Source organism: Paraburkholderia sp. 35.1 (assembly GCF_050436525.1).
GTDB lineage: Bacteria > Pseudomonadota > Gammaproteobacteria > Burkholderiales > Burkholderiaceae > Paraburkholderia > Paraburkholderia tuberum.
On the sequence record NZ_JBNDMJ010000003.1, the window covers coordinates 2,405,050 to 2,634,645 of the forward strand.

Below are 229,596 nucleotides of genomic sequence, written 5' to 3' on the forward strand. Positions count from 1 at the left end.
CCCAGCCGAAGAACGGCACATACAAGAGCTCGCGCTTGAACACGTAGCACAGCGGGCGCGGCATGATCGCCGGAAACGCGAGCGTTTCCCACGCCGACTGGTGCTTCGACAGCAGCACGGCCGGGCCGTTGGGCAGATTCTCGAAACCTTCGATGCGGTAGCGGATGCCGTTCAGGTAGCGCACCGTCCACAGCGTCAGACGACACCAGCCGGCCGCCATCCAGTAGCGGTTTTCCGCGCGCAGGAACGGAAACGCGATGAAGCACGCGGTCGCGTACGGCACCGTGAACACAACGAAATAAATCAGCAGCAGCAGGGAACGGATAAAGCGCATCGGCGTGGTCGGTGGGGGGTGGGAGCGCGGTGCGCGCGTTTATTCCTGAGCGTCGGCGAGAAAGTCGAGCGCGAACGCGCGCAGGTCGTCGTGCACGATCGTGCCTTCGGGCAAGCCGCCCGCGGCGAGGGTCTTGCGGCCCTTGCCGGTCAGCACCAGATGCACCGGGTGACCGAGCGCAGCGCCCGCCTGCAGATCGCGCAGAGAATCGCCGACCGTCGGCGTATGCGCCGGATCGACCTCGAAACGCTCGGTGATCATCTTCAGCATGCCGGGCTTCGGCTTGCGGCATTCGCAGTGATCTTCCGCCGTGTGCGGGCAGAAGAACACCGCTTCGATGCGCGCGCCGACCGCTGCCGCCATCCGGTGCATCTTCAGATGCATCGCGTTCAACGCATCCATGTCGAACAGACCGCGGCCGATGCCCGACTGGTTCGTCGCGACTGCGACGCGATAGCCGGCGTGGTTCAGGCGTGCGATCGCTTCCAGCGAGCCGGGCAGCGCGACCCATTCGTCCGGCGACTTGATGAACGCGTCGGAGTCGACGTTGATCACACCGTCGCGGTCGAGGATCACCACTTTCTTGATCGGCATGGCGCGGTGCTCAGGCGGCGAGTCGGGAAATATCGGCGACGCAGTTCATCTGCTGATGCAGCGCGCCGAGCAGAGCCAGACGGTTCGCGCGCAACGCGGGGTCTTCGGCGTTGACCATCACGTCGTTGAAGAACGTGTCCACCGGTTCGCGCAGCGCGGCCAGCGCCGTCAGCGCGCCGGTGTAGTCGCGCACGGCCAGTTGCGATTGCACGCGCGGCGTGACCTGTTCGAGCTGCGCGTTGAGCGCCTTCTCCGCTGCCTCGGTGAGCAAGCTGGGCTGCACGCTGCCGTTCGTCACGCCTGCCGACTTCTTCAGGATGTTCGAGATACGCTTGTTGGCCGCCGCGAGCGACGCCGCTTCGGCGAGTGACGCGAACTCGCGCACCGCGTCGAGGCGCGCGACGAGGTCGTCGAGCCGCGTCGGGTTCAGCGCGAGCACCGCGTCGATTTCGCCGGCCGCGTAGCCGCGTTCGCGCAGCAGGCCGCGCAGGCGGTCCATGCTGAATTCGTAGATCGCGTCGGTCGAATCGGCGACGTTCGGAACGCCGGCGAATTGCGCATAAGCGATGCGCAGCAGCTCGACGAAGTCGACGTTCAACTGTTTCTCGATCAGAATGCGCAGCACGCCGAGCGCATGGCGGCGCAGCGCGAACGGGTCTTTCTCGCCGGTGGGCTGCAGGCCGATGCCCCAGATGCCGACCAGCGTTTCGAGCTTGTCGGCGAGCGCGACGACGGTGCCGGTCGCGGTGGTGGGCAAGGCGTCGCCCGAGAAGCGCGGCTGGTAGTGTTCCGAGCATGCGAGCGCGACTTCTTCCGGCTCGCCGTCGTGGCGCGCGTAGTACGTGCCCATCGTGCCTTGCAGCTCGGGGAATTCGCCGACCATGTCGGTGATCAGGTCGGCTTTCGCGAGGCGCGCGGCGCGCGTCGCGAGCGCGACGTTGGCGCCGGTCAGTGCGGCGATCGCGCCGGCCAGCCCTTCGAGCCGCTCCACGCGTTGCAGCGCCGAGCCGAGCTTGTTGTGATAAACGACGTTCGCGAGCAGTGGCACGCGATCCGCGAGCGGCTTCTTCTTGTCTTGCGTGAAGAAGAACTTCGCATCGGCGAGACGCGGACGCACCACGCGCTCATTGCCTTCGACGATCTCGACCGGCGTCGCCGTCTCGATGTTCGACACGATCAGGAAGCGCGAGCGCAGCTTGCCGTTCGCATCGGTCAGCGCGAAGTACTTCTGGTTCGTCTGCATCGTCAGGATCAGGCATTCCTGCGGCACTTGCAGGAATTCGTCCTCGAAGCGGCACTCATAGACGACCGGCCATTCGACCAGCGACGTCACTTCGTCGAGCAGCGCTTCGGGCATCACGACCTTGTCGTCACCGGCTTGCGCGAGCAGTTGCGAGCGGATCGCTTCCTTGCGCTTCGCGAAGCTCGCGATCACGCGGCCTCTGTGTTCGAGCGTTTCGGCATACGACTGCGCGTGCTGGATCTGCACGAAGCCTTCGGACAGGAAGCGGTGGCCGAGCGTGGTGTCGTCGGCGTCGATGCCGAGCACGCTGACCGGCACGACCTCTTCGCCGTGCAGCGTGGTCAGTCGATGCACCGGGCGCACGAACTGCACGCTCGAACCGTCCGGGCGCTGATACGTCATCGGCTTTGCGATCGGCAGCTTCGCGAGCGTTTCGTCGAGCGCGCCTTGCAGGCCGTCGGCGAGCGTCGCGCCCGGCGCCGCGTAGCGCAGGAAGAACGCTTCGGCTTTACCGTCCTGGGCGCGTTCGAGATCGTTCACCGTGAAGTCGGGGAAGCCGAGCGCGGCGAGTTTCTTCGCGAGCGGCGCGGTGGGCTGGCCGTCTTTATCGAGCGCGACGGAAACCGGCAGCACTTTTTCGCGCACGTGTTTTTCCGGCGCGAGCGCGCGCACGTTGTGAATCGTCACCGCGAGACGACGCGGCGTGGCAAAGCGTTCGAACGACGGCTCGCCGTCGATCAGGTCGCGCGCCGCGAGGCGCTGCGCAATACCTTCGGCGAAGGCGTCGCCGAGACGGGCGAGCGCCTTCGGCGGCAGTTCTTCGGTCAGCAGCTCGACGAGCAGGGTAGCGTGTTGAGATTGAGTCATTGGTTGAAGTTCTCGTCAGTCCTGGTCGATCTTGCGTTCGACTTTCAGCGGCGGCGCCCACGCGGGCATCGCGGCTTCCTGCTCGTCGGTGGTGAGGCCGGGCACGCCGTGCACCGGATTGCCGAGCATCGGGAAGCCGAGCTTTTCGCGCGAGTCGTAGTAGGCCTGCGCGACCAGACGCGACAGCGCGCGAATCCGGCCGATGTACGCCGCGCGTTCCGTGACCGAAATCGCGCCGCGCGCGTCGAGCAGGTTGAACGTGTGGCCGGCCTTCAGCACGAGCTCATAGGCGGGCAGCGCGATCTGCGCATCGATCATGCGCTTCGCTTCCGCTTCGTAGCTGTTGAAGAAAGTGAACAGCAGATCGACGTTCGCGTGCTCGAAGTTGTAGGTGGACTGCTCGACCTCGTTCTGGTGATACACGTCGCCGTAGGTCAGGCGGCGCAGTTCGGGGCCGTTCGGGCCTTGTTCTTCCCACTCGGTCCAGACGAGGTCGTAGACGTTCTCGACCTTCTGCAGATACATCGCGAGGCGCTCGAGACCGTAGGTGATTTCGCCGAGCACCGGCTTGCAGTCTAGACCGCCGACCTGCTGGAAGTACGTGAACTGCGTCACTTCCATGCCGTTCAGCCACACTTCCCAGCCCAGCCCCCATGCGCCGAGCGTCGGGTTTTCCCAGTCGTCCTCGACGAAACGCACGTCGTTCTGCTTCAGGTCGAAGCCGAGCGCTTCGAGCGAGCCGAGGTACAGGTCGAGAATGTTTTCCGGCGCGGGCTTGAGCACCACCTGATACTGGTAGTAGTGCTGCAGACGGTTCGGGTTCTCGCCGTAGCGGCCATCTTTCGGGCGGCGCGACGGCTGCACGTAGGCGGCGCGCCACGGCTCGGGGCCGATCGCGCGCAGGAACGTATGGACGTGGGACGTGCCCGCGCCGACTTCCATGTCGATCGGCTGGAGCAACGCGCAGCCCTGCTTGTCCCAGTAGGACTGCAAGGTCAGGATGATTTGCTGAAACGTGAGCATGAAGTGCCTTTCGGGCATGGGGCCATGCCGCGCGCGCCTAAGCGCGCGAGGGGGTCGTGGAGCGAAGTGCTAAACCGGAGATTTTAACGGAAAGGAAGGGGGGCGGCCCGTTTTGCGGGGTCGGACGGGCCGCGATGCGGTTTTTGGGCGACAGGCGACGCGGCAAGGGCCGCGCGCACGTTCAGCTCGCCGCCAGCTCCGCCTTCGGCGAGAACGAATCGCTTTGCGCGATCGGCCAGTACGTCTCGAACAGGGTATAGCGATAGTTGCCGTTGAGCAGGTCGTTCGGTTCGAGATATTTGAGCAGATCCGACATCAGCCGCACCTCATGCGAGGACACGCGCCGCACGATGTGATGCGCGCGCAACTCAGCCGGATGCCGGAGCCCGGCGGCCTGGATGATTTCCTGCAACGCGTGCAGCGTGTTGTGGTGGAAGTTGAACACGCGATCGGCCTTGTCCGGCACCACCAGCGCACGCTGGCGCACCGGGTCCTGGGTCGCGACGCCGGTCGGGCAGCGGCCGGTATGGCAGGTCTGCGCCTGGATGCAGCCGACCGCGAACATGAAGCCGCGCGCCGCGTTGACCCAGTCCGCGCCGATCGCGAGCGTCTTCGCGATATCGAACGCGGTGATCATCTTGCCGCTCGCGCCGATGCGGATGCGTTGCCGCAGACCGATGCCGACCAGCGTGTTGTGCACGAGCAGCAGCCCCTCCTGCAACGGCACGCCGACGTGATCGGTGAATTCGAGCGGTGCCGCGCCGGTGCCGCCTTCCGCGCCGTCCACGACGATGAAGTCCGGCAGAATCCCCGTTTCCAGCATCGCCTTCGCGATACCGAAGAATTCCCACGGATGCCCGATGCACAGCTTGAAGCCGGTCGGCTTGCCGCCCGACAGCGTGCGCAGCCGCTCGACGAATTCGAGCAGCTCGCGCGGCGTCGAGAACTCAGAGTGCGTCGCCGGCGAGATGCAGTCGCGGCCCATCGGCACGCCGCGCGTCTCGGCGATTTCGGGCGTGATCTTCGCGCCCGGCAGCACGCCGCCGTGACCGGGCTTCGCGCCTTGCGACAGCTTCACCTCGATCATCTTCACCTGCGGTTCGGCGGCCTGCTTCGCGAACTTCTCCGCGTTGAAGGTGCCGTCGTCGTTACGGCATCCAAAATAGCCGGACGCGATTTCCCAGATGATGTCGCCGCCATGTTCGCGATGATATTTCGACATCGAACCTTCGCCGGTGTCGTGCGCGAAGTTGCCTTTCTTCGCGCCGAGGTTCAGCGCCATGATCGCATTGGCCGATAGCGAGCCGAAGCTCATCGCCGACACGTTGAAGATCGACATCGAATACGGCTGCCCGCGATCGGGGCCGACGACGATGCGAAAGTCGTGACCGTCGAGCGTGGTCGGCGCGAGCGAGTGGCTGATCCATTCGTGCGCGACCGCCTTCACGTCGATCCGCGTGCCGTATGGGCGGCTGTCGACATCGTTCTTCGAGCGCTGATAGACGATGCTGCGTTGCGCGCGCGAGAACGGCTTCTCGTCGGTATCGTCTTCGACGAAATACTGACGGATTTCCGGGCGGATGGATTCGAAAATGAAACGCAGGTGGCCCCACAGCGGGTAATTGCGCAGGATTGCATGGCGCTGTTGGCTCAGGTCGAACACGCCGAGCGCGACGAGCGCGGCCGGCACGAGGATCCAGAACCATGACAGGTGATGCGTCGCGGCGAGCGCGGCACATACCGCGGTGAGGGCGATTGCGCACCACATGGCCAGATAGCGTTGAGAAAACATGGGGACTCCAGTGCAGTGAAGATCATTGCGGCGGCATCGTCCGCACGGGAGCGCGGGCGGTATCGGTCGCGAAGGAAAGCTGGCGGTTGCGGGTCACGGTGCGACGCGGACCGGCGAAGCCCGAAGATAAGGCCTGCGAATGGAAGCCAAGCGTCGCACGCGAAGGTGAAGTGTGTGTGAATGCGCGCCAGGCGGGGCAAACATGGTGAACGGCGCGAACCTGCCGGGATGGTACGACCCACCGCGCCCGCCGTTATGCATCGCTCAACGCGCGCCGAGCAGAGCCGCTTTTTGCCGCGGGGTTTGCGGCTCGTCCTGCGCCTGGCCTTGCGGCTGCTTTGGCTTGTGCGCCTGCTTGCGACGCTGCGCGCGGGTTTGCTTCGGCGCCTGATCCTGCGGCAGCTCGGCCGGTTGCCCGGTCATCGCGCGTTCGATGATGCCGCCGCCGAGGCACACGTCGCCGTCATACAGCACCGCCGATTGGCCCGGCGTGACGGCCCATTGCGCGGCGTCGAAGGTCAGTTCGAAGAGGCCTTCGCCCGAACCGCCTCCCGCCGAGGCGTTGAACGTGCACGCCGCGTCGGCCTGCCGGTAGCGCGTCTTCGCGCCGCACGCGAAGCCGTCGGCCGGCGGCTCGCCCGCGACCCAGCTCGTGTTGCCCGCCGACAGCGTATGGCACAGCAGCCACGGATGGTCGTGTCCCTGCGCGACGTACAGCGTATTCGTCGGAATCTCCTTGCCGGCGGCGAACCAGGGCTCGCCGCTGCCGTCCTTGCTGCCGCCGAGACCGATGCCCTTGCGCTGGCCGAACGTGTAGAACGCGAGGCCGATGTGCTCGCCGACGATCTTGCCGTCGGTGGTCTTCATCGGGCCCGGCCTGGTCGGCAGATAGCGGTTCAGGAAGTCGCGGAAAGGCCGCTCGCCGATGAAGCAGATGCCGGTCGAATCCTTCTTCTTCGCGTTCGGCAGGCCGATCTGCGCGGCGATCTCGCGGACCTTCGTCTTGGGAATTTCGCCGAGCGGGAACAGTGTTTTCGACAGCTGCGCCTGGTTGAGCCGATGCAGGAAGTACGACTGGTCCTTCGTTTGGTCGAGCGCCTTCAGCAACTCGAAGCGGCCATCGTTCTCGCGCACGCGCGCGTAGTGGCCGGTCGCGATCGTTTCCGCGCCGAGCGACATCGCGTGATCGAGGAAGGCCTTGAACTTGATCTCGGCGTTGCACAGCACGTCCGGGTTCGGCGTGCGGCCGGCCGAATACTCGCGCAGGAATTCGGCGAACACGCGGTCCTTGTACTCGGCCGCGAAGTTGACCGCCTCGACGTCGATGCCGATCAGGTCCGCCACCGACACCACGTCGATCCAGTCCTGGCGCGTCGAGCAGTATTCGCTGTCGTCGTCGTCTTCCCAGTTCTTCATGAACAGGCCGACCACGTCGTAGCCCTGTTCCTTTAGCAGCCACGCGGTGACCGACGAATCGACGCCGCCCGACATGCCTACTACGACTTTACGCTTGCTCATAAGGTACTCACTGGGTGCTGCATGACTGCATGGATCTATGGGGCCGCTCGTGACGGCCCTATTGCTTCGGCCCAACCGAATGCGTATGGACGAAGTCGAGCGGGAAACGCCGGCCGGCCAGGTAATCGTCGATGCACCGCATCACGAGCGGCGTGCGATGCCGCTCGGGGCACGCGCGCAACTCATCGGCGCTCATCCACAGCGTGCGGACGATGTCGGGATCGAGCGAACTCGCCGGGTCCGGTTCGCCGCCCGCGCCGCAATAGGTGAAGCGCAGGTACGTGGTGCCCGCGCGGTCCGGCCGCTCGAAGTGGGTCATGTACATGCCGACGAGCGCCTCGGGCGCGAACGGATGCGCGGTTTCCTCGAACGTTTCGCGGATCACCGCTTCCAGCAGCGTTTCGCCCGCCTCGAGGTGGCCGGCGGGCTGGTTCAGGCGCAGGCCGGCGGCAGTGTGTTCCTCGACAAGCAGGAAGCGCCCGTCACGCTCGACGATCGCCGCGACGGTCACGTGCGGCCGCCAGGTTTCCGGTTTCATGGGTGCGCATTTTACCGGTTATGCGCGCCGGCTGCCTGGTGACCGCTGGCAGCCGGTTCGCAGCGTGTTCGAGGTGGCATCGCGACCGATTCGTAACAGTTTGGCGGTCTGTCGCGCATTCGCATCGACCCCGATATTTGTGATGTGGCGGTTTCCGGTTAAAGTGGGGCCTGCGTTAGCCGTTGCATGTGCAAGCCGGCGAGCCTCGTCGGCAGGTCTGTCGTCAAACAGGAAGTCGAGGAGGAACAACGATGCACATCGGAGTGCCAGCCGAGACGCGCGCGCATGAAACCCGCGTTGCCGCGACGCCCGAGACGGTCAAGAAGTACGTGGCGCAAGGCCACCGGGTCACGCTCCAGAGCGGCGCCGGCGCCGGCGCGAGCTTTCCCGATGACGCCTATACGGCCGTGGGCGCGGAAATCGTCGATGCCGCCACTGCATTCGGCGCAGATCTCGTCCTCAAAGTCCAATCCCCCACCGATGCCGAACTGCCGCTGCTCAAGCGCGGCGCGACGCTGGTCGGCATGCTCGATCCGTTCAACGCCGACAACGCGGGCAAGCTCGCCGCGGCCGGCGTCACCGCGTTCGCGCTCGAAGCCGCGCCTCGCACCACGCGCGCGCAAAGCCTCGACGTGCTGTCGTCGCAGGCGAACATCGCCGGCTACAAGGCGGTGCTGCTCGCGGCGACGCTCTATCCGCGCTTCATGCCGATGCTGATGACCGCGGCCGGCACCGTGAAGGCCGCGCGCGTGCTGATTCTCGGCGCGGGCGTGGCTGGCCTGCAGGCGATCGCCACCGCGAAGCGCCTCGGCGCCGTGCTGGAAGCGTCCGACGTGCGCCCGGCCGTCAAGGAGCAGATCGAGTCGCTCGGCGCGAAGTTTCTCGACGTGCCCTACGAGACCGACGAGGAGCGCGAGGCCGCGCAAGGTGTGGGCGGCTATGCACGGCCGATGCCGCCGTCGTGGCTCGCGCGCCAGTCGGCGCTGGTGCACGAGCGCGCAAAGCAGGCCGACATCGTCATTTCGACCGCGCTGATTCCAGGCCGCCCCGCGCCGACGCTGCTGTCGGTCGAAACCGTGCAGGCGATGAAACCGGGCTCGGTGCTCGTCGACCTGGCGGCCGGCCGCGGCCCCGAAGTCGACGGCCGGCGCGGCGGCAATTGTCCGCTGACCGAGGCGGACCAGGTGGTGGTGCGCTATGGCGTGCAGATCGTCGGCTACACGAATCTCGCCGCGATGGTGCCCGCCGACGCGTCGTCGCTGTACGCGCGCAACGTGCTCGACTTCCTGAAGCTGATTATCGCCAAGGAAGGCACGCTGAACATCGATCTCGCGGACGACATCGTCGCGGCCACGCTGCTGGCTCGCGACGGCCAGGTCACGCGCAACGCATAGGGGGAAGCCGAAGATGGAAGTCATCAATCACACGGTGATCAACCTGATCATCTTCGTGCTGGCGATCTACGTCGGCTATCACGTGGTCTGGAACGTCACGCCCGCGCTGCATACGCCGCTGATGGCGGTGACCAATGCGATCTCGGCGATCGTGATCGTCGGCGCGATGCTCGCGGCGGGTCTCACCGTCGGCAGCGCCGGGAAGTTCTTCGGCACGATCGCGGTGGCGCTCGCGGCCGTCAACGTGTTCGGCGGATTCCTCGTCACACGGCGAATGCTCGAGATGTTCAAGAAGAAAGAACCCAGAAAACTACCGGCTGGCGGCAAGGAGGGTACGTAAATGAGCCTGAACGTCGTCACGCTGCTGTATCTGGTCGCGTCGGTCTGCTTCATCCAGGCGCTCAAGGGGCTGTCCAATCCGAAGACCGCGCGCGTCGGCAATACCTTCGGCATGGTCGGCATGGCGATCGCGATTCTGACGACCATCGCGCTGATCTCGCGGCAGGCCGAAGTACTTGGCTCCAATCTCGGTCTCGGGCTCGGCCTGCTGCTGTTCGGGCTCGTGATCGGCGGCGCGATCGGCGCGTTCGTCGCCGCGCGCGTCGAGATGACCAAGATGCCTGAACTGGTCGCGGCGATGCACTCGCTGATCGGTCTCGCGGCCGTGTGCATCGCGTATGGGGTGGTGTCGGAGCCCGCCGCGTTCGGCCTCGTCGATCCCGACGTGCCGATCGAGGGCTTCCTGCCTTACGGCAACCGCATCGAACTGTTCATCGGCACGTTCGTCGGCGCGATTACTTTTAGCGGCTCGGTGATCGCGTTCGGCAAGCTGTCGGGCAAGTACAAGTTCCGGTTGTTTCAGGGGGCGCCGGTCGTCTACGGCGGCCAGCATCTGATCAACCTGATGCTCGCGCTCGCGATGCTCGGCTTCGGCGTCCTCTTCTTCCTCACGCAGTCGTGGCTGCCGTTCATCATCATGACGATCATCGCGTTCGTGCTCGGCGTGCTGATCATCATTCCGATCGGCGGCGCGGACATGCCGGTCGTCGTGTCGATGCTGAACTCGTACTCGGGCTGGGCGGCGGCGGGCATCGGCTTTTCGCTGAACAATCCGATGCTGATCATCGCCGGGTCGCTGGTGGGGTCGTCGGGTGCGATCCTGTCGTACATCATGTGCCGCGCGATGAACCGCTCGTTCTTCAACGTGATCCTCGGTGGCTTCGGCAACGAGCCGGGCGCGGCCGCGGGCGGCGCGGCGGAGCAGCGTCCGGTGAAATCGGGTTCGGCCGATGACGCGTCGTTCATGATGGGCAACGCGGAAACGGTCGTGATCGTGCCGGGCTACGGGCTGGCCGTCGCGCGCGCGCAGCATGCGTTGAAGGAGCTGACCGACAAGCTGGTCGAGAAGGGCATCGAGGTGAAGTACGCCATTCACCCGGTGGCCGGCCGCATGCCGGGTCACATGAACGTGCTGCTCGCCGAGGCCGAAGTGCCGTACGACATGGTGTACGAGATGGAGGACATCAACGGCGAGTTCGGCCAGGTCGACGTGGTGCTCGTGCTCGGCGCGAACGACGTGGTGAATCCGGCCGCGAAGAACGATCCGAAGTCGCCGATCGCGGGCATGCCGATCATCGAGGCGTACAAGGCGCGCACCGTGATCGTCAACAAGCGCTCGATGGCCGCGGGCTACGCCGGGCTCGACAACGACCTGTTCTACATGGACAAGACGATGATGGTGTTCGGCGACGCGAAGAAGGTGATCGAGGATATGGTGAAGTCGGTCGAGTAGCTCGTTAGCGGTAAACAGACCCTGAGATCGCGGTGCGTCGCGCCGCGATCCTTTTCATATTTTCGGCCTCGCGTTTACGTGCCGCAGCAGATCCGCGAGCCGCCTGCCTTCCTGATCCGGATACGTCTCGAGCACTTCGAGATCGCGAATTTTCTCCAGTCCGAAATTGCGGAAATCAGCACGCAGCTCGCACCATGCGCCGAGCGTCCAGCGCGCGCCCCAGTACGCGAGCGCGAGTGGCCAGACGCGGCGCTCGGTGTCGGCGCCGTTGGCGTCGGTGTACGCGAAGCGCACCACCTGGCGCGCATCGATCGCGCGATGCAGCGAGTCGAGCTGCGTCGAAAAATCCCCCTTGATGTGAAACGACGGCGCGAAGATCGCGAGCCGTTCGAGCGTCGCGCGCTTGTCGGCGGGCATCGCCGATGCGATTTTGGCCAGCGCGCCCCGCGCGCCGCTCGCGAAGCCCGCGCCACCCCATGATTCGAGCATGCGCGCGCCGGCGGCGAGCGCGGCGAGTTCGTCGGCGGTGAAGGTCAGCGGCGGCAGACTTGCCGAGCGCGACAGTCGATAACCGATGCCCGCTTCGCCTTCGATCGGCAGCCCTGACAATTGCAGATCGCGCACGTCGCGATAGACCGTGCGCGGCGAGATGTTCAGCCAGTCGGCTAGTTGCTGCGCGGTGGTCAGGCGCCGGCCGCGCAGCAGCTCGGCGATCTGGAACAGGCGGTCGGCGCGGCGCGTCATCGTGGGCGTCGGGTAGAGGAGGAAGGGGACGGTCCCGCGATGATAGCGCCGCATGGCGGCCTTCGGTCGGGGCGCGGCGACTTCAGGTGCGCGCTTAGCCGTTGGTGCGCGAATGCAGGCCGAGGCGGTTGCCTTCGGTATCGGTGAAGAACGCGATATAGCCGATGTCCTGCGGCAGCTTGATCACCGGGCCGTCGGTCTTGCCGCCCGCCCGTTCGATGCGCGCAAGCGCCGCGTCGACGGTGGGCAGCGCGTTCAGGTAGACGATGACGCCGTCGACGCGGGGTGTCATCGACGGATTGTGGACGATCGCGCCGCCAGTCGCGGGCTCCTCGTAGCTGAACACGGCGATCGGCTGGCCGCCGATCTCCTGTCGATTCAACGGGGCGTCGAGCGCGGCTTCGTAAAAGCGCACCGCGCGATCGAAATCGACGGACGGGATTTCGAACCAGGCAACGAGTTTGGGCAATGCGGACATGACACTCTCCTTCGGTTGGCAGTAGGCCGTTCAAGCGCCGGATGGCGTGAGAAGGAGTGTGCGGGGGTGCTGCTGACAGCGTGGTGGCAGTAGGGTGGGGAAAGGCGGCAGCCTCACTCCACCGGCAACTGAAACATCCCCCCCACATCGCTCATGCGCGTGGCCTGCTTTTCGAGCGACGCGATGACGACAGGGCGACGACAGCGCGCCGCCCGACCGACGCAGCCTCAGCCCGCCTGCGTATCGCCCTGCGGACGCTGCCGCACGCTGCCCGCGATCAGATCGAAGCGGAACAGCCGGCATTCGAGCGCACCGTTGAACAGCGGCGTCTTCGTCGATTCGCGCAGCCGCAGTTGCCCCGGAAGCTTGCGATCCGACGTCAGGATGAACGCATGCCATCCGGCAAAGCGCTGCTTCAGCGCATTGCCGAGCAACTGGAAAAACTCGCTGTCCGGCGCTTCTTCCTGAATGCGGCGGAAGCCGTCGTCGTCGCGATTGCCGCGGCCTTCGCGAAGCTCGCCGCGCGCATTGCGGCCGCGCACTTCGATCCGCTCGCCATACGGCGGATTCGCGACGAGGATGCCCGGCGCCGAGCCAGGCGGCGTCATGTCGCGCGCATCGAGCTGCTTGAGCGAAATGGGCGGCAAGCCGGCGCGCTCGAAGTTCGCGCGCGCTTTTTCGAGCATGTCGCCGGAGATGTCGCTGCCGAAAATCTCCAGATCCGCGCCGCGCGAGCCGCGCGCCGCATTTTTTGCCTCGAGCGCGGCGCCCTTCAGCGCTTGCCAGCTCCGCGCGTCGAACTGTTTGAGCTTCTCGAAGCCGAAGCGCCGCTCGACGCCCGGCGCGATGTTCAACGCGACCTGCGCCGCTTCCGCGAGGAACGTGCCGCTGCCGCACATCGGATCGTAGAGCGGCGTGCCGGCCTGCCAGCCAGTCAGACGCAAAATGCCAGCCGCGAGGTTTTCGCGCAGCGGCGCCGCGCCCTTGTCGAGACGCCAGCCGCGCTTGAATAGCGGATCGCCGGAAGTGTCGAGGTACAGCGTGCAGTCGGTCGCGCTCAGGAACGCGAACACGCGCACGTCGGGCATCGCGGTGTCGACGCTCGGCCGCGCGCCGCTTTTTTCGCGCAGACGATCGCAGATCGCGTCCTTCACGCGCAGCGTCGTGAACTCGAGACTGCGCAGCGGCGACTTGATCGCGGTGACGTCGACGCGCAGCGTCTCGTGCGCGGAGAACCACTGCTCCCAGCGCTGCTCGAGCGCGAGCGCGTAGATGTCCTGCTCGCCGCGGTAGGGCCGCTCCGCGATTTTCAGCAGCACGCGGCTCGCGAGACGCGAGTGCAGATTGGCGGCCATGCCGGCGGCCCAGCCGCCGCGAAAATGCACGCCGCCCGGTACCTGGGCGCCGGCCGTGAAGGCGGCGCCGTTCAGATGTTTGGCGGCAATTTCGGCGAGTTCGGCCGCGAGCGGAGCTTCGAGCCCGCGCGGGCAAGGAAGGAAGAAATCGAAGGACATTGAGGTTGCCGCAAGGCGTTGGATAAGGCGCTATTGTACGCGGTCGAGATCGGCGGGCCGGCGCGATTGGCGCGCCGGCCCGTCGTCTGTCGTCGCGTCATCTCGCCTCGCGTCCCGCTTTGGCCGGCGACGCCCGCCGGCATGCGGACACCGTTGAGCTCGCCGCGCCAGCCGGGCCTGTCAGGCGCCGGCTCCCGCGGCCGTTCCCGCCGAAGGACAGGGCGGCACGGCCGGCGCCGCGGCGGGTCTGGCCGAAGACGAAGGCCGGCCCGTCGTGTTCGTGGAAGCGACGGCAGTTGCCGCCATCGCGCGCACGCCCATCGCGATCTGTGTCGACACTTCCGCGAGCGCGCGCCGATGTCCATCGACGAGCGCGTCGTACCCGCCGCCAACCGTCTCGCGGACCACGCTGCGACACGTCATCACCGCATTGCTGCGCACGGCCCGCACGCTCCACACCGCATCGATCAACACATGCGAGCCGGGCCACGACTCGAAGCGCTGCACGTTCATGGCGATCCGGTACACGGCCGCGTCGTCGGGGTGCGCGGTGCCGAACGTATCGATGGTGCCGAGCTGCTGCGTCAGATTCGTCGACAGCGCGCGGCGGATTTCATCGCCGGGCAGCGACGCCCAACGCTCCTGTTCGAGCAACTGCACCTGAGTCGGCCCGGTCTGCACGACCAGCTGATTTCTCGCCACCTGCGGCGGCACGTTGACCGGCGCGACTTCGATCAGCCAGGCAGGCGCGGCGCTCGTGCGCGCGACGGCCGGCGCGGCGCCGTTCGCGGCGGTGCTTGCGCTATCCGCGCCACCCAGCGTATAGAAACGGCTCGACGGCGACGAGCACGCCGCGATGGCGAGAGCCGCGGCCAGTGCGGTGCCGTACGCGACGCCGCGTACGGCACCGCGCACGAGCGCGCGCGGCGGACGGGGGAGCCGGGCAAACATCATGGTTTATCTCCTGATTTACCGCGCAACAGTGATTCGGGATGACGCTCGAGGTAGTCCGACAGCGCGTTCAGCGACTGCAACGTGCGCGTCAGTTCCTGCAACGCCTGATGAACATCGGACTGCATCGGCGAATCCTGCTGCAAGGTTGCCTGGGCCGAACTGAAGGTCTGCTTCGCGGCCGTCAGCGTGTCGCGCGCCTGCGGCACGACTTCCTTGTCGAGACGCGAGAACAGCTGGTCGGCGTTCTTCAGCGCGGTGTTCAGATTCGCGCCGATCTGGTCGAACGGCACCTTGTCGAGCTTCTTCGCGATGTCGGCGACCTGCAGCTGCAATTCGTCGAGCGTGTTCGGAATGGTCGGCAGCTCGAGCGGATCGGTCGTCACGTCGACCTTGGCCGGCGGCGCTTTCGGGAAGATATCGAGCGCCACGTACAGCTGGCTCGTGATCAGGTTGCCGGTGCGCAACTGGCCGCGCAGGCCGTGCCTGACGAGTTCCTGCATCAGGTTCTCGCCGGCGAGCGTGCCCGGCTGCGGCGAGCTCTCGCGGAAGCGCTTGCCGAGGCGGTCCGGGTACACGTTCATCGTGACCGGCATCGTGAAGCTCTGCGTCTTCGGATCGTAGTCGATGCCGATATTGGTCACCTGGCCGAGCACGATGCCGCGGAAATCGACCGGTGCGCCGATCGACAGCCCGCGCAGCGACTGGTTGAAGTTCATCACGACGCGCAAGGGCACGCCGTCTGGTTCGCGCATCGCGTCCGCTTCGTCCGAGCCGAGGCGGAAGGTCTGATTGTTCGGCGCCTGCGGGCCCATGTTCTGGCCGGGCGGCGACTGGAACGACAGACCGCCGACGATCACCGTCGCGAGCGACTGCGTGTTCAGCTTGAAGCCGCTCGAATCGAGCCGCAGATCGACGCCGCTCGCATGCCACCAGCGCGTGTTGGTGCCGACGTACTGGTCGAACGGCGCCGACACGAACACCCGCATCGTCACGCCGGTGCCGTCCCTGTCGAGCGAGAAGCCGACCACCTGACCCACCTGCACGCGCCGGTAGAAGATCGGCGAGCCGATGTCGATCGAGCCGAGCGAATCGCCGTGCAGCGTGTACTGGTGACCTTTCTGGTCGCCGGTGATGGGCGGCGGCGTTTCGAGGCCGACGAAGTTGCTCTCGCTTTCGGTCGAGCGGCCCGCGTCGGCGCCGATGTACGAGCCCGACAGCAGCGTGGTCAGACCCGACACGCCGCTCGCGCCGATGCGCGGACGCACCACCCAGAAGCGCGAGTCCTTGACCGCGAACTTTCCGCCTTCCTTGGTGAGCTGCACCTGCACGAGCACGTGCGACAGATCCGGCGACAGCGTGATCGTCTTCACCGCGCCCACGTCGACGTCCTTGTACTTGACCTTGGTCTTGCCCGGCTCGAGGCCTTCCGCGCTGATGAAGCTGATCGTGATCACGGGTCCGCGCTCGGTCACCGACCTGATCACGAGCGCGATGCCGATCAGCGCGGCGATCAGCGGAATCACCCAGACGAGCGACGGCAGCCAGCGGCTGCGTGGCTCGATCTCGGGGTCGGGCAGTTGGGGCGGCAGTCTGGGTCCGTTCGAATCGTTGCGCGGCGCGTCATCGGAAGCGGGCGTCGGTCCTTGCGGGCTAGTCATGGTCGAGATCCTGAGGTGTTGGGGTACGGCTTTCCACGGGGTCCCAGATGAGGCGTGGATCGAATTGCATGGAGGCCAGCATCGTCAGGATCACGACCGAGCCGAACGCGATCGCGCCCGGCCCGGCCGTGATCTCGGCCAACGATTTGAAACGCACGAGCGCCACGGTGAGCGTGACGACGAACACGTCGAGCATCGACCAGCGGCCGATCCGCTCGACCATCCGGTACAGCGTCGTGCGCTGTTGCGGACGCCAGCGCGAGCGGCGCTGCGCGGTAGCGGTGAGCAGCACGAGCACCGAGAGCTTCAGCATCGGCACCAGGATGCTGGCGATGAATACGATCATCGCGAGCGGCCAGTCGCCGGAAGTCCAGAAATAGACGACGCCGCTCATGATGGTGTCGTCCTCGGAGCCGAGCAGCGACGACGTGTGCATCACCGGCAGCAGGTTCGCCGGGATATACAGCAGCGCCGCGGCAATCAGCAGTGCCCATGTGCGCATCAGGCTGTCGGGGTTGCGCGAGTGCAGATGCGCGCCGCAGCGGCCGCAGTGCTGCGGCGTGACCGAGCGGATGCGCGGTTCGACGCGCCCGCACGAATGGCAGGACAGCAGGCCCGCGCGTTTCGCGGTGACGTATTTCATCGCGGGCTCATCCTTCGCGCGGCGTGGGCGGCAAGCCGGGCGGGGTGCCGTCCGCCGTGCTGTTGGTTGTGCCACCAGCGCTGCCGCTGGTCGAGCCCGCGACGCGCGCGGACGGCGCCGGCGGACCGGCGAGCGAGCCGACCGCGACCGCCGCGCTGTCGGCCGACGTGCGCGGCAACGGCCGATCGCCGCTCGCGTCGATCTCGTCGGCGACATCCCACAGCACGCGCGGATCGAATGTGACGACGACCGCGAACATCAGCGTCAGCGCGCCGAACGCGAACAGCGCCGCCTCGGGAATCACGCGCGCGAGGCTCACCATCTTCACGATCGTGATCAGCACGCCGAGCATGAACACTTCGATCATGCCCCACGGCCGCACGAACTGGATCGCGCGCAGCACGCGATTGAAGTGCGCGGGCACGTAGCCGGCGCGTAGCGGCACCAGCACGTACAGCAGCGCGACGAGTTCGGTGAACGGAAAGAGGATCGTCGAGCAGAACACCATCACGGCGACGATCTGCATGTTCTCGCCCCACAGCGCGACGAGCGCGCCGAACAGCGTAGTCTGTGATGTGATGCCGTTGGTTTCGAGTTCGACGATCGGAAAGCCCTGCGCGATCACGAACGTGATCAGCGCAGCGAGCGTCAGTGCGCAGATCGCGTCGAGCTTGCGCGAGACGCCGCGATAGAGCGTCGCGCCGCAGCGCGGACAACGCGCGGCGACGCGCCCGACAAGCCGTGGCTTGCGGAACAGCGTATCGCATTCATGGCACGCGATCAGGTTGTCATGTTCCATGCGGCAGATGGGCTAACGACGTAGTAGCGGCGTGCAAGGCCTGCTCGTTACGAGGGGTCGGGCGGCGGTGAGCAGCAATAGTACCAAACGCGGCCTCGCGACCGACGCGAGCCGCGCGCGGCGCGGGGCGTGGCGCCGTCCCCGACGCGCGCTGGTCCGGGCCTGAGATGGCGTCGCTTCGGGGCTTTCGGTCCCCGAATCGTTCAACGCAAGGGCGGTGACGCGGCGCCCTGGGGCCATTGCAGCGCAAAATTCGGGCCCGTTCCGCCGATGCGCTCCAGCCAGCTTTTCGCGCTTGGGGTAGCATGGCGCCCGTGGCATGCCCGGCCGCCTTTTGTGGCGATGATGTCCGCCGCATCGGCCGCGCACGCCGCGCCGATGCGCGGCGGCGATCGCGGAATAGCTGGCCGCGGCGCGCCGTTAACTTCCATTAGCCTGCGTTGATCTGTCATGACACTCAATCCATCGTTCGGTACCCGGGAGTCGTACACGCGGACCGCCATCGCGTTTCACTGGCTGATCGCACTGCTGATCATCTGCGGCTTTGCGCTCGGCTGGGTGATGACCGACATCCCGGGCTTCACGCCCACCAAGCTGCGCTATTTCTCGTGGCACAAATGGATCGGCGTGACCGTGTTCGCGCTCGCGATCGTGCGCATCCTGTGGCGCGCGACCCACGCCTCGCCGCCGATGCCGCGCCGCATGCCCACCTGGCAGCGTGGCGCCGCGCATCTCACACATCTGTTGCTGTACGTGCTGATGATCGTGATTCCCGTGTCCGGCTATCTGTATAGCTCGGCGGCGAACGTGCCGGTCGTCTACCTCGGGCTGATTCCGCTGCCGCGAATCATCGCGCCCGATCCGCACCTGAAGGAAGTGCTGAAGAACCTGCACATCGCGTTGAATTACACGTTGCTCGTGCTGGTCGCGCTACACACCGCGGCGGCGCTCAAGCATCAATGGCTCGATCGCGACGGCCTGCTGTCGCGCATGCTCCCTTTCCTCAAATAAGGACAACCATGAAGGGTTCGTTTTATCGCTACATGCTGGCCGCGTTCGCAGCGGCGTCGCTGAGCGCCGCAGGCGCGGCGCTCGCGCAGGTCGACGTCGCGAAGAGTTCGGTGACGGCTACCTCGAAGCAGATGAACGTGCCGGTCGAAGGCAAGTTCAACAAGTTCACCGCGCAGGTCAGCTTCGATCCGGCCAAACCGACGGCCGGCAGCGCGCAGCTCAACATCGACGTCGCCAGCTACGATCTCGGCGACGAGAGCTACAACGAGCAGGTGCGCGGCAAGGAATGGTTCGACGCGAAGACCTTTCCGAGCGCGACGTTCGTGTCGAGCGCGATCGCGCCGGACGGCGGCAACCAGTTCAAGGTGACCGGTAAGCTGACCATCAAGGGCAAGTCGGAGACGGTCGTGGTGCCGGTCACGGTCGGCCAGCAGGGCGCGATGCAGACCTTCGACGGCGCGCTGCCGATCAAGCGCTCGCAGTTCGACATCGGCACCGGCGAATGGAAGGACACATCGGTCGTCGCCGACGAGGTCGTGATCAAGTTTCATATCGTCGCCGCGCGCAAGTAACGCGCACGGCGCTCGCGAGGTCCGCCGCGCCACGTGGGGCGCGGCCGCTTTCCCACCGCAGGTTGCACCGCGATTTTCAACGCAAAACAGGAGCACGAATTGAAAACGTCCATATTGATCGCTATTGGCGCGCTGGCTTCGTCGCTGTCGCTCGGCGCCTTCGCCGCCGATACCTATCTGCTTGATCCGATGCATACGTTTCCGAGCTTCGAGGCCGACCACTTTGGCGGTCTGTCGATCTGGCGCGGCAAATTCACGAAGACCACGGGAACGGTGACGCTCGATCGCGCGGCCAAAACCGGCACCGTCGACGTCACCGTCGATCCCGCTTCGGTGCAGACCGGCAACCCGAAGCTCGACGATCACCTGAGGGCCGCCGAGTTCTTCGACGTCGAGAAGTATCCGACCGTGACCTACAAGGGCACCGAGATCAAGTTCGACGGCGACAAGCCCGTCGAGGTGATCGGCACGCTGACGATTCGCGGCATCACGAAGCCGGTGAATCTGAAGATCGATTCGTTCAAGTGCATGCAGCACCCGGTCCTCAAGCGCGAAGTCTGCGGCGTCGAGGCGAGCACCGAATTCAATCGCGCCGATTACGGCATGGACTTCGGCGCGAAGTACGGCTTCAGCATGCAGACGCGCCTGCATATCCAGTCGGAAGGTATTAAGCAGCAGTAGCCGCGCCGCTGTTGCGATTCGATCCGCGCTGCGCCGCAATACGAAAACCGCTTTGGTCGTTCACCGACGAAGCGGTTTTTTGTCGCCCGTTGCGAACGCCTCGGCCATGGTGGCGCGCCTCGGCCATTTGTCGCTCGCATCGCCTTTATTTTTTCAGTTAAATAGAGCGCAAGCAGTCATGCCGGTGCTGCGCGTTGCCGGGATGGCCTGGGCGGACGTTATGCGTTCGTGTCGATAAATATTTCGCGTACAGGAGATCTGGATGAATGCAACGACAGCAGCAAGCGTCGCGGGAGGCCGGCAGAATTCGTGGCGCGCGGTGGTGGCCGCCTCGATCGGCAACGCGCTCGAATGGTTCGACCTCGTGGTGTACGGCTTTTTCGCCGTGACCATCTCCAAGCTGTTTTTTCCGGCCGGCAACGAGACCGTATCGCTGCTGCTCACGCTCGGCACGTTCGGCGTGTCATTCTTCATGCGGCCGCTCGGCGCGATCGTGATCGGCGCGTACTCGGACCGCGCCGGGCGCAAGGGGGCGCTCACGCTTTCCATCCTGCTGATGATGAGCGGCACGCTGATCATCGCGATTTTGCCGACCTACCAGAGCATCGGTCTCGCCGCGCCGCTGATCCTCGTGCTCGCGCGGCTGATGCAAGGCTTCTCGGCCGGCGGCGAATTCGGCAGCGCGACTGCGTTTCTCGCCGAGCACGTGCCGGGCCGGCGCGGCTTCTACGCGAGCTGGCAGATGGCGAGCCAGGGTCTGACGACGCTGCTCGCGGCCGGTTTCGGCGCGTTGCTGACCGGCCAGCTGTCGCCGGAACAGATGGCATCGTGGGGCTGGCGCGTGCCGTTCTTCTTCGGTCTGCTGATCGGGCCCGTCGCGTTCTACATCCGCACCAGGCTCGACGAGACGCCCGAATTCCTCGCCGCCGAAACGACGCAGACGCCGCTGCGCGATACGTTCGCGACGCAGAAGTTGCGGCTCGTGATCGCGATGGGCGTGGTGATCCTCGGGACCGTGTCCGCGTATCTGATGCTGTTCATGCCGACCTATGGCGTGCGGCAACTGGGGCTCGCGCCGTCGGTCGCGTTCTCGGCGATCGCGGTGACGGGTCTGATCCAGATGGTGTTCTCGCCGGTGGCCGGGCATTGGTCGGACCTGCATGGACGCACACGCATCATGCTGGGCGCGGCCGTGCTGCTGTTCGTGCTCGTCTATCCGGCGTTCGCGTTCCTGATCGCGCATCCGAGCTTCGGCACGCTGATCGTGTGGCAGATCGTGTTCGGTTTTCTCGTCAGCGGCTACTTCGGCGCGACGCCGGGACTGCTGTCGGAGATATTCCCGGTGCAGACGCGCACGACCGGCATGTCGCTCGCGTATAACATCGCGGTGACGATCTTCGGCGGCTTCGGGCCGTTCATCATCGCGTGGCTGATCAGCGCGACCGGTTCGAAGGCAGCGCCGAGCTACTACGTGATGTTTGCCGCGCTGCTGAGCATCGCGGCGCTGATCGGCGCACGGCGCAAGCTGGGGTTCCGCTAGGAACGAGGCGGTAACGACTGCGTACGCAAACGCAAAAGGCCGGTTCGACAGAACCGGCCTTTTTTATTGGTGCGCCAGGCATGGCGCGTAGCGCCGTGACTGGCGCTGTCCGACCCGCTGTGGTGGCGAGCCGGATGACTTGGGGGTGAAAGTCCTCTGCACACCCGGCAAGGGGAAGTGCTAGCTGAACGGCAAGGGTGTCCGTCGTAAGGCGGAATCTGAAGGAAGCCGCAGGCAAAATGCTGGCCTGACGAACAGGAAGCGGATATCAGGCGGTGTGGCGGGGTGAGCAGTCCAAGATCTGTAAAGCCCAATACTTGCACGGAACGCCACGACGTAGATCCGACAGGCATAAGCAGGAAGGTCGCGCGCATTACCCTGGGAGCCCCGTCAGTCTGCCTTGTGCTACTGGCATCGCAAGGTGCCGGGATGGGCTGGCGGGAGTCAGCAGAGGCCATAGTAGCGGCTCGGAACCGGAGCAGTGAAGGGCCGAACCTGACGAGAGTGGATAGTCACGCGTGCTCTCTGAGCGTTTGGGCACAAGTCTCGGCACAGCCGGGAGCCTGCGATCAAACTTGACGGCCGGAAGCCTGAGAGAGGTTGGGGTGTCCATTGAACGACAGGCGACACGACGAACGAAACGAAGCTCGCTGGAGCAATCCAGTCGTCAGGAAACGCCGGATACGTGATCCGTACGTCCGGTGTTGTGGGAGGACGGCGGGGGCAACCCCGCCTCCTACCCGATTGCGCATCCTCAGCGGTTACGCGCGCATCAAACCTGGGCGCCCGCGTTCGGATCGTCCGGATCGACGCGTTCCTTCTTGTCCTTGATCAGGTCTTCGCGCTTGACGCCGAACCACATGGCAAGAGCCGCGGCGACGAACACCGACGAGTAGATACCGAACAGAATACCGACCGTCAGCGCGAGCGCGAAGTAGTGCAGCGTCGGGCCGCCGAACAGGAACATCGACAGCACCATCATCTGCGTACAGCCGTGCGTGATGACGGTTCGCGACATCGTGCTGGTGATTGCGTGGTTGATCACTTCGATCACGGTCATCTTGCGTTCGCGGCGGAAGGTTTCGCGAATCCGGTCGAAGATAACGACCGACTCGTTGACCGAATAGCCGAGCACCGCGAGCACCGCGGCCAGCACCGACAGCGAGAACTCCCACTGGAAGAACGCGAAGAAGCCGAGAATGATGACGACGTCGTGCAGGTTGGCGATCACGCCGGCGATCGCGTACTTCCATTCGAAGCGGAACGACAGGTAGATCACGATGCCGGCCACCACGCAGGCGAGTGCGAGCAGACCGTCGGTGGCGAGCTCCTTGCCGACCTGCGGACCGACGAACTCGACGCGCTGCAACTGCACTTCCGGCGTGTCGGCCTTCAGCGCGCCCATCACCTGGTCGCTCTGCTGCGCGGACGTGTAGCCCGTCTTCAGCGGCAGACGGATCAGTACGTCGCGCGAGGTGCCGAAGTTCTGCACCTGCGCGTCGGCATAGCCGAGCTTGCCGAGCGTGTTACGCACCGGGTCGAGCGGCACCGCGCCCGGATACTGCACCTCGATCACGGTACCGCCGGTGAATTCCACCGACAGATGCAGCCCGCGATGCACGAGGAAGAACACGGCGGCGAGGAAGGTGATCAGCGAGATCGCGTTGAAGATCAACGCGCGCTGCATGAACGGAATGTCTTTACGGAAACGGAAAAATTCCATGGTCTTGTTCTCCGGGACTCAGCGGGATGAACCCGGTTTTTGCCGCGTCGAGTCATTCGACGTCGGCGTGCCCGGCGCATTGCGGCGACGCACGGTCGGTTTCGAGCGACCCTGCGCGCCGGCCGCGGCCGGTGCCTTCGAGCTTGCTTTCGCCTTCGCCTTCGCCGTGGCGATGGCCTGCGCGGTGTCGGTCGCGGCGTCGCTGCCGCCGAGGGTGTTGCCGGCATACGCGGCCGAGCCTGCCGCCGCCGTTTGCGGACGCCACACCTGGCCGATCGACAGCGACTTCAGCTTCTTCTTGCCGCCGTACCAGAAGTTGACCAGGCCGCGCGAGAAGAACACCGCCGAGAACATCGACGTCAGAATGCCGATACAGTGGACGATCGCGAAGCCGCGCACCGGACCGGAGCCGAACGCGAGCAGCGCGAGGCCGGCGATCAGCGTGGTCACGTTCGAGTCGAGAATCGTCGCCCATGCATGCGCGTAGCCGTTCTGGATGGCCAGTTGCGGCGGCGCGCCGTGGCGCAGTTCCTCGCGCACGCGCTCGTTGATCAGCACGTTCGCGTCGATCGCCATACCGAGCGCGAGCGCGATAGCGGCGATACCCGGCAGCGTGAGCGTGGCCTGCAGCATCGACAGCACCGCGACCAGCAGCAGCAGGTTCACGGACAGGCCGATCATCGAGATCACGCCGAACAGCATGTAGTACGCGCTCATGAATACGGCGATGGCCGCGAAGCCCCACACGACCGAGTGGAAGCCCTTCTTGATGTTGTCGGCGCCGAGGCTCGGGCCGATCGTGCGTTCCTCGATGATTTCCATCGGCGCGGCGAGCGAACCGGCGCGCAGCAGCAGCGCGAGGTCGGCGGCCGCTTGGGGGGTCGGCTGGCCGGTGATCTGGAAGCGGTCGCCCAGTTCCGACTGAATCGTCGCGACGGTCAGCACTTCGCCCTTGCCGTGCTCGAACAGCACCATCGCCATTGGCTTGCCGATGTTGTCACGCGATACCGCGCGCACCGCGCGGCCGCCGGCCGAGTCGAGACGGATATTGACCGTCGGACGCTGATGCTCGTCGAAGCCCGCCGACGCGTCGATGATGCGGTCGCCGGTGAAGATCACCTGCTTGCGCAGCAGCACCGGCGTCTGGTTGCCTTGCGTGAAGAGTTCATCGCCCGGCGGCACCGGCTCGTTCGGGTTCGGATGCGTGTTGACCGGATCGGCGAGGCGCGCTTCGAGCGTCGCCGTACGGCCGATGATGTCCTTCGCCTTCGCGGTGTCCTGCACGCCCGGCAGCTCGACGACGATGCGGTCCGTGCCCTGTTGCTGGATCACCGGCTCGGCCACGCCGAGTTCGTTCACGCGGTTATGCAGCGTCGTGATGTTCTGCTTGAGCGCGGCCTCCTGCACCTCGCGCTGCACGGCCGGCGTAAAGGTGCCGACGAGCTGCACGCCGCCGTCCGCCCCGGTGTTCGGCTGCGACGCCCACTGAAGTTCGCTGACGCTGCGGCTGAGCAGCTTGAGTGCCGCGTCCGCCGTGGCCTGGTCGGCCAGATTCACCACCACCGACTGGTTCACGCGATTCACGCCGCCGTCGCGCACGTTGTTGTCGCGCAGGAGCGTGCGCACGTCCGAGGCGTCCGAGTCGAGCTTCTTGTTCAGCGCGCCGGCCATGTCGACCTGCAGCAGGAAGTGCACACCGCCGCGCAGGTCGAGACCGAGGTACATCGGCAGCGCGCGCAGCGCGGTCATCCAGGTCGGCGACGCGCTTTGCAGGTTCAGTGCGACGACGTACTGCGGATCGTTCGGGTCGCTATTGAGCGACTTCTGCAGCAGGTCTTTCACGCGCAACTGCGTGTCCGTGTTCGTCAGGCGCACGCGGATGTTCGCGTTGTTCTGCGAGTTGTCGAACGTGATTGCGGTCGGCTTGATGTGATTGGCCGCGAGCGCGGCTTCGATCGACGCTAGCGTGGCGGCGTCGAGTCTGACCGTGGCCTTGCCGCTCGACACCTGCACCGCCGGCGCTTCGCCGTACAGATTGGGCAGCGTGTACACGAGGCCGATGACCAGAGCCACCAGCATCACGGCGTATTTCCAGAGGGGGTAGCGATTCATGAGTGGTCCAACGGGAAGGTTGGCTTGGATGCGATGCGTCCGGCGATGAGCGCGGGCCGTTCAGCGAACTGCCTGAACCGCCGGCGAGGCCGCACCGGACGCGGGGAGTGCAGGCCTTACAGCGACTTGATCGTGCCCTTCGGGAGAATTGTCGTGACCGACGCCTTTTGCACGGTGACTTCCGTGCCTTCCGAGATTTCGATGCCGACGTAGGCTTCGCCCACCTTCGTCACCTTGCCGACGATACCGCCGTTCGTCACGACTTCATCGCCCCTGGCCATCGCTGCGAGCATGTTGCGATGTTCCTTCTGACGCTTCATTTGCGGGCGAATCATGATGAAGTACAGTACGCCGAACATCAGGATCAGCGGCAGGAAGCTCATCAGGTTCGATTCGATACCACCTGCTGCTGCGCCTTGCGCGAAGGCATTGGAAATGAACGACACGTTGGTCTCTCCGTTATCAGTCAAACGATCAAAAAAATCAGCCGATTATTCTACCACCGGCCACACGCGCGCCGGCGCGGCGAATTGGCTTTGCGATCAACCGTTTAAAGGTCCGATTCGGGGCAAATTCAGCGGCCGGCGAAAGTAAATTGTAAGTTGTCCGCGTGCGGCATGCGCAATCCATGTGGCGGGCCGTCAGGACGACGGTTCGACGCCGCGCGCGCGGTCTTCGTGGAAACGCTTGCGGAATGTCTCGAACAGTTTCGCCTCGATCGCATCGCGCATTTCCTGCATCAGTTCCAGGTAGTAATGCAGGTTGTGGATCGTGTTCAGCTGCGCGCCGAGAATTTCGCCGACGCGATGCAGGTGGTGCAGATAGCCGCGCGTGAAGTTGCGGCAGGTGTAGCAGCCGCATTGCTCGTCGAGCGGGCGCAGCGAGTTCCTGTGCGTCGCGTTGCGGATCTTGATGTCGCCGAAACGCGTGAAGAGCCAGCCGTTGCGCGCGTTGCGCGTGGGCATCACGCAGTCGAACATGTCGACGCCGGCCGCGACGCCGGCCACCAGGTCTTCCGGCGTGCCGACGCCCATCAGGTAGTGCGGCTTGTCGGCCGGCAGCTTGGGGCCGATGTGGTTCAGGATCCGCATCATGTCTTCCTTCGGCTCGCCAACCGACAGACCGCCGATCGCGAGGCCGTGGAAGTTCTTCTGCGCGAGGCCGGCGAGCGACTCGTCGCGCAGATCCTCGAACATGCCGCCCTGCACGATGCCGAACAGCGCATTCGGATTGCCGAGGCGCTTGAATTCGTCGATCGAGCGTTGCGCCCAGCGCATCGACATGCGCATCGATTCGGCGGCTTCCTTGTGCGAGGTCGGGATGTTGTTGGTCGCGTACGGCGTGCATTCGTCGAACTGCATCACGATGTCCGAGTTCAGCACCTTCTGGATCTGCATCGACACTTCCGGCGACAGGAACAGCCGGTCGCCGTTGATCGGCGACGCGAACGTGACGCCGTCCTCGGTGATCTTGCGCAGATCGCCGAGCGAGAACACCTGGAAGCCGCCCGAGTCGGTCAGGATCGGCTTCTTCCAGCCCATGAAGCGGTGCAGGCCGCCGTGCGCCTCGATGGTTTCGAGGCCGGGTCGCAGCCACAGGTGAAACGTATTGCCGAGGATGATCTGCGCGTGCATTTCGTCGAGCTCGCGCGGCTGGACCGCCTTCACGGTGCCGTAGGTGCCGACCGGCATGAAGATCGGTGTCTCCACCACGCCGTGATTGAGCGTGACGCGGCCGCGGCGCGCAAGGCCGTCGGTGCCGAGCAGTTCGAATTTGAGGCCATTCTCCGGGCGCTCGTGGGCAGGATGTTGCGAGAGATGACCAAGGGTCATGGGGATCACTCCTGGGCTACCGGAAAACAGTCCGGCGCAATCAATGAAAACCGCCACGAGGGATCGCGGCGGCTAGGAAGACTGCCAATACGCTGAAGCAGTGCTCGAACCGGCTCATGCATCGCGCCGCGTGAGCAGCATCGCGTCACCGTAGCTGAAAAAACGATAGCGCTCGTCGATCGCATGACGGTACGCGGCGCGAATCGTCTCGACGCCCGCGAACGCCGACACCAGCATCAGCAGCGTAGATTTCGGCAAATGGAAGTTCGTGACCAGCCGGTCGACCACGCGGAACCGGTAGCCCGGCGTGATGAAGATGTCGGTTTCCGCGCTCGCCGCGCCGAGCGGATGGCCGGCGGCTTCGGCGTCGCGCGCGGCGGCTTCGAGCGCGCGCAGCGAGGTCGTGCCGACCGCGATCACGCGGTTGCCGCGCGCTTTGGTCGCGGCGATCTTGTCCGCGAGCGCTTGCGGCAGGTGATACCACTCGCTGTGCATCTTGTGCTCGGCGATGTTTTCGACGCGCACCGGCTGAAACGTGCCCGCGCCGACGTGCAGCGTCAGCGTCGCGCGGTCGATGCCGAGGGCGTCGAGGCGGCCGAGCAGCGTGTCGTCGAAGTGCAGGCCGGCGGTCGGCGCGGCGACCGCGCCCGGGTTCTGCGCGAATACGGTCTGATAGCGGGTTTCGTCGGTCGCGTCGGGGTCGTGCTCGATGTACGGCGGCAGCGGCAGACGGCCGTACTGCTCGATCAGCGTCAGGCAGTCGTCGGGGAAATGCAGCGTGTAGAACTGATCGACGCGCTCGCCGACGGTGACGTCGAACGCATCCGCGAGACGGATCGTCGTGCCCGCCTGCGGGCTCTTGCTCGCCCGGATCTGCGCGAGCGCGCTGCGCTCGCCAGTCAGGCGCTCGACCAGCACTTCGATCTTGCCGCCGCTCGACTTCTGGCCGAAGAAGCGCGCCTTCAGCACTTTGGTATCGTTGAAGACGAGCAGATCGCCCGGCGCGAGGCACTCGGGCAGTTCGGTGAAGCGGCGGTCGATCAGGCGCGCGGCGCCGTCGGCGGCGCCTGCGGCGTCCACGTCGAGCAGACGGCTTGCGCTGCGCTCGGGCAGCGCGACTTGCGCGATCAGCTCGGGCGGCAGATCGAAATCGAAATCGGAAAGCGTAAACATGCGAACGACTGGAAGCGGGTTGGGACTGATTTGGGACTGAATTGAGCCGAAGCCGGAGCCGGGCGGCTATGATGGCGGGACGCCGAAGCGGCCCGCGCGCTTTGTGCCGCATCCTGCCTACGCTGGACGCGCGAAGGGCGGCACGACTTCTTTTCGACAGCACCCGATATTGTACTTGCGAAGCAGCCTATGCCTTTGTCCGACCGCCGATCGTCCGTTGCCACCCTCGAAGCGGGCGCTGAACCGCGGCGCCGCGGTGCGCGGGCGGAGGCGGGGGAGCGAGATGCGGCGCAAGCGGGCGCACAAGGCGGCATGATGGCCGCTGGCCACGATCTCGGGCGCGACGGCGACAAGCCCGGCGGCCACGCGGGCGACCCGCCGGATCAATTCGCCGCCGACCACGCGAGCGACGACAAACCCGCCGCCAAAACCAAAGGCGCGGCAAAAGCCGCCGCCAAAGCCCCGGTCAAAACCGCCGACAAGCTCGCCAAACTCGGCCTCACACGCGACATCGACCTCGTGCTGCATCTGCCGATGCGCTACGAAGACGAAACCTCGCTGACGCCGATCGGTCACTTGCTGCCCGGCGGCATCGCGCAAACCGAAGGCGTGGTGTTCGACAATGAGATCGCCTATCGCCCGCGCCGGCAGCTGCTCGTGAAGCTGCGCGACGCCGACGGCGACGAACTCGTGCTGCGCTTTCTGAATTTCTACGGCTCGCAGGTCAAGCAGATGGCGCCCGGCGCGCGCCTGCGCGTGCGCGGCGACGTGCGGGGCGGCTTCTTCGGCATGGAGATGGTGCATCCGACCGTGCGCGTCGTCGATGAAGACACGCCGCTGCCGCAGGCGCTGACACCGGTCTATCCGAGCACCGCGGGCGTGTCGCAGGTGTATCTGCGCAAGGCAATCGACAACGCGCTCGCGCGCACGTCGCTGCCGGAGTTGCTGCCCGCGCCGGTCGCGCGCGCGTTTCTCGAACCGCTCGGCGTGCCGGCGCTGATGGACGCGGTGCGCACGCTGCATCATCCGGGCCCGCAGTCGGACGAAACGGCGCTGATCGACGGCACGCATCCGGCCTGGGTGCGCATCAAGTTCGAGGAGCTGCTCGCGCAGCAGATGTCGCTGAAGCGCGCGCACGACGAGCGGGCGCACGCGCGCCGCGCCGGCCATGCCGCGCCGCAAGCTCGGCGACGAATCGGCGCTGGTCGCGCGGCTGCTGAAGGCGCTGCCATTTTCGCTGACGGCCGCGCAGCAGCGCGTCGGCGGCGAGATCGCGCTCGACCTGACGCAGCCGCATCCGATGCAGCGGCTGTTGCAGGGCGACGTCGGCAGCGGCAAGACGATCGTTGCGGCGCTCGCCGCCGCGCAGGCGATCGACGCCGGCTACCAGGCCGCGCTGATGGCGCCGACCGAAATTCTCGCCGAGCAGCACGCGCGCAAATTGCGCGGCTGGCTCGAGCCGCTCGGCGTGAGTGTCGCGTGGCTCGCGGGCAGTCTGAAGACGAAGGAGAAGCGCGCCGCGATCGAAGCGGCCGCGCTCGGCACCGCGCAGCTCGTGATCGGCACGCACGCGATCATTCAGGACGCGGTCGAGTTCGCGCGCCTCGGACTCGTGATCGTCGACGAGCAGCATCGCTTCGGCGTCGCGCAACGGCTCGCGTTGCGCGCGAAGGCGCAGGGCGCCGCCGACGGCGCGGCCGACTTCCAGCCGCATCAACTCATGATGTCCGCGACGCCGATTCCGCGCACGCTCGCCATGACCTACTACGCGGACCTCGACGTCTCCACGATCGACGAACTGCCGCCCGGCCGCACCCCGATCCTCACGAAGCTCGTGTCCGACGCGCGCCGCGAAGAGGTGATCGGCCGCGTGCGCGAGGCGGCGTTGACGGGGCGCCAGGTGTACTGGGTGTGTCCGCTGATCGAGGAAAGCGAGACCCTGCAGTTGCAAACCGCGGTCGAGACCTACGAGACGCTGGTGGCCGCGCTGCCCGAGCTGAAGGTCGGGCTGGTGCACGGGCGCCTCGCGCCCGCCGAAAAGGCCACGGTGATGGACGCGTTCTCGCGCAACGAGATCCAGCTGCTGGTCGCGACCACGGTGATCGAAGTCGGCGTCGACGTGCCGAACGCATCGTTGATGGTGATCGAGCATGCGGAGCGCTTCGGTCTCGCGCAGCTGCATCAGTTGCGCGGACGCGTGGGGCGCGGCAGCGCCGCGTCGGTCTGCGTGCTGCTCTACACCGGACCGCTGTCGATGACCGCCCGCGCGCGCCTGCAAACGATGCGCGAAACCACCGACGGCTTCGAGATTGCCCGCCGCGACCTCGAAATTCGCGGGCCTGGCGAGTTCCTCGGCGCGCGGCAGTCAGGCGCCGCGATGCTGCGTTTCGCCGACCTGCAGAACGATCAGCACCTCATCGAGCCGGCGCGCGAAGCCGCCGCGACGCTGCTCGACCAATATCCGGACGTGGTCATTCAGCATCTGGCGCGCTGGCTCGGCGCGCGCGAGCAGTATCTGAAGGCCTGAGCGCCGTCCCCGCCGCAAGCACAACGGCTAAAAAGTTGGCGAACCGACCCTATAGGTGTATAACTAGAACCTATCGAATCCATCGGACTGATTGATCCCCGAATGACGCTCACCGAATTGAAATACATCGTGGCGGTGGCCCGCGAGCGGCACTTCGGCCGTGCCGCCGAAGCGTGTTTCGTCAGCCAGCCCACGCTGTCCGTCGCCATCAAGAAGCTCGAAGACGAGCTGAACGTGCAGATTTTCGAGCGCGGAACCAGCGAGGTCAGCGTGACGCCGATCGGCGAACAGATCGTTACGCAGGCGCAACGCGTGCTCGAGCAGACGCTCGCGATCAAGGAAATCGCCAAGCAGGGCAAGGACCCGCTGCTCGGTCCGCTGCGCCTCGGCGTGATCTACACCATCGGACCGTACCTGCTGCCGACGCTCGTCAAGCAGATGATCCGGCGCGTGCCGCAAATGCCGCTGATGCTGCAGGAAAACTACACGCTGAAGCTGATCGAGCTGCTCAAGCAGGGCGAAATCGACGTGGCGATCATGGCGCTGCCGTTTCCCGAAACCGGGCTGATGCTGCGTCCGCTGTACGACGAGCCGTTCGTCGTCGCGCTGCCGTCCGGCCACGCATGGGAAAGCCGCCCGAAGATCGACCCCGACGACCTGAAGCAGGAAACCATGCTGCTGCTCGGCAGCGGGCACTGCTTCCGCGATCACGTGCTCGGCGTGTGTCCCGAGCTGATGCGCTTTTCGCAGAACGCCGACGGCATCCAGAAGACCTTCGAGGGCTCGTCGCTCGAAACGATTCGTCATATGGTCGCCAGCGGCGTCGGCATTACCGTGCTGCCGCGCATGTCGGTGTACGAGGTCAAGCCACATGCGGGCGGTATCGACGCGGGCCTGCTCAGCTATGTCGCGTTCGACGAGCCGGTGCCCGATCGCCGCGTCGTGCTGGCATGGCGCAAGAGCTTCACGCGCATGCCCGCGATCGACGCGATCTGTGACGCAATCGCCGCGTGCGACCTGCCGGGCGTCAAAAAGCTCGATCTGCCCGCCGCCGTCAACTGACTCGCCAGCATCCGCAGCCGCGCCGGACACCGGTGCGGCCTGCCGCAAAAAGGGCCCAAGCCCTATCGAATAGATTAAATTAATCAAATACGAATATTCGATAGGTGTTGCTATAGTTTCCTCCACGGATCGCCCGATCCCTTTATTCGATAAGGCTCAGCGCCCGGACTCCGAGTCGGGGCGCGAGACAAGCCAGGAGGAAAACACCATGCACGCGCTTTCACAGCCCATCCACGCTTTTCCCGCGCAACCGGCCACGACGGCCGTCGCGCCGAGTATCCGTACGGTCGCCGGGTCGTTGCTGGCCGACCGGGTGCTGGCCGCCTGACGTGCCTACCCGTGACGGCGTCCGTCGCGCACGGATGCCGCATGCTTTGCCCCCGATTCGATAGAAACCACGCAGGAGTGTCCATGTCCGAACGTAAGCTCACCAATGCCGCCGGCGCGCCCGTCGCCGATAACCAGAACTCGATGACCGCCGGCCTGCGTGGCCCCGTGGTGCTGCAGGACGTCTGGCTGCTCGAAAAGCTCGCGCACTTCGATCGCGAAGTGATTCCCGAGCGGCGCGTTCACGCGAAGGGTTCGGGCGCGTTCGGCACGCTGACGGTGACGCACGACATTTCGCGCTACACGAAGGCGAAGGTATTCGCGCAGGTCGGCCAGGAAACGCCGCTGTTCATGCGCTTTTCGACGGTGGCCGGCGAGCGTGGCGCGGCCGACGCCGAGCGCGACGTGCGCGGCTTCTCGATCAAGTTCTACACCGAAGAAGGCAACTGGGACGTGGTCGGCAACAACACGCCGGTGTTCTTCATTCGCGATCCGCTCAAGTTTCCGGACTTCATTCATACGCAGAAGCGTGATCCGTACACGAATCTGCGCAGCAACGTCGCCGCGTGGGACTTCTGGTCGAGTCATCCGGAGTCGCTGCATCAGGTGACGATTCTGATGAGCGATCGCGGCATTCCGAAGAACTACCGGCAGATGCACGGCTTCGGCTCGCACACGTACTCGTTCATCAACGCGAGCGACGAGCGTTTCTGGGTCAAGTTCCACTTCAAGTCGCTGCAAGGCATCGACAACTTCACCGACGCCGATGCCGCGCAGGTAGTCGCCAATGACCGCGAAAGCGCGCAGCGCGATCTGGTGAACAGCATCGACGCGGGCAACTTTCCGAAGTGGCGCTTCGCAATTCAGGTGATGCCGGAAGCGGATGCGGCGAACTACCGCTTCAATCCGTTCGACATCACGAAGGTGTGGTCGCAGAAGGACTATCCGTTGATCGACGTCGGCACGCTCGAACTGAATCGCAACGCGGCGAACTATTTCGCGGACGTCGAGCAGGCGGCGTTCACGCCGGCGAACGTGGTGCCGGGCATAGGATTTTCGCCGGACCGTCTGTTGCAGGGGCGGCTGTTCTCGTACGGCGATACGCAGCGTTACCGGCTCGGCATCAATCATCACCAGATCCCGGTGAATGCGCCGCGCGTGCCGAACCCGCATTCGTTTCATCGCGATGGCGCGCTGCGCACCGACGGCAATCGCGGCGGCAACGTGAATTACGAGCCGAATCGCTTCGGCGACTTCGTGCAGGACGCGAACGCGTCCGAGCCGCCGCTCGCGGCGGGCGCGGTCGCGCGTTACGAGCATCGCGAGGACGACGACTACTACACGCAGCCGCGCATGTTGTTCGCGCTGTTCGACGACGCGCAACGTGAGCGTCTGTTCGGCAATATCGCGCGACATATCGACGGCGTGCCGCAGGAGATCGTCGCGCGTCAGATCGAGCATTTCCGCCGCGCCGATCCGGCTTACGCGGAGGGTGTGATCGCGGCGCTCGCCGCGTTGCGGGAAGGCAGGAACCGCTAGGCGTCATAGACGCGGCGGATGGTAAAGCAGTCGCAAAGCAATCGACGGCGCGGCGCATTGCTGCGGTCCGTCACGAGACGAACCCGGAGTACGATCATGATTCGGATGATGATGGCGAGCATTGGCGGTCGGGCCGCCGCGCCGAGCATGCAGGCGCAATGGCAGGCGTTGATGTTTCGCAAGGCGCTGGGCTTTGCGATCGTCGCGAGCGGCTTTGCGGTAATCGCCGCGCAGGCGTTGCAACACGCGCTGGGCGGCTGAGCGCCGTACCGCCAGAATGGCTGCGCAGCAAGGCTCTCGGGCACGCGTTGCGCAAACCTTGCGGCATTCACGCTACACTGTCGAACGTTTTATTCGTGTTTCGCTGACCGTCATCTGCCGACCGGTTCGTATCACTCTTCAAAGGAGTCATCATGGCCAAGAAAGAAGCCGCCGCAGCAGTACAGCACGTCAACATCGGGATCAGCGACAAGGATCGCAAGAAGATCGCCGAAGGGCTGTCGCGTCTGCTCGCCGACACCTACACGCTGTACCTGAAGACCCACAACTTCCACTGGAACGTCACGGGTCCGATGTTCAATACGCTGCACCTGATGTTCGAAACGCAGTACAACGAACTCGCGCTCGCGGTCGACTCGATCGCCGAACGCATCCGTGCATTGGGCGTGCATGCGCCGGGCAGCTACAAGGATTTCGCGAAGCTGTCGTCGATCCCCGAAGCGGACGGCGTGCCGGCCGCGGAAGACATGATCCGTCAGCTGGTCGAAGGTCAGGAAGCCGTGGTGCGCACCGCGCGCGCGATTTTCCCGTCGACGGAAGCCGCCAACGACGAGCCGACCGCCGACCTGCTCACGCAACGCATGCAGACACACGAAAAGACCGCATGGATGCTGCGCTCGCTGCTCGCCTGATTTGGCGCAGCTGAGCCAGTCGAGTCCGATGCCGGCGCCGGCATCGCGCGCGCCGTGCTAAAAACGCACAAGCCTCCCTGCACGGGAGGCTTTGTTTTTTGCGCCGCTGCCGCACGACGCACAGATTCGAGCGCGTGGCACTTCGATACGCGGCCGCGCGAATCCTGGGCCGCCGTGCGCTTCCCGTAAAATAGGCGCACCGTGTTCGCACTTCACCGAATTCGTCCCATGTTCGCCCGACTTCCCCTGTATCTGCGCCTCGTGCGCATGGACAAGCCGATCGGCAGCCTGCTGCTGCTGTGGCCGACGCTCAACGCACTGTGGATCGCGTCCGGCGGTCATCCGTCGTGGCAATTGCTGGTGATCTTCACGCTCGGCACGGTGCTGATGCGCTCGGCCGGCTGCGCGATCAACGACTATGCGGACCGCGATTTCGACCGTCACGTGAAGCGCACCGAGAACCGGCCGATCACGTCCGGCAAGATCAATGCGTGGGAAGCGGTCGTGTTGGCAACCGTGCTGTCGCTGGTCGCGTTTCTACTGATTCAGCCGCTCAATGCATTGACCAAGGAGTTGTCGGTGGTCGCGCTGTTCGTCGCGGGCACATATCCGTTCGTGAAGCGCTTCTTCGCGATTCCGCAGGCGTATCTGGGCATCGCGTTCGGCTTCGGTATTCCGATGGCGTTCGCCGCTGTGCAGGATCACGTGCCGCTGCTCGCGTGGGCGATGCTGGTCGCGAATATCTTCTGGGCCGTTGCGTACGACACCGAATACGCGATGGTCGATCGCGACGACGACATCAAGATCGGCATCCGGACGTCGGCGCTGACGTTCGGCCGTTTCGACGTGGCCGCGGTCATGCTGTGCTATGCGGTGACGCTCGGGATTTACATCGGCATCGGCGTGACGCTCGGGTTTGGTCCGCTGTACTGGCTCGGCTGGGCGGTCGCGGTGGGTTGCGCGATCTATCACTACACGCTGATCCGCCATCGCGAGCGCATGCCGTGCTTTGCCGCGTTCCGTCACAACAACTGGCTCGGCGGCGCGTTGTTCGCGGGGATCGCCGCGCATTACGTGGTGGCTTCGTTTTAATTCGCGTCAGCGCTTTTCTGGCTTCAGACCGCTGCGTTTCTACACGCCGTAGGCGCCTGCCCTGATGAGAAGAGGGACAGTCGCGCTACGGCGTGTCTGTTTCCGCTGTTTCTTTTCGACGCCGGTTCGCGTTACTGCTTGCCGAACTCGTCGCCCATCTCGCGCGCCCGCGCGTCAGCGGCCAGTGCGCCGCGCACGATCGCGTCCTTGATGCCGCTCGCTTCGAACGAGGCGAGCGCTGCCGCGGTCGTGCCGCCTTTGGATGTCACGCGCTCGCGCAGCACGCTCGGCGGCTCGTCGGAATTGGCCGCGAGTTGCGCGGCGCCCGTGAAGGTCGCGACCGCCAGCGCGCGGCCCTGCGCTTCGTCCATACCGAGCTGGCGCGCGGCTTCCTGCAGCGCTTCGATGAAATAGAACACGTAGGCCGGCCCGCTGCCCGAGATCGCGGTGACCGCGTCGATCTTCGCTTCGTCGTCGAACCAGACGGTTTCGCCGACCGCGCCGAGCACCTGCGACGCGAGCGCGCGGCCCGCTTCGTCGACGCTGCCGCTGGCGACGAGACCCGTGACGCCCCTGCCGATCAGCGCCGGCGTATTCGGCATCACGCGCACGATGCGGTTGTGGCCAGCGAGCCAGCGCGACATGTCGCCGATCCGAATGCCCGCGACGATGCTGACGACGAGTTGCGACGCGCGCAGATGCGGCGCCAGCGTCCCGGCGACGCTCTTCAGGATCTGCGGCTTCACCGCGAGCACGACCGCGTCGTAGTCGGCGAGCGTGACGTCGGCGGCCGCGCCGGTGCGGATGCTGAATTGCTGCTCGTTGCGCTGGCGCGCGTCTTCGTTCGGATCGACCGCGTACAGGTCCGCGGGCGCGACGCCCCGCTTGATGAGGCCGCCGATCAACGCCGCGGCCATGTTGCCGCCGCCGATAAACGCAATTTTCATGATGGTCCGGGTAGGTTCAGATGAGATGCGGTGAGGGCTTCGCGCAGCCAGGTTCGCGCAAGGCCCGTGGAAATGCTCAGCGCGAATAATTGCGTGCGCCGAAGATCGCGGTGCCGACGCGCACGATCGTCGCGCCTTCGAGCACGGCTGCTTCGAGATCGGCCGACATGCCCATCGACAGCGTATCGAGCGCGAGCCCGTCGTTACGCAAGCGCTCGAACAACTCGCGCAATTGGCGATGCGGCGCGCGTTGTTCTGCGAGATCGCCGCCCGGTTCGGGAATCGACATCAGTCCGCGCAGCTTCAGCTTCGGCAGCGCGGCGATCTGCTGCGCGATAGCGGCCGCCTCGGCGATGGCGACGCCACTCTTCGACGCTTCACCGCTGACGTTGACCTGCAGGCACACGTTGAGCGGCGGCAGGTGGTCCGGGCGCTGCTCCGACAGCCGTTGCGCGATCTTCAGCCGATCGACCGAATGTACCCAGTCGAAATGCTCGGCGACGGGCCGCGTCTTGTTCGATTGCAGCGGCCCGATGAAATGCCATTCGAGCGACGCGCGCAGATCGGCAAGTGCCTGGATCTTGTCGAGCGCTTCCTGCACGTAGTTCTCGCCGAATGCGCGCTGACCGGCCGCATGAGCGGCGCGCACGGCATCGGCGGGAAACGTTTTGGAGACCGCGAGCAGCGTCACGGACTGCGCGACGCGGTGGGCCGCTTGCGCGGCCCTGGCGATGCGCTCGTGCACGTCGGCGAGATTGTGAGGCAGATCGGACATGGAACGAACCGGTGTTCAGCGAAGACGATGCCCCGATTATACGGACAGCATGTGCTCGACCAATTCGATCCAGTGCGCGACCGGCGTCGACGTACCGCTTTGCAGATGCGCGATGCAACCGACGTTCGCCGACACGATCACCTGCGGCTCCTGCGCCTGCAAACGCTCGAGCTTCTGGTCGCGCAGCGCGTACGACATGCGCGGCTGCAGCAGCGAGTAGGTGCCGGCCGAGCCGCAGCACAGATGGCTGTCGGCGGGCAGGCGCACTTCGACGCCGAGCGCGCCGAGCAGTTGCTCGACCTTGCCGCGGATCTGCTGGCCATGCTGCAGCGTGCAGGGTGGATGAAACGCGACCGTGTGTACCGAGCGGCGGCGCGTGATGGCGACGAGCTGTTCTTCGAACTCGGGCAGGATCTCGGAGACGTCGCGCGTCAATTCGACGATGCGGCGCGCCTTCTCGGCATAGTTCGGATCGAGGCGCAGCAGGTGCGCGTATTCCTTGACCGTCGCGCCGCAGCCCGACGCGTTCATCACGATCGCTTCAATGCCCTGTTCGACGTAGGGCCACCATGCGTCGATGTTCGCGCGCAGGTCGTCGAGCGCTTCGTCGTGGTAGCCGAGGTGCAGGCGGATCGCGCCGCAGCAGCCGGCGTCGGGCGCGATCAGCGTTTCGATGCCGAGCGCGTCGAACACGCGCGCGGTCGCGATGTTGACGTTCGGCATCATTGACGGTTGCACGCAGCCCGCCAGCATCAGCACCTTGCGTTCGTGTTTTGCGCTCGGCCATTCGAGCGGGTGCTGGCGCGCGGGCACCTTGTCGCGCAGCTTCTTCGGCAGCAGGCCGCGCACGTGCTGACCCAGCCGCATCGCCGGCGTGAAGATCGCGCTGTTCGGCAGCACGCTCGCGAGCAGGCGCCGCATCAGCCGCTGATTGAGCGGACGCGTGACTTTCTCTTCGGTGAGCTTGCGGCCGATTTCGACGAGCCGCCCATATTGCACGCCCGACGGGCAGGTCGATTCGCAATTGCGGCAGGTCAGGCAGCGGTCGAGGTGAACCTGCGTGCTGCGCGTGACCGGCGCGCCTTCGACCATCTGCTTGATCAGATAGATGCGCCCGCGCGGGCCGTCGAGCTCGTCGCCAAGCAGTTGGTAGGTTGGGCAGGTGGCGGTGCAAAAACCGCAATGCACGCATTTGCGCAGGATGGCGTCCGCTTCGTTGCCATCGGGCGTATTACGAATGAAGTCCGCGAGGTTGGTTTGCATCGCGTCGCTCAGAAGTCGGAGTAGAGACGGCCGCGGTTGAAGATGCGGGCCGGGTCGAATGCATGTTTGAGGCCGCGATGGATTTTCATCAGCGGCGCGGGCAGCGGTGTGAATACGCCGGCGCCGCGGTCGTAGCCGTGGCCGCTGCGGAAGATGGTCGCATGGCCGCCGGCCTGTTTCGCGCTGATGCGCACGGTTTGCGCGTCGGTGTCGGTGATCCACCAGCGCTGGCCGCCGCCCCATTCCATCAGTTGCGCGCCGGGCAGCTGCAGCGGCTCGGTGATCGACGGTAGCGCGAGACGCCACAGCGCGGCCTTCGGTGGAATGCCCGCGAAAAACGAATCGGTCTGTTCGCGCAGACCGGCCCAGAAGCGTTCAGCTTCGACCGCATCGACGACTTCGCCGCCGAGCCCGGTGCGCGCTGCCTTGACCGCGGCTTCCGCGCCGCCCAGGCGCACCGCGAGCGTGCCGTTGCGCCATGCGCTCGCGGTGATCGGCAGGGGCCGGCCGCCCCATTCGTTGAGCTTGCGTACCGCGTCGGTGCCGTTCATGTCGAACTTCAGCGTGGCTTCGACCTGCGGCCGCGGCAGCACTTTGACCGACAGCTCGAGGATCAGCCCGAGCGTGCCGAGCGAGCCCGCGAGCAGCCGCGACACGTCGTAACCCGCGACGTTCTTGACGACCTGGCCGCCGAAGTGCAGCACCTGCCCCTGGCCGTTCATCACGACGGCGCCGAGCACGAAGTCGCGCGCGGCGCCGACGGCCGGCCTGCGCGGCCCCGAAATGCCAGCGGCGATGCAGCCGCCAAAGGTGGCCTGCGGCCCGAAGTGCGGCGGCTCGAACGGCAGCATCTGGTTGTGCTCGGCGAGCGCGGCTTCGATTTCCAGCAGCGGTGTTCCCGCGCGCGCGGTGATCACGAGCTCGGCCGGATCGTACGCGATGATGCCGCGATAAGCGCGCGTGTCGAGGATCTCACCTTCCAGCGTCTGGCCATACCAGTCTTTGGTGCCGCCGCCGCGGATGCGCAGCGCGCGTCCCTCGGCGCTGGCCGAACGCACGCGTTCGGACCATACGGCGACGATGTCGTCCTCTTCCATGGTGTCCTGCTCGTTGTGTTTCGTTTGATTGTACCGGGCGGCGGCTCGCTGGCAAGCCGGAGCGCACCCGCATGACGGGGCGCGGCATCGGTCTGGAGGAGAGGGCGCAAAGCGCCGCGCAGGCCGCGCCAGCATCAGCGCGGGCGCGGCCAACGGTGGATGCGCGCTGCAAACGCCAGCCGCTAGAAGCGCGGCAGCTCGGGATGAGGCAGCAGGCCGCCGCGCACGTGCATCTTGCCGTATTCGGCACAGCGCGCCCGCGTCGGGATGCCCTTGTCGGGGTTCAACAGGCCGGGCGCGTCGAATGCTCGCTTGACCGCGTGGAACGTATCGCGCTCTTCGGGCGAGAACTGCACGCACATCGAATTGATCTTCTCGATGCCGACGCCATGCTCGCCCGTCACCGTGCCGCCCAGCTCGACGCAAGCTTCGAGGATATCGCAACCGAACAACTCGGCGCGATGCCACTCGTCCTGGTCGTTGCCGTTGAACAGGATCAGCGGGTGCATGTTGCCGTCGCCGGCATGGAATACGTTGATGCAGCGCAACTGGTAGGTCTTCTCCATCTCCTCGATGCGCGCGAGCAGCGGCCCGATACTGCGGCGCGGCACGGTACCGTCCATGCAGTAGTAGTCCGGCGAAATGCGGCCGGCGGCCGGAAACGCGTTCTTGCGCCCGGACCAGAAGCGCAGGCGCTCGGCTTCCGTGCGTGAAATCTGGATACGGGTCGCGCCGTGCTCGCGCAGCACCGCGGTCATGCGCACGATCTCGGCCGCGACCTCCTCGGGCGTGCCGTCCGATTCGCACAGCAGGATCGCCGCCGCGTCGAGGTCGTAGCCGGCGTTGACGAACTCCTCGACCGCGCGCGTGGCGGGCTTGTCCATCATCTCGAGGCCGGCCGGAATGATGCCCGCCGCGATGATGCCCGCAACGGCGTCGCCGCCTTTGACGACGTCGTCGAAGCTGGCCATGATGACCTGCGCGGTTTGCGGCTTCGGGATCAGCTTGACGGTGACCTCGGTGACGATCGCGAACATGCCCTCGCTGCCAATCAGCACCGCGAGCAGATCGAGCCCCGGCGCGTCGGGCGCGAGCGAGCCGAATTCGACGATCTCGCCTTCCATCGTGACCGCGCGCACGCGCAGCACGTTGTGCACGGTGAGGCCGTACTTCAGGCAATGCACGCCGCCCGAATTCTCCGACACGTTGCCGCCGATCGTGCAGGCAATCTGCGACGACGGATCCGGCGCATAGTAAAGACCATACGGCGCCGCGGCTTCGGAGATCGCCAGATTGCGCACGCCCGGCTGCACGGTCGCGATGCGCGCGTACGAGTCGACTTCGACGATCTTGCGAAAGCGCGCGAGCGATACCACCACGCCGTGCCGAATCGGCATCGCGCCGCCGGACAGCCCGGTGCCCGCGCCGCGCGGCACGATGGGCACCTCGAGGCGATGGCAGATCTGCACGATGCGCTGCACCTGCGATTCGGTTTCCGGCAACACGACCGCGAGCGGCAAACGCCGGTACGCGGCGAGCCCGTCGCATTCGTACGCGACGGTGTCTTCTTCGCGATACAGCAGACAGTGGGTCGGCAACACGGCCATCAGCGCCTGCACGACTTCGCGCTGACGCTGCGCGAGGACTTCGGCCGACAGTTCAGCGGGTGCGTTCATGTGAGTTGTCTCCTCGTGGCTTGCGCCGGTCCGGCTTGCTGGTTCGAGCCGGCTGTTTCGTGCTGCCTGCTTCGAATCACTTGCGTGTTCAGCTTGGCGCGGTTGCCGCCGGGCGCGTCAGCGGTTTGTCGCGGCCGGCATGCGCAATGTCGATCAGGCCGCCGCCCAGGCGAAAATCTTGCCCGGGTTCATCAGATTGCGAGGGTCTAGCGCGTGCTTGATGGAGCGCATCGTGTCGACCGCGACGTCGCCGTGCTCCTCGAGCAGAAAGCCCATCTTGTGCAGGCCGATGCCATGCTCGCCGGTGCAGGTGCCGTCCATCCGCAGCGCGCGCTGCACGATGCGGTGGTTCAGGCGCTCGGCTTCCTCGAGCTCTTCGGGCTTGTCGGGATCGATCAGGATCGCGACGTGGAAGTTTCCGTCGCCGACATGGCCGACGATCGGGCAGGGCAGCGGCGAGGCCAATAGGTCCTGCTCCGTTTCGACCACACACTCCGCGAGACGCGAGATCGGCACGCAGACGTCGGTGGTGACCGCGCGCGAGCCGGGCTTCAGTTGCAGCATCGCGAAATAGGCGTTGTGACGCGCGTTCCACAGACGGCTGCGGTCTTCGGGGCGCGTCGCCCATTCGAAGCCTTCACCGGCATTCTGTGCGGCGATTTCCTGCACGAGTTCGGCCTGTTCCTTGACGCCGGCCTCGGTGCCGTGAAATTCGAAGAACAATGTGGGCGCTTCGCGCAGTGTCAGATTCGAATGGCGATTGATCGAGCGGATCGCAAGTGCATCGACGAACTCGACACGCGCGATCGGCACGCCGATCTGAATCGTCTCGATGACCGCGCGCACCGCATCGCCCATCGACGGGAACGTGCATACCGCGGCCGACACCGCCTCCGGCTGCGGATAGAGGCGCAGCGTGATTTCCGTTATCACGCCGAGCGTGCCTTCCGAGCCGACGAACAGGCGCGTGAGGTCGTACCCCGCCGACGATTTGCGCGCGCGCGAGCCGGTCTTGATCACGCGGCCATCGGCGAGCACGACCGTCAGGCCGAGCACGTTCTCGCGCATCGTGCCGTAGCGCACGGCGTTAGTACCCGACGCGCGGGTTGCCGACATGCCGCCGATGCTCGCGTCCGCGCCGGGGTCGATCGGGAAGAACAGGCCGGTGTCGCGCAGCGCTTCGCTCAGTTGCTTGCGCGAGATGCCGGGCTCGACGGTGACGGTCAGGTCTTCGGCGTTGATCGACAACACCCGGTTCATTTCCGACAGATCGATCGACACGCCGCCTTGCACGGCAAGCAGATGTCCTTCGAGCGACGAGCCATTGCCGTACGGAATGATCGGCACGTCGTACTGGCCGCACAGCTTGACGGCGGTTTGCACGTCTTCGCTTGTACGCGCGAACACGACGGCGTCAGGCAGTTGCGGATCGAACGGTGATTCGTCGCGGCCGTGGTGCGCACGCACGGCTTCGGCAACGGAAACGCGATCGCCGAAAGCGGCTTTTAGCTGGTTCAGCAATTCGGCGGGAAACGGCCGGCGTAGCGGCGCCGGCGGCACGGGATGGTTCACGCATGTCTCCTGTGTCGACCGGAGTTAGCGCTACAGCGCTTACTCCGGTCCCATGCTTTAGCTCGATCGGAGTTGGCGCTTCAACGCTTGCTCCGGTCCCATGAAAGTTTCTTTAAATAACGGTCTGTTTGCAGCAAGTGTTTCATTTTACGCCGTTCGCCCGCCAGGCAGCGCTGGGTCGGCTTGCGCTCATATAATGGCGGCGATTTCGCGATGCGTGCAATATGGACAAACCAGCTGGCAGCATCGTCACTAATACATGGGAGACGTCATGGGCAATCGCCTCAGCAAGATCGCCACTCGCACCGGCGACGACGGCACCACCGGTCTCGGCGACGGTCGCCGCGTGCGCAAGGACAGCGCGCGTATCGCCGCGATTGGCGACGTCGACGAACTCAATTCGAATCTCGGCGTGCTGTTGTGCGAGAACCTGCCCGAGAACGTACGCGCGGCGCTGGTCGCAATCCAGCACGACCTGTTCGATCTGGGCGGCGAGCTGTGCATTCCCGGTCACACGATGATTACCGAACAGCATCTCGCGCAGCTCGACGGCTGGCTCGCCGACTACAACGCCACGCTGCCGCCGCTGAAGGAATTCATTCTGCCGGGCGGTTCGCGCGCGGCCGCGCTCGCGCATGTGTGCCGTACCGTTTGCCGCCGCGCGGAGCGGGCGATCGTCGCGCTTGGCGAACACGAGGCGCTGAACGCGGCGCCACGTCAGTACGTGAACCGGCTGTCGGATTTGCTGTTCGTGCTGGCGCGCGTGCTCAATCGCGCGGACGGCGGCACCGACGTGCTGTGGCAGCACGATCGCGGCGCGCCTTGAATGGCGACGCACATGTGCGCATAGACACGCACGGTGCTTCGCACGAACCGAGGCTCAACCGACGGCGAGCGTGACCGGCTTGCCGATGCGGCTCAGCATTTCCACGAGCGTGTCGATCGTGAACTTGGTGGTTTTCTTGTTGACGACGTCGGACACGCGCGGGCGCGACACCATCAGGATTTCGGCCGCCTCGGCCTGCTTCAGATGATGCTGTTCGATCCACGTGGACAGCTCGGTCATCAGCTGTTCCTTGAGCAGCCGCGTGTCGTTGATCTGCTTTTGCGACGCCGCGTGAAGGCGCTTCGCTTCATCGGCGGAAAAACCGAGTTCGAGGAACACGTTCGCGCCGGCTCGCGTTACGTGACGAATGTTGGTGTCGATCGTCATGGCTGGGTGGTCCTGTAATGGGTGATGGCGCGGTAGCGCGTTTCGGCAATTCTTCTGTCGTGCGGTCCGAGCCTCTGCGTTTTCTTCTGAAAGCAATGCAGCACGTACAGCGCTTCGGCGTATTTGGTGACGTACATCACGCGAAAAATGCCGTCCTCGTCTCTGATGCGAATTTCGCGCGTTCGCGCGCCGATAGACTCGAACGGTTTCCAGTCGTCAGGGTCGAGTCCTGACTGAATCTTGTGAAGCTGAAACCCTGCGAGACGACGCGCTTCGTTGGGAAAAGCGAGCAAATCACGGTAGCTGGAGCCTAACCAGCGAATTTCTTTTTCCTGCTCCATCGCCACCTCATGTATAAAATATTATACGCATTCTCCGGCCTGGTCAAGCGTGTAAGCGACCAGGCAACGAGCTATGACGATATCGAGGCAGCAGGCTGAGTACCATTCGTCCGAATGGCCAATAAAAAAACCCGGTTCGATATTGAACCGGGTTTCTTCTACGGACTGCCGACAAGCCCCCGCAGTGGCGGCGGGGCAGGTGTTCAGTTGCCGCTGCCGCGCGCGACGCGGCGCTGCCTGACCGCTTCGGCAAGGCCTTCGAGCACCGCGACGCTTTCGTCCCAGCCGATACACGCATCGGTAATGCTCTGGCCGTACGTGAGCTCGCAGCCTTCCTGCAGATCCTGGCGACCCGCGACGAGGTGCGACTCCACCATCACGCCGACGATCCGCTCGTCACCCGCGGCGATCTGACGGCCGATGTCCGCGCACACCGGAATCTGGTTCTCGTGCTTCTTCGAACTGTTCGCGTGGCTCGCATCGATCATCAGACGCGCGGCGAGACCCGCCTTGCCGATGTCCGCGCAGGCCGCGTTGACGTTGTCGGCGTCGTAGTTCGGCGTTTTGCCGCCGCGCAGAATCACGTGGCAGTCCTCGTTGCCCGCGGTCGATACGATCGCCGAGTGGCCGCCCTTCGTGACCGACAGGAAATGGTGCGGCTGCGAGGCGGCCTTGATCGCGTCGACGGCGATCTTCACGTTGCCGTCCGTGCCGTTCTTGAAGCCGACCGGGCACGACAGTCCCGAAGCCAGCTCCCGGTGCACCTGCGATTCGGTCGTGCGCGCGCCGATGGCACCCCAGGAGATCAGATCCGCGATGTACTGCGGGCTGATCATGTCGAGGTACTCGGTGCCGGCCGGCAGGCCGAGTTCGTTGATGCGCAGAAGCAGTTCGCGCGCGGTGCGCAGACCTTCGTTGATCTTGAAGCTGTTGTCCATATGCGGGTCGTTGATGAGACCCTTCCAGCCCACCGTCGTACGCGGCTTTTCGAAGTACACGCGCATCACGACTTCGAGTTCGCCGGCAAAGCGCTTGCGCTGCTCGATCAGACGCCCCGCGTATTCGATCGCGGCCTTCGGATCGTGAATCGAGCACGGGCCGATCACGACGATCAGACGATCGTCCATGCCGTGCAGAATGCGATGCATCGCGGTGCGCGAGTCGTAGATCACGTTGGAAACCGTCTCGTCGCAGGCAAATTCGCGGATCAGGTGAGCGGGCGGCGTGAGTTCCTTCAATTCGCGAATGCGGACATCATCGGTATTGTGCGGGGGCATGTTGTTCTCCTGAATCGGTTCGTAGCGTGTTCGCGCGGGCAACGGGGGCGATCAGTCAGTGATCAAACAGCGAGGCCAGAGCGGACGACGATCAAAAAATGGTCAACGACAAAATGTCAGTCAGGTATCGAAAAGCGTGAGACGAAAAAAAACCGCCAGGCTAGCTGGCGGTTTTTCGGGAATTCTCGGTGTCCTGCGTGCACTAACACCCCTCTCGATCCGCCAGCGGTCTGAGATACCAAAAAAAGTAAAAATAAAACTTGGCGGACATGGCGAAGTGAATGCGTCGCTGGTCAAAAAGGGTGAGTGACTTTATAACCCGGTACAGGCTCGGCTGACAAGCTGGGGCGTCGAAAAATGCGGAAAACCCGCACGCTTCGCGCCTTGCGTGCGCGAAGCGTGCATCCGTGACGAAATCAGGCCGTGCCGCCGACCGTCATCCGCTCGATGCGCAGCGTCGGTTGACCGACGCCCACCGGCACGCTCTGGCCTTCCTTACCGCACACGCCCACGCCCGAATCGAGCTTCATGTCGTTGCCGATCATCGTGACGTACTTCAGCGATTCCGGTCCGCTGCCGATCAGCGTCGCGCCCTTGACCGGATACGTGATCTTGCCGTTCTCGATCATGTACGCCTCGGAGGCCGAGAACACGAATTTGCCGTTCGTGATGTCGACCTGACCGCCGCCGAAGTTCACCGCATACAGGCCGTTCTTCACGGACGCGAGGATTTCTTGCGGGTCCTTGTCGCCGTTCAGCATGTACGTGTTGGTCATGCGCGGCATCGGCAGCGCCGCGTACGATTCGCGCCGTGCGTTGCCGGTGACCGGCATCTTCATCAGACGCGCGTTCAGGGTGTCCTGGATGTAGCCCTTCAGGATGCCGTCCTCGATCAGCGTCGTGCACTGGGTCGGATTACCTTCGTCGTCGATATTGAGCGAGCCGCGACGATTCGGCAGCGTGCCGTCGTCGACCACGGTGACGCCCTTCGCGGCGACCTGCTCGCCGATGCGTCCCGCGAATGCCGACGACCCTTTGCGGTTGAAGTCGCCCTCGAGCCCGTGGCCGATCGCCTCGTGCAGCAGCACGCCGGGCCAGCCGGGCCCGAGCACGACGGTCATCGCGCCGGCCGGCGCCGGACGCGCGTCGAGATTGACGAGAGCGGCGTGCACCGCATCGTCGACATAGCGCGACAGCACTTCATCGGTGAAATAGCCGTAGTCGAAACGCCCGCCGCCGCCGCCGCTGCCGATTTCGCGGCGGCCGTTCTGCTCGGCGATCACCGTCACCGAGACACGCACGAGCGGCCGGATGTCGGCCGCGAAGCCGCCGTCGCTGCGCGCGACCAGCACCACGTCGTATTCGCCGGCGAGGCCCGCCATCACCTGCTGGATGCGCGGGTCGCGGCCGCGCGCCATCTGCTCGATGCGCTCGAGCAGTTTGACCTTGGCGGTGGCGTCGAGCGAATGCAGCGGGTCGGACGGCAGGTACAGATCGCGCCCGGCGATGCCGGTCAGCGACGACGCCACCTGGATCTTCTGCTTGCCGCCGCCTGCCTTGGCGATCGCGCGCGTGGCGATGGCCGCCTGGCGGATCGCTTCGGGCGACAGATCGTCCGAGTAGGCGAATGCGGTGCGCTCGCCCGACACGGCGCGCACGCCGACACCCTGATCGATGCTGAAGCTGCCCGACTTCACGATGCCTTCCTCGAGACTCCACGCTTCGCTGCGGGTGGTCTGGAAGTACAGGTCCGCGTAGTCGACGCGGTGCGTGAAGATTTCGGCGAGCGTGCGCGTGAGCAGCGATTCGTCGAGACCATAGGGCGTGAGGAGGATGTCCTTGGCGGCGGCGAGATTACGGATACCGGGTTCGATGATGTTCATGCGAAGTATGTTCTGCTCGATACGAAGGGGTCGGGGAGCGCCTGCGTCGCTATATGCGTGGCAGGCGCCGCAGTTTCAATGTCGGTTTCAGGTCAGCACGCGATGACGCCATGCCGGCAGGCTCTGCCGCACTTCGTCGATGCGCGCGCGTTCGAGGTTGCCCGCGACCACGCCGGCGCCCTCGTCGCGCACCGCGACGATCTCGCCCCACGGGTCGATCAGCATGCTGTGGCCCCAGGTGCGGCGGCCGTTTTCATGTTTGCCGCCTTGCGCCGCGGCGAGCACATAGCACTGGTTTTCGATCGCGCGAGTGCGCAGCAGCAGCTCCCAATGCGCGCGGCCGGTCGTGTAGGTAAACGCCGACGGCACCACGATCAGCGCGCAGTCGCCCATGCGCCGGTACAGCTCGGGAAAGCGCAGATCGTAGCAGACCGACAGGCCGACCCGGCCGAATGGCGCCTCGAAGCTTTGCACCGAGGTGCCGGGTCGAATCGTGCGCGCTTCGTCGAACGATTCTTCGCCCTTTTCGAAGTTGAACAGGTGGATCTTGTCGTAGCGCGCGGCCTCGTTGCCGTTCGGGTCGAACACCAGCGTCGTGTTCAGTACGCGCGACGGCTCCGGTGCGTTCAGCGGCAGGGTGCCGCCGATCACCCAGATCTGGTGGCGGCGCGCGGCGTCGGCGAGAAAGCGTTGGATCGGGCCGTCCTGATGTGGCTCGCGCACGGCGAGCTTGTCGGTGTCCTTGAAGCCCATGAAACAGAAATACTCGGGGAGCAGCACGAGTTGCGCGCCGTCGGCGGCGGCTTCGGCGATCAGGCGCTCTGCGTCGGCGAGATTGCGATCGCGATCCGGCGAACTGACCATCTGCAGCGCGGCGACCCGGAAGGGGCTGGCTACAAGGCCGCTGGAGGTTGCGGCGGATGCGGATGAAGTGACGTGTGTTTCGCTCATGAGCGTGTCGAAAGACTCCCGGCGGGCGGCGGTGTGAAGCGCGGGCGCCGCATGCATGGTTCTGGGCTGGCTCGGCCCCGTTGGCGCATTGAGTCGATAGAGCGGCACGAGCGGCCGCGTGGTTCGAGACGGCGGCGCCAGGGAAACCGGAGCTCAGTGCGCTTGCACGGTCGAAGCCGGAGCGTCAATCTTACCCCGTTCGCCCGTCACCCGCTCGACGTGCGGTTTCGACCACGAGCCGGTGATCGCGTAGTCGCGCGCGAATACGTGCGACACCCCATGCGTGAACGCGATATCGGCGATCAGTGCGCCGAGGCCGATCAGCGGATTGATGACCGTCGCGGCGATCACCGCGGAGCCGGCGCTGACGGTCGGCACTACGTGCAGGTGCAGGTCCTGGCTCTTCTGCGCGATGTCGACCGAGCCCACCATCTCGGCGCGGGCCGGCGCGGTCACCATCCTGAAGTTGTCGGTGCGGGCGATGCCGTCATGAATCTGCGCGGTACCCGTCACGCTCGAGAACGGCAGGCCCTCGCCGATCACATCGTGGAAATTGAGTGTGGCGATGCGCGCGAGGCTTTGCAGGCTCAGCACGCCGAGCAGCGTCGCGACGCCCGGATCGACCTTCAGGATCTGACCGTGGCGTAGATCCAGCGCGAGGTTGCCGTTCAGCGTCGAATAGTCGATCGTGGTCGGGCCGCCCTGCCACACGGCCTTGCCCTGAATCGAGCCGGTGCCGCCCCTGAGCGTCCTCGGCAGACCGAAGCGCTCGAGCATCGCGCCGGCGTCCTTGATGTCGAGCTTGAAATCGAACACGGTGCGGCGCGGCATGGCTTCGTCGGCCGAGATGGGCAGTTCGGTCGAGGTGCGCCAGTTCGCGGTCGCGCTCAGCGTCGCGGTGGGGTTCGTCACGTCGAGCTTGTCGAGCTGCCAGACCGGCACGCCGTTTTCTTCGAAGTTGTGCGCGTCGACCTCGAGCCGGCCGACGTTGCGATCGTGCACGATCAGTTCGTCGACGACCAGATCGATCGACGGCATGTTCAGCGCGGGCGCCGACATCGCCGGACCGAGCAGGTCCTTGTCCGCGACCGACGGAATCACGACGCGCGCGAAGCGCGCCTGCAGTTCGCCAGGCGATTCGCGGGTCGCTCCCGGCAGCCACGACACGTGGCCTGACACCTGATTCGACGCGATGTTCGCCTGCCACGTACGGTCCGCGTGCGACGCGCCGACGATCACGTTGTCCCAGTGACGCTTGAGCAGCGTAAGCATGTCGATGTGCAGCGCGAAGCGGTTCGGCAGGAACTGCGTGAGCATGGGATTCGGCACGGCCGCGGGTGTGGCCGCGCTGCTGGCGGTATTGCCGCCGTTCGCAGCGCCGTTCACGCCATTCGCCCCGCCCGCGCGCAGCTGCGCGGCGAGCGCGCGCCAGGCGTCGGCATCGATCTCCTTGATGTCCGCCGCGGCGACCACGCCCTCGGACGGCAGGTCGACCGGCCGGTTCACGCCGATCGCGCCGCGCACGACGGTCGGTGACGTACGCGGCTGCGCGTTCGGCCGATAGCGCAGCAGATACGCGGCGGCGACCGGCCCCAACGTCAGGTCGGCGCGTTCGAGGCCGGCTTCGCCCGGCAGCGTCGACGGATTGACCGAGAAGTGCAGCGGCATCGGCGTGCCGGCAGTCTTTTTGAACGGCGCTGGAAAATCGAGCCCGAGGCCGCTCAGATCAGAGTTGGCGCTGACCTCCGGCAGGCGGCCCTTCGCGCCGGTGACGCGCAATGCATAAGGCGCGCTGCCGCTCATATGCGTGAGCACCTGTGCGGCCGGGCCATGCAGATGCAGTTCGCGCGCGGCATCGACGGCGATGTGGCCGTTGAGCGCGAGCGCGTACGTGCCATCTTGCCGCAAGCCGCCGTTCGCATGCACGTCACCGCCGAGGAACTCGCCGGAGAGCCGCTCGACCTCGGCCGTGCGTTCGGTGAAGCGCACCCGGCCGTTCAGCTGCGACAGCGACGGCGCATTGCTCACGCTCAGGCGATTGTTCTGGAAGCCGAGCGCACCTTCCACGCCGATATGCGGCTTCGGCGTACGCGGGATCGTCAGCTTCAGCGCGAGCGACGCGGGCCCTTCCGCGCGAATCTTTTCGGTCTGGTGCCGCGCCATGATGCCGAGCGAGCTGCCGTTCACGTAGTCGAGCATATCGGCGAGCGGGCCGCGGCCGTTGCCCTCTATGGTGAGGTTCGAGCCTTTGGTGCCGAGGTCGTCGATGCGGCCGTTCACGCCGGTCAGCGCGACGCGCTTGTAACGGCCGCGGTCGATGTCGAAGCGCAGCACGTTCTGCTTGAGCTCGAACACGCCGTCGATGCCGTCGAGCGGCGGCCAAACGTTTGGCGTGCCGTTGCGCATGTTGCGCGGCGGGAACGGTGTCGGATCGAACTTGCCGCCGGTGAACGGCGCGACGATGTGGAAGATGCCGGCGTCGGGGTCGCGCGCGTAGGGGAACTTGGTCAGGTCGCCGTGCACTTCGATCGTGCCGCCACGCGACACGCCAGCCTGCAAGCCGTGGCCGAGGTAAATGCGCAGCTTTTCGCTGACCGCGGTCGGCAGATAGCGGGCGATGTGCGTCACCTGCGCGCGCTGGAAGTCGGCTTTCAGGTCGAGCGAGCCGCGGCCGTGGCCGGGATTGCTGTAGCTCGCAGTCGCGCTCGCCTCGACGTCAGGGTTCGATACGCTGAAATCGTTGAGCTTGACCGCGAACGCGGGACGCGTGTCGCCCGGTGCCTTCGTGCCCATCGTCCAGTCGGCGCGGCCGTGCAGACGCGCAAGCGTGAGACGCGGATCGTCGAACACGCCCGGCAGCGTGATCGCCACGTTGGTCGTATCGAAGTTCGCGTGGCCGCCTTTTTCGTCGGCGTCGACGTTGCCCCACAGGTTTTCGATGCCGGGAACGCCGGCGCGCGGGTGGCCGCGCGGCGTCAGGCCCGGCCCCGGCTCCTGGGCGGCAAAGCTGATGCCCTGCAAATCGCCCTTGAAGCGATAACGCTCGATCGGTTCAACACCCGTCGGCCGACGGTCGCTGCCCACTTCTCCGGATTCCGGCTTGCCGCGCTCGAGGTCGATCACGTAGTTCGCGACGAGCCCGCGCGGATTGATGCGCACGAGTTCATTGAGAAAGTGCCGCGGCAGCGGCAGCGCGCGGCTGAATTCGGCGAGGATGCCGAGATCGACGCGATCGCCGCTGACGCTCAAAAGCTGCCCATGCTGCTGCGACGCCATCCGGTAGCGGCTGTCGAGGGTCCGGAAGCGCAGGATGCGCGTGAGCGGCGTGCCGTCTTCGAGCGGCGGCTGGCCGAGCTCGGCACGCAGGTCCGACAGCTGCAGCCGGTACTCGCCTTCGTTTGCCTCGACGCGCCACAGAAAGTGGGTGATCGGCACGAGCAGCCTTGGCTGGGTCGGGCGCACGCGCATCGCGACGTCGTAACCGCTCAACTGGCCGGTCGCCTGGGTCACGCGGCCTTCGCTGAAGTCGATCCAGATTGCATTGTCGATGCGGCCGGCGAACGTCTCGATCGGGAACTGGATGTAGCGCGCGAGCGTCGGCAGATCGACCGGGCCCGTCGACATGTACACCTGCCCGCTCCAGTTGATCGGCTTGCCGAGCGCCGAGAGCGGCGCGTGGCGGAAGTGCGTGCGGAAGTCGAGCGGGCCTTTCAGCACCTGGCCGTCGGGTGGCGCCTGCAGCGCCATGCGGTGGTCGCGGCCGTCATTGAGGATCGCGATGCGGATGTCGCGCAGCGCCAGTTCGGATTCGTTGCGCGTCGCGTCGCGCCAGCGCAGCACGCCGCCGCGCACGACGATCGCCTGCTGACGCAACAACCAGGTGGACAGCGTGTCGTTGCCGCTGTGGCGCGTCGGCACCGGCACGCCCGCGACCGACAGCACGCCGTCCTCGCTGCGCGACACCAGCACGTCCGGCTGATCGACGATCAGGCTCGACAGCGCCAGATGAAACTCCCACAGCGAGCGCCAGGACACCGACGCGGTGGCGTGCGGAATCGTCAGCGCGGGTTGGCCGTCGTGATCGCGGATGACGAGATTCGTGACATCGAGCCCTGGCTGGAAGCCGCTCCAGTGCGGCGCGAGCCGGCCGATCGTGAATTGGGTGCGCAGCTTGTCGGAGACCGCGGCTTCGATGCGCGGCCGGAACATGTCGGCGCGCGGCAGCACCACGTAGCGCAAACCCAGAAACAGTCCGCCCGCGATGAAATAGAGGACGAGCGCGAGCGCGGCGAGCACGCGCAACGTCCGACGCAGCACGATGTGGTCGCTTCCGCTCACATGCCGGACCTGCGGTGGGGTTTGCGGGTCGGCGGATTCGTTTCGCTCGGACATGCTGCGGCGGCTGGGCGTATGGTAGTTTTGCGTGTTAACGACGAAATGTATCACACGGGAAAGCGTCGGCGGACCTCCTGCAAACCCTGTCCGACGGCCCGTGACGGCGATTGGCGAGGCCGTCCGGCACGGGGGCCGGCACGCTTGTCGCCGCATGCCGATGGCACGACGGAACGACACGACAACGACCCCGGAACGACACCCGGACACCGTCAGAATACCGCCGGACAAATCCGATCAAGCAACGAGCGAGCCAGATTTTTGATGACTGACGCCACCCTCCTGAGTTCCAGCTATTCGCACTATGCCGCGCGCGCCGCCGCGGCCCGCCCGCAACTGGTCGCGCATGTCGGCGCGCTGGCCGACGAACCGCTGACGCGCGAGCGCATCGACGCGCGTCTCGACGAACTGTGCGCCGAGGCGGCGGGCCCAGCCGGTGCGCCGGTCGACGAAGATGCGCTGAAGCGCGCGCTGCGCCAGCTGCGCACCGAAGTATTCTGCGCGGTGATGGAGCGCGACCTGGCCGGCGAGGCCGATATCGCCGAAGTCACCGGCGCGATGACCGATCTCGCGGAAACGACGATCCAGCGCGCGCTGACGGTGCTGAGCGCCGAGCTCGAAGCGCTGTATGGCGAGCCGCGCGACCAGCAGGGCGAACGGCTCACGCTCGGCGTGGTCGGTATGGGCAAGCTCGGCGGGCGCGAGCTGAACGTGTCGTCGGATATCGACCTGATCTTCGTCTATGAGGACGACGGCGAGACCGCCGGCGGCCAGCGCTCGCCGCTCGCGACCCAGGAGTTCTTCACGCGGCTCGGCAAGCGGCTGATCGGCGCGCTCGCCGAAGTCACCGCCGACGGCTACGTGTTTCGCGTCGATATGCGTCTGCGGCCGAACGGCGATTCGGGGCCGCTCGTATGCAGCCTCGGCATGCTCGAAGAGTATTTCTATGTGCAGGGCCGCGAGTGGGAGCGCTACGCGTGGATCAAGGGCCGGCTCGTGTCCGAGGGCGCGAGCGCCTCGGCGCAGCGGCTGCAGAAGCAGCTCGGGGCGATCGTCACGCCGTTCGTCTATCGACGCTATCTGGATTTCGGCGTGATCAGCGCGATTCGCGCGCTGCATCTGCAGATCCGCCAGGAGGCGCAGCGCCGCGCGTCGATGCGCCCCGACAAGGCCGACGACATCAAGCTAGGCCGTGGCGGCATCCGTGAAATCGAATTCAGCGCGCAGGTGTTCCAGCTGATCCGCGGCGGCCAGGACGCCGGCTTTCGCGTGCGGCCGACGCTCGCCGTGCTGCGCCACGCGGCCACGAATGGGTTGATGGATCCGTCGGTGTGCGTGAAGCTGTCGCAGGCGTATCGCTTTCTGCGGGAGCTCGAGCATCGTTTGCAATATCGCAACGACGCGCAGACCCACGCGATGCCCGTCGATGCCGAAGACCGCATGGCGCTCGCGCGCGTGATGGGCTGCGACGACTACCCGCAATTGATGACGAAGCTCGACGCGCATCGCGAGTTCGTCGAACAGCAGTTCGACCAGATTTTCGCCGACAAGGTGGGCGGCCGCGACGGTTGCGGCGCGCCCGAGGACGGCGCGGCCGCGTGGGTGTGGAGCAGCGCGCTCGCCGACGATAGCGCCGACGACGCACTGCGCGCGCGCCTCGTCGAACTGGGGGTGGCCGAGCCCGGGGAGCTGCTCGCCCGCCTGCAGGCGGTGTGGCGCTCGTCGCGCTACACGGGCCTGAACGAGCGCAGCCGGCAGCGTTTCGACATCGTCGCGCAGCGCGCGCTCGAAGCCGCGCGCACGCTGGAGCCGGCCGGGCGGCGCGGCGATACGGTCGCGCGCCTGTTCGATCTGCTCGAAGCGGTGAGCCGGCGCGGCGCGTATCTGGCGCTTCTGACCGAGTATCCGCAGGCGCTGCACCAGGTGCTGTCGGTGCTGGGCGGCTCGCGCTGGGCGGCCGGCTATCTGATCCGCCATCCGCAGCTGCTCGACGAGCTGCTCGACGTCGAGGCGATCAACAGTCCGTTCGACTGGGCTGAATTCAAGCGTACGTTGCGTTTGCGGCTCGCCGCCGCCGATGGCGTCGAGCAGCAGATGGATCTGCTGCGTCACGCGCATCAGGCCGAGGTGTTCCGCATTCTGCTGATCGATCTTGCCGGCAAGCTGTCCGTCGAGCACGTCAGCGACCGGCTGTCCGAGCTCGCCGACGCAGTGCTCGACGTGGCGATCGAAGCCGTGTGGAAGCAGTTGGCCAAACGTCATCGCGACGTGCCGCGCTTCGCGGTGATCGCCTACGGCAAGCTCGGCGGCAAGGAGCTCGGCTACGCGTCGGACCTCGACGTGATCTTCCTGTACGACGATCCCGGCGATGCCGCCGCCGACGTCTACGCAACCTACACACGGCGTCTGATCACATGGCTGACCACCGCGACCGGCGCCGGCACATTGTTCGACATCGACCTGCGGCTGCGGCCCAACGGCGAGTCGGGCCTGCTCGTCACCGACCTCGATGCGTTCCGCCGCTACCAGCTGCGCGAGGGCGACGCGGCGAATACCGCGTGGGTGTGGGAGCATCAGGCGCTGACGCGTGCGCGCTACTGCGCGGGCGATCCGGAGATCGGCGCGAAGTTCGAGGCGATCCGCGAACAGGTGCTGACGACGCCGCGCGAAGCGGCGCCGCTCGCGAAAGAGATCGTCGAGATGCGCGCGCGTGTCGAGGCGGGACACCCGAACCATACGCCGGCGCTGTTCGACCTGAAGCACGACCGCGGCGGCATGGTCGATATCGAGTTCACCGTGCAGTACTGGGTGCTGCTGCATGCGGCGCGCGATCCCGAGCTGATCCGCAATACCGGCAATATCGCGCTGCTGCGTGAGGTGTCGCGTTTCGGGCTGATGAGCGAAGCGGAAGCGGAGACGGTCGGCGCCGCCTATCGGCGCTATCGCAAGCTGCAGCACACGCTGCGGCTCGATGGGATGGAGAAGGCGCGGGTCGATCCGGCGCTGGTCGCGGCCGAGCGCGAGGCGGTGCTGGCGTTGTGGAAGAGGGTGTTTGGGTAAGGGCGCTCACGCACTTCGCGTCGCGCATCATGCGCGGCCGGGATCGGTGTGACGTCCCGGCCAGGCCGACTCAGCCGTGTGCGGCCGCCTATGCGCGGCGCAATTTCAGGCGGCCAGCATTTCCTTCGCGTGCTTGCGCGTGGTCGCCGTGATTTCGAGGCCACCGAGCATGCGCGCGACTTCCTCGATGCGGCTCGCCTTGTCGAGCGAGCTCACGCTGCTGAGCGTGCCGCCGGTGCCGTTGCTCATCTTTGCGACCTGGAAATGATGATCGCCGCGCGCGGCGACCTGCGGCAGATGGGTCACGCACAGCACCTGGCGCGCCTCGCCGAGCTGATGCAATAGCCGTCCGACCACTTCGGCCACGCCGCCGCCGATGCCCGTATCCACTTCGTCGAAGATCAGGGTCGGTGTCGGGCTGGCCGCGCTCGCGATCACTGCGAGCGCGAGACTGATACGCGCGAGTTCGCCGCCTGACGCAACCTTCGCGAGCGGCCGCAGCGGCACGCCGGCATGACCGGCGACGCGGAACTCGATCTGCTCGAGCCCGTGCGCGCCGCCTTCGGGCAGCGGCACCAGCGCGACCTCGAAGCTGCCGCCTTTCATCGACAGTTCCTGCATGCCGGTCGTGACCGCCTCGCCGAGTGCCTTGCCTGCTTTCGCGCGTGCCTTCGACAGCTTTTTCGCCTCGGCGACGAACACTTCCTTCGCTTGCGCCTCGGCGGCGCGCAGGCCGTCGAGGTCGGCGGCGGCGTCGAGCGCGGCCAGTTGCTTGCGCCGCTCTGCGTGTTCTTCCGGCAGCGTCTCGGGCCGCAGGCGGAATTTGCGCGCGGCCGAGTGCAGCGCGTCGAGGCGCTTTTCGACCTGCGCGAGCCGCTCCGGATCGAGCTCGAGCTTCTGCGCGTAGTGGCTCAGCGAATACGCGGCTTCCTGCAACTGGATTTCGGCCGGTTCGAGCGCGGCGAGCACGTCGTTCAGCGCGGGGTCGATCTCCGCGAGGTCGCGCACCTTCGACACGATCGAGCCGAGATGCGTGATCATCGCGTCGTCCGATTCGGACAGCGCGCCGAGCGCTCCCTGCACGCCGTCGATCAGATTCGCGGAATGCGACAGCCGCCGATGCTCGGTGTTGACTTCTTCCCATTCGCCCGGCTGTGGCGCGAGCTTGTCGAGTTCGGTGAGTTGCCACGCGAGTCGCTCGCGTTCGAGTTGCAACTCGCGATCGCGCGTTTGCGCTTGCTCGACGGCCTGCGCCTTGTCGCGCCACGTGCGCCACGCGCGGGTGACGGCGGCGGCCAGGTCGGACAGGCCCGCGTGCGTGTCGAACAGCTCGCGCTGCGCGTCCGGGCGCATCAGCAACTGGTGCGCGTGCTGGCCGTGAATATCGACGAGCATCTCGCCGACCTCGCGCAGCTGCGCGAGCGTGGCCGCCGTACCGTTGATGAACGCGCGCGAGCGGCCGTTCGCGTCGACCACCCGCCGCAGCATCACGGTGCCGCCGTGCTGGCCGTCGTCGGCCGCGCCGAGCGCCTGCGTGTCGAGCCATTGATCGACCTGTGCGTGCGTCTCGAACTCCGCGGTGATGTCGGCGCGGCTCTCGCCGGTGCGCACGACGCTCGCCTCGGCGCGCGCGCCTAGTGCCAGCGCGAGCGCGTCGATCAGGATCGATTTGCCGGCGCCGGTTTCGCCCGAGAAAACGGTAAAGCCGCTGTCGAATTCGAGGTCGAGCGCGGCGACGATGACGAAGTCGCGTATCGAGAGGTGGCGAAGCATGGAGGTGGTCGGGTGAGCTTGGGATTCGGGTGGCGGCCGCGGCGGCGTGCGAAATCAAAGTGCCGCTTACGGCCTCGGGTCTTCTTCGTGCGACGGGTACTCGTGCCAGTGCAGCTTCTGGCGTAACGTCGCATAGTAGCTGTAGCCGACCGGATGCAGCATCGGCACCGTGTGGCGCGAACGGCGCACCTCGATCGTGTCGCCGAGCTCCAGCGACGTGAACGACTGCATGTCGAAATTGACGTTCACCTCGCGCCCGGAAACGATCTGGATGCTGACCTTCGATTCGTCCGGCAGCACGATCGGCCGGTTCGACAGCGCGTGCGGCGCGATCGGCACGAGCACGATGCCCTGTAGTTGCGGATGCAGGATCGGCCCCTGCGAGGACAGCGAATACGCGGTCGAGCCGGTCGGCGTCGCGACGATCAGGCCGTCCGAGCGCTGGTTGTACATGAAGCGGCCGTCGACCGACACGCGCAACTCCGCCATGCCCGAGAAGCCGCTGCGGTTGACCACCACGTCGTTGAACGCGAGCGCGTGGTAGATCGGCGTGCCGTCGCGCACGATGCGCGCTTCGAGCAGCACGCGCTCCTCGCGCTCGAAATTGCCGGACAGCATCTGCGGCACGATCTCGCGCATGTCGGAGATCGGAATGTCCGTGATGAAGCCGAGCCGCCCGTGGTTGATGCCGATCAAGGGCGTGCGATACGGCGCGAGCTGGCGGCCGATGCCGAGCATCGTGCCGTCGCCGCCGAGCACCACGGCGACGTCGGCGCGCGCGCCGATCTCGGCGAGACGCAGCGCCGGATAGTCGGTCACGCCGATTTCGGCGGCGGTGTCTGCTTCGAACACGACTTCGAGGCCGAGCTTCGCGATGCAGGCGGCGAGCGCGGTCAGCGGCTCGCCGATGCCTGGCGTATTGCTGCGCCCGACGAGCGCGACGGTCTTGAACTGGCTGGTCACTTGCATGCCGGCATTACACCATAGGTAGGGCCTGAAAAGAACCGCAGACCGACCCGGTTGTGGGGCGGCGCACGCAGGGCGTCTGCGTATGTCGCGATTATCGTTAGAATGGTGAAGACCCGATGACATGCGAGCCCGCCGACGGCGGTGCATTCGCCGGGAGCGGGCGCCGCGGGCGCTCACGGCTGCGATGCCATTGAGCTAAAATTTTTCGTCATGCTAGATCCTCGCGCACAAACCCTCCTCAAAACGCTGATTGAGCGCTACATCGCCGAAGGTCAGCCGGTCGGCTCGCGCACGCTGTCACGTTATTCGGGCCTCGAACTGAGTCCGGCCACGATCCGCAACGTGATGTCGGACCTCGAGGATCTGGGGCTCGTGATCAGTCCGCATACGTCGGCAGGGCGCATTCCGACGCCACGCGGCTACCGCCTGTTCGTCGACACGATGCTGACCGTCGAATCCGCCGCCGACGAGGAGGCGGTGACGCGCACCGTCAAGACCACGCTGCAGGTGGGCGAGCCGCAGAAGATCGTCGCCGCGGCGGCGAGCGTGCTCTCAAATCTGTCGCAGTTCGCCGGCGTCGTGCTCACGCCGCGTCGCAGCCACGTGTTCAAGCAGATCGAATTCATGCGCCTGTCCGACCAGCGCATTCTGCTGATCATCGTGACGCCCGAAGGCGACGTGCAAAACCGCATCCTCGCCACCCAGCGCGACTTTTCGCCTTCGCAGCTGGTGGAAGCCTCCAATTACATCAACGCGCACTTCGCTGGCCTCTCGTTCGACGAGGTGCGCCGCCGCCTGCGCGAGGAAATCGACGAGCTGCGTGGCGACATGACCTCGCTGATGCACGCGGCCGTCACCGCCAGCACCGACGAATCCGACACCGGCGAGACCGTGTTGATCTCGGGCGAGCGCAATCTGCTCGAAGTCGCCGATCTTTCGTCGGACATGGCGCGCCTGCGCAAGCTGTTCGATGTGTTCGACCAGAAGACCAGCCTCCTTCAGTTGCTCGACGTGTCGAGTCACGCGGCGGGCGTGCAAATATTCATTGGCGGCGAATCGAATCTGGTACCGATCGAGGAAATGAGCGTCGTCACCGCGCCGTACGAGGTGAACGGCAAGATCGTCGGCACGCTCGGTGTGATCGGACCGACCCGCATGGCCTACAACCGCGTGATTCCGATCGTGGACATAACCGCGCGGCTGTTGTCCATGACGCTCAGCCAGCAGTAGTCCTCGGGCTCCGCGGAACTGTCGTCATCGCAGTCCGTGGCGATCATGATGCGCGAACGCGCGGTGTCTGCCAATCGTCCGAATGGCCAGGGGTCTCTGGCGGCGCCGGGCAGAACCTGCGCCGCTATAATGAATCTCCATTGAATCGACTCGCCGCAAAATGCGGTGATTTCTGCTACCTATGCGCTTCGACCTCGAGCGGCCTTCACAGAACGCCACGTCGCATCGCGTCGCCGTGTTGCTGATCAATCTCGGCACGCCCGACGCGCCGACGCCGCGCGCGGTGCGCCGCTACCTCGCGCAGTTCCTGTCCGATCCTCGCGTGGTCGAAATTCCGGCGCTGCTGTGGCAGCTCATTCTGCGTCTGCTGATTCTGCCGTTGCGCGGCCGCAGCTCTGCGAAGAAGTATGCGGCGGTGTGGATGCCCGAGGGCTCACCGCTGCGCGTCCACACCGAAAAGCAGGTCGAGGGCCTGCGCCATCTGCTGCAACTGAACGACTACACGGTGCTGGTCGACTACGCGATGCGCTACGGCACGCCCGGCATTCCGGCAATGCTGAACCAACTGAAGCTCGCGGGCGCCGAGCGCGTGTTGCTGATGCCGATGTATCCGCAGTATTCGGCGTCGACCACCGCGACCGCGTTCGACGAAGCCTTTTCCGCGCTCAAGCGCATGCGCAACCAGCCGGAAGTCCGCACCGTGCGCCAGTACGCCGATCACCCGGCGTACATCGCGGCGCTCGCCGCACAGGTGCACCACTACTGGCATCTGCACGGCCGCCCCGATTTCGCGGCGGGCGACAAGCTCGTGCTCAGTTTCCACGGCGTGCCCAAGCGCACGCTCGACCTCGGCGACCCGTACCACGAGCAATGCCAGCAGACCGGCGCGCTGCTGATGCAGGCGCTCGATTTGACGTCGGTCGAATGCCGCATCACGTTCCAGTCGCGCTTCGGCAAGGCCGAATGGCTGCAGCCCTACACGGCGCCGACGTTGAAGGAACTCGGCGCGGCAGGCGTGCGGCGTGCTGACGTGTTTTGCCCGGGTTTCACCGCCGACTGCCTCGAAACGATCGAGGAAATCGGCATGGAAGTGCGCGGCGAATTTCTGCAGGCGGGTGGCAAGGAGTTTCACCGGATCGCCTGTCTGAACGCGTCGCAGCCGTGGGTTGCCGCGCTTGGCGAAATCGTTGCGCAGCATCTGCAGGGCTGGCCCGTGCAGGCGGTGCCGGTGCCGCACACGACAGGAGCTTGAATACGCAGATGAACTACCGCATTTCAACCGAACCGGGCGCGAAACTGCGCATCGACAAATGGCTGTGGGCCGCGCGCTTCTTCAAGACGCGTTCGCTGGCCGCGGAGGCGGTCGACAAGGGGCGGGTGCGTATCGGCGGCGTCGCCGTGAAGCCGGCGAAGGACGTGCGTGTCGGCGATCTGGTCGAAATCGAGATCGAGCGCTACGTGTGGCAGGTGGAGGTGCTGGGCGTATGCGACGTACGCGGTCCGGCGAGCGTCGCGCAGACGCTTTATGTGGAAACCGCGCAGAGCAAGGCGAAGCGGCAGGTCGAGCAGGAACGGCGCAAGGTCTACCACGAGCCGGCCGCCGCGCTGCACGGCCGACCGACCAAACGCGACCGGCGCACTATCGACAGATTTTCAGGTGGGGATTGAGAAACTGCTCCACGGTGGCGTGTGCGCCGCCGTACTCGGTGGTGTGGTCGTTGACCGCACCGGACATGCAGATGGTCGTGGTGCCCGCGATCAGTACCAGTGCGACCACCCCGATTGCAAAGGTCAGTTTCACGGTACTCCCTTGATGGGCTGAAACAGGCTATCGGAACGACTGTCAGGTGTCGGTAACGCTTACGTCAGATTAGGGTTAACGTGGCGTTGCCGCTCCATGACTGGAGAATAGGTCAGTTGCGGGCTGCACTCAATCTCTATCTGATTGCGCCACGTTGAGGCTTGTTACGGCGCATTTCGCCTGCACGTCGGTGGTGCGAAAAAACCCTCGACCCGCTTGAAACGGCTTTTTCAGGCCCCATCTGGGGTCCGGTCTGGCGGATCGGCGCGAAGACGCGTGTCGCGATTTTGCAAAGCATGAATCGTACTGTGTCGGAACGGCTTGCACCGCCTTTGGCTTTTACTTTTTAACGACTTTCAGCGACATGGAAAACACGCAAGAGAACCCGACGAGCCAGAATCCCACGCCCGCCGACGAAGCCGCGCGCCAGGCCGCCGAGGCGGCTGGGGCCGCTGCTCAACAGCCGGACACCGGCGCCCCCGCGGAACCGGCCCAGGGTGCCGCCGAGCAGGCGCTGGCCGACGCTCAGGCGAAGATCGCCGAGTTGCAGGAAAGCTTCCTGCGCGCGAAGGCCGAAACCGAAAATGTACGCCGGCGCGCTCAGGAAGACGTCGCCAAGGCGCACAAGTTTGCGATCGAGAGCTTCGCCGAGCATCTGCTGCCGGTGGTCGACAGTCTCGAGGCGGCCGTCGCCCATTCGTCCGACGACTTGCAGAAGGTCCGCGAAGGCGTCGAGCTCACGCTGCGGCAGTTGAACGGCGCGCTCGAGAAGGGGCGCGTCGTGGCGATCAATCCGGTCGGCGAAAAGTTCGATCCGCATCGCCATCAGGCCATTTCGATGGTGCCGGCCGACCAGGAGCCGAACACCGTCGTCGCGGTGCTGCAAAAGGGCTTTGTGATCGCGGATCGCGTACTGCGTCCCGCGCTCGTGACCGTCGCGGCGCCGAAGTAATCACGTCGACACTCGCTCCGGGCGTTTGCGCCGGTGGCGTCTGCTGCGTCGCTTCGCATCGCTATGTGCCGCAAAGATCCATCGATTCAGGCACTTCCGGCGAACCACGCCGGGGGCGCCGCGCAGACTGACGGAGCGGGCTCGCAGCGAAGATTCAGGCGCCTCGCCCCGTGATTGAAAAAAATTAAAGACCGCATCGCAAAAGAGGTCTTGAAAACGATGTGGCCGCACTTATTTTGAGTGCAGGTATGAATTGAGAGCGGATCGTCCCGCCGCCAGATGGGTCAACCGGGCGCTTTCCGCAGCGATCAAAGTCAGGAGATTTGTAAAAATGGGCAAAATCATCGGTATCGACCTCGGCACGACCAACTCGTGCGTGGCGATCATGGAAGGCAACTCGGTCAAGGTCATCGAGAACTCGGAAGGCGCGCGCACCACGCCGTCGATCATCGCTTACATGGATGACAGCGAGATCCTGGTCGGCGCGCCGGCCAAGCGTCAGTCGGTCACGAACCCGAAGAACACGCTGTTCGCGGTCAAGCGCCTGATCGGCCGACGCTTCGAAGAGAAGGAAGTGCAGAAGGACATCGGCCTGATGCCCTACAAGATCATCAAGGCCGACAACGGTGACGCGTGGGTCGAAGTGCGCGACCAGAAGCTCGCGCCGCCGCAAATCTCCGCCGAAGTCCTGCGCAAGATGAAGAAGACCGCTGAGGACTACCTTGGCGAGACCGTCACGGAAGCCGTGATCACGGTGCCGGCGTACTTCAACGACAGCCAGCGTCAGGCAACCAAGGACGCCGGCCGCATCGCCGGTCTGGAAGTCAAGCGGATCATCAACGAACCGACCGCCGCGGCTCTCGCGTTCGGTCTGGACAAAGCTGAAAAGGGCGATCGCAAGATCGCGGTGTACGACCTGGGCGGCGGTACGTTCGACGTGTCGATCATCGAAATCGCGGACGTCGACGGTGAAATGCAGTTCGAAGTGCTGTCCACGAACGGCGATACGTTCCTCGGCGGCGAAGACTTCGACCAGCGCATCATCGACTACATCATCGGCGAGTTCAAGAAGGAGCAGGGCGTCGATCTGTCGAAAGACGTGCTCGCGCTGCAGCGCCTGAAGGAATCGGCTGAAAAGGCCAAGATCGAGCTGTCGTCGAGCCAGCAGACCGAAATCAACCTGCCGTACATCACGGCGGACGCATCGGGTCCGAAGCACCTGAACCTGAAGATCACGCGCGCCAAGCTGGAAGCGCTGGTCGAAGACCTGATCGAACGCACCATCGAGCCGTGCCGCGTCGCGATCAAGGACGCGGGCGTGAAGGTCGGCGAAGTCGACGACGTGATCCTGGTCGGCGGTATGACCCGTATGCCGAAGGTGCAGGAAAAGGTGAAGGAGTTCTTCGGCAAGGATCCGCGCCGTGACGTGAACCCGGACGAAGCCGTGGCCGTTGGTGCCGCGATCCAGGGCCAGGTTCTGTCGGGCGACCGCAAGGACGTGCTGCTGCTCGACGTGACCCCGTTGTCGCTCGGCATCGAAACGCTCGGCGGCGTGATGACGAAGATGATCAACAAGAACACGACGATCCCGACCAAGCACGCGCAGGTCTACTCGACGGCTGATGATAATCAAGGCGCCGTGACGATCAAGGTGTTCCAGGGCGAACGCGAAATGGCAGCGGGCAACAAGTTGCTCGGCGAGTTCAACCTCGAAGGCATTCCGCCGGCACCGCGCGGCGTGCCGCAGATCGAAGTGAGCTTCGACATCGACGCGAACGGCATTCTGCACGTCGGCGCGAAGGACAAGGCGACCGGCAAGGAGAACCGCATCACGATCAAGGCGAACTCGGGTCTGTCCGAAGCCGAAATCGAGAAGATGGTGAAGGACGCCGAAGCGAACGCGGAAGAAGATCACAAGCTGCGTGAGCTGGCCGACGCCCGCAACCAGGGTGACGCGCTCGTCCACAGCACGAAGAAGGCGCTGACCGAGTACGGCGACAAGCTCGAAGCTGGCGAGAAGGACAAGATCGAAGCCGCGTTGAAGGACCTCGAAGACACGCTGAAGAGCAACTCGAGCGACAAAGCCGCGATCGAAGCGAAGATCGAAGCGGTGGCCACGGCCTCGCAGAAGATGGGCGAGAAGATGTACGCCGACATGCAGGCTGCGCAAGGTGCCGAAGCGGCGGCGGGCGCGGCGGGCGGCGGTGCCGGTGCATCGGCGGGTGCGAGCCAGCAGGCCGACGATGTGGTCGACGCTGAGTTCAAGGAAGTGAAGAAAGACTAAAGCCAGGTCGGCATCCGACCGTAAAGCCGTGCACAGCGATGTGCACGGCCCGGCTGCACGAGAACGGCGCCCCCGGGGCGCCCAAAGTGCAAGAGCGGTTTTCGCGCCTGGCGAGCCTTTTTGGGGCTCTCCGGGCACGTTCGTTTTATGGAGGGCGTTGTTTTGAACCGTGCCCTGGCGCGGCGCAGACAGCGGCCGGACGAGTCGTGAGACTCCACAGCATTCACAAGGAGCTACCGCGTCGCTTTGCGCGGCGGCGTTGAACCGATATGGCGAAACGGGATTACTACGAGGTTCTGGGCGTCGCAAAGAACGCGAGCGACGACGAAATCAAGAAGGCTTATCGCAAGCTCGCGATGAAGCACCACCCCGACCGCAATCCGGGTCACAAGGATGCGGAAGAGCATTTCAAGGAAGTGAAGGAAGCCTATGAAATGCTGTCGGATTCGCAAAAGCGCGCCGCGTACGATCAGTACGGTCACGCGGGCGTCGATCCGAACATGGGTGGGGCCGGCGCGCAAGGTTTCGGCGGCTTTGCCGATGCATTCGGCGACATCTTCGGCGACATCTTCGGCCAGGCGGCCGGCGGCGGCGCACGCGGAGGCGGCCGCGCGGGCCCGCAGGTGTATCGCGGCGCCGATCTGCGCTACAGCATGGAAATCACGCTCGAGCAGGCCGCGCACGGCTACGACACGCAGATTCGCGTGCCGAGCTGGGTTTCGTGCGAAGTCTGCCATGGCTCGGGCGCGAAACCGGGCACCAAGCCGGAAACCTGCCCGACCTGTAGCGGCTCGGGTTCGGTGCGCATGTCGCAGGGCTTCTTCAGCATCCAGCAGACTTGCCCGAAGTGCCACGGCACCGGCACCTACATCCCCGAGCCGTGCAATCACTGCCACGGCGCGGGTAAGGTGAAGGAAACCAAGACGCTCGAAGTGAAGATCCCGGCCGGTATCGACGACGGCATGCGCATCCGCTCGGCCGGCAACGGCGAGCCGGGCATCAACGGCGGTCCGTCGGGCGATCTGTACGTCGAGATTCATATCAAGCAGCACTCGGTGTTCGAGCGTGACGGCGACGATCTGCATTGCCAGATGCCGATCCCGTTCACTACCGCGGCGCTCGGCGGCGATATCGAGGTGCCGACGCTCGCCGGTCGCGCCAGCTTCACGGTGCCGGAAGGCACGCAGTCCGGCAAGACGTTCCGTTTGCGCGGCAAGGGCATCAAGGGGCTGCGTTCGAGCATCGCCGGCGATCTGTACGTACACGTGCAGGTTGAAACGCCGGTCAAGCTCACCGAAGCGCAGCGCGATCTGCTCAAGCAGTTCGAAAAGGCGCTCGTGGAAGGCGGTTCGCGGCATAGTCCGCAAAGCAAGAGCTGGTTCGATCGCGTAAAGAGCTTTTTCGATTGATTTGATTCGGCGGTCAGTATGACGGTGGTCAGTCGCGGCGCGGCGTTCGCGCTGCTCGACGATTGCGGTGCAACGGCGGCGCTTCCGTCGAGCCGCTTGTACACGGGTTTCGTGCGCGAGCGGGTCTGCACGGAGGCGGCGCGGCTCGAAGCCGTGTGCGACAGCGTCGCGGCGGATACCCGGAGCGGTTTGCACGCCGTCGTGCTCGCCGATTATGAATTTGGCCGCGCGCTGATGGGTTTCGATGCGCGCCGGTCTTCTGAAACGCAGCGTGGCAATGCCACGCTGCGTTTTTTATTGTTCGAACGTTGTGCGAAGCTTTCGCGCGACGAGGTCGACGCGTGGCTGACGGCGCGGGACAACGGCGCTTTCGAGCCGTCGGTCGCGGGCACCGCGAACGTGCGCGAGAGCGTCGATCGCGCCGAGTTCCACGCGGCGATCGACGCGATTCACGCCGCCCTGCGCGCGGGCGATTCCTATCAGGTCAACTACACGTACCGCCTCGGCTTCGACGTGTTCGGCTCGCCGCTCGCGTTCTATCGGCGGTTGCGCGCGCGCCAGCCCGTGTCGTTCGGCGCGCTGATCGCGTTGCCGGACGATGCGTGGGTGCTGTCGTGTTCGCCCGAACTATTCGTCGAAAAGCACGGCCCGACGTTGCGCGCGCGGCCGATGAAGGGCACGGCGCCGCGCTCGCAAGATCCTGCCGTCGACCGGGGTAACGCCGAGTTCCTCGCGACCGATCCGAAGAACCGCGCCGAGAACGTCATGATCGTCGATCTGTTGCGCAACGATCTGTCGCGAGTCGCGCGGATCGGCTCGGTCAGCGTGCCGGCGTTGTTTTCGGTCGAGCCATATGCGTCGGTGTGGCAGATGACGTCGACTGTCGAGGCGACGTTGCTCGACGGCACCTCGTTCGCGACGATCCTGCGCGCGCTGTTTCCCTGCGGCTCGATTACCGGTGCGCCGAAGCATCGCACGATGCAGTTGATCGACGAACTGGAAAGCACGCCGCGCGGGCTCTATACCGGCGCGATCGGCTGGCTCGATGCGCCGGGCGATGATCACGATTGCGGCGACTTTTGCATGTCGGTCGCGATTCGCACGTTGACGTTGACTGCGTCATCGGCATCAGACGGTGGCACGAACGGTGTGCGCGGCAGCATGGGCATCGGCGCGGGCATCGTGCTCGACAGCGTGGCCGCCGACGAGCACGAGGAGTGTAGATTGAAAGCGCGTTTTCTGATCGGCGCCGAGCCGGGTTTCGAACTGTTCGAAACGATGTACGCGACGCGGGAAGACGGCGTGCGGCACGTCGAGCGGCATCTGCGGCGCTTGTCGTCGAGCGCCGCGACGCTTGGCTTCGGGTTCGACGAAGCGCGCATTCGTGGGGAGATTTCAGCGCGGTGCGCCACGCTCCCGGCGCAGATGCCGCATCGAATGCGGCTTGCTTTGAGCAAGAGCGGGGTGACCCAGATCTCGGCCGCGATACTTGCGCCGTTGCCGGATGCGATCGTTGGTGTTCTGCTCGGCCCCGAAGCGCAGTTCGCGCCGACCCACGCCGCCGATCCGCTGCTGCGCCACAAGACCACGCGCCGGGCAGACTACGACCGCGGCTGGCGCGAAGCCGAAGCGAAGGGCGCCTTCGATACGCTGTTTTTCAACGAATGGGGCGAACTGACCGAAGGCGGCAGGTCGAACGTGTTCGTGAAGCTCGCGGGACAATGGTGGACGCCGCCGCTCGCGTCAGGCGTGCTGCCGGGTGTAATGCGAAGCGTGTTGCTCGACGACGCGTCGGGCTTGCGGGCAGGTGAAAAAGTGCTGACGCGGTCGGATGTGCTGAACGCCGAAGCGCTGCTCGTGTGCAACGCGTTGCGCGGCGCGGTGCCGGCACGGCTTGTTGGTTAGAGCACTGAAAAATACGGGAATGCCGCGCGCTCGCGCGGCAATGAAGCATCAGAACGTGTGCTCGGCGCCGGGAAACGTGCCGTCCTTTACCGCCCGCACATACGCCTCGACGGCCGCCTGAATATTCGGCTGTCCCTGCATGAAATCCTTCACGAAGCGCGGTCGCTTGCCAGGAAAAATCCCGAGCATGTCGTGCAGCACCAGCACCTGACCCGAGCAGCCGAGGCCCGCGCCGATACCAATCGTCGGAATGCGCAGCTGCTGCGTGACCTCGCCCGCGAGTTGCGACGGGATCGCTTCCATCACGATCAATTGCGCGCCGGCTTCCTGCACGGCGAGCGAATCGCGCAGCAGCTGGCTCGCGCCCGCTTCGGTCTTGGCCTGCACCTTGAAGCCGCCGAACGCATGCACCGACTGCGGCGTGAGACCCACATGCGCGCACACCGGAATCGAGCGCTCGACCAGAAACCGCACCGTGTCGGCGAGCCATTCGCCGCCTTCGAGCTTGACCATCTGCGCGCCCGCGCGCATCAGTTCGACCGAGCTCCTGAATGCGTCTTCGCGCGTGCCGTAGGTGCCGAACGGCAGGTCCGCGACGATCAGCGCCGACGGCCGCGCCCGCGCGACGCTCGCCGTGTGATACGCGATGTCGGCAAGCGACACCGGCAGTGTGGTCGCCTGGCCTTGCAGGACGTTGCCGAGCGAGTCGCCGATCAGCAGCACGTCGACGCCCGCGCGATCGAGCAGCGCGGCGAAGCTCGCGTCGTAACAGGTGAGCATGGCGATCTTTTCGCCAGCGTCGCGCATTGCCTGCAGTTTCGGCACGGTGATCGCGCTCCGGCTCGCTTCCTGCAAATAAGTCATGGTCAATCCAGTGAAGAAAATGAACTAGCCGCGCCGCTTACAGCGATGTGGCTTTGACAAAGAATTCCTTGCGGCCGCGCATCGTCTCGATGCGTTCGGCGAGCAGCGCAAGGTCCGCGTCGGAGTCGAGCGGATTCAGGTGTTCGGCGTTGACCGTCAGCACGGGCGTGCGGTCGTAGTGGTAGAAGAATTCGTTGTACGCGTCGCACAGCGCGCGCAGATAGGCATCGGAAATCTGCAGCTCCATCGGCACCGCGCGCTTCTGGATGCGCGCGAACAGCACCTCTGGGCTCGCCTGCAGATAAACGACGAAGTCCGGCTCCGGCGCGCTGACGTCGAGCCGCACGGCAAGCGCGCGGTACAACTGCCACTCGTCTTCCTGCAAGATCAGACGCGCGAAGATGTCGTTTCGCTGCGTGATGAAGTCGGCGATCAGCGGCGTGCCGCTCGCCTGCGCGGCGCTGACTTCCTGCGCCTGCTGCGCGCGTTGCAGCGCGAAGTGCAACTGCACCGGTAGCGCATAGCGCGTGGTGTCGCGATAGAAGCGTTCAAGAAACGGATTGTCTTGCGAACGTTCGAACAGTTCGTGCATCGACCAGCGTTGCGCGAGGCGCCGCGCGAGTGAGGTTTTGCCGACGCCGATCGGCCCTTCGATCGCGATATAGCCGAACGGCGGGCGCAGCTGCGGCGCGGTGACCGTGAGCGGCGGCGAACTCATTCGCAACGGCCTTTTTCGGCGGAATTGCCGGTCAGCGCGTTGAGCATCGGGCACTGGCAGGGCGACTTTACTTTCTCGATGCGCTGGTCGCTCACGCTGTCGAGCAGCGCGGCGGCCCGGCCATGCAGCGGAATGACGATCGCCGCGTCGATCTCGACGAGCGGCACCAGCGCAAACGCGCGCTCGACGAGGCGTGGGTGCGGCACGACCAGATCGGCTTCGTCGATCGATTGATCGCCATACAGCAGGATGTCGAGATCGAGCGTGCGCGGCGCATTGCGGAACGGCCGCTCACGGCCGAACTGATGCTCGATCTTGTGGCACAGCGCGAGCAGATGCCGCACGGGGAGCGTCGTTTCCAGCTTCACGACGCAGTTGAAATAGTCGTCGCCGCCCGCGTCGATCGGGGCAGTACGATACAGGCTCGATTTGGCGAGCACGGTGATGGTGTGCTGTTGTGCGAGGCACACCACCGCGTCTTTCAGGGTCTGGCGCGCGTCCCCGAGATTCGCGCCGAGGCCGAGATAAGCAACCGTCATGGCATAACTTCCTGCAGCTATCGTTGTGACGGCTTTTCCGCGAACGCCGCGTCAGTCTTCGTGCGAGCCTTCGAGGCCCGCGTCGTTGTCCGTGCGTTCGGCGGACGAGCCGCCCTCCACTCCGTCACCTGATTTGCGGCTTCTGGCGCCACCGCGCCGCCGTCGTTTTCTTGGGCTCCGGTCCTTCCCGCCTTGCGTGAGCAATGTCTCGCGCGCGGCGACGTCTCCTTCGATGAACTCCGTCCACCATGCACCGACCGACTCGTCGAGTTCGCCCGATGCGCAGCGCAACAGGAGGAAATCATACCCCGCTCTAAATCTTTGGTGTTCGAGCAGCTTCAGCGCGCTGCGCCCCGAGCGTTTTTCGAGGCGCAGCTGCAGGCCCCAGATCTCGCGCATGTCGGCCGAGAAGCGCTTGTGGATCGCGAGCTTTTCGGTCTGCATGTCGAGCACTTCGTCCATCGCGCGATGCAGCGCGGGCACCGGATACTCGCCTTCGGCCTCGAACTTCTGCCAGCGCTGCTGCACGTCGTGCCACAACAGCGTCGCGAACAGGAAGCCCGGCGACACCGGCTTGCCGGCGAGCACGCGTGCATCTGTGTTAGAGAGTGCCAGAGAAATGAATTTTTCGCCGGTCGGCTGCTCGAGCACGACGTCGAGCAGCGGCAACAGCCCGTGATGCAGGCCTTCCTGGCGCAGCCACTTCAGGCACGCGAGCGCGTGACCCGACAGCATCAGCTTCAGCATTTCGTCGAACAGACGCGCGGCGGGCACGTTGTTGATCAGATCGGCCATCTTCTCGATCGGCGCGCGCGTGGCGTCGTCGATGTCGAAGTCGAGCTTGGCGGCGAAGCGCACGACGCGCAGCATGCGCACCGGATCCTCGCGATAGCGCGTGGCCGGGTCGCCGATCATGCGCAACAGGCGCGCGCGCATGTCGGCCATGCCGTTGTGGTAGTCCAGCACGGTTTGCGTGGCCGGATCGTAGTACATCGCGTTGATCGTGAAGTCGCGGCGCGTGGCGTCCTCGTGCTGTTCGCCCCACACGTTGTCGCGCAGCACGCGGCCGCTCGCATCGACCGCGTGGGTGCGGCGGTCGAGCTCGTCGCGCTTCAGACGCTTCGGCGGCGGCGCGTCGGCCGCGGGCGGATCGACCAGCGCGCGGAACGTCGAGGTCTCGATGATTTCCTGGCCGAACTGCACGTGCACGATCTGGAAGCGCCGGCCGATGATGCGCGCGCGGCGGAACAGCTTCTGCACCTGTTCGGGGGTCGCGTCGGTCGCGACGTCGAAGTCTTTCGGCTTGACGCCGAGCAGCAGGTCGCGCACCGCGCCGCCGACGATGAACGCACGGAAGCCCGCCTGTTGCAGGCCCTCGGTCACGCGGATCGCATTGCGCGAGATCAGCGTGGGGTCGATGCCGTGCACGTCGTGCGGAATGATGACGGGTACGTCCGGCTCGCGCGGCGCTTGCGCGGCAGCAGCGGCACCTGCGGACTTGCGGCGCGGCCGCGCGGCCGTGCCGGAAGCGGTCGTGCCGGATACGGTCGTGCCGGATACGGACTTGCCGCGCGCCGGCGGCTTGCCATTGGCATTGCCGTCGACGCTGGCGGCGGCGGAGAGCGTGTCGTCAGCGGTCGCCGTGTCCTGGCCGAATAGCTTGCGGATGAGTTTCTTGATCACGAGGGTTGGAAGAGTTCGAGGATGCGCCAGCCTTTGGCCTGCGCATGGGCGCGCAACGTGTCGTCCGGATTGGTCGCGATGGGATCGGTGACTTTTTCGAGCAGCGGGATGTCGTTGTGCGAATCGCTATAGAAATAGCTGTGCTCGAAGTCGCTCCAGCTCTTGCCGAGCGACGCGAGCCACGTTTCGGTGCGCACGATCTTGCCTTCCTTGTAGCTCGGCGTGCCGGTGGGGCGACCGGTGTAGGCGCCGTGCGGCTCCCCGCCGACGGTCTCCGCCTCGCACGCGATCAGCGTGTCGACGCCGAACGCCTGCGCGATCGGCCGCGTGATGAACTCGTTGGTCGCGGTGACGACGCAGCACAGGTCGCCCGCTTCACGATGCTGTTTCACGAGTTCGAGCGCCACCGGCTGGATGGCCGGCGAGATGACCTCGTGCATGTACTGCGCGTGAAAGTCAGCGAGCTGCGCGCGTGTGTACTTCGCGAGCGGCGTCAGCATGGCGATCAGATAAGCGTGAATGTCGAGCTTGCCGGCCTTGTAGTCGGCGTAAAAGCGATCGTTTTCACGGGCGAAATTTTCGGCGTCGACCATGCCTTTTTTCACCATGAAGCGGCCCCATTCGTGGTCGCTGTCGGTGGGAATGAGCGTGTGGTCGAGATCGAAGAGTGCAAGGTTAGCCATGGGCGCCTATTTTACTTGAAGCGGGAAGAGCGGCGTGTGAACCCGGCGCGGCGGCGGGGTCGGGCGACGCGAGCATCGTGCGCAACAGCGGCAGCGTGACCGCGCGTTTCTGTTCGAGCGAGAAGCGGTCGAGCGCGTCGAGCAGCGCCATCAGGCTCGGCATGTCGCGGCGAAAGTGCGTGAGCAGGTAGGCGGGCACGTCGTCGGCGAGCATGATGCCGCGCTCGCGCGCCGCGCGTTTCAACACCGCGGCCTTCGCGTCGTCGGGCAACGGCGCAAGGTGAAACACCAGTCCCCAGCCGAGGCGCGTGCGCAAATCTTCGCGCACCGTCATGCCGATCGGCGCCGCGTTGCCCGCGGCGACGAGCGCGCTGGTCGGATGCGCGCGCACTTCGTTGAACAGGTTGAACACGGCGATCTGCTGCGCGGCCGACAGCGCGTCGCAGTCGTCGATCGCATAGAGCGCGACGCGCGGATCGAAGCCGAAGGCGGCGAGGCTGCTTTGCGGCCCGGCGAAGCGCGCATGCCCCGGCGGCGCTTCGTGCACGAGCGCCTGCAGCAGGTGCGTGCGGCCGCTGCCGGCTTCGCCCCAGATGTAGAAGGTGCGATCGGCGACCGGTCCGGAGGCGAGCGCGTCGTCGAGCTCACGCAGGCGCGTGACCAGCTCGGCGTTCGCGCCGGCGAAGAAATTGTCGAATGTCGATGGCGGCGGGGTGCCGAGATCGAGCGTCAGTTGACGAAGCACAGTAGGTTAATGCCGAAAATGAGGCTCAGGCCGCGAGTGGCCCGGACCTCGGGGCCTGGAAGATTGCCAGGCGCTCAGTTGTCGTGAAGCGTGCTCGCCGGGTCGTGAGGCCGCGCGTCGCGAAGCACGGCTGGCGCAATTGCGCGGGTCGGCGGCGCCGGAATCGGGGTGTCGTGTTGCAATGTCGTTTCCAGGATATCGTCGGAACGCGTGAATTCCAGTCAGGCGACCAGCATCGGGTAAAATCGCATTTTACCGACCTTCGAGCTTTTCCCCATGAATCAACCGAAATCCGCCGAGCATTCAACCGATTCGGCCCAAGGTTTGTCGTACCGCGACGCCGGCGTGGACATCGATGCGGGTGACGCCCTCGTCGACGCCATCAAGCCCTTTGCCAAGAAGACCCTGCGCGACGGCGTGCTGGGCGGCATCGGTGGATTCGGCGCGTTGTTCGAAGTGCCGAAGAAGTACAAGGAACCGGTGCTCGTGTCCGGCACCGACGGCGTCGGCACCAAGCTGCGTCTGGCGTTCCAGCTGAACAAGCACGACACGGTCGGCCAGGATCTGGTCGCGATGAGCGTCAACGACATCCTCGTGCAGGGCGCCGAGCCGCTGTTCTTCCTCGACTATTTCGCCTGCGGCAAGCTCGACGTCGGCACGGCGGCGACCGTCGTGAAGGGCATTGCGCACGGCTGCGAGCTGTCGGGCTGCGCGTTGATCGGCGGCGAAACCGCGGAAATGCCGGGCATGTACCCGGACGGCGAATACGACCTGGCTGGTTTCGCGGTCGGCGCGGTGGAAAAGAGCAAGATCATCGACGGCAGCAAGATCGCGTCGGGCGACGTGGTGCTCGGGCTCGCGTCGAGCGGCATCCATTCGAACGGTTTTTCGCTGGTGCGCAAGATCATCGAGCGTGCCAATCCCGATCTGAACGCGGACTTCGACGGCCGCACGCTCGCCGACGCGCTGATGGCGCCGACGCGCATCTACGTGAAGCCGCTGCTCGCGCTGATGCAGCAGATCGAGGTCAAGGGTATGGCGCACATTACGGGCGGCGGCCTCGTCGAGAACATTCCGCGCGTGCTGCGCGAAGGCCTGACGGCCGAGCTCGACCATCGCGCGTGGCCGCTGCCGCCGCTGTTCTCGTGGCTGCAGAAGCACGGCGGCGTCGCCGATGCGGAAATGCACCGCGTGTTCAACTGCGGTATCGGTATGGCGGTGATCGTGTCGGCCGCGGATGCCGAAGCGGCGATCGGTCTGCTGTCCGCGGCGGGCGAGCAGGTCTGGAAGATCGGCACGGTCCGTGAAAGCGCAGCGGGTGAAGCGCAGACGGTCGTGGTCTAAAGATTGACGAGGGCTCGCGTGGCGTGCCGCAATGGTGCGCCACGCGGGCTTCGAATCCTTTGCTTCACATTTCCCGCTTCAAATTCCCGCTTAACGTCCCTCCGATTCCACCACGCTGATCGGCGCCTCAAACCAGCGTTTCGATCAACTCCACCACCCGCGCCGTCGCGTGCGGATCGCAGCAATCCACCACCTGTCTTTCCGGCATGCTGCGCAGCCACGTGAGTTGCCGCTTGCAGAGTTGCCGCGTCGCGAAGACGCTCTTGTCGCGCATGGTCCGATAGTCGACCGCGCCATCGAGGTATTCCCACACCTGCCGATACCCGACGCAGCGCATCGACGGCATCTCGGGCAGCAGGTCGCCGCGCGCGCGCAGCTTCACCACTTCATCGACGAAACCGTGCGCGAGCATCGAATCGAAGCGCTGCTCGATGCGCGCGTGCAGCTCGCCACGCTCGGACGGCTCCAGCGCGACCGGCACGAAGCGTGCCGATGCGGCGTCGTCGGTGCGCGCGGGCGCGGCGAGCAGCGTCGACATCGGCTGGCCGGTCAGCATGAACACTTCCAGCGCGCGCTGGATGCGCTGCGAATCGTTCGGCGCGAGACGCGCGGCCGTGACCGGATCGAGCGCGGCGAGCCGCGCGTGAAGCGCTGGCCAGCCGTCGCGGGCGGCGTCGGCGTCGAGTCTCGCGCGTACTTCGGCATCGGCGGCGGGCAGGTCGTTGAGCCCCTGCGTGAGCGCCTTGTAGTAAAGCATCGTGCCGCCGACCAGCAGCGGCAGCCGCCCGCGCGCATGAATTTCTCCGACGAGCCGCAGCGTATCGGCGCGAAACTGCGCGGCCGAGTACGAGTCGGCCGGATCGACGATATCGATCAGATGATGCGGCGCGACCGCGCGTTCTTCCGCGGTCGGCTTCGCGGTGCCGATGTCCATCTCGCGATAGACGAGCGCCGAGTCGACGCTGATGATTTCGACCGGCCGCCGCGCGGCGAGCGCGAGCGCGGCGGCGGTCTTGCCGGACGCGGTCGGGCCGAGCAGGCACGGGATGGGGGTAGGGTGTGACGTCATGGGCAAGCGGGCGCGCGGCGCAACGGTGTGATCGAAACGCAGCGCCGTTACTGCCCGCGCATGAACAGCCGATCGAGATCGGCCAGCGTCAGCTGATACCAGGTTGGACGCCCGTGGTTGCACTGATCGGCGCGCTCGGTCGCTTCCATCTGGCGCAACAGCGCGTTCATTTCGTCGAGCGTCAGACGCCGGTTCGCGCGCACCGCGTGATGGCACGCGAGCGTGCCGAGCAGTTCGTGCTGACGCTCGGTCAGCACGCGCGAGCCGCCGAATGCATGCAGGTCGGACAGCACCGCGCGCGCCAGCGCTTGCAGGTCGGCGTCTTTCAGAAGCGCGGGGACCGCGCGGATCGCGAGCGTGGTCGGCGACAGCACCGCGAGGTCGAAGCCGAGCGCATCGAGCGTATCGCGCTCTTCCTCGACCGTGCCGATTTCGACCGGATCGGCCTGCATCGTCTGCGGGATCAGTAGCGGCTGCACGGCGATCGCGCGGTCGGCGAGCGCGCTCTTGAACTGCTCGTACAGGATGCGCTCGTGTGCCGCATGCATGTCGACGATTACGAGCCCTTGGCGGTTCTGCGCGAGCACGTAGATGCCGTGGATCTGGCCGAGCGCGAAGCCGAGCGGCTGGTCGTCGGTGGCGTCGAATGCGGGGGAAGCCCGGCGCGGCGCGAACGGCGCTGCGTCGTATGGCGACGTCGCGTCGGTTGCGGAGTCGCGCGCTTCGAACAGCGACGCGCCTTCGACCCGGCCGGCAAGCGGATCCTTGCGGCCGAACAGCGCGTCGTAACCGGCGAGCGGTTGCGCGACCGGCAGCGTGCCTTGCGTCATGCGTGCCTGGCGCATCCACGTGTTGCCAGGCTGCGAGGCGCCCGGGGCGCCGAAGCTGCTGAAGCCGCTGCCGCCGCCAAGGACGCCGCGGTTTCCCGCGCCGAAGCCCGCGCCGCTCGAAAGACCGGCGCCCGCGCCAATGCCGTCGCCTACGCCGCTTGTGACACCCGGCGGCGTCGAACCAGATGAAGCCGGTCCACCGGCCGACGGTTCCAGGTGCGCCGCATGCCCGCCCGCCGTCGTTTCAGGCGACGCGCCCGCGTGCCGCGCGAGCGCGCGCTGCACCGCATGGAACACGAACTGGTGGATCGAGCGCGAATCGCGGAAACGCACCTCGATTTTCGACGGATGTACGTTCACGTCGACGCCTTCGGGCGGCAAATCGAGGAACAGCACGTACGACGGATAACGCTCACCGTGCAGCACGTCTTCATACGCGGCGCGCACCGCGTGCGTGAGCAGCTTGTCACGCACGAAGCGGCCGTTGACGAAGAAATACTGTTGATCGGCGCGACCGCGGCTCGCGGTCGGCAGACCGGCGCAGCCGTAGATCGCAAGCGGACCGGCGGATTCGCCGAGCGGCAGATGCGCGGTCGCGAACGTCTCGCCGAGAATCTTCGCAACCCGCGCGGGCGGCTCGCTCGCGTTCCAGTGCTCGACGGCCTTGCCGTTGTGCAGCACCGAGATCGCGACGTCCGGCCGCGCGAGCGCGGCGCGGCGGATCTGTTCAAGACAGTGGCCGAGTTCGGTCTGTTCGCTTTTCAGGAATTTGCGGCGTGCCGGGGTGTTGAAGTACAGCTCGCGGACTTCGATCGTCGTGCCTTGGGTGCCGGCGGCGGGACTCAGCACGCCGGTTTCCGCGTCGATGCGCACCGCGTGCGGCACATCTGCGGTGCGGCTCGTGATGCTCATCTGCGCGACCGACGCGATCGACGCCAGCGCTTCGCCGCGGAACCCGAGCGTCGCGACCGCTTCGAGCTCGGCAAGCGAGCGGATCTTGCTGGTCGCATGGCGCGTCAAGGCGAGCACGAGTTCGTTCTCGGGGATGCCGCAGCCGTCGTCGGTGATCGAGATGCGTTTGACGCCGCCTTCGTCGAGCAGGATGCGCAGCGTCTGCGCGCCCGCGTCGAGCGCATTCTCGAGCAGCTCCTTGACTACCGACGCCGGCCGCTCGACCACTTCGCCTGCGGCGATCTGGCTGATCAATTGATCGGGGAGCGGCTGGATGGCGCGCAACGGACGCGGCACGGGCGCCGCGCGGGAGGCGTCGGAAGGTGCGGCCGTGGCCGCGGTGCCCGCAGGCGTTTCGGAGAATTCGGACATGGCGAAATTATAGCGACTCGGCGCACGCCGCCCGAGCAGACGCCCAACCGGCAGATTTTCATTCGACCCGAGGCACTTTCGGTATCATGTCGCGGTCAATTCGCAGCGGTCGGCCCGCCGCTCGCTGCGCCTGTTGCAGGGTCGCGCGGCGGCCGTTTTCCCTCTACGCATACACTGGTTTAAAAGGACGTTCCTTGGATACGCTGCTACATTTCGCCAATCTTGTCCTGCACATCGACAAGTTTCTCGGAGACTTCATTCAGGTGTACGGTGCCTGGGTCTACGCGGTGCTGTTCGCGATCGTGTTCGCTGAAACGGGGCTCGTGGTGCTGCCGTTTCTGCCGGGCGATTCGCTGCTGTTCATCGGCGGCGCGTTCTGCGCGACCGGGCAGATGCATCTCGGACTGCTGATCCTGTTGCTGCTGGTGGCGGCGGTCTCGGGCAATACGACCAACTATCTGATCGGCCGCGCGATCGGACCGCGCGTGTTCAATACGCACATTCCGGTGCTCGAGCGCTTTCTCGATCGCGCCGCGCTGCAGAAGACTCACAACTTCTATGAGAAACACGGCGGCAAGACGATCGTGCTCGCGCGTTTCATCCCTGTCGTGCGGACGTTTGCGCCATTCGTCGCGGGCGCGTCGTCGATGACGTGGAGCCGCTTCCAGATGTTCAACGTGGTCGGCGCGCTGTTGTGGGTGCTGCTGCTGACACTGCTCGGCTATTTCTTCGGCAACATCCCGTTCATCCGTCAGTATCTGAACGTGATCGTGCTGGTCGGTATCGGCGCGGCGATCGTACCGATCGTGCTCGGCGCGCTGTGGAAGATGCTGCGCAAGAATGGCGCGAACGCGAGTACGCGTTGATGACGAGTTGTTTGCTGTATTTCGGGCCTTGAAAAAACACGAAAGGCGTCGCGAATCTCGCGACGCCTTTTTTCATGCCGCCATGCCGACGCCCCGTGTCGGGTGCGCGCGGAGGTTCGATCAGATCAAATCGCGCGTGATCGCGCGCGGTGCGAGTGGCGTTTCCGGCGTCGGATAGCCAGCTTCCTTGAAGGTCTGAACGATCGCGCGATTGGTGTCGAAGTAGACCTGCCAGTAGTTCTGGTTGGACGAGTAAGGGCGCACGCACAGCAGCGGTCCTTCTGGCGTGAAGCTCAAGACCTCGATATCCGGCGCGGGGTTTTCGGCCACGTTCGGAATCTTCGCGACGGCGGCTTTCAAACGCGCGATCGCATCGGTCGGATCGACGCCGTTGGCGATCTTCGCGGTCAGCTCGACGCGCCGGAACGGCAGCACGCTGTAGTTCGAGATCGTGTCGGAGAAGATCTTGTTGTTGCCGATGATGGTCGTCACGTTGTCCGGCGTCACGATCGTGGTGCCGAACAGGCCCAACTCCGTGACGGTGCCGGTGACGCCCGCGGCCATGACGAAATCGCCGACCTTGAACGGCCGCAGCACCTGCATGAACACGCCGGCCGCGAAATGCGCGAGCAGGCCGCCCCACGCAGTACCGATCGCGAGGCCGAGGCCGGCGAGCAACGCGGCGAACGACGTCGTCTGCACACCGAAGATTTCCAGGATCGCGAGGACGAGCAGCAGGTTCAGCAACCCGGCGAGAATCGACGCGAGGTAGTGGGCGAGTGTCGGGTCGACCCGCCCGTTGCGTGCGAGCAGCTTGCGCGACAGGTTGGAGATCAGCCCGATGATCCAGCGGCCGACGAGCCACAGCACGATTGCGCCGATGACCTTGGTGCCGATGTCGATGCCACGGGTCATGACGAATGCACGTACGGTTTCGATATCCAAGATGTTTCCTCGTTATAGGTTGCCATCAACGGATTGAACGACGGTGGTGCCATGACCCGCAACGCGCGGTCTTCGGGAGTTATAGCCGACGGCGCCCGCATGCGCAAGGACCGTTCCTGCCCTGCTCGCGGCGGCAATACAGAGATGAAACATGGCGGGGCGTCCGTGAAAAGCCGGTCGGGGCGTGCCGGGCTCACATGCGCAGCCGCGATTCGGAGTACGGTGACGTCTGGATGACAACCGCGTTGTCCGGGTCGCTTTTCACGGCGCGCCGGCGCCTCGACATCCGATGCCACGAGAACGCGATCACGATCGCGAGCGCATACGCGCCAGCACGTTGAAGAAACGACGTCGGCAGGGCGAATTGTCCATAGCGGTTCTGCGCGTCGGCGAACACGACAAACGTCAACAAGCCGTCGAGCACGCATGCGGCCAGCGCGAGCACGATGAAAATCGCAGGGCCGCTCAGCGCGGCACCCGACCCGAACCGGTTATACAGTCGACAGGCCATCGATACGATGGCGAACAAGGCGAGGTTCGACAGCAGATCGAACAGAAAGGTGGTCATTATCGGTTCAATGAAAAAGCAATGCGCCGTGGCGTTGCCGGAACGTATGCTATCGCAAGGTTCAGACATGCTCCGTTGATTCTGCGGCGATCATTGCATATCTTTTCATCTCGATAAATAACCAGAAAAAGCGAAAGTCGTATCGCTCTCTCTTTCGTTTGTTTTTTTATGCAATCGGAATGTGAAAAGTCCTTCGCAAATTTATAGTACTGCGACGGTTTCCGTGCGCTGCGCCTCAGAAGCGATAAGAAATGCCGACCTGCAACGTCGGATACCATCGATAAGGCGAGACCTTATCGCGCAGTTGCTGCAATCCGGTGTTGATGATCTGCTGACTCATCTCCGGTCCCGCGGCCTGCGACAGCGCCGGCGACAGTGTGTACGAGGTCTTCGGAATGCCGTAGGCGACACCGAGATCCACCACGAGCCCCCAGCCTTTGGCTCCCGGGTGCAAGCCATAGCCGATGCCAAGGTAGGGCATCGCGGTCGGGTATCGGGCGGTCGCCGTCGCGTATTCGCCAGGAAAGGCCGGCGAGGCTTTGCCCTCGAATACGTACATGCCGTTGGTCGGAACCGAGTTGCCGCTGACTTCGTTGTCGGTCAGACGCAGGCCCGCTGTCGCGCGAAAGCCGGTGCCGGCCCACGGAAAGAAATCGCCGTAGAGACCGCCCTGACGCAGCCGTATGCCGTCTTCGTAGCGATTGCCGCCAACCTCGAAGTTGTGCGACAAATTGATCGCGTTGAAGTCCGCGTGCACGCCGAACCACGACGTGACGCTCCACGCCGCGCCAACCCCGATGCCCAGTGTGCCGCCTTGCAGATAGACCTCCTGCGCATGCGACGTTTCGATCAGACATGGCAAAGCCACTACCCAGATTACCTTTCCAGCTTTCATGGGTACCCCTGAGCGGCGGGCAGCCCGATCGTTGCGGGACGCGCTCGCCGTTTTGTCGTCTCTTCTTTGTTGCTCTGTTTGTCGCGAACGCTCGAAGGCGTCGTGAAGCGATCATGCGAGCAGAGGGCGTAGACGGTCTGTGAGGTGGCGAACCATACGGTCAATGAATGGGGTTGGAGTGCGCGACGATGTCGCCGCGTCGCCATTCAGTTCGAGCGACGGCAGATGTCAATCGCGGGGCCTTGGCGAGGAGCGCCGCCTCGCTTTGGGTGGGGCCGGTCGGTAAGGAAGCTTAGGGAACTGCGCATCGCCGATGACGCTTGCCCACGCCTTCATCCAGCAGGTGGCGAGTGTCTTTTCAGCTTCTGACTCAGCGCGCATAAGGCGGCTCGTGGCAAGACGCAAACGAGCCAACGCATATTCCTTGCGTGTGGATTCCCGACGCAAAAGCGAATGATTCTTCTGCATGGCCGGCCACCGAAAAATCAGCGAGAAGCGTGGCAAATTAAATCGGGCCGCATTGCATCGTACCCGACGAACGACCGCGCGGCGCAAGCGACGGACTGCTGTCGAGTAAGGATTCGCTGGGGCGTCGCGTCGCAACACCTGCCACTGTGGTGAAAACGTCAAATCAACCTTGTTTAATTTTGACAAGTCGCGCCGTGCGTTTATCCGTGCGACGATGAAATCGTCAATGGTCCTGACATGAAGATCCAGTTACGGGGGCTCCATGAGTAGCATTCCGCTTATCTGGGCAGCGGTGCCGCATAACAGCGACGGTGTTGTCTTTCAGATCCGGCTTGGCCGCGGACTTCAGCGTTTTCATGTGTCGCGGCGCGTGCTCGAGGATGTGTTCGAGCTCCAACGAAAAGCGTCCGACGCGCGCCAACTCGAATTCTTCTATGTGCACGAGCAGCGCATCCTCGCGCGCGCCAGCGCAAAGCGTGCGACGGCCTGCTCGGCCACCGTTTCACTACGGGCCGCCGATTTCGGCGTGTCGAACGACAGCGAGCGCTGGGCGATGCCGAGCGGCGTCGCGCACGGCCTCATCTAGGCGAACCGATGTTTGACGCGCCGCCGCGATCAACGGGCGGCCGTGCGTCGATGCCGCGCGTCAGCGTGCCTTGAGCTGCGCCTCGAGCACTTCGAACGTACCGGGGATGACCGTCGCGCGCGGATGAGAATTGGCAGCCGTGGCCGGGTCGGCCGCGCCGAACTTCGACGATACCAGATAGATCCGGTGCTGCTGTTCATCGAGCGCCATCGTTTTCGCGCCTTCCAGCGTTGGCATGTTCTGCGCGACCGTGTAATGGTCCGCATCGTCTTCATGCACGATCGTCAGCGTGCCGTCCGCGCCGTTCGAACTGAACGCGAGCTTCAAGGCCGGATCGAAAGCCGCCGCGTCGGGGTGACCCCCTATCAGCACCTCGGCCACGCGACGGCCCGACGTCGCATCGACGATCATCATGCGGTGATTGGCGCAAACCGAAAACAGGCGCTCGCTCGCCGGATCGATCGCGAGTCCGGTCGGCGACTCGCACCGTGCGAGTGGCCAATGCGCCAGCACCGTCGCGGACCGACCGTCCATCTCGACGATCCCGGCGCGATCTTCCACATTGACGAACACGTGCCCGTGGCTGTCCGCCGCGAGCGCCTCCGGCTTGCCGCCCACGCTCATCGTGGCGACCACCTTGCGCGTCGCGACGTCGATTGCGCTGACGCTGCCGTCGTGGCCATTGCTCACGAAGATGCGCCGCAAGGCCGGCACGTAGAGGATGCCGTCCGGGTCGGGGCCCGCGGCCTTGATGCTGTCGACGACCTTGAGTGTGTCGAGATCGACGACGCTCACCGTATTGGCGCGGCCGTTGGTGACGAAGCCGAGCTTGAGGTCCTCCACGAACGCGAAGCCGTGCACGCCGTCGGTGTTGGCGATCTCGCCGACCGGTTTGCCGGTGCGCGTATCGATCACCTGCACGTGCGTGTCGCGGCTGATGAAGAGGTGCTGGCGAACAGCGTCGTACGCCACGTAATCCCAACGCTCTCCGCCTTCGAGGCCATAGCGTTTCGCGATTTCGAATTGATCGGCGTTGGGGCCCGTCGCCGCATGGACGTTCGACGGCGCGAGCAGGGAAGCGACGCCGCCGGCGATCAAGGCGGACAGGATATTTTTCAGTTTCACGTTGAGTAGATTCTTACTGGTACTGCGGATGGATTGGGAAGAGGGACGCCATTCCGGTGGGCGGATGACGTCCCTCGTGCGGTTGGGCGTTAGCGGATCATCATTCGTGGTCGTCGAGTTTGAAGTCGACCCACAATTGCTCCGAGAGCGTTTTGCCCACGAATGCGGACTCGGGTTTCGGATAAGCGGCGTCGCGCACGGCTGCGAGCGCTGCGCGGTCCAGCAGTCCGATACCGCTCGACACCACGACGCTGAGGTCGGACACGACGCCGTCGCGATACCGGAACGCGACGCGTGTGCGGCCCGTCATGCCAGCCATGCGGGCCGACTCGGGATAGCGCAGCGCGGCCTGAATCGCCGCGCGCAGCGCACCCTCGAAGCTTGGCGTAGGCGCGGCTGCAACCGGCGCCGCAGCGGGTGCGGGCGGTTGCCGCGCGGGCTCGGCTGGCGGTTGCGGCGCGGGCGCGGATGGCGGCTCGGTCGGTGTCGCCGCGGGCTGCACCGGCACCGGAGTCGGCACGCGCTTCGGCACCGCGGCCGTCACGGGCTTCGCGGACGTGTGCGCAGCATGGCGCGCGGGTACGACCGGCCGCGCGGGAGGCGGCACGGGCTTCGCAGGCGGTTGCGGCGCGGGAGCCGGTGCCGCCAGCGTCAGCAGTGTTGGGGGCGCTTCATGCGACACGGAAGCCACCCGGGTCGTATGCGTGAGCAGCGCAATCGTCGCGCCGAGCACCAGCGCTTCCGCGACGAGCGCGATGGCGGCGGCCGGCAATAGGCGCGTTCGTTCCTGCACGATCCCGCAGGCGGGTACGGTTGCCATATCAGTTCGCCACGGGCTGCGCGGCGAGCGCGATTTGCGATACACCCGCGGCGCGGCACGCGTCCATCACCGAGACGAGGTGCTGGATCTGCGCCTGCTTCGAGCCGGCAATCGTCACGACCGTATGCGCGACGTCCGTGCGGGCGGCGAGCAGGGTGGTCAATTGCGCAAGGCTCAGCGTGCGGCCGTCGACCGACAGACTGCCGTCGGTCGCGAGCGTTACCGTGACCTGCGGCGGCGGCAGCGCTTGCGCCGTGGCGCTCGACGGCAGCTGCGAGCGCAGCCCCGCGTTCGGGATCATGTGCAGCGTGATCATGATGAAGAACACCAGTAGAAAGAACATGATGTCGATCATCGGGATGATCTCGATGCGCGCCTTTCGCGCCTCGAAATACTTCATCGTCAGACTCCCTGCGAGGCGAATTTGCCGACCACCGGGCGCGGCACTTCATGCACCGGCTTGACCGACTCATGCGCTCTGGCCGCAAGCCGGTTCACGAGCACCGCCTTCACGGTTTCGAGCTGATGGACGACGCCTCTTACGCGGTTGTGCAGGCCGTTGAAGAACACGAGGCCGATCATCGCGACGAACAGACCCGACGCCGTCGCGATGAGTGCCTCGGCCACGCCGCCCGTAACCTGGGTCGGTGCGTTGCCCGGATTCGACAGCACCTGGAACGCGTTGAACATACCGACGATCGTGCCGAACAGACCGAGCAACGGCGCGAGCGTGACGATCGTGTCGAGCACCCACAGGAAGCGGTCGATGTTCGGTGCTTCGCGCATGATCGCTTCGTCGAGACACGCATCGAGCTCATCGCGCGACGTCTGACCGGCAAGCCGGCCGGCGACCTTCAGCAGGCTCGCCATCGGCAGCGCCTGAAACTGTTCGGCGCATGCCGTCAGCGAGGCGGCGTTCAGTTGTTCGAGGCGGTCGACCTGGTCGAGCACCGCGCGGCTGCCGCTCGATGCGCGCTGCAGGAACCACGAGCGCTCGATGATGATCGTCAGGGCAACGAACAGCATGGCGGCAATCACATACAACACGCCACCGGAATTGTTCGCGAGGTGCAGCAGGTTATCGACAGTCATGAAAGAAGCTCCGTTCAGAAATCGGTGGACAGCGTCGCGACGAACGCGCGGCCCGGGATGGTCCAGTAAAGCGGTGTGTTGTCCGCGGCGGTGTAGCCGGCCAGCGCATTGATGCTGGTGCGGTTGAAAAGGTTGTCGATCTGGAAGCCGAGGCGCGTGTCATGCGTCCACGGTGCGAGTCGGGCAAACGTGTACGAACTGGCGAAGTTGGTGATTGCATAGCCGCCGATCGGCTGGGTGTTGCCGGTATCGCCATACTGATGGCCGACGAACTTCATCAGCAACGAACCGTTGAGCGGCCCGCGTTCGTAGAGCACGCCGGCGGCGGCCGTCGATTGCGGCGCGTTGGGCATCCACGTATTGGTGCTCTTCTGTTTTGCCGAATTGAAGGTCAGATTGCCGTACAGGCTGAAGCCGTCGCCGACCGACAAGGTCGCTTCGGTTTCGACGCCCTTGTAGGTCGCACCACCCGCATTCGAGAAGATCACGTTGTTGCCGACCGTGCGGCTCGTCACCGCGTTGCGGAAGTTGATGTAGTACAGATCGGCGGCGACGGTCAGACGCCCCGTTTTGTACGTCGTGCCGATCTGGTAGTTGTCGGTCTGTTCCGGATCGGGTTGTCCCGAAACGGTCGGATCGTTGACATAGAACACATTCAGGTTCGGTGCGAGAAAGCCCTGCGCGTACTGCGCATACGCGCTCCATTGCGGGGTGATCTGCTGGTGCAGCGTCAACGACGGCAGTACCTTGTCCCACGTGTGGCTGAAATCGAGCGGCTCACCGGTCTTCTGGTTCATCGGCGTATCGATGCTGCGGTTGAACGACACGTACTTGAGTCCCGGCGTAATCGTCAAACCGTTCTGCAGTTGCCAGGCGTATTGCAGATACGGCTGAAACGTCAGAATCGTGTCGTTCATCGTGAAGTTCTGCGAGATGAACGCGAAGTTCAGCGACGAATCGACATTGAAGTTGTCGCGGAAGTTGGACTGGTGCGCGATCCACATGCCGGTCTGCAGCTTGCCGGGACCGAGCTGCCGCTCGAGCGCGAGGACGTCGCCAAACGCGCGGTAGTTGTTGTTCATTTCCTGGCCCGGCACGTTGTTCGGGCCGAAGATCGTGCCGTTTGGCGTTTCACCGTTCGGGTCGAGTCCGTTGAAGCCGTTGTGGTAGTAACCGTACGTATAGAGCTTGTTGTCGATCACCCACTCGGCGACCTTCGTTTTCACGCCGATGTATTCGAAGTCCGTGTTGATCTTGTCGAAGTTGTAGCCGGCATAGGCCTGACTCGTCGGGTCGGCGCCAAGACCGAAGTTGGGACCGAACTGCTGGATCTGCGCGGCCGTCGCGCCGAGCGGCACGTTCTGGTGGATGTTGTTGTAAGTCACGAACAGCGTGAGCAGCGTGTTGTCGCCGATCGGCTTGTCGAGCTTGAAGTAGACGTTCTGACGGCGCTGGTCCGCGTTGGTCAGATAACCGTCGCTGCTGCTCTGCGCATAGCCGACCATTGCGCGCGCATCGCCCCATTGCTGCAGATAGCCGGTATTGAACTCGGCGCCGGCCTGCCATGTGTCGAAGCTGCCGTACGAGCCGAGCACCGAGAATGCCGGCGATGCCGACGGAACCCTCGACTGCAGGCTGATCGTTCCGCCGAAGGTGGCGAAGCCGATCTGCGAAGCGTCGCCGGGACCGCGGTCGACGACGATATTGCCGAGCACCCGGTTCGAGAAAAACGACGTCGAATGATGGGTGAAGTCGTTGGTATCGCCAAACGGGATGCCGTCGAATGTCACGTTGTACTGACCGTCCTGAAAGCCGCGAATGGACAGGCTCTGCGATTCCATCAGGCCGGAGCCGTTCGGAGCAACATTCGACACGCTCGGCGCGATCTGCACGATCTCGCTGTAGTTCGCGGTCGGAGCGGTACTGTTTTCGATGTAGTGCCGGCTGATCACCGACTGCGGTTGGGTTGCGGTGAGCGAGCCTTGCGAAGGCGCCTGTGCCGGTGCCGACTGCACGTTGGTGCTGGTGGCCGTGCCGCTGTTCGATGATGAGACGGCCGTGCTTTGCACGGAGCCGAGATCGCCCGAGGTCTGGGCATGCGAGATCTGCGCGCCGGCCGCGCACAGTGTGGCAAGAACGAATTGCGTCAGCGGCTTCTTTCTAAGGGGAAAACTAACCCGTTGCATGGTGCAGCATCCTTTCGCGAGTGGGGCGATGAACTGGGAGTCGAACGAGGCGGGATGCTATCAACCGTCCGTTAATGCGAAGTGATCGGTATCTTACGAATCTAAAGTTGCTATTACGGATGCCCCACAACAGCGCGATCCGCACTGACGCTACGCGACGCGCTCGGGTTTGTAAGTTTGTGGACACCGCGCATTCATACGGCGAGTTACGCCGCACCGTCCGCGGAGGCGAGCTATCTCGACGCCCGTCAAATTCCGCTTGGCGTGCTGCTCGCGCCACCAAGTCCGTGTTCCGTTTCGCGGATGTGCTCGGACCGGACTTCAACGAAGCTGGTCTGCCGAAAACCGCTGCGCTGTTCGAAGCCGTCGATCACGATGCCGAGCGGGTCGCAAAAGGCGGCAAGCATTTCTTTAGCCGCGCGCGGCCCTTCATCGCGAGCCGCGACGTGCAACCGATCGTGCCGAAGCGGCCCGGCGACGACTACCACTCGTACCCGAGCGGTCATGCGACCGTCGGCTATCTGTGCGCGATCCTGCTCGCGCAGATGGTCCCCGAGAAGCGCGATGCGCTATTCGCGCGTGGGCGCGAATTCGGCATGAACCGCGTCGTCGACGGCGTCCACTATCCGAGCGATGTCGAAGCGGGTCGCATCGACGGAACGCTCGTCGCGGCGGCGCTGATGGCCAATCCGGATTTTCAGCGCGACTTTGCCGATGCGAAGGCGCAAGTGCGCGCGGCACTGAAGCTCGACTAGTTGCACGTGTGAACGGTTTTCGGCTCCGCGCGGGACGCGTCATGAAGCAGCAACATGGCCATGTCATACTCCGCGCCCGCATAGGCGGCCCCCGCTATTGACGTCGCCGTTCATGCGGCGACGCACGACCACAGGAAACGACGTCCTCTTGGAAAGCAGAGCAGCGATCAACTACCCCGCGGGGCGCCGACCCCGCATTCTCGTCGTCGAAGATGACGAGCGCGTGAGGCTCGAAGTCTCCACCGCGCTCGAGGACTACGACTTCGCGGTGGAAAGCGTGCCGAGCGGCCATGCCGGCCTGCTGCGCGCGCTCAACGGCGATTTCGACGCCGTCGTGCTCGACCGGATGCTGCCCGACGTGGATGGCTTGTCGATTCTGTCCACGTTGCGCAACGTCGGCAAAGAGACGCCGGTGCTGATATTGAGCGCGCTGTCAGCGGTCGACGAACGCGTGCGCGGCCTGCGCACCGGCGGCGACGATTACCTGACCAAACCGTTCGACAGTCTGGAATTGACCGCGCGCCTCAATGCGCTGCTGCGCCGCCGCTCTTCCTCGGAGCAGCCGCTCATGCTGAGCGTCGGCGATCTCGTGCTCGATATTGGCACGCGCCAGGTCAGCCGGGCGGGCGAGTCGATCGAGTTGAAGCCCCGCGAGTACCAGTTGCTCAGATACCTGATGCTGCATACGGAGCAGCCTGTGACGCGCGCGATGCTGTTCGAGTCGGTCTGGAATTACCGCTTCAATGCGCAGACCAACGTGATCGACATGCATATCGGTCACCTGCGCCGCAAGATCAGTCTGAACGGACGGTTTTCGCTGATGATCCACACGGTTCGAAATGTCGGCTATGTCCTCCGTGCCGGCGAATAGGCGCTGGCTGCGCCTGCCGGCGAACAACGTCACATCGCTGCTGATGGTGTTCATCAGTTGCGCGGTCGTGCTGTTCGCGATGCTCTACTGGATGATGCACACGTATCTGCTGCACGAGGTCGATGAACGGCTGCGCGGAGAAGTGGCCGAGTTCAGCTCGATCGGCCGCGCCGAGGCGATCGCCAATATCGCGGCGCTGAGCCGGCGCGACATCGCGAGCAGCCGGCCCTATGGCGTGTTCGACGAAGAAGGCCGCTGGCTCGCCGGCAATATCCACGCGTTGCCGGCCGAGCGCGAGCGCCGGCCGTTCTACTACACGCAAGCAATGGACGACGGGCCGCCGTCGCTGGCCAGTCATTTTCGCGGCATCATCGTGCCGACGCGTAGCGGTCTGCGGGTGGTCGTCGGTCACTCGATCGACGAGATCATTCATTTCGACCATACGCTCGTGAAGATCCTGTGCCTCGGGCTCATGCTGACGATTCTGCTTGCCGTCGGCTGCGGCGCCGCGCTTCACGCGATGTCGAACCGGCGTATCCGCTCGATGAGTCTGACGGCGCGCGAGATCATGGCGGGCCAGTTGAGTCGGCGTCTGTCGAATCGCGGCACGCATCACGATCTCGACCGTCTGGCGGAAATCGTCAACCTGATGCTCGATGAAATCGAGCGGCTGGTGGCCGAAGTGCGCGGCGTGTGCGCGGGCATCGCGCACGATCTGCGCACGCCGATGACGCATCTGCGCGCGGGCCTCGAACGCGCGCGGCGCCGCTCGCATACCGTCGACGACTACACGAGCGCCGTCGACACCGCGATCGCGCAATCGGACGTCGTGCTGCACCGTTTCACCGCGCTATTGAGGATCGCGGAGGTCGAAGCGGATGTCAGACGCGCGAGCTTCTGCGACGTGTCGCTGGACACCATCCTGCGCGACGTCGCGGAGTTGTACGAGCCGGTCGCGGAGAACCGTCGTTTGTCGGTCGCGGTGCTGGCGTCCGAACCAGTTTTCGCGCGCGGCGACGTGGATCTGCTGTTCGGCGCTATCGAGAATCTGCTCGATAACGCGCTGAAGTTCACGCCCGGTGGCGGCGCGGTGACGCTGCAAGCAACGCTTGAAGCGGGAAGGCCCGTCGTGCAGGTTGCGGATACTGGACCCGGTATCGAGGCAGGTGAGCGCGATGCTGTCCTGCGTCCGTTCTATCGCAGCAGAAACGGGCAGGAGGCGGCGACTTCGGGGCATGGCGTCGGCTTGAGTCTCGTGGCCGCGATCGCGCGGGTGCACGAGGCCGTCGTGGAGATTCACGACAACACGCCAGGCTGCAGGATCGTGTTGCGGTTCAATGCGGGACTGCCGGCGCGTTGAGGCGAGACGGCGATTGCTCGCGACGGATTTTACGTTGGAGCGTGCAAGAAAAAACGACCTGCCGGATGGCAGGTCGTTTCTTTTGAATCCACTAACCCGCTCAGGACTTCGGCACGAGTGCGACGCCGCGCAGCGCCTGGCCATACGGCGCGGTCTGCATCACGGTGAAGCCCTGCGCCGAGCTCACCGTCGAACCGTTGATGCCCACGGTGATCTTGACGAGCTGGTTCGAGTCGGCGCCCGCATCGAACGCGGTGCCGAGGCTGTTGCCGATCGTCGAGGTCACGGCGTAGATCGTGAACGAACCGTCGCTGTTGACCTGGCCCGTGATGTTGCGCAAGCCGTCAGGCGTCGTCGTATAGCTCGCGCCCTTCGTACCGTACGCGCCGGTCGTGTCCGTCACCGTGTAGGCCGTGCCGAGGTTCAGGCCGGTCGTCAGGTTGGCGAGCGGCTTCCACGTGCCGTTCTGGTTCTGATAGACCCACAGGCCGCCGCTGCCGCTCACCTGGTCGCCCGGCGTGCCGTCGCCTTCGTCGGCGACGAACATGATCGACGGATTCGACGCGGGGATCCACATGCCGAACGGATAGACCGTGCCGGTCACCTGGCTAGGCGACGTGAGCGCCGTCAGGTTGGTCGCGAGGGTCGTCGGGAAACCAGGCACGATCGTCACCGCGGCGTTTTGCGGCAACTTGCCGCCATTGGCGAGCGCGCCGGTCGCGCCGACCTGGTACACCGTGTTCACGCCGTTGCCGCCGCTGCCCTTCGAGACGTACATCGTGCCGTCCGGGCCGACGAACAGGCCGCGGTAGTTGGCGTCCTTGCCGGTTTTGTCGGCGGCCGTTGCGGGCGTGGTCGGCAGGCTCGCGATCGAGAATCCGAACTGGTCGCCCGTCGAGCTACCGCCCGTGATCGAACCCATCGACGCCAGCGAGCACGCCGTTCCAGCCGGTGCAACCGCGTACGTGCCGGTGCCCGTGCCGGACTGGAATGCGCCGATTACTTGCGTGAACGCGCATTGGCTGCCCGGAGCGATGCTTTGCACGCCGGTGTTCATCGTCAGCATGTCGAGCTGGGCCGTCGTCGGCTTCGGATTCTTGCCCGAATTGCCGGCATTGCCGACGATGTAGTACATGCCGTTGGCGAGCACGGCCGCGCGGCTGTTGTTGCCGGCGTACGCGTTGGTGTTCGTAAACGACAGGCTGTTATCGGCGAAATTCAGCTGCGCGACGGTACGGTAGGTAGGCGTTGCGACGTCGGTATTCGTCGTGTCGACCACGCCTGGCGTATTCGTGTTTGAGATATCGAGCTGGTCGATCGACGCGTTGTAGCCGGTGAAGGTCAGCGATTTCTGATCCAGCGACACGTTCAGCGCGAGCTCCGACTTCGAGGCGAAGCTGGTGGCGAAATTCACGTTGCTTTTCGCGGCCTGCGCGGTGATGTCCAACGTTTGCGACGGGCTCGTCGCGTTCGGTGCCCACTGATCCAGATACGCTTCCGACGTCACGCCGAAGTTGGCGTCGTTCGAATCGTTGGTGAACACGTTCGGAAAGCCGCCGGGCGTGACGGCCGTCACGGGCGATGCATTGGTGGTCGTGGGCGTCGCGTTATAAGGCAGCGTGCCGCTCACGACGTACGCCGGATCATAGGCCGTGCGCGAGATCAGCAGGTTGCCAGCCGTGTAGTTGCTGGCGGAAGTCGAGGGCGTCGTCGTCGTGGCCGGGGTGCTGCTCGTGGTGCCTTGCGGCGCGCTCGTGCTCGACGGGTTTTGGGTGCTGCCGCCGCAGCCGTAGATGGCGGAGATCAGAACCGCGATCGGAAGCGCCTTCAGGGTGGTTTGCATTCTGTGTGTTTGAGTAGGGTGGGTGAAATTTTTGAAAGTTGCAGCCGGTATTGCAAGTCGCGAGGCTACAAACCACCCGTGGCACAAACATGAATCGAAAATTACTAAAAAGATAAGAATGCGCTGGCGCGTTGGCGCGATGTCGTTGCGGGATGCCTGGTGTTCTTTGGCGGCGTTGGAGGGCGGAGGGCAGTGCCTGAACGGAAGGCTACGTTGAGGCGGGCGGGAAGAAGCGGCTCGTTTGCCGCGCGCGTACCTGTTTGCACACGCGGGCAAAGGAAAAAGAAAAGGGCCGACATGCTTTCGCATGTCAGCCCTCGAATCTTTTGGTAGGCCGTACGGGATTCGAACCTGTGACCAACGGATTAAAAGTCCGCTGCTCTACCAGCTGAGCTAACGACCCAAAAGAGAAGCGAAATTATATCGGCGCACCAATGCCCTGTCAACTCAGCAAGACCGTCGTGTTAGGAGCAAATCAATTGTCCGGTTCTGTAGCACGTAATGTGTCCGGTTTTTGGGTGCGGTATGGAACCACCCGTAAGCCGGGCACGCTGGTTACAGGAAACCCGGAAGATGAGATTCGAAGAGGTGTACACGGACTGGCAGGATCGGCGACTTACGCAGGCGGAAGCGGCGCGCCTGCTGGGGGTTTGCGAGCGCACGCTGCGGCGACAGATTGATCGCTACGAGGCGGACGGACTGCAGGGGCTGATCGACAAACGGCTTGACCAGATATCGCATCGTCGGGCGCCCGTCGATGAGGTAGTCAAGCTCGTGGAGCTCTACCGGCGCGACTACCCCGGCTGGAACGTTCGACATTTCCATGGCTGGTACCGGCGTGAGCATGGCGGCCAGCGCAGCTACACGTGGGTCAAGAACCAGTTGCAGCAGGCCGGTGAAGTCAAGCGGGCCAAGGCGCGTGGCAAGCACCGCAAGAAGCGCGAGCGAGCGCCGCTGGCGGGCATGCTGATACATCAGGATGCGAGCCGTCACGAGTGGGTTAGCGGGCACGACTGGGATCTGGTGGTGACAATGGACGATGCGACGGGCGAACACCTGTCGATGTTCTTCTGCGACGAGGAAGGCACGGCGTCGAGTTTCCACGGCGTGGGCCAGACAATCGCGCAGCACGGCCTGTTCTGTGCGCTGTACACCGATCGCGGCAGCCACTATTTCCATACGCCTGAAGCTGGCGGCAAGGTCGACCGAAACAACCCGACGCAGTTCGGCCGGGCGCTGGCGCAGCTGGGCATCGAGCACATCGCGGCGTACTCACCCGAGGCGCGCGGGCGTTCGGAGCGGGCCTTCGGCACGCACCAGGAGCGGCTGCCACGCGAGCTCGCCAAAGCCGGCATCACCAGCATGCAGCAGGCCAATGTGTATCTGGAACAGGTCTATCTTCCCCGCCACAACGCCGAGTTCGCGGTATCTGCAGCCGAGTCAGGCAGCGCCTTCGTGCCGTACATCGGCAATGGCCTGGCCGACATCCTGTGCGAGCACCACGAGCGCACCGTGAACAACGACAACTGTGTGAGCTTCGAGGGGCTGCCACTGCAGATCCCGGCCGGTGGTTCGAGGCCCCATTACGTCAAGCGGCGGGTGCGTGTGCATCGCTACGTGGACGGCTCGCTTGCCGTGTTTTACGGTCCGCGCTGTCTGGGACGTTATGATGCCGCGGGCACACTGCAGGTTGACCCGGTTCAGCAGGCCGCCTGAGGGTTCGCCAGACGGCCGCGTGGGCGGCAAACCGGCTTCGGGCTATGCCCTGCGCCGCTTTGCCGCCCACGCAGGAAAGCGGACAAATCATTTGCTATAAAACCGGACAGTTCTATTTGCTCCCAACACTCAGCAAGACCGTCGCCCAAAATGAAAAGCCCGGGCATTACTACCCGGGCTTTCCAGCGAGAGGCGCGCGTGGCTATCACTTCGGACACTGCGCGTTACTGCCAATTACATCAAAACGTGATCAATCCGACATCACGATCTACTTGATCTGCGACAGCTTGTTCTGGGCCGACTGCGCGACGTCCGAGCCGGCGTATTGCGCGACGATCTGCTCGAGCGTCTTTTTCGCCGCGGCCTTCTGGCCTTGTTCAAGCTGATTGTTCGCGATCGCGAGCAGCGCTTCCGGTGCACGCGGATGCTGCGGATAGTTCTTCACGACACCTTGCCAGACCGCCGTCGAACCCTTGTAGTCGCGCAGTGCATACAGCGCGTTGCCGAGCCAGTATTGCGCGGTCGGCTGATAGGGGCTGTTCGGATATTTGGAGATGAAGCTGCGGAACGATGCCGCCGCGTTCTTGAAGTCGCCGCTGCGGAATTGCTGTGAAGCCGCGTTGAACGCATCGGTTTCACCCGGCTGCACCTCGCCCTGGACGCCGTCCACCGTCTGTTGCTGCGGCTCGAATTTCTTCAGGCGCGTGTCGAGATCGGTGTAGTAGTCCTTCTGCTGCTTTTGCAGCGTCGTGAGCTGGTTCGCCATGTCCTCGTTCTGTCCGCGCAGCGTCGCGACCTGCTGGTTGAGCTGGTCGAGACGGTTGGACTGATCGAGGATCGTGCGTTGCGCCGCCGATAGCTGGCTCGACAGACTATCGGTCTTCGAGCGCAGATCGAGAATGGCCTGGCGGGCCTGATCGTCGTCGAAAATGCCCGCATGGGCGGGCACGGCCGTGAGGGCCGTGCCTGCGACGCAGGCCGCTGCGGCAAACCGCAGCCAGGAGAAACGATGCGTCATTCGGCTCATCACCCGTTGACTTACTGTTGATACGCGAGGTCGGCGCGGCGGTTCTGTGCCCACGACGCTTCGTCATGACCCGTTGCCAGCGGCTTTTCCTTGCCGAGGCTCACGGCCTCCATTTGCGAATCCGACACGCCCATCAGCGACAGCGAACGACGCACGGCTTCAGCACGCTTCTGGCCGAGTGCGAGGTTGTATTCGCTGGTGCCGCGCTCGTCGGTGTTGCCCTGGATCAGCACGTGACGCTGCGGGTGGCTCTTCAGATATTGCGCGTGTTGTTGCAGCAGCGGTTGATAGTCATCCTTCACCGAGTAGCTGTCGAAGTCGAAGTAGATGCTGCGCTTCGCGAGCGGGCTGTTCGGATCGTTCAGCGGGTCGACGTTGACCGTCGCGACGTCGTTCGGGTTCGGTTGGGCCGAGCCTGCGCCCTTGTTGGCGTTTTCGTCGAGCTTGACGCCCGAGTGACATGCGGCCAGTGCACCGACCATCACGACGGCGAATGCGAAACGAAGTTTGGACATCATTTGATTACTCTCCTTGTGTTATTGCATCAACGTTATTGCATAAACGGGCCCCAGGACGGCTCGCGTACGCTGCCCCCCTGAACGGACAGGACCTGCCGAGTGCGACCGTCGGTCGATACTGCGGCCAACACGCCACGGCCGTTCACCTGAGTGGCGTAAAGAATGTACTGACCGTTCGCCGCGAAGCTCGGCGATTCGTCATGTGTCGTGTCCGTCAGGCCCGTGGCGGATCCGCTTTGCAGGTCCTGGATGTACAGCTTGAATGCACCGCCGACGCGCGAGATGTAGGCAAGCTCCTTGCCGTCAGGACTCACACGCGGACTGGTGTTGTAGCTGCCCGTAAACGTGACGCGTTGCGCGCCGCCCGCGCTTTCACCTTGCGCCGGCATCTTGTAGATCTGCGGTGAGCCGCCGCGGTCGCTCGTGAAATAGATCCACTGACCGTCAGGAGAGTAGGTCGGCTCGGTGTCGATCGAGCTGCCTTGCGTCAGACGACGCAGACCGCTGCCGTCCGCGTTGACCGCGAAAATCTGCGTATTGCCGGTACGCGACAGCGCGACGGCGAGCGTGCGGCCATCCGGCGACCACGCCGGCGCACTGTTGTTGCCCTTCTGGTCCGATACGACGATGCGCCGGCCCGTGGGCAGGTCGTGGATATAGACGATCGGCTTCTTCTTCTCGAACGACACGTAAGCGACCTTGGTGCCGTCGGGCGACCAGGCCGGCGAGATGATCGGCTCGGGGCTCGACAGCGCGATGTGCGCGTCCTGACCGTCCGAATCCGAGATCTGCAGCTGGTAGCGGTTGCCCGACTTGACCACATACGACAGGCGCGTGGCGAACACGCCGCGATTGCCCATCAGCTTGGCGTAAATGTAGTCCGCGACCTTGTGCGCGCTCATGCGCAGACCGCTTTCCGGGCTCACCAGCACGAGGCCGCCGAGGCTTTCGCCCTTGACCGTGTCGTACAGCTTGAAGCGCACTTCGTACTGGCCGTTCGGCAGGCGGTTCACGCTGCCCGCGACGAACGCGTTGGCGCCCTTCGCCTTCCATGCGCCGAGGTCGACGGAATCGGTCTCGGACACCGGCGTCGAGCCTGCGTCGATATTCGTGAATTTGCCGCTGCGTTGCAGATCCTGACGCACGATCGTGCTGACCTGCTGCGGGGAGTTCGCTTCATTGGCGAAATTCGCCGTTGCGATCGGAAACTGAGTGGATCCGACGCCCGTCACGAGGACGTTGAGTTGTGCGTTGGCGGCGCCGCCGACGGCGATCAGGCACGTTGCCACGAGTGTTCGCAGGCCTAGCTTGGTCATCAAACTCATGCTGTATGGGTTCCTCAAAACGGTTTTACTTAATACTCGAAGACAGCAGACAGACCGGAAAACGGCTATTTCGTTCCCGCGCAACGCCGCGCCGGGTGGGGCGCGGCATTGGCCGCCGGTCGGCTGTCAGCCTGCACATCAAGCCGCCGGACGCAGCGTGATAGTGAAGTAGTCCGGCGTCTTGCCATTGACGTCCCGAGGCATCGGATCGGAGGCTTTCACCGCCCGCAACGCGGCGGCGTCCCACGCGGCGTTGCCGCTGCTGTGGGTAATGTTTGCGCTCAGCTGATTGCCGTCCGGCGAACAACGCACGGCGACCACGGTCTCGAGACCTTCCGTTTCGCCGCCCCAGTTCACATGCTGAAGCACCAGCCGTCGTACCTTGTCCGCGTAACCCGGCGATGCCGCCGTGCCGCCCGAGCCGCTACCCGTTCCGCTCTTGCCCAGTCCGTTGCTGCTCGAACTGCTGCCGCCCACGCCGCCGGCCAGACCCTGCATCTGCGCAAGCCGCGCGCGACGTTCGTTGTCGAGCTGCTTTTTCGCCTGCGCGGCCGCATCGGCTTGCGCCTTGGCCTTCGCCGCTTTCTCCGCCTCAGCCTTCTTCTGCGCTTCTGCCTGAGCCTGCTTTTGCTGCTGCTCCTGCTGTTCTTTCAGTTGCTGTTGCTTCTGCTGCTCGGCGAGCTGCTGTTGCTTGAGCTTCTCGGCCTGCTGCTGCTGTTGCTGTTGTTGCTGCTGTTGCGCCTGCTGCTGCTTGAGCTTCGCGGCCTTCTGCGCCGCGAGCTGTGCCGCCTGTTCGGCCGCCAGCTGTTGCTGACGCTTCGCTTCCGCTTCCTGCTGCTCTTTCAGCTTCAGCTGGCGCTGCTGTTCGGCCAGTTGGGCCGCGCGAGCCGCTTCCTGCTGCTGACGCTTCTTTTCCTGCAGCGCGATGTCGGCTTGTTCGTCGCGCACGGGCGGAGCAGGGGCGACCGGCGTGGGCGGCGGCGTGACGACCGGACGCGGAATCGCCGAATCCGGCACCTCTGTCCACAGTTCCGCCTGCTCGCCCTCGGGCGTGCTGTTCTGCCATTGGATGCCGCGATACAGGAAGAATCCGAGCAGCGCATGCATCATCAGCGCGAACAGAAAAGCTCGCCCGGTGCCGCGTTCACGCGGCGGCTGAAGCGGGTATTCGGAGTTCTTGCGGATCATTGCGATTTGACGAGCAATCCGACGCGCTTGACGCCCCGAGCCTTCAGCTCGGACATCACGTTCATCACGACTTCGTATTTCACGGTTTTGTCGGCGGCGATCACGACGGGCTGATCGGGGTGCGATTGTGCCCGATCGGCGATGAAACCGTTGAGGCCAGCCTTCGTCATGTCTTCCTGCTGCTGCGCGCCGGAGTCGTCCTTGTACTTGACGCTCATATTGCCGTCCGCGCGGATGTTGACGATGACGGGCGGCGTCTGCTGTTGGGGCGCCGCGCCGCCGACGGTCGGCAGATTGACGATCGACGGCGCGACGAGCGGCGCCGTGACCATGAAGATCACTAGCAGCACGAGCATCACGTCGATGTACGGCACGACGTTGATGTCGGCCATTGCGCGACGCGAGCGCGAGCCGCGCATGCTGGAGGAACGGGAGCCTGCCATCATGGCCTCCTCAGTGTGCCTGGCGCTGCAGGATGTTCGAGAACTCTTCGATGAAGGTTTCGAAACGGATCGCCAGACGGTCGATGTCGTGCGCGTAGCGGTTGTAGGCGACCACGGCCGGAATTGCGGCGAACAGGCCGATCGCGGTGGCGGTCAGGGCCTCGGCGATGCCCGGCGCGACGTTCGCGAGCGTGGCCTGCTGCACGTTGGCGAGGCCGCGGAACGCATTCATGATCCCCCACACCGTGCCGAACAGACCGATATACGGGCTGACCGAACCGACCGACGCGAGGAACGCCAGATTCGCTTCGAGCACGTCCATTTCGCGTTGGAACGCCGCGCGCATCGCGCGCCGGGCGCCGTCGAGAATCGCGCCCGAATCGTTCAGGCGCTTCTCTTTGCCCTTCAGAAATTCCCGCATGCCGGACTCGAAAATCCGCTCGAGCGCGCCGATCCTGTGACGGTTGTTCGCGGCGCTCTGATACAGCGCCTGCAGGTCGCCGCCCGACCAGAAATCACGCTCGAAGCGTTCAGTTTGCGCGCGCGCCCGGCGAATCGCAAACCACTTGCGGAAGATGAAAGTCCAGGAGAGTAGCGACAGCAACAGCAGCAGAGCCATGACGGCCTGGGCCAGCAGGCTCGCGTTGAGTACGAGTGAAACGATCGACAGATCTTGTGTAGTGTTCATAAAGGTTCGTTTTAACGTCCCGGGAAGGGGGCGTCCGGCTGCAAGGCCGCTTCAAGCTTGCCGTGGGCAAAACGGAAGCTTCGGCGGTATCGAAGCCGAACCATGCTTTGTGTTACCTGACCGGTATGAGTTCACTGGCCCCGTAACAACGAGGCTCAGGGATCGTCCGTTGACATGCCGCCGTCGTTCAGTCAGCGCTTTCGCTAGTGCCCGGCCCGTGCCGCAGCGCGGCGAGAACCGACGGCGGGATCGCGGCTGGCCGCAGCGTCGCGCGGTCCACACAGCCAATCCGGACCGAACCGGTAGCAAGCAGCGTGCCTTCGCGCCATGCTTCCTGCACGAAGTCTACCGAAGCTCGGCCAAGACGCTCGATCCGGCTGATAATTTTCACGATGTCGTCGAGTCGGGCCGGAGCCCGGTAATCGACCGCGGTACTGCGCACGATGAAAATCGTGTCGTTTTCGTCCGCAAGCCGGTGCTGGTCGACGCCGCACGCGCGCAGCCATTCGGTGCGAGCGCGTTCGAAAAACTTCAGGTAATTGGCGTAAAACACGATGCCGCCGGCGTCGGTATCTTCGTAGTACACGCGGATGGGCCACGTATAGCCGATTTCCGTGCCTGGCCGGCTGGTCGACATATTCATGCGGCGCATTCTACCGGAACGCACAACCCGGGGTCTGTTTCGAAGTGTGAGTTGCTTGTGGCGGGCGTCGGCGGCGATGGGAGCCGGCTTTGCCGGCCGCCCGCCTTCAAACTCAGCCGCGATGCACGGACAGACCGGCGAACGACTGCGCGACCGGCATCAGCTCGATCGTGTTGATGTTGACGTGGGCAGGGCGCGTGGCGATCCAGTAGATGGAATCGGCGATGTCTTCGGCCGTCAGCGGCTGCACATTTTCGTAGACCTTGGCGGCCTTGTCGTCGTCGCCGCGATAACGCACGTTCGAGAATTCGGTGCCGCCGCACAGACCCGGCTCGATGTCGGTCACGCGCAGCGCGGTGCCGGCGAGGTCGGCGCGCAGGTTCAGGCTGAACTGGCGCACGAACGCCTTGGTCGCGCCGTACACGTTGCCGCCCGCGTACGGCCAGCGGCCCGCCACCGAACCCAGATTGAAGATATGCCCGCGGTTGCGCTCGACCATGCCGGGCAACAGCGCATGCGTGACCTGCGCGAGGCCCGTGCAATTGGTCTCGATCATGGTGTTCCATTCATCGAGACTTGCCTTGTGAGCCGGCTCGGTGCCGAGCGCGAGGCCGGCGTTGTTGACGAGCACGTCGATCGCGGCGAAGTCCGCCGGCAGCGAGGCGGGCACGGCTTCGACGGCGGCGCGATCGCGCACGTCGAGCTCGTACGGCAGCAGCGCGTCGCCGAGCTCGTCGGCGAGTGCTTGCAGACGGTCCTTGCGGCGTGCAGTGGCGACGACACGATGGCCGCCCTTGACGAACGAGCGGGCGATGGCGGCGCCGAATCCGGCCGACGCTCCTGTGACAAACACGATCATTGCAGTTCCCTGGTCGGTAAGAGACAAAGGCCCAAAGCCTACTTCCAATGGCACGCTGCGGCAAGGATGCACGAGCCGGATCGGCGGCTGCCGCGGCGGCGCGCAACGGGTGCGCGGCGCGACCGGCGCGCTTTCCTCAGATGGTTGCGCAGCGGGGCCGCCAAACCGTCCGGAGGCCCCGCCAGCGGCCGCCGGAGCACCCGCAAGTCGGTTGCCTATTCGGGCCTCTTCCAATACACTAACGCGCTCGACCCTGCGTGACTGGCGATAGAACCGAGTCGTCCGACTCAGCCGATTCAACCAATCGGGTTCAAGGTGGAACAACCCACCGTGAAGCGCAGGGTGCCGTTTTGCCGTTCGCCTGGGCAGCCGTGAACCGCGCGCATTAATCTGCGCTGACGGTGGCTGGCTCGCCTCGCGTGTGCGGCGACTCTCCACTCGCCACGTCAGGGCAAGCCTCGCCGCCCAAAGCGCTGCGTACCCCGCTGTGTACTCTCTACGCAGGATTCGGCGCACGATCCGGTCAACCTGAAAACACTCAACGGAACCCGTATGTTTGACAGAGCCCAAAGCACCATCGCCAACGTCGATCCTGAACTCTGGAAGGTCATCGAGCAGGAAAACCGCCGTCAGGAAGAGCACATCGAACTGATCGCGTCGGAAAACTACACGAGCCCGGCCGTGATGGCCGCGCAAGGCTCGCAACTCACGAACAAGTACGCCGAAGGGTATCCGGGCAAGCGCTATTACGGCGGCTGTGAATACGTCGACGTTGCCGAGCAGCTGGCGATCGACCGCGTGAAGCAGCTGTTCGGCGCCGAAGCCGCGAACGTGCAGCCGAACTCGGGCTCGCAGGCGAACCAGGGCGTGTTCTTCGCGATGCTCAAGCCGGGCGACACGATCATGGGCATGAGCCTCGCGCACGGCGGCCACCTCACGCACGGCTCGCCGGTCAACATGTCGGGCAAGTGGTTCAACGTGGTCAGCTACGGCTTGAACGAAGCCGAAGACATCGACTACGACGCCGCCGAGAAGCTCGCGCAAGAACACAAGCCGAAGCTGATCGTAGCGGGCGCGTCCGCGTTCGCGCTGCGCATCGATTTCGAACGCATGTCGAAGATCGCGAAGTCGGTCGGCGCGTACTTCATGGTCGACATGGCGCACTACGCCGGTCTCGTCGCCGCGGGCGTTTATCCGAACCCGGTGCCGCACGCCGATTTCGTCACCACCACCACGCACAAGAGCCTGCGCGGCCCGCGCGGCGGCGTGATCCTGATGAAGGCCGAGTTCGAGAAGCCGATCAACTCGGCGATTTTCCCGGGCATCCAGGGCGGTCCGTTGATGCACGTGATCGCCGCGAAGGCCGTCGCGTTCAAGGAAGCGCTTTCGCCGGAATTCAAGGGGTATCAGCAGCAGGTCGTCGAGAACGCGCGTGTGCTTGCTGAAACGCTGGTCAAGCGCGGTCTGCGCATCGTGTCGGGTCGCACCGAAAGCCACGTGATGCTGGTCGACCTGCGCGCGAAGAAGATCACCGGCAAGGCTGCGGAAGCGGCACTCGGCGCGGCACACATCACGGTCAACAAGAACGCGATCCCGAACGATCCGGAAAAGCCGTTCGTGACCTCGGGTATCCGCCTCGGTTCTCCGGCCATGACCACGCGCGGCTTCGGCGTGAAGGAAGCCGAGCAGGTCGGCAACCTGATCGCCGACGTGCTGGACAACCCGGAAGATGCCGCGACGATCGAGCGCGTGAAGGTTCAGGTCGCCGATCTGACCAAGCGCTTTCCGGTTTACGGCTAAACCATGCATTGCCCCTTCTGCCGCCATGCCGATACGCAAGTCGTCGACTCGCGCGTATCCGAAGACGGCGCGACGATCCGCCGGCGCCGCCGCTGCCCGGCCTGCGACAAGCGTTTCACGACGTATGAGCGGGTCGAGCTGGCGTTGCCGTCGGTCGTCAAGAAGGACGGCACGCGCACGGAATTCGATCGCCGCAAGATCGTCGCGAGCATGCAACTGGCGCTGCGCAAGCGCCCGGTTGCGGTGGACGCGATCGAAGCGGCTGTCGCCCGTATCGAGTATCAGCTGCTCGGCAGCGGCGAGCGCGAGGTGCGTAGCGAGCGCCTCGGCGAACTCGTGATGAACGAGTTGCGCGCGCTCGACACGATCGCTTACGTCCGTTTCGCTTCCGTGTACCGGCGCTTCGAAGACGTCTCCGAATTCGAGGACGTGATCGAGGAATTCCGCCGCGCCTCTTCCCCGCCCAAGCCTTCCCGCAAGCGCTGAGCGCACGCATGTCGCAGCTGAACTGCGGTCATTCGCGTCCATCGCCTCGCGCATTTCGCGCTTTTTTTCACGCATCGCTTCTCCCGCCTCCGTGATCGATCGTCACGTGCATTGTTGCGCGCGCTAACGTCTGAATGCCACCTGGCCATTCGGACGATGGTCGGCGCGCTCGCAAATCGCTAGATTGGCTGCATCCGTTCGTAACGCTCAGGGATGCAGATGAAATTCAAGGGGATTTACCGGCCATCGCGCGGCGGTTTCACACTCGTCGAAACGCTGGCGGTGATAGCGCTCGTGATGCTGATGGCCGTGATGGCGGTGCCGTCGTTCGCCGCATGGCATATGCGCGATCAGGTCGACGCGCGCTCGAAGGCGCTGCTGTCCACGTTCGCCTACGCGCGCAGCGAGGCGCTGCGGCGCGGTGCGCGCATCACGGTGTGCCGCATCGATGCAGCGCGCGTCTGTCTCGCGTCGGGCCAAGCCTGCGCCGGCGGCATCGCCGACTGGGCCTGCGGCTGGGCCGTATTCGCCGAACGTGGCGGCAAGCCGTCGTTGTTGCGCGCGCAGCCGGCGCTCGCGGCGGTGAGCATCGCCGGCGTGCAGACGGATATGACGTTCACGCCGCCGGCTGGGCAACTGATCGGCGCGTTTCGAAGTTTTGATGTTGCGCCGCGAAGCCCATCGAAATCGATGCAGGGGAACCCGTGGCGGCGCTGCATCAGCGTCGCGGCAGGAGGTCGCGCGCGGATCTCGGAGGGCGCGTGCGGAGCGACGTCATGAGACAGCACGCATTCAAGACCGGTTTGCGTGTGCACGCATCGACATGTAATGGCAGCTCGTTGATCGAGGTGATGCTGGCGGTCGCGTTGGTCGCGGTGAGCGCGCTGGGTTTGATCGCGGTTCAGGTGTGGATCGCACGCGAAGCGCGCGCGATGACGCTGCGCGAGAGCGCCGCGTGGATAGCCGACTCGATTGCCGAAGCGACGCGCACGCCTTCCACGGGCGATGTCGCGCTCAATCAATGGCGCACCTGGGCGAGCGTTCTGCTGCCGCACGGCGACGCATCGATTGGCGAGAGCGGCGCGGTCGCGGCGGCGCGCGTGACGTGGGCGTCCGTGCGGGACCGGCCCGCTTTGGGCGATGCGAGCGCCCAGCCGGCGGAGCCTTGCGGCGACGTCGATGCACCGGCTGGATCGTCGTGTGTCGCGTTGGCGTTCGCGAAATGAAGCGGCCGCATTGCCCACTCGGTCATACGCTAATCGAATTCCTGATCGCGATGGCGCTCGGGTTGCTCGTGATCGCGGGCGCCGTGTCCCTTTACACGGCGCAGCGCAACGCGTTTGTGCAGGCGAGCAACGCGACCCGGATTCGCGAAGCGGGCTTGACCGCGCTGATGCTGATCGGCCAGCAATTGCAGATGGCCGGCTTCGTCCCTGCCGATGTCATTGGCTACAACGCGGCGCCTGCGCTATTCGGCTGCTCGGGCGGTCGTCCGACCGGCGCCGACGACAGCCTCGCTTGCACCGCCTTGAGCACCGGCTCGGATGGCGTCGCGATCCGTTACGTCGCAGACGTCGTATCGACATGGCCATCGTCGAGCGGCCAGGTCACCGACTGTGTCGGACAGGCCGTCAAAAGCAGCGACGCGGTCCTTGGCGATGAGGGCGCGCCGGTGGTCAATCGCTACTTCGCCAACGTCAGCGGCTCGACCGGCGAGCCGGAGCTTTACTGCGTGGGCAGCGGCAACGCGGGGTCCGCGCAGCCGCTGATCGAAGGCGTCGAGCGCGTGCGGTTGCGCTACTGGCTGGACGGCGCGGCGGATGCGGTGAATGCGTCGGCCGTAGCGGCGGATCAATGGGCGAACGTCGTTGCGGTCGATGTCTGCGTGCTGGTGCGCGGCGCGCCGCAAGGACAGCGTTCGAAGTACATCGACTGCGATGGCGTGAGTACACTCGGTACCGACCTGCGGCCTCGACAGGTGTTTTCCCGCCGCGTTGCGCTGCGGAATCGCGCGGAGGCGTCGTCGTGATGGATCGCGGCACAGCAGCGCAACGCGGCCGCGCGTACGACATATGCGGCGGGCCAGGCGGAACAGCGAAACACTTAGGTAAGCGAAATTGTCAGGGCGGTGCCCGACGGGCACATCAACGCGGCGTCGTGCTAGCCATCGTGCTGTTGATCTCGGCCATGATGCTCGCCACGTCCGCGATATGGTTCGAAACATCGCTCGCGGCCGCTCGCGCGGCGACCAATGTGCGCGACTATCTGCAGGCTTTCCACGCGGCGGATTCGGCGCTGAGCTGGTGCGAGCGCAACGTGCTATCGGCAAGTGGCGACGCGCGCGATGCACCGCTCACATCCGGCGAGCCGACTCAATGGAGGCTTGAAACCGCGTTCGACGCAGGCGCCATCACGCCCGTGGCGCAATGGCCGGGATCATCGCGCGCGCCGCAATGCCTGATCGAGCCTTGGCGTCTCGCGAGTCGACCCAACGCCAGCGCTTATCTGCTGACCGCGCGCGGCTTCGGGTGGAGCAGCGAGTCGCAGGTCTGGTTGCAGATGGAGGTCGTGACCGAAGATGGCGCGATCGAACGTCATTGGCGGCGCGTTGCAGCAAGACCATTCTGAGGAACGCACCGACTGGACACGTATGAAAAGGCCGAACACATCCGCATTCACGCTGCTCGAACTCGTGATCGCGCTCGCGATTGCCGCCACGCTCGCCGCGTTTGCGATCCCTTCGTATCGCAGCCACATTGCGCGCACGCATCGCATCGATGCGGCGTCGGCGTTATATCGGGCTGCGCAATTCGTCGAGGCCGCGGCGAGCGATGGCGTGCCGGCCTTGCCACCGGGTATCGATCAGGCGCCGCAGTTCGGCGCTCCGGTGTATCGAGTGCGCGTGCTACCCGCGGACGACACGAACGGCGGCTATTCGATCGAAGCGGCGCCCGCGGAAGCGGGCCCGATGCGCGACGACTCGTGCGGCACGTTCACGCTAGATGCGACGGGTCAGCGAGGCAATAGAAACGATGCGAGCGGCGCGACGCCCACGAGCAGCGAATGCTGGAATACCAGTTAGCGGTGGTTGAAGTCCGACACACGCAACCTTGCGAGCGGGAGGTCCGATAGATCGCTGCCACTCGCAGCGGCCACGACCTCAATAGCCGCTTCGCAACGAATCGTCCTGCGCCGCCGGCGACTGCGCCGTAGCGGAAGCCGCCGCGGCCGCCCGCGCCGCCGCCGACTCGTTCTTCATCTGTTGCCAGATCCGGAACGCTTCCCACGCGCCGAGCGCAAGGCTGCCCCACTTCAGCGCGGGCTTCGCGCTCGCGACGACCCTCGCGCGCAGCGGTTTGGCGAGCAACAGCGAAGCGATCGAGCTGATGAACGGGTACTGCTTGAGCAACGCGCCGATCGTGCCCGCGTTGAGCACGCTCGCCTTTGGCCCTTTACCGACGCGCACGCCGCCAAAGCCGGGGATCACGAACCTGAGCCAGCTGAAATGCGTGACGGCCTGGCGCAGTTCGAAGCTGGCCCGTGCAAGCTCGACGCGCTCGACGTCCGCGCGCACGAGCAGCAATTCCTTGCGCAGCGCCCGCAGATGCGGCGCGCTCAGATCCTTCGACGGATGGCGCTTGTTACGAAAGGCGGTATCAGGACGGGAGGGGCTCATGGCGTGTCGGCGGCAGTGAGGGTGAGGCGATGGATCGGATGCAGACGAACTTTCCCATCAGTCGCGGCTGCGAAACGCTTCGCGATCCTTTTCGAACTCCGCGATGGTCGTTTCGAATACCATCGGCGCGTTGCGCAAACCGCTGCGCGCCTTCAGCGCACAGGCGAGCCCGGCAATCGCGTAGACCGCGGTGATGCCGGCAAGCGCCTGCCATCGGTAGGTGTCCCAGAAGGCAATGGCGACGAGTGCGGTCAACGCGATCAAGGCCATCGTGGCGAGCATCGTCGCGGCAAGACCGAGAAACAGCACGCCGAGCAGGCGGTCTTTTTCCTCGGCGAGTTCGATGCCCACCAGTTCGAGCCGCGTCTGCAGGATCGCAAACACGGAACTGAGAATACGGCGCAACGGGCTGCGTTCTGCGCGCTGCGAGTGTGTTTCGGTCGTCATGGCTGTGGGCGTTGCGCGTGAGGGCCTGGCCGGCGCGTGCGCGCCAGCAGAAGGGGACCGGCGAGGCTCGCGCCGGTCCGCCCGTGTCGCCGGTGCGCCGGACATGCCTGCTCCGGCGGCCTCACCGGCCTTTACTTGCGATTGATCAGCAGACCGACCACCACGCCGATGCCCGCGGCGATGCCGATCGACGCCCACGGATGCTCGTGCACGTAGTCGTCGGTGGCGCGGGCGGCCTTCTTGCCTTTTTCGACGACCACGACCTGAACGTCGGCTGCCTTTTCTTTCGCCTGCTTCAGGCGCGTCAGCGCGGTTTCGCGCAGTTCCGACGCGCGTTCGCCGGTAGCGCTCGCGGCCTGTTTCAGCAGGTCTTCAGCGTCCGCGAGGACGGTTTTGATATCCGACATCAATCTCTCCTTGTTGACTTCCGACATTGACAGCTCCCTTTGTCTCACGCTACGCGTAAATCGTAACCAAAGAAACGGTCGCTGGCGAGCATAGTGCGGTTGCATGCCGCCGCTGCACGATTCGTTCCCGCCAGCGCGTGGCGTCAAGACACCCGTTTGAGGGCACTCTGCTCCAAGGCGGTATCTGGATTGAGTTGATCTGTCCCGCAAAGTTTCCGTCAAACGGGAGAAAATTACAAAAACACATAAAGTACTGACGCGATGTTGGTTCGCCATGTACCACCGCGGCCTTATGCTTTATCGTGACTGGCCGCGGCGGGCACACGCCCGCGACCTTATCCGGATACCTTCCGAATACCTACAGGAGATGCACTATGAGTCTACGTCTTGGCGACATTGCGCCGGATTTCGAACAGGAGTCGAGCATTGGCCGCATCAGGTTTCACGAGTGGCTCGGCAATAGCTGGGGCGTGCTGTTCTCGCATCCGGCCGACTTCACGCCGGTCTGCACGACCGAGCTGGGCCTGACCGCGAAGCTCGCGGGCGAGTTCGAAAAGCGCAACGTGAAGACGATCGCGTTGTCGGTCGACAGCGCGGAGTCGCACAAGGAGTGGATCAAGGACATCAACGAGACGCAGGCCGCCAACGTCGGTTTTCCGATTCTCGCGGACGGCGATCGCAAGGTCTCCGGGCTGTACGACATGATTCACCCGAACGCGAACGAAACGTTCACGGTGCGCTCGCTGTTCGTCATCGATCCGAACCGGAAGGTGCGTCTGATCATCACGTACCCGGCGAGCACCGGCCGCAACTTCGACGAAGTGCTGCGCGTGATCGATTCGCTGCAACTGACCGACAGTCACTCGGTCGCGACGCCGGGCAACTGGAAGCAGGGCGATGACGTCGTGATCGTGCCGTCGCTGAAGGACGAGGAAGTCATCAAGCAGAAATTCCCGAAGGGCTACAAGGCGTTGCGTCCGTACCTGCGCCTGACGCCGCAGCCGAACCGGTAAGCGGCGCGGCATGAACCAAAAAGCCGGTTCGAAGGAACCGGCTTTTTTGCATTATCGATACACCAGCATCGGAATCAGAAGAACGCCTGAATACCGGTCTGCGCACGGCCGAGGATCAGTGCGTGAACGTCGTGGGTGCCTTCGTAGGTGTTGACGACCTCGAGGTTCACCAGATGACGCGCGACGCCGAACTCGTCCGAAATGCCGTTGCCGCCGAGCATGTCGCGCGCGAGGCGGGCGATGTCGAGCGCTTTGCCGCACGAATTGCGCTTCATGATCGAGGTGATTTCGACCGCGGCCGTGCCTTCGTCCTTCATGCGGCCGAGGCGCAGTACGCCTTGCAGCCCGAGCGTGATCTCGGTCTGCATGTCGGCGAGCTTCTTCTGGATCAGCTGGTTCGCGGCGAGCGGCCGGCCAAATTGCTTGCGATCGAGCACGTACTGACGCGCGATGTGCCAGCACGCTTCAGCCGCGCCGAGCGCGCCCCAGGCGATGCCGTAGCGCGCCGAGTTCAGACACGTGAACGGACCGCGCAGGCCGCTGACACCCGGCATGATGTTCTCTTCCGGCACGAACGCTTCGTCGAGCACGATTTCGCCGGTGATCGACGCGCGCAGACCCACCTTGCCGTGGATCGCCGGTGCCGACAGACCCTTCCAGCCCTTCTCGAGAATGAAGCCGCGGATGTTGTCCTGGCCGTCTTCCTCGAGCTTCGCCCATACGACGAAGACGTCGGCGATCGGCGAATTGGTGATCCACATCTTTGAGCCCGACAACGAGTAGCCGCCATCGACCTTCTTCGCGCGCGTGACCATGCCGCCCGGATCGGAGCCGTGGTTCGGCTCGGTCAGGCCGAAGCAGCCGATCCACTCGCCGCGCGCGAGCTTCGGCAGATATTTTTCCTTCTGCGCGTCCGAGCCGAATTCGTAGATCGGCACCATCACCAGTGACGACTGCACCGACATCATCGAGCGATAGCCGGAGTCGACGCGTTCCACTTCACGCGCGATCAGCCCGTACGCGACATAGTTCAGACCGGGGCCGCCGTACTGTTCGGGAATCGTCGGACCGAGCAGGCCAAGCTCGCCCATTTCGCGAAAGATCCCGATATCGGTCTTTTCGTGGCGGAACGCCTCCAGCACGCGCGGCAGCAGCTTGTCCTGCGAGTAAGCCGCAGCGGCATCGCGCACCATACGTTCGTCTTCGGTGAGCTGCTGATCCAGCAGCAACGGGTCTTCCCAGTGAAACTGCGCGGCTACGGCCATGACGTATCTCCTGATTTCTCGCTCAGAACCCGCTTGACTAGAGTTCCGCTTTGCGAAACAATGTTTTGCAAATGACGCCCGAGTGTATCACCCTATGACGCCGCCATCCACTTTCTCCGCTTCGCTCGACGAACGCAAATTCGTCGTCGCCCTTGCTCGCGGGCTGGACCTGTTGCGCGCGTTCCGGCCAGGCGAGACGATGCTCGGCAATCGAGATTTCGTCGAACGCACGGGTCTGCCGAAGGCAACCGTGAACCGGCTCGCCTACACGCTGACCGTGCTTGGCTATCTGCGGCTGGACGAAAGACACGGCAAATATGCGCTCGACGCGGGCGTGCTGTCGCTCGGTTTCGCGCTGCTGTCGGGCACCGACATGCTCGAACTGGCACGCCCGCACCTGCGCAGCCTGGCGCGCGAGGTCGGCGCGGCGGTCTCGCTCGGGTGCCGGGACGGGCTCGACATGGTGTATCTGGAGACGATTCGCAGCGAAACCGCATTGACGCTCGGCCTGGCATCCGGCTCGAAACTGTCGATGCTGACGAGCTCGATGGGTCGCGCCTATCTCGCGGTGCAGCCGCCCGACGCGCGTACCGCGTTACTCGCGGAACTGAAAAAAGCGGCTGGCAGAATGGGGGCGATGCTCGTCGCCGAAGCCGAACAGGAGATCGCCGCGTTCGCGACCGAGCGATGCTGCTACTCGTTTCGTGCGTGGCATGACGACGTGAACGCAGTCGCGGTGCCGTTTCGCGAGCCGCGCGAAAACCGCTGGCTCGTGCTCAGCTGCAGCGGGCCGGCGTCGTCGATGGGGGAGGAAGTGTTTCGCGAGAATGTCGCGCCGCGCCTGAAGGCGCTCGCGGCGCGGCTGGGGGAGCCGGGCTGAGGTAATGCCGGGGCGCCCCGGCTAACCGGGCCCACACCGTGTCACGCCGCCCGGTCGTGATAATGCGCGTTGAATAATGGCCCTTGCACGAACCGCACGTCGTACTGCTGTAGCGCGGAGAATTGCGCCTCATCCATCACGCGATTGAAAATCAGCGGCACCCGCAGCCGGCCCGCGTAGCCGACGAGCGGCTTCACGGTCGCGTCGCGCAATGCGGCCGCCGCATCCATCTTGATGAAGTCGAGCCGCGCGGTTTCGGATACCGACAGGATCTGCCCCGCGTTCGACAGATTGCCCGCCACCTTGAACCCGTAGTGCTGATAGCTGCGCGTCAGATAGCCCAGGAACGTCTTGTGTGCGACCGCCGCCGCCGGCAACTCGATCACGATGCGCGTCGGACTCAAATTGAACGAGGTCAGCACGCTCGAAAAATGCCGGCCGTGGTCGTACTTCACGCTCTTCAACAGCCTCTCGTGCACCCGCAGAAACAGCAACCCATGCCGCTGCGGGCCGAAGAAGTTGATTGCGTGCAGCGCGCGCGACATGCGGTCTAGCGCGACCAGTTGCTGATCGTCGGCGATGTTGTCGAACGGATCGAACACCTCGAATGGCGGCGCGTCGAGCCGGTGCGTGACCGCCTGAAAGCCGAGCTCATCACCGAAGCGGTCGACCCCTTCCGCGCCGCATGACAGCGACTGCGCAAGCCCGTGCACGCTGATGTCGAAGATCGGCTCGTAGGCACTCGTGAGCTCGATGCCATCGAAATGTGCGAGCGCGATGCCGGCGTGCCCGCCTTGTCCCATTGCCAGATGCTCGCCGAGAAACGGGTGATGAGCGGCGCGGGCGATCAGATCGGGGATGGTCGGCGAAATCATGAAGGCAAATGAAAGGCGACGATGAACGCGCACCGGGCGCGTGGCAGCGCGACGCGATGGCCGCATTCATTGATGGTAGCAGTACGCGCCCTGCGCAGATTAACAAAATGCTCATATCGTTATTGGCCTCACGCTTATCGGCCGGGGCTGAGCGCGGAATGACGAGGTTCGCGGGCGTATTTCCAAGGGTATACGTTAGTTTCACTATTCGTAATTCGTTTTACTATTCGTAAAATACAATTTTAGCCAGCCAGAGGGGACGACCCAATGCTGATCGCGTTGAACCGGTCGAATGCCGCGCTGTTTCATGCGGCGGCGCTGCCGGTGCTGTGCTCGGCGCTGCTGGTGGTCGTGCTCGCCGGTGCGACGCGGCAACCCAGCCGCGCGTCCGAAGCGGAGCCGGCCTGAGCCCGACTGCAAAGATCACGTATCAACCGGGAAAGAATCGAGCAACTCGCGGAGAACCTTGTATGGATACCTCAACACGTACGCCGGCCGACGAACGCCTGCGGCCTGAAATCGAGCCCGGCTATCAGTCGGGTTTCGCGAATGAATTCGCGACCGAGGCATTGCCGGGCGCGCTGCCGACCGGCCGCAATTCGCCGCAACGCGCGGCCTATGGTTTGTATGCCGAACAGATTTCGGGCACGGCGTTTACGGCGCCACGCGGTCACAACCGTCGCTCGTGGCTGTACCGGATTCGTCCGGCGGCCATGCACAAGCCGTTCACGTCGATGCCGCCGGAGCGGCTCGTCGCGAACTTCGCCGAGGTGCCGCCGACGCCGCCGAACCAGCTGCGCTGGGACCCCCTGCCGAGGCCCAGCGAACCGACCGATTTCATCGACGGCTGGGTCACGATGGCGGGCAACGGCTCGGCCGAAGCGATGAGCGGTTGCGCGATCCATCTGTACGCGGCGAACCGCTCGATGCACGATCGCTTCTTCTACAGCGCCGACGGCGAACTGCTGATCGTGCCGCAACAGGGGCGCCTGCATATCGCGACCGAAATGGGCCGAGTCGATGTCGAGCCGTTCGAGATCGCGGTGATTCCGCGCGGCGTGCGCTTCGCGGTCAGCCTGCCGGACGGCAGCGCGCGCGGCTACATCTGCGAGAACTTCGGTGCGCTGCTGCGTCTGCCGGAACTGGGGCCGATCGGCTCCAACGGTCTCGCGAATCCGCGCGATTTCCTGACGCCGCACGCCGCGTACGAAGACCGCGAAGGCGCGTTCGAACTCGTCGCGAAGATGAACGGCAATCTGTGGCGCGCGGACATCGGCCATTCGCCGCTCGACGTGGTCGCATGGCACGGCAACTATGCGCCGTACAAATACGACCTGCGCCGCTTCAACACGATCGGCTCGATCAGCTTCGACCATCCGGATCCGTCGATCTTCCTCGTGCTGCAATCGCAAAGCGACACGCCGGGCGTCGATACGATCGACTTCGTGATCTTCCCGCCGCGCTGGCTCGCCGCCGAAGATACGTTCCGGCCGCCCTGGTTCCATCGCAACGTCGCGAGCGAGTTTATGGGCCTCGTGCATGGCGTCTACGACGCGAAGGCCGAGGGCTTCGTGCCCGGCGGCGCGAGCCTGCACAACTGCATGACGGGCCACGGCCCGGACGCGGACACGTTCGAGAAGGCGTCGCATCTCGATACCTCGGTGCCGAAGAAGGTCGACGACACGATGGCCTTCATGTTCGAGACCCGCACGCTGATCAAGCCGACGCGCTTCGCGCTCGAAACCGCGCAACTGCAGGCGCATTACTACGAGTGCTGGCAAGGCCTCAAGAAACACTTCAATCCGGAGCAACGATGAACGCGGTGAACGATCTCCAGGCGACGCTCGATGCGTCGCGCAAGAGCTGGATCGAGTCGGCCAACGACCCGGTTGGCGACTTCCCGATCCAGAACCTGCCGTTCGGCATTTTCAGCGACCGTGGCAACGACGCGCGTCGCGTGGGCGTCGCGATCGGCGATCAGATAGTCGATCTCGCCGCGTTGCAGGCCGCGGGTCTGCTGAACGTGCCGGCGCACAACGTGTTCGCGCGCGATGCGCTGAACGATTTCATCGCGCTTGGCCGCGACGTGTGGCGCAGCGTGCGTATCCAGCTAAGCCAACTGCTCGCGCGCGACACCGCGACGCTGCGCGACGATGCCGCGTTGCGCGCGAAGGTGCTCGTGCGCGCGGCCGATGCGCGTCTGCATCTGCCGGTGCAGATTCCGGGCTACACGGATTTCTATTCATCGAAGGAACACGCGACCAATGTCGGCGCGATGTTCCGCGATCCGAAGAATGCGCTGCTGCCGAACTGGTCGGAGATGCCGATCGGCTACAACGGACGGGCGTCGTCGGTGGTCGCGAGCGGGACGCCGGTGCGTCGTCCGAATGGTCAGCTGAAGTTGCCCGACCAGGAGCGTCCGGTGTTCGGCGCGAGCCGCAAGCTCGATATCGAACTGGAGACGGGTTTCATCATCGGCGGCGGCAATGCGCTGGGCGAGCCGATCGCGTGCGAGGACGCGGAGGCGCACATTTTCGGCATGGTGCTGCTGAACGACTGGAGCGCGCGCGACATCCAGCAATGGGAATACGTGCCGCTCGGCCCATTCAATGCGAAGACCTTCGCGACGACGATCTCACCGTGGGTCGTCACGCTCGATGCGCTCGAACCCTTCCGCGTCGCGCAGCCGGTGCAGGAGCCGGAGCCGCTCGCCTATCTGAGGCATCGAGGAAAGCATGCGTTCGACATTCACCTCGAAGTGACATTGCGTGCGCAACCCGCGCGGCAAGCGAGCACGATCGCGCGGACCAACTTCAAATACATGTACTGGACGATGGCGCAGCAGCTCGCGCATCACACGGTGGCGGGCTGCAATACGCGGGTGGGCGACCTGATGGGCTCGGGGACGATCAGCGGGCCGACCGAGGATTCGTACGGCAGCCTGCTGGAGCTGACGTGGAACGGCAAGAAGCCGCTGGCGTTGAAGGAGGGCGGCACGCGCACGTTCATCGAGGACGGCGATGAGTTGACGCTCGTCGGCTGGTGCCAGGGCGACGGGTATCGCGTGGGCTTCGGCGCGTGTGCCGGACAGATTCTGCCGGCGCGAGGGTGAGCGCGCGGCAGTCACGATGAGCGAGGGCCGGCGCGCAATGCCGGCCCTCGTCGTTTGTGCGGGACCTTGGGCGCACCGTGTCGAAATGAATCGGCGCGTCGTCCGCTTCACCCACCCAGCAACCCGAATACGGCCACCCCATTCGTCGTGCCGACATACACCTTGCCGTTTGCGATCAATGGTGTGATGAACTTGTTGCCCGTGCCGAACTGATCGCGCGTGCCCATCTGGTTGCTGTTGTACAGCTCGTTGAGCGTGATCGGGTCGAACGCATGCAAGGCCGCGACGGTGCCGTTTTCGGCGGCCCACACGATGCCGTTCGTGGTGCCGTTCGCCGAGATGCTCGGCGTCGTCCCGGGATAGGCGAACGTCATCGCGCTTTGCGCGGTCGGTGTGATCGACAGCTTCGCGTTGGTCACGGTGAACGCCTTCAGATGATCGCCGACCGAGCCGAAATACACGCGCCCGTTGAAATAGGCGGGCATGCCGAACTCGCCGCCGGCCAGCTGCGCGGGAATCTCCTGATAGATGTTGTCGGCCGCCGGGTTGAACTTGCCCATCGAGTCGCGATTCAGCACGTAGATGGTGCTGTCCTTGCCCGCGCCGAGCGTCAGATGCTGTACGGTGCCGTTCGCGTCGGTCAGGTCCGGCAGCACCAGTGCGCCGCCGGAGCCGAGGTCGATGTCGTCGTGGGCCTCCTGCACGACGTTCGTCATCGCGAAGTAGTCGGCCACCGACAGGCCTCCCGCCGTGCCGAGCTTCAGGAACGTATTGCCGAAATCCTTGCTGGCGGGGAAGCCGCTCGACGTCATCGTCGTGTCGAACGTGCCGTTGGCATCGAGCAGATAGATCGACGAGCCGTCCGACGCCGGTCCCGCGCCGCTCATCCAGATCGCGCCGCCGATGCCGTTAGGCGTCAGGTTGAGCACGGTGGTCTGCTGCAAGGTGTCGGCGCCGTAGCCCATGATCCAGCCCGTATAGCCGCCGTCGTCGCAGTGCGAGGTCCACGTCGTGTAGACCGTGTTGCCGAGCAATAGCAGCCCCGCGCGCTCCGCGTACAACGACGCGGTGAACGGCACGACGCCGTTCGTATTACCCGCGCCGCTGCCCGGGTAAGAGGCGGCGACTTCGGTGGGACCGTTCAGCAGCTCGGCGCCGGTCGCGAGGTCGAGCGCGTGAATGCGATGATGGTAGCCGCCGGCCGCGTCCTTCGACATCGCGACGACGTAGATCGTGCCGTGCGTGCCGCGCGAACGGTCGATCACCGGTGTCGAGGTGATGCCGATGGTGTTCACGATCTGGCTGCAGCCGAGGTCGTCGCTCGGGGTTTCGCCGGTGCCGAGTGTGCGCACCTGCCACAGGGTCGCGCCGGTGTCGGCATCGAATGCGTACACACTGTCGTTCTCGGTCGCGACGTACAGCACGTTGTGCGTGCCGCCCCCGATCGCCAGCGCAGCGACGAATAGCGGCTGCGCGTCGACCTTGCCGTCGACGCTAAAGAAGCCGACCTTGCCGAACGTCGAAGCCGCCACGTTGGCGGGCGTCAGCGTGGTTTCGCCGAGGTTCTGGCCGGTGCGCGCGATGTCGTCATGATAGGTGAGCACTTCGCGCACGGCTGCCGCCGATGTGCCGCCCATCGAGGTGCCCGAGCCGCCGGTGCTACCGGTGGTGGTGCCGCCGCTCGTGGTGCCACCGCTGGTGGTGCTGCCGCCGCTCGCTGCGGCCGGGGCCGATGCGCCGGATGCGCCGGACGCGCCGCTACCGCCGACGCTCGCGCCCGTCGGGCCACTGCTGTTTCCGCCTCCGCCGCCTCCACAGTTCGCCGCGACGATCGCGGCTACCGCGATCGCCGTGCCCAACAGGCTGGCACGGAGCAACAGGCGCATCGAGACCATGGCGGACTCCCCGTTGCTTGCGGCGGCGCCACGAAATATGGGCCGTTCGTCGAGTGTCCGCGCAACGTGGATTGAGATTAGCACCCTGCGTATAGATCGTAAAAGCCAGCAATTAGCGTCTATTCGTCAACTCGGCGCCCGCAGCGCAATCCGCCGACGCTCCCACCACGCCGCCGCCAGAAACGCGAGCGCCGCGCACAACAGCACGCCGACCACCGCTTCGTGGCCGACCGTTTTCATCAACGCGCCGGCGACGAGCGGACCGCCGAAGCTCGCCGCGCTCCACGACGCGCCGACCAGCGAACTCGCCGACACCAGCGCGACACCGCGAAAGCGCTCGCAGCAGGCCACCAGCGACAGCGTGTAGATCGCGCCCGCGGCCGCGCCGAGCACATACAGCAGCGGCCAGCGCAGCCACGGCGAGCCGACTGCCCACGGCAGCAGCGGCAACAACGCGACGACCACGATGCCGCAGCCGATATGCATGCGTTCGCGGCCGAGCCGGTCGGCGAGCCAGCCGATCGGAAACTGCATCGTCGTATCGCCGAGCAGCAGCGCCGACGCGAACAGCACGGCCACTTCGCTCGACATGCCATGCGACATCGCGAACAGCGGCAGCAGCGATAGCGCGATCGGGTCGAACAGCGCGAAGAAGCCGGTGCCGATCACGAGCGCGGGCATGCGCGGCAGTACGCGGCGCCAGTCGCCGTGCCCGGCGTGTTCGTCGCTCGATGCGTGCGGTGTGGCACGGATCGTCGCGAGCAGCGGCGACGCAAGCAGGAATATCGCGCCCCACAGCACGAACCGTCCCTGCGTGAAGCCCGCGATTTGGCTCACCAGCACCGGGCCCGACATCTGGAACAGCGTGAAGTTGGTCGCGTAGATCGCGATCACGCGGCCGCGCGACGCATCGTCGGCGAGCTGGTTGACCCACGCTTCGCCGATCGTGAACAGCAGCATCAGCGCCGCGCCGCACAGCACGCGCAGCAGCGCCCATAGCCGCAGGTTCGCGGTGAGCTGCATCAATGCGGTCGCGCAAGCAACCACCAGCACCGCGCCGACGATCACCTGGCGGCCACCGAAGCGCGCCGCGATCCGGCCGGCGAGCGGCACCACGGCGAGACCGCCGCCCGCCTGCGCGGCGGTTCAACAGACCGACCGCGTCGGTGCCGTAACCGGCTTGAGCGAGCGCCAGAGCGGTGAGGGGAAGGGCGGCGCCGCTGCCGAGTCCGACGACAGCGACGCTCAGGATCAGCGCGAGGAAATCGCAGGTGAAGATGACTTTCATCGGCGGGGATGCTACTACGCGTGTGGGTCGCGCGTATCTTTGCCGCGAGATTTGCTCGATCTCGTGTGCGATCCTTACTCGATAGGCGCGGATTTGCTGCTCCGCGGCGGTATCGTCAGACCGTGCAGACGAATCTGCGTGAGGCGCTTGTCGTCAGCGACGCCGATCGCGAGCGCTGGCGCGATACCGTACCAGTGAGACACGGGGCCCCACGACAGGTAAAGGGTGCCGTCACGAGGCTCGTAAACGATCACCGGTGGTTCCATGTCGTCCGCATGTCCGTGCTCGTCGAATTCTGTCTCGATGTGCGGAGTTCTGTCGGTCGGGTCTGTGAGTGGTTCAGACATGCGCACCGTCCACCGCTCGGGATTCGTGTAAAAGTCCAACCGGGTCAACCGGCGATGCTGATCGAGAAGCATCGACAACGTGCCCGCCGTCAGGACATAGGAAGGCGTGCCGATGCCGAAGCGCACGTCCAGCAAGTCGCTGAGACTGCTTTGCGGTTCCCGCGGCGAAGGCAAAGGTGAATAGTTGACCTCGCAGAACAGCGTGGAGCTTTCTTCATCCCACCGCACCGTGGCGGAAACGCCGGTGGCAGGGGCAGTCGTGTAGACGGTGGGATGCTTCATGGAAGAGGTTTATAGGCAAAGTGCAGAACGGTGTAGTCGCTCTCCCGCACGACGACTTCGAGCATATATGCTGTGCCATTGCGCGTGATTGGATAGGTGTATTGAAACACGCCAGTGTGCCCTGCGGGGTCGGCGGCACGTTTGCCATATTTCAGGGTAAGGCGAAGGATGTGAACGGGTACATAGCGTCCGGGATTTCCCATATGCGCGAGCGGTGCGGCGGCAAAACGCAAAGGCCGCTGCATCAGCGCATGGTATCGCGTACGTAAACGAAACAGCGTGGTCCGGTCGATCGCGGAGCCTACTCCTCTCATCCCTGCTCGCGTGATGCCTCGAGTGCCAGCCGTCCAGATGCCTCCGACGAGAAACAGCACATCGAGCGGATCGATCAGCGGGGCTTCCAGCGGCTTTTCGCTCAAGGATTCCCCGCCGTCCAATGTATAGATACGGAATACGCCGGCTACTTCCTTCTTGTATCCAATGATGCAGCCGAGATCTTCGTCGAAAATGGCCTTTGCATCACGTGGAACGGTGGGTGGGCGGGCGTCGAAGAGAGCCCTGACTGTCGGTCTTTTACCATTCCAGGCAAACGACGATTCGGAGACTGTGTAAGGAAACGGCGTGGACATGTGTGGATAAACTGCCTGGCTCGAAATCGATGACAGCGGTCACGATTTGCTGTCACCGTCGGACGCGTTTGTGCGTCGCCGTCGAACTCGCGTGCGTTGAGAATTGGTGAGCCGACAACCTAGCACGATGGTCCGCACGCCGCGCCCGTCACTGCACGTCGCGAAAGCTGTGTTCGCGGAAAAGCGTGAGTGGAAGCGGGTATTGGCCTCGGCGCCCGGCTCAAGATCTGTTGCAGATCGTTTCCACTCGCTGGCTGAAATGCTGTCGAACGAGGCCTTACCCTCAGGGCCGCTCGTCGTTGCTGGCGGACATCGAACACTGGTGCATCGGCACGGAACAGCGGCTGTCGCGCGCCGGAATGGAATACCCCATTTCGCGCATCGTCAAAGTGCCCGGCAAGCTCACCCCGCCACGGCCACCCGCCGCTCGATCGACACCGACCACAACGTCAACAACAGCGCGCCGAGCGCGGTCGCGACGCCGACCCACGGCAGCGTCGTCAGCGGCGCGCCGGCGCCGATCGCCATGCCGCCGAGCCATGCGCCGGTCGCGTTGCCGAGGTTGAACGCCCCCTGATTCAGCGTCGACGCCAGATTCGGCGCGTGGCTCGCCCGATCGACGATCAGCATCTGCAGCGGCGGCACGATCGCGAATGCGAGCACCCCCCACACGAACACGGTCAGCATCGCCGGAGTGCGCGCGTGCATCGTGCCCGCGAACACGCACAGGATCACGACGATCGCCATCAGGAACGCGACCAGCGAGGGCATCAGCCGCCAGTCCGCGAGCTTGCCGCCGAGCGTGCTGCCGACCGTCAGGCCGAGGCCGAACAAGAGCAGCACCAGGGTGACCGCGTGCGGCGTGAAGCCGGTCACGTCTTCGAGAATCGGCGTGATGTAGGTGAAGGTCGAAAACAGGCTCGCCGACGCGAACACGCTGATACCGAGCACCATCAGCACCTGCGGGTTCTTCAGCACGCTGAATTCGCGCACGAGGCTCGCCTTGTGCATCTCGATCTTCGCGGGCAGGCACACCGCGAGCGCGGCCGCCGCCAGCACGCCGATGCCGGTCACGGCCCAGAAAGTAGCGCGCCAGCCGACCGCCTGGCCGAGCGCGGTGCCGAGCGGCACGCCGAGCACGTTGGCGAGCGTGAGGCCGGTGAACATCAGCGCGATTGCCTGCGCGCGGCGATTCGGCGCGACGAGCCCGGCCGCGACCACCGAGCCGATGCCGAAAAACGCGCCGTGGCAGAACGCGGTGACGATGCGCGCGGCCATCAGCACCGCGTAGCCCGGCGCGATCGCGCACAGCAGATTGCCGACGATGAACACGCCGATCAGGCTCATCAGGGCCTTTTTGCGCGGCATGTTGGCGACCGCGATCGCGACAATCGGCGCGCCGATCGTGACGCCGAGCGCATACGCGGACACCAGCATGCCAGCCGCCGGAATCGACACGGACAGATCGCGCGCGACATCGGGCAACAGACCCATGATGACGAACTCGGTGGTACCGATTCCAAACGCGGCAACGGCAAGGGCAAGCAGAGGCAATGGCATGGCGATGATGGGGTGTGACGCGTGAAGCGGCGCGAACAACGGGCGCCGGGCGGGCAATTCCGAAGGCGGAAACGCTGTCGCCGGCTAGGGAAAAACAGTAGGGGATTCTACCTAAGTCAAATCTGGCTTGCCGGCTGTCCGGAAAGCTGTTGTTTTTTGTGGAACGCGGCGGCGGGAGCCCGAGCCGCCAGGGGCGTTCAGCGCCGCGCGAGGTTGCGCCCGAGTGCCGCGCAGCCCGCATCCGTCAGCGCTTCGACCACGTTGCTGCGATCGTCGGGCTTGAAGTCGGCGATCCAGATCACGCGGCAATGTGCGGACGTGTCGGCCACGACCTGCAGCGTCGCATGATGATGCTCGAAGCGCCCGCCGCCCACCGAGTAGGCGAGCCGCATGTGGGCATCGTCGACGGCAATCACGCGTTCCTCGACCACGGTGCCGTCGGCGAAGGTAACCCAGCGCAGGTCGCCTTCCATGCGCGCCGCGATCAGCACGCCCGCGAATACGCGGGCGACCCCGGCGGGATCGCGCAGCACGGCCCATGCATCGGCCGCGGTGGTTGCCACGGCGATTTCCCGGTAGATCGTCGCCATCGCATTTCCTCCTGTGCGTTTCGGGCAACCCAGGTCTCGTGCGCGCGGGGGTGTCGCGACCGGCGATTGCAAACCTGTCACCGATCGCGCGGCGCCGACTTATCCGCGATCCGCGTCGAACGTGTCGCCATGACGGCCCGCGCCGGACACAAAGCGCGCCGCGCCCGCCACGCCCTCGGCGAAGACCGCCGGGTAGCCGCCCGCGCCTTCGCGCCGCAATGCCTCGGCGAGATCGTCCAGCGTGCTGTTCTCGAGCGCGGAGCGACGATCGGCGAGCAGCGCCGCCTGCGGAAACGCGGCGAGCTCCGCGGCCAGTTGCTCGGCAGCCGCGCGCGCTTCGCCCTTCGGCACCACGCGGTTGGCGAGCCCGAACGAAAGCGCCTCGCGCGCATCGACCGCGCGGCCGGTCAGGATCAGATCGAGCGCACGCGACAGACCGATCAGTCGCGGCAGCCGGATCGTGCCGCCGTCGATCAGCGGAATGCCGACACGCCGGCAGAACACGCCGAGCACCGCATCTTCCTCGACGACGCGCAGGTCGCACATCGCGGCAAGCTCGAGCCCACCCGCCACCGCATAGCCGGCGATCGCGGCGATCACCGGCTTGCTGAAGCATGTGCGTGTCGGTCCCATCGGCCCCGGGCCGCTGCCGTCCGCGTGCAGCTCATTGCGGCGCGTCGCGTCGGCGAGCGCGCCCAGGTCCGCGCCCGCGCAAAATGTGCCGCCCGCGCCGAACAGCACGGCCGCGTGCCACGCCGGCTCGGCCTCGAAGCGGCTGAACGCAGCGCTCAACGCCTCGGCCACCTGCCGATCGACCGCATTGCGCCGCGCGGGCCTCTCCAGCACGATCGTAGCGACGCCGTTGCCGTCATTCGACTCGATTCGCACATGGTTATTAAAATATTGGAAGGCTATCATCGTTATGTATACCTGAAGGGTATCTGAAGCTCCCTGTTTGCCTGTCGATCAGGCAGTGTTGCCATGCGCTCATGCAGCGTAATTAATCCGGTAGGCTGTCATGTTTCCGTCACGTCCGGCTCGTAGCGTTAGCGCTCTATTAATGCTCTGGCGTTCTGCCGCCAGCTTGCCGAGCCTGCCTTTGTCCCTGCCTTTGCCCAATTCATCGCCGGCCCCCGCCCCGGGCTGCGCCGAAGCTGTCTGGATCGTGCCGTTGCACGAGCATGCGTGGTACGACCATGTGCGTCTGAAGCGCGTCTTCGTCGCTGACGGCACACGTCACCAGGTCGTGCTCGTCGATCTGCGCAAGCTGCTCGTGTGCGCGAATCGCGACGACACCGATTACGTGCTGAAGCCGGTCGCCGAATGGCACGCGGGCAAGGTCCGCGGCATTCGCGAGTTTCTCGATCCCGACAGCCCGCGGATTCCGCAGATGCCCTACGTGACGATCTCCACGCGTCGCGCGCCGGGATTGCTCGGCTGGGTCGGCATCGAGCGCGAGGGGGTGGTGGCGTTTCGCAACGGCCAGCATCGCGCGCGCTATCTGGCCGAGGCGGGCGCGCGCTGGTGTCCGGTCGAAGTGCACGAGCGCGAGGCGGGATTGCTGCGTGAGCTGTGCGGCGCGGCCGATGATGCCCGCACCGCGATTCGCGCGACCCAGTCGGGCAGCGACAGCGACGTCTAACTTTCGCAGTCCGCGGCAATTCGCGTACGCCACGGTTATCACGGCTACCCCGCCTGCACGACGTTGCGCGGCGTGCCCGCCTGCCATGCCGCGATGTTCGCGAGCGTGGTCTGCGCGATCTCGGTCATCGCCTCGCGCGTGAAGAACGCCTGGTGCGCGGTGACGATCACGTTCGGAAACATCAACAGACGCGCGAGCACGTCGTCCTGAAGCGGCAGATTCGAATGATCCTCGAAGAAGATGCCGCCTTCTTCCTCGTACACGTCGAGCCCGAGATGGCCGAGCTGGCCGTCCTTCAACGCGCCGATCAGTGCGTTCGCCTCGACGAGCCCGCCGCGCCCGGTGTTGATCAGCATCGCGCCGCGCTTCATCTTCGCCAGCGCGGCGCGGTCGATCAGGTGATAGGTGTCGGGCAACAGCGGGCAATGCAGACTGACGACGTCCGATTCGGCGAGCAAGGTATCGAGCGGCACGTAGCGCGCGCCGAGCGCGAGCAGTTCGTCGGCCGGCGGCTCCGGATCGTAGGCGAGCACCTGCATGCCGAAGCCCGCCATGATGCGCGCGAACACCCGGCCGATGATGCCCGCGCCGATCACGCCGACCGTCTTGCCATGCAGGTCGAAGCCGAGCAGCCCATGCAGCGAGAAGTCGCCTTCGCGCGTGCGCGCGACCGCGCGCGGCAGGCGCCGGTTCAGCGCGAGAATCAGTCCCACCGCATGTTCGGCGACCGCGTACGGCGAGTAGGCCGGCACGCGTGCGACCGGCATGCCGAGCCGCTCGGCCGCCGCGAGGTCGACGTGATTGAAGCCCGCCGAGCGCAGCGCGATCATGCGCGTGCCGCCCGCATGAAGCCGTTCGAGCGTGGCGGCGTCGACGCTGTCGTTGACGAACGGGCAGACCACGTCGTAGCCATGCGCGAGGATCGCGGTCTCGCTGTCGAGAGGGGATTCCTGGAAATGCAGTTCATAGCCATGCGCGGCATTGGCCTCGGTGAATGTATCGACGTCGTATTGACGACTGCTGAACAGGATCGTGCGCATATCGGGCTCCGAAGAAGCTGTTTCTCGATGTTAGGCGACTTCGCGAATGAAAGAGTAGGGTGATGTGGTGAACGCGGGTAACGCTCGCGCATGACGGCTGGCTACCTTGGCCAAAAAACTTGCGCGATCGCGCGGTTCGGTGAATGATCGGACGAACGGCCTCGAGCGGCGTGCCTGCCGCGAGGCCGTTCGTTCCTTTGCGCTTCACATTCATACACCGATCATGCCGACTTCAACCTCCACTACCGTTGCTTCGTCCGTCCCCTGTCCGATTGTCGAATCGCTCGACGCCATCCTTCCCGAAGAACCGCTGCTGATGATGGGCGCCGGCCCCGTGCCGATTCCCGCCGCGGTCGCGAAGGCCAATGCGATCGTGATCAACCATCTGGGCGGCACGATGGCGAAGGTGGTGAACCAGGTGAAAACGATGGCGCGCTACGTGTTCCAGACGCAGTCGAAGTGGGTGCTCGGCGTCGCGGGACCGGGATCGGGCGCGATGGAGATGGCGATCTCCAATCTCGCGTGGGAAGGCACGCGCATGCTGTGCATCAAGAATGGCTTCTTCAGCGACCGCATGGGCGAAATGGGCCGGCGCGTCGGCGCGCGCGTGAGCATGCTCGAAGTCGCGGACCGCACGGTCGCGAGTCTCGACCAGATCGCCGACGCGCTGCGCCGCGAGCGTCCCGAGGTCGTCACGGTCGTGCAGGGCGAGACCTCGAACACCGTGTGGAATCATCATCTGAAAGACATCGCCGCGCTTGCGAAGGAAGCGGGCGCGCTCGTGATCGTCGACGCTGTCTGCACGCTGAGCACGATGCCGCTCGAAATGGATATCTGGGGCATCGACGCGGTGATCACCGGCGGCCAGAAGGGCTTGTCATCGATTCCGGGCGTGTCGCTGATTGCGTTTTCAGACGCGGCCTGGGCGCGCGTCAAAGGCCGCACGGCGCCCAATACGCACTGGTGCCTCGATGCGTCGCTGGCGGAAAACTTCTGGCACAACGCCGGGTATCACTACACGGCGCCGGTGTCGGGCGTGCTCGCGCTGCACGAGGCGCTGCGGCTCGTCTGCGCGGAGACGCTGGAGAAGCGCTTCGCGCGCCATCTGAAATGCTCGCTCGCGTTGCAACAAGGCGTCACCGCGATGGGCCTGCAACTGTATGCGCCGGAGAATTGCCGCCTGAATTCGGTGGTCGGCATCGAAGTGCCGGACGGCCTCAGTCCCACCGACGTCTGCGCGCATATCTCGCGGCAGCATCAGGTGGAAATCTCCGGCTCGTTCGGTCTGCCGATCGTGCGTATCGGCCAGATGGGCGAACAGTGCCGCGAGCACAACCTGTTTCGCACCGTGCATGCGCTGGGCCGCACGATGGTCGATCTCGGCGTCAACGTCGATCTGCCGGCGGGTGTCGCGGCGCTCGAGCGCGGCTTGAGCGAAGGTAAATAAGCATTTTTCCGATGCGCTACGAATAGCATTCGCAGCGCATATCTTTTGTGCGATCCAGCACTTTATAGTCCCATTAGAAAGTTTTTTTCCGCCATTATCGTGTTGCAATAAATTAATGCTTCGCAACGTTTTTACATAACAATGGCGAAATCGTCCAAACCCTTACGGAATAAGGCTCTGCGCCTTTCTAAAGGGTTTTCTTCCTTTCTTACTTTCTATTGTTCTCTGTGCGCCGGCGCACGTATCGAGATCAGGCCGAAACGTAAAGTAGGTCAAGGCAAGAGCAGCGCAATGCTCACGCTGCGGTAAATCGCAAGACCATGATTCGACACACGGCGCGTGCCAGGACGTGCCTGCCGCGCTCATGCATGCATGCCGCCGGAACAAAGCTTTAACGCCAAAGCGCCCCCGCGAGGCGACAAAAAAGGATTTCTATCCGATTCGATAATTCGATCGCGTGGAGTCTCGAAGACTGTCTTCGAGGGTCCACGCACGTACGAAGCAAGGATATCGACACTATGGCGAGCGCATACGACTCAGGTCAATCGGCAGGGGTTATCGTTGGAGCAGAGTTGAACGGACTGGGGGTGGCGCGGTCGCTCGCGCAGGCCCGCGTTCCGGTTGTCGCAGTCGATACGAGGACCCGCGCGGCGACGTGGTGCCGACACGTTCATGCGCATCAGGTAAAGAGTTTTGTCGGGAAAATATTCGTTGATGAAATGATCGAACTCGGCAAGCGGTTCGATCGTCTGCCAGTTCTGATTCTGACCGACGAAGACGCGGTGCATGCGGTGTCGGAAAATCGGGCGGCTTTGTCGCACTGGTATCGGTTCCGCTTGCCGGCCGACGACACCGTCAAGATGTTGTCGAGCAAGGCGCGCTTTCACGAATTCGCGCAGCGGCATGGCTTTCCGGTGCCGCGCTCGGTCGTGCTCGACAAGCTTGCCGACATCGAACGGCTGGCCGAATTGCGCTACCCGTGCGTGCTGAAACCGGACGACAAGCGCAACGTGCTGCGCGGCGAGAAAGAACGCGCGGTGCGCGTCGACATGCTGCAGCATGCACGCGATCGCGCTATCGCGATGCTCGCGACGCCGGGCGGCATCATCGCGCAGGAGTGGATCGAGGGGCCTGACAGCAACATCCACTTCACGCTGTTCTATCGCGGCGCCGACGGCAACATGGTCAGCATGTTCACCGGCCGCAAGGTGTTGAGCTCGCCGCCGGGCGTCGGCAATACCGCGATCTGCGTGGCCGCGCCCGAAGCGCGCGGGACGCTCGAACCGCTGACGCGGCGCTTCGCCGAGCTGGCCGGTTTCGACGGCATGGGCAGCATCGAGTACAAGTGGGACGACAACTACAACGAGTTCGTGATGGTCGAGCCCACGGTCGGCCGCACGGACTGGCAGGAGGAGATCGCGACGCTGTGCGGCGTCAACATTCCGCTTGCCGCGTACCGCCATGAACTCGGCCTGCCATTGCCCGTCGAGCGCCTGAGCCGGCAACCGGTCGCGTGGCGCGCGACGTTTTCCGACCGGCCGCCGCCCGAATTGCTGAGCGAGCGCACGAAAATTTTCGATGGCTATTTTCGCTGGAACGATCCGCTCCCAGCGTTGCAGCACTATGTCGTGATGAATCCGCTGCGACGCATGAAGCGCAGCTGGAAAAAAGCGATCAGGGCGCCCGAGTCGCGTCAGGCCAAAGCCTGACGCTGGCAACGAAAGCCGTTCCCCTGGAGACCAGCATGTCTTTGACCGATACCATCATCATTGGCGCGGGGCCCTACGGGTCATCTCTTGCCGCGCATCTGAAGGCCGCCGGCGTGGATCACCAGATCCTCGGGGAACCGATGGGAGCGTGGCGCAACTACATGCCGCCCGGCATGCTGCTGCGCTCCGAGGCTTTCGCGTCGAGCCTGCACGCGCCGCGCAGCGGCTTTACCGTCGAAGACTACTGCCGCCTGACAGGGCTGCCTTACCAACCGCTCGGCATGGCGCTGCCGCTCGAAACCTTCGTCGAGTACGGGCTGTGGTTCCAGTCGAATCTGGTCGGCGAAATCCAGCCGGTCGACGTGCTCGCATTGCGCCGCGTCGGCGATCAGTTCCAGCTGTCGCTCAGCGACGGCCGCTCGCTCGCCGCGCGCAGAGTCGTGATCGCGCTCGGCCTGAAGGGCTTCGCGCAAACCCCGCCGGCGCTGCGGGACTTGCCGGCGCAATATGCGTCGCATTCGGAGCTGTATGGAAACCTCGAGTGGGCGCGCGGCAAGGACATTGCGATCGTCGGCGGCGGGCAGTCGGCGCTCGGGCTGTCCGCGCTGCTCAACGAACTCGGCGCGCGCGCGCACGTGCTGATGCGCGAGAGCGGCGTGGTGTGGCATGAGCGGCCGCAGGGCGGTCGCAACATCCTGTCGCGCATCAAGGGGCCCGACGCGGGACTGGGGCGCGGCTGGCGCTCGCTGTTCCTGTCCGAGTTTCCGGGCGTGTTCCACATGCTCGACCCACGACGCCGCAAGCAGATCATGGAGCACACGTACGGCGCGTCCGGCGCGTGGTGGCTGCACGATCGCGTGGTCGGCAAGGTGCAGATCTCGCATCGCACCGTGGTGCGCTCCGCTGCGGTCGAAAACGACCGCGTCGTACTGAACGTGCTGAGCGATGGCAAGCAAGCGCGGGTGAGCGCCGATCACGTGATCGCCGCGACCGGTTTCAAAACCGACATGCGGCAGCACGCGTTCCTGTCCAAAGATCTGGCCGACGCGATTTCGAATCAGGGCGGCATGCCCGATCTGACGTCGCACTACGAAACGCGCGTGCGCGGCCTCTATGTGATCGGACCCGCGTGCGCGCACAGCTTCGGGCCCGTGATGCGCTTCGTCTATGGAACCAAGCACGCGTCGCCGACCGTGGCGCGGCACATTATCGGTTCGTTGAAAGCGGGTGCGCGGCAACGCACGTGGCCCGTCGCCGATGCACCCATGCCGGAGCGCTCAGGTGAATAAAACCCAAGCAACGGGCGCGTCTGCGCGCTCGCACCTGTCCGACAGCTACCGCGGGCGCCGCATGAAGCGCTACAAGATGCTCGTGAAGGAGATGCTCGCGGGCTTCGTCCTGATTTCGGGTCTCGCGTGGTTCACGCGCAAGGTGCTGTGGCGCGATCGCGTGGCCGTGCTGCTTTATCACGATCCCGATCCGGACACGCTCGACCGTCACCTGACTTATCTCCGCAAGCTGTGCGAGTTCGTGCCGTTGACCGACGTCAGCGCGCCCGGCCGCGGCCGGCCACGCGTGGCGATCACGCTCGACGACGGCCACGCGGGCAACGCGAAGCTGTTGCCGGTGTTCATCAAGCACAACGTGCGCCCGACGATCTTCCTGTGCAGCCGCATCGTCGGACGGCCGCGCAGTCACTGGTGGCTGCATCCGGGCTCGCTGCGCGTCGGCCATGAACGTCTGAAGCGGATGACGAACGACGAGCGTCTCGCCGCGCTGGCGGCCCAAGGCTACCAGCAGGACGGCGACGACCGGCCGACCGGCCTGTCGATCGAAACGCTGCAGGCGATGCGCGAGCACATCGACTTCCAGGCGCATACGCGCTTCCATCCGATCCTCACGCATTGCAGCGACGCTGAAAGCGAGGCCGAAATCCGCGACAGCCGCCATGAGATCGCGGCGCTGCTGCAACAACCGTGCGAGCACTTCGCGTATCCGAACGGCAATTACGGCGAACGCGAAGTGGAGTTCGTGCGGGCCGCCGGCTTCAAAACCGCGCGCACCTGCGACATCGGCTGGAACGATCAGCACACCGATCCGTACCGGCTGCGCACGATCATCATCGACGATGCGGCATCGACGCTGCGCTTCGCGGCGCAATTGAGCGGCATTGCGCTGTTTCTGCGCTATCTGCGCGAGGGTGGAGGCTGGCGCGGCAAGTTTCCGCAGTTTTGAACAGAGGGAGCGCCTGGACGAAGCGATTCGTCCGGGCAACGCCGTCCGGGTTTTTCGCGAGACGGCACGAGGGGCATACGACAGGAGGGGACATGCAGCGCTGCAGGGTACTGGTGATCAACGATTACGCGCACATGGGCGGCGCGGAAGTGGTCTATCAACAATCGGCCGAGTTGTTGGGCACGCTGCCCGGCGTCGAGGTCGAGCGTTTCGACGATAGCCAGTTTTCCGCGCGCTCGACGATGCTGTCGCGCTCCTGGAACACGACCGCCGCGCGCGCGCTCGAAAAGGCGCTGCATCGTTTCCGGCCGCATCGGCTGATGGTGCACAACTACCACAACGTGCTGTCGCCTTCGATTCTCAGCGTGATCGCGCGGCACGAGCGTCAGTTCGGTTATCGCGCGTATCACACCTGCCACGACTATCACCTCGTCTACTACAACCCGTCGCTGCAGTACTTCGACAAGGATAAGCGTCCGATCATTCTGCCGCTCGACGTGCTGCGCACACGCGCGGTCTTCACGTTGCGGCCGACGCCGAAGGGCCTCGTGCACGATCTGATGACGAAGGCGTGGTGGCACGCGGTGCGCGCGGCCTATCAACCGGCGCGCGTGTTCGACAGGATCTTGTGCCCGAGCCTGTTCATGCAGCAGGCGCTGCATCGCGTCGGCATCGAGAATACGGTCATCGTGCACAATCCGTCGGCGGTGCCGAGCGCGATGCCAATCGTCACGGTGCGTGACAAGGAGCGCTTCAACCTCGCGTTCGTCGGACGGATCTCGCCGGAGAAAGGCCTGCTGCAATTTCTGACGCTCTGCGAGGCGACGGGCTTCGAGCGCATCAATTGCATCGGCGTGTACGGCGACGGCCCGGACCGCGCGGCGATCGAGCAGCGCTACGCGTCGCTGATCGCACAGCGCAAGCTGATTCTGTTCGGCACGATGCCGCAGCAGCAGTTGTTTCCCGCCATGCGCGAGTTCGCCGATGCGGTGGTCGTGCCGTCGGTGGGCGCGGAGAACGCGCCGCTTGTCGTGATCGAGGCGGCGATGCTCGGTCTGCCGGTGCTGGTTCGCGATGGCGGCAGCATGGCGGTGACCGCGGAATCGGTCGGCAACAAGATCAAGTTCAAGTTCGAACCGGGCAGCCTGAAACAGGCGCTCGGCGAACTCGCCATTCATCTGGCCGATGAGCACAGAAAGTACGACGTCGAAGAATATCTGCCCGAGCATTACGCGCGGCGTCTGGCTGAAATCATGCACATCGGCGAAAGTTCGACGCACGTCGCGCCGTCGCGCCGTCGCGCGCGCTATGCGGATAATCCGCGTCCGGCGCCCTGAAAATAGTCGGCGCTGATTGTGGCAAACGGCGTGTATATCCGTGCCGTTATCGTCGCTTTAAACACGTGTTTTTTATCGCGTGATTTGTCTGAAGCAATCCTGCAGCAATCGGCTTTTGTGTGCGCTGCCGAACGTTGTAAGGACGGGCTCTCTGAATATTATGATCGCCAAGGAAAGGCATTTTATCGAGCGCTGAAGCGCGTGGCTCGACAGAGTAAACGAGGCCGCGGTGACGGCGCGGAGTTGGCGATGACCGGCTCAATGGGTCGGCGAAAAAGCCAGACTCATCAGAACAAAAGCATGTGCATGTCGTGAGCGTTTGCGTGGAAAAACGGCGGACGAGACGCGGCTAATCGGGGAATCTTCGCGACCGGGCCCGGCAGTCAGTTCAAACCAAACAGGAATGTGGCCGCAAGCGGCCACATCGGCGATACGGGGGGTCCAGACGGTGATGCGCTACAACTCAGCGCACGCTGTACGGATCGGCGGTCTCGGGAGACGCGTAGGTCTGGTCTGAATTCCACAAATCGCTGCCGTAGGGGTCCGCTGAGTTCTTGCCGCGGACAGGCTGTGCAACGCTTGTACGTTTCTGCTTCGGAAGGCTGTTCTTGGTTTGGGTGTACACGTTGGGCGCGACATAGCGGTTCTTTTTAGCGTACGCGAAATCCGACGAGGAGCCGTAGAGCGTGGTGGAACTGGCCGCATGAGGCGTCATCGCGTCGAGTTGCGAGTGTTTGGCGACATAACTCGGCGCATAAGCCGAAGAGGCGGCGGACACGATGCTCTGGGCGTAACCCACCTGGGCGCTCAGGAATACCGGTATTACGGCGGCAAGAAGTTTTTTCATTTCGGGATCCGTAAGAAAGCATGTGGTGCGATGTTAGGGAAAAGAGCCGACCTCGCATAGGCGCTGTTACACACAAAGGTAGCCGATGTGGCGTCAATCAGCTACCCCCGTCCGATCGAGGCGGTCAGCTCGCTGGACACAGGCGTGACTGGATGCGGCGACGTGCCGATCCCGGCGCCGGGAACAAGTGGCAAACCGTCGAGACTTTGGGAGAACTCGCATGAACCAAAGCAGTGCACCATTCGATAGCCGCAACAACAACAGCGAACATGCGCCGGCAGGCTTCGCGAATTATCTGGATGCGCTGTACGACAATCGCAAGCTGATTGCCATCACGACGGCCATCGCGGTCGCGCTCGGCATCGCTTATTCGGTGTTCTCCGAGCCCGTGTATCGCGCGGACATTCTGGTGCAGGTCGAGGAGAACGCGGGTACCTCGTCCAGGAGCGTGATCGGCGACGTGTCCGCGATGTTCGACGTGAAGACCGCGACGTCAGGCGAGGCACAGGTGATCGGCTCGCGCATGGTGGTGGGCCGAGCGGTCGACAAGCTCAATCTCGACATCGAAGCGGCGCCGCGCTACTTCCCGCTGTTCGGCCGCTGGCTCGGCCGTCATTCCGATCATCTGTCGACGCCGGGACCGCACGGCTACGTGTACGGCAACGAGCGCATCACGGTGTCGAAATTCGACGTCCCCGAAGAGCTATTCGACCGTCCGTTCGTGCTGAAGATGGGCGAGGGATCGAGCTACGAGCTGCAATACGGCAAGCTGAAGCTCGAAGGCACGGTCGGCCAACCGCTGAGCGCGACGACCAACTACGGGCCGCTCACGCTCGTCGTCGACCGGATCGAGGCGAATCCCGGCGCGACCTTCGAAGTGCGGCGCCAGTCCGCGCTGACGACGACCGAAAAGCTGCGCAAGGAACTGACGATCTCGGAAAAAGGCAAGGAATCGGACATCCTCGGCGTGTCGCTCGAAGGCAGCGATCCGAAGAAGATCAGCGCGATTCTCGCGACCATCGCTGGCGAATACGTGAGCCAGAACCTGAAGCGCAAATCCGAGGAAGCGGAGCGTTCGATCCGTTTCCTCGAAATACAGCTTCCGGAAATGCGCCAGCAGCTTTCCGCTTCGGAAACGCGCTTCAACGACTTCCGCGCGAAGCATGGCACCGTCGATCTCGGCGAGGAAGCGACCAACCTGCTGCAGCTGTCGGTTCAGGCGCAGACGCGGCTCGCGGAACTTCAACAGAAGCGCAATGAACTGCTGACGCGCTTCACCGAGCAGCATCCGGCCGTGCAGTCGGTCAACGCGCAGTTGCATGCGGCGCAACAGGAAGCGAAAGATCTCGCGAGCCGGACGCAATCGCTGCCGCCGCTCGAACAGAACGTGCTGCGTCTGCAGCGCGACGTGCAGGTCGGCACCGAGCTCGATACGTCGCTGCGCAATACGCTCGAACAGCTGAAGCTGATCAAGGCGGGTAAGTCCGGCAACGTGCGCATCGTCGACGGCGCCGTCGCGCCCGATACGCCGGTGCGGCCCAAGCCGCTGCTGATCATCATCGGCGCGCTGATGCTGGGCGTGTTCGTCGGCTCGGTGATCGCGCTCGTGCGTCAGCGTCTGTTCGACGCGATCGACGATCCGTACGAAGTCGAGCTGCGCACCGGTTTGCCGGTCTACGCGAGCGTGCCGTTCAGCCGTCAGGAAGAGCGGTTCGCGCACAGCCGTCGCCGTCCGGAATCGAAGGCGCTCGTGCTTGCGGGCGAAGCGGTGATCGATCCGGCCATCGAAAGTCTGCGTGGCTTTCGCACCGCGCTCGAATTCACGATGACCAAGGCGCGCAACCATATCGTGCTGATCACGGGCCCGACGCCGGGCATCGGCAAGTCGTTCGTGTCGCTGAATCTCGCCGCGGTAATCGGCGCGACCGGCAAGCGCGTCCTGCTGATCGACGGCGACCTGCGTCGCGGCTTCCTGCATCGGCATCTCGGCGGCGATCGCGGTCCCGGCCTCACCGATCTGATCCAGGGCGCGTACCGTCCCGAGGAGCTGATTCGCGCGACCCGTTTCCAGGGTGTCGACTTCATCGCGAGCGGCCGCCAGGTGGCGAGCCCGAGCGACGTGCTGTCGAACACACGGCTCGAAGCGGTGCTGCGCCAGGTCGCGACCGGCTACGACGTCGTGCTGCTCGACGGACCGCCGGTGCTGCTCGCCGCGGATGCGGTCCGGCTCGCCTGCGTGGCAGGTACGACGTTCTTCGTCGCGCGTCAGGGTGTCACGGGCATCGGCGAGCTGCGTGAGTCGGTCCGCCAGATGCAGAAGGTCGGCCTGCCGGTGCGCGGCGTGATCATGAACGGACTGCGGATGCGGCCGGGACGCTACAGCTACGGTTACGGACGCTATCGCTACGCGGCCTACATCTACAAACCGTACGACAGATAAGCGCGGGCGCCTGGTTCGCGACGCGCCCGCGGTGCGGGGCGTAGCGCCCGACTGGACCGATCAGAACACCAACATGGCAATGCGAAGGGATCTTACGGCCGCGCCTGCCGAGCGCACACCGTACAGGCAAGGGACTACTCGGATGAAACAGCTATTTGTCACGCCGTTTCTGCCTCAGAAAAACGCGCCGCAAGCTGGCCACCGTTTGGCCTACGACTACCTGATCAAACTGAGCGCGGAATCGGAGCTCGACGTGCTGATCGTGTCGCGCGTGCCGGTCGACGAAAAAGCCATCGAGTTCCGCGCGAACGTGCGCAACGTGTACATCCAGTACGTGAGCCGGTTCGACCTGATTCCGTCGTTCCTCGCGAATCCGCTGACTTTTTCACCGCGCCTGTTCTCGCGCTATAAGCCCGCGATCGGCAAGTTCCTCTGCGAGCTCGTCGACAGGAACCGATACGACACCGTGCGGCTCGAGTTCTCGCAATGCTTTGCGTATGCCCAGAATCTGCGCGAGCGTTTCCACGACGGCGTGAAGATCGTGATGTGCGCGCATGACTTGCAGATCCAGGTCATCTTGCGCGTCAAGTCCATCGAAGGATGGCTGTTCACCCGGCAGACCTTCATGCTCGAGCAGCGTCTGCTGAAGCTGGCCGACAAGGTGCTCGTGCTGTCCAGCAAGGACGCGCAGCTGATCAACGGCCTGTACCCCGGGGTCGGCACCTTGCAGGTCGTGCCGATCTCACTGCCGGCGTTTCTGAAGGAAGTGCGGCGCTCGAAAGACACGGTCGAGAAAGGCAACATCCTGTTCTGGGGGGCGATGCAACGCCGTGAAAACGAAGAGGCGCTGCTCAATTTCATCGACACGATTTTTCTGCCGCTGCGCCGGCGCGGCCTGCAACTGAAGCTGTTCGTGGTCGGCTCCGATCCGAGCGACCGCGTAAAGCGCCTGAATGGCGACGATATTTGCGTGACCGGCTTCGTCGAAAATCCGGGCAAGTACTTCGAGTCCGCCGATATCGGCGTGGTGCCGCTGCTGTCGGGCGCCGGCGTCAAGCTCAAGACGCTCGAAATGCTCGCGGCGAAACTGCCGGTCGTCTCGACGCCGCTCGGCGCGGAAGGCGTCGAACACGACGGCAGCTTGCTCAACGTCTGCGAAATCGATGAGTTCCAGGACGTGATCGAGCGCATCTACCGCGGTGATCCGGTCAACGTCAACGCCTCCGTGGCGTATCAGGCCTGACGCCATGATCGCAACCATCGCCTATCTGCTGGCCGTCGTACTGTGTGCCTCGCGCGGCGTGCTCGAGTATCTGATCGGCAAGGACGCCGCCTATCTGATCCAGGTCGGCGGCATCGTCGGGCTGCTCGTGTGGTACATCTCGCCGACGGCGATCGCCGCTTACTTCCGCGACGAAGGACGCCTGTCGTTCGGCTTTCTCGTGGGCATGCTGTTCTCGACCGGGCTGTCGATCGTCGCGACGCTCGCGCTCACCGGTGAGTTCGGGCCGTCCTATCTGTTCGTCTTCATCTTCACGCTGTTCATCTACTTCTACGCGATCTCGAACTATCAGAGGCGCTTCGTGCAGCCGCGGGTCGCCTATGCGGGGCTCGTGCTGATCGCGCTGATCGAGGCGGGTGTCGCGCTCGCGCAGCAGCAGAACGTCTTCCCGATCGATCTGCCCGGCGCGACGTACGGCTTCGACAATCTGCGCGCGCCGTCGCTGACCGGCAGCTATCTGCACTACCCGCTGTTCGTCGCGATTGCCGCGTCGCTGTGCGGCGTCGACTATCTGGTGCGCAGGAACGTGCTGTCGGGCCTCGCGTGCGCGGTGCTCAGCTTCGCGATTTTCTCGGCGCTGTCGCGCAGCGGCATGCTGATCATTCTCGGCACGTTCGGGCTCGCGTTCGTGCAGGCGCCGATCCAGTTCATCACGAGAAACGCGAAACTGATCGTTGCCACCGTGTTCGCGACGATGGCAATCATGATCTTCGGCGTCGCGGTGAGCAGTCAGAACGATAGTGTCGTCAACGTCGGCACGGAACGGATGATGGGCGCGACCGATCTGCAATCGGACGGCAACGACGGCCGCACCGAAGCATGGGAAAAGGCCAAGTCGCTCGTATTGCCGGTCAACGTGATCGCCGGCACGTACTTTGGGCTCGTCACGAACTCGGCACCCGAGCCGGTGAAACAGGAGTTCGGCGTCGTCGAATCGAGCGTGCTGCAGCAGATTCTGAATATCGGCCTGATGGGCGCGATCTTCTATTACGGCGTGCTGATATCGGTGACGAAACTCGCGAGCAGCGCGAGCCGGATTTCGTTGTGCATGTGGGCCGCTTTATTTCAAACGCTCTTCTATCAATCGATCGAAGTGATTCCGTTTGTCTTCATCCTGATGACATTGCCAGTGTTCGATTACGTGGGCGGACCGCGTCCAGACAGCACGTAGCGAACCAGAAGGCAGTGCGCTCCAGATCGTCTGCATCGCGCGGACGAGCAGTGGGTAGTCGGTAGTGCGCGCGAACAGCGCGAAGCAAGGTGCAAGAACCAGAAAGCCGTGTTTGGGGGTAATTCCACGAACACCTGATGTAAAGCAGGAGGTGGGGATGAACCTGAAGGGAATGTTTAGCGTGGTGATCGTCAATTACAACACGCCAAAACTGGTCGGAAATTGCGTGCGCTCCGTGCTAGAACTTTCGATTGCGGATAAGGAGGACATCGTCGTGGTGGACAACGCTTCGCCCGACAATTCGTTTTCCTATCTGAGGGAGACGCTTCCGACGGGAGTGAGGCTCGTCAAAACGTCGATCAATCGCGGCTTCGGAGCCGGCGTCAATTTCGGCATGGTCGGTTGTCTGCGCGAACTCGTGCTCGTGCTGAACCCGGACACCTATTTCGTCGATACATCGCTCGAAAACGCGGTGCAGTTGTTCAGAACGGAGAAGGATGTCGGCCTCGTCGGTCTCGATCTGGTCTATCCGGATGGCGAGCGGCAGTTTTCCGCGCGGCGCTTTTATTCGGTGCTCGACATACTCGGCCGGCGTTCGCCGCTCGGGCGGCTCGGCGCGTTCAAGCGCCGCATCGACAACCACATGATGCGCGAAGCGTGGGCCGCGGGCACGCCGTTCGAGGCCGACTGGGTGCTGGGCACGGGCTTTATCGTGCGGCGCGCGCTATTCGGCGAACTCGGCGGCATGGACGAGCACTTCTTTCTCTATATGGAGGACGTCGATTTTTGCGCGCGCATCTGGCAGGCGGGCTACCGCGTGCTGTGCGTGCCGGGCGCGCGACTCACGCACGAGCATCAGCGTGCGTCGGCAGCGGGCTTCCTGAGCAAGGCGGGGCGCCGGCATATGAACAGCTTGTGGCGTTTCAGCCGCAAGTATCGTGTGCCGCTGTTCAGACCGCCAGGCGTGCAGGGCCTGAGTCGCAGCGCGAAGGCGCGTGCGGTGCCGGTCCCCATGACCGTGAGCGCGCGTCCGGCGGCCGCCGAGCAGGGGCAAAGCATCACGGTGGACTGATGCCTGTCGATGTCTCGACGTGAAAAAAGAACGGAGTAACGCAATGGGGGAAGGCTAGATGAAAACCCGGCGACAGGCGCTCAAGACGTTCCTGCTCGGCGGCCTGGCCGGGGCCAGTGCAAGCACAGCCGATTTGGGCATCGCGCGCGCGACGGGGCACGCGCTGCGCGAGCGCGGCGCGTTCGCGAGTATGGGCAACGGCGCCGGCGACGGCGCCGGCGGCATCCTGCGCGTCGCCGCGTCCGTGCCCGAGCGCGCCGCATCGGAACCGGTTGCGCCGAGCTATCTGAAGACGCTCAGCGATATCGTCGCGGGACTCGAGGTCAGCGTCGCGCGCTTCGTCGATCCGCACCGGCTGGCGGCGATCCAGCGCGGCGCGTCCGGTTACGACTGCGGCGCTGAACTCAGGCAAGCGTTCGCGAGCGGTGCGCGCGGGTTGTATCTACCGCGCGGCATCTGGCGTTACACCGGCGACCTGGCCACCGCGAACGGCTCGAGACTGCGCGGCGACGGCGGCGGCGAATACGTGGTGATCACCGACATCGCGATGGGGGCGACCGTGCTGGAGAGACAGGACTCGGGCGGCCCGAGGTCGGCGGCGCTGACGCTGGGCGACTCGGCGTTCGTCGAGCATGTGCAGGTGCGGCCCGCGCATTACGACAAGGTCATCTACTACCTCGCCAACTATCCGGCGCACACCGGCAACACGGCGATCGGCATCCACTTCGGTACGTCGGCCGGGGCTAGTCATTGCACGGCGATCGGTTTTTCGCGCGCGGGCTACGAACTCGGCGTCACCTCGACGCTCGAGCGCTGCTATGCGTACATGTGCGAGCGCGGCTTCTACGCGACCGAGCACACCGACGGCTCGCTGATCAATTGCATCGGCATGTTCTGCCATACGGCCGGCGCCGATATCGTCGACAACTTCTGGCAGGTGATCGGCGGACGCTGGGAATGGAACGCGCGACACGGCGTGATTCTCGGCGCGGAGTCGCTGATCGTCGGCGCGGTGTTCGATCGCAATGGCTTTGCCGGCGTCTATATGAAGAGCGGCAACTGGGGCAAGGTGGTGAACGGCAATTACTTCTCGCGCAACGGTTGCGGCGGCGACGGCAAGATCGGCCGCTGGAAATTCTCGACGCGCGGCCATCCGTCGTACCTCGATGTGCCGCCCGGTCAGAGTTGCCACATCCAGATCGATTACCAGCAGGCGGCGACGATCGTGGGCAATCGCTACCGCCCCGGCCAGGACGACGAGAACGCCGGCTGCGACGGCCCGCAGTTCGTGTACGGCAGCTCGACCGCGCCGGGCAGCACACCGCTCGACGGCATCACGATTCAGGGCAATTTCGGCGATCGCGCGGGCGACACGATAGTCGGTTACGCCAAGGCGTATCCGGGCGGCGGCGCGATTGCGGGCGGCAAGGACGCGAGCCTCGTGCATGCGCTGAATCTCGGCGTCGGCTACGAACGCGGCGGCGTCGCGGCGGCGCTGCATTGCGGAAACCAGACCGTGTCGCAGGAGACGACGCGCATCGCGATCAACGTGCTGCGCTCGACCTCGGGTCGCGTGGTGTTGCGCGTGGCGACACGCGGCCATGCTCTACTCGCCGAAATCCTGTTCGCAACCGACGCAACCGATGCCAACTACAAGACCGTGGTAAGCAATCTGATCGGCAATGCGGTGAAGAGCGCGGTGTTGAACGCAAATGGCGAAGACGATCGCTACAACAAGATCGATATCGCACTAAGTGAACCTGCTTTCGTGTCGTACTCTGTTTTTTCGACGTGAGTTTTAACCGCCTACTGCAAACAGGACGATTGTGTCGACGAGAAACGTCATCATCGCGCTGTATTCGGTGTACGCACTGAACTACGTGCTGCCGCTCGTTACGTTGCCGTATCTGTCGCACGTACTTGGGCCGGCCGGGTTGGGCGTGATCGGTTACGCGCAATCGATTTCGCAGATTCTTCTCGTCATCGTCGACTTCGGCTTCGGCCTGTCGAGCGCGCGCAAGGTGGCGGTGCACATCGATAACCCGGAGGTCGTGAACCGCATCTACTGGTCGACCACGATCGGCCGCGCGATTCTCGCGTTGCTGTGCTCGCTGGTGCTGGTCGGCTGGGCCTTCGCCGCGCACATGTCGCCGCAGGAGCGCGGTGCGACGCTGCTGGGCTCGCTCGTGATCTGGGGCGGCGTGCTGACGCCCGGCTGCTTCTACGAAGGCACGCAGCGCCTGCCGGTGCTCGCGGGCACGCTGCTCGCGACGCGCGTGGGTCTGCTGATTCCGCTGTTCCTGTTCGTGAGGACTCGCGACGACGTGATGCTCGCGGCCGCTTTGCAATATGCGCCGACCTTCGTGTGCGGCGTGATCCTGATGGGCGCGCTGATCTGGAAGCGCGAGATCCTGCTGAGCGTGCGGGTCAGTTGGGCCGACGTGATGGCCGAGGCGAAAGAGGCGTATCACATCTTTCTCGGTTCGGCGCTGACGTCCGTGTACATGTACGCGAACGTGATCATGCTGCGCATGATCAGCGGCCCGGGCGCGGTCGGCTATTACGTGGCGGCCGAGCGACTCACCAACGCGCTACGCGCGTGCACGGCGCCGGCCATCCAGGCGTTCTTTCCGAAGATCTGCGTCGCTTACGAGCGCAACGACATCGCCTATATCCACAAGGTCAACCGCGGCTTCATGGTCGCGTTCGCGGCGTCGGCGGTGCTGATTCTGGTCGGCTTTACGGTGCTCGGCGAATGGTTCGTCGGACGTTTTCTCGGCGAGGCGTTCGGCGAGACGTTCCGCATTTTGCGCATTCTCGTGTTCGTGCCGGCGATCGTCGGCATGACGACGACCCAGGTGATGCTGACGATCATCGCGTCGGGCAATCAGTCGTTGCTGAAGCGGATCTATATCTACGGCGCGCTGTTCCATCTGGTGCAGGCACCGATCAGCATCTACTTCTGGGGCGGTGTCGGCACCGCGTGCTCGGTGGCCGCCACCGAGCTGTTCATGCTGATCGGCGTGTACAACGTGTCGAGCCGAATCAATCACGGCCAGATCGCGGTGCGCGCGCAGACGACGATCAAGCAGGAGATGGCGGCGGAGAGAGATTAGCCGCGAGGATGGACAGCGGGATCGAATGGCCGCGGCGCGCGTCGTGAAGACTTTGCGCGTCGCGGCCTTGTTGCGTCAGCGCCGCGCGTTCGTTGCGCGCGTTCACTGCGAGGGCTTACTGCGCGGTAGACAGACCGGTTACTTTCGCGTTGCGCAGATACAGCACCGTCGACAGCACGACCGCCGCGGCAGCCGCGATCGCGGCAAACAGGAACACCGAGCCGTAACCGAACTCGCCGGCGATATACCCCGCCAGCGGCCCGGTAATGCCGAGCGACAGATCGAGAAACACCGAGTACGCGGACAGCGCCGCGCCGCGGCTCGCCGGCGGCACGAGCCCGACCGCCTCGACGCCGAGCGCCGGAAACACCAGCGCGAAGCCAAAGCCGGTCAGCGCGGCGCCCGCGAGCGCGATATGCGGCTCGGGCGCGAGCCACAGCATCAACAGACCCGCGCATTCGAACGAGAACGACGCGATTGCCACACGAAAGCCGCCGTAGGTCTTGATCGTGTTCGCGAACAGCAGGCGCGCGCCGATGAACAGCGTGCCGAACAGCGTCAGCGACAGCGCCGCATTCGGCCAGTGCTTCGCCGCATAGAACAGCGTGATGAAGGTCGCGATCGAACCGAAGCCGGCCGAGCCGAGCGCGAGACCTATGCCGTGCGGCAGCACGCGCGTCAACACGCTGCGATACGACATCCGCTCGCCGTGCACGACCGGCACCGGCGCGATCAGACGCGCGAGGTAATAGCCGAGCCCCGCGAGCGCGATCACCAGAATGCCGAGCGCGGTAAAGCCGATCGAGCGCGAGATCATCACGCCGAGCGGTGCGCCGATCGCGAGTGCGCCGTAGGTCGCGATGCCGTTCCACGAAATCACGCGGGCGTTGTTGGAGGTGCCGACCCGGCCGATCCCCCACAGGATCGCGCCGGTGCCGCACAGACTTTCGCCGAAACCGAGCACGAGCCGGCTGCACACGAGCAGTGCGAGGCTCAGCCCCGGCCAGCGACTGGTCAGCGCGGCGAGCAACAGCAGCACACCGCTCGCGCCGCAGCCGAGCAGACCGATCGACACCGTGCGCTTCGGCCCGAGCGTATCGGCCGAGCGGCCCGCGAGCGGCCGCGACGCGAGCGTCGCGAGGTACTGCACGCTGATCGCCGCGCCGGCCAGCACCGCGCTGTAGCCGAGGTCGCCGTGCACATAACCGGGCAGCACCGCGAGCGGAATACCGATCGCGAGGTAGCAAAGAAAGGTGAAAAAGACGACCGGAATGATCTGCAGGGTCGTCGCAAATTCGCTGCGGGCGGACGCGGAGTCGGTGGACATCGGGAAAACCAGACTTGAATTCGGCGGGAAGGCGTGATTCTCCCATGGAACCGATTCCCTTGCAGGATTTGCTTAAAAATGGGACGAATCAATGGCGGGTCATATCGCGCGAACAATATGTCCCCCATGCGATTCAGGCTATGGGTTAGGTTTATTGACGGTGATAGCTTTCAAACCATCGACGCGGCGTGTCCGCGCAAACACGCAACAGACGAGAGCACCGAGACATGACCGAGCCGATTCGTTTCTATCACCGCAACGCGATCCGCGAAATCGAGGACGCGCCCGTCACCCGCACGGTGCTGCAGTATCTGCGCGAGGACGCGCATTGCACCGGCACCAAGGAGGGCTGCGCCGAAGGCGACTGCGGCGCCTGCACCGTCGTGATCGGCGAGCGCAATCCGGCGGGCGGCGTCGAGTTCAAGGCGGTCAACGCCTGCATCCAGTTCGTGCCGACCCTCGACGGCCGCGCGCTCTTCACGGTCGAAGACCTGCGCCAGCCGGACGGCTCGCTGCATCCGGTGCAGCAGGCGATGGTGGACTGCCACGGCTCGCAGTGCGGCTTCTGCACGCCGGGCTTCATCATGTCGATGTGGGCGCTCTACGAGAAGCACGGCCACGAGCATGGCTGCGCGAACCGCACGGTGCCGTCGCGCGAGGCGATCGGCAATGCGCTGACCGGCAACCTGTGCCGCTGCACCGGCTACCGGCCGATCGTCGACGCGGCCGAGCGCATGTTCGACGCGCCCGCGCCGCAAGCGCCAGTCGACGTAAAGGCGCTCGCCGACACGCTCGCGACGCTCGAACGCCGCGACACGTTTCAGTACGAGCACGCGGGCCAGCGCTTCGCCGCGCCGCGCACGGTCGCGGCGCTCGCGCGGATCAAACAGCAGGAACCGGCCGCGCGCCTGCTCGCGGGCAGCACCGACATCGGCCTGTGGGTCACCAAGCAGATGCGCGAGCTCGGCGACCTCGTCTACGTCGGACAGATCGCCGAGCTGCAAAAGCTCGAAACCAATGACGACTGGATCGAGATCGGCGCCGGCGTCAGCGTCGAAAAAGCGTATGCCGAGATCGCGAAGCAGTACCCGGAGCTGACCGAAATGTGGCAGCGCTTCGCGTCGCTGCCGATCCGCAACGCCGGCACGCTCGGCGGCAACATCGCGAACGGCTCGCCGATCGGCGATTCGATGCCGGGGCTGATCGCGCTCGGCGCGCGCGTGATCGTGCGGGGCGGCGACATCGAGCGCGAAATGCCGCTCGAAGACCTGTACCTCGCGTATCAGAAGAAGGACATGGCCGGGCACGAGTTCGTCGTCGGCCTGAAGGTGCCCGCGCGCGGCGGGGCGCGCGCGAACCTGCGCTTTCGTACCTACAAGCTGTCGAAGCGCTTCGATTCGGATATCTCGGCCGTCTGCGCGGCGTTCTCGTTCATCGCCGACGGCGACGCGATCCGCGAGCCGCGCATCGCGTTCGGCGGCATGGCCGCGACGCCGAAGCGCGCGCTCAATGCCGAAGCCGTGCTGCGCGACGCCGAATGGCACGAGGCGACCGCGCAGGCCGCGATGCTCGCGCTGGGCACCGACTACGCGCCGCTCACCGACATGCGCGCGAGCAGCGACTACCGCCTCGAAGCGGCGAAGAACACGCTGTACCGCTTCTGGCTCGAAACGCGCGCGCGGCAGCCGCTGCCGAAGAGCGCGCTCGACGTGCGCGCGGTCGCGCCGGCCGGCGCGAGCGCCTGAGCGCCGCGCGTCCCCGAGAATACGGAGAACACAACCATGAACCAGCAAGCCGAACCGTTCCTGAAAGAGGTTCAGGAACTCGACGACTTCACCCAGGTGCACGTGTCGCGTCCGCACGAGTCCGCGCATCTGCACGTAAGCGGCCGCGCGACCTACACCGACGACATTCCCGAGCTGGCCGGCACGCTGCACGCGGCGCTGGGACTGTCGTCGAAGGCGCACGCGAAGATCGTCTCGATCGCGCTCGACAAGGTGCGCGCGACGCCCGGCGTCGTCGCGGTCTTCACCGCCGACGACATCCCCGGCGTCAACGACGTCGGCCCGATCGTTCATGGCGACGATCCGATCCTCGCCGACGGCGTCGTGCAATACGTCGGCCAGCCGATGCTGATCGTGGTCGCGACGTCGCACGAGGTGGCGCGTCTCGGCGCACGGCGCGCCGAGGTGGTCTACGAGGAACTGCCGGCGGTGCTGAGCGCGCAGCAGGCGCGCGCCGCGAACCAGTTCGTGCTGCCGCCGATGAAGCTCGCGCGCGGCGACGCCGGCACGAAGATCGCGCGTGCCGCGCATCGCGCGGCCGGTGAGATGTGGCTCGGCGGCCAGGAGCAGTTCTATCTGGAAGGGCAGATCTCGTACGCGGTGCCGAAGGACGACGACGGCATGCACGTCTACTGCTCGACCCAGCATCCGACCGAAATGCAGCACCTCGTCGCGCACACGTTGGGCGTTGCATCGCATAACGTATTGATCGAATGCCGGCGCATGGGTGGCGGTTTCGGCGGCAAGGAATCGCAGTCGGCGCTGTTCGCGTGCTGCGCCGCGCTCGCCGCGTGGAAGCTGCTGTGCCCGGTCAAGCTGCGCCCGGATCGCGACGACGACATGATGGTGACCGGCAAGCGCCACGATTTCCACTACACGTACGAAGTCGGCTACGACGCAGAGGGCGTGATCGAAGGCGTCGCGGTCGACATGACCTCGCGCTGCGGCTTTTCCGCCGACCTGTCGGGCCCGGTGATGACGCGCGCGCTGTGCCACTTCGACAACGCGTACTGGCTGTCGGACGTCTCGATCGACGGCTTCTGCGGCAAGACCAACACGCAGTCGAACACGGCGTTTCGCGGCTTCGGCGGCCCGCAGGGCGCGTTCGCGATCGAGTACATCCTCGACAACGTCGCGCGCTCGCGCGGCGTCGATGCGCTCGACGTGCGCCGCCGCAATCTCTACGGCAAGACCGAACGCAACCAGACGCCGTACGGCCAGGTGGTCGAAGACAACGTGATTCACGAGCTGATCGACGAGCTCGAAGCGACCAGCGACTATCGCGCGCGCCGCAAGGAGATCGACGCATTCAACGCGAACAACGAGATCCTGAAGAAGGGCCTGGCACTCACGCCGGTCAAGTTCGGCATCGCGTTCAACGTCACGCACTTCAACCAGGCCGGCGCGCTCGTGCATATCTACACCGACGGCTCGGTGCTCGTGAACCACGGCGGCACCGAAATGGGCCAGGGGCTGAACACGAAGGTCGCGCAGGTCGTCGCGCATGAACTCGGCGTCGGCTTCAACCGGATTCGGGTGACCGCGACCGATACCAGCAAGGTCGCCAATACGTCTGCGACGGCCGCGTCGACCGGGTCCGACCTGAACGGCAAAGCCGCGCAGGACGCCGCGCGCCAATTGCGCGAGCGGCTCGCCGCGTTCGCGGCCGAGCGCTTCGGCGCGGGCAGCGTGAACCCGCGGGACGTGCGCTTCGCGCATGATCGCGTGATGGTCGGCGAGGTCGCCGTGCGGTTCGAGGAAGTGGTCGCGAAGGCTTATCTCGCGCGCATCCAGTTGTGGTCCGACGGCTTCTACGCGACACCGAAGCTCTACTGGGATCAGTCGAAGCTGCAAGGACGGCCGTTCTACTACTACTCGTATGGCGCGGCGGTATCGGAAGTCGTGATCGACACGCTGACCGGCGAAATGCGCGTGCTGCGCGCCGATGCGCTGCACGACGTCGGCGCCTCGCTAAATCCGGCGCTCGACGTCGGCCAGGTGGAAGGCGCGTTCATTCAGGGCATGGGCTGGCTCACCACCGAGGAGCTGTGGTGGGACGCGGGCGGCAAGCTGATGACGCACGCGCCCTCGACGTACAAGATCCCGACCGTCAACGACGTGCCGCCGGTTTTTAATGTCAGGCTGTTCAGGAACCGCAACGCGGAAGACAGCATCCATCGTTCGAAGGCGACCGGCGAGCCGCCGCTGCTGCTGCCGTTCTCGGTGTTCTTCGCGGTGCGCGACGCGGTGTCGGCGGTCGGCGGCCATCAGGTCAATCCGCCGCTCAATGCACCCGCGACCAGCGAGGAAATCCTGAAGGCGGTCGGCGCGGTGCGGGCCGCGACGGCGGCCGCGCGGCAGGCGTGATGGCGAGTGGCAAACGAGTTGGGAGCGCAATATGGAAGCACGCCTGAATTGTTCTCCGGGCGGGAGCGGACCCGAGCTTGCACCGCGGCCGGCGCCGATGCACATCGTGCTGTTCGGCGCGGGACACGTCGGCCATGCGCTCGCGCATCTGCTTGGCAGCCTGCCGTGCGTGGTCCAGTGGGTCGACGAACGCGACGAGCTGTTCCCCGACGAAACGCCGCCCAACGTGCAGGTCGAAGCGACCGACACGCCCGAGGCGATCGTCGACGCGGCGCCGCCCGGCGCGTGGTTTCTGGTGATGACGCACAACCATGCGCTCGATTTTTCGCTGGCCTCGCGCATCATGCGACGGCGTGATTTCAGCTACTTCGGCATGATCGGCTCGAACACGAAGCGCATGAAGTTCGAGCGGCGACTGCTCGAACGAGGCGTGGAGTTGGAGCGGCTCGCGGAGATGACCTGCCCGATCGGCGTCGAAGGGATCGTCGACAAGGCGCCCGCCGCGATCGCGATTGCGGTGTGCGCGCAACTGCTGCGACTGAGGACACGGCAGGCCGCGACGGTTCATGCTTTGGGGCAAGCCGTGAGCCACGTCCGCGCAACGGCGCAGATCACGGTTTAGGCCATACGGCGCAACGGGGGCTTGCGCGCGACCAGCTCACCCGACACCTCGGACATCAACGTCCTCAGCCAGCCGATATCGCTCGGCCGATCCGGCTGCGGATGCCATAACTGATAGCAGCGGATGCGCGGAAACGCGATCGGCACGTCGACGACCGCGAGCGGCAACATGCTCGCGTAGTGCATCGCGAAACGCCGCGTCGTCGTGAAGATCAGATCCGATTGCAGAAGCGTCTGCGCGACGAGGCCGAAGTAGGGCAGCGTCGCGACGATGCGCCGGCTCGCCTTCGCCCGCGCGAAGCCGGTATCGATCGCGCCGCCGCGCGCGCCGCTGTAGGGTGTCGGCGCGAGATGCGGCGCGGCCAGATAGGCTTCGCGGGTGAGCGGCTCGTGTGTCAGCGGATGGTCCGCGCGCATCATGCACACGACGGTATCGGCGAACAGGTCGCTGCGCTCGAAGCGCGGATCGGGCTTCGGCCAGTTGCCGATCACCAGATCGAGTTCGCCGGCGTCGAGCGCGGCCGAATGATCGAGCAGCGGCCCCAGCGATTCGATTTCGAGCCGCGCATGCGGCGCCGCTTCGCGAAACCGCGCGATCACGGTCGGCATGAAGAAGTCGTTCAGATAGTCGGGCGCGGCGACGCGAAAAGTGCGGCGCGAGCGGCCCGGGTCGAAATCGCCATGCGGCGTCGCGACGAAATCGACATCGCGCAACACGCGCTGCGCGGCCGCGAGCAGCGACTCGCCGTATTCGGTCGGCACCATGCCCGACTTGCCACGCACCAGAATCGGATCGCCGAGCGTGTCGCGCAGCTTGCGCAGCGCGGTGCTGATCGCGGGCTGGGTCTGGTTCAGCCGCAACGCGGTCTGCGTGACGCTGCGCTCGACGAGCAGCGTGCGCAGCACGCGCACGAGCCAGATATCGAGTGAGGCGGCGGTGTCGTCCATGATCGAAGCGTGGTGGCGCGGGCGCTGCCGATGAGCTCGCCGCGCGGCGCGCGCGTGGGGTGCGAAAGCTTAACCTTAGGCGCGTTTGCGCTTCGGCGGCATAGCGGGCACGGTATGGCCGGCATCAGCGCGACGCCTGCCGGCATCGATTCGTTCGGGCCGAAGCCGCAACGAGGGCGCGGCCCGCAGCGGCCGCCGTGTTATGCCGGTGTTGGTTTGTCCGGCAGCCCCCACGGTAGCGAACTGATCCGCTTCACCTCGCGCGATTCGAGCCAGTTCGGCGTGCGCGCACAGTACAGCACCATCGGCAGCGCGTCCTCGCCCCAGAACAGCTGATCGTTCAGACGAAACGTCGGCACGCCATAGACGCCGAGTTCGACCGCATCGGCGGTATTGCGCTGCAATTGCGCCTGCACGGCTTCGTCCTGGATCAGTTCCGGGCCGTCCGGCTTGCCGACGCGCTCGCACAGCTCGGCGAACGCTTCGTCGCTCGACGGATCGCGCCCCTCGCGCCAGATGAAGCGGAAAATCTCGCGCACGAATTGCACGTCGCCGTTCGCGGCGGTCGCGAGCAGCAGCGGCTTCATCGAATCGAACGGATGGGCGGGCGGCATTTTGTACGGAATGCCGAGCTGCTCCGCGCGGAACAGCGCGTGCCGGTACATGAAGGTGCGCTTGGCGGGCACGCTGTACGCGGAGCGCTGGCCCCAGTGGCGATACAGATCGTTCAGCACGACCGGCGTGAACGCGAAGTCGAAGCCGGGCCATTTGTCGTATTGCTCGAGCAACAGGTAGGTGAACGGCGAGACGAAATCGTAAAACCACTGCCGCTGTTGGGCGTCGATGCCAACGGTCATAAATGTCTCCCGGATTGCCTGTGTCGGACGACGCGGACGGTGCGTCCGTTACCTCATCAAAATTGTAGCGATCTTACGCGGTGCGGTCCCGGCTTGCATCGGTCGATATCCCCTGGTGGCGGCCGGTGGGCGTAGGTTCCGGCGGTATCGTCAGGGGCGCTCAGCCTTTGACTTTGTCGGCCGCCAGCTCGTCGACCTCGTCCAGCCCGCCCTGCGTGTCGCGGCTTTCCGTGAGCCGCCGCCGCACGAAGCCGATGTGCTCGCGCAGCACGTAGAACTGGTCCGCGTACGCGAGCGGCATCTTCATGCCGTTGACCGAGTCTTCGATCGCGTCGAGCCGCTCGATCAGCGACGCGCGTTCGGCCGACGCATGTTCGCCGAGCGCGCTGCGCTCGATCGCGATCAGCGCGCCATACCAGCGATAGATGCGCGATTTGACGCGCCACGCGTACAACCCGGGCACGATGCGCAGCGCCGGCACCAGCAGCACGATCAGCGGCACGATGATCACCAGCAGGCGGTCCGCGAGACTCGCGATCCAGAACGGCAGCGTTCGGTACAGGAAGCTCTTGCCCGACTTGTAGTAGCGCGCGGCGTCGTCCGAAAGCGGGAAGTCGTGCGCGAGCGGGGCGGGGAATTCGCCGGCGCGCTGCAACGTCGTCGCGCCGCCGTGCACCTCGCGCGCGGCTTCGATCAGCAGATCGGACAGCGCCGGATGCAACGAATCGCGCGCGATCAGCTCGGCGGTCGGCGCGACGATGCTGATCGAGTTCGCCGGCAGGTTCTTGCCGAGGTCGAAGGCGCCCATCGGCACCTTCAGCTGCGTCAGGTACGGAAAGCGGCGCGTGTACGCGTCGGCCTGCGAAAAATCGTAGAAGCGCACGTTCTGCGTGCGGTAGAGCTTGCCCATCACGGCCGGCTGCGCCGAGTCGCCCGCGAGGAAGGTCGCGTCGATCGTGCCGTCGATCAGGGCGTCGGCGGCGGCGTCGCCCGTTAGCGGCAGCAGTTGGGTCGGACCGCCCGGCACGATGCCGTTGGCCTTCAGCAGCGCGAGCGCGAGCTCGCGCGTGCCGCTGCCCTCGGGGCCGATCGCGAGGCGTTCGCCCTTGAACCCGGACAGCCAGTCGACGGGGGCGCCGCGGTAGAAGATCGCGAGCGGCACGTAAGCGACGCTGCCGAGCGACATCAGGCTTTTGTCCTTGTCCACCGCGGCGGGCGCGATGCCGCTCTGCACGAAGCCGACGTCGACGTCCGCGTTCGGGTCCAACAGCCGCTTCAGATTTTCCTGCGAGCCCTGCGAGGCCAGCACGTTCAGCGTAATGCGATTGCGCGCAAGGATCGTCTTGTACTTCTGCGCGGCGATCCAGAAGGTGCTGCCGACGGGACCGGCGCTAATCGTCAGCGTATTCGGCGGGGCGGGTTGGATCAGCCGCACGGCGGCCCAGATTGCGACGATCACGAGCAGCACGAGCGGGCCGAACGAGACCGCCAGGTCGCGCCACGAGATCGCGACAAAACGGGCGACGAGATGGGTAGGGCGGGTGCGGCCGGTGTCAGGCTTCATCGGATCATCTGAAAGCGGCGGTCGATCGGGCTCGAATGCGCGAAGGCGGCGTGGGCGGCGCGCGCCAGCACGCGTCGCGCCGATGGTACCTGAGATTGGCGCGGCCGCGAAACGCGTAGCCGCCCGTCACGCCGACAAACGCGTAACAAATGGTGAGCACCGCGGTGAACGCCGGCATGAGCGCTGGCATGATGCCCGTGCAAATTCTTGCGCGACCACGGTGCGTGTCTGCTTCTATCCGGCACGCATGACGCACCCGCTGTCGGCGCGCCACGCCGCGCGCTAAATCCTTTGCGCTTCTGTGCCGGCTAGATTAAATTGTGCATCGCTACCGCGATCCAACGTTTGCGGCGCGACCCCGGCAAGACGGACAAGAACCGGGTGCGTCGGCGGACGTCGCGGTTTGCCGGTTGCCGGTTGCCGGTAATCAGCCTCTCTCGCCTCTTGCACATCTTGTCACAGCCGTTGATGGCCGTCGCTCACGCGCGCGTTCGCGCGATGACGGCCGCCCGTAGTCGTAACGATGCCGCTTGTTCATGCGGTCCAATGTGAAGCCAAGGAGAAGAGAGCTATGAAGACGGTCGGTTTTCTGAAAGCACTGGGTCCGGTGGTGGCGATGGCGGTGGCGTGCAACGTCTACGCCCAAAACGCTCCGGCAACCGATACGGCGTCGGCGGCAGCCGCCGTCAAGGCCGGCAAGGCAGCGAATCACGAACTTGGCCGTAAGGTGCGCCACGCGCTGACGAAGACCCAGGGTCTCGACGTGTCGCACATCGCCGTGCGCGCGCGCGGCGGCGCAGTGACGCTGACCGGCTCGGTGCCGACCCAGGGACAGATCGATGCGGCCGGCGAAGCCGCCAAGGGTGTCGACGGCGTAATGTCAGTGTCGAACAAGCTCAAAGTGGTGCAGCAGTAAGCGGTACGCGTGCGCGCGGCGCCGCAAGGCCCGCGTCGCGCGGTGGTCAACCTGGAGGCTCTGGCATGATCGCCGGAGCTTTTTTTTCGCCGCCGGTTTTATGGCGTGGCACTCGCGAGGTTTGCGGGACCGCAGCAATGCGGCTTGCCGCACGCACAGGTCCTGATGGAGGCGCGGCCGTCGCGGATTCGTGCGCTGCGACACATTACCGACGCATCGCGAGGCGTACTGTGACCAAGAGGGAAGGGGGAGCCAAGGTCATGGAAACCACGCTGTTTCGCTATATCGATCTGCCGATCGGCGATCGCGCGGCATTCGAACTGGTGTGCGCGCGACACGGTTTCGCGCCCGCGCATTTCGACATCAGCGCGAGTGTGGCACCCGGTGAGCCGGCGCACGAGCGGGTCGTCACCGTGCGGCGCGGCAACTGGTCACAGTCGTATTACGACCGCCACGGTCAGTGGGTCAGGCAGTTCGAGGCGGATCTGACCTGCCGGTTTTTCAAATAGACACGGGTTGCGGCGTGCGCGCTCGACGCGTCTTCAGCGCCTCACGACAACACCAGCCGCACGCCGACCAGCGTCAGCGTCGCGGCGAGCAGATTGCGCAGCAGCGCGTCCGGCGCGCGCGAGGCCAGATAGCTGCCAATCGCGATGCCGGGTAGCGATCCCACCAGCAGCGACAGCAGCATCGACCAGTCGATCGAGCCGAGCAGGCAATGTCCGGCGCCCGCGAGCAAGGTCAGCGGCACCGCGTGCGCGATGTCGGAGCCGACGATGCGCGTCGTCGGCAGCATCGGATACAGCAGCATCAACACCGTCACGCCAATCGCACCCGCGCCCACCGACGTCAACGACACCAGCACGCCGAGGGTCGCTCCGGTCAGCATGGTCAGCGCGAGCGTGCGTGCCTGGCTCGGCGCGCGTTGCTTGCGCGCGCCGAGCGCCGCGAGCTGCGGACGGAACACCAGCGCGATCGCGGTAATCAGCAGCGCCGCGCCGAGCACGACCTGGATCAGCCGGCCCGCGCCAGGCGTATCCATTCCATAGCGATGCAGCAGGATCAGCGTGACGGTCGCCGCGGGCACGCTGCCGGCCGCGAGGCGCAGCGTGACCTGCCAGTCGACCGAGCCCTTCAGTCCGTGCACCAGCGTGCCGGTCGCCTTGGTTGCGGCCGCGTACAGCAGGTCGGTGCCGACCGCGGTGGCAGGGTGCACCTTGAACAGCAGGACGAGGATCGGCGTCATCAGCGAGCCGCCGCCGACGCCCGTCAGCCCGACCAGAAAGCCGACGAACAGGCCGGAGACGGAGTACAGCAGATCGATGTGGGGTAGAGCCATTGAACGGACAGCTGACGCAGCGCGGGTGAAAGGATGGGCGGCAAGGCCGGCGTACGCGCCGGGGCGGGTGGGTGCGGCGGCGTGCGGTGCGCTGCACGGCCGCGTCGGCCGGCGCCTCAGCGGCGAAAGGCGCTATTGTCGCAAAACTGCCGCGCCAGCGTGCGGCACTTGTTCAGGGGGAGCGCGTCGCGGCTGGCAGCGGGCTGCGTTCGGCGTGTACGGCGCTGATGTGCCGCATGGCGTGTGAGGTGCCGCTCAGAGCGCGCGGCGGATTTCGACGACGCCGAACGTCGCGAGCGTGAAGCCGACCACGCGATCGATCGCGACGCGTAGCCTGCTGCCGATCGCATGACGCGCGAGCGACACCATGGTCACCAGACAGCACCACCACGCGATCGAGCCGGCGAACACACCGCCGACCGTCGTCAGCGCGATGGCCGGCGAGAACGCGCCGCGCGGTGCGAGCGTCGTGAATAGCGCCGCGAACATGATGACGGTCTGCGGATTGGTCAGCGTCAACAGCAGCGCGCTCGCGTACGCACGCAGCGCGCCGGCGCGGCCGATCTGCGCGAGCTTGCCGTTGCCGTTGCCGTTGCCATTGCCGTCGGCGGTTTCAGCGGGCTGCTTCTGCAGCAGCGCGCGCACGCCGAGATACAGCAGGAACAGGCCCGCGAGCAGATGCAGCGGGCGGTCGTACGCGAGCATGAACTGAGAAATGCCGACGAGGCCGAGCGCCGCGATCAGCCCGTAGGCCGCGTCGCCGCTGGCGATGCCGAAGCCGATCGCGAGTCCCGCGCGCGGACCGCCGCTCAGCGTTCGGCGGATGCACAGCATGCCCATCGGGCCGACCGGCGCGGCGATCGCGAGGCCGACGCCGGCGGCCGTGAAAAACAGACTGGTGGTGGACATGGGCAGGTTATCGAGCGTTGTTCTGGTTGGGGCGGTCGCCTGCGGGCAGCCGGCGCACCCGCCAGCATAGCCAGACCGGAAATCGCGGGCAAGGGCGGGGATGGGTGAGACTCGACGCGCGATGACTCGCTTCAGCGCATCGGCCAGCATGGCGATGAAAGCTAACATCGCCGCGCTCGCTTACAACGGCTCTTTTGTCAGAAAAACAAAAATGCCGCTCAGTTGCTTAACTGAACGGCATTGCGGCTCAATGCCGCTTTTTTTGTTTGGTCGTGATATCGGGAAAAAATCGCCTAAAAATGAGATGGCCAGAGCAATCGTTAATATCTGTCAATGAAGTTTTGTCTCAAATTAAAATCATTGACCGTGCCACCGTTTAGATGCTTAATTCGCCGGGTGTTTTCTGGAAAATCAAAAGAGGTCAAATGGGACAACAGAAACAGGCAGGTGCCGCGGGCGAGGAAGAGTGCCAAGTTTGTCGTGTCACCTATTCAATATACGCAAACTTCCCGCCAATGCCATCTGCAATGGCGATGAACGTCGAAACTGGCGAATGGTTTCCGCAGGATAGGCTTCGGTCGTATTCGAACGGTTACGAAATGGCCGACGCCCTGGGTTATGCATGGGCGTGCGATTGCCGCGGTCGCACGGCGGCCTCAGCGCTGTTTATATTGCCTCTAGCGACGGTAGGCGAATAGTCGGCGAGCGGTCTGCCGATGATACGGGCGGTGGCATTCGCGGCGCACATATCGACCACTTCAGTGGTCCCGGAAGCGCGGCGACGCGCGCATGGCAAGCATCGGGAGGGGATCTCCAAAACGCCCGTGTCAAATTCCTGGGTTATTAAATGAAAAAAGCTTTTCCTCTCGTGTTGTTTTTTCCATTTGTCTCTTTCGCGCTAGATGGGACGGGATCGGTCGATTTTGATTCGGCAATCATTCCGCTATTGAATAAAAACTCCGTTTTGAAAGGGCTCGTGCTTTGTAACTTCGATATCGTTGGCGATCCGATGGGGACGCGAATCGGCGACATTCAATCGAAGGCTCTAGGAGGAGATAGAATCGGGCCTTACTCAATGTGGGCAAATTGGCACGGGAATTCAGGTGTAAAGCCGGTGATTCTCACTATAAATACGCACACTGATTTTATCGACGCGCGCGGGAAGAAGGTGGGAGGCGATTTGAAAAAGGCGATTCGCATTCAAGAATACATCGAGAGTGTAACGATAGAGCCGCCGGAAAAAGACCAGCCGGAATCTGTCCCCGGTGGACTAAAGCACAGTATCGAGCCACAGACGTGCTCGGAAAAAAATGGCCAACGCGGCAGATAGCGCGATGCTGCCTCGTTCAGGCGGGGCTTCACGCAGCCGGGTCACGCAGACAAGCGGCACCACGCGACTGAGCATAGGGTCGACATCCTGAACGGTGCCGGCGCCGAGAGCGAATTATTCAGGCCTGACTCGCTATCGTGTCACGACAAGCGCACGGGAGGGAGTACATGGGGATTGACTGACCATCAAGGTCACAGCATCGCCGCGCCCCGTGTAAACCGGTTTTGCCAGAAAACGAAAATGCCGCTCAGTCGCTTAACTGAACAGCATTACGGCTTAATGCCGATTTTTTTTGTTTGACCGTTATATCGGAAAAATTCGCCTAAAAATGAGATAGCCCGGGCAATCGTTAATATCTGTCAAAAAAGTTTTATCTCAAATTAATGTCGTTGACCGTGACCACGTTTAGGTGGTTAATTCTCCGAGTGTTCTCTGGAAAATCAGAAAAGGTCAAATGGGACGACAGAAACAAGATGGTACCGTGGGCAAGGAAGAGTGCGAGCTTTGCCGTATCACCTATTCAATATACTCAAACTTCCCACCAATGCCGTCCGCAATTGCGCTGAACGCCGAAACCGGCGAATGGTTTCCGTTCGATAGGCTGAAGTCGTATTCAAACGGTTACGACATGGCTGAAGCCCTGGGTTACGCATGGGCGTGCGATTGTCGAGGGCGTAAAGCAACGCCAGCGCTGACTTCGAAGGTTCGCACTGGCGTGTTGGCAGTACAGTCCGAAGCTGCACGGCACGACGAACAGTTCACACTTCACGATGCGAACGGCAGGCCGCTCGCCAGTACCTATTACACCGTGCGTCTTTTGTCAGGCGCTTTGCATCGCGGCACCACTGATTCTCAGGGACGCACCGAGCGATACGAAACAGAAGGTGCTCAATCCATGCATATCTATCTTGGTCATAGAGAGGTGGCGTAATGCCTGATGCGCTTGGAACGGCAGTAACAAACACGGTCCCGAATTCATGCGTAGTTGTCCAATCGGATAGGCTTTGCAAACCTTGGGTTGCGTCAAGCCAGATTTCAACCTTCTTGGCGGTATGGGAGAGCGGCAGATTGAACGGCATAACACGAATTTTTCATTCGGATCGCTCACACATCGACGTGCCTGTTTCAGAGGGCTTTATTCTGGTTGTCTATCCCGATGATCGCGGAAATCCTACGGTGGGTTGCGGCCATCTTGTCTTGCCGGAAGACAATCTGCCCCTCGGGCAGACAGTATCAGTTCAACGCGCCAGAGAGTTTTTGAAGAAAGATTTGAGGCGAACAGAACGGGCCATAAATGCAAAGGTGCATGTACCGTTGTTTCAATATGAGTATGATGCATTGGTGAGCATTTCTTTTAATGCTGGAGCAGGCCATGCTGCGGACGAATTGACGCATCGCGTAAATCAGGGGGACTACCGAAATATTCCGAATTACATAAAAGGATTTCGCTGTTCCTCGAGCTTGCACCAACGCCGGGAAACGGAGGCTAGAGCCATAGCGTTATACACATTTCGTTGTCCGCGCCGCCCGCGCCAGCAAGCCGTTTACATTCAATGACTTGGAGGCTGGGCTTGTAAACTTTGGCCGAATCGCGTCTACTCTTGCAATTTGGGCGGGCGCGTGACGAAGGCTGCACAGCAGTGGATCGAGCAGGAATTTGCGGGGCTGGACCTTGGCGACGCCCGCCTGGACAGGAGGGCAAAGAAATTGATGGAACGACTTGCGGCCAATCCGACGGCCAGTATCCCGCAGGCGTGCGATAGCTGGAGCGAGACGTGCGCAGCGTACCGTTTTTTGCGCAATACGGATGTGGCCTGGGAAGTCATACTGGAGCCGCATTGGGCGAGCACGCAGGAACGCATGCGCAGCCAGTCGGTGGTGCTGTGCATCCAGGACACGACCGAGCTTGATTTCAACGGCCAGGACATCGACGGGCTGGGGCCGTTGAACTACGAAGCAAGGCGCGGGCTGTACTTGCACCCCACCTATGCGGTGACGACCGAACGCGAACCGCTGGGCGTGCTCGACGCGTGGATGTGGGCGCGTGAGGAGCTTGATGCCGATGGCGTTCGTCCTGGTCCGAAAGAAAGCACACGCTGGGTCGAAGGCTACGAGCGCGTGGCGGAAATGGCGCCGGACATGCCGCACACGCGACTGGTGTACGTGGCCGACCGCGAGGCCGACATGGTGCAAATGATGCGCCGGGCCAGCGAGCTGGGCACGCCGGCGGACTGGCTGGTGCGCGCCAAACATGACCGCTGTTTGCCCGGCGGCGACGGCGCCAGGCTGTGGGCGAGTACAACCAGCGCTGAGCCCTTGGGTGAAATCACCTTCGTGACCGGCGCCCGCGAGACTCAGAAGAGTCGCACCGTGCGCCAGCAACTGTGGGCTCGCGAAGTCGAGATCGCGGACGGCGAGCGCGGCAAGATCAAGGTTCACTGCGTAATCGCACGCGAAGTCGGGGCGCCCGCTGGCATCAAGCCGATTGAGTGGCGTTTGCTGACCAACCGAGCCGTCGCAACCCAAGAAGAAGCGGTCGAACTGATCAATTGGTACCGGGCGAGATGGGAAATCGAAATCTATTTCCATGTCCTCAAGAATGGCTGCGAAGTCGAGACCCTGCAATTGGCCGCTGTCGACCGGATTGAGCGCGCGCTGGCCTTGTTCCTGGTGGTGGCTTGGCGCGTGACGTATTTGATGCGCAAAGGCCGAACCTGCCCGGATCTGGATGCCGCCTTGTTCTTCGATCCGGACGAAATTCGTGGCGCCCATCTGCTGGCAAAAAAGAAGATGCCGGCGACGCCGCCCACTGTGAATGAGGTCGTGCGGCTGATTGCGCAAATCGGTGGTTTCCTCGGCCGAAAGAGTGACGGTGAGCCGGGCGCCAAGACCATCTGGCGAGGGCTCGATCAGGTACTCGCTGCCGCTGACACGCTACGCGCGCTCCGCGAAGGGCTCGGCTAATGACTTCTGTATAACGCTATGGGCTAGAGCATTCTCTGAAGGTGTATATGATGCATCCCATTAGAATAATAGCTGTGCCGCTTGTCCTGATTTCGACATTGCCTTTTCTTGACTCAATTGTGCTGGGTAAAACAATTTACTCGGTGCGGTTTGACTACAAAAAAGCAACGCCATCATCGGTTTATTTTACTGGGAAATCGCGCGAAGAAATTGACCGCCTTTGCAAGACCGGTGAGCACGCGTCAACTGCCGATATCGCTGCATGCAGCCAAAGGAATTTCGAACAAATTTCCGCGCAATTGAATTCTACGATTAAACCGTTGGAAGCTGAGTTGAGGAAAGGCGATGTTGATTTGAAAGCCGATAACAATCCTGTTGCATTGCCTTATTTTGAGAAAGGACAAAGGGCATGGGTCCAGTATCGCGATAACCAGTGTTACGCTGAGACCTATTCATTAGGCGAAGCGTCGATGCGTTATATGACGTTTTGGGATTGCATGGCGCGCTTAACGAAAGAGCGGATAAGCGATCTGAAGAGCGCGGAAGACTAACGAAAGGCACCCTCGCCTCAAATACGTAGCCCCGCTTTGCGGGGCTTTCCATTCGGGCGTCAAGTGTGCTTGTTTCTGCGTCGCTTCGGCATCATCGAGTGGCACGCCTTGGCGATCACACGCATTGCTGAAAATCTGTGAAGCCGCAGTGTGGCGCTGGTACGTGAAGCAGTTCGAGCCGTGGAGGATCAGCCGGAAGCGTGAGCCCCCGCAGATGCGCTTCGTCGATGCGTGGCGGCGCACGCCGGCGACAAATGTGCGATAGAGACCGAAGCCTGGCGCCATTCAACACGTTCGAGCCGTTCCGCAAGCGCCAGAAATCCCTCCACAGTTTTCAACGATCAACCATAATTTCCCCCACCCCCAACCCACGAATCCGCTGCCCCGATGTGGCAAATCGATCAGGTGACGCTGCGCTTGTTCATCGCCGTGTGCGAGGAAGGCACGATCGCGCGCGCGGCCGAGCGTGAGTTCATCGCGCCGTCGGCGGTCAGCAAGCGGCTCGCCGATCTCGAAGCGCTCGTCGATGTCGCGTTGCTGTCGCGCAGCCAGCGCGGCGTGCGCGCCACCGCCGCCGGCGAAGCGCTGTTGCGCCACGCGCGGCTCATCATGCGCGGCCACGAACGCCTGCAGGCCGAGCTCAGCGAGTACGTGGCCGGCGCGCGTGGGCATGTGCGCGTGCTCGCCAACGTGTCGTCGATGGTGGAGTTTTTGCCCGAGGCGTTGTCGGCGTTTCTGCAGGCGAATCCGGCGATTCGCGTCGACGTCGAGGAGCGCGTCAGCGCGGACATCGTGCGCGGACTCGAAGAGGGCGTGGCCGATCTGGGCATCTGCCGCGACACGGTGCCGCTCGGCAGTCTCGACACGTTGCCGTATCGCGCCGACCATCTCGCGCTGATCGTGCCGCGCGCGCATCCGCTCGCGGGCGAGGCGCAGATCGGCTTCGAGCAGACGCTCGGGTTCGATCATCTGGGGCTCGCATCGAATGCGTCGGTCAATGCGCTGATGCAGCGCATCGCGCTGGAGAAGGGCAGCGAGTTGAATTACCGCACCTATGTATCGACGTTCGACGCCGCCTATCGCTTCATCCAGGCGGGTCTCGCGGTCGCGATCCTGCCGCGCGAGGCGCTGCCGCGCCATGCGGCCGACGAGTACGGCATCGTCGCCGTGCCGTTGCGCGAGGCTTGGGCCGCGCGGCGCTTCGTGATCTGCATGCGGGATCGCGCGGCGTTGACGCTGGCGGCCGCGCGATTGCTCGAGCATCTGCTGAGCGCCAGATAAGACGGGCGACACGCCTCGTCACCCGCGCCTTCGCCACCTCCCCAGACAAACCCCTAAGCATTTCACCCAGGCGAGCGCCAAAGCCCGCCCCATCGGCCTGAGCGGCCATCGCGAGCGGCGATGGTGTGCTTCGTCAAAGCAGACTTTGCCGCGCGTCGTCACGCGGGCACGCTGTGACCCAGTCAGCGCATCACTTCCATCCAAGGGGCCTCTGAAGCCCGCGTCCACGACCAGGATTCCAACCAATGAATGAAACCCGCGAGCGCGTCGTCGTGACCGAAGTCGGTCTGCGCGACGGTCTGCAAAGCATTGCCCGCATCATGTCCACCGACGACAAGCGGCGCTGGATCGACGCCGCCTACGCGGCCGGCGTGCGCCACATGGAAGTCGCGTCGTTCGTGCCGGCGAAGCTGCTGCCGCAAATGGCGGACGCCGTCGACGTAGTCGCCCACGCCCGTAGCTACGACGATCTCAGCGTGAGCGCGCTCGTGCCGAACCTGAAGGGCGCGCAGCACGCGCTCGAGGCTGGCGTAGAGCGCATCGTCGCGCCGATTTCGGTGAGCGCCGCGCATAGCGTCGCGAACGTGCGCAAGACACCCGCCGAGATGATCGACGCGTTCGCCGCGATGCGCGAGCTGATCGATGGCGCGTCCCCGGCAGGTGGGCGCCGCGTCGAGTTGATCGCCGGTTTGTCGACGGTGTTCGGCTGCACGCTGCAGGGCGCCGTGCCGTACGCGGATATCGCCGCGATCGCGCGCGCCGCGGTGCAGGCCGGCGCCGACGTGATCGCGCTCGGCGATACGACCGGCGAAGCGACGCCGCGTCAGGTCGGCGAGGTCATCGAGCTGGTGCGCGACGTCGCGGGCGACAGGCTGCGCTCGCTGCATTTCCACGACACGCGCGGCCTCGGGCTTGCCAACACGCTGGTCGCGCTGCAGCACGGGATCCGCGAGTTCGATGCGTCGCTGGCTGGTCTCGGCGGCTGTCCGCATGCGCCGGGCGCAACCGGCAACGTCAATACCGAAGACCTCGTGTTCATGCTCCACAGCATGGGCTACGACACCGGTATCGACATCGCGCGGCTACTCGCATCGCGCGCGGTGCTGGCGCAAGCGCTGCCGGGCGAGCCGCTGTACGGCTATCTCGCGCGAGCGGGATTACCGAAACAGTTCGCGCACGCGCAAGCGGTCGCGCGCGACTCCGCCAGCTACGCCGAATCTTTGCGTTGTCCCCATTCTTCCGTTCCGCAGGTGCCGCAATGACTCCGCTTTCCTCCGCTACTTCAGCTTCGTCGTCGACGTCCTCGCCGCAGCCGGGTACCTTGCCGCTCGCGGGCATCCGCGTGATCGAGTTGTCGCATATGGTGATGGGTCCGACCTGCGGCATGATTCTCGGCGACCTCGGCGCCGAAGTGATCAAGGTCGAGCCGCCGCGCGGCGACAGCACGCGCCGGCTGCTCGGCACCGGCGCGGGCTTTTTCCGCACCTTCAATCGCAACAAGAAGAGCGTCGCGCTCGATCTCGACAGTGAAGCCGGTCTCGCCGCGCTGAAGCAACTCGTCGATAGCGCCGACGTCTTCGTCGAAAACTTCAAGCCCGGTCGCATGGCGAGTCTCGGCCTCGATTACGCGACGCTGCGCGAGCGCAATCCCAGGCTGATTTACGTGTCCCACAAGGGCTTTCTCAATGGTCCGTACGACCATCGTCTGGCGCTCGACGAAGTCGTGCAGATGATGGCGGGCCTCGCGTACATGACCGGTCCGGTGGGCCGTCCGCTACGCGCGGGCAGCTCGGTCAACGACATCATGGGCGGCATGTTCGGCGCGATCGGCGTGCTGGCGGCGCTGCACGAACGGCACGCGAGCGGCCGCGGCAAGGAGGTGCAGAGCGCGCTGTTCGAGAACTGCGTGCTGCTCTCGGCGCAGCACATGCAGCAGTTCGCGGCGACCGGCGTGGCCGCCGCGCCGATGCCCGAGCGCATCAGCGCCTGGGCCGTCTACGACGTGTTTACGCTCGCGCACGGCGAGCAGATGTTCATCGCCGCGACCGGCGACGCGCAGTGGCGCGCGCTGTGCGCGATTCTCGAACGCGATGATCTGCTCGCCGATGCGCGCCTCGCGACCAACAACGACCGCGTGCTCGCGCGCGGCTGGCTGCTGCAGACGCTCGGCGAAAGCCTGAGCCGTTTCGACGGCGCGACGCTCGTGCCGCTGTTCGAGCGCAATCACATTCCGTTCGCGTCGATCACGAAGCCCGAGGAGTTGTTCGACGATCCGCACCTGAATGCGAGCGGCGGCCTCGTGCCGCTGACGCTCGACGACGGCAGCGAAACCGCGATGCCGTTGCTGCCGATTTCGCTCGACGGTGCGCGTCTCGGCCCGCGTCGGCCGATCGCGAAGATCGGCGAGCACACCGTCGAGGTGCTGCGCGAACTCGGGTTCGACGACGCGCGGATCGCGGAGCTCGGCGATGGCATGGAATCGCGGGCGCCGCGCGCGGCTGCGTGAGCGTCGTGCCGCGCTTGACCCGCTGCAGCGGGCAATAGACCAATAATTCTGGAGACAGACGATGAAATCGTCGCATCAGGCGATGTACTCAACGGCGCTCGGCGATGCCGGCGCGCTCGACGGCTCACCCACGGACGCGGGCGCGGATGCGGCAGGCTCGGACCGCGCCGGCGCGATCGCGCTCGACGGCGCGCGCATTTCCGCGCGGCTCGACCGGCTACCCGCGACCCGCACGATCTGGCAGCTCGTGATGCTGCTGAGCTTCGGCATGTTCTTCGAACTCTACGACCTGATGTACTCCGGCTATATCGCGCCGGGACTCGTGCACAGCGGCCTGCTGACGGCCACGACGCGCGGCCTGTTCGGCACGAGCGGCGTCGCGAGTTTCATCGCCGCGCTGTTCGCGGGCCTGTTCATCGGCACGGCGGCGTGCGGCTTTCTCGCCGACCGCTTCGGCCGGCGCGCGATCTTCACCTGGTCGCTGCTGTGGTACACGGCGGCCAACGTCGTGATGGCGTTCCAGCACACGGCGCTCGGATTGAACTGCTGGCGCTTTATCGCGGGAGTCGGCATCGGCGTCGAGATCGTCACGATCGGCACGTATATTTCCGAACTTGTGCCGAAGCACATTCGCGGGCGCGCTTCGGCGTGCTCGCAGGCGGTCGGCTTCTGCGCGGTGCCGATCGTCGCGTTCCTGTCGTATCTGCTGGTGCCGCAACGCCTGTTCGGTCTCGACGGCTGGCGTGTGGTCGTGCTGATCGGCGCGATTGGCGCGATCGTGGTGTGGTGGATTCGCCGTGGCTTGCCGGAGAGCCCGCGCTGGCTCGCGCAAAAAGGCCGCCTCGACGAAGCCGACGCGGTGATGACGCGTCTCGAAGCACGCGTCGCGCGCGAGTATCGGCGCCAATGCGGCCTGCCGTTGCCCGAGCCCGCGCTGCCCGAACCGGTGCGCGCGCGGGCCGCGTTTCGCGATCTGCTGGTGCCGCCGTATCGTAAGCGCACGCTGATGCTGATCATCTTTCACGTGTTCCAGACGATGGGCTACTACGGCTTCGCGAACTGGATTCCGACGCTGCTGATGAAGCAGGGCATCACGGTGACGACGAGTCTGATGTACGCGAGCATCATCGCGATCGCGGCGCCGCTCGGGCCGTTGCTGGGGCTGCTGATCGCCGATCGCTTCGAGCGCAAGACCGTCATCGTCTGCATGGCGGCGGTCAACGTCGTGTGCGGACTCGCGTTCAGCCAGGCGCGCGAGACGGTGCTGCTCGTGAGTCTCGGCGTGTGCCTCGTGCTCGCGGGCAACATCATTTCATACAGCTATCACGCGTACCAGGCCGAACTGTTTCCGACCGGCATCCGCGCGCGCGCGGTCGGCTTCGTTTACTCGTGGAGCCGGATTTCGGCGATGTTCTCGGCGTTCGTGATCGCCGCCTGCCTCGGTCGCTTCGGCGTGAACGGCGTGTTCGTGTTCATCTCGGGGGCAATGGCGATCGTCATGGTCGCGATCGGTACGCTGGGACCGAAGACGCGCGATGTCGCGCTCGAGGATCTTTCGAAGTAGCTAGGGCCTGTTCACGCTAATAACGGGCCAGCCCCTTGAAGGTTTTTTTAAAACAGGGGAACGTGCCTTTCCGCCCGTATTGCGGCGTCGGTCGTCGCTTGTTTGGCTCGGCCAAACGGCGCTCCTCTCTCCTTGCACTACGCGCGGAAAGGCACGTTCGCAAGCCCGTTATTAGCGTGAACAGGCCCTATGAGTCCTGGCGAGTCTCGTCGTTGCTCGACAGCCGGTCCGATACGTTGCCGAGCAGCAGCGCGAGCAGCACCACGCCGATCATTGCGAACAGGAACCCGCCGATCATCGTGGCAAGTATCAGCGTGATCCATGAAATGCCGTCCATGTATGCGGTTCCAGCGCGTTTGTCGGGGGCATCGTAACCCGTTCAGAACCACTTTTATGTGCGCTTGCCCGCCGTAAACCTGTCAGGCGACGCCGAACTATCGTAGCGTCGTGCCATTACGCGGCGCGTTCTCGACGGGTGTCACAGTCGTTGCATAGGGATGGCGGACTTCGTTCGCTGTCCCCAACCCCCTTTGCGGAAACCTCGTAGTCCATTTCCGCAATCGATTGGCGGAAATGCACCCGCTCGCACCCGACTTATTCCGCCATTGGCCCATCTATTGCGGGGACGCTAAAGTCGTCCGATACCCGTGTTTCAGGTTTGAAACGTTAATCGCCACGTTAATATTCCCGCCATCAATAAAAATAGATTAAATAATCTGTTCTGGCGCGTTGAGTGCTTGCATTGGACGGCCGAAGGGTCGGTTGCGCGGCGCTTGCGCGGATCGTCAGGGGAAGTTGTCGATGCAGCCGGACCCGCTGGGTAGGGCCGGGGGTGTTTCACTCATCGATAGCCCATTCCGGCAAAAAATATCTTTTAAAATGCCGCTTCGGTGGGTACATAAGGCGGGACACGCCGCTTTTCGAGTAGCCGCGCAGTGTGCGCTGGCGTACGCATTCATTTTTTAAATTGCATTAAGATTTGCGAGTGCATATTCAACCATATGCGGTTAGACGATTAATCCAGTGAAAAGACGGTCGTTTCGGTATTGTGCCGAATTGCACTGGCCGATCACGTATTCATAGTGCCAATATGTCTGCACTTTCGGACATGACGGCAGAGCGCCGGAGGCCGTCGCTATGATGCATTGCGCGGAGTTCGCATCGTGCGTGATCGTAAAAGGTGTAGTAGATCGTTTTCTGTCGAGAGGATGACTATGACCTGCGCGAGTCTCGAGTCTGCAATGCTGCGCTGGGTGCATGCTCCGAACAAGGGCGTGCGTCGTGTCGCGATTCTGTTGTTCAACGACTGCTCGCTGCAAGGGGCGGGCGTGATCGCCGAGGTGTTCCAGGCTGCCAACGAACTCGCCACTTCCGGTTCGGGCGCGTGGCTGTACGACGTATCGTTCTTGTCCGCCGGCGGCGGCATGGTGACTTCGTCGTCGGGTTTGCGCGTCTGGACCGACGGACTCGACGCGCGCCATTACGGCGGCTTCGACGCGCTCTATGTGGCGGGCGGCAAGGGCGCGGCGTCGGCGGCGCGCGATGAGCGTCTGCTTGGTTGGCTGCGGCGCGTGCGTCGCAACACCGCGATGATCCGGCCGATCGCCGAAGGGCGCGCGGTGCTCGACGCGGCGGCCCTGCCCGAGGACAAGGACGGGAGCGACCCGCGCCAGCCGGCCTTGGCCAGAAATGGCGCGGGCTCGGCGGAGCAGGGCGTCGTCGACCTTAACGACCGGCTGGAATCGATGCGCAGCGCGCTCGCGATGATCAAGCGCGATCTGGGCAACGCGACCGCGCGCTCGGCTGCCGAGCGGCTGCTGTCCGACTCGTGCACGAACCTCGCGCCGCTGCTCGGCGAGGACGGCGGCATGAGTCCCGGCGACAAGGTTCGCGCGGCGGCGCGCTGGCTGCAGGAAAACTGCCAGCAGGCGATTTCGATTGCGGATGCCGCGCAGTTCGCGGCGATGAGCGAGCGCAACTTTCTGCGCCGCTTCAAGATGGAAATGGGTATCACGCCGTCGAGTTTCCTGTTGCACGAGCGCCTCGCGGTGACGTGCAGCCTGTTGACCGAATCGGAATTGCCGGTCGACAAGATCGCCCGGCGCACCGGGATGGGCAACGGCGACCGGCTCGCGAAAGTGTTTCGCAAGCGGATGAGGATTTCGCCGACCGAGTTCAGGATTCAAAGCCGCCGCATGGCAGGCGCGTAGCACCGACGGAGCCAGCCCGGTAACCGCGCGTGACAGGCGGGGACGGGTCCGTTGTTCGTCGTACCTTGCAGATCGAAAAGGATTGCCGATATGTTGACGCAGGCAGGTGTGAGCGCCCGATCCGTCGAGCCGAACGGCGCAAGCGCCGGGGTTGCTGGCGCGCGCTGCGCGCACATCGTCCCGGTCATTCTCGCGGGCGGCTCGGGCACGCGGCTTTGGCCGGTGTCGCGCGAAAACTTTCCGAAGCAGCTGATCGACGTGGTCGGCTCCGACTCGCTGCTGCAGGCGACCGCGCGGCGCCTCGAGAGCTTCCCGGCGGGCTGGAGCGTCGACGCCTCGCCGATCGTCGTGTGCGGCGAGGAGCATCGCTTCGTGATCGCCGAACAGTTGCATGAAAACGGCGTCGACGCGCGTCTGATCGTCGAGCCCGCGCGCCGCGACACGGCGCCCGCGCTGACGCTCGCGGCATCGCTCGCGTGCGCGGCCGGCGACGACGCGATCCTGATCGTGATGCCGGCCGACCACGCGATCGCGGACGTGCCTGCCCTGCAGCGCGCGCTAGCGTGCGCGGCGCACCACGCGAGCGAGGGCGCGATTGCGACGCTCGGTGTGCCGCCGACGCGTCCCGACACCGGCTTCGGCTATATCCGGATCGGCGCGGCATTGGCCGCTGGCGGCCACACGATCGACGGTTTCGTCGAGAAGCCCGCCGAGGAAATCGCGAGGCAATACCTGGCGGCCGGCACCTACTGGTGGAATAGCGGCATCTTTATCGTGCGTGCGCGCGTGTGGCTCGATACGCTCGCGGCGCTGCGGCCCGACATGCATGCGCCGTGCGCAACCGCGTTCGCGAGCGGCAAGCAGGACGGCGACGTATTCCGGCCATCGCACGACGCGTTCCTCGACGTGCCCGCCGATTCGATCGACTACGCGGTGATGGAGCGTTTGACCGAACCGGCGCCGGCGCAAGACGACAGCGCGAGCAACGTCGAAGCGCAAGGCGCGGCACAGAACGATATGCAAGCTCAAAGTCGAGCCGCGGTCATTCCCCCCGGCGTCGTGGTCCCGCTCGAAGCCGGCTGGTCCGACCTCGGCTCATGGGACGCGGTATGGGCCGCGATGGAGAAGGACCCGAACGGCAACGCCGGGCGCGGCCGCGTGGCGTTCGAAGGCGCGGTGTCCTGCTATGCGCATTCGGAAGGGCGGCTCGTCGCGTGCGTCGGCACCGCGAACGTCGTCGTGGTCGAGACCGCGGACGCGGTGCTCGTGGTGGATCGCTCGCATGTGCAGGACGTCAAGGGGCTCGTGTCGCGCATCAAGGCGCAGCATGCGCCGGAGGCCGACGCGCATCGCAAGGTGCGGCGCCCGTGGGGCTTCTACGACTCGATCGATCGCGGCGAGCGCTTCCAGGTCAAGCGCATCGTCGTGACGCCCGGCGCAAAGCTGTCGCTGCAACTCCATCATCATCGCGCTGAGCATTGGGTGGTCGTGCGCGGCACCGCGCTCGTCACGCGCGGCGAAGAGCAGTTCCTGCTCAGCGAAAACGAATCGACCTACATTCCGCTCGGCACGCGTCACCGGCTCGAAAACCCCGGCAGGGTGCCGCTCGAAATCATCGAAATCCAGTCGGGTACCTATCTCGGCGAAGACGACATCGTGAGGTTTGACGACAACTACGGCCGCTGCCCGTAGGCAGCCCATGCACGCCCCTTTTTGCATACAGGAACGGCAGAACGAGGTAAGTAAAATGCGCAAGTTTCAGGATCTGCTCGCGCGGATTTTCGATGTCGCTCTGGTATTGGCGGGTGCGACCGTGGCGTCGCGGATCCGCTTTGATTATCTCGGCCAGTCGGGTTTCTACTGGGCGCTGGTGATGTTTTCGGCTGCGTTCGCGCTCGCGATCTTCCCCGCGTTCGGCCTCTACGAATCATGGCGCGGCCGCTCGAAGCTCGGGCTCGCCGGTCAGGTGTCGCTCGCGTGGCTGATCGTGCAGGCCTGCGCGCTCGTGCTGATGTACTCGTTGCATCGCATCGATATCGTGTCGCGGCTGTGGTTCTCGTACTGGACCGCGGCGACGGGTGGCCTGCTGATCGCGAATCGGGTGATCGCGCACGCGGTGCTCGCGCGGGCGCGCGGCGCGGGTATGAACCTGCATCAGGTGGCGATCGTCGGCAGCGGTTCGCAGTGCGATGCGCTCCTGCGCCGCATCGAGTCGGCGCCGACCGCGGGCTTTCGCGCGACCGCCGTCTACAACACGCGCCCGGACGACTCCGGCGTGACGAATCCGCGCGTGCCGGTGTTCGATCGCGTCGATCTGCTGGCCGACTACATCCGCACCAACGACGTGCACGAGCTATGGCTGATGCTGTCGCTGTCCGAGGAGCCGCTGATCTGCGCGCTGATCGACGAGTTCCGCGACGACCTCGTGAATATCCGCTTCATGCCGGACGTGCGCAGCCATGCGCTGTTCGAAGGCAGTGGCGTGGTCGATCTGCTCGGCGTGCCGGCGATCAATCTGGTCGCCTCGCCGCTGTCGGCCAACGCGATGCTGAAAAAGGAAGTCTTCGACCGGCTGTTCGCCGCGGCCGCGATCATTGCCCTCGCGCCGCTGCTGCTTGGCATTGCGATCGCGGTCAAGCTGTCCTCGCGCGGACCGGTGCTGTTCAAACAGAAGCGCAAGGGCGCGGACGGCCGAGTGTTCACGATCTACAAGTTCCGCTCGATGCGCGTGCATACCGAAGCGAAGGGCACCTTGAGCCAGGCGACGCGCAACGACAAGCGCGTGACGAAAGTGGGCGCGTTTCTGCGCCGCACGAGCCTCGACGAGTTGCCGCAATTTTTCAACGTGTTGCGTGGCGACATGTCGGTCGTAGGACCGCGTCCCCATGCGCTCGAGCACGACGACCTCTATCAGAAGGTGGTCGCGGGCTATATTAATCGCTACCGGATCAAACCGGGAATCACGGGCTGGGCGCAAATCAACGGCTTCCGTGGCGAAACCGACCGCATCGAGAAGATGGAGCGTCGCGTCGAACATGACCTGTACTACCTGGGTCACTGGTCGTTCGCACTCGACATGCGGATCATCGGCGCGACGATTGTCGCCGGACTGGTGCATCGAAACGCTTACTAGAAAGTCGATAACAACGCCTCGGGGCGAAGGAGTAAAGATCATGAGCTCACTTGGTTTTCGCACAGGAAGTCTTGTGGTTTTCGCAAGCGCAGCATTGCTTTCCGGATGTCAGGTCGTACCGGGACAACGGATGGTCACGCCGGCCGCGATTCAGGAGACGGGTGGCGAATTCAGTACCGAAGGCTCGCAGCAGAAGCAGATTCCGATCACCGATATCAATCTGGAACTGGTGAAGAAGATGAATGCCGACCAGACTGCCTCGGTGTTGCCGCCGACGACGACGGGTCTGTTCGGCAAGCCGGCCATGTACAGGGTCGGCCCCGGCGACGTGCTGCAGATCGTCGTGTGGGATCACCCGGAACTCGCGGCCGCGCTGGGACAGCCGCCGACGACCTCGCGCCCTTCCGATGCAATGCCGGGCTTCCTGATCGACGAGCACGGCGACATCCAGTTTCCGTACGCGGGCAACCTGCATGTCGCCGGCAAGGACGTCGCGACGATCCAGCGCGAGCTGTATTCGCGGCTGAGCAAGGTCTATCAGAAGCCCGAGGTGACGGTGCGCGTCGCGTCGTTCCGTAACGCGACGGTGTATATCGATGGCGAAGTGCGCACACCGGGCACGCAATCGATCAACGACATTCCGCTGTCGCTGACGAACGCGATCGGCCTGAGCGGCGGCTTCAACGCGACCGCGGATCGCAGCCGGGTCGATCTGATCCGCGACGGCAAGACCTATAGGCTGAACATCGACGAGCTCATCAAGCGCGGCCTCAATCCGTCGGATATCTATCTGCAGCCGGGCGATACCGTGCGCGTGAACGGGCGCGAAGACAGCGGCGTCTACGTGATGGGCGAAGTCAACAAGCCGGCCACGGTGCTGCCGTTGCGCAACGGCTCGCTGACGCTGTCGCAGGCGATCTCCGACGGCGGCAGCTTCGACTCGAATACGGCTTCGGGGCAGCAGCTGTTCGTGATCCGCAATTCGACCAGCGACTCGCCGCAGATCTATCACCTCGATGCGACCTCGCCGGTGGCGATGCTGCTCGCGAACCAGTTCGAGCTGCAGCCGAAGGACATCGTGTACGTCGGTCAGGGCGGTCTGGTCCGCTTCAACCGTGTGTTGAACCTGCTGTTGCCCGCGATCAACGCGGCGGTGACGGGAGTCGTCGTGTCGAAGTGACGCTTGCGTGACGCGATATCTGAACCGGCAGGCCTTGTTGGGTGAAAACATGGCAATCAATTACGAAAACCGTTACGCCGGCGTGTATGAACCGGGGCAGTTGCATCTGTCGGACTACGTGCGCACGATCGTGCGCGGTTGGCGCACGATCCTCACCGTGGCGCTGATCGCGCTCGCGCTCGGTTGCGCGTACGCGTTCCTCACGCCGCCGGTCTATCGTTCGGACGTGCTGTTTCACGTCCAGGACAGGACGGCGAACGCGGTCAACGTCAATGCGAACGGCCGGGACGCGGCGGCGCCGCTTCCCGGCGCGTACGATTCGAAGCCGTCGACCGCGGCGCAGATCGAGCTTTTGAAGTCGCGTCTCGTCACCGAGGAGGCGGTCCGCGCGCTGCACCTCGACATTACGGCGAAGCCGCGTTATCTGCCGGTGATCGGCAGCAGGATCGCCGGACTCGTGAACGGGCACTGGTGGTTCCGGCTGCCGTCGTTCGTCAACCTGCGCGGGTTCGCGTGGGGTAACGAGAGCATCGCGGTGTCGCGCTTCGACACGTCGAAGGACTTGTATGGCGAGACCTTCACGCTAGTCGCGGGCGCCGGCAACACCTTCATGCTGCGCGATCCTCACGGCAGCGCGATCCTGTCGGGGCACGTCGGCGAGACCGTGCAAACCGATACCGCGGTCGGCCCGGTCACGCTGCACGTCGACTCACTGGTCGGCGCGCCCGGCTCGCGTTTCGAGCTGACGCGCGCGTCGACGCTCGGCACGGTAGAGCGTCTGGCGAAGACGATGGTCGTGCAGGAAACGGCGGAGGACTCCGGCGTGATCCGCGTGAGTCTCGAAGGCGCCGATCCGGCGCTGACCGCGGCGATCGTCAACAACGTGGCGCGCCAGTTCGTGCGGCAGGATCTCGCGAGCCGTTCGACCGAATCCGACCACACGCTCGCGTATCTCGAACAGCAACTGCCCGACGCGCGCAAGGCGCTCGACGACGCGGAAGAGCGCTACGGCAAGTTCCGCAATACACATGGCGCCGTCGATCTCGGTGAAGAAAGCAAGCTGCTGCTGCAGCAGATCGTCGACAACAAGACGAAGCTGCTCGATCTGCAGCAGCAGCGCGCGGAGCTGTTGCAGCGTTTTACGCCGAATCATCCGATGGTCGCCGCGCTCGATGCGCAGATTGCCGCGTTGCAGGGCGCGCAGAGCACGATGAACCACAGCGTCTCGACGATGCCCGACACCGAGCAGACCGCGCTGCGTCTGCAGCGCGACGTGCACGTGAACACCGATCTGTACATGAACCTGCTCAACAGCGTGCAGCGACTGCGGGTCGCGCAGGCGGGGCAGGTGAGCGGCGTGCGCGTGGTGGACTTCGCCGAAACGCCCGACGATCCGGTGTGGCCGAAGCGCATGCTGGTGATCCTGATCTCGCTCGGCGGCGGCCTCGCGCTCGGCTTGCTGCTGGTCTTCTTGCGGCGCGCGATGCGCGGCGGCGTGGAGCGCCCGGACGAACTCGAGGGGATGCTCGGCGTGCCGGTATTCGCGGTGGTGCCGCGCAGCCAGACGCAATTGCGCCTGCAGGAAAAGGTGTCGCTGCGCCAGCGCGGGCAGCATGTGCTGGCGCAACAGGCGCCCGAAGATATCGCGGTGGAAGGGGTGCGCAATCTGCGCACCTCGCTGCAGCTGTCGCTCGATCATGCGGCCAACAACGTCGTGATGATCACCGGCTCGCGGCCCGATGCGGGCAAGTCGTTCCTGTCGGTGAATCTGGCGACGCTGGTCGCGTCGGCGAACAAGCGCGTGCTGATCATCGACGGCGACATGCGACGCGGCGACGTGCATTCGCATTTCGGCGTCAGCCATCGGCCGGGACTGTCCGACGTGCTGTGCGGCGGCGATCTCAACGCGATGATCCAGCGCGACGTGCTGCCCAACCTCGACGTGCTCGCGAAAGGCACGCTGCCCTCGCACCCGGCCGAACTGCTGATGAGCAAACGCTTCGAAGCGATGCTCGAGGTGTTGAAGCCGCAATACGACGTCGTGATCATCGACACGCCGCCGGTGCTCGCCGTGACCGACTCGACGCTGATCGGCAAATACGCGGCGACGACGCTGCTCGTCGTGCGGCATGGGCGTCAACCGCTGCATGAGATCATCGAAACCACCAAACGCCTGCGTAACGGTGGCGTCGGTCTGCGCGGCGTGCTGCTCACCGACGTGCCGCAGGAAGCGGCGTTTCTCGGCTCAGGGTATCAGGGCGGCTATTACGGCTACGACAGCATCGCCGGCTGACACTGCTGCCTGCGCGCGCGTCTTTCGGGGCGCCGCGCGGGCGGGCGTGGTCGACTGCACGCCCGTGCCGCCGTCCCGCGAGATACCTCGCAATCCTTAGTGGTGACGCAGCAGATCGCGCAATGCGCGCGACTCTTCCGCCGTCGGCTGCATGGTTTGCCACGCCGACTCGTGCGACGCGAGCGCCACGAGCCGTTGCGCGGCCTTGCTGCTCGAATCGATCCGCAACGCTTCGTTGGCGTTGTGCGACGCGCACTCCCACTGTCCCACGTTGCTGCAGCCGCGCGCGAGGCTCAGCAACGCGTCGCGTTGCTGCTCTAGCGTGCTCACCTGGGCGCGCATGCTGCGCGCGTCGCGATTGTCGGCCTGCGCGGTGATTACGGCGGCGAGGCGTGCTCTGGTCGCCGCCAGATTGCCTCGTCGCAGATAGCCGTGCGCGGCTTTCAGATTGCGCTCGGCGTCGGCGCGCTGTTTGTCGGCTTGCGTGAGCGGGGCGGCCATCGTGTCGGTGTTGCTGTTGGTGCTGGTCGACGCGAGCGCCGCGCCACGCGGCGTGGGCGCGGAGATGGCCGCGCTCGATGTCTTCGTTGACGCTACGGCGCGCGCGGTCGTGACAACGGGCGTTGACGGTCGCGCTGCGGTCGGCGTGGTCACAACGACGGGCGTTGACGGTCGCGCTGGGACGGGCGCGGTCGCCACGACGGGTGGAGCCGATCGCGCTACGGCAGGCGCGGTCGCAACGACCGGCGGTGACGATGGCGCAACGGTCGGTGCGGTCGCCACGATGGGCGGGCTCGATCGCGCTACGGCAGGCGCGGTCGCAACGACGGGCGGTGACGATGGCGCAACGGTCGGCGCGGTCGCCACGATGGGCGGGCTCGATCGCGCTACGGCAGGCGCGGTCGCAACGACCGGCGGTGACGATGGCGCGACGGTCGGTGCGGTCGCCACGATGGGCGGTGCCGGTGGCGCGACGGGGGCCGCGTGCACGTTCGCCGGTTGCTGCCGCGCGACGACAACGGGACGCGGCCGTTGGGCGACGATCGACGCCGGCTTCGGCGCCGCGGCAACCGACGGCGCCGCATTCTGCGCAACGTTCTGTGCAGGGGCTTGGCCAGGGTTGTCCGGGCGCACCGTGCCGAAGACCGTGACCGGCGTGTCGACGCTCGCATCGTCGTCGTTGAATAGAACGAAGCCGACGTACACGACGCCGAGCGTCGCGAGCGCGGCTGCGGCAAGCGCGAGCGGATGCCGCCGTCGACGCCCGCCCGGCTCGAACGTCGCTTCGTCGATCAGATCGTAGGGGCTCATCTTCGTTTGTGCGGAGCGTCGCGACGAACGGTCCGCGGGCAAGCTCGCGGCCGCTGGCAGCGGTTCGAGTTGCGTGCGCGATGCGCTCAGCGCCCGGGATCGCGCGGAGCGCTCGCCGGGCTTGTCGTCCGTATCGAACGAATCGATCGGCAGCGCATGGCATGCGGGACACGGCGAAAAGCGGCCCGACAGCGGCACGCCGCAGTATGCGCAGTGATGGAAAAATGGCTGGTCGGAGGTCGTGTCGCGCGGCATGGCCGTGTCGCTCCACTGGCGCCGAAGGGCGGCGCCATCAAAAAGAATGTATGCAACGACGCCCGCAAGCGGCGTCGGCCGGACTACTGGACGACGTAACCGCGCGCCTGCATGCACGCGCCGTAGGCGGCCCAATAGCGGGTCATCGGCGGCTCGGGCGCGGGCAGCGGCGGCAGCTTGACGTTCGACGCCAGCGAAGCGGCCGCACCATCCGACGCGCCGGGTGCCGCGTTCGCACTGGGGCCCGTTGCCGCTGCCGATGCGTTCGGCGGTGCATTCGCCGCCTCGGTGGCTGGCGCGCCTGGCGCGCTGGCGCCGGCCGCGGCTTCGTTCACCGGTTTCGCCGACGATGCACCGCCAGGCGCTTGCGCGCCAGCCAACGGCGCGCTCGCGGCTTCGGGCGCGCTCGCGCTCCACGGCAGCGGCGTGGCTGAGAAGGAACTAGGTGGAAGCGGCGGTTTCGACGGTACGCCGGTCGACGCACCTTTGGCCGCGGGCGGCTGACGCGGCGGAATCTGCGACTCGTGGGCCATGTTGACCCCGGTCACGCGGTTCGCCTCGGCGTAGCACATCGCGTTGTCGATGCTGCGCTCGTAAGGGCTCTGACTTCGGATCGGATAGGTGACAGGCCGCCACGCGAACGCGGCAGTGCTCGTCACCAACAGCGTCAGTACGGTATATGTTCTAAATGCCATCGCAGTCACTCCCGCAGCGATGTCTCGCCTTTTTGTGTTTGATTTCGTGTCGTGCTTTCGTTCTGTGCTCGTTGCGCGTCGTGTTCGAGCTCGTTCTCATGCCTGGCGCTCGTGCTTCTGTCGCGGCCTGCCGATAGGCCGTGGCGTTGCGGTGCTTGCGCCACCGCTCCCCGGAACGGGCACGTCGCGAATGCCGCTTTAATGAGCGTAGCACCGCGGTTTGGCCACGCGATGCATCGGATAGCGCGCGAAAACGCCATCGTGCAGTGCAATCAGGACACAATCGGCGAGGCGGCGTTGAAGATCGGGACAATCCCTGGTCGCCACGAAGGATCGTCAGGAGTCGAAGATGAAAAACCTATCGTATCGCTATCGGCCGCTTTGCGCAGCGTTCTGTCTGTCGGTGCTGTCGCTCGCCGCGCCGCTCGCGAGCGGCGCGAGCGACGCCAACATGAGCGCGGAGACGGCGGGCGAGCGCGCAAGCTTCGCGCGGGCGTTTTGCGACGTGTCGCCCGAGCGGATCGACGCCTATAAGGAGCGGCTCCGAAAGGTCCTGACCGGTGCGACCGATTTCGATCAGCACTGGGACACGGGCTGGCACCGCGCCGACATCACCAATAGCCAGATGAACGCACTGCGCGAGCGAGATCCGAAGGAATTCGCGGCGCGCATCAAGGTCAATTGCGAACGGCTCAAGTGGATGGCGGGTAATGCGTTGCACCGGCCTGCGCAGAAGTGAAGTGAAACGAGCGCGCTGTCGGGCGACCGAAACTGGCGGATCGTGGCCTGATGCAGAAGGCTTCGCCGGGCTGAATCTCGCGCGGCTGTAGTCGACGACACGCGAACCGACTGGAACCGGAAGCTTTTTGCATCACTCGACGGTTTCGGCCAAAAATACACATTATTATGACTTTCGCTTAATGTTCGGCTAACCGTCGAGTAGTGGTTGGCGCGGCATCAACATAGACATGGATCCGGTGAAAATTGAAACGTTTTCTCTTGCGCGGTCCGGTGATGTCAATGTATGTGCGGCCGTCTCGAACGAGAAACAGCTCAAGGAAGTCTATAATTTTTCAGTGGCTGCGGCCAAAGTCCAGAAGCCTATCTCCGTCCGGACCGTTGAAACCACCATATTGAACGACGTTCTCGAGCACACCCCGTACGCCGATCAGGAAATCGATCTGCTTTCCATCGACGTGGAAGGTCACGATTACGAAGTCTTGCGATCGATTGATATCAGCAGGTATAAACCAAAAATCATTATTGTGGAGTCTACGCTGACTTCGATAAGGGAAGTAATAGCTTCCGCCATATTTCGCTATCTGGAGGAGCGCAATTATCGACTGGTCAGTTGGACATATTTGTCGCTGATCTTCAGAGTGGAAAGATCTCAAATCTTTCGCACTCAGTTATAGCGTTACGGTTCTGCAAGTATCGTCCTTGCAGCTGCTATCAATTTCACAATCCCGCTATCAACGGCCGCTGCAACGGTCCAGATATACTTGGACCGACTGGTGCCTCAGCCGCCAAGCACATTCATGAGCCCCCTCGACTTGCCTGAAGGCTGACTATCGTAACGGCCCGCGCTTATGGGGGATTTCCCTGGGTTTGACGTTTCGAGCGGGCGCTCCGCTCCGAAGTCGCTGCCTCGTCATGGCTCGCCTCTTCCTTCACGAAGGGCCGAATCTCAACGCAACACGTCGGTAAATTATTGTTTTCTTAGAGAAAATGCCGAACGGCAGACGTTCCGCACGGGGCGGGTTCAAGCCCGAGCGAATCACGTTTGAGGGTGAGTGAACTTCGACCGCGTTCCCCGCTTCTTGAATTTGTCACTGCCCGTCCATATAATTAGCACTCGCTGCACGAGAGTGCTAACAACATCTCCGGTTGGCTCGGCCAGCCGGGTTTTTCTCAGCGTTCTTCAGTCTCAATCAGAGAGGAGTATGTATGAACCTTCGTCCTTTGCATGATCGCGTGATCGTCAAACGTCTGGATCAGGAAACCAAGACCGCGTCGGGCATCGTGATCCCCGAAGCCGCAGCGGAAAAGCCGGATCAAGGTGAAATCCTCGCAGTCGGCCCGGGCAAGCGCGACGACAAGGGCGCAGCCATTGCGCTCGACGTGAAGGTCGGCGACCGCGTCCTGTTCGGCAAGTACGCAGGCCAGACCGTCAAGGTCGACGGCAACGAACTGCTCGTGATGCGCGAAGAAGACATCATGGCCGTGGTGCAGAAGTAAGCGCAAGGTCGCTACTTCACCGGTTATATCCAAAGTATTCAAGGAGTTAGAAGATGGCAGCTAAAGACGTCGTATTCGGTGATTCCGCCCGTGCCAAGATGGTCGAAGGCGTGAATATTCTCGCCAACGCCGTGAAGGTCACGCTGGGTCCGAAGGGCCGCAACGTGGTTCTCGAGCGCAGCTTCGGCGGCCCGACGGTCACCAAGGACGGTGTGTCGGTCGCGAAAGAGATCGAACTGAAAGACAAGCTCCAGAACATGGGCGCGCAAATGGTCAAGGAAGTCGCTTCCAAGACCAGCGACAACGCAGGCGACGGCACGACGACCGCTACGGTTCTCGCGCAATCGATCGTCCGCGAAGGCATGAAGTACGTCGCATCGGGCATGAACCCGATGGACCTGAAGCGCGGTATCGACAAGGCCGTTGCAGCCGCAATCGAAGAACTGCGCAAAATCAGCAAGCCGTGCACGACCAACAAGGAAATCGCCCAGGTTGGCGCGATCTCGGCGAACAGCGATTCGTCGATCGGCGAGCGCATCGCTGAAGCAATGGACAAGGTCGGCAAGGAAGGCGTGATCACCGTCGAAGACGGCAAGTCGCTGCAAGACGAGCTGGACGTCGTCGAAGGTATGCAATTCGACCGCGGCTACCTGTCGCCGTATTTCATCAACAACCCGGACAAGCAAGTCGCCGTGCTCGAGAACCCGTTCGTGCTGCTGCACGACAAGAAGGTGTCGAACATCCGTGACCTGCTGCCGGTGCTCGAGCAAGTCGCGAAGGCTGGCCGTCCGCTGCTGATCATCGCTGAAGACGTCGAAGGCGAAGCGCTCGCAACGCTGGTCGTCAACAACATCCGCGGCATCCTGAAGACCGTTGCCGTCAAGGCTCCGGGCTTCGGCGATCGTCGTAAGGCGATGCTGGAAGACATCGCGATCCTGACCGGCGGTCAGGTCATCGCTGAAGAAACCGGCCTCACGCTCGAGAAGGCAACGCTGGCTGAACTGGGCCAGGCGAAGCGCATCGAAGTGGGCAAGGAAAACACCACGATCATCGACGGCGCTGGCGAAGCAGCGAACATCGAAGCTCGCGTCAAGCAAGTGCGCACGCAGATCGAAGAAGCGACCTCGGACTACGACCGTGAAAAGCTGCAAGAACGCGTCGCCAAGCTGGCAGGCGGCGTTGCAGTGATCAAGGTCGGTGCTGCGACCGAAGTCGAAATGAAGGAAAAGAAGGCACGTGTCGAAGACGCACTGCACGCAACGCGCGCGGCTGTGGAAGAAGGCATCGTGGCGGGTGGCGGCGTCGCGCTGATCCGTGCACGTACGGCAATCGCTGGCCTGAAGGGCGCTAACGCCGATCAGGACGCAGGTATCAAGATCGTTCTGCGCGCCATGGAAGAGCCGCTGCGCCAGATCGTCGCCAACGGTGGCGAAGAAGCGAGTGTCGTCGTGGCAGCGGTTGCTGCTGGCAAGGGCAACTACGGCTACAACGCAGCGACCGGCGAGTACGTCGACCTGGTCGACGCAGGTGTCGTGGATCCGACGAAGGTGACGCGCACGGCGCTGCAAAACGCAGCTTCGGTTGCTGGCCTGCTGCTGACGACCGACGCAGCTGTCTGCGAACTGCCGAAGGAAGATGCTCCGATGCCTGGCGGCATGCCCGGCGGCATGGGCGGCATGGGCATGGACATGTAATTCCGCTCGGGCCTCGTGGTCCGGCCGCGTGGTTGAACTGCCGCGCGTCTGGATCACGGCCGAGGCCCGGCTGGAAGTCCGTGGGGGGAGTGCGCCGCGAGGCGTTTCCCCAAACGAAAAAAACCCGCATAAGCGGGTTTTTTCGTTTGGGGCCGGCGTTGATGTGCTTGCTGGCGAGCGCTTCCGGACGACCTTTTGTCCGGATCAGGCGCCCGCGGCGTGAGCCGTGCGATGAGAGGACCTTCCGAGGCACTTTTCGCGCAGGTAGTGGAAGATCTGCGCGACGCTTTGCGCGGGGCTCAGCGTTCCCGTGTCGACGTGCAGGTCGGGATCGATCGGCGCTTCATAGGGCGCTGATACGCCGGTGAACGAGCTGATCTCGCCAGACCTCGCTTTCGCGTAAAGACCTTTGGGATCGCGGCTCGCGCAGGTGGCGAGCGAGGCGGACACATAGGTTTCGACGAACTTGTCGGCTCCGATGATCGCGCGCGCCATTGCCCGATCTTCGCGTAGCGGCGAAATCAGTGCGGAAATCACGATCAGACCCGCGTCGTTCATCAATTGGGCGACGTGCGCGACCCGGCGGATGTTTTCGCGCCGGTCGTCGGGCTCGAATCCAAGGTCGCTCGCCAGACCGTGCCGGATGTTGTCGCCGTCGAGCACATAGCAGGCGTGACCGAGCGCGATCAGTTGCTCTTCGAGCGCAAACGCGAGCGTCGATTTGCCGGCGCCGGACAGGCCGGTCAGCCAGATCGTGGCGGGCATCTGATCGAACATGCGTATGCGGTCCTGCACCGCGATCTTGCCGTGGAAGCGTTGCACGAACTGGGGCGGCTCTTTCATGGATAGGTTCTCTTGGCTCTTCTGGCTCATTCGCAGTGCCAGCCTTGCCGCCAAGTGCCGGCGTTGTGCAGGCTTTCGGTGGAATTGGCAATGGTAACGCGAAAGCCTTCCGGAATATCGTTCGGCAGTGGAATCGAAAATCCGCTGTATGCGCTCGGATAGCCGGCGCTCGCCACATCGGGCCGCGGCTCGCCGCTGCAGCCGGTCGCGACGATCTGCGTGCCGACCCGCACCTCGAGCGGCACCTGCCGCTGCGGCTCGCTCAGGTTGACGGCCCAGCCGCACACTACGCCGTCGCGCACCGTGTCGACAAAACCGTCGAACAGGTCGACCGGCGGACGCTGCCGGCTTCGCGCGAACTCCAGATAGGTGTCGATCGGCGCGAGATCGAAGCGGCGGATCACCTCATGCACGCGCGACAGGAATGAGCCGTCGAAGCCGAAAACGGTCGAACTATAGACGTGCGGATTGTCGAGCTGATCGATTTCGGACTGAATCACGCGGACCAATTCGAGCGCATTCGAAAAGACGCTGCCCGTTTCTTTCGCATAAGCTTCCACGATCTGACTCGCGTCGCGGAACAGTTCGTAATCGAGGCTATTGTCCTCGATAAATTTTTGTCTTGTTGCGTCGCTTAAGTGAGCCTTGCCCTTCGCCGTGCCATTGGTGCGATTCGCTTCGAAATAGAACGGCAATTTCATCCCAGTCGAACCGCAAAGCCGCAGTAAGAATTCGCTCATGTCCTCGCAGACGCCGACGGTGCCGATCTGTTCGCGCAAATGGATTTGCGCAACGGCGAGGCTCGTTTGGTTAGCCACTGGCTCGCCGCTCAACATGTGCACGAACAGGTTCTTGCCGCCGAGCGATTCGCTGACCCACTCGTCGAGCGACAGCACACCTTGCTGCGCCAGAGCTTCCGGCGTGGACACACTGACGCCGCGTGTGACCTCGCCGTTCTTGCCGTTCGCCGCATACCAGTAGTGCGAGATCTGGCGCGCGAGCGGATCGCGCAGGATCGTGCAGTAGTTGACCGGATGTTTGATCATCCGATGAATGCCATACGGTAGATGACCGCCGCCTACCTGCGTCGCGAGCAGCTTTGCGCGACAGTTTCCCCAGCCATCCTGAGCCCAGATAAAGCTAATGAATTGGTCATTACCTTTATTCAAATCAAAAAACGAAATAACGGTCGAACCGCCGCATTTCGGTGGATGGATGAAGAAGGTGGGAAATGACATGTGGGGACATATGACTTATCGTGATGCGTAAAGTCTAGACAAAAGATGTCATCGGCGTTGTAACGTTTGATTACGCGGTAAAACGTCCGGTTGCATCGCCGACAGCAAGATTCATGCGGCTATGCAAAATAAATTGACTAGGATGCCCGCGAGACGAACTGGGCGCGGCAGTATCGATAGCTACGCGCTAATTACATTGTTCAATTTGGTTAAATCGAATGGAAAGTCGCACCAATCGCGAAAGTCACATTAATGAAAAAACCGGCTGACAGCGGGTTTTTAGTCGATGCCGACAAATGGCGAGGTCAGTGCCGCGCTTCCCCCGGCGCCGCGCCCTTGCCTTGCGCGGGCGGCGTTTCGTCTTCATCGCTGCTGCGCGCCCAGAAGAAGCGATCGGGCATGTACGCCCCCATGCCGGGCCGGAACGCATTGCGCACTGCCTGATACAGATACTCCTGGCTTTCGCGCACCGCTTCCGCGGGCTCCTGGCCGTTGGCGAGAAGCGCGGCGATCGCCGCGCCGAGCGTATCGGTCAGGCCCGTCAACCGATGCGGCGCGCGGTCCCACATGTCCTGACGCAACTGGCCGTCCTCGCTGAAGAGTGTGTTGACGAGCCGATGCGTGCCGGTTTCGGTCGACAGAATGTACTCGCAGCCCTGCGACAGCAGGTGCGAGATCGCCGCGTCGAGGCTCGGCGCCTCCGCGTCGCCGTCGGGCTGCGCGAGCGCGAGCAGCGTCGCCGAGTCGGCGACTAGCAGCGTGGTTTGCGGCGCGAGCAGATCGGCGATCGCTTCGCGCAGTTCGTCGGCGGCGAGCACGTGCTCGTCGTCGAGCGTGAAGTCCGGGGCGAGGATCAGTGGGATGTCGTCGTAGTCGGCGACAACTTCCGCGATCGCGCTGACCACTTCGGCGCGCGTGCACCCGCCGACCTTGAATGCGGCGATCGGCATGTCCTCGAGCAGCATGCGCGCCTGCGTCGCGACGATGTCCGGGTCGAGCCCGGTGACTTCGTCGCAGTTCGCCGAGTCGCGCACGGTATAGCCCGTGAGCACGGAAACGCCGTGGCAGCCCATGCTGGCAAGTGTCAACAGGTCCGCCTGCAGGCCGGAGCCGCCGGTGGGGTCGGAGAGACCGAAGGTGAGGACGATCGGAGGCGTGTCGCTGGGCATGAAAATGGATAAGGAAAGCAGGATTTCGGCGCGCAATGCGCAATTGGCTCAATTATGCGGCCTAAACCGTGGAGAGGGCGTTTTTTCGCGCGGCGGGGATCGCCAGAGGCTGGCTCGCGGCTCGCTGACGCGCGGCCGGCGGGGATTGCTTTGAGGTTGCCACGCTAGCGCCGCGAGCTTGCCGAGGGCGCCCTCTATCGCGCTGCCGGGTGTCCCCACCGCCATGCGGCATGGCGCCGCGAGCGTCGTCCGCACGGCGCGCGGGCGCACCGCCGAAGCCCGCTCCACGCTACGATTGCGAGTTTTCGATTGCTAGGCATGGGGGCGGCAACACGGTACCATCATGGCTCCCGCTTCCACGGACTCAACGACGCGACAAAAGAATGGAATATCAAAGCTGGATGTGCCTGATTTGCGGCTGGATTTACGACGAAGAGGCCGGCTTGCCCGACGAGGGCATTGCGCCGGGCACGCGCTGGGAAGACGTGCCCATCAACTGGACGTGTCCGGAGTGCGGAGCGCGCAAGGAAGACTTCGAAATGGTCCAGATCTGAAGTTCGGCAAGCCGCCGGCGTCAGCCGGCCGGTCGTTCGCGTCGCTTGATCATTGTTCCGGCGGCGCGGTTTGATGGGCTCGTGCGACTCGCCGGAAGTTTCGGCCCCCAAACCGGGTCCCGAGATTCGGTCCCGAACCTGAACCCTGAGCTTCGATCCCGAAAAGTCAGCGGCGTCATCCGCCGCGCAATTGCTGCAATCGCTTGATGCGTCCGGCACGCCCGGCGCCTGTCTGAGCGCGCCGGCGCGGAACATCGCCGGTCGCGTCGTGTCGCAACGGTAGTCTGTCATTGTCCTGTCGCCGGTTCGCGCGGTGGCCGCTCACTCAGCATGCGGCGCGAAGCGACGGCCCCGTCAGCTTCGTGTCGCCTGCCCATGACTCTTCGATCCGCAGCACCCGTTTCCATCGACGCACTGCCGAACCCGCGCGGTGGCGCGGTCCGCCCTGCGGAACTCGCGCTCGCCGAGGCGTCGCTCGCGTTCGAGCAGCGCGACGAGAGCGGTGCCGCGCTGCTGCGCGCGTCGCATGCGTTGCGCACGGCGGGCTGGCTCAGCGCGCAGCGTTTCACCGACGCCCTCGTGCGGCTCTCGCCGCTCGCGAGCGGCGAGCCAGCCGAAGCGGAAAGCGCGCGGCCAGTGTTCGGCGCGGCGCTGCGCGACTTCCGCGCGGCGCTCGAACGTCACAATCTGCGCGAGCTCAGTTGCTCGCCGACGCTGTTCAACCACTACCGCGAGCTGTGTGCGCAACTCATCGAACCCACGCCGGGTTCCGCCGTTGCGTTCGAAGACCTCGCGCTGTGCGCGCGGCCAGTGCCGCCGGCTTCGCTGCACGCGCAATCGGCCGATCAGCTTGCCCATCTGCGGGCGCGCTACGAGCGCGCGTTGCTGCCGGTGCTGCGCTCGCAGGCCGACACAGGCAGCGCGGTGGCGCTTGCGGTCACCAACGCCGCGCTCGACGAGCTCGACGCCGTGTTCACCGAACTCGCCGGCCCCGATCCGTATGACTTCTGGCGGCTCGCGCGCGCCTGCGCGAAGGCGCTGCGCGCGCGCGGCCACGCAATCCGCGATATCGAGGCGCGGCGCTTCTACGCGCGCTGCAACCTGGCGCTCGCCGATCACGCGCGCGGCATCGAGCGCGCGCCGCGTTCGCTGGTGCGCGCGACGCTCGCGCTGCTGTGGCGCGACTACGCGCTGTTCGGCGCGGCCGCGCAAGACGCCGACCAGGTCGAGGTGCTGCACGATTATGGCTTGACCGTCGACTGGCACGTCGCCGGCACGCAGTTGTCGGAAGCGCTGTGGGAGGCGGGCGCGCTCGAGGCGCAGTCGCTGCCGCACACGCGCGATCTCGGCGTGCTGAGCGTCAACGCGAACGCGTACGAAGACTTCCTGCAGACCGCCGACGCGTCCATCGAGGCGCTGGCCGCCCATGCGCGCGCGGCCGATCAGCCGGAAAAAGCCGACCCGAGCGAAGCGCTGCAGGCGGGCGATGCCGCCTACCGGCTTGGCTCGGCCGCCTGCGCGCTCGGTCTCGGTCACGTGGCGCTGCTCGCCGACGCGCTGGGTCTCGCCTGGCGGCGTCGTGCGCATGCGGGCGTCGCGACGCCGGCGGTGCGCGCGCACGTGATCGTCGGCGCGCCGCCGGCCGACACACTCGAGCAGGCCGCCGAGGCCTTGCGTGCGTCGCTGCACAAGGTCGCCGCGGGCGTGGGGCCGGCGGGCGGCAGCTTCACGCAGGCGGCGCTCGCCGCGCTCACGCGTGCGATCGAGCAGGGCGGCGCGTGAAGCGCAAGCCGGGTCGAACCAAACGCGCGACGGGGCGCGCGAATTGCGTGCGCAACGCTTCGACCGACGCGCGCCGAACCCGCTGAAACCCATTGTGACAAGTCACAATCCCGCAACTTCGCGACGCGCGCCGAACGTGCCGTTCTACGCGGTGTTTCGGCGCCTGATCGCGGCATGGCGCAAGTCGCGCGCGTGATAGAGTGCAACTTGATCCGGCGTCGATGGCGCGTCGCGTAGCGTGCAACCCAACGCGTTGCAATGCTCAAAGCAGCCCGCCATGACGCATCGTCTTTGCTAAAATCCGAACTATGTCCAAGAGTACCGATCGCATCAATCTGACCAACCAGTTCCTGATCGCCATGCCGAACATGGCCGATCCGACGTTTTCAGGAACGGTGGTCTACCTTTGCGATCACAGTGAGCGCGGCGCGCTCGGCCTCGTGATCAACCGGCCGACCGATATCGACCTGCAGGCGCTCTTCAATCGCATCGATCTGAAGCTCGAGATCGAACCGCTTCTCCATGTCCCCGTATATTTCGGCGGCCCGGTGCAAACCGAGCGCGGCTTCGTGCTGCACGATCCGAAAGGCGGCAGCGCATACACGTCGTCGATGTCGGTGCCGGGCGGGCTCGAAATGACCACGTCGAAAGACGTGCTCGAGGCCGTCGCGAGCGGCAACGGTCCGGAGCGTTTCCTGCTGACGCTCGGCCACGCCGGCTGGGGCGCGGGTCAGCTCGAAGACGAAATCTCCAAGAACGGCTGGCTCACGGTCGAGGCCGATCCGAAAATCGTTTTCGACGTGCCCGCCGAAGATCGTCTCGAAGCGGCGCTCGCACTGCTCGGCGTGTCGTTGTCGATGCTGTCGGGCGAGGCCGGGCACGCATGAGGGGCCGCGCATGAATCTGCCGGCCGGACGTGAGGCGACGCTGCTTGCGTTCGACTACGGAGAGAAACGCATCGGCGTGGCAGTCGGCAATTCGCTGACGCGCCGCGCGCGGCCGCTCGTCGTCGTGCAAAACCGCAGCAGGGACTACCGCTTCGAAGCGCTCGGCAAGCTGATCGCCGAATGGAAGCCCGATGCGCTGGTGGTCGGCCTGCCGATGCACCCCGACGGCACACCGCACGAGCGCACGCAACTCGCGAAGCGCTTCGGCAACCAGTTGAACGGCCGCTTCAATCTGCCGGTCACGTGGGTCGACGAGCGCTACTCGTCGGTCGAGGCCGAGGCGGAAATCCGCGCCGGCAATGCCCGCGCCGACATGCTCGATGCCGAAGCCGCGAGCATCATCCTCCAGCAATATCTTGACGGACTTTCCGACGATCATGAGTTCCATTGACGCCGAAGCGCTGTATCGCGCGTTGCTCGACCAGATTCGAGCGGCGTATGGCGACCAGCTCGCCGCCACGCAAGGCGGTGCCGACGCGGCGGTACTGGCGGGTATCCATAGCGGCGGCGCGTGGCTCGCCGAGCGGCTCGCGCGCGACCTGAAACTGCCGAGCTTCGGCGTGGTGAACGTCGCGCTGCATCGCGACGACTACGCGAAGAAAGGGCTGCACGCGCAAGCAAGCCCGACCTCGCTACCGTTCGAGGTCGATGGCCGCCGCATCGTGCTGGTCGACGACGTGCTGTACACCGGCCGCACGATTCGCGCGGCGGTCAACGAGCTGTATGACTATGGCCGGCCGGCATCGGTCGAACTCGCGGTGCTCGCCGATCGGGGCGGACGCGAGTTGCCGGTGGCGGCGCGCTTCGTCGGTGGCGTGGTCGACGTACCCGCCGACGCGACGCTCGTGCTGGCCCGTGAAGACGACGGCGCGGGCGGCCAGCGGTTTTCTTTTCACACTGAAGCACGCGTCGATTGAAACGCGCGTGAGCGGCGTGTCGACGCGACCTCGATCACGTTGAAGCCCGTATTTGAAGCAGGTACATAATGAACACCGCCACCCCGGCTCCGCAAGATTCCTCCGCTAGCGCACCCGAGCGCTTCCGCTACGGCTTCCTGAAGGGCAACCCGCAGCTCACGAAGAGCGGCGAGCTCAAACATCTGCTGTCGATCGAGGGGTTGCCGAAGGCCATCGTCAATCACATTCTCGAGACCGCCGACCAGTTCGTCAGCGTGACCGATCGCGAAGTGAAGAAGGTGCCGCTGCTGCGCGGCAAGTCGGTGTTCAACCTGTTCTTCGAAAACTCGACGCGCACGCGTACCACGTTCGAGATCGCGGCCACGCGGCTGTCGGCCGACGTGCTGAATCTGAACATCAACGCGTCGTCGACGAGCAAGGGCGAATCGCTGCTCGACACGATCAACAACCTGTCGGCGATGCACGCGGATCTGTTCGTCGTGCGTCATGCGTCGAGCGGCGCGCCGTTCCTGATCGCGCAGCACTGCGCGCCGCACGTGCACGTGATCAACGCCGGCGACGGCCGTCACGCGCACCCGACGCAGGGTCTGCTCGACATGTACACGATCCGCCACTACAAGAAGGACTTCACGAAGCTGCGCGTGGCGATCGTCGGCGACATCCTGCATTCGCGCGTCGCGCGCTCGGACATTCATGCGCTGACCACGCTCGGCGTGCCCGAAGTGCGCGCGATCGGTCCGCGCACGCTGCTGCCGGGCGGGCTCGAACAGATGGGCGTGCGCGTGTTCCACAACCTCGACGAAGGTCTCAAGGATGTCGACGTGATCATCATGCTGCGCCTGCAGAACGAACGCATGAGCGGCGCGCTGCTGCCGTCGTCGCAGGAGTACTTCAAGAGCTGGGGGCTCACGCCCGAGCGTCTCGCGCTCGCCGCCCCCGACGCGATCGTGATGCACCCCGGCCCGATGAACCGCGGCGTCGAGATCGACTCGCAGGTCGCGGACGGCCCGCAATCGGTGATCCTGAATCAGGTCACGTTCGGTATCGCGGTGCGCATGGCGGTGATGGGGATCGTCGCGGGCAATAACGACTAAGCAACGACTGATCGGGAAGCCGAACGATAGGCTGAACCACAGGTTTAACAAAGGCAGCGCATGAAGATTCATATTCAAGGCGGCACGCTGATCGATCCGGCAGCGGGCACCGAACAGCAGCAGGACATCTTTATCGAGGCGGGCAAGATCGTCGCCTTGGGCAACGCGCCGGCCGGCTTCCAGGCGGAGCGCACGCTCGACGCGCGCGGTCTGTCGATCGCGCCGGGTCTCGTCGACCTGTGCGCGCGTTTGCGCGAGCCGGGCTACGAGCACAAGGCGACGCTAGGCTCGGAAATGGCCGCGGCGCTCGCGGGCGGCGTGACGAGCCTCGTATGTCCGCCGGACACCGATCCGACGCTCGACGAACCGGGCCTCGTCGAAATGCTGAAGTTCCGCGCGCGCAATCAGAACAAGGCGCACGTGTATCCGCTCGGCGCGCTGACGGTCGGTCTCAAGGGGCAGGTCATCACCGAGATGGTCCAGCTGACCGAGGCGGGCTGCGTCGGCTTCTCGCAGGCCGACACGCCGATCGTCGATACCCAGGTGCTGATGCGCGCGCTGCAATACGCGAAGACCTATGATTTCACCGTGTGGCTGCGTCCCGTCGATGCGTATCTGGGCAAGGGCGGCGTCGCCGCGAGCGGCGCGCTGGCGTCGCGGCTCGGGCTGTCGGGCGTGCCGGTGGCGGCTGAGACCATCGCGCTGCATACGATCTTCGAACTCGTGCGCGTGACCGGCGCGCGCGTGCATGTGTCGCATGTGTCGTCGGCGGCGGGCGTGGCGCTCGTGCGCGCGGCGAAGGGCGAGGGCCTGCCGGTGTCGTGCGACGTCACCGTGAACCACGTGCATCTGATCGACCTCGACATCGGTTACTTCGACGCGCAGTTCCGGCTCGATCCGCCGCTGCGCCAGCAGCGCGATCGCGAAGCGATCCGCGCGGGCCTCGTCGACGGTACGATCGATGCGATCTGCTCCGCGCACACGCCGGTCGACGACGACGAAAAGCTGCTGCCGTTCGCCGAAGCGACGCCGGGCGCAACCGGCCTCGAATTGTTCCTGTCGCTGACGGTGAAGTGGGCCGACGAAGCGGGCGTGCCGCTCGCGACCGCGCTCAATCGCATCACCGCGGCGCCGGCGCAGGTGCTCGGCCTCGAAGCGGCTGGCCGCATTGCGGTCGGCGCGGTGGCCGATCTCTGCGTGTTCGACCGTCACGCTTACTGGCGCGTCGAGCCGCGTGCGCTGAAGAGCCAGGGGCATAACACGCCGTTCCTCGGCTACGAGCTGCCGGCACAGGTGCGCGCGACCGTCGTGTCCGGTCAGCTCGCCTACGAACAGCGCTGAGCGGTATCGTTTCGGTACAGTCAAGGAAAGCTCCGGCCATGAAGCTCGCGTTACGCAAGGTCCGTCTCATCACGCATCTGCTGCACGGCATGTGGACCGTCGCGACGCGCTTTCCGAACGCGAGCGCCGAGCGGCGTCACGCGCTCAATCGCGCGTGGTCGCTGAAGATGCTGCGGCTGTGCGGCATGCGCCTCGTCGTGCATAACGACCCGGTGCGGCTCGATCGTGGCGTGCTCGTCGTCGCCAATCACATCTCGTGGATCGACATCTACGTAATCAACGCGTGGCGGCCGACGCCGTTCGTCTCGAAGGCGGAGATCCGGCAATGGCCGGTGGTCGGATGGCTCGCACAGCAGCTCGATACGGTGTTCATCCAGCGCGAGAAGCGCAGTGACGCGAAGCGCATCATGCACGAACTCGCCGCACGGCTCAGCGCGGGTGAACTGATGTGCGTGTTCCCCGAAGGCACGACGTCGAACGGGCTCGAGTTGCTGCCGTTTCACGCGAACATGTTCCAGGCCGCGGTGTCGGCCGGTGTGCCGGTGCAGCCGCTGTGCATCATGTACGAGGACGCGCAGGGCCGGCAGTCGACGGCACCCGCATACATCGACGACGTGTCGTTGTCCGACTCGCTCGACATGCTGTTGCGTGGCGGTCCGATGACCGCCCACGTATATGTTGGCGCACCGCTCGCGCCGGACGCGGACCGGCGGGTGCTCGCGGCGCAGGCTCAGCAGGTGGTGGCGAACGCGTTGCGGGACATGCAGGCCGGCAACGCAGTGGCGGGGACGGTCGCGCAAGAGGGCGACGTTGTAGATGCTGCGTCGTCGAGCGACGCCGCTGAGACGGCGCAAACGCTGATCGAGCCCGTCGATCAGCCGCACCGCTCGGTCTAAGCGGGGGCGCTGCCGGGCAGCGTCGCCGTCTTCTGTTTAGTTGCCCCCGCGCGGCACGCCGCGCGAATCGCAATCGACTTGCGTCAACGTCCGCTCAGCCGGGTTTTTCGCGAGCCGTACCGCCGACAGCTTCTGCCCCCACACGCAACCCGAGTCGAGGCCGATCAGGTTGTCGCGCAACATCAGGCCGAGCGCGGCCCAATGACCGAACACGACGGTCACGTCGGCGGTCTGGCGCGACGGCACGTCGAACCACGGCATGCAGCCGCTCGGCGTGGATGCGAGCGTGCCGCTGCTGCTGAAATCCATCACGCCATCGGCGCTGCAAAAGCGCATGCGCGTCAACGCGCTGCACGTGACGCGCAGCCGCTCGATACCCTTCAGGCCCGGCTTCCAGCGGTTCGGTTCATTGCCGTACAAGCCGGCAAGCGTCTCTTTCCAGTTCGGCGCACGCAGCGCGCGTTGCAACTCGTCGGCGAGTTCGAGCGTCAGCGTCGCATCCCATTGCGGCAGCACGCCCGCATGCACCATCAGCATGCCGTTGTCGAAATGCGCGAGCGGGCGGTGGCGTATCCACTCGAGCAGATCGGCGGCATCGGGCGCGGCGAGGATCTCTTCGATCGTGTCGCCTTTCTTCGACTTGCGAATCCCCGCCGACACCGACAGCAGATGCAGATCGTGATTGCCGAGCACCGGCACCGCGCGCTCGCCGAACGCGATCACGTCGCGCAAGGTGTCGAGGGAGTCGGGGCCGCGGTTGATCAGATCGCCGGCGAACCACAGCGGTGTGCCGTCCGGCGGCGCGGCTTTGGCCAGCAGTCGCTTGAAACGGTGCGCGGCAGCCTTGCAGATCGCCGAAAGCAAGAGGGACGAGGGGAGCGGAGGTACTGGAAGCGTTGAGGGGTGTCATCGAGGAAATCAAGGCGATTCGATACGCGCGGTGCTGCACGACGCGTGCCACGCTGGGCAGAGCAGCAAGATAGCGTGACATAATAGCCCGTTTGGGGTTCGGGTATCGCGCGATAACGTTGCGGGACGCGGGTGGAACGCCGCCGTAACACGGCACGGCGGCAACCCCGCATGGACCGCGCGCGATTCCAATACAACAACAGGATGACTCTCTCGTGAACGAAGCCAGCATGTCGTCTTCCGCGGCGAAGCAATCATTTCGCACGCTCGTCACCGGTGCGAACGGTTTTACCGGCCGCTATCTGGTCGAGAAGCTGACCGGGCGCGGCCATACCGTGATCGAAGCGGTGTCCGGCCGCGACGAGTCCGACACGCCGGCACGCGTCAAACTCGACATCACCTCACCGGAAGACTGCCGGCGCGTGCTCGACACCGTGCGGCCCGATTTCATCGTGCATCTGGCCGCGATCAGCTTCGTGGGGCACAACGATCCGCTCGACTTTTATCGCGTCAACGTGATCGGCACGCAGAACCTGCTCGAAGCCTGTGTCGCGATCGGCCATGTGCCGCGCAAGCTGCTGATCGCAAGCAGCGCGAACGTGTACGGCAACGTCAGCAGCGCCGCGATCGACGAGAGCTTCCCGCTTATGCCGGTCAATCATTACGCGGCCAGCAAAGCGGCCATGGAAGCGCTGGTGCGCACATGGTTCGACCGCCTGCCGATCCTGATCGTGCGGCCGTTCAACTACACCGGCCGCGGCCAGGCGGTGAACTTCCTCGTGCCGAAGATCGTCAGCCACTTCGCGCGGCGCGCGGCATCGATCGAACTCGGCAATATCGACATTGCGCGCGACTTCTCTGACGTGCGTTATGTGGCGAGCGCGTACGAGGCGTTGCTCGACTCCAATGTCGCCGCCGAAATCGTCAACGTCTGCACCGGCGCGCCGTATTCGTTGCGTGAAATCCTCACGACCGCGAGCGAACTCACCGGTCACGACATCGAAGTCCGGGTCAATCCCGCCTTTGTCCGGCAAACGGACGTCAAGATGCTTGCCGGTTCGCCCGCCAAATTGCACTCGCTGGTGCCGGCGGTCGAGTCGATCCCTTTCATCGATACGCTGCGCTGGATGCTCGCGGCCTGAGCGCGCTCGCGCGAGCAACCGCCTGACGGTCTGCACCGAAGGGCCGCGTTTGCGGCCTTTCATGACGCTTTCGCCGTTCTTCTTCATTTTCTACTCTTTCCGCGCCGCGCCGCACAGTATGTGGTGCACATCATCACAGGCGCCAAAATGCGCGTAACCGCACCGAAAAAGCCCCTTTTCCCAGACCCACGGCAACGAATTCTGTCAAGCTGTTTCAAGTTGTTAGGGTTCTAGTTTTTGCACTCGGCGGCTTTATAATTGGGGGTTCATAAAATTGGCGTCTGAGTGTCCACTCTCCGGGGAACGCGACGGACGACCAGAGAAACGGACACCACGCGGGGTGAACAGGTCGCAAGCTCTTCGCCGCCTGTCACTAACATCGACAAGGGAATTACATGATCCTGGTAACGGGCGGTGCCGGCTTTATCGGCGCTAATTTCGTGCTCGACTGGCTGAATGCGTCGGACGAAGCGGTGCTCAACGTAGACAAACTGACCTACGCCGGCAACCTGGGCACGCTGAAGTCGCTACAGGGCAATCCCAAACACATTTTCGCGCGCGTCGACATTTGCGATCGCGCCGCGCTCGATTCGCTATTGGCCGAGCACAAGCCGCGCGCCGTGCTGCATTTCGCGGCCGAGAGCCATGTGGATCGCTCGATCCACGGTCCGGCCGATTTCGTGCAAACCAACGTCGTCGGCACCTTCACGCTGCTCGAAGCGACGCGCAGCTACTGGAACACGCTGGGCGTTGCGGAGCGCGCCGCGTTTCGCTTCCTGCACGTGTCGACCGACGAAGTGTTCGGCTCGCTGTCGGCAACCGATCCGCAGTTCTCCGAAACTACGCCTTATGCGCCGAATAGCCCCTATTCGGCGACCAAGGCCGGTTCGGATCACCTCGTGCGCGCCTACCACCACACGTACGGCCTGCCGGTGCTGACCACCAACTGCTCGAACAACTACGGCCCGTACCAGTTCCCCGAAAAGCTGATTCCGCTGATGATCGCCAACGCGCTCGGCGGCAAGCCGCTGCCCGTGTATGGCGACGGGCAGAACGTGCGCGACTGGCTGTACGTAGGCGACCACTGCAGCGCGATCCGTGAAGTGCTCGCGCGCGGCACGCCGGGCGAGACGTACAACGTCGGCGGCTGGAACGAGAAGAAGAATCTCGAGGTCGTGCACACGCTGTGCGACCTGCTCGACCAGCAGCGCCCGAAGGCGGCCGGCTCGTATCGCGACCAGATCACCTATGTAAAAGATCGTCCGGGTCACGACCGCCGTTACGCGATCGACGCCCGCAAGCTCGAGCGCGAACTCGGCTGGAAGCCGGCGGAAACGTTCGAGACGGGGCTCGCCAAAACGGTTCAGTGGTATCTCGACAACCAGCAATGGGTCGACGAAGTCGCTTCGGGCGAATACCGGAAGTGGGTCGAGACCAACTACGCGCAGCGCGCGTAAAGGCACGGCAATGGCGCGCAAAGGCATTATTCTCGCGGGCGGCTCGGGCACCCGCCTGTATCCGATCACGCACGTCGTCTCCAAGCAGCTGCTGCCGGTGTACGACAAGCCGATGATCTACTACCCGCTGTCCACGCTGATGGTGGCGGGTATTCGCGACGTGCTGATCATCTCCACGCCGCAGGACACGCCGCGCTTCGAGGCGATGCTCGGTGACGGCAGCCAGTGGGGCATGAACATCCAGTACGCGGTGCAGCCGTCGCCGGATGGACTCGCGCAGGCCTTCATCATCGGCCGCGAGTTCGTGAACAATGATCCGTCGGCGTTGATTCTCGGCGACAACATCTTCTACGGCCACGATCTCGCGAAGCAACTCGAACGCGCCGACGATCAGACCGACGGCGCCACCGTGTTCGCGTATCACGTGCAGGACCCGGAACGCTACGGCGTGGTCGAATTCGACCAGCAGTTCCGCGCGTTGTCGATCGAGGAAAAGCCCGCCAGGCCGCGTTCGAACTACGCGGTCACGGGTCTGTACTTTTACGACAAGCAGGTCTGCGACATCGCCGCGGACATCAAGCCGTCGCCGCGCGGCGAGCTCGAGATCACCGACGTGAACTCGCGCTACCTCGCGAACGCGGCGCTCAACGTCGAGATCATGGGCCGCGGTTATGCGTGGCTCGACACCGGCACGCACGATTCGCTGATCGAAGCCGCGACCTTCATCGCAACGCTGCAAAAGCGCCAGGGCCTGGTGGTCGCGTGTCCGGAAGAGATCGCGTACCGGCGTCAGTGGATCGACGGCGAGCAGTTGCTCGCGCTCGCCAAACCGCTCGCGAAAAATGCCTACGGGCAATACCTGCAAAACATTCTCACGGATCACGTCGCATGGCCATCCAGGTAACCGCAACCTCGCTGCCCGAAGTCAAGATCATCGAGCCGAAGGTGTTCGGCGATGCGCGCGGCTTCTTTTTCGAAAGCTTCAATGCGCTCGAATTCGCCGAGAAGGTCGAGCCGGGCGTCGAGTTCGTGCAGGACAATCATTCGCGTTCGGCGAGAGGCGTGCTGCGCGGTCTGCACTATCAGATCCAGCATGCGCAGGGCAAGCTCGTGCGCGTGGTCGAGGGCGAGGTGTTCGACGTCGCCGTCGACATCCGCAAGAGCTCGCCGAACTTCGGCAAGTGGGTCGGCGTGACGCTGTCGGTCGAGAACCATCGGCAGCTGTGGGTGCCGCCCGGTTTCGCGCACGGCTTCGTCGTGCTGTCGGAGTCCGCGCAGTTCCTCTACAAGACCACGGATTATTGGTTCCCCGAGCACGAGCGCAGCATCGTGTGGAACGATCCGGCGATCGGAATCGAATGGCCGGTCGACTTCGAGCCGCTGCTCGCGGCCAAGGATGCGGCGGGCAAGCGTCTCGCCGACGCCGAAGTCTACGCATAAGGGGATCGCATGAGCGCACACGACGCGAAACGGACGATTCTCGTCACCGGCGTAAATGGCCAGCTCGGCTATGAGCTCGCGCGCACGCTGCAAGGGCTCGGCAATGTGGTCGCGGTCGACCGCTCGCGGCTCGATCTGTCGAACCTCGATCAGATTCGCGCGGTGGTGCGCGACCTGCGTCCCGCGCTGATCGTCAATCCGGCCGCTTATACGGCGGTGGACAAGGCCGAAGAAGAACGCGACCTGGCAATGCGCATCAACGGCGAAGCACCGGGCGTGCTCGCCGAGGAAGCGAAAAAGCTCGGCGCCGCGCTGATCCACTATTCGACCGACTACGTGTTCAACGGCACGAAAGAAGGCGCGTACGTCGAAGACGATCCAACCGATCCGCAGAACGTCTACGGCCGCAGCAAGCTCGCGGGCGAGCAGGCAATCGCGGCGAGCGGCGTGAATCACCTCGTATTGCGCACGAGCTGGGTGTACGGCACGCGCGGCAAGAACTTTCTGCTGACGATGTTGCGGCTCGGCGCCGATCGTCCGGAGCTGAAGGTGGTGGCCGACCAGTTCGGCGCGCCCACCTGGTGCAACACGATCGCGACGCTGACCGCGCATCTGTGCGCACAGTCCTTCGCCGCCGAAGACGGCGCGAAGTGGTGGGACGAGCGTTCGGGCATCTATCACCTGTGCGCGGGCGACTCGACGTCGTGGCACGGTTTCGCGTCGGCGATCTTTGAACTCGCGGATTTGCCGAACAGGCCGAACACGCTGCCGATTCCGGCCGCGGATTACCCGACGCCCGCGAAGCGCCCAGCCAATTCCAGAATGTCGAACGACAAGCTGGCGCGCGTGTTCGGGCTCGCCGCGCCGCATTGGCGCGACGCGTTGAAGCTGTGTCTGACGGACGGTTTTCCAAAGTCGCCGGCGGCGCGCACCTGAGTCGCGGTTTCGACGCAGGGCTCGCGAGCACCGGTGCGGCGAAGGAAACACTCGCATCGGATGTCCTGCCGCGCACGCCGCTCGCCATGATGCCGTCGTGGTCTGGGACCGATCGAAACGATTGTTGCCTGACAATGGTGAAAGGGTGCGGCGGTAGAATGTCGCTCGACGCGAGGGCGTTCGAGGCGCGGATTTAACGTTCTATGCGCAGTAGATTGCAAACGTCTGCGTCAACCGCGCGCAAGCCAGTATGGCCACGTAAAAAATACGGTATCGAGAGGGAGCTGTGAGTTTGTTACCGATCATTCTGTGCGGCGGAGCGGGATCGCGGCTCTGGCCGGTCTCGCGGGAATCGCACCCGAAGCCGTTCATCCGTCTCGCGGACGGCGAAAGCCTGCTGCAGAAAGCGTTCCTGCGCGCGGTCGCGTTGCCCGGCGTGAAGGAAGTGCTCACGGTAACCAACCGTGAGCTGTTCTTCAAGACCGAAGACGATTTCCGCGAGGTCAACGGCAAGAACGTCGCGACCTCGTTCATTCTCGAACCGTTCGGCCGCAACACGGCCGCGGCGGTTGCCACGGCGGCCTGGCACACGGCGAAGGCGCATGGCGCAGACACCGTGATGCTGGTGCTCGCCGCGGATCACCTGATCGCGGATCAAACCGCGTTCGCCGCGGCGGTCGCGCGTGCGCAGACGCTTGCGCAGGCCGGCAACGTGGTCACCTTCGGCATGCATCCGGATACGCCCGAAACCGGCTACGGCTATATCGAAGCCGATGGCGAGCGGGTCGTGCGCTTCGTCGAGAAGCCGTCGGTGGAGAAGGCCCGCGAGTATCTGGCGTCGGGCAAGTTCGTGTGGAACTCGGGCATGTTCTGCTTCACCGCGGGCACGATCCTGAAGGAAATGCGCGAGCATTGTCCCGACATTCTCGATGCCGCGGCCGAATGCATGGACAAGTCGCCGTCCGCCGAAGGCAAGAGCGGCGCGCAGGTGCGTCTCGAGCCGGGCTGCTTCGGCGCGGTGCCGGAGCTGTCGTTCGACTACGCGGTAATGGAGAAGTGCGAGCACGCGGCGGTCGTGTGCTGCAACCTCGGCTGGACCGACGTCGGCTCGTGGACCGCGCTGTCCGATCTGTCGCCGGCCGATGCGAGCGGCAACCGCGTCGAAGGCGAGGCGCTGCTCGTCGACGTGAAGAACTCGTATCTGCGCAGCGACGGGCGCCTGATCGGCGCGGTCGGCGTCGACAACCTGATCGTGATCGACACGCCCGATGCGCTGCTCGTCGCGCACCGGGATCGCGCGCAGGACGTGAAGCAGATTTTCGCGGAGCTGAAGTCGCGCGGCCATGAGACGTACAAGGTGCATCGCACCGTGCATCGGCCGTGGGGCACGTACTCGGTGCTCGAAGAGGGGCCGCGCTTCAAGATCAAGCGCATCGAGGTGAAGCCGGGCGCGAGCCTGAGCCTGCAGATGCATCATCACCGCAACGAGCATTGGGTCGTGGTGAGCGGCATGGCGAAGGTCGTCAACGGCGAAAAAGAGTTCTTCGTGTCGACCAACGAGTCGACCTATATCCCGGCGGGTCACAAACATCGCCTCGAAAATCCGGGCGTCGTCGAGCTCGTGATGATCGAAGTGCAAAGCGGCGAATATCTGGGCGAAGACGATATCGTTCGCTTCGAAGACATTTACGGACGTACTTGAGATGGATATCAGTTTTACCAACGACTCGGAAGACCTGACACGTCACAACGAGCGCGACGACCTGCTGGTCGGCATGAAAGCGGTGCGGGTCTGGGGCACGCTCGGCTGGCACGACATCCGGCAGCGTTATCGCCGCTCGGTGCTCGGGCCGTTCTGGTTCACGCTCAGCACGATCATCTTGGTGGTCGTGCTCGGCGCGTTGTACTCGACGCTGCTGCACCAGGAACTCTCCGACTATCTGCCGTATCTGGCGGTGGGTCTCGTCGTGTGGGCGTATCTGGCGTCGGTCGCCAACGAGGGCTGCATGGCCTTCATCGGCTCGGCCTATCTGATCAAGCAGATCAGGCTGCCGCTGACGGTCCACGTATGCCGCATCGCGTGGCGCAACTTCGTGATCCTGCTGCATAGCCTGCCGGTCGTCGTCGTGCTGCTGTTCGTGTTCGGTCACTGGCCGGGCTGGGAAATCGTGCTGGTGCCGTTCGCGCTCGTGGTCCTGCTGCTGCACGGCGTGTGGCTCGGCGTCACGCTCGGCGTGCTGTGCGCACGCTTTCGCGACATTCCGCCGATCGTCACGAACCTGATCCAGGTCGTGTTCTTCTTCACGCCGGTCATGTGGTCGCCGGAAATCCTGAAGGACCGCGCGTGGGTCGCCGAATACAACCCGCTCTATCACCTGATCGAAACGGTGCGCGCGCCGCTCACCGGCCGCCCGACCCACTGGGAGTCGTGGGCGTGGTCGATTGGTCTCTTGATCGTCGGCTTTGCGTTCGCGCAGATCCTGATGAAGCGTTTCCGTAATCGCGTTCCTTACTGGCTTTGATATTGTGAGTTCTTCATCGATTGTCGCTCGTAACATCTCCGTCGAATTTCCGATTTACGAGAACTCGCATCGCTCGCTGAAAAAGGCGGTGCTCAATTTGACGACGGGCGGCCGGATCGGCCAGGACGCGGGTCGCCATGCGATCGTCCGCGCGATCGACGACCTGAGCTTCACCTTCAGCGAAGGCGAGCGCATCGGCCTGATCGGCCACAACGGCTCGGGCAAGACGACGCTGTTGCGCACGCTGTCGGGCGTCTATGCGCCGGTGCGCGGCGAGCTGAAGGTGCGGGGCAAGATCGCGTCGCTGCTCGACGTGTCGATGGGCCTCGACCCCGACGCGACCGGCTTCGAAAACATCTATCTGCGCGGCATTCTCGACGGGCTGAAGCCCGCGCGCATCCGCAGCAAGATCGACGAGATCGCCGACTTCAGCGAACTGGGCGATTACCTGAATCTGCCGGTGCGCACCTATTCGAGCGGGATGATGCTGCGCCTCGCGTTCGCGATCTCGACGAGCGTCGAAGCCGACATCCTGATCATGGACGAATGGCTGAGCGTGGGCGACGCCGAGTTCAGCGTGAAGGCGGCCGAGCGTCTGGAAGGCCTCGTCGGCAAGGCGGCGCTGCTGGTGGTGGCGTCGCACGATCCGTCGCTGGTCGCGCGCGCGTGCACCCGCAAGATCTCGATGGAACACGGCAAGATGGTCGCCGACGAACCCGTGCTGCCGTCGGAAAAATCCGACGAGCCGCTCATCAGCCACACCGCGCAGTTGCCGCACTGAGCACGCCGGTGCGCGACCGGCGCGGCGCATGCCGCGCCTGCCGCATGTGCGCCGACGCGCGAGCTGCGCGGCGCGACGGCAGCAGGCAAATCCATCGGCTCATCGGCTAAACCGCGCCCCGGCGCAAGCCAGTCCCGCAGTTCAGCAACACCCTCGTGGCCAATCCCGAGGCGTAACAAGGTTCGAATTTGATGCGAGCTAATCACCCGTTTCTGCGCTACTCCGAATCCCTGCTGGTGCGTCAGCCGTTTCGCACGCTGAAGGGTTTCGCGGGCGGCTATATCGCGTATCCGATTGCGGAGAACGCCGAAAAGCGCAACGTGCGCCCGAAAATCCGCGAGCTGCGCGAGCACTATTCGCTGCCGATGCCGCATCGCCGCCGCATCGCGCTCGAACGGCTCGTCGCCACGCTCGAATTCGCCGGCGCGAAGGTGCCTTACTATCGCGACCTGTTCCAGGCGAAGCAGTTCGATCCCGCCAAGGTCAGGAACGACCCGCGCTACCTCGAAGAACTGCCGTATCTGACCAAGGACATCATCCGCGAGCAGGGTCCGCGTCTCCTGTCGGGACCGCTCGAGGCCGGCAAGCACCACGCGTGCAAGACCGGCGGCTCGACCGGCCTCTCCACGACGATTTACTACGACCAGGAAGGCGCCGATTATTCGTCGGCGGTCACCAACTATTGCCGCGAGCGGATCGGCAAGCTGCGCCATCGCTCGGAGTTGCACTTCGCGTGCCGTTTCCCGGATCAGGTCGTGCCCGACTGGCCGTCGCGCGAAGACTTCAAATGCTTCGCGATGAATCGCAGCAATGTCTTCTTCGACCGCATCGACGATCACGGCCTCGAGGAAATGTGGTGCACGCTGAAGCGCCGCCGCCCATATCTCGCGCACTCGCATCCGTCGACGATGTACGCGCTCGCCTGCTATGTCGAGCGCAAGTACGGCGGCGGCAACGCGTTCCAGGTGTTCGAGTCGAGTGGCGAGCTGCTCGAGCCGCATGCGCGCGAGATGATCGCGAAGGCGTTGCGCTGTCGCGTGATCGACCGCTACGGCCTCGCCGAGCTCGGTGTGATGGCCTATGAGCTCGACGGTCACGAAGGCGGCTTCCAGATCCTCGAATCGGAAGGCTGGCCGGAAAGCCGCGTTGCGCCGGACAACCCCGACGGCGCGCACGAGCTCGTGTTCACCGGGTTCCGCAACCGGCTCATGCCCTTGATCCGCTACACGACCGGCGACCTCGCGCGCGTGCAGAAGACGGAGAAGGGCTTTTTCCTGACCGACGTGGTCGGCCGGATTCACGACGTCGTGCCGATCAACGGCGTCGCGCATCCGACGCACCACATCCAGGACATGCTCGATCACCGCGTCGGCGGCATCCAGGAATTCCAGATCGATCTGCGCACGACGCCGCCCACTTTGCGCATCGTGCTCGAACCGCACGCGAACGCGGAGGACACCACCGCGAAGCTGCGCCACTTCTGGCAGGACGCGTTCACGATCGCCTACGTCGGTCACGACGATTTCGTGCGCGTGGGCAGTCGCGCCAAATTCCGTCACGTGGTGAGCGCATGATCGGCGTCGCGTATCCCGACGCCCGCGCCGACGCCGGCCAACACGTGCTGGCGGCGCTGCGGCGCTCGGTCAGCGTGACCCAGGCCCAGGCGATCACGCGCAACATGCTGCACGAGATCGCGCCCGACGTCATGGTCGCAGTCGACGCGCCCGATGCGTGGAGCGCCGACCTGATCGCGTTCGTGCAGGCGCGGCCGCGCAAGCTGATCGTGTTCGGCCATATGCCGATCGCGCTCGCGCACTATCTGCGTTATCGGCCCGCGGCGTTGCCCGCCGACCTCTCGCAAGCGAGCCGCAGTGCAATGGCGCCTTCGGGCGAGTCGCGCGAAAGCGCGGCGGCGGTGCGCTACGGCGCGCTCGCGCAGACACTCGGCGGCGCGCCATGGCATCGCCCGTTCGAGCGCTTCGATTTCGCCGACGAATGGAACAACCTCGGCTACGGCGCGATTCGCGCCGACGGCTCGATCTGGGCGCTCGCGCAGGCGCCCGAAGTGCCGGCCGAAGCGGAGCTGGCCGCGGTCGTCGTGAACGGCGAGCGACAGTTCGCGTACGCGGCGCTGTGGGATGCGGGCGCATCGGCCGTGCTGTGGTTCAACCGGCCGGTCGGCCCGTGCGATTCGTTCGAATGGCGCCTCGTCGAGCAGTTTCTGTCGGGCTACCGGGCCGATGCGCGGCCGTGTCAGCCGGTGCTGAGCGAACTCCCGTGGGGTTACGACGCGGCGATCACGTCGCGGCTCGATTGCGACGAGGACGTCGAATCGGCGCGCCCGTTGTGGCACGCGTACCGGCGTCTCGGCGTGCCGTTCACGCTCGCCGTGCATACGCAGAACCTGCAACGCGGCGGCCAGCACGACATCCTGCGCGAACTGCTTGCCGACCGGCAGCAGGGCGCGGTGCTGTCGCACACGGCGACGCACTCGCCGAACTGGGGCGGCAGCTACGACACCGCGATCGCGGAAGGCGTGCAATCGGCCGAACTGCTCGAACGCGCGACCGGCGTGCCGGTGCGCTACGCGGTGTCGCCGTTTCACCAGTCGCCGCCGTACGCGATGCGCGGCCTGATCGACGCGGGCTACGCGGGCTGCATCGGCGGCATCATCCGCAACGATCCGGAGTTTCTGAGCGCACGCGGCGGCGCGTTGGCCGGTTTGCCGGCGGGCTTCGTCGGTCACAGCCAACAGTGCATGCTGCACGGCGACTGCATGCTGAAAGAGGGCGATCCGCTCGCGATCTTCAAGCAGGCCTTCGACACCGCGTACGCGACCAACACGCTGTTCGGCTATCTCGACCATCCGTTCTCCGAGCGCTACGCGTACGGCTGGACCGACGAGGCGGCGCGCATCGACGCGCACGAGCAGTTGATCGCCTACATGCGCGGCAAGGCCCAACGGCCGCTGTTCCTGCACGAGGAAGCCGCGCTCGATTTCCTGCGCTTGCGCTCGCTCGCGCAGATCGTCGAACACGACGGCGTCTTTCGCGTCGTCACGCCCTTCGCCGACACGACGCCGCTCGCGCTCGGCGTCGAGTTCCGGGGCGCTCATACCAAGGTAGAGACGGGGAAAGCACTGCAATGAAAGTCATGGTGGTGATGGGCACGCGGCCCGAGGTCATCAAGCTCGCACCGCTCGTGCGAGCGCTGCGCAGCGAGTTCGACACGATCGTCTGCGCGAGCGGGCAGCATAGGGACATGGCCGCGCAGGCGCTCGAATTCTTCGGCATCGAACCGGACATCACGCTCGAAACGATGCACCCGGGTCAATCGCTGAATGCGCTCGCGTCGCGCCTGATCGCCGCGCTCGATCGCGCGCTCGACGAAACACGTCCCGATTGGGTGATCGTGCAGGGCGACACGACGACCGCGTTCTGCGCGGGCTTCGCGGCATTCCAGCGCGGCATCCGCGTCGGTCACGTCGAGGCGGGGCTGCGCACCGGCGATCTGGCGAGTCCGTTTCCCGAGGAAGCGAACCGCAGCCTGCTCGGCCGCATCGCGACGCTGCATTTCGCGCCGACCTCGCGCGCGCGCGACAGCCTGCTCAGCGAAGGCGTCGCGCCAGAGAAGATCGTCGTGACCGGCAACACGGTCGTCGATGCGATCGGCGAAGTGCGCGCGAGCTGGAGCGTCACGCCGCCGGCGAGTCCGCTGCCCGCATGGCATGGCGCGCAGCAGCACGTGCTCGTCACGTGCCATCGGCGCGAGAATTTCGGCGACGTGCTGCAGGATATCTGCCGCGTGCTGCGCGATCTGTGTCAGCGCTATAGCGATTACCGCTGGGTGTTTCCCGTGCATCTGAACCCGGCCGTGCGCGGGCCCGTGCATCGCGAGCTCGATGGCATCCCGAATCTCGCGCTGATCGAGCCGGTCGACTATCCGACCAGCCTTCATCTGATCAGCGGCAGCGCCGTCGTGGTCAGCGATTCGGGCGGCATCCAGGAAGAAGCGCCAACCTTCGGCGTGCCGGTCGTCGTGATGCGCAATCACACCGAGCGCCGCGAAGGCGTCGACGCGGGTTTCGCGACGCTCGCGGGCCAAAGTGCGGCGAGCATCGAAAGCGCGGTGATCGGCTGGCTCGACGATCCCGCGCGGCGCGCGGCGCTGCGCGATCGCGCGAATCCGTACGGCGACGGACTGGCCTCACGACGCATCGTCGACAGCCTGCGCGGCCGACCGGTCGAGGTGTTCGTTGGCTGACGGCAAGAACCCCGTGCTTGCCCCGCAAGACTGCGTGCTGTTTTCGACCGCCGACTGGGACGAGCCGTACTGGACCAACAAGCAGCACACGGCGAGCATCCTCGCCGCGCGCGGCTGGCGGATTCTGTATGTGGAAAGCGTTGGCTTCCGCTCGCCGAAAGTGGCCAGCGGCCGCGACTGGTCGCGCCTGTGGCGACGTCTGTGGCGCGGCGTGCAGTCGCTCGTGCTCGGCCCGCCGCGCCGTGCCGACAACATCTGGGTGCTGTCGCCGCTGATGGTGCCGGCCGGGCATCATCTGCCGTTCGTGCGCTCGCTGAATCAGGCGATGCTGCGTTTTTCGGTGAACCGCTTCGCGAGGTTGCATCGCTACGTCAAGCCGGTCGTGTGGACGTACCACCCGTACATGCTCGATGCGATCGCGACGCTGCCGCGCGGGACCCTGGTCTACCACTGCGTCGACGATATCGCGGCGATTCCGGGCGTCGACGTCGACGCGTTCCGCACTGCCCAGCAGGACCTGCTCGGGCGCTGCGAGGCGGTATTCACGACTGCGCAGTCGCTGAAGGACGTGTGCCTGCCGTTTAACCCCAATACGCATTTCTTCGGCAACGTCGTCGATGAAGCGCACTTCGGCGCGGCGCGCGCGGACGGCCCGCTGCCCGCCGAGCTCGCCGCGATCGACGAGCCGCGGCTCGTGTATCACGGCGTGCTGTCGGACTTCAAGGTCGATCTGCCGTTGCTGCTGCAAACCGCGCAGGCGCGGCCGCAGTGGCAATGGGTGATCATCGGCGAGGAGCGCGAAGGGCAGCGCAGCGACCTGCTCGCGCAGCTCAAGCGTCTGCCGAACGTGCATCTGCTCGGCTACCGGCCGTATCGCGTGCTGCCGCAGTATTTGCGCGGCATGCGGGTCGGTGTGTTGCCGACGCTGATCAACGAATACACGCACTCGATGTTTCCGATGAAGTTCTACGAATATCTCGCGGCCGGTCTGCCGGTTGTATCGACGCCGCTCGATTTCGCGAAGGAACCGCGCGCGGGGCTCGAAGTGGGCAGCGATGCCGACGCGTTCATCGCGGCGATCGAGAGGCAGCTTGCACGCGGCAAGCTGAGCGCGGAGGAAGCGCGCGCGGCGGTTGGCGAGAACACGTGGGAAGCGCGGCTGGACAAGATGTTGGCGATCACCTTCCACTTCCCGCAGGCGGGCGGCGGCAGCGCGCGGCCACACGGCGCGGAGGTGCGCACGTGAGGGTCGTTCATGTGTACCGCACGTACTTCCCGGACCCGCCCGGCGGCCTGCAGGAAGCGATCCGCCAGATTGCGCTAGCGACGCGCGAGCGCGGCGTCGAACCGCGCATTCTGACGCTGTCGCCGAGCCCGACGCCGACCGTCGTCGAACGCCCGGAAGGGCAGGTGATCCGCGAGAAATCGTGGGCGGCGCCGGCATCGTGCGATCTCGGCGGGCCGTGCTCGGTGATCAGGTATCGCGAGCTGGCCGCCTGGGCCGACGTCGTGCATTTCCACTTTCCGTGGCCGTTCGCCGACGTATTGCATCTGCTCGGACGCACCAGCAAACCGACGGTGATGACTTACCACTCCGACATCGTGCGGCAGAAGCTGCTCGGCGCCGTCTATGGGCCGCTGATGCGGCGCACGCTGCGCAGCATGTCCGCGGTGGTCGCGACGTCGGCGGCTTATGCGCGGACCAGTGAGACGCTTGCCGCGTGCGTGTCGAAGGAGCGTTTGAAGACGATTCCGCTCGGCATCATCGACTATCGCGACGAGCCGCAGCCGCTCGACGCGCGGCGCAAGCTCGAGAGCCGGCTCGGCCTGGCGCCGGGCGAACCGTATTTTCTGGCGCTCGGCGTGTTGCGCTACTACAAGGGACTGCATACGCTCGTCGAGGCCGCCCGGCATGTGCAGGCGAAAATCGTCGTCGCTGGCTCGGGGCCGGAGCGCGAGCGGCTCGCCGCCTTGGCGCGGCAGCATGGCGCGACCAACGTCGTGTTTGCCGGGCAGGTCACGCATGAGGAAAAGGTTGCGCTGCTCGAGGGCTGTCGCGCGATGGTGCTGCCCTCGCATTTGCGCTCCGAAGCGTTCGGGATGGTGCTGGTCGAAGCCGCGATGTTCGGCAAACCGATGGTGTGCTGTGAGGTGGGGTCCGGGACGTCGTTCGTCAACGAGGATGGGGTGACGGGGTTTGTCGTGCCGCCCGAGGCGCCCGAACCGCTGATCGCCGCGATTAACCGGCTGACGCTGGATGAAGCACTGGCGTGCGGCATGGGAGCGGCGGCGCGGCAGCGATATGAGCGGCTATTTTCTGGGCCAGCGTTGGGAAACGCATATAAATCGCTGTATGAACACGTATTGTCTTCCTGAGTCGTTATTTTCTTTCTCTATATCGCCGAAAAGTTTGCGAAAGTGTTTAATTCACCTTGGTTTGCGCAAATTCGGCCTATATGCGAGATGTTGGTATTATCTGCGCGGTCGAGCCCGGTACACTGATTATTCTGCTTCGTTACAAATATTGCGGGTTCATGGTTGTTAAATCAGTCGGCAATAAGTTGACAAATAAATTGGAAGCGGGTTGTAGGGGAGGGCGCGAGATGGTAGCGTGATGCCGCTTTACGCGGTCCGGATTTTGATTCTCGTGGTTCGACTTGACCCGCTACCGCGCCGGAACGAATTTCTACGGCAGCGCATGTGCCTTCCACACTCTTTTCTGCCCTGCGGCGGTTCACTGAATGAGCAGCAAACCACTCGTCGTCGATCTTGATGGAACTCTGATTCGCTCGGACGTCCTGATTGAATGCGGATTTGCTTTCACCCGATCCGCTCCCCATCGGTTCTACGAGCCGCTTCTGTGGCTCCTGCGCGGGGGCAAAGCCGGGCTCAAAGCCCGCTTGGCCGAAGCGACCGATATCGACGTCACCGTCCTGCCCTACGACGCCACGGTCATCGAGTGGCTGAAGGAAGAACGGGCCGCCGGGCGGTCGCTCGTGCTGGCGACCGCTAGCCATGAACGCTACGCGAAGGCGATTGCCGATCATCTTGGGCTATTCGACAAAACCTTCGCCACGCATAGCGACATCAATCTGTCCGCGCATCGCAAGCGCGACAGGCTCGTGGCCGAGTTCGGCGAGAAAGGCTTCGACTACGCGGGCAATTCGCACGACGATGTCGCAGTCTGGGCCGCGGCCGAGCGTGCTTATGTGATCAATCCGTCGAGTGGCGTAGAGCGCGCGGCCCGCAAGCAGGGCAACGTCGAGCGCGTCATCGACCAACGCTCCGCGTGGCCGAGAACGTGGGCGAAGTCGTTGCGACTGCATCAGTGGCTGAAGAATCTGCTGATTTTCGTTCCGCTGCTCGCGGCGCATCAACTGTCGGACGCTGCGCTGGTCATTGCCGCGCTCCTCGCTTTTTTTGCCTTCGGTGTCTGTGCGTCGAGCGTCTACCTGTTGAACGATCTGCTCGATCTCGAGGACGACCGGCATCATCCGACCAAGCGCAAACGCCCGCTTGCGTCGGGCGCGTTGCCGCTGGTTTGGGGCGCGGCGCTGTGTCCCGTTCTGCTGGTCGTGGGCGGCGCGATCGCGTGGTTCTGCCTGCCTCATCAGTTCGCGCTGGTTTTGCTTGGATATTACGTACTCACGCTGGCCTATTCGTTCCATCTGAAGCGGCGAGTCATGATGGACGTGGTGGTGCTGGCCTTGCTCTATACGACACGGATCATCGCCGGAAGCGCCGCGATCGATGCGCGGCTCACGTTCTGGCTGCTCGCGTTTTCGATGTTCATTTTTCTCAGCCTCGCGCTCGTCAAGCGGTATGCGGAACTGCACGCATTGAAGGAGCGCGGCCTCGTGAAGTCACGCGGCCGCGGCTATGTCGCGAGCGATCTGCCGTTGATTTCGTCACTAGGCGCGGCCTCGGGCTATCTGTCCGTGCTGGTTCTCGCGCTTTATATTCAGGACGGCAATACGGCGAGCCTCTATCGGCATCCACAGTACATCTGGGTGGCCTGTCCTCTGCTGCTTTACTGGGTGAGCCGCACGTGGATCATCGCGCATCGCGGCTCCATGCATGACGACCCGATCATATTCGCGGCAAAGGACCGGAGCAGTTGGCTGATCATGGCCCTATGCGGTGCCGTGTTCTGGATGGCGATCTAGCCATGTCGAAAGTCCAGTCCTGGGGGCGCTATCCGTACGCGCTGCAAGAGTCCCATCCGATCGCCTGGCGTGATACGGCCGCGGCGATATGGCGAAGTGTCGGCGGCACGCAGCGCACGACACTTGCCTTCGGCAATGGGCGCAGTTACGGCGACAGTTGCCTCGCGTCGTCGGGGCACGTGGTCCAGACGCTGCCGCTGGACCGGATGATTCTGGCCGACTGGCAGAACGGCGTGTTGCGCGCTGAACCGGGCATGACGCTCGAGCAGATTCTCGACGTGGCGATTCCGCGTGGATGGATGTTGCCCGTCACGCCGGGGACGAAGTACGCGACGTTGGGCGGCGCGATCGCCAACGACGTGCACGGCAAGAATCACCATGTACGCGGCACGTTTGGCCGGCATGTGCGGCGTTTCTGCTTGCTGCGAAGCGACGGCACGCAGTTCGAATGTACGCCGGACCTCCACCCCGAGTACTTCACCGCGACGATCGGCGGCCTTGGTATGACCGGGCTGATCGCGTGGGCTGAAATCCAGCTGATGCCGATCAGGTCGAGCAGGCTCGACGTGACCAGTATCCGCTTTGCCAACCTCGACGAGTTCTTCGCGCTGTCCGAACGGCTCGACGAACTGCATGAGTACAGCGTGGCGTGGGTGGACTGTCAGAGCCGCGATGCCGCGTTGGGCAGAGGCATTTTCATGGTCGGCGATCACGCCTCCGAGGGGGGGCTCGACGTCGAACGCCGCAAGACGCGTACGGTGCCGTTCACGTCGCCGATCCCCGTTTTCAACCGCCTGACCCTGCGCGCCTTCAACGAGTTGTACTACAGGCGGCAACGCGCGGACGCGGTTCGCTCGACGGTCACTTACGACTCGTACTTCTATCCGCTCGACAGCCTGCTTGAATGGAATCGCATCTATGGCCGCTCGGGCTTCCAGCAGTATCAATGCGTGATCCCGGCGGCCGTTGCGCGCGAGGCAACGCGGGCCATTCTCGACGCGATTGCCCGCAGCGGCACGGGGTCGATACTTGCCGTGCTGAAGCGCTGCGGCGCCATCAAATCGCCGGGCTTGCTGTCTTTTCCGCTCGAAGGCACCTCGCTCGCGCTCGACTTCCCGCAGCGCGAGGAATCGAATCGCAAGCTTTTCGACCGGCTGGATGCGATCGTGCGCGAGAGCGGCGGCCGTTTGTATCCCGCCAAGGACGCGCATATGTCGGGGGAAGATTTTCGCGCTGCCTATCCGCAGTGGGAACAGGTCGAAGCGCTGCGTGATCCGGCTTTGCTGTCACGCTTTTGGGAACGAACCACTCGAGTATGAAAAACATCGTTATCGTAGGCGCCACTTCGGCGATCGCCATTGCCTGTGCACGGCAATGGGCTAAACAGGGCGCGCGGTTCTTTCTCGTCGCGCGCAACATGGAGCGCCTCCAGCAGGTTGCCGACGACCTCAAGGCACGTGGTGCGCAAGACGTGCTGTGTCAGCAGTTGGACATCGATCAGATCGGTGAACATGCCGCCATGATGCAGCGTTGTTCGGCCGAGTTCGGCGCGCTCGACATCGTGCTGGTGGCGCCGGGAACGCTGCCTGACCAGCAGGCCTGTCAGAACGATGCCGACGTCGCGGTCCGCGAGTTCAATACCAATGCCGTATCGATCATCGCGTTGCTGACGCGTTTTGCCACTGTGATCGAGCAGCAGCGGCGCGGCACGATCGCGGTCATTTCGTCGGTGGCCGGCGATCGCGGTCGCCAGTCGAACTATCTGTACGGCAGTGCAAAAGCAGCGCTCTCCGCGTTTTGCGAGGGCCTGAGGGCGCGCCTGTTCAAGGCGGGCGCGCATGTGCTGACGATCAAGCCTGGCTTTGTCGCGACGCCAATGACAGCGGGTCTTCCCTTGCCGGGACCGCTTGTTGCTACCGCGGACAAGGTCGCGGGCGATATCGTGCGCGCGGTGGAAAAGGGTAGGGATGTCATTTATACCCCGTGGTTCTGGTGGGGCATCATGCTGATCATTCGCTCTGTTCCTGGCCGCGTGTTCAAGCGGCTCTCGTTGTGATGCACTGCATGCATCGCGACGGGGCTGCCGTGCTCGACGGCAACCGTCGCCGCCCAGCGAGCGCATGGCGCGGCGAATGTTCGTTCGACCTTCCTGACCTGGTGTGCCTTTCGTGAACTCCTCGGCAACTCCCATGAGCGCGTCGCGCCTCGTGATTTTTTACGCGATATTCGCGGCAGTTTCGATCGCCGCGAATATCGGTCTGCAGAAGCTCTCGCTGATCACCTATTCGGGAGCGTTCAGCGTGCCGCTGTCCGTAGTCGTCGGAACGGGTGGCGGGCTGGTGGTGAAGTTCTTACTCGACAAGCTCTGGATCTTTCGATACCAGCATCGCGATCTGTCGCACGGCATACAGAGTTTTCTGCTCTATACGGTGATGGGGCTCGCAACTACGGCGATTTTCTGGGGCTTCGAATTCGGCGCGGACGCGATCTATCATTCCGAGCCTGCCCGCTTTACGGGCGGCGTGATTGGCCTCGTGATTGGTTATATAGTCAAATATCGGCTCGACAAGAAGTTCGTTTTTGCCTGATTCGGGCAATGCATTGATTTCATAAATTGAACCACCGTCGAACTCGCGTGAACAGAAATTTTTGGCCAATGAACATGCAACGACTTAGACAATATCTTTCGGAGAACGCGCTTCTACTGGCGATCACCATTGCTGTGGGTGGCTACCTCGCATGGCAGACGCGCAACTTTCAGCTCGATGATGCGCTGATTTATCTGCGATATCTGCGCAATCTGTTTGACGGACACGGCCTGACCTACAATGCAGGCGATCGCTTCAACGGTTTGACGTCGCCGTTGTACTCCTACTTGTTGATCTTGGCCAACGTCCTGACGAGAAATTTGCAATATACGACGATCTTTCTGTCGTTCGTGTTCCTATGCGCGGCTGCAATCACGGGAGCACATCTGTTGGCAAGCGGGAAATACGAACAGACGCTGTGCGCACTGATCATTGTTTCCTTCAACTATTTTTACGACACCTTTGGGATGGAGACGTCGCTGTTTCTATTCCTCTCCGCTCTCGCGTTGATACTCTACCGCAGAGAGCAATTCTTCGGCCTCGGTCTGGTTCTGGGCCTGCTGTTCATCACACGCAGTGAAGGCGTGTTCCTTGGCTTGGTTCTGGTCGTCGATTTCTTCGTCAGGAACAGAAAGGTGCCTCATGTTAAGTATTTCGTTGCGCCGGTTATTTTGCTTGCGGCCAATTTCGCATTTAACTACTACTACTATGGCGCGTTTCTTCCAGCTACCGGTAATGCGAAGCTCGGACAAGGCAAGTCGGGGCTGTGGGGCGAGGGCCTGATTTTTCTTCACGTGCAGTATATGAAGGGCGCTTTCTTCGGGGGAGATCTCCGGCTGCTTGCATTCATGCTGCCGGTCGGTCTCGTTGGCGTGCTGACGAGCCTACGCCAAAGGATCGTCTTGCTCGCCATTCTCTACCTGGTATTGCTGGGTTCGTTTTATGTATTTCTGCATATTCCGAATTACCACTGGTACTACGCGCCGTTCTTCTTCTTTGGCTTGTTGTTCGTTGGCGTTGGCGCATGGAAGGTGCTCAGCTTCACGTACGAGCGTTCCCGAGGGAGTGCTGTTGTTCTTACGCTGTTTCTTGCGTTCTTCCTTGCTACGAGCGGGTTCGTTTATCACAGCTTTGGCATATCCAATATCCAGCGCGGCTCGATGGACGTGTATAAGAATATCGGCGAATGGATAAAGGCAAACACGCCGGGCAATGCGGTGGTGGCAAGCGTCGAAATCGGGACCGTGGGTTGGTACTCTGACCGGTACATCATCGACATTCTCGGTCTGACAAATCGCTATAACGCGGACTATATTGCTCATAAGGACCTTTACTCCTGGCTCACGAAATACACCCCAGATTACATCCTCGTACATCAGCCGCTCTGGAGTTTCGAGGCTAGTGCAGATTGCCTGCTCGCGAGCGGGGCCTATGCCCCTGTGGAAGTATTTAATTTCGAGGGGTATCGCCTGCTAAAGCGCAGTGACGCCGTGGGCACGCAGCAGCGGATCCGAACGTGTGCGAAAGGGCCGCGTACCTGATAAGCGCTGCAGCGCTCGCTGCGAAGTCACCCCTCCTAGGGTGAATGGCACTTACTTAAGCCCGTGGAGCGTGCCCATATTTTTGGACGCGCTCACGTGCGATGTGACGAGGCTCTTTCAGCCATGGGTAGGACTTCGGTCTTCGTTTGCGCATTCGTGGTTCGATGCGACCGGGGCGACTCCCAACGCAAGACTGCGTGATCAGGTTGAACAGGAGACTCTGGTTGTGAGTTGCCGTCAGACCTCTGGCCAGCCATTCAGTCCATAACTGCACCGTGTGTTTGAAACTCAGTGTTCTCGGGTCAGTGGCATGGTGACTGGCGGCCTGAGCCATCAGCAGCCGAATCACGTTGTAGGCCAGCAGATGGACCCAGATCTCCTTTTCGTTCATGTGGGCAGTCTGGCAATGCAGCACATCCATGCCCATCGTCGTCTTGATGTTACGTAGATCCAGTTCCACGTTCCAGCGCCTGGCGTACAACTGCGAGAGGTCCTGTTTGCTGGTCTTGCGTGCATCAAGCATCGTGGTGACCAGCACCCGGTGATGCAGCCTGGACTCGCGCACCATCAGCTCATCGGGGAAGGCCTGGTACTGCTCATGCGTCATCCAGTCAGGACGCTGCCGGGGTTTGGGCCACGTCACAATGTGATCGCGCGTGCCCAGGGACCGGCCTCGCCGAAAGTCGGTGCGGCGTGCCCCATGCTGTTCCATCACGACGTCCACCCCGGCGGCGATCATTGAGGCCATCAGAAAGTAGTGGCAGTACAAGGCATCGGCGACGATCATGTCACCTTTGCGAAACGTGCCTTGCAGCATGCGAAACGCCGTCAGCTCCCCGCTGCCTTTGCCCGCGTAAGTTCCGACCGCCGACTCCAGTACTGCGCCGCTTGCCAGACAGATCACCGCAACCAGATAGGCCAATGGAAAGCCCACTCCTTCGGCCTGAGCACTGGACTGCGGGAAACGGGCCTGGTTCGACGGCGTATCGGGCATCGAGATCCCGGTGCCGTCAACCAGCTTGACCGGGCGCCCGCGCCACTTCCAGGCAGCCTCGGCCTGCTCATGCAGTTGGCGCCCCGTCTCGCGCGCCAACTCCCGCACCATCGTCAGCGGCAGTCTCTGGCGAGCGCGGCAGTAGCCTCCCGTACGCACACTCATGGGCCGCAGCCCGTCGGCAGCTCGCTGCGCCGCCCACCCGTTGACTGCCTTCTGACAGGAGGCGTCCTCTTCCAGCGCCTGGCGCATGAACATCGACAGTGTCACCGTCGGCGGATACAGCCGTTCCCGATGTTCTGGCAAATACGCTTCCGTTATGCCCAACAGCCCCGGGCTCGTCAGTATGTTGAAGTAGTCTACCGCCTGGGCCCTGCACGCCCGGCTTTGAACCCTGCTTCGTGTTTGCCTGTGATGACTTCGTGCATTACGATCCATGGGGGCTGATCTTTGGAATGAGACGGTGTTTGCCTGGTAACAACCATCGTATCAATCCCTGGATCAGCCCCCTCCCTTTCTCTTCAAGCACTTACCCGCGTCTTCTCCTCCATGTAGGCTTAAGTAAGTGCCATTCCTCCTAGGGTAAGACCATTATTCCGACTGAAAACGGCCGACTCGAGGGTCCGAGTCGGCCGTAAATTTCTGACTCGTCTGTTTTAACATTCCTTCTCGCGTCCCGTCACCGCACTTCTTGCGCTCGCGCCTTTACTGGTTCCGCAGGACGGGCGAGACCCTGCTAAACGTGACGAATATTCAATGGATACTGCTTCCGACGCTCATCGTTCTGCACGCGATTTCCCGCATCTGAATGGCCTATATGGAGCATTACGCCAAACGACACGGGCTACACCCTTAAGGTTGCGCCGAACTGGACGGTGCAGATTCCAAATAGTCCGTAAAAGTCCTGGTTCGCGGCGAGTGATAGCCGTCGGGACCGTTACCTCATCGCAACGGCCGTCAGAGCCGAGGCAGCCTAGATGCGCAATGGCGGGCGCAGCGGGCGCCCCTCTTTCCACCCAAAATGCTGGTAATGCGCGCCCGGATCAACGGCCGCCGCGGCGACGTCCGGGTTGACGGCGAGATATTCGCGAGGATCGAAATTCGGCGGCAGCCCGAGCGGTTCGTCGGGGTCGAGCTCGCTGCGTTCTCCGGATATGCGCGGTGGGCGCTGGTTCACGTCCTGCCGGTTGCGCAATTCCTCGAGCTTGCGATGGGTACGCCAGAATGGCACGCCCGGTGCCATGCCGCTCGCGGCGTGCTCCACTCGCCGCCAACTCTCCGCAATATAATCGCGATCGCGCGAACGTCTCAATACGACGGAAAACTCGATGTCATTGCGCTGCGTGTCGCAAAAATTCTCACACGCAAAATCGAGCAGTTCCATCTCGCAAAGATCAGCGAGCAGTTTCGAGAACGAGCGCGGCGTGAAAACCCAGCAATGGACGTCGTGATAATTGCCGTTTTCATGTGCGTCGCGAGCGAGATGCAGCGCGCCGTGCGGTGTGTGATGCCGCTTGACCAGATTCGGGTCGAGCCGCTTTTCCCAAGCCTCAACGGCAGAGACATCCGCCGCGGACAGGCAGTGATCCAGTAGTGAATAGGACTGGGGTATGCGCGCCCGCGCCACATAGCTAGCCAGAACCTCTGGCAGGCGGCTTTCACGGCGGAGGTAATCGAAAGTGAAGCGTCTATCCGGAACGACGAGACGCACTTCGCCCGTCGGTTTGAGGACCGTGGCCAGTTCTCTTAGCCAGGTCACCAGATCAGGCACGTGTTCGACAACATGGGATGCCACGACGTAATCCACATAGCGGCCGTTGATCGCTTCGTGCAGCGTATTGCGCCCCCAGATCGCGTTGACATCGACGATTTCATCAACCTTCACATGAGGATCGTCCTTGTACTTCTGACGCAGGTGAGGCGTGTCCGTATGATCGACGTAGATAATCTCGCCGCCGTCGCTGCGTCGCACTAGAGGCCAGCACAGCGGGCCTATCTCGACGCCAACGCTTTCTTTGATGTTCAGTCCTCGAAGTAGACGGCAACGCCGCTTATCGCGAATTTCATCGATGCTGAGAGCATTGTCTTCCTTCGCCATGTTGCCTCCTCGTATTGGACGGCACAGCTTCCAGTTATGACCGATGTTCACTGCATTGCGCGAGACCGCTTACATCTTCAGGTATGCATCTGCACCTTGATGGAGTCCGAACTTTTGTCGCTGGCCAGCCGAAAGGCCTCGTCGACGTCGTCGAGGCTCAGGTCGTGCGTGATCATGGCGCGCAACGTATCGCCCTTGCGCGCCAGCAGATCGATCGCAAGCGCGAAGTCGTGCTGACCGTCGATATAGCCGTAGCAGTTCGGCAGATGAATCGTCAGTTCCTTGATGTGCGGTTTGATGATTTCGATGTTCCTGAAGCCGTGATCGAAGGCACCGAGCACGCACACGTGGCCGAGCGGGCGCACGAACTGACAGGCGAAGTCGAACGTGTCGGCCGTTCCACCGACCGCTTCGATCGCGTAGTGCGCGCCCAATCCGCCGGTTGCCTGTTCGACCATGCCGAGCGCTTCGGCGCGATCGGCCGGCAGGATCGCGGTGGCGCCCATCGCCAGCGCCGCGCGCGCCTGAGCCGCGTGTCTTGCGACCACGTAGACATTTTCACTGCCAGCGTCCAGCGCCGCGGCGAGTGCCGCGAGGCCGATCGTGCCCGCGCCGATCACGACGCCGACCGAGCCGCGCGCAATCGGCATCTTGCGGCACCCGTGGATGCCGACCGCCACCGGCTCGACGATGGCGCCGAGCTGATCGTCGACGGCATCGGGCAGCGGGAACACGCCCGATTCCTTGGTGCGCACGTATTCGGCAAAGCCGCCGCCGAACGGAAATTCGCGCGCGCGGCAGTGAATCGGCGCGCCGAGCTTGCAGTACTCGCATTTGCCGCACGCGGTGCCCATCACCATGTCGATCGTCACGCGCTGGCCGACGCGCACGCTCGTCACGCCCTCGCCGATCTCGACCGCGGTGCCGCTCAGTTCGTGGCCGTTCGGAAAGCTTTGATGAACGTCGACGTTCCGGTAAGCGTGCAGATCGCTGCCGCAGATACCGACGCTCGCCACCTTGACGATCACGGTGCCGGGTAGCAACTCAGGTACCGGGATGCGGCCGACCTTCATCGCGCGCACCCCGTCTTGCAAGCCGGCTCGCATGGACGCGCCTTCGTTGCGATGCTCGAGCGCGTTCGTCGAAGTCATCTATCAATCTCCGCAAAATGTGAGACGTTTGCGCCGCGGCGCCTAACGTGTCTTTCGAATCCAGAAGCTCGCGCCGGGATTGCGCATGAAGAGCGGCATCCGCGCGTTCATCAGGTCCGCATGGAAGTGTCCCATGAACGTATTCATCAGGACAACTTCGAACGCGCTGTTGTACTGGAGGAAGGCGCGCAGCAGATAGGCTTCGTTCCACGCGCGGCCTTCGTAGATCCACTGCGGCGGGTATTCGAGCGGCAGGAACACGTCGTGAAAGTGTATGTGCACGCCGGGCGCGAGGATCGGCAGTATCTCGAAGACGATGCGGTTCACGTCGCTGCCGATCTTGCTCACGTGCGACGAATCGACGAACAGTATGTCGTTCGCTTCGAGCTCCGCGAATACGGACAGGTCGACGTCCTGCGCGAGCGACTTGACGATCTTCGAGGTGACCTTGTCTTTCTCGGTCAGCAACGACAGCAAGCGTTCATTGTTCGGTTCGACGAAGGTGCACTGGATCTGGCCGTCGAAGAACAGGTCGTTGGTATCGAGCGAAACGGCGGACGAAAAACCCGAGCCGATCTCGACGATGCGGCGCGGCCGCAGGTGGCGAATCATGCAGTACAGCGACGTCGCGTCGCCATACGAGAACATCACGTTCTCGAAGTAGAAGCGCAGGCCGTCTTTCTTGTGCGGCTTGAACGGCATTTCGCCGTAGTACTTGTCGGCGAACTCGCCGACGAGCCGCACCTGCGCCTCTTCGTTGAACTCGATGCCGGGCAGCGTGCGCGAGACGTTACCGAAAAGCCGTGCTTCATTCTGTTTGATGTCGGGGATCGACGGGATCGGCGAATAGTAGTGGCCTGGAGGCACGTCGCCGAGATTCGAAAAGTGCGGAATATTGACCTGAAGCGCGTCGCGATACTTGTCCCGTTCAGCGATCAGTTCTGCAATCTCGGGATGCTGCGCGGCAAGTGAATCGAGAAGCTCGGGCGATGCCGACATCTTGTTGCTCCGCTTGAAAGAATTTGCGAAAAGCCATGACAGAACAGCGAATTCATACCGATATGCCGACTGGCTGGCGAGCCGGCCCTCCCGGCCGGCCAGTCTATCGTACCCTCAGTATTCTGCACGTCCAACATTTCCTGATGTTCCGACATGAGCCCGCATTTACCGTTACTTACAAATTATTCGTCATAGCAATCGGCACAGCCGCGATGCCAAGGGTCATGTGCCGTCCGTTTTCCGTGGATACCGCGCGTGAGTCGCGAGTGCGCGCCAGAAGAGGGCGGGGCGGTCATCGTTTCGTAAGCCACGTAAGCCGACGAAAGCATGCAACAGGGTGCTCTGCGCGTCGCTCGCGGGCGATCGTCTGCGTTACGATTTGGCGTAAAATCGAGCCCCTGCCGATAATAGTCCGCGCCTGTTTCACAGGTCGCGCGAACGCGTGAATTCCGCACCGTCCGGCGGACGGCGCCAGCGCCCACGATTCGGGACGGAGCCCGCAATATGCATTTTAAAATTCTCCTGACCACTCACAGTACCGCGTTCATGACGAGCGGTGGTGGCGAGTCGGAACTCGTGCAGGTCGCCGAACTTCTCAACGATTCGGACGTACAGGCCGACATTTACGGCATTCGCAGCCGGCCGCTACGCTTTTACGACGCGGTGATGCACTTCTCCGTCCATGCGGACGGCGAAGCGATCGTTCGCGAAACGGTGAATCAGGGCAAGAAGCTGTTCCTGTGGCCGAACGTCTGGTGGTTGAGCGCGCCCGACCCGGCGGAAATCAGCCGCATCGAGGCGTTCGTGCAGCGTGCCGAGCGGCTACTGTTCAAGTCCTCCGCCGAACTCGCGCACTTCAACAGGTACATCACGGTCGATCCAGGTAAATGCGTGGTGGTGGGCTCCGGCATATCCGACCGGTTCCTGCTGCCGGCCGACAAGGATTTGCTCCCCACGGTCTGCGACGTCTCGGACTACGTGCTGTGCCTCGGCTTGATCGAGCCGATCAAGAATCAGCTCGAACTGATCCGCGCACTGAACCAGCTCGACATGAACGGCTTGATGGTCGGCGGTTTCAGGGACGAGGAGTATTACCGGCAGTGCGTTCGCGAAGCGCGTCGGGGGATTCATTTCCTGCCATTCATCCAGCCCTGCAGCGCGCTGTTGCGCTCCGCGCTCGCCAGCGCGATGGTAGTGGCGGAGCCGAGCCTCGATCCGCCCGGGCGCTCGTGCCTCGAAGGCGCGTTCGTGAAGCAGCCCCTCGTCATGGTTGATGGGGATTGGCAGCGCGAGCACTTCGACGACAATGTCTGGTACGCGGCTTCCACCCGCGCGCCGGACATCGTTCCCGCCATTCAGGCTGCCCTGACCGACCCGGACAGGGACGAAAAGATTGAAAGTAACTACGAACGCGTCTATGCACGGCACTCGTCGAGCACGGTAGCAGCAGACCTAATCAGACACCTGATCGATGCCGGCCTCACAAATTACTAAGATTCCCCGACTGCTCGTCGTTCAGCGGCGCTCCATGACCGATGGGCGAATGAATTCGCGCACCATCGGCGCGCGCTTCGCGCCTTTGCTTTCGTACATGCAGCGCCATCAGTTGATCGAGTGGGAGCAGATCTCGGAGGCGGACGTTGGCGTCAGCCATCTGCATCGCTTCGACGTCGTGCTGTTCAACAAGCACGTGTCGAATCTGTCGCTGAAGATCATGCGGATGGCCAACGAACTCGGTCTTCATACGATTTACGATCTCGACGACTGGCTGCTCGATCTGCCGTCGTGGAGCGTGCTCGAAATGAACGAGGACGTGCTCTACAACGTGCTCGCGATGATTCGCGAGGCGAGCGCGGCCACGGCGTCGAACTCGCTGTTGCAGGAGCGCATGCGCAAAGTGCGGCGCTCGGACGACGTGCTGATCATCCCGAACGGTTTCGACGATCAGGCGTTCGACCTGTCGCCGGAACTGTGGACTGAAACCCAGCCGCCGAAGATCATCTTCTCCAATCTCGACGGCATCAAGCTCGTGAGCTTTCGCAAGGAGTTTTTCGGCACCTTGCGCAGTTTTCTCGCGCGCCACGAAAACGTGTCGATCGACTTTTGGGGCGATCCGTTTCCGGAGCTCAATACGATTGCCCGCATGACGCATCGCGGCAGCCGCGGCAACCTCGAATACAAGAAGACCATTCGCGACGAAGGCTACACGTTCGCGATCGTGCCGCTCGGCGCCGAAGAGGATCCGGAGACGCTGTTTTTCAACTCGTGCAAGTCGCCGATCAAATACGCGGACTACGGCAGCCTCGGCATCCCGAGCATCTATTCGGATTGCCCGACCTACCGCGAGAACGTCAAACATCGTGAGACGGGATACATTGCGTCGAACACGGCCGAGAGCTGGGCACGAGCGCTGGAGGACATGCTGGGCGACCCGCAGCTTCGCCAGTCGATCCGCCGCAATGCCTACGCCGACGTGTTCGACCGTTTCAGCGTGCGACGCATTTCGTCGATGTTCCTGAAGGCCTTGCCCGACCCCAAGCCTTAAAGCAGCTAACACCTATGGATCTTCTTCTGATTCGCCACGGCCAATCGCACGCCAACGTGGCTGGCCTGTTGAACTCGACCGAGCAGGACGAGTTGACCGAGCATGGCCTGCAGCAGGCCGCGAAGCTACGCACGCTGATGGAAAGTCACGGTTTCGCGCCCGACCGCGTTTTTTCGAGCCCTTGGCGGCGCGCGTTGCAGACCACTGAAGTGCTGTTCAAGGACAACAGCGACTGGACCGTCGACGCCCGTCTCGGCGAAACCAATGCGGGGCGGTTCGCGACCTGGAAGGCCGAAGATTTTCGTCTGGCGTTTCCCGACTGGGGCAAACATCTGTCGGACCGTTACGAGGGCGGCGAGTCGCATCTCGAACTGGCCGCGCGTTCGGTGAACTGGCTCGAGGAGGAGGTGCTGCGGCACGCTGAGCAGCCTGGCCTGATCGCCGCCGTGTGTCACGCGGGACCGATCTCGGTGATCTCGCAATACCTGCTGAACGTGCCGTTGTCCCGCTTTCCCAACGTGCTGGTGCCGAATGCATCGCTCACGCTGTTCCGGCGCAACGTGCATACCGGAAACTATTATCTGCAGATCGCAGGGCTGTCATGAGTGCATCGATCAAGATCTTCGAGCCACTTTACGCGCCGGGACAGGTCCTGTCCGAACAGGCTTTTCATCCGCTCGAACTGCGCGATAACGCGCACGCCGCGTGGCGCGAGTTTTATATTCTCGTCGACATGTACCGCAAGGGCATGCATCGGCAGCAGCAGATCACCGGTCTTTTTTCGCCGAAGTTCGCGCTGAAGGCGCGCATGGACGGCAGCCGGTTTCTGGAGTTCGTGCAGGCCAATGCCGACGCCGACGTCTGGATGATCAATCCGTTTCCGCAACTCGCGTATTTCTCGTACACCGCGTGGATGCAGGGCGAGCATGCGCATCCGGGACTCGTCGAGCGCAGCCAGCAACTGCTCGACGCCTGCGGCATCGCGTGGAATCTGCGTGAGGCGCCCCGTCAGTCGCCGCACACGCTGTGCTATTGCAATTTCTGGGTCGGTTCGCAGTCGTTCTGGGAAAGCTACGTCGGCAAGGTGCTTGAGCCGATTGCCACGTTCCTCGAAACGCAGAGCGGCACCGAGGCCGCGCGCGGGGTGCTGGAGCCCACGATCCACTCGGACGACGCACCGTTCCTGCCATTCGTTGCCGAGCGTCTGTTCAGCACGTATCTGTCGCTGCATCCCGAACTGAAGGTGGCGGCCTATCCGATCGAAGGCGATCAGGTGCTGGACTATTGCGTCAGCGATTTCGAAAAAGACATCGTGCGCTACATGCAAAAACCGATCGACGCGGCGGATCGCGCGCCGGTCTTTCCGCCCGAGCAGATTGCGTTGATGGACTTGCTGTGCACGCTATGGCAGAAGTACGTGCGCGCGCATTTCTCGTTCACGCCGCACCCGCATACGGGGCAACCGATCGACTTCGACAGGACCGGCAAGCCGCCAGCGAACGAGTGAGGCGGCGCGATCGGGTTGGATCGCGCCGATGGGCGCCGGGATGCGTTGGTGAGCGGCGGCGCTGACTATCGATCTCTTTTCAGCGAAACGGCCGCCGTACCTGCGCGCGCATGCGTCGACGCGGCCGCCATGCCGACCCCGGCGCCGATGAAGATGTTGCGCCATACCTCGTCGCTGGCACGTTGCAGCACACCGTCGGCGTGTTTGACGAAGGCCGTGTCGATCGGACAGCGGCCGTGGGTCTGGCCGAGGCGCTGCGTGATCACGGGTATCCAGGCGGCGAGTTCGGCATGGGCGTCGAACACGCAGTCGGGCGGGCAAATCTCCTGAGCGGCCGTGCCGCCACGCACGAATACGGGCTTGCCGTAATGCATCGCTTCGAGCACCGGCACGCAGAAGCCCTCGTGGCGGCTCGTCGCGAGCAACGCGTGGGTGGATTCGTAGCACTCGAACAGATCGGCGTCGTCGAGCATGCCCTTGAAGTCGACCTGCTCGAGCACGCCGAGACGCCGCGCGTGATTGATCAGAAATTTCAGGTAATCGTAGTTCGGCGTGCTGCCGACGATGCTCAGCGTCGCGCCGAAATCACGCTGCTTCAGCAGCGACAGAATCTCGATGCCGTCCTCGATGCGTTTATGCGGCACCACGCGGCCCACCATCAGCAGATTCGGCTCAGGGCGCTTGCGGCCCTTGCGCGGTCCTTCGCGCCGGAACACGTACATGTCGGGAAAGATCGGCGGTACGACCTTGATGGCGTCCGCCGCGACGATGCCGGCGAGGCTCGCCGCCGTGCTGCGCGAATTCGCGACGACGGTGTCGAAGTGCGCGAGCAGCGGCAGTTGCGCGAGTGCCTTCTCGCACAACTGTGCGGTGCGCGGTTCGAGCGCGCGCAGCAACTGCGGGTCCGTCACGCCGTGGATGTAGCAGATCTTCCTGCAATCGAGCGCGAGTATCCGCTCGAGATACGGATCGTAGATCGAGTAACTCAGCAGAACCACATCGTCGCGAGCGACCTCTTCGAATAATGCGTCAAGCGGGCGCACTCCATTCGTTCCCTCCTCGAAACCGCTTGCATACAGCTCGGCCCTCATGCCGAGACGTTCAGCCATGCGTACGAAACCGATGCAGTGGTTACCCACCGCATCGCCCGAGAAAATGTCCGGAGCACATACCCGCAGCGTCATATCGTCTTCGCCTCCGCAATGTCGTTCAACCGTCGCGCATACGCGCGTGCGACTGCCTCAACTGAGTAGTCGCGCTCGATGCGCGCCTTCCCCGCCAGTGCGATGCGCTCACGGAGTGGCGCATCGTCGATCATGCGTTTGAGCTGTTCCGCCGCGATCGATACCTCCGGATCGCACCAGTACTGACCTTCGGCGAACAGGTAGTCGCCGGGGCGCAGCGGCACGAGTTCGCCATCCACGAGGAACGCGGTGTCGGGTTCGCAAAAGTCGACGTTGCCCGAGAAGTTCGTGACCACGACCGGCTGCCCCAACGCCATCGCCTCCGCGATCACGCGGCCGAAGCCTTCGCTACGGTGCAGCGAAATGTAGGCGTCGCAGCAGGCCATGAAGTCGGTCGAGTCCTGGCGGCTCAGGCGCTCGGACACGATGTGAATGCGGCTATCGCCCGCGACAAGGTCGAGCACGGCGCGCCACACCGGGTCGTCGTCGCGCACGTTCATCGCCTTGATGACGAGCCCGACGCCCGGGGAGCTCTCGCCGAACGCCTGCTTGAACGCCTGCACGCCGGCGAGCGGATTCTTGCGGCTCAGCCACGAGTTGCCGTCGAACATCAGGTAGAACAGGAACTCGTTGGCCGGCAGGCCAAAGCGCTCTCGCTTCGGCTCGAGCGGCGCGGGGACCTCGACCGCCATCGGCATCTGGTAGACCGGCGTGTTGCCGAGCCGGCTGTAGACGCTCTGCACGAAGCGGCTCTGCGCCCAGATTTCGTCGACCATCTGATGCACGTTGCCGAATGCGTTCGGCCAGTGGGGCAGTTCCCATGGCCATGCGCCGATCTTGTGCGTGGGCGCGTCGATCAGGCTGCGGCCGCCTTCCAGCGCGAGCCGCACCATTTCGGGCGCCGGCAGGCAGATCAGGCTGATGTTGTACTTGAGCTCGTCGCTGATCAGATGATCGACCGAGTGTTCGAGGCGCGCGGGTCCCGCCATCGGTGCATTGAGCAGCGTGACCGGCGTCGACGACAGTTGCAGTACGCGGGCGGCCATGCGCGCGTCTTCGCCGAGGCCGAGCACGCCTTGCGGGAAGCCGATGATGTTGACGCCGAAGTCGTAGCCGATGCCTTCGACGCGCGCGTGATAGCGCGCGGGCTCGTGCGCGTCGTCATCGGCTTCGTCGTCGGCGCTGTCGGTCCAGCGCACCTTCAGCGAGCCGACCAGCGGGTATTCGCTCGACGCCCATTCGTTCCACCAGCGCACGAGCTGGTCGCGGCCATCCGCGGTATTCAGGTCGTACACTTCGCGCAGATCCGGGCGGTCATTCGCGATCATCGTCAGGAAGCGCGGCAGCAAGGTGTCGTCCGCCGGCTGCTCGTCGTCGATTCTCGCGAGCTCTTCGGCCAGATGAGTCGGCGTCCATTTGATCGCGTAGTACTCGTCGTGCCCGTGCTTGTCCCACCACGAGATGAAGCCGAGCCGTTCGCTGAAGCTGTTCAGGTTGAACGATGCCTGCAGGTCGGGCCGCTCGTTCCAGATCAGCAGCAGAAAGCGCGGCAGCAGCGGCAGCGCGCCTTGCTCGCCGGCTTGCGCGCCGAACAGGCTGTCGGGCAACGGCGGGATGGCCCAGTGAAGCGCCGGATACTGGTGCTGCCCGTGTTCGATCCACCACGACAGGCACTTCAGACGCCCGGTGAAGGTGTCGAGCGAGCAGAGCTCCTGCAGATCCTGGCGCTCGTCATGCAACAGCCGCAGGAAGCGCGGCACCGGCAGCCAGTCGGCGTGCGTGCCCCATTCGGGCTCGAACATCAGCGCGGGTGTGGTGGGCGGCACCCATTCGCCCTCGCGTTCTTCGGCGAGATGCGTCGGCGACCATTCGATCGCGTAGTACTCGCTGTGCCCGTGCTTTTCCCACCACGAAATGAACGCGAGCCGCTCGCGGAAGCTGCTCAGGTTGAACGACGCCTGCAGGTCGGGCCGCTCGTTCCAGATCAGCGGCAGAAAGCGCGGCAGCAGCGGCAGCGCGCCTTGCTCGCCGGCTTCCATCCTGAACAGGGTGTCGGGCAACGGCGGGATGCCCCAGTGAATCGCCGGATACTGATGCTGCCCATGCTCGATCCACCACGACAGGCACTTCAGGCGCCCGGTGAAGCTGTCGAGCGAGCAGAGCTCCTGCAGGTCCCGGCGCTCACCGTGCAGCAGCCGCAGGAAGCGCGGCACCGGTAGCCAGTCGGCGTGCGAGCCAAATTCGGGCTCGAACATCACGGCGGAGGGCGTGGGCGGCACCCATTTGATCGCGTGGTACTGATGCTGGCCGTGTTCGATCCACCACGACAGACAGCTGAGCCGCCCGCGGAAGGACTGCAGCGTGAAGGTCGCCTGCAGGTCCGGCCGGTCCTTGTAGATCTCGCTCAGGAAGCGCGGCACGTAAGGGCCACCGTCCGCGGGCGGCGCTTCGGGCTCGAGCATGAAGCCGCCGATCGGCGGCTGCGACCACTTGATGCGCGGATACTCGCGCTGGCCGTGGTCTTCCCACCAGCTGAGCGCATTGAGCCGCGAGGTGAAGCTGTTCAGATTGAACGCGCTGCGCAGATCGGGCCGCTCGGTCGTGATCAGCGCGAGGAAGCGCGGAAACGGCATCGCGCTGGAGTCGGGCGCGTCGATCGGTTCCAGCAGCCCGGGCCACGCGATCGGCGGACGCCACGTCACGCGCGGGCAGGTGACCTGGCCGTACTGCTCCCACCAGTCGAGGCAGTTCAGATAGCCGGTCAGCGTGTTCAGGTTGAATGCCTGGAACAGATCGCCGCGATTGCGCACGATCGTCGTCATCAGCGTCGGCAATTGCAGGCCGGCTTCTTCGAGCACGGTGACGGGCTCGTGCAGCGTCTCGCTCAGATGCTTCGCATCGAGAACGCTCGGTTTGGTCGAGCCGAGCCAGTACGTGACGGCGTCCGGATGCCGCTCGATCAGCGTGTCGTTGTCCAGCTGACGCAAATATTCGAGGTCTTCCTGTCGCAGCACCCAGTTGAAGTCCGGATACGTTTCGCGCGCCGACATTTCCCACCAGAAATACAGCGTGACGCGGTCATCCAGCACTTTGGAATTGAAGCGCGCGAGATCGGCTCTGAACTTCATCAGAAAGTAGATCGCGCTTGGCAGGCAGAACAGTTCCCCCGGCGATGGATGGCGGTACTCCGCCAGCCATCCGGTCTTGTTTTTTTTGGGTCCCAGATTAAACAAGATTTGCAATCCTTGAAGGCCAAGCAAAGGAAAAATCGTCGGCAGTCAGTGTCAGATTGGGTGAATAGCAGGGATCGTTCATCAACAGATGCCCCCAGCGCTGTCTGACCAACTCAGATTCCTGGTTGAAGCGGCTGATTTTTTCCGGTGTGTCTTCGGCGCCGCGGGTTGCCGATTCGTGATGATAAAGCTCCGCGTAGGGCGTCCACACATTGCGGTAGCCCGCTTGCCGCACACGCAGGCAAAAATCGATGTCGTTGTAAGCGACGTGTAACTGTTCGTCGAGGCCGCCGACTTCCTTGTAGATCGACTGGCGGATCAGCAGGCACGCGGCGGTCACCGCGCACATCACGTTGCGCAGACGCGCGCGCGCGAAATAGCCCGCCAGCGTGTTGGGGAAGTGCTTATGAGCGTGACTTGCGATGCCGCCCACGCCGAGCACGACACCGGCGTGCTGGATCGTATCGTCGGGGTAAAGCAGCTTCGCTCCCACCGCGCCCACGTCCTTCTGCAACCCCACTGAAACCATTTCTTCGAGCCAGTCGGGGTTGATTACTTCGATGTCGTTGTTCATCAGACAGACGAAGTCCGCCGTGCTTGCAAGCGCGACGCGATTGTTCAGCGCCGAGTAGTTGAACGGCGAATCGTCGCGCACGACCTTGATGCGCTCGTCCGTCTGCAGACGCGCGAACAGGTCGTGCGTTTCCTGCTTCACCGAACCGTTGTCGATGATCGTGATGCGGAAGTTCGAATAGCTGGACTTCTTGCGCACCGATTCGACACATTGTTCGACCAGATCCGCGGAGTCGCGCGTCGGGATAATGATTTCGACCGAAGGCAGCGCGTCCGGCAGCGCATATACGACCTTGTTGAACGCGTGCGTGCCCGGTGCGTGGATCACATGCGCGTTGATCTGGTTGCGTGCGAGATGCTCGTCGATCGCTTTCATCGCCGCGACATGCGCGTACGGCTTGGCTTCATGGCCGCTCGCCGTGCTTTCGGGAATGATGCGCCAGTGATAGAGCGGACGCGGCACGTGATAGATCGCGTTGGGTCCGGCCCGATCGAGCACGCGCAGCGCGAGATCATAGTCCTGCGAGCCTTCGAAGCCGGTACGGAAACCGCCGATCTCCCTGATCACCGACGTGCGGTACACGCCGAAGTGCGAGATCATGTTCTGTCCGAGAAACAGGTCGTAGTTGAAGTCCGATTTGAAGTAAGGCTCCGATCGGGCGCCTTCCTCCGACACCTTGTCTTCGTCGCTATAGATCAGCGCCGCGTCCGGATGCGCGTTGATCATTTCGACCATGCAGTACAGCGCGAGCGGATGCAGTTCGTCGTCGTGGTCGAGCAAACCGACGAATTCGCCGCTCACCAGCTCAAGCGCCGTATTGCTCGATTCGCTGATGTGGCCGTTCGTCGTGCGATAGGCGACCTTGATCTGGTCCGGACAGCGGGCCACGTATTCATCAAGCACGAATCTGACCTCAGGCTTCGTCGAGCAGTCGTCGGCGACGCAGATTTCCCAGTTCTCGTAGACCTGGTCGATCACCGAGTCGAGGGCCTTGCGCAGCCATTTCTCCGGCGTGTTGTACGTCGGCATCAGAATGCTGACCTTCGGCTGCAGCGTGAACATTTTCGAGCGTTCGCGCAGTTGCGGATAGATGGAAGCCGGCGGCTCGTGAGCGTCGAGCCATTCCTGATAGGACTCCCCGACGATCGGCGCGGTGGGCTGCAACGGACCGCCACGCCACGCCGCCATCCGACGTGCGCGCGCCAGCAACTCCGGCGAACATTCCGTCTCGTCGAGCAGTTCGATCTTCAGGTCGTACACGGAGAACGAGGCCGGCAGCGCGATCGGGTCGAAACGCACCGGGCCGGCAAGTTCCGGGAACGCGACATCCTGTTCGACCTTGCCGTTGGCGTCGACGTGCAGGACGATCGCGCTGTGCTCGGACATGCCCGAACCTGCGTCGAGGTAAAGCATGCAGGTCGACGCGCCGCTCGCGTCGGTTTTGAGTTCGAACGAAACACGCGCCGCGCACCTCGATAGCGATTCCGAGCCCGTCAGTTCGAACTGCGGATCGTTGTTGGTCGCCTTCCACGCGAATTCAGGATTCGAGGAAGCCTCGACGTTGTTCAGAGGACGAAGTTCGAAGGTCTTGACGAGGTTCTTCATTTTGTCAGCAGGGAATCGTAGAGGTCTTTCAAGGGCGACAGGACGGCCTGCCAGGTCAGATCGCGCGTCGGAGCAGCGGCAGCGCCGCGCGGTTGCGCGAGCGCCGCGCGAATCGATCCGGTGATGCTGTCGACGTCGAACGGATCCAGGTAGGCAACGTGCTGCGCGAAATATTCTTGGGTAGAGCCAACTTTTGTCACCGCGATGCGGGCGCCGGCGGCATGCGCTTCGAGCGCGGCGAGCCCCGGCGTTTCGAGCGTGCTCGGCAGCACGAACGCTTCGCAGGCCGCGTAGGCGGAGCGCAGCAGCGGCGAATCGTGGGGCAGCGTGCCGGCGTAGACGACCTGCGCGCCACCCTCGTCGAAGCATGCCTTCGCATACTCGGGATCGCGCTGATGGCCGATCAGGACGAGCTTCAGGTCGGGGAACGACTTCATCGCCCGGATCAGCGCGAGCTGGTTCTTGCGCGGCTCGATGTTGCCGATGTTCAGGATGAAGCGGCCCTCGATGCCGGATTCACAGCGAAACGGCTCCGCCGTGACCGGCTCGTAAAAGCTCTGTTCGACGCCGTTCAACACGCTCGCGAACTTCTCGCGCGGCAGATCGAAGATGCGAGCGAGCGTGTCGCATTCGATCTCGGAGTTCGCGACCACGCGGTCCGCGAGAGAGAACTGATGGTGGATCTCGCCGATCGGATAGAGATGCCTGGTTTCCTCCGTCACCCACAGACTCGACGACACGACGAGCGGCAAGCCGAGTTGCTTGACGAAGTTGCAGAAGTGCACCGAGCCACCGACGCACGAGAAGAAATGCACCACGTCGTGTTCTAGAAAACGCGGCTTCCACGGATCGAACAGCGTAACGTCGACGCCATGCGCGGGCAGATGCTTGTGATACGCAAGCAATTGGATTTCTCCGCCGCCGGGGGTATGGAAAGCCATCGGGTAGGTGGCGAACAGCACTTTCATAGGTGGGACTCTAGTCGCTCAAACAGTTCTTTTCTTCAGACCAGCACGTCGCGGCACGCCGCTGCGCGTAACGCGCGAACGTGGCGGCGAGACCGGCAGGTTTCGGGGGCATTCACGTGGATGCTCGCCGCGCGCTTGCGCGGCCTTCAGGCGCGGACTTGCCCGTGCGCGGGCCGGGGCCTGATCGCACGGCCAGCGAGCAGGCCGGCGTGTGCTGTCGTCGAGCACGTCGGATCGATACCACGAATTCCACATGCGCGAATATGTTTGAGTTGTTACGAAGTGTACGAACGACGCGCCAGCAGGCGCAGGTCCGTTTTATTATCACGGCCCGAATACAATACGTTCCCAGCCAGACTTCCTGAGAAAGCACCGCCGATGCCAGATTGTATCGTGTCTGATCCGCCTTTCCCGCCGTTTGCGGCCGCGTCGAGTCCTGACGGCGATCGTCTGTTTGCGTGGGTCGCGCGGCATGGCGTGGGCGTAATCGTGCGCCGCGAAGTGCATGACGGAGCATTGCGATGAGTCTGCAGATCCTCGTCACCGGCGCCAACGGCTTCGTCGGCCAGGCGGTGTCCCGCGCGTTGCTGCGGCGGGGCGATCGCGTGACTGGCGTGGTGCGCCGGCCGCAGACGGCCGCCGAAGGCGTGCGCGAATGGCTGCTCGATACCGAAGACTTTGCGGGCATCGACCAGCGCTGGCCGGTCGCGCTCACTTGCGATGCGGTGATCCATCTGGCGTCGCGCGTGCACGTGATGCGGGAGACCCTGACCGAGCCGCTCGCCGCCTATCGCGCGACCAATGTCGAGGGCAGCTTGCGCGTCGCGGCCGCGGCGCGGCGCGCGGGCGCGAGGCGCTTCGTGTTCGTCAGCAGCATCAAGGCGATGGGCGAGGCGAGCAGCGGCCGGCCGATCGCTGAAACGGATCAGCCCGCGCCGTCCGATGCGTATGGCATCTCGAAACTGGAAGCCGAGCGCGCGCTGTTCGACTACGGCCGCTCGACGGGTCTCGAAGTCGTCGTGGTGCGGCCGCCGCTGGTCTACGGGCCGCGCGTGCGCGCGAACTTCCTGCAGCTGATGAACGCGGTCGCGAGAGGCATTCCGTTGCCGCTCGGCGCGCTCAGCGCGCTGCGCAGCCTCGTGT

Annotated in this window: 202 protein-coding genes, 1 tRNA gene, 4 pseudogenes and 1 riboswitch (2 of these 208 cut by a window edge); of the genes and pseudogenes, 112 read left to right on the plus strand and 95 right to left on the minus strand. The window is 64.3% G+C overall.

Features of this window, described 5'->3' with window-relative positions:
- From OKW27_RS31240 to OKW27_RS31270, 7 genes are all read right to left on the minus strand, one after another.
- Positions 1–334, minus strand: partial view of a lysophospholipid acyltransferase family protein gene (locus OKW27_RS31240; protein WP_090803045.1) — the beginning only. Its footprint begins 425 nt before the window's first position; 334 of the gene's 759 nt are visible here — the first part of the coding sequence; it begins with the start codon at positions 332–334; its stop codon lies beyond the left edge, outside the window.
- A gap of 39 nt (positions 335–373) precedes the next feature.
- The gene (gene gmhB / locus OKW27_RS31245; RefSeq protein WP_090803046.1) at positions 374–928 is read right to left on the minus strand and encodes a D-glycero-beta-D-manno-heptose 1,7-bisphosphate 7-phosphatase; all 555 of its coding nucleotides are present in this window, start codon (positions 926–928) and stop codon (positions 374–376) included.
- A gap of 10 nt (positions 929–938) precedes the next feature.
- A complete protein-coding gene (gene glyS, locus OKW27_RS31250; protein ID WP_429335748.1) occupies positions 939–3,038 on the minus strand; it encodes a glycine--tRNA ligase subunit beta in 2,100 nt (699 codons plus the stop codon).
- A gap of 15 nt (positions 3,039–3,053) precedes the next feature.
- Positions 3,054–4,061: a glycine--tRNA ligase subunit alpha gene (gene glyQ / locus OKW27_RS31255; RefSeq protein WP_008921090.1), complete on the minus strand. Its 1,008-nt coding sequence runs from the start codon at positions 4,059–4,061 to the stop codon at positions 3,054–3,056.
- Between the two features lie 181 nt (positions 4,062–4,242).
- Positions 4,243–5,853, minus strand: a complete 1,611-nt coding sequence (locus OKW27_RS31260) for an FMN-binding glutamate synthase family protein (protein ID WP_187611142.1) — start codon at positions 5,851–5,853, stop codon at positions 4,243–4,245.
- A gap of 264 nt (positions 5,854–6,117) precedes the next feature.
- Positions 6,118–7,371 (minus strand): tRNA 2-thiouridine(34) synthase MnmA, encoded by a 1,254-nt coding sequence (mnmA, locus tag OKW27_RS31265; protein WP_429335749.1) that lies wholly within the window; start codon positions 7,369–7,371, stop codon positions 6,118–6,120.
- A 58-nt stretch (positions 7,372–7,429) separates the two neighbouring features.
- Entirely contained in the window at positions 7,430–7,909 is a 480-nt protein-coding gene (locus tag OKW27_RS31270) for an NUDIX hydrolase (protein WP_090803053.1), read from the minus strand.
- A gap of 251 nt (positions 7,910–8,160) precedes the next feature.
- Here OKW27_RS31270 and OKW27_RS31275 point away from each other — a divergent pair, with 251 nt between their 5' ends.
- Genes OKW27_RS31275 through OKW27_RS31285 form a run of 3 tightly spaced genes read left to right on the plus strand, consistent with a single transcriptional unit; the run spans position 8,161 to position 11,095 of the window.
- Positions 8,161–9,303 carry a Re/Si-specific NAD(P)(+) transhydrogenase subunit alpha gene (locus OKW27_RS31275; protein WP_429335750.1) on the plus strand — a complete coding sequence of 381 codons (1,143 nt, stop codon included), beginning with the start codon at positions 8,161–8,163 and terminating at the stop codon, positions 9,301–9,303.
- 13 nt (positions 9,304–9,316) lie between these two features.
- A complete protein-coding gene (locus OKW27_RS31280; protein WP_018419437.1) occupies positions 9,317–9,643 on the plus strand; it encodes an NAD(P) transhydrogenase subunit alpha in 327 nt (108 codons plus the stop codon).
- Complete coding sequence (locus OKW27_RS31285; protein WP_429335751.1) at positions 9,644–11,095, plus strand: NAD(P)(+) transhydrogenase (Re/Si-specific) subunit beta; 1,452 nt, start codon at positions 9,644–9,646, stop codon at positions 11,093–11,095.
- Positions 11,096–11,149: 54 nt separating this feature from the next.
- Here OKW27_RS31285 and OKW27_RS31290 read toward each other — a convergent pair whose 3' ends face one another.
- The 7 genes from OKW27_RS31290 to OKW27_RS31320 form a co-directional block, all read right to left on the minus strand.
- On the minus strand, positions 11,150–11,893 hold the full coding sequence (locus OKW27_RS31290; protein WP_429335752.1) for a helix-turn-helix transcriptional regulator: 744 nt from the start codon (positions 11,891–11,893) through the stop codon (positions 11,150–11,152).
- Positions 11,894–11,933: 40 nt separating this feature from the next.
- Positions 11,934–12,317 carry a VOC family protein gene (locus OKW27_RS31295; protein ID WP_429335753.1) on the minus strand — a complete coding sequence of 128 codons (384 nt, stop codon included), beginning with the start codon at positions 12,315–12,317 and terminating at the stop codon, positions 11,934–11,936.
- A gap of 227 nt (positions 12,318–12,544) precedes the next feature.
- Positions 12,545–13,831: a THUMP domain-containing class I SAM-dependent RNA methyltransferase gene (locus OKW27_RS31300; RefSeq protein WP_429335754.1), complete on the minus strand. Its 1,287-nt coding sequence runs from the start codon at positions 13,829–13,831 to the stop codon at positions 12,545–12,547.
- Between the two features lie 180 nt (positions 13,832–14,011).
- The gene (locus tag OKW27_RS31305) at positions 14,012–14,785 is read right to left on the minus strand and encodes a PqiC family protein (RefSeq protein WP_429335755.1); all 774 of its coding nucleotides are present in this window, start codon (positions 14,783–14,785) and stop codon (positions 14,012–14,014) included.
- Positions 14,782–16,443 carry an intermembrane transport protein PqiB gene (locus OKW27_RS31310; protein ID WP_090803064.1) on the minus strand — a complete coding sequence of 554 codons (1,662 nt, stop codon included), beginning with the start codon at positions 16,441–16,443 and terminating at the stop codon, positions 14,782–14,784. The genes OKW27_RS31305 and OKW27_RS31310 overlap by 4 nt, the downstream gene beginning before the upstream one ends.
- On the minus strand, positions 16,436–17,086 hold the full coding sequence (locus OKW27_RS31315; RefSeq protein ID WP_429335756.1) for a paraquat-inducible protein A: 651 nt from the start codon (positions 17,084–17,086) through the stop codon (positions 16,436–16,438). The genes OKW27_RS31310 and OKW27_RS31315 overlap by 8 nt, the downstream gene beginning before the upstream one ends.
- A gap of 7 nt (positions 17,087–17,093) precedes the next feature.
- The gene (locus tag OKW27_RS31320; RefSeq protein ID WP_429335757.1) at positions 17,094–17,885 is read right to left on the minus strand and encodes a paraquat-inducible protein A; all 792 of its coding nucleotides are present in this window, start codon (positions 17,883–17,885) and stop codon (positions 17,094–17,096) included.
- A 450-nt stretch (positions 17,886–18,335) separates the two neighbouring features.
- Between OKW27_RS31320 and OKW27_RS31325 the strand changes: the two genes are divergently transcribed.
- The 4 genes from OKW27_RS31325 to OKW27_RS31340 all read left to right on the plus strand — a co-directional run bounded on the left by OKW27_RS31325 (position 18,336) and on the right by OKW27_RS31340 (position 21,689).
- On the plus strand, positions 18,336–18,896 hold the full coding sequence (locus tag OKW27_RS31325; RefSeq protein ID WP_429335758.1) for a cytochrome b: 561 nt from the start codon (positions 18,336–18,338) through the stop codon (positions 18,894–18,896).
- An 8-nt stretch (positions 18,897–18,904) separates the two neighbouring features.
- Complete coding sequence (locus tag OKW27_RS31330) at positions 18,905–19,468, plus strand: YceI family protein (RefSeq protein WP_429335759.1); 564 nt, start codon at positions 18,905–18,907, stop codon at positions 19,466–19,468.
- Between the two features lie 111 nt (positions 19,469–19,579).
- Positions 19,580–20,149: a YceI family protein gene (locus OKW27_RS31335; protein WP_429336610.1), complete on the plus strand. Its 570-nt coding sequence runs from the start codon at positions 19,580–19,582 to the stop codon at positions 20,147–20,149.
- A gap of 262 nt (positions 20,150–20,411) precedes the next feature.
- Positions 20,412–21,689: an MFS transporter gene (locus tag OKW27_RS31340; RefSeq protein WP_429335760.1), complete on the plus strand. Its 1,278-nt coding sequence runs from the start codon at positions 20,412–20,414 to the stop codon at positions 21,687–21,689.
- A 772-nt stretch (positions 21,690–22,461) separates the two neighbouring features.
- Here the strand turns inward: OKW27_RS31340 and secF are convergent.
- The 5 genes from secF to queA form a co-directional block, all read right to left on the minus strand.
- Positions 22,462–23,412 (minus strand): protein translocase subunit SecF, encoded by a 951-nt coding sequence (gene secF / locus OKW27_RS31345; protein ID WP_090803074.1) that lies wholly within the window; start codon positions 23,410–23,412, stop codon positions 22,462–22,464.
- 18 nt (positions 23,413–23,430) lie between these two features.
- Positions 23,431–25,524 (minus strand): protein translocase subunit SecD, encoded by a 2,094-nt coding sequence (secD, locus tag OKW27_RS31350; protein WP_429335761.1) that lies wholly within the window; start codon positions 25,522–25,524, stop codon positions 23,431–23,433.
- 116 nt (positions 25,525–25,640) lie between these two features.
- Complete coding sequence (gene yajC / locus OKW27_RS31355) at positions 25,641–25,970, minus strand: preprotein translocase subunit YajC (protein WP_184034524.1); 330 nt, start codon at positions 25,968–25,970, stop codon at positions 25,641–25,643.
- 195 nt (positions 25,971–26,165) lie between these two features.
- On the minus strand, positions 26,166–27,356 hold the full coding sequence (gene tgt / locus OKW27_RS31360) for a tRNA guanosine(34) transglycosylase Tgt (protein WP_429335762.1): 1,191 nt from the start codon (positions 27,354–27,356) through the stop codon (positions 26,166–26,168).
- Positions 27,357–27,470: 114 nt separating this feature from the next.
- Positions 27,471–28,529: a tRNA preQ1(34) S-adenosylmethionine ribosyltransferase-isomerase QueA gene (gene queA, locus OKW27_RS31365; RefSeq protein ID WP_429335763.1), complete on the minus strand. Its 1,059-nt coding sequence runs from the start codon at positions 28,527–28,529 to the stop codon at positions 27,471–27,473.
- A 189-nt stretch (positions 28,530–28,718) separates the two neighbouring features.
- Here queA and recG point away from each other — a divergent pair.
- From recG to ubiA, 6 genes and pseudogenes are all read left to right on the plus strand, one after another.
- Positions 28,719–31,056, plus strand: a pseudogene (recG, locus tag OKW27_RS31370) (ATP-dependent DNA helicase RecG).
- A 102-nt stretch (positions 31,057–31,158) separates the two neighbouring features.
- Positions 31,159–32,118: a LysR substrate-binding domain-containing protein gene (locus OKW27_RS31375; protein ID WP_090803085.1), complete on the plus strand. Its 960-nt coding sequence runs from the start codon at positions 31,159–31,161 to the stop codon at positions 32,116–32,118.
- Positions 32,119–32,529: 411 nt separating this feature from the next.
- Positions 32,530–33,984, plus strand: a complete 1,455-nt coding sequence (locus OKW27_RS31380) for a catalase (RefSeq protein ID WP_429335764.1) — start codon at positions 32,530–32,532, stop codon at positions 33,982–33,984.
- Positions 33,985–34,080: 96 nt separating this feature from the next.
- Positions 34,081–34,245, plus strand: coding sequence for a hypothetical protein (locus tag OKW27_RS31385; protein ID WP_184034506.1), 165 nt, complete (start codon positions 34,081–34,083; stop codon positions 34,243–34,245).
- 152 nt (positions 34,246–34,397) lie between these two features.
- Entirely contained in the window at positions 34,398–34,895 is a 498-nt protein-coding gene (locus OKW27_RS31390) for a Dps family protein (protein ID WP_184034504.1), read from the plus strand.
- A gap of 228 nt (positions 34,896–35,123) precedes the next feature.
- Complete coding sequence (gene ubiA, locus OKW27_RS31395; protein ID WP_429335765.1) at positions 35,124–35,987, plus strand: 4-hydroxybenzoate octaprenyltransferase; 864 nt, start codon at positions 35,124–35,126, stop codon at positions 35,985–35,987.
- A 131-nt stretch (positions 35,988–36,118) separates the two neighbouring features.
- Here the strand turns inward: ubiA and proC are convergent, their stop codons facing one another.
- The 6 genes from proC to OKW27_RS31425 all read right to left on the minus strand — a co-directional run bounded on the left by proC (position 36,119) and on the right by OKW27_RS31425 (position 43,317).
- Entirely contained in the window at positions 36,119–36,934 is an 816-nt protein-coding gene (proC, locus tag OKW27_RS31400; protein WP_429335766.1) for a pyrroline-5-carboxylate reductase, read from the minus strand.
- 76 nt (positions 36,935–37,010) lie between these two features.
- Positions 37,011–37,709, minus strand: a complete 699-nt coding sequence (locus tag OKW27_RS31405; RefSeq protein ID WP_429335767.1) for a YggS family pyridoxal phosphate-dependent enzyme — start codon at positions 37,707–37,709, stop codon at positions 37,011–37,013.
- A 36-nt stretch (positions 37,710–37,745) separates the two neighbouring features.
- A complete protein-coding gene (gene glcF, locus OKW27_RS31410; protein ID WP_429335768.1) occupies positions 37,746–38,972 on the minus strand; it encodes a glycolate oxidase subunit GlcF in 1,227 nt (408 codons plus the stop codon).
- Between the two features lie 8 nt (positions 38,973–38,980).
- Positions 38,981–40,069: a glycolate oxidase subunit GlcE gene (gene glcE, locus OKW27_RS31415; RefSeq protein ID WP_090803095.1), complete on the minus strand. Its 1,089-nt coding sequence runs from the start codon at positions 40,067–40,069 to the stop codon at positions 38,981–38,983.
- A gap of 182 nt (positions 40,070–40,251) precedes the next feature.
- Positions 40,252–41,745 carry an FAD-linked oxidase C-terminal domain-containing protein gene (locus OKW27_RS31420; protein WP_090803097.1) on the minus strand — a complete coding sequence of 498 codons (1,494 nt, stop codon included), beginning with the start codon at positions 41,743–41,745 and terminating at the stop codon, positions 40,252–40,254.
- A 153-nt stretch (positions 41,746–41,898) separates the two neighbouring features.
- Positions 41,899–43,317, minus strand: coding sequence for an FAD-linked oxidase C-terminal domain-containing protein (locus OKW27_RS31425; RefSeq protein ID WP_429335769.1), 1,419 nt, complete (start codon positions 43,315–43,317; stop codon positions 41,899–41,901).
- 271 nt (positions 43,318–43,588) lie between these two features.
- Between OKW27_RS31425 and OKW27_RS31430 the strand changes: the two genes are divergently transcribed.
- A complete protein-coding gene (locus tag OKW27_RS31430) occupies positions 43,589–44,143 on the plus strand; it encodes a cob(I)yrinic acid a,c-diamide adenosyltransferase (RefSeq protein ID WP_090803100.1) in 555 nt (184 codons plus the stop codon).
- A 54-nt stretch (positions 44,144–44,197) separates the two neighbouring features.
- Here OKW27_RS31430 and OKW27_RS31435 read toward each other — a convergent pair whose 3' ends face one another.
- The 3 genes from OKW27_RS31435 to aroG form a co-directional block, all read right to left on the minus strand.
- Positions 44,198–44,530 (minus strand): helix-turn-helix domain-containing protein, encoded by a 333-nt coding sequence (locus tag OKW27_RS31435; RefSeq protein WP_090803102.1) that lies wholly within the window; start codon positions 44,528–44,530, stop codon positions 44,198–44,200.
- The gene (locus tag OKW27_RS31440) at positions 44,527–44,871 is read right to left on the minus strand and encodes a type II toxin-antitoxin system RelE/ParE family toxin (protein WP_429335770.1); all 345 of its coding nucleotides are present in this window, start codon (positions 44,869–44,871) and stop codon (positions 44,527–44,529) included. Before OKW27_RS31440 ends, OKW27_RS31435 begins: the two co-directional genes overlap by 4 nt.
- A 203-nt stretch (positions 44,872–45,074) precedes the next feature.
- Entirely contained in the window at positions 45,075–46,148 is a 1,074-nt protein-coding gene (gene aroG / locus OKW27_RS31445) for a 3-deoxy-7-phosphoheptulonate synthase AroG (protein ID WP_090805593.1), read from the minus strand.
- Positions 46,149–46,206: 58 nt separating this feature from the next.
- Here aroG and OKW27_RS31450 point away from each other — a divergent pair, with 58 nt between their 5' ends.
- Positions 46,207–46,458, plus strand: coding sequence for a hypothetical protein (locus OKW27_RS31450; RefSeq protein ID WP_221311849.1), 252 nt, complete (start codon positions 46,207–46,209; stop codon positions 46,456–46,458).
- Positions 46,459–46,564: 106 nt separating this feature from the next.
- Here OKW27_RS31450 and tldD read toward each other — a convergent pair whose 3' ends face one another.
- The 3 genes from tldD to OKW27_RS31465 all read right to left on the minus strand — a co-directional run bounded on the left by tldD (position 46,565) and on the right by OKW27_RS31465 (position 53,374).
- Positions 46,565–48,031 carry a metalloprotease TldD gene (tldD, locus tag OKW27_RS31455; protein WP_090803105.1) on the minus strand — a complete coding sequence of 489 codons (1,467 nt, stop codon included), beginning with the start codon at positions 48,029–48,031 and terminating at the stop codon, positions 46,565–46,567.
- Between the two features lie 87 nt (positions 48,032–48,118).
- Complete coding sequence (locus tag OKW27_RS31460; RefSeq protein WP_184062298.1) at positions 48,119–48,982, minus strand: carbon-nitrogen hydrolase family protein; 864 nt, start codon at positions 48,980–48,982, stop codon at positions 48,119–48,121.
- A 153-nt stretch (positions 48,983–49,135) separates the two neighbouring features.
- The gene (locus tag OKW27_RS31465) at positions 49,136–53,374 is read right to left on the minus strand and encodes a YhdP family protein (RefSeq protein ID WP_429335771.1); all 4,239 of its coding nucleotides are present in this window, start codon (positions 53,372–53,374) and stop codon (positions 49,136–49,138) included.
- Between the two features lie 264 nt (positions 53,375–53,638).
- Between OKW27_RS31465 and glnE the strand changes: the two genes are divergently transcribed.
- Positions 53,639–56,434: a bifunctional [glutamate--ammonia ligase]-adenylyl-L-tyrosine phosphorylase/[glutamate--ammonia-ligase] adenylyltransferase gene (gene glnE, locus OKW27_RS31470; protein ID WP_429335772.1), complete on the plus strand. Its 2,796-nt coding sequence runs from the start codon at positions 53,639–53,641 to the stop codon at positions 56,432–56,434.
- A 105-nt stretch (positions 56,435–56,539) separates the two neighbouring features.
- On the opposite strand, the gene recN is transcribed toward glnE, so the two are convergent.
- Both recN and OKW27_RS31480 read right to left on the minus strand, forming a co-directional pair.
- Positions 56,540–58,207, minus strand: a complete 1,668-nt coding sequence (gene recN / locus OKW27_RS31475) for a DNA repair protein RecN (RefSeq protein WP_090803110.1) — start codon at positions 58,205–58,207, stop codon at positions 56,540–56,542.
- 66 nt (positions 58,208–58,273) lie between these two features.
- A complete protein-coding gene (locus tag OKW27_RS31480) occupies positions 58,274–59,176 on the minus strand; it encodes an NAD kinase (RefSeq protein ID WP_090803112.1) in 903 nt (300 codons plus the stop codon).
- A gap of 210 nt (positions 59,177–59,386) precedes the next feature.
- On the opposite strand from OKW27_RS31480, the gene hrcA reads away from it, so the two are divergent.
- The 3 genes from hrcA (at position 59,387) to OKW27_RS31495 (ending at position 62,074) form a co-directional block, all read left to right on the plus strand.
- Entirely contained in the window at positions 59,387–60,406 is a 1,020-nt protein-coding gene (gene hrcA, locus OKW27_RS31485) for a heat-inducible transcriptional repressor HrcA (protein WP_090803113.1), read from the plus strand.
- A 181-nt stretch (positions 60,407–60,587) separates the two neighbouring features.
- Positions 60,588–61,658, plus strand: a complete 1,071-nt coding sequence (hemH, locus tag OKW27_RS31490; RefSeq protein WP_429335773.1) for a ferrochelatase — start codon at positions 60,588–60,590, stop codon at positions 61,656–61,658.
- A gap of 8 nt (positions 61,659–61,666) precedes the next feature.
- Entirely contained in the window at positions 61,667–62,074 is a 408-nt protein-coding gene (locus tag OKW27_RS31495) for an RNA-binding S4 domain-containing protein (RefSeq protein ID WP_018419480.1), read from the plus strand.
- Here OKW27_RS31495 and OKW27_RS31500 read toward each other — a convergent pair.
- Positions 62,046–62,207, minus strand: a complete 162-nt coding sequence (locus OKW27_RS31500; protein ID WP_167368620.1) for a hypothetical protein — start codon at positions 62,205–62,207, stop codon at positions 62,046–62,048. The two genes, OKW27_RS31495 and OKW27_RS31500, sit on opposite strands and share 29 nt — an antisense overlap.
- 364 nt (positions 62,208–62,571) lie before the next feature.
- On the opposite strand from OKW27_RS31500, the gene grpE reads away from it, so the two are divergent.
- The 4 genes from grpE to pabB all read left to right on the plus strand — a co-directional run bounded on the left by grpE (position 62,572) and on the right by pabB (position 68,757).
- Positions 62,572–63,159 (plus strand): nucleotide exchange factor GrpE, encoded by a 588-nt coding sequence (grpE, locus tag OKW27_RS31505; protein ID WP_429335774.1) that lies wholly within the window; start codon positions 62,572–62,574, stop codon positions 63,157–63,159.
- A gap of 331 nt (positions 63,160–63,490) precedes the next feature.
- A complete protein-coding gene (gene dnaK, locus OKW27_RS31510) occupies positions 63,491–65,443 on the plus strand; it encodes a molecular chaperone DnaK (protein WP_090803118.1) in 1,953 nt (650 codons plus the stop codon).
- Between the two features lie 269 nt (positions 65,444–65,712).
- On the plus strand, positions 65,713–66,852 hold the full coding sequence (gene dnaJ, locus OKW27_RS31515; protein WP_018419484.1) for a molecular chaperone DnaJ: 1,140 nt from the start codon (positions 65,713–65,715) through the stop codon (positions 66,850–66,852).
- Positions 66,853–66,870: 18 nt separating this feature from the next.
- Entirely contained in the window at positions 66,871–68,757 is a 1,887-nt protein-coding gene (gene pabB / locus OKW27_RS31520) for an aminodeoxychorismate synthase component I (protein WP_429335775.1), read from the plus strand.
- 48 nt (positions 68,758–68,805) lie between these two features.
- Here pabB and panB read toward each other — a convergent pair whose 3' ends face one another.
- The 6 genes from panB to hda are packed head-to-tail and all read right to left on the minus strand — an operon-like array spanning position 68,806 to position 73,989.
- The gene (panB, locus tag OKW27_RS31525; RefSeq protein WP_184034424.1) at positions 68,806–69,621 is read right to left on the minus strand and encodes a 3-methyl-2-oxobutanoate hydroxymethyltransferase; all 816 of its coding nucleotides are present in this window, start codon (positions 69,619–69,621) and stop codon (positions 68,806–68,808) included.
- Positions 69,622–69,658: 37 nt separating this feature from the next.
- Entirely contained in the window at positions 69,659–70,339 is a 681-nt protein-coding gene (locus OKW27_RS31530; protein ID WP_429335776.1) for a deoxynucleoside kinase, read from the minus strand.
- The gene (gene folK / locus OKW27_RS31535) at positions 70,336–70,878 is read right to left on the minus strand and encodes a 2-amino-4-hydroxy-6-hydroxymethyldihydropteridine diphosphokinase (protein WP_429335777.1); all 543 of its coding nucleotides are present in this window, start codon (positions 70,876–70,878) and stop codon (positions 70,336–70,338) included. The genes OKW27_RS31530 and folK overlap by 4 nt, the downstream gene beginning before the upstream one ends.
- 51 nt (positions 70,879–70,929) lie before the next feature.
- On the minus strand, positions 70,930–72,561 hold the full coding sequence (pcnB, locus tag OKW27_RS31540) for a polynucleotide adenylyltransferase PcnB (protein WP_429335778.1): 1,632 nt from the start codon (positions 72,559–72,561) through the stop codon (positions 70,930–70,932).
- Entirely contained in the window at positions 72,558–73,244 is a 687-nt protein-coding gene (locus tag OKW27_RS31545; RefSeq protein WP_429335779.1) for an HAD family hydrolase, read from the minus strand. Before OKW27_RS31545 ends, pcnB begins: the two co-directional genes overlap by 4 nt.
- The gene (gene hda / locus OKW27_RS31550; RefSeq protein WP_090803130.1) at positions 73,237–73,989 is read right to left on the minus strand and encodes a DnaA regulatory inactivator Hda; all 753 of its coding nucleotides are present in this window, start codon (positions 73,987–73,989) and stop codon (positions 73,237–73,239) included. The genes OKW27_RS31545 and hda overlap by 8 nt, the downstream gene beginning before the upstream one ends.
- Before the next feature lie 276 nt (positions 73,990–74,265).
- On the opposite strand from hda, the gene purM reads away from it, so the two are divergent.
- Positions 74,266–75,333 carry a phosphoribosylformylglycinamidine cyclo-ligase gene (gene purM, locus OKW27_RS31555; RefSeq protein ID WP_090803131.1) on the plus strand — a complete coding sequence of 356 codons (1,068 nt, stop codon included), beginning with the start codon at positions 74,266–74,268 and terminating at the stop codon, positions 75,331–75,333.
- Positions 75,334–75,460: 127 nt separating this feature from the next.
- Here the strand turns inward: purM and miaA are convergent, their stop codons facing one another.
- Both miaA and mutL read right to left on the minus strand, forming a co-directional pair.
- Positions 75,461–76,402 (minus strand): tRNA (adenosine(37)-N6)-dimethylallyltransferase MiaA, encoded by a 942-nt coding sequence (miaA, locus tag OKW27_RS31560; RefSeq protein ID WP_090803133.1) that lies wholly within the window; start codon positions 76,400–76,402, stop codon positions 75,461–75,463.
- 47 nt (positions 76,403–76,449) lie between these two features.
- Positions 76,450–78,555, minus strand: coding sequence for a DNA mismatch repair endonuclease MutL (gene mutL / locus OKW27_RS31565; RefSeq protein WP_429335780.1), 2,106 nt, complete (start codon positions 78,553–78,555; stop codon positions 76,450–76,452).
- Positions 78,556–78,749: 194 nt separating this feature from the next.
- On the opposite strand from mutL, the gene OKW27_RS31570 reads away from it, so the two are divergent.
- A complete protein-coding gene (locus OKW27_RS31570) occupies positions 78,750–79,421 on the plus strand; it encodes a VTT domain-containing protein (protein WP_176078921.1) in 672 nt (223 codons plus the stop codon).
- Between the two features lie 120 nt (positions 79,422–79,541).
- Here OKW27_RS31570 and OKW27_RS31575 read toward each other — a convergent pair whose 3' ends face one another.
- From OKW27_RS31575 to OKW27_RS31585, 3 genes are all read right to left on the minus strand, one after another.
- Positions 79,542–80,366: a mechanosensitive ion channel family protein gene (locus OKW27_RS31575; RefSeq protein ID WP_090803136.1), complete on the minus strand. Its 825-nt coding sequence runs from the start codon at positions 80,364–80,366 to the stop codon at positions 79,542–79,544.
- 193 nt (positions 80,367–80,559) lie between these two features.
- Positions 80,560–80,934 carry a hypothetical protein gene (locus OKW27_RS31580; protein WP_429335781.1) on the minus strand — a complete coding sequence of 125 codons (375 nt, stop codon included), beginning with the start codon at positions 80,932–80,934 and terminating at the stop codon, positions 80,560–80,562.
- Positions 80,935–81,169: 235 nt separating this feature from the next.
- A complete protein-coding gene (locus tag OKW27_RS31585) occupies positions 81,170–81,829 on the minus strand; it encodes a hypothetical protein (RefSeq protein WP_090803139.1) in 660 nt (219 codons plus the stop codon).
- A gap of 730 nt (positions 81,830–82,559) precedes the next feature.
- Here OKW27_RS31585 and OKW27_RS31590 point away from each other — a divergent pair.
- On the plus strand, positions 82,560–82,883 hold the full coding sequence (locus tag OKW27_RS31590; RefSeq protein WP_184055405.1) for a hypothetical protein: 324 nt from the start codon (positions 82,560–82,562) through the stop codon (positions 82,881–82,883).
- 60 nt (positions 82,884–82,943) lie between these two features.
- Here the strand turns inward: OKW27_RS31590 and OKW27_RS31595 are convergent, their stop codons facing one another.
- From OKW27_RS31595 to OKW27_RS31615, 5 genes are all read right to left on the minus strand, one after another.
- Positions 82,944–84,008 (minus strand): YncE family protein, encoded by a 1,065-nt coding sequence (locus OKW27_RS31595; RefSeq protein WP_167368621.1) that lies wholly within the window; start codon positions 84,006–84,008, stop codon positions 82,944–82,946.
- A gap of 100 nt (positions 84,009–84,108) precedes the next feature.
- The gene (locus OKW27_RS31600; RefSeq protein ID WP_429335782.1) at positions 84,109–84,828 is read right to left on the minus strand and encodes a TonB family protein; all 720 of its coding nucleotides are present in this window, start codon (positions 84,826–84,828) and stop codon (positions 84,109–84,111) included.
- Position 84,829: 1 nt separating this feature from the next.
- Positions 84,830–85,228 (minus strand): ExbD/TolR family protein, encoded by a 399-nt coding sequence (locus OKW27_RS31605; RefSeq protein ID WP_090803146.1) that lies wholly within the window; start codon positions 85,226–85,228, stop codon positions 84,830–84,832.
- 2 nt (positions 85,229–85,230) lie between these two features.
- Entirely contained in the window at positions 85,231–85,920 is a 690-nt protein-coding gene (locus tag OKW27_RS31610; RefSeq protein ID WP_429335783.1) for a MotA/TolQ/ExbB proton channel family protein, read from the minus strand.
- 14 nt (positions 85,921–85,934) lie between these two features.
- Positions 85,935–88,106 (minus strand): TonB-dependent receptor, encoded by a 2,172-nt coding sequence (locus OKW27_RS31615; RefSeq protein WP_429335784.1) that lies wholly within the window; start codon positions 88,104–88,106, stop codon positions 85,935–85,937.
- Positions 88,107–88,393: 287 nt separating this feature from the next.
- Between OKW27_RS31615 and OKW27_RS31620 the strand changes: the two genes are divergently transcribed.
- The 3 genes from OKW27_RS31620 to OKW27_RS31630 all read left to right on the plus strand — a co-directional run bounded on the left by OKW27_RS31620 (position 88,394) and on the right by OKW27_RS31630 (position 91,092).
- Positions 88,394–88,861: an acid phosphatase gene (locus OKW27_RS31620; RefSeq protein WP_429335785.1), complete on the plus strand. Its 468-nt coding sequence runs from the start codon at positions 88,394–88,396 to the stop codon at positions 88,859–88,861.
- A 148-nt stretch (positions 88,862–89,009) separates the two neighbouring features.
- A complete protein-coding gene (locus OKW27_RS31625) occupies positions 89,010–89,732 on the plus strand; it encodes a response regulator transcription factor (protein ID WP_429335786.1) in 723 nt (240 codons plus the stop codon).
- Positions 89,710–91,092 carry a sensor histidine kinase gene (locus tag OKW27_RS31630; RefSeq protein WP_429335787.1) on the plus strand — a complete coding sequence of 461 codons (1,383 nt, stop codon included), beginning with the start codon at positions 89,710–89,712 and terminating at the stop codon, positions 91,090–91,092. Before OKW27_RS31625 ends, OKW27_RS31630 begins: the two co-directional genes overlap by 23 nt.
- 100 nt (positions 91,093–91,192) lie before the next feature.
- On the opposite strand, the gene OKW27_RS31635 is transcribed toward OKW27_RS31630, so the two are convergent.
- Together OKW27_RS31635 and OKW27_RS31640 are read right to left on the minus strand one after the other, a co-directional pair.
- Positions 91,193–92,935: a hypothetical protein gene (locus OKW27_RS31635; RefSeq protein ID WP_429335788.1), complete on the minus strand. Its 1,743-nt coding sequence runs from the start codon at positions 92,933–92,935 to the stop codon at positions 91,193–91,195.
- 327 nt (positions 92,936–93,262) lie between these two features.
- Positions 93,263–93,338, minus strand: a tRNA-Lys gene (locus OKW27_RS31640).
- Positions 93,339–93,508: 170 nt separating this feature from the next.
- Between OKW27_RS31640 and OKW27_RS31645 the strand changes: the two genes are divergently transcribed.
- Complete coding sequence (locus OKW27_RS31645) at positions 93,509–94,651, plus strand: ISNCY family transposase (protein WP_429335789.1); 1,143 nt, start codon at positions 93,509–93,511, stop codon at positions 94,649–94,651.
- A gap of 268 nt (positions 94,652–94,919) precedes the next feature.
- Here OKW27_RS31645 and ybgF read toward each other — a convergent pair whose 3' ends face one another.
- The 8 genes from ybgF to ydfG all read right to left on the minus strand — a co-directional run bounded on the left by ybgF (position 94,920) and on the right by ydfG (position 101,342).
- A complete protein-coding gene (ybgF, locus tag OKW27_RS31650) occupies positions 94,920–95,669 on the minus strand; it encodes a tol-pal system protein YbgF (RefSeq protein ID WP_090803165.1) in 750 nt (249 codons plus the stop codon).
- Between the two features lie 20 nt (positions 95,670–95,689).
- Positions 95,690–96,196, minus strand: coding sequence for a peptidoglycan-associated lipoprotein Pal (gene pal, locus OKW27_RS31655; RefSeq protein ID WP_018419502.1), 507 nt, complete (start codon positions 96,194–96,196; stop codon positions 95,690–95,692).
- Between the two features lie 32 nt (positions 96,197–96,228).
- Positions 96,229–97,521 (minus strand): Tol-Pal system beta propeller repeat protein TolB, encoded by a 1,293-nt coding sequence (gene tolB, locus OKW27_RS31660; protein ID WP_090803166.1) that lies wholly within the window; start codon positions 97,519–97,521, stop codon positions 96,229–96,231.
- A gap of 138 nt (positions 97,522–97,659) precedes the next feature.
- Positions 97,660–98,709, minus strand: coding sequence for a cell envelope integrity protein TolA (gene tolA / locus OKW27_RS31665; RefSeq protein WP_429335790.1), 1,050 nt, complete (start codon positions 98,707–98,709; stop codon positions 97,660–97,662).
- Positions 98,706–99,152: a protein TolR gene (tolR, locus tag OKW27_RS31670; RefSeq protein ID WP_090803169.1), complete on the minus strand. Its 447-nt coding sequence runs from the start codon at positions 99,150–99,152 to the stop codon at positions 98,706–98,708. Before tolR ends, tolA begins: the two co-directional genes overlap by 4 nt.
- 10 nt (positions 99,153–99,162) lie before the next feature.
- Positions 99,163–99,840, minus strand: coding sequence for a protein TolQ (tolQ, locus tag OKW27_RS31675; RefSeq protein WP_090803171.1), 678 nt, complete (start codon positions 99,838–99,840; stop codon positions 99,163–99,165).
- Positions 99,841–100,027: 187 nt separating this feature from the next.
- Positions 100,028–100,492 (minus strand): tol-pal system-associated acyl-CoA thioesterase, encoded by a 465-nt coding sequence (ybgC, locus tag OKW27_RS31680; protein WP_429335791.1) that lies wholly within the window; start codon positions 100,490–100,492, stop codon positions 100,028–100,030.
- A 103-nt stretch (positions 100,493–100,595) separates the two neighbouring features.
- A complete protein-coding gene (ydfG, locus tag OKW27_RS31685) occupies positions 100,596–101,342 on the minus strand; it encodes a bifunctional NADP-dependent 3-hydroxy acid dehydrogenase/3-hydroxypropionate dehydrogenase YdfG (RefSeq protein WP_090803174.1) in 747 nt (248 codons plus the stop codon).
- 247 nt (positions 101,343–101,589) lie between these two features.
- Positions 101,590–101,716: riboswitch (ZMP/ZTP riboswitch) on the plus strand.
- Positions 101,717–101,894: 178 nt separating this feature from the next.
- Between ydfG and glyA the strand changes: the two genes are divergently transcribed.
- The 7 genes from glyA to OKW27_RS31720 all read left to right on the plus strand — a co-directional run bounded on the left by glyA (position 101,895) and on the right by OKW27_RS31720 (position 106,710).
- Entirely contained in the window at positions 101,895–103,142 is a 1,248-nt protein-coding gene (gene glyA / locus OKW27_RS31690; protein ID WP_429335792.1) for a serine hydroxymethyltransferase, read from the plus strand.
- Positions 103,143–103,145: 3 nt separating this feature from the next.
- Positions 103,146–103,628 (plus strand): transcriptional regulator NrdR, encoded by a 483-nt coding sequence (gene nrdR / locus OKW27_RS31695; protein ID WP_008919734.1) that lies wholly within the window; start codon positions 103,146–103,148, stop codon positions 103,626–103,628.
- A 213-nt stretch (positions 103,629–103,841) separates the two neighbouring features.
- Positions 103,842–104,408, plus strand: a complete 567-nt coding sequence (locus OKW27_RS31700; protein ID WP_429335793.1) for a GspH/FimT family pseudopilin — start codon at positions 103,842–103,844, stop codon at positions 104,406–104,408.
- Positions 104,405–104,854, plus strand: coding sequence for a type IV pilus modification PilV family protein (locus tag OKW27_RS31705; RefSeq protein WP_090803178.1), 450 nt, complete (start codon positions 104,405–104,407; stop codon positions 104,852–104,854). The genes OKW27_RS31700 and OKW27_RS31705 overlap by 4 nt, the downstream gene beginning before the upstream one ends.
- Positions 104,851–105,657, plus strand: coding sequence for a PilW family protein (locus tag OKW27_RS31710; protein WP_429335794.1), 807 nt, complete (start codon positions 104,851–104,853; stop codon positions 105,655–105,657). Before OKW27_RS31705 ends, OKW27_RS31710 begins: the two co-directional genes overlap by 4 nt.
- A gap of 128 nt (positions 105,658–105,785) precedes the next feature.
- Positions 105,786–106,256, plus strand: a complete 471-nt coding sequence (locus OKW27_RS31715; RefSeq protein ID WP_429335795.1) for a pilus assembly PilX family protein — start codon at positions 105,786–105,788, stop codon at positions 106,254–106,256.
- Positions 106,257–106,278: 22 nt separating this feature from the next.
- Complete coding sequence (locus tag OKW27_RS31720; RefSeq protein ID WP_090803183.1) at positions 106,279–106,710, plus strand: type IV pilin protein; 432 nt, start codon at positions 106,279–106,281, stop codon at positions 106,708–106,710.
- Positions 106,711–106,788: 78 nt separating this feature from the next.
- Here the strand turns inward: OKW27_RS31720 and OKW27_RS31725 are convergent, their stop codons facing one another.
- From OKW27_RS31725 to OKW27_RS31735, 3 genes are all read right to left on the minus strand, one after another.
- Entirely contained in the window at positions 106,789–107,304 is a 516-nt protein-coding gene (locus tag OKW27_RS31725; RefSeq protein ID WP_429335796.1) for a DUF3318 domain-containing protein, read from the minus strand.
- 57 nt (positions 107,305–107,361) lie between these two features.
- Positions 107,362–107,751 (minus strand): phage holin family protein, encoded by a 390-nt coding sequence (locus OKW27_RS31730; RefSeq protein ID WP_090803186.1) that lies wholly within the window; start codon positions 107,749–107,751, stop codon positions 107,362–107,364.
- Positions 107,752–107,882: 131 nt separating this feature from the next.
- On the minus strand, positions 107,883–108,185 hold the full coding sequence (locus OKW27_RS31735; protein WP_026225611.1) for a DUF883 family protein: 303 nt from the start codon (positions 108,183–108,185) through the stop codon (positions 107,883–107,885).
- Positions 108,186–108,532: 347 nt separating this feature from the next.
- On the opposite strand from OKW27_RS31735, the gene OKW27_RS31740 reads away from it, so the two are divergent.
- Positions 108,533–109,171: a peroxiredoxin gene (locus tag OKW27_RS31740; RefSeq protein WP_184055435.1), complete on the plus strand. Its 639-nt coding sequence runs from the start codon at positions 108,533–108,535 to the stop codon at positions 109,169–109,171.
- A gap of 74 nt (positions 109,172–109,245) precedes the next feature.
- Here OKW27_RS31740 and OKW27_RS31745 read toward each other — a convergent pair whose 3' ends face one another.
- The gene (locus OKW27_RS31745; protein ID WP_429335797.1) at positions 109,246–110,436 is read right to left on the minus strand and encodes an acyl-CoA dehydrogenase; all 1,191 of its coding nucleotides are present in this window, start codon (positions 110,434–110,436) and stop codon (positions 109,246–109,248) included.
- Between the two features lie 94 nt (positions 110,437–110,530).
- On the opposite strand from OKW27_RS31745, the gene OKW27_RS31750 reads away from it, so the two are divergent.
- On the plus strand, positions 110,531–111,316 hold the full coding sequence (locus OKW27_RS31750; RefSeq protein WP_429335798.1) for an IclR family transcriptional regulator: 786 nt from the start codon (positions 110,531–110,533) through the stop codon (positions 111,314–111,316).
- Between the two features lie 41 nt (positions 111,317–111,357).
- Here the strand turns inward: OKW27_RS31750 and OKW27_RS31755 are convergent, their stop codons facing one another.
- Positions 111,358–112,191, minus strand: a complete 834-nt coding sequence (locus OKW27_RS31755) for an EAL domain-containing protein (protein ID WP_184062236.1) — start codon at positions 112,189–112,191, stop codon at positions 111,358–111,360.
- Between the two features lie 267 nt (positions 112,192–112,458).
- Between OKW27_RS31755 and OKW27_RS31760 the strand changes: the two genes are divergently transcribed.
- The 3 genes from OKW27_RS31760 (at position 112,459) to fahA (ending at position 115,303) form a co-directional block, all read left to right on the plus strand.
- A complete protein-coding gene (locus tag OKW27_RS31760) occupies positions 112,459–112,599 on the plus strand; it encodes a hypothetical protein (protein WP_167368588.1) in 141 nt (46 codons plus the stop codon).
- A gap of 62 nt (positions 112,600–112,661) precedes the next feature.
- Positions 112,662–114,008, plus strand: a complete 1,347-nt coding sequence (gene hmgA / locus OKW27_RS31765) for a homogentisate 1,2-dioxygenase (protein WP_429335799.1) — start codon at positions 112,662–112,664, stop codon at positions 114,006–114,008.
- On the plus strand, positions 114,005–115,303 hold the full coding sequence (gene fahA, locus OKW27_RS31770; protein WP_429335800.1) for a fumarylacetoacetase: 1,299 nt from the start codon (positions 114,005–114,007) through the stop codon (positions 115,301–115,303). The genes hmgA and fahA overlap by 4 nt, the downstream gene beginning before the upstream one ends.
- Before the next feature lie 107 nt (positions 115,304–115,410).
- Here the strand turns inward: fahA and OKW27_RS31775 are convergent, their stop codons facing one another.
- The 7 genes and pseudogenes from OKW27_RS31775 to OKW27_RS31805 form a co-directional block, all read right to left on the minus strand.
- On the minus strand, positions 115,411–117,198 hold the full coding sequence (locus OKW27_RS31775; protein ID WP_429335801.1) for a PQQ-binding-like beta-propeller repeat protein: 1,788 nt from the start codon (positions 117,196–117,198) through the stop codon (positions 115,411–115,413).
- 126 nt (positions 117,199–117,324) lie between these two features.
- Positions 117,325–118,486: pseudogene (locus OKW27_RS31780) on the minus strand (MFS transporter).
- A 74-nt stretch (positions 118,487–118,560) separates the two neighbouring features.
- On the minus strand, positions 118,561–119,115 hold the full coding sequence (locus OKW27_RS31785; protein WP_090803198.1) for a hypothetical protein: 555 nt from the start codon (positions 119,113–119,115) through the stop codon (positions 118,561–118,563).
- Positions 119,112–119,744 carry a hypothetical protein gene (locus OKW27_RS31790; protein ID WP_429335802.1) on the minus strand — a complete coding sequence of 211 codons (633 nt, stop codon included), beginning with the start codon at positions 119,742–119,744 and terminating at the stop codon, positions 119,112–119,114. The genes OKW27_RS31785 and OKW27_RS31790 overlap by 4 nt, the downstream gene beginning before the upstream one ends.
- Positions 119,745–120,146: 402 nt before the next feature.
- Positions 120,147–121,304, minus strand: a complete 1,158-nt coding sequence (locus OKW27_RS31795; RefSeq protein WP_090805596.1) for an MFS transporter — start codon at positions 121,302–121,304, stop codon at positions 120,147–120,149.
- A gap of 197 nt (positions 121,305–121,501) precedes the next feature.
- Complete coding sequence (locus OKW27_RS31800) at positions 121,502–121,894, minus strand: SRPBCC family protein (protein WP_429335803.1); 393 nt, start codon at positions 121,892–121,894, stop codon at positions 121,502–121,504.
- Positions 121,895–121,993: 99 nt separating this feature from the next.
- Complete coding sequence (locus tag OKW27_RS31805; protein WP_429335804.1) at positions 121,994–122,812, minus strand: crotonase/enoyl-CoA hydratase family protein; 819 nt, start codon at positions 122,810–122,812, stop codon at positions 121,994–121,996.
- A gap of 142 nt (positions 122,813–122,954) precedes the next feature.
- Here OKW27_RS31805 and OKW27_RS31810 point away from each other — a divergent pair, with 142 nt between their 5' ends.
- Positions 122,955–123,536 (plus strand): plasmid fertility inhibition factor family protein, encoded by a 582-nt coding sequence (locus tag OKW27_RS31810; RefSeq protein WP_429335805.1) that lies wholly within the window; start codon positions 122,955–122,957, stop codon positions 123,534–123,536.
- 44 nt (positions 123,537–123,580) lie between these two features.
- Here OKW27_RS31810 and OKW27_RS31815 read toward each other — a convergent pair whose 3' ends face one another.
- Complete coding sequence (locus OKW27_RS31815; RefSeq protein WP_090803206.1) at positions 123,581–124,576, minus strand: 2-hydroxyacid dehydrogenase; 996 nt, start codon at positions 124,574–124,576, stop codon at positions 123,581–123,583.
- A gap of 223 nt (positions 124,577–124,799) precedes the next feature.
- Between OKW27_RS31815 and OKW27_RS31820 the strand changes: the two genes are divergently transcribed.
- The 5 genes from OKW27_RS31820 (at position 124,800) to OKW27_RS31840 (ending at position 131,304) form a co-directional block, all read left to right on the plus strand.
- Positions 124,800–126,023, plus strand: a complete 1,224-nt coding sequence (locus OKW27_RS31820; protein ID WP_090803207.1) for a pyridoxal-phosphate-dependent aminotransferase family protein — start codon at positions 124,800–124,802, stop codon at positions 126,021–126,023.
- 719 nt (positions 126,024–126,742) lie between these two features.
- Positions 126,743–127,732 (plus strand): carboxylate--amine ligase, encoded by a 990-nt coding sequence (locus OKW27_RS31825; RefSeq protein WP_090803209.1) that lies wholly within the window; start codon positions 126,743–126,745, stop codon positions 127,730–127,732.
- A 35-nt stretch (positions 127,733–127,767) separates the two neighbouring features.
- On the plus strand, positions 127,768–129,021 hold the full coding sequence (locus OKW27_RS31830) for an NAD(P)-binding domain-containing protein (protein WP_429335806.1): 1,254 nt from the start codon (positions 127,768–127,770) through the stop codon (positions 129,019–129,021).
- Between the two features lie 61 nt (positions 129,022–129,082).
- A complete protein-coding gene (locus OKW27_RS31835; protein ID WP_429336611.1) occupies positions 129,083–129,967 on the plus strand; it encodes a polysaccharide deacetylase family protein in 885 nt (294 codons plus the stop codon).
- Positions 129,968–130,059: 92 nt separating this feature from the next.
- A complete protein-coding gene (locus tag OKW27_RS31840; RefSeq protein WP_429335807.1) occupies positions 130,060–131,304 on the plus strand; it encodes a glycosyltransferase in 1,245 nt (414 codons plus the stop codon).
- Positions 131,305–131,767: 463 nt separating this feature from the next.
- On the opposite strand, the gene OKW27_RS31845 is transcribed toward OKW27_RS31840, so the two are convergent.
- Positions 131,768–132,151: a hypothetical protein gene (locus OKW27_RS31845; RefSeq protein ID WP_429335808.1), complete on the minus strand. Its 384-nt coding sequence runs from the start codon at positions 132,149–132,151 to the stop codon at positions 131,768–131,770.
- 220 nt (positions 132,152–132,371) lie between these two features.
- On the opposite strand from OKW27_RS31845, the gene OKW27_RS31850 reads away from it, so the two are divergent.
- The 6 genes from OKW27_RS31850 to OKW27_RS31875 all read left to right on the plus strand — a co-directional run bounded on the left by OKW27_RS31850 (position 132,372) and on the right by OKW27_RS31875 (position 141,232).
- Positions 132,372–134,591 carry a GNVR domain-containing protein gene (locus OKW27_RS31850; RefSeq protein ID WP_090803215.1) on the plus strand — a complete coding sequence of 740 codons (2,220 nt, stop codon included), beginning with the start codon at positions 132,372–132,374 and terminating at the stop codon, positions 134,589–134,591.
- A gap of 142 nt (positions 134,592–134,733) precedes the next feature.
- Entirely contained in the window at positions 134,734–135,834 is a 1,101-nt protein-coding gene (locus tag OKW27_RS31855) for a glycosyltransferase (protein WP_429335809.1), read from the plus strand.
- Positions 135,835–135,838: 4 nt separating this feature from the next.
- Positions 135,839–137,044, plus strand: coding sequence for a hypothetical protein (locus tag OKW27_RS31860; protein WP_090803218.1), 1,206 nt, complete (start codon positions 135,839–135,841; stop codon positions 137,042–137,044).
- 157 nt (positions 137,045–137,201) lie between these two features.
- Positions 137,202–138,116 (plus strand): glycosyltransferase family 2 protein, encoded by a 915-nt coding sequence (locus OKW27_RS31865; RefSeq protein WP_090803220.1) that lies wholly within the window; start codon positions 137,202–137,204, stop codon positions 138,114–138,116.
- A gap of 58 nt (positions 138,117–138,174) precedes the next feature.
- Positions 138,175–139,911 carry a hypothetical protein gene (locus OKW27_RS31870; RefSeq protein ID WP_429335810.1) on the plus strand — a complete coding sequence of 579 codons (1,737 nt, stop codon included), beginning with the start codon at positions 138,175–138,177 and terminating at the stop codon, positions 139,909–139,911.
- A 31-nt stretch (positions 139,912–139,942) separates the two neighbouring features.
- Complete coding sequence (locus OKW27_RS31875; RefSeq protein WP_090803222.1) at positions 139,943–141,232, plus strand: oligosaccharide flippase family protein; 1,290 nt, start codon at positions 139,943–139,945, stop codon at positions 141,230–141,232.
- Positions 141,233–141,347: 115 nt separating this feature from the next.
- Here the strand turns inward: OKW27_RS31875 and OKW27_RS31880 are convergent, their stop codons facing one another.
- On the minus strand, positions 141,348–142,559 hold the full coding sequence (locus OKW27_RS31880) for an MFS transporter (protein WP_429335811.1): 1,212 nt from the start codon (positions 142,557–142,559) through the stop codon (positions 141,348–141,350).
- Between the two features lie 227 nt (positions 142,560–142,786).
- Here OKW27_RS31880 and xdhA point away from each other — a divergent pair, with 227 nt between their 5' ends.
- The 3 genes from xdhA to xdhC are packed head-to-tail and all read left to right on the plus strand — an operon-like array spanning position 142,787 to position 147,332.
- Positions 142,787–144,304 carry a xanthine dehydrogenase small subunit gene (gene xdhA / locus OKW27_RS31885; protein ID WP_429335812.1) on the plus strand — a complete coding sequence of 506 codons (1,518 nt, stop codon included), beginning with the start codon at positions 142,787–142,789 and terminating at the stop codon, positions 144,302–144,304.
- 36 nt (positions 144,305–144,340) lie between these two features.
- Entirely contained in the window at positions 144,341–146,710 is a 2,370-nt protein-coding gene (xdhB, locus tag OKW27_RS31890; protein WP_429335813.1) for a xanthine dehydrogenase molybdopterin binding subunit, read from the plus strand.
- A 31-nt stretch (positions 146,711–146,741) separates the two neighbouring features.
- The gene (gene xdhC, locus OKW27_RS31895; RefSeq protein WP_429335814.1) at positions 146,742–147,332 is read left to right on the plus strand and encodes a xanthine dehydrogenase accessory protein XdhC; all 591 of its coding nucleotides are present in this window, start codon (positions 146,742–146,744) and stop codon (positions 147,330–147,332) included.
- Here xdhC and OKW27_RS31900 read toward each other — a convergent pair.
- The 3 genes from OKW27_RS31900 to OKW27_RS31910 all read right to left on the minus strand — a co-directional run bounded on the left by OKW27_RS31900 (position 147,329) and on the right by OKW27_RS31910 (position 150,700).
- Positions 147,329–148,279 (minus strand): LysR substrate-binding domain-containing protein, encoded by a 951-nt coding sequence (locus OKW27_RS31900; protein WP_090803229.1) that lies wholly within the window; start codon positions 148,277–148,279, stop codon positions 147,329–147,331. The genes xdhC and OKW27_RS31900 overlap by 4 nt on opposite strands.
- 200 nt (positions 148,280–148,479) lie before the next feature.
- Positions 148,480–149,136, minus strand: a complete 657-nt coding sequence (locus OKW27_RS31905; RefSeq protein ID WP_187617873.1) for a 2-hydroxychromene-2-carboxylate isomerase — start codon at positions 149,134–149,136, stop codon at positions 148,480–148,482.
- Positions 149,137–149,296: 160 nt separating this feature from the next.
- On the minus strand, positions 149,297–150,700 hold the full coding sequence (locus OKW27_RS31910; RefSeq protein ID WP_090803232.1) for a TAXI family TRAP transporter solute-binding subunit: 1,404 nt from the start codon (positions 150,698–150,700) through the stop codon (positions 149,297–149,299).
- A 571-nt stretch (positions 150,701–151,271) separates the two neighbouring features.
- Between OKW27_RS31910 and OKW27_RS31915 the strand changes: the two genes are divergently transcribed.
- Together OKW27_RS31915 and OKW27_RS31920 are read left to right on the plus strand one after the other, a co-directional pair.
- Positions 151,272–151,616, plus strand: a complete 345-nt coding sequence (locus OKW27_RS31915; protein WP_090803235.1) for a BON domain-containing protein — start codon at positions 151,272–151,274, stop codon at positions 151,614–151,616.
- A gap of 260 nt (positions 151,617–151,876) precedes the next feature.
- The gene (locus tag OKW27_RS31920) at positions 151,877–152,125 is read left to right on the plus strand and encodes a hypothetical protein (protein WP_090803237.1); all 249 of its coding nucleotides are present in this window, start codon (positions 151,877–151,879) and stop codon (positions 152,123–152,125) included.
- Positions 152,126–152,166: 41 nt separating this feature from the next.
- On the opposite strand, the gene OKW27_RS31925 is transcribed toward OKW27_RS31920, so the two are convergent.
- A complete protein-coding gene (locus OKW27_RS31925) occupies positions 152,167–152,955 on the minus strand; it encodes a sulfite exporter TauE/SafE family protein (RefSeq protein WP_429335815.1) in 789 nt (262 codons plus the stop codon).
- 255 nt (positions 152,956–153,210) lie between these two features.
- Positions 153,211–153,864, minus strand: coding sequence for a LysE family translocator (locus OKW27_RS31930; RefSeq protein WP_429335816.1), 654 nt, complete (start codon positions 153,862–153,864; stop codon positions 153,211–153,213).
- Between the two features lie 121 nt (positions 153,865–153,985).
- Between OKW27_RS31930 and OKW27_RS31935 the strand changes: the two genes are divergently transcribed.
- The 12 genes and pseudogenes from OKW27_RS31935 (at position 153,986) to OKW27_RS31990 (ending at position 164,060) form a co-directional block, all read left to right on the plus strand.
- Complete coding sequence (locus tag OKW27_RS31935; RefSeq protein ID WP_429335817.1) at positions 153,986–154,201, plus strand: hypothetical protein; 216 nt, start codon at positions 153,986–153,988, stop codon at positions 154,199–154,201.
- An 88-nt stretch (positions 154,202–154,289) separates the two neighbouring features.
- Positions 154,290–154,514: pseudogene (locus OKW27_RS31940) on the plus strand (hypothetical protein); the annotation flags it as partial.
- Positions 154,487–154,711, plus strand: coding sequence for a 3D domain-containing protein (locus OKW27_RS31945; protein ID WP_429335818.1), 225 nt, complete (start codon positions 154,487–154,489; stop codon positions 154,709–154,711). The pseudogene OKW27_RS31940 and the gene OKW27_RS31945, both read left to right, overlap by 28 nt.
- Complete coding sequence (locus OKW27_RS31950; protein WP_429335819.1) at positions 154,712–155,194, plus strand: hypothetical protein; 483 nt, start codon at positions 154,712–154,714, stop codon at positions 155,192–155,194.
- A gap of 454 nt (positions 155,195–155,648) precedes the next feature.
- On the plus strand, positions 155,649–156,125 hold the full coding sequence (locus tag OKW27_RS31955) for a hypothetical protein (RefSeq protein WP_429335820.1): 477 nt from the start codon (positions 155,649–155,651) through the stop codon (positions 156,123–156,125).
- 137 nt (positions 156,126–156,262) lie between these two features.
- Positions 156,263–156,751 (plus strand): lysozyme, encoded by a 489-nt coding sequence (locus OKW27_RS31960; RefSeq protein ID WP_429335821.1) that lies wholly within the window; start codon positions 156,263–156,265, stop codon positions 156,749–156,751.
- Between the two features lie 63 nt (positions 156,752–156,814).
- Complete coding sequence (locus OKW27_RS31965) at positions 156,815–158,158, plus strand: IS4 family transposase (protein WP_429335822.1); 1,344 nt, start codon at positions 156,815–156,817, stop codon at positions 158,156–158,158.
- 47 nt (positions 158,159–158,205) lie between these two features.
- A complete protein-coding gene (locus OKW27_RS31970) occupies positions 158,206–158,709 on the plus strand; it encodes a lysozyme inhibitor LprI family protein (RefSeq protein WP_429335823.1) in 504 nt (167 codons plus the stop codon).
- Between the two features lie 387 nt (positions 158,710–159,096).
- Entirely contained in the window at positions 159,097–159,990 is an 894-nt protein-coding gene (locus tag OKW27_RS31975) for a LysR family transcriptional regulator (protein ID WP_429335824.1), read from the plus strand.
- Positions 159,991–160,235: 245 nt separating this feature from the next.
- Positions 160,236–161,252 (plus strand): hydroxymethylglutaryl-CoA lyase, encoded by a 1,017-nt coding sequence (locus tag OKW27_RS31980; RefSeq protein WP_429335825.1) that lies wholly within the window; start codon positions 160,236–160,238, stop codon positions 161,250–161,252.
- Complete coding sequence (locus tag OKW27_RS31985; protein ID WP_429335826.1) at positions 161,249–162,496, plus strand: CaiB/BaiF CoA transferase family protein; 1,248 nt, start codon at positions 161,249–161,251, stop codon at positions 162,494–162,496. The genes OKW27_RS31980 and OKW27_RS31985 overlap by 4 nt, the downstream gene beginning before the upstream one ends.
- Positions 162,497–162,557: 61 nt before the next feature.
- Positions 162,558–164,060, plus strand: a complete 1,503-nt coding sequence (locus OKW27_RS31990; RefSeq protein ID WP_429335827.1) for an MFS transporter — start codon at positions 162,558–162,560, stop codon at positions 164,058–164,060.
- A 187-nt stretch (positions 164,061–164,247) separates the two neighbouring features.
- On the opposite strand, the gene OKW27_RS31995 is transcribed toward OKW27_RS31990, so the two are convergent.
- Positions 164,248–164,397: a hypothetical protein gene (locus OKW27_RS31995; RefSeq protein WP_167368625.1), complete on the minus strand. Its 150-nt coding sequence runs from the start codon at positions 164,395–164,397 to the stop codon at positions 164,248–164,250.
- An 877-nt stretch (positions 164,398–165,274) separates the two neighbouring features.
- Between OKW27_RS31995 and OKW27_RS32000 the strand changes: the two genes are divergently transcribed.
- The 5 genes from OKW27_RS32000 to OKW27_RS32020 all read left to right on the plus strand — a co-directional run bounded on the left by OKW27_RS32000 (position 165,275) and on the right by OKW27_RS32020 (position 172,876).
- Positions 165,275–166,270, plus strand: coding sequence for a helix-turn-helix domain-containing protein (locus OKW27_RS32000; protein WP_429336612.1), 996 nt, complete (start codon positions 165,275–165,277; stop codon positions 166,268–166,270).
- A gap of 90 nt (positions 166,271–166,360) precedes the next feature.
- Entirely contained in the window at positions 166,361–167,962 is a 1,602-nt protein-coding gene (locus tag OKW27_RS32005; protein ID WP_429335828.1) for a sugar phosphate nucleotidyltransferase, read from the plus strand.
- A 55-nt stretch (positions 167,963–168,017) separates the two neighbouring features.
- Positions 168,018–169,403, plus strand: a complete 1,386-nt coding sequence (locus OKW27_RS32010) for an undecaprenyl-phosphate glucose phosphotransferase (protein WP_090803256.1) — start codon at positions 168,018–168,020, stop codon at positions 169,401–169,403.
- Positions 169,404–169,443: 40 nt separating this feature from the next.
- Positions 169,444–170,583: a polysaccharide biosynthesis/export family protein gene (locus tag OKW27_RS32015; RefSeq protein ID WP_167368626.1), complete on the plus strand. Its 1,140-nt coding sequence runs from the start codon at positions 169,444–169,446 to the stop codon at positions 170,581–170,583.
- Positions 170,584–170,632: 49 nt separating this feature from the next.
- A complete protein-coding gene (locus tag OKW27_RS32020; protein ID WP_429335829.1) occupies positions 170,633–172,876 on the plus strand; it encodes a polysaccharide biosynthesis tyrosine autokinase in 2,244 nt (747 codons plus the stop codon).
- Between the two features lie 96 nt (positions 172,877–172,972).
- On the opposite strand, the gene OKW27_RS32025 is transcribed toward OKW27_RS32020, so the two are convergent.
- Complete coding sequence (locus OKW27_RS32025) at positions 172,973–174,442, minus strand: hypothetical protein (RefSeq protein WP_429335830.1); 1,470 nt, start codon at positions 174,440–174,442, stop codon at positions 172,973–172,975.
- An 83-nt stretch (positions 174,443–174,525) separates the two neighbouring features.
- Complete coding sequence (locus tag OKW27_RS32030) at positions 174,526–175,137, minus strand: hypothetical protein (RefSeq protein WP_429335831.1); 612 nt, start codon at positions 175,135–175,137, stop codon at positions 174,526–174,528.
- A 349-nt stretch (positions 175,138–175,486) separates the two neighbouring features.
- Here OKW27_RS32030 and OKW27_RS32035 point away from each other — a divergent pair, with 349 nt between their 5' ends.
- The 4 genes from OKW27_RS32035 (at position 175,487) to groL (ending at position 179,069) form a co-directional block, all read left to right on the plus strand.
- Positions 175,487–175,876 carry a hypothetical protein gene (locus tag OKW27_RS32035; RefSeq protein WP_090803262.1) on the plus strand — a complete coding sequence of 130 codons (390 nt, stop codon included), beginning with the start codon at positions 175,487–175,489 and terminating at the stop codon, positions 175,874–175,876.
- A gap of 229 nt (positions 175,877–176,105) precedes the next feature.
- Entirely contained in the window at positions 176,106–176,552 is a 447-nt protein-coding gene (locus tag OKW27_RS32040) for an FkbM family methyltransferase (protein ID WP_429335832.1), read from the plus strand.
- A gap of 532 nt (positions 176,553–177,084) precedes the next feature.
- Positions 177,085–177,375, plus strand: coding sequence for a co-chaperone GroES (gene groES / locus OKW27_RS32045; protein WP_008923887.1), 291 nt, complete (start codon positions 177,085–177,087; stop codon positions 177,373–177,375).
- Between the two features lie 53 nt (positions 177,376–177,428).
- Complete coding sequence (gene groL, locus OKW27_RS32050; protein WP_018419577.1) at positions 177,429–179,069, plus strand: chaperonin GroEL; 1,641 nt, start codon at positions 177,429–177,431, stop codon at positions 179,067–179,069.
- A gap of 204 nt (positions 179,070–179,273) precedes the next feature.
- Here the strand turns inward: groL and cysC are convergent, their stop codons facing one another.
- Together cysC and OKW27_RS32060 are read right to left on the minus strand one after the other, a co-directional pair.
- Positions 179,274–179,912: an adenylyl-sulfate kinase gene (gene cysC, locus OKW27_RS32055; protein WP_090803263.1), complete on the minus strand. Its 639-nt coding sequence runs from the start codon at positions 179,910–179,912 to the stop codon at positions 179,274–179,276.
- 26 nt (positions 179,913–179,938) lie between these two features.
- On the minus strand, positions 179,939–180,958 hold the full coding sequence (locus tag OKW27_RS32060) for a chondroitin 4-O-sulfotransferase (RefSeq protein WP_262413439.1): 1,020 nt from the start codon (positions 180,956–180,958) through the stop codon (positions 179,939–179,941).
- A 21-nt stretch (positions 180,959–180,979) separates the two neighbouring features.
- Between OKW27_RS32060 and OKW27_RS32065 the strand changes: the two genes are divergently transcribed.
- Positions 180,980–181,147 (plus strand): hypothetical protein, encoded by a 168-nt coding sequence (locus OKW27_RS32065; protein ID WP_429335833.1) that lies wholly within the window; start codon positions 180,980–180,982, stop codon positions 181,145–181,147.
- Positions 181,148–181,455: 308 nt separating this feature from the next.
- On the opposite strand, the gene OKW27_RS32070 is transcribed toward OKW27_RS32065, so the two are convergent.
- Entirely contained in the window at positions 181,456–182,319 is an 864-nt protein-coding gene (locus OKW27_RS32070; protein WP_429335834.1) for a hydroxymethylpyrimidine/phosphomethylpyrimidine kinase, read from the minus strand.
- A gap of 383 nt (positions 182,320–182,702) precedes the next feature.
- Between OKW27_RS32070 and OKW27_RS32075 the strand changes: the two genes are divergently transcribed.
- The 8 genes from OKW27_RS32075 to OKW27_RS32110 all read left to right on the plus strand — a co-directional run bounded on the left by OKW27_RS32075 (position 182,703) and on the right by OKW27_RS32110 (position 189,850).
- Positions 182,703–182,873, plus strand: a complete 171-nt coding sequence (locus tag OKW27_RS32075; protein ID WP_006047743.1) for a rubredoxin — start codon at positions 182,703–182,705, stop codon at positions 182,871–182,873.
- A 375-nt stretch (positions 182,874–183,248) separates the two neighbouring features.
- Positions 183,249–184,655: a hypothetical protein gene (locus tag OKW27_RS32080; protein WP_429335835.1), complete on the plus strand. Its 1,407-nt coding sequence runs from the start codon at positions 183,249–183,251 to the stop codon at positions 184,653–184,655.
- 308 nt (positions 184,656–184,963) lie between these two features.
- Positions 184,964–185,542: a YqgE/AlgH family protein gene (locus OKW27_RS32085; RefSeq protein ID WP_090803272.1), complete on the plus strand. Its 579-nt coding sequence runs from the start codon at positions 184,964–184,966 to the stop codon at positions 185,540–185,542.
- A 10-nt stretch (positions 185,543–185,552) separates the two neighbouring features.
- Positions 185,553–185,993, plus strand: coding sequence for a Holliday junction resolvase RuvX (ruvX, locus tag OKW27_RS32090; protein ID WP_429335836.1), 441 nt, complete (start codon positions 185,553–185,555; stop codon positions 185,991–185,993).
- Positions 185,980–186,519 (plus strand): bifunctional pyr operon transcriptional regulator/uracil phosphoribosyltransferase PyrR, encoded by a 540-nt coding sequence (gene pyrR, locus OKW27_RS32095; RefSeq protein ID WP_429335837.1) that lies wholly within the window; start codon positions 185,980–185,982, stop codon positions 186,517–186,519. The genes ruvX and pyrR overlap by 14 nt, the downstream gene beginning before the upstream one ends.
- A 68-nt stretch (positions 186,520–186,587) precedes the next feature.
- Entirely contained in the window at positions 186,588–187,613 is a 1,026-nt protein-coding gene (locus tag OKW27_RS32100) for an aspartate carbamoyltransferase catalytic subunit (RefSeq protein ID WP_184045376.1), read from the plus strand.
- Between the two features lie 60 nt (positions 187,614–187,673).
- Positions 187,674–188,954: a dihydroorotase gene (locus OKW27_RS32105; RefSeq protein WP_429335838.1), complete on the plus strand. Its 1,281-nt coding sequence runs from the start codon at positions 187,674–187,676 to the stop codon at positions 188,952–188,954.
- 38 nt (positions 188,955–188,992) lie between these two features.
- The gene (locus tag OKW27_RS32110) at positions 188,993–189,850 is read left to right on the plus strand and encodes a lysophospholipid acyltransferase family protein (RefSeq protein WP_429335839.1); all 858 of its coding nucleotides are present in this window, start codon (positions 188,993–188,995) and stop codon (positions 189,848–189,850) included.
- Between the two features lie 36 nt (positions 189,851–189,886).
- Here OKW27_RS32110 and OKW27_RS32115 read toward each other — a convergent pair.
- Positions 189,887–190,760: pseudogene (locus OKW27_RS32115) on the minus strand (symmetrical bis(5'-nucleosyl)-tetraphosphatase).
- Between the two features lie 229 nt (positions 190,761–190,989).
- Here OKW27_RS32115 and OKW27_RS32120 point away from each other — a divergent pair.
- The 18 genes from OKW27_RS32120 (at position 190,990) to OKW27_RS32205 (ending at position 211,595) form a co-directional block, all read left to right on the plus strand.
- Positions 190,990–191,901, plus strand: a complete 912-nt coding sequence (locus OKW27_RS32120; protein WP_429335840.1) for a GDP-mannose 4,6-dehydratase — start codon at positions 190,990–190,992, stop codon at positions 191,899–191,901.
- 395 nt (positions 191,902–192,296) lie between these two features.
- On the plus strand, positions 192,297–193,358 hold the full coding sequence (rfbB, locus tag OKW27_RS32125) for a dTDP-glucose 4,6-dehydratase (protein WP_090803281.1): 1,062 nt from the start codon (positions 192,297–192,299) through the stop codon (positions 193,356–193,358).
- 10 nt (positions 193,359–193,368) lie between these two features.
- Positions 193,369–194,262 (plus strand): glucose-1-phosphate thymidylyltransferase RfbA, encoded by an 894-nt coding sequence (gene rfbA, locus OKW27_RS32130; protein WP_090803282.1) that lies wholly within the window; start codon positions 193,369–193,371, stop codon positions 194,260–194,262.
- Positions 194,247–194,798, plus strand: coding sequence for a dTDP-4-dehydrorhamnose 3,5-epimerase (rfbC, locus tag OKW27_RS32135; RefSeq protein WP_429335841.1), 552 nt, complete (start codon positions 194,247–194,249; stop codon positions 194,796–194,798). The genes rfbA and rfbC overlap by 16 nt, the downstream gene beginning before the upstream one ends.
- 9 nt (positions 194,799–194,807) lie before the next feature.
- Entirely contained in the window at positions 194,808–195,734 is a 927-nt protein-coding gene (rfbD, locus tag OKW27_RS32140) for a dTDP-4-dehydrorhamnose reductase (RefSeq protein ID WP_429335842.1), read from the plus strand.
- Between the two features lie 286 nt (positions 195,735–196,020).
- Complete coding sequence (locus OKW27_RS32145) at positions 196,021–197,436, plus strand: mannose-1-phosphate guanylyltransferase/mannose-6-phosphate isomerase (protein ID WP_429335843.1); 1,416 nt, start codon at positions 196,021–196,023, stop codon at positions 197,434–197,436.
- Position 197,437: 1 nt separating this feature from the next.
- Positions 197,438–198,256 carry an ABC transporter permease gene (locus tag OKW27_RS32150; protein ID WP_090803289.1) on the plus strand — a complete coding sequence of 273 codons (819 nt, stop codon included), beginning with the start codon at positions 197,438–197,440 and terminating at the stop codon, positions 198,254–198,256.
- A gap of 4 nt (positions 198,257–198,260) precedes the next feature.
- Positions 198,261–199,037: an ABC transporter ATP-binding protein gene (locus OKW27_RS32155; RefSeq protein ID WP_090803291.1), complete on the plus strand. Its 777-nt coding sequence runs from the start codon at positions 198,261–198,263 to the stop codon at positions 199,035–199,037.
- A gap of 191 nt (positions 199,038–199,228) precedes the next feature.
- Positions 199,229–200,611 (plus strand): phenylacetate--CoA ligase family protein, encoded by a 1,383-nt coding sequence (locus OKW27_RS32160; protein ID WP_429335844.1) that lies wholly within the window; start codon positions 199,229–199,231, stop codon positions 200,609–200,611.
- Positions 200,608–202,185, plus strand: coding sequence for a polysaccharide deacetylase (locus OKW27_RS32165; RefSeq protein WP_429335845.1), 1,578 nt, complete (start codon positions 200,608–200,610; stop codon positions 202,183–202,185). Before OKW27_RS32160 ends, OKW27_RS32165 begins: the two co-directional genes overlap by 4 nt.
- Complete coding sequence (wecB, locus tag OKW27_RS32170) at positions 202,182–203,300, plus strand: non-hydrolyzing UDP-N-acetylglucosamine 2-epimerase (protein ID WP_429335846.1); 1,119 nt, start codon at positions 202,182–202,184, stop codon at positions 203,298–203,300. Before OKW27_RS32165 ends, wecB begins: the two co-directional genes overlap by 4 nt.
- Positions 203,293–204,546 carry a glycosyltransferase gene (locus tag OKW27_RS32175; RefSeq protein ID WP_429335847.1) on the plus strand — a complete coding sequence of 418 codons (1,254 nt, stop codon included), beginning with the start codon at positions 203,293–203,295 and terminating at the stop codon, positions 204,544–204,546. Before wecB ends, OKW27_RS32175 begins: the two co-directional genes overlap by 8 nt.
- On the plus strand, positions 204,543–205,676 hold the full coding sequence (locus OKW27_RS32180) for a glycosyltransferase (protein ID WP_429335848.1): 1,134 nt from the start codon (positions 204,543–204,545) through the stop codon (positions 205,674–205,676). Before OKW27_RS32175 ends, OKW27_RS32180 begins: the two co-directional genes overlap by 4 nt.
- 365 nt (positions 205,677–206,041) lie before the next feature.
- Positions 206,042–207,466: a UbiA family prenyltransferase gene (locus OKW27_RS32185; protein WP_187611844.1), complete on the plus strand. Its 1,425-nt coding sequence runs from the start codon at positions 206,042–206,044 to the stop codon at positions 207,464–207,466.
- Between the two features lie 2 nt (positions 207,467–207,468).
- Positions 207,469–208,785: an FAD-binding oxidoreductase gene (locus OKW27_RS32190; RefSeq protein WP_429335849.1), complete on the plus strand. Its 1,317-nt coding sequence runs from the start codon at positions 207,469–207,471 to the stop codon at positions 208,783–208,785.
- Complete coding sequence (locus tag OKW27_RS32195) at positions 208,782–209,522, plus strand: SDR family oxidoreductase (RefSeq protein ID WP_090803305.1); 741 nt, start codon at positions 208,782–208,784, stop codon at positions 209,520–209,522. The genes OKW27_RS32190 and OKW27_RS32195 overlap by 4 nt, the downstream gene beginning before the upstream one ends.
- Positions 209,523–209,655: 133 nt before the next feature.
- Positions 209,656–210,054, plus strand: coding sequence for a GtrA family protein (locus OKW27_RS32200; RefSeq protein WP_184038521.1), 399 nt, complete (start codon positions 209,656–209,658; stop codon positions 210,052–210,054).
- Between the two features lie 74 nt (positions 210,055–210,128).
- Positions 210,129–211,595 carry a hypothetical protein gene (locus OKW27_RS32205; protein WP_429335850.1) on the plus strand — a complete coding sequence of 489 codons (1,467 nt, stop codon included), beginning with the start codon at positions 210,129–210,131 and terminating at the stop codon, positions 211,593–211,595.
- A gap of 55 nt (positions 211,596–211,650) precedes the next feature.
- Here OKW27_RS32205 and OKW27_RS32210 read toward each other — a convergent pair whose 3' ends face one another.
- The 4 genes from OKW27_RS32210 to OKW27_RS32225 all read right to left on the minus strand — a co-directional run bounded on the left by OKW27_RS32210 (position 211,651) and on the right by OKW27_RS32225 (position 216,837).
- Positions 211,651–213,027: an IS4 family transposase gene (locus tag OKW27_RS32210; protein ID WP_429335851.1), complete on the minus strand. Its 1,377-nt coding sequence runs from the start codon at positions 213,025–213,027 to the stop codon at positions 211,651–211,653.
- Positions 213,028–213,562: 535 nt separating this feature from the next.
- Complete coding sequence (locus OKW27_RS32215) at positions 213,563–214,687, minus strand: methyltransferase domain-containing protein (protein ID WP_429335852.1); 1,125 nt, start codon at positions 214,685–214,687, stop codon at positions 213,563–213,565.
- A gap of 77 nt (positions 214,688–214,764) precedes the next feature.
- Entirely contained in the window at positions 214,765–215,838 is a 1,074-nt protein-coding gene (locus OKW27_RS32220) for a zinc-dependent alcohol dehydrogenase (RefSeq protein WP_429335853.1), read from the minus strand.
- Between the two features lie 42 nt (positions 215,839–215,880).
- Positions 215,881–216,837 (minus strand): class I SAM-dependent methyltransferase, encoded by a 957-nt coding sequence (locus tag OKW27_RS32225; RefSeq protein WP_429335854.1) that lies wholly within the window; start codon positions 216,835–216,837, stop codon positions 215,881–215,883.
- Between the two features lie 504 nt (positions 216,838–217,341).
- On the opposite strand from OKW27_RS32225, the gene OKW27_RS32230 reads away from it, so the two are divergent.
- Genes OKW27_RS32230 through OKW27_RS32245 form a run of 4 tightly spaced genes read left to right on the plus strand, consistent with a single transcriptional unit; the run spans position 217,342 to position 220,889 of the window.
- Positions 217,342–218,331 (plus strand): glycosyltransferase family 4 protein, encoded by a 990-nt coding sequence (locus OKW27_RS32230; protein WP_184045969.1) that lies wholly within the window; start codon positions 217,342–217,344, stop codon positions 218,329–218,331.
- Positions 218,332–218,380: 49 nt separating this feature from the next.
- On the plus strand, positions 218,381–219,382 hold the full coding sequence (locus OKW27_RS32235) for a glycosyltransferase (protein ID WP_429335855.1): 1,002 nt from the start codon (positions 218,381–218,383) through the stop codon (positions 219,380–219,382).
- A gap of 14 nt (positions 219,383–219,396) precedes the next feature.
- Positions 219,397–219,987, plus strand: a complete 591-nt coding sequence (locus tag OKW27_RS32240; protein WP_184038546.1) for a histidine phosphatase family protein — start codon at positions 219,397–219,399, stop codon at positions 219,985–219,987.
- Entirely contained in the window at positions 219,984–220,889 is a 906-nt protein-coding gene (locus tag OKW27_RS32245) for a hypothetical protein (protein ID WP_429335856.1), read from the plus strand. The genes OKW27_RS32240 and OKW27_RS32245 overlap by 4 nt, the downstream gene beginning before the upstream one ends.
- A 65-nt stretch (positions 220,890–220,954) precedes the next feature.
- On the opposite strand, the gene OKW27_RS32250 is transcribed toward OKW27_RS32245, so the two are convergent.
- Genes OKW27_RS32250 through OKW27_RS32265 form a run of 4 tightly spaced genes read right to left on the minus strand, consistent with a single transcriptional unit; the run spans position 220,955 to position 228,453 of the window.
- The gene (locus OKW27_RS32250) at positions 220,955–222,073 is read right to left on the minus strand and encodes a glycosyltransferase (RefSeq protein WP_429335857.1); all 1,119 of its coding nucleotides are present in this window, start codon (positions 222,071–222,073) and stop codon (positions 220,955–220,957) included.
- Positions 222,070–225,306 carry a glycosyltransferase family 4 protein gene (locus OKW27_RS32255; protein WP_429335858.1) on the minus strand — a complete coding sequence of 1,079 codons (3,237 nt, stop codon included), beginning with the start codon at positions 225,304–225,306 and terminating at the stop codon, positions 222,070–222,072. Before OKW27_RS32255 ends, OKW27_RS32250 begins: the two co-directional genes overlap by 4 nt.
- Entirely contained in the window at positions 225,299–227,485 is a 2,187-nt protein-coding gene (locus OKW27_RS32260; RefSeq protein ID WP_429335859.1) for a glycosyltransferase family 2 protein, read from the minus strand. The genes OKW27_RS32255 and OKW27_RS32260 overlap by 8 nt, the downstream gene beginning before the upstream one ends.
- Positions 227,482–228,453 (minus strand): glycosyltransferase, encoded by a 972-nt coding sequence (locus OKW27_RS32265; protein WP_429335860.1) that lies wholly within the window; start codon positions 228,451–228,453, stop codon positions 227,482–227,484. Before OKW27_RS32265 ends, OKW27_RS32260 begins: the two co-directional genes overlap by 4 nt.
- 521 nt (positions 228,454–228,974) lie before the next feature.
- On the opposite strand from OKW27_RS32265, the gene OKW27_RS32270 reads away from it, so the two are divergent.
- A protein-coding gene (locus tag OKW27_RS32270) for an NAD-dependent epimerase/dehydratase family protein (protein WP_090803328.1) crosses the window boundary here: on the plus strand, positions 228,975–229,596 show its 5' portion. The gene runs 338 nt beyond the window's last position; 622 of the gene's 960 nt are visible here — the first part of the coding sequence; its start codon is at positions 228,975–228,977; its stop codon lies beyond the right edge, outside the window.

Excerpts from the sequence above, each read along its gene's own strand:
- OKW27_RS32190 (WP_429335849.1), top strand. The coding sequence starts at position 207,469 with ATGTCGAAAGTCCAGTCCTGGGGGCGCTATCCGTACGCGCTGCAAGAG.
- OKW27_RS32225 (WP_429335854.1), bottom strand. The coding sequence starts at position 216,837 with ATGTCGGCATCGCCCGAGCTTCTCGATTCACTTGCCGCGCAGCATCCC.
- OKW27_RS32260 (WP_429335859.1), bottom strand. The coding sequence starts at position 227,485 with ATGAAGAACCTCGTCAAGACCTTCGAACTTCGTCCTCTGAACAACGTC.
- OKW27_RS32215 (WP_429335852.1), bottom strand. The coding sequence starts at position 214,687 with ATGGCGAAGGAAGACAATGCTCTCAGCATCGATGAAATTCGCGATAAG.
- rfbD (WP_429335842.1), top strand. The coding sequence starts at position 194,808 with ATGAGCGCACACGACGCGAAACGGACGATTCTCGTCACCGGCGTAAAT.
- OKW27_RS31945 (WP_429335818.1), top strand. The coding sequence starts at position 154,487 with ATGGGCGTGCGATTGCCGCGGTCGCACGGCGGCCTCAGCGCTGTTTAT.
- OKW27_RS31610 (WP_429335783.1), bottom strand. The coding sequence starts at position 85,920 with ATGACTGTCGATAACCTGCTGCACCTCGCGAACAATTCCGGTGGCGTG.
- glnE (WP_429335772.1), top strand. The coding sequence starts at position 53,639 with ATGACTGACGCCACCCTCCTGAGTTCCAGCTATTCGCACTATGCCGCG.
- aroG (WP_090805593.1), bottom strand. The coding sequence starts at position 46,148 with ATGCCCCCGCACAATACCGATGATGTCCGCATTCGCGAATTGAAGGAA.
- OKW27_RS32020 (WP_429335829.1), top strand. The coding sequence starts at position 170,633 with ATGGCAATCAATTACGAAAACCGTTACGCCGGCGTGTATGAACCGGGG.
- xdhC (WP_429335814.1), top strand. The coding sequence starts at position 146,742 with ATGGAAGCACGCCTGAATTGTTCTCCGGGCGGGAGCGGACCCGAGCTT.
- OKW27_RS31835 (WP_429336611.1), top strand. The coding sequence starts at position 129,083 with ATGAAGCGCTACAAGATGCTCGTGAAGGAGATGCTCGCGGGCTTCGTC.
- tolQ (WP_090803171.1), bottom strand. The coding sequence starts at position 99,840 with ATGAACACTACACAAGATCTGTCGATCGTTTCACTCGTACTCAACGCG.
- mnmA (WP_429335749.1), bottom strand. The coding sequence starts at position 7,371 with ATGAGCAAGCGTAAAGTCGTAGTAGGCATGTCGGGCGGCGTCGATTCG.
- OKW27_RS31820 (WP_090803207.1), top strand. The coding sequence starts at position 124,800 with ATGCCGACTTCAACCTCCACTACCGTTGCTTCGTCCGTCCCCTGTCCG.
- ruvX (WP_429335836.1), top strand. The coding sequence starts at position 185,553 with ATGAATCTGCCGGCCGGACGTGAGGCGACGCTGCTTGCGTTCGACTAC.
- OKW27_RS31930 (WP_429335816.1), bottom strand. The coding sequence starts at position 153,864 with ATGTCCACCACCAGTCTGTTTTTCACGGCCGCCGGCGTCGGCCTCGCG.
- OKW27_RS31645 (WP_429335789.1), top strand. The coding sequence starts at position 93,509 with ATGAGATTCGAAGAGGTGTACACGGACTGGCAGGATCGGCGACTTACG.
- OKW27_RS31710 (WP_429335794.1), top strand. The coding sequence starts at position 104,851 with ATGAAGCGGCCGCATTGCCCACTCGGTCATACGCTAATCGAATTCCTG.
- OKW27_RS31740 (WP_184055435.1), top strand. The coding sequence starts at position 108,533 with ATGAGTCTACGTCTTGGCGACATTGCGCCGGATTTCGAACAGGAGTCG.
- OKW27_RS31605 (WP_090803146.1), bottom strand. The coding sequence starts at position 85,228 with ATGAAGTATTTCGAGGCGCGAAAGGCGCGCATCGAGATCATCCCGATG.
- OKW27_RS32235 (WP_429335855.1), top strand. The coding sequence starts at position 218,381 with ATGAATTCGCGCACCATCGGCGCGCGCTTCGCGCCTTTGCTTTCGTAC.
- OKW27_RS31315 (WP_429335756.1), bottom strand. The coding sequence starts at position 17,086 with ATGAAATACGTCACCGCGAAACGCGCGGGCCTGCTGTCCTGCCATTCG.
- OKW27_RS31270 (WP_090803053.1), bottom strand. The coding sequence starts at position 7,909 with ATGAAACCGGAAACCTGGCGGCCGCACGTGACCGTCGCGGCGATCGTC.
- OKW27_RS31320 (WP_429335757.1), bottom strand. The coding sequence starts at position 17,885 with ATGGAACATGACAACCTGATCGCGTGCCATGAATGCGATACGCTGTTC.
- miaA (WP_090803133.1), bottom strand. The coding sequence starts at position 76,402 with ATGACGTCACACCCTACCCCCATCCCGTGCCTGCTCGGCCCGACCGCG.
- OKW27_RS31720 (WP_090803183.1), top strand. The coding sequence starts at position 106,279 with ATGAAAAGGCCGAACACATCCGCATTCACGCTGCTCGAACTCGTGATC.
- xdhA (WP_429335812.1), top strand. The coding sequence starts at position 142,787 with ATGACCGAGCCGATTCGTTTCTATCACCGCAACGCGATCCGCGAAATC.
- purM (WP_090803131.1), top strand. The coding sequence starts at position 74,266 with ATGAATCAACCGAAATCCGCCGAGCATTCAACCGATTCGGCCCAAGGT.
- OKW27_RS31880 (WP_429335811.1), bottom strand. The coding sequence starts at position 142,559 with ATGTCCACCGACTCCGCGTCCGCCCGCAGCGAATTTGCGACGACCCTG.
- OKW27_RS31705 (WP_090803178.1), top strand. The coding sequence starts at position 104,405 with ATGAGACAGCACGCATTCAAGACCGGTTTGCGTGTGCACGCATCGACA.
- OKW27_RS31790 (WP_429335802.1), bottom strand. The coding sequence starts at position 119,744 with ATGTCCACGCCGTTTCCTTACACAGTCTCCGAATCGTCGTTTGCCTGG.
- OKW27_RS31545 (WP_429335779.1), bottom strand. The coding sequence starts at position 73,244 with ATGGCTAACCTTGCACTCTTCGATCTCGACCACACGCTCATTCCCACC.
- pyrR (WP_429335837.1), top strand. The coding sequence starts at position 185,980 with ATGAGTTCCATTGACGCCGAAGCGCTGTATCGCGCGTTGCTCGACCAG.
- OKW27_RS31300 (WP_429335754.1), bottom strand. The coding sequence starts at position 13,831 with ATGTCCTTCGATTTCTTCCTTCCTTGCCCGCGCGGGCTCGAAGCTCCG.
- glyS (WP_429335748.1), bottom strand. The coding sequence starts at position 3,038 with ATGACTCAATCTCAACACGCTACCCTGCTCGTCGAGCTGCTGACCGAA.
- OKW27_RS31260 (WP_187611142.1), bottom strand. The coding sequence starts at position 5,853 with ATGTTTTCTCAACGCTATCTGGCCATGTGGTGCGCAATCGCCCTCACC.
- hrcA (WP_090803113.1), top strand. The coding sequence starts at position 59,387 with ATGCTAGATCCTCGCGCACAAACCCTCCTCAAAACGCTGATTGAGCGC.
- OKW27_RS31935 (WP_429335817.1), top strand. The coding sequence starts at position 153,986 with ATGACTCGCTTCAGCGCATCGGCCAGCATGGCGATGAAAGCTAACATC.
- OKW27_RS31970 (WP_429335823.1), top strand. The coding sequence starts at position 158,206 with ATGATGCATCCCATTAGAATAATAGCTGTGCCGCTTGTCCTGATTTCG.
- OKW27_RS32040 (WP_429335832.1), top strand. The coding sequence starts at position 176,106 with ATGGATCCGGTGAAAATTGAAACGTTTTCTCTTGCGCGGTCCGGTGAT.
- OKW27_RS31805 (WP_429335804.1), bottom strand. The coding sequence starts at position 122,812 with ATGATAGCCTTCCAATATTTTAATAACCATGTGCGAATCGAGTCGAAT.
- OKW27_RS32195 (WP_090803305.1), top strand. The coding sequence starts at position 208,782 with ATGAAAAACATCGTTATCGTAGGCGCCACTTCGGCGATCGCCATTGCC.
- OKW27_RS31990 (WP_429335827.1), top strand. The coding sequence starts at position 162,558 with ATGAAATCGTCGCATCAGGCGATGTACTCAACGGCGCTCGGCGATGCC.
- OKW27_RS31865 (WP_090803220.1), top strand. The coding sequence starts at position 137,202 with ATGAACCTGAAGGGAATGTTTAGCGTGGTGATCGTCAATTACAACACG.
- OKW27_RS31860 (WP_090803218.1), top strand. The coding sequence starts at position 135,839 with ATGATCGCAACCATCGCCTATCTGCTGGCCGTCGTACTGTGTGCCTCG.
- OKW27_RS31295 (WP_429335753.1), bottom strand. The coding sequence starts at position 12,317 with ATGTCCGCATTGCCCAAACTCGTTGCCTGGTTCGAAATCCCGTCCGTC.
- secF (WP_090803074.1), bottom strand. The coding sequence starts at position 23,412 with ATGGAATTTTTCCGTTTCCGTAAAGACATTCCGTTCATGCAGCGCGCG.
- OKW27_RS32015 (WP_167368626.1), top strand. The coding sequence starts at position 169,444 with ATGAGCTCACTTGGTTTTCGCACAGGAAGTCTTGTGGTTTTCGCAAGC.
- OKW27_RS32080 (WP_429335835.1), top strand. The coding sequence starts at position 183,249 with ATGACTCTTCGATCCGCAGCACCCGTTTCCATCGACGCACTGCCGAAC.
- OKW27_RS31630 (WP_429335787.1), top strand. The coding sequence starts at position 89,710 with ATGTCCTCCGTGCCGGCGAATAGGCGCTGGCTGCGCCTGCCGGCGAAC.
- OKW27_RS31755 (WP_184062236.1), bottom strand. The coding sequence starts at position 112,191 with ATGATTTCGCCGACCATCCCCGATCTGATCGCCCGCGCCGCTCATCAC.
- OKW27_RS32025 (WP_429335830.1), bottom strand. The coding sequence starts at position 174,442 with ATGCCGCGCGACACGACCTCCGACCAGCCATTTTTCCATCACTGCGCA.
- OKW27_RS31390 (WP_184034504.1), top strand. The coding sequence starts at position 34,398 with ATGGCCAAGAAAGAAGCCGCCGCAGCAGTACAGCACGTCAACATCGGG.
- dnaJ (WP_018419484.1), top strand. The coding sequence starts at position 65,713 with ATGGCGAAACGGGATTACTACGAGGTTCTGGGCGTCGCAAAGAACGCG.
- OKW27_RS31745 (WP_429335797.1), bottom strand. The coding sequence starts at position 110,436 with ATGGCCGTAGCCGCGCAGTTTCACTGGGAAGACCCGTTGCTGCTGGAT.
- OKW27_RS31840 (WP_429335807.1), top strand. The coding sequence starts at position 130,060 with ATGCAGCGCTGCAGGGTACTGGTGATCAACGATTACGCGCACATGGGC.
- OKW27_RS32160 (WP_429335844.1), top strand. The coding sequence starts at position 199,229 with ATGCGAGCTAATCACCCGTTTCTGCGCTACTCCGAATCCCTGCTGGTG.
- panB (WP_184034424.1), bottom strand. The coding sequence starts at position 69,621 with ATGACTTATTTGCAGGAAGCGAGCCGGAGCGCGATCACCGTGCCGAAA.
- hemH (WP_429335773.1), top strand. The coding sequence starts at position 60,588 with ATGCGCTTCGACCTCGAGCGGCCTTCACAGAACGCCACGTCGCATCGC.
- OKW27_RS31330 (WP_429335759.1), top strand. The coding sequence starts at position 18,905 with ATGAAGGGTTCGTTTTATCGCTACATGCTGGCCGCGTTCGCAGCGGCG.
- OKW27_RS31420 (WP_090803097.1), bottom strand. The coding sequence starts at position 41,745 with ATGAACGCACCCGCTGAACTGTCGGCCGAAGTCCTCGCGCAGCGTCAG.
- OKW27_RS31385 (WP_184034506.1), top strand. The coding sequence starts at position 34,081 with ATGATTCGGATGATGATGGCGAGCATTGGCGGTCGGGCCGCCGCGCCG.
- OKW27_RS31305 (WP_429335755.1), bottom strand. The coding sequence starts at position 14,785 with ATGATGTTTGCCCGGCTCCCCCGTCCGCCGCGCGCGCTCGTGCGCGGT.
- rfbC (WP_429335841.1), top strand. The coding sequence starts at position 194,247 with ATGGCCATCCAGGTAACCGCAACCTCGCTGCCCGAAGTCAAGATCATC.
- OKW27_RS32100 (WP_184045376.1), top strand. The coding sequence starts at position 186,588 with ATGAACACCGCCACCCCGGCTCCGCAAGATTCCTCCGCTAGCGCACCC.
- glyQ (WP_008921090.1), bottom strand. The coding sequence starts at position 4,061 with ATGCTCACGTTTCAGCAAATCATCCTGACCTTGCAGTCCTACTGGGAC.
- OKW27_RS32220 (WP_429335853.1), bottom strand. The coding sequence starts at position 215,838 with ATGACTTCGACGAACGCGCTCGAGCATCGCAACGAAGGCGCGTCCATG.
- OKW27_RS31915 (WP_090803235.1), top strand. The coding sequence starts at position 151,272 with ATGAAGACGGTCGGTTTTCTGAAAGCACTGGGTCCGGTGGTGGCGATG.
- OKW27_RS31635 (WP_429335788.1), bottom strand. The coding sequence starts at position 92,935 with ATGCAAACCACCCTGAAGGCGCTTCCGATCGCGGTTCTGATCTCCGCC.
- OKW27_RS31900 (WP_090803229.1), bottom strand. The coding sequence starts at position 148,279 with ATGGACGACACCGCCGCCTCACTCGATATCTGGCTCGTGCGCGTGCTG.
- OKW27_RS31440 (WP_429335770.1), bottom strand. The coding sequence starts at position 44,871 with ATGGAGCAGGAAAAAGAAATTCGCTGGTTAGGCTCCAGCTACCGTGAT.
- wecB (WP_429335846.1), top strand. The coding sequence starts at position 202,182 with ATGAAAGTCATGGTGGTGATGGGCACGCGGCCCGAGGTCATCAAGCTC.
- OKW27_RS32070 (WP_429335834.1), bottom strand. The coding sequence starts at position 182,319 with ATGCCCAGCGACACGCCTCCGATCGTCCTCACCTTCGGTCTCTCCGAC.
- OKW27_RS32200 (WP_184038521.1), top strand. The coding sequence starts at position 209,656 with ATGAGCGCGTCGCGCCTCGTGATTTTTTACGCGATATTCGCGGCAGTT.
- OKW27_RS31465 (WP_429335771.1), bottom strand. The coding sequence starts at position 53,374 with ATGTCCGAGCGAAACGAATCCGCCGACCCGCAAACCCCACCGCAGGTC.
- OKW27_RS32075 (WP_006047743.1), top strand. The coding sequence starts at position 182,703 with ATGGAATATCAAAGCTGGATGTGCCTGATTTGCGGCTGGATTTACGAC.
- tgt (WP_429335762.1), bottom strand. The coding sequence starts at position 27,356 with ATGACCCTTGGTCATCTCTCGCAACATCCTGCCCACGAGCGCCCGGAG.
- OKW27_RS31375 (WP_090803085.1), top strand. The coding sequence starts at position 31,159 with ATGACGCTCACCGAATTGAAATACATCGTGGCGGTGGCCCGCGAGCGG.
- OKW27_RS32265 (WP_429335860.1), bottom strand. The coding sequence starts at position 228,453 with ATGAAAGTGCTGTTCGCCACCTACCCGATGGCTTTCCATACCCCCGGC.
- OKW27_RS31275 (WP_429335750.1), top strand. The coding sequence starts at position 8,161 with ATGCACATCGGAGTGCCAGCCGAGACGCGCGCGCATGAAACCCGCGTT.
- ybgF (WP_090803165.1), bottom strand. The coding sequence starts at position 95,669 with ATGACGCATCGTTTCTCCTGGCTGCGGTTTGCCGCAGCGGCCTGCGTC.
- OKW27_RS31785 (WP_090803198.1), bottom strand. The coding sequence starts at position 119,115 with ATGAAGCATCCCACCGTCTACACGACTGCCCCTGCCACCGGCGTTTCC.
- nrdR (WP_008919734.1), top strand. The coding sequence starts at position 103,146 with ATGCATTGCCCCTTCTGCCGCCATGCCGATACGCAAGTCGTCGACTCG.
- OKW27_RS31985 (WP_429335826.1), top strand. The coding sequence starts at position 161,249 with ATGACTCCGCTTTCCTCCGCTACTTCAGCTTCGTCGTCGACGTCCTCG.
- pal (WP_018419502.1), bottom strand. The coding sequence starts at position 96,196 with ATGATGTCCAAACTTCGTTTCGCATTCGCCGTCGTGATGGTCGGTGCA.
- OKW27_RS31285 (WP_429335751.1), top strand. The coding sequence starts at position 9,644 with ATGAGCCTGAACGTCGTCACGCTGCTGTATCTGGTCGCGTCGGTCTGC.
- OKW27_RS31910 (WP_090803232.1), bottom strand. The coding sequence starts at position 150,700 with ATGAAGCCTGACACCGGCCGCACCCGCCCTACCCATCTCGTCGCCCGT.
- OKW27_RS31340 (WP_429335760.1), top strand. The coding sequence starts at position 20,412 with ATGAATGCAACGACAGCAGCAAGCGTCGCGGGAGGCCGGCAGAATTCG.
- cysC (WP_090803263.1), bottom strand. The coding sequence starts at position 179,912 with ATGAAAGAGCCGCCCCAGTTCGTGCAACGCTTCCACGGCAAGATCGCG.
- OKW27_RS32035 (WP_090803262.1), top strand. The coding sequence starts at position 175,487 with ATGAAAAACCTATCGTATCGCTATCGGCCGCTTTGCGCAGCGTTCTGT.
- glcE (WP_090803095.1), bottom strand. The coding sequence starts at position 40,069 with ATGGAAGAGGACGACATCGTCGCCGTATGGTCCGAACGCGTGCGTTCG.
- groL (WP_018419577.1), top strand. The coding sequence starts at position 177,429 with ATGGCAGCTAAAGACGTCGTATTCGGTGATTCCGCCCGTGCCAAGATG.
- OKW27_RS31815 (WP_090803206.1), bottom strand. The coding sequence starts at position 124,576 with ATGCGCACGATCCTGTTCAGCAGTCGTCAATACGACGTCGATACATTC.
- xdhB (WP_429335813.1), top strand. The coding sequence starts at position 144,341 with ATGAACCAGCAAGCCGAACCGTTCCTGAAAGAGGTTCAGGAACTCGAC.
- OKW27_RS31995 (WP_167368625.1), bottom strand. The coding sequence starts at position 164,397 with ATGGACGGCATTTCATGGATCACGCTGATACTTGCCACGATGATCGGC.
- OKW27_RS31800 (WP_429335803.1), bottom strand. The coding sequence starts at position 121,894 with ATGGCGACGATCTACCGGGAAATCGCCGTGGCAACCACCGCGGCCGAT.
- OKW27_RS32060 (WP_262413439.1), bottom strand. The coding sequence starts at position 180,958 with ATGATCAAACATCCGGTCAACTACTGCACGATCCTGCGCGATCCGCTC.
- OKW27_RS31845 (WP_429335808.1), bottom strand. The coding sequence starts at position 132,151 with ATGAAAAAACTTCTTGCCGCCGTAATACCGGTATTCCTGAGCGCCCAG.
- OKW27_RS31795 (WP_090805596.1), bottom strand. The coding sequence starts at position 121,304 with ATGCCATTGCCTCTGCTTGCCCTTGCCGTTGCCGCGTTTGGAATCGGT.
- OKW27_RS31700 (WP_429335793.1), top strand. The coding sequence starts at position 103,842 with ATGCAGATGAAATTCAAGGGGATTTACCGGCCATCGCGCGGCGGTTTC.
- OKW27_RS31290 (WP_429335752.1), bottom strand. The coding sequence starts at position 11,893 with ATGCGGCGCTATCATCGCGGGACCGTCCCCTTCCTCCTCTACCCGACG.
- OKW27_RS31430 (WP_090803100.1), top strand. The coding sequence starts at position 43,589 with ATGGGCAATCGCCTCAGCAAGATCGCCACTCGCACCGGCGACGACGGC.
- OKW27_RS31310 (WP_090803064.1), bottom strand. The coding sequence starts at position 16,443 with ATGACTAGCCCGCAAGGACCGACGCCCGCTTCCGATGACGCGCCGCGC.
- secD (WP_429335761.1), bottom strand. The coding sequence starts at position 25,524 with ATGAATCGCTACCCCCTCTGGAAATACGCCGTGATGCTGGTGGCTCTG.
- OKW27_RS32000 (WP_429336612.1), top strand. The coding sequence starts at position 165,275 with ATGACCTGCGCGAGTCTCGAGTCTGCAATGCTGCGCTGGGTGCATGCT.
- folK (WP_429335777.1), bottom strand. The coding sequence starts at position 70,878 with ATGACGGTTGCTTATCTCGGCCTCGGCGCGAATCTCGGGGACGCGCGC.
- OKW27_RS31725 (WP_429335796.1), bottom strand. The coding sequence starts at position 107,304 with ATGAGCCCCTCCCGTCCTGATACCGCCTTTCGTAACAAGCGCCATCCG.
- mutL (WP_429335780.1), bottom strand. The coding sequence starts at position 78,555 with ATGTCCGAATTCTCCGAAACGCCTGCGGGCACCGCGGCCACGGCCGCA.
- OKW27_RS31825 (WP_090803209.1), top strand. The coding sequence starts at position 126,743 with ATGATCGAACTCGGCAAGCGGTTCGATCGTCTGCCAGTTCTGATTCTG.
- OKW27_RS31580 (WP_429335781.1), bottom strand. The coding sequence starts at position 80,934 with ATGACCACCTTTCTGTTCGATCTGCTGTCGAACCTCGCCTTGTTCGCC.
- hmgA (WP_429335799.1), top strand. The coding sequence starts at position 112,662 with ATGGATACCTCAACACGTACGCCGGCCGACGAACGCCTGCGGCCTGAA.
- OKW27_RS31325 (WP_429335758.1), top strand. The coding sequence starts at position 18,336 with ATGACACTCAATCCATCGTTCGGTACCCGGGAGTCGTACACGCGGACC.
- OKW27_RS32240 (WP_184038546.1), top strand. The coding sequence starts at position 219,397 with ATGGATCTTCTTCTGATTCGCCACGGCCAATCGCACGCCAACGTGGCT.
- OKW27_RS31530 (WP_429335776.1), bottom strand. The coding sequence starts at position 70,339 with ATGAGTTCGCCGCCGCTCACGGTCACCGCGCCGCAGCTGCGCCCGCCG.
- OKW27_RS31590 (WP_184055405.1), top strand. The coding sequence starts at position 82,560 with ATGAGTAGCATTCCGCTTATCTGGGCAGCGGTGCCGCATAACAGCGAC.
- tolB (WP_090803166.1), bottom strand. The coding sequence starts at position 97,521 with ATGAGTTTGATGACCAAGCTAGGCCTGCGAACACTCGTGGCAACGTGC.
- tldD (WP_090803105.1), bottom strand. The coding sequence starts at position 48,031 with ATGAACATCATCGAACCCGGTATCCGTAATCTCGCCGCCGCCAAGGAC.
- grpE (WP_429335774.1), top strand. The coding sequence starts at position 62,572 with ATGGAAAACACGCAAGAGAACCCGACGAGCCAGAATCCCACGCCCGCC.
- fahA (WP_429335800.1), top strand. The coding sequence starts at position 114,005 with ATGAACGCGGTGAACGATCTCCAGGCGACGCTCGATGCGTCGCGCAAG.
- glcF (WP_429335768.1), bottom strand. The coding sequence starts at position 38,972 with ATGCAAACCAACCTCGCGGACTTCATTCGTAATACGCCCGATGGCAAC.
- gmhB (WP_090803046.1), bottom strand. The coding sequence starts at position 928 with ATGCCGATCAAGAAAGTGGTGATCCTCGACCGCGACGGTGTGATCAAC.
- OKW27_RS32005 (WP_429335828.1), top strand. The coding sequence starts at position 166,361 with ATGTTGACGCAGGCAGGTGTGAGCGCCCGATCCGTCGAGCCGAACGGC.
- queA (WP_429335763.1), bottom strand. The coding sequence starts at position 28,529 with ATGTTTACGCTTTCCGATTTCGATTTCGATCTGCCGCCCGAGCTGATC.
- OKW27_RS31280 (WP_018419437.1), top strand. The coding sequence starts at position 9,317 with ATGGAAGTCATCAATCACACGGTGATCAACCTGATCATCTTCGTGCTG.
- OKW27_RS31810 (WP_429335805.1), top strand. The coding sequence starts at position 122,955 with ATGCTCTGGCGTTCTGCCGCCAGCTTGCCGAGCCTGCCTTTGTCCCTG.
- OKW27_RS31750 (WP_429335798.1), top strand. The coding sequence starts at position 110,531 with ATGACGCCGCCATCCACTTTCTCCGCTTCGCTCGACGAACGCAAATTC.
- ydfG (WP_090803174.1), bottom strand. The coding sequence starts at position 101,342 with ATGATCGTGTTTGTCACAGGAGCGTCGGCCGGATTCGGCGCCGCCATC.
- OKW27_RS31955 (WP_429335820.1), top strand. The coding sequence starts at position 155,649 with ATGGGACGACAGAAACAAGATGGTACCGTGGGCAAGGAAGAGTGCGAG.
- OKW27_RS31730 (WP_090803186.1), bottom strand. The coding sequence starts at position 107,751 with ATGACGACCGAAACACACTCGCAGCGCGCAGAACGCAGCCCGTTGCGC.
- OKW27_RS31850 (WP_090803215.1), top strand. The coding sequence starts at position 132,372 with ATGAACCAAAGCAGTGCACCATTCGATAGCCGCAACAACAACAGCGAA.
- OKW27_RS31855 (WP_429335809.1), top strand. The coding sequence starts at position 134,734 with ATGAAACAGCTATTTGTCACGCCGTTTCTGCCTCAGAAAAACGCGCCG.
- OKW27_RS31435 (WP_090803102.1), bottom strand. The coding sequence starts at position 44,530 with ATGACGATCGACACCAACATTCGTCACGTAACGCGAGCCGGCGCGAAC.
- ubiA (WP_429335765.1), top strand. The coding sequence starts at position 35,124 with ATGTTCGCCCGACTTCCCCTGTATCTGCGCCTCGTGCGCATGGACAAG.
- pabB (WP_429335775.1), top strand. The coding sequence starts at position 66,871 with ATGACGGTGGTCAGTCGCGGCGCGGCGTTCGCGCTGCTCGACGATTGC.
- OKW27_RS32205 (WP_429335850.1), top strand. The coding sequence starts at position 210,129 with ATGCAACGACTTAGACAATATCTTTCGGAGAACGCGCTTCTACTGGCG.
- OKW27_RS31920 (WP_090803237.1), top strand. The coding sequence starts at position 151,877 with ATGGAAACCACGCTGTTTCGCTATATCGATCTGCCGATCGGCGATCGC.
- OKW27_RS31830 (WP_429335806.1), top strand. The coding sequence starts at position 127,768 with ATGTCTTTGACCGATACCATCATCATTGGCGCGGGGCCCTACGGGTCA.
- OKW27_RS32230 (WP_184045969.1), top strand. The coding sequence starts at position 217,342 with ATGCATTTTAAAATTCTCCTGACCACTCACAGTACCGCGTTCATGACG.
- rfbB (WP_090803281.1), top strand. The coding sequence starts at position 192,297 with ATGATCCTGGTAACGGGCGGTGCCGGCTTTATCGGCGCTAATTTCGTG.
- OKW27_RS31760 (WP_167368588.1), top strand. The coding sequence starts at position 112,459 with ATGCTGATCGCGTTGAACCGGTCGAATGCCGCGCTGTTTCATGCGGCG.
- OKW27_RS32185 (WP_187611844.1), top strand. The coding sequence starts at position 206,042 with ATGAGCAGCAAACCACTCGTCGTCGATCTTGATGGAACTCTGATTCGC.
- rfbA (WP_090803282.1), top strand. The coding sequence starts at position 193,369 with ATGGCGCGCAAAGGCATTATTCTCGCGGGCGGCTCGGGCACCCGCCTG.
- OKW27_RS31775 (WP_429335801.1), bottom strand. The coding sequence starts at position 117,198 with ATGGTCTCGATGCGCCTGTTGCTCCGTGCCAGCCTGTTGGGCACGGCG.
- ybgC (WP_429335791.1), bottom strand. The coding sequence starts at position 100,492 with ATGCGCCGCATGAATATGTCGACCAGCCGGCCAGGCACGGAAATCGGC.
- glyA (WP_429335792.1), top strand. The coding sequence starts at position 101,895 with ATGTTTGACAGAGCCCAAAGCACCATCGCCAACGTCGATCCTGAACTC.
- OKW27_RS32030 (WP_429335831.1), bottom strand. The coding sequence starts at position 175,137 with ATGGCATTTAGAACATATACCGTACTGACGCTGTTGGTGACGAGCACT.
- OKW27_RS31460 (WP_184062298.1), bottom strand. The coding sequence starts at position 48,982 with ATGAGCGAAACACACGTCACTTCATCCGCATCCGCCGCAACCTCCAGC.
- OKW27_RS31975 (WP_429335824.1), top strand. The coding sequence starts at position 159,097 with ATGTGGCAAATCGATCAGGTGACGCTGCGCTTGTTCATCGCCGTGTGC.
- OKW27_RS32120 (WP_429335840.1), top strand. The coding sequence starts at position 190,990 with ATGTCGTCTTCCGCGGCGAAGCAATCATTTCGCACGCTCGTCACCGGT.
- OKW27_RS31905 (WP_187617873.1), bottom strand. The coding sequence starts at position 149,136 with ATGACCGTTGGCATCGACGCCCAACAGCGGCAGTGGTTTTACGATTTC.
- OKW27_RS31615 (WP_429335784.1), bottom strand. The coding sequence starts at position 88,106 with ATGCAACGGGTTAGTTTTCCCCTTAGAAAGAAGCCGCTGACGCAATTC.
- recN (WP_090803110.1), bottom strand. The coding sequence starts at position 58,207 with ATGCTTCGCCACCTCTCGATACGCGACTTCGTCATCGTCGCCGCGCTC.
- OKW27_RS31980 (WP_429335825.1), top strand. The coding sequence starts at position 160,236 with ATGAATGAAACCCGCGAGCGCGTCGTCGTGACCGAAGTCGGTCTGCGC.
- OKW27_RS31480 (WP_090803112.1), bottom strand. The coding sequence starts at position 59,176 with ATGCAAGTGACCAGCCAGTTCAAGACCGTCGCGCTCGTCGGGCGCAGC.
- OKW27_RS32165 (WP_429335845.1), top strand. The coding sequence starts at position 200,608 with ATGATCGGCGTCGCGTATCCCGACGCCCGCGCCGACGCCGGCCAACAC.
- dnaK (WP_090803118.1), top strand. The coding sequence starts at position 63,491 with ATGGGCAAAATCATCGGTATCGACCTCGGCACGACCAACTCGTGCGTG.
- OKW27_RS31585 (WP_090803139.1), bottom strand. The coding sequence starts at position 81,829 with ATGAAAGCTGGAAAGGTAATCTGGGTAGTGGCTTTGCCATGTCTGATC.
- OKW27_RS31870 (WP_429335810.1), top strand. The coding sequence starts at position 138,175 with ATGAAAACCCGGCGACAGGCGCTCAAGACGTTCCTGCTCGGCGGCCTG.
- OKW27_RS32105 (WP_429335838.1), top strand. The coding sequence starts at position 187,674 with ATGAAGATTCATATTCAAGGCGGCACGCTGATCGATCCGGCAGCGGGC.
- OKW27_RS32150 (WP_090803289.1), top strand. The coding sequence starts at position 197,438 with ATGGATATCAGTTTTACCAACGACTCGGAAGACCTGACACGTCACAAC.
- OKW27_RS31735 (WP_026225611.1), bottom strand. The coding sequence starts at position 108,185 with ATGTCGGAAGTCAACAAGGAGAGATTGATGTCGGATATCAAAACCGTC.
- OKW27_RS32245 (WP_429335856.1), top strand. The coding sequence starts at position 219,984 with ATGAGTGCATCGATCAAGATCTTCGAGCCACTTTACGCGCCGGGACAG.
- OKW27_RS31950 (WP_429335819.1), top strand. The coding sequence starts at position 154,712 with ATGAAAAAAGCTTTTCCTCTCGTGTTGTTTTTTCCATTTGTCTCTTTC.
- OKW27_RS31380 (WP_429335764.1), top strand. The coding sequence starts at position 32,530 with ATGTCCGAACGTAAGCTCACCAATGCCGCCGGCGCGCCCGTCGCCGAT.
- OKW27_RS32210 (WP_429335851.1), bottom strand. The coding sequence starts at position 213,027 with ATGGATCGTAATGCACGAAGTCATCACAGGCAAACACGAAGCAGGGTT.
- OKW27_RS31925 (WP_429335815.1), bottom strand. The coding sequence starts at position 152,955 with ATGGCTCTACCCCACATCGATCTGCTGTACTCCGTCTCCGGCCTGTTC.
- OKW27_RS32250 (WP_429335857.1), bottom strand. The coding sequence starts at position 222,073 with ATGACGCTGCGGGTATGTGCTCCGGACATTTTCTCGGGCGATGCGGTG.
- tolA (WP_429335790.1), bottom strand. The coding sequence starts at position 98,709 with ATGATCCGCAAGAACTCCGAATACCCGCTTCAGCCGCCGCGTGAACGC.
- proC (WP_429335766.1), bottom strand. The coding sequence starts at position 36,934 with ATGAAAATTGCGTTTATCGGCGGCGGCAACATGGCCGCGGCGTTGATC.
- OKW27_RS32010 (WP_090803256.1), top strand. The coding sequence starts at position 168,018 with ATGCGCAAGTTTCAGGATCTGCTCGCGCGGATTTTCGATGTCGCTCTG.
- groES (WP_008923887.1), top strand. The coding sequence starts at position 177,085 with ATGAACCTTCGTCCTTTGCATGATCGCGTGATCGTCAAACGTCTGGAT.
- tolR (WP_090803169.1), bottom strand. The coding sequence starts at position 99,152 with ATGGCAGGCTCCCGTTCCTCCAGCATGCGCGGCTCGCGCTCGCGTCGC.
- OKW27_RS32065 (WP_429335833.1), top strand. The coding sequence starts at position 180,980 with ATGACCGCCGCCTACCTGCGTCGCGAGCAGCTTTGCGCGACAGTTTCC.
- OKW27_RS32110 (WP_429335839.1), top strand. The coding sequence starts at position 188,993 with ATGAAGCTCGCGTTACGCAAGGTCCGTCTCATCACGCATCTGCTGCAC.
- OKW27_RS31600 (WP_429335782.1), bottom strand. The coding sequence starts at position 84,828 with ATGGCAACCGTACCCGCCTGCGGGATCGTGCAGGAACGAACGCGCCTA.
- OKW27_RS32085 (WP_090803272.1), top strand. The coding sequence starts at position 184,964 with ATGTCCAAGAGTACCGATCGCATCAATCTGACCAACCAGTTCCTGATC.
- OKW27_RS31495 (WP_018419480.1), top strand. The coding sequence starts at position 61,667 with ATGAACTACCGCATTTCAACCGAACCGGGCGCGAAACTGCGCATCGAC.
- OKW27_RS31405 (WP_429335767.1), bottom strand. The coding sequence starts at position 37,709 with ATGTCCGATCTGCCTCACAATCTCGCCGACGTGCACGAGCGCATCGCC.